Below are 230,686 nucleotides of genomic sequence, written 5' to 3' on the forward strand. Positions count from 1 at the left end.
CGTGCCTGGCACGCTGGCGTCTCCTGTTTTGCGGGCAGGGAAGGTTGTAATGATTTTTCGATAGGAATTGAGCTGGAAGGTACCGATACCGAGCCTTATACGCAGGCGCAATACCATGTGCTTGAGCAACTGACGCGCGATGTGCTTCGGCATTACCCAGCCATAACATCTGACCGTATTTGCGGGCATAGTGATATTGCACCAGACCGCAAGACCGATCCTGGGCCTGCCTTTGATTGGCACCGGTATCGGGCATCTTTGACAGGGGAGGGTAAATGACCTTTCTGAGCTTATTGCTTGTATTGGGCGTTGTATGGACAACCCGCTGGCGGTTGCGGCTGCAGCGTGATGGCTTGTGGCGCGCGCTGTTGGCTGAGGTGGAGCTGCATGTAGGGCGTCATAGCTCAATCGCGCTGATCGTTGTGATAGGTATTCCCCTGCTGATATTGGCTCTGGGGCTGGCAGTATTAAAGCCGGTTGCCTATGGCTGGCTGCTGTTGCCCGTGCATGTGCTCGTGCTGTTATATAGCCTGGGTCGGCATGACCCCAGGCAGGCATTGGCAGGTTTCAGGGATTCCTGGCGGCGGGGTGATCTAGAGGCCGCAGCTTTGCGTGCAGAGCAGGATCTAGGTCTTCAAGCGGAAACGCCGGATGGGCTCTTGGCGCGTGTGCAAGAGCAGCTGCTATGGCGAGGCCACGAGGGCTTCTTTGCCGTGATTTTCTGGTACGTTGTGCTGGGACCGCTCATGGCGTTGGCTTATCGGCTGGTTGCGCTGACGGCTGCCCATGCGCGTAGCCCTGCCTTGCGCGCCCATGCAGAACAGCTGTGCCATGCCTTTGATTGGCTGCCGGCACGCTTACTCACTGCCAGCTTTGCGCTGGTCGGTGATTTTCTTTGCGCCAGCCGCGCAACGTTATCCGAGTGGTTGAACTGGGATATTCCCACTCCCAAGCTGCTGGCTGATGCCGGTCGCGCTGCGGCTGATTTGCCTGTGGCTCTGGATGCCGAGGCGGGTGTTCACGGTCTTGACACGTTGTGGCAGTTGCTCGTCAGGGCTGCTGTGCTCTGGTACGTCTTGTTGGCGCTCTGGACGGTGGTGGGACGCTAGTCTTCTAAAGCGCGTCAGGGTCCCACCCAAAGACGGCACACGCATTGGTTGTACTGGCCTGAGCAAGCGCTTCGGGGGGCACGCCGAACAGCTCGGCCAGTGCCGCGCAGATGTCAGGCAAGTGGGTAGGGCTGTTGCGAATGCCTGGGTACATGGCCGGGGCCATGTCAGGGGCGTCGGTTTCCAGAACGATGCCGTCCAGCGGCAGCCGCGGCACGACCTTTCTCAGTCGATTGGCTTGCGGCCATGTCGGCGCGCCGCCTAAGCCCAGCTTGAATCCTAGTTTCAGGTACTCCCGCGCTTCTTCGTAACTGCCCGCAAAAGCGTGAACAACGCCCGCTCTGGGCGGCTTGTAGCGTTTTAGCGTGGCGATAACATCGGCATGGGCTTTTCTGACGTGCAGCAGGCTTGGCAATTCGTATTCGATGGCCAATTTGAGGTGTGATTCGAAAAGTGTCTGCTGGCGTGCCTTGTCGGGCTGCTCGATATAGTAATCCAGTCCGAATTCACCCAGTGCGCAAAGCTTGGGATGACCAGCCCATTGATCCAGCCATGCCCTGAGCGTGTCGATGTCGCTCTCCTTGTGCACGTCCAGATAGCAGGGATGCAGGGCCAGGGCCGCGTAGAGCGGCTCATGGGCCAGCGTGGTAGACCATAACTGCGACCATAGGGATTCTTCGACACCAATCAGCACCTGACGCCGTACGCCTAGCGATGCGCACTGGTGCAGGAGTGCCTCCCGATCATCGTCGAAGCCGGGAAAGTCCAGGTGGTTATGGGTGTCGATCAACATGGTAGGGGCCGGCTAGTCCTTGTGACGAGTCTTGAGCTGCCGGGGGATGGCATGAACACCGGGCTCGTAATGGTGGGATTCGATGGCATCCAGCATGAGGTTCAGGGCCTGCTCTGCAATGAGTTCGTGCTGCTGATAGAGTCCGTTGACCTTGATGGGAACGAAGTCGAGCAGCTGGGCGTCGCCAAAGGTAGCGAGACGCAGATGGGAAGGCCAGCCTTTAGCCTGCTGTTGGAAAACATCGAAAACGCCTTCCAGCAGCACGTATGCCGTCGTAATGATCGCATCAGGCATATGGCCCAGCTCGCTCATCAGGTCCAGCATCAGGTCGCGTCCGCAGGTGCGGCTGAACTGCTCGCCATAGCGAATCAGCTTTTTGCCGTTGAAGTCCTGCAGGGCCGATTCGAAACCTGCGGCGCGCTCACGGCTGATGACGAGGTCCGGACGGGCCGCGATCAGGGCGATTTCTCGAGGCGGCGTATCCAGCAGGGTCTTCGTCAGAAGGGAGCTGGCGGTCCGGTCGTCACTGACGACAGAGCAGAATTGGCTGGGGTCAAGCTGACGGTCAACGGCTACCACAGGCAATCCTTCTGCCTGCAGGCGGCGATAGGGCGTATCGTCATCGGCCAGACAGCTGGCGGTGATAAGACCATCGCAGCGGCGTGCGCGAAACAGCGAGAGCAATTGCCGTTCGGTATCGGGCTCATCGTCGGTACAGGCAATGAGCAGTTGATAGCCTCGCAGCCGGGCTCTGATTTCCAGCTGCTTGGCCAGCCGTGCATAGCTGGGGTTTTCCAGGTCAGGCAGGATGAACCCAAGCGTCAGGGTCTGGCCGCGACGCAAGCCAGCGGCGCGCTGGTCCGGCTGGTAGCCGTATTGTTCGACCACTTGCTGTACGCGCGTGACGGTGGCTGGACTGATGCGCCGCTGGTCGGCTTTTCCGTTGATGACGTAGCTGGCCGTGGTCACGGAGACGCCTGCCAGTCGAGCTATATCACTGAGCTTCAAAACGATTCCTCTTGTGGCCGTGCGGTCTGGAACGCCTTTCTTGCTTATATGACCGCAATACCTTGCCTTTCATTGACGATAATCCATTTTCGAAAACAGACGGTCCGGTATCTAACGCAATGGGCTGGCCTTTATTGTGTGTAGTGCTTCAAGGATCAACGATTATCGAGTAACGTGCCACTCTGTTTTGGTGAAACGTTTCAGCACAATAGTGTCTTATCGCTGTTATGTCTGTATCGCCCGATGTCGATGATTCAACATGCGATTAGGCTAAAACAATCATTACAAGAAAGGCACGGTGCTCTTCGGTCGCTCGTAGTGCCATGGAGGATTTGAATGTTCGAACTCGATGCGCAGCATATTCGCATGGGACAGCAGGCCGCTGACAAGGATAGCGCGCTTGCCCTACTGGGCGAGGCCCTTGTCGCGGATGGGCTTGTGGCTCCCGGCTATATCGATGGATTGCGTGCTCGCGAAGCCCAGGGCTCTACCTACCTTGGACAGGGTATTGCCATTCCCCATGGTACTCCTCAGACCCGTGACCATGTGTTTACAACGGGCGTACGAATCATGCAATTCCCCGATGGTGTAAGTTGGGGGGAAGGGCAGACCGCTTATCTGGCCATTGCAATTGCCGCCAAATCTGATGAACACCTTCGAATTCTCCAGTTATTGACGCGTGCACTGGGTGAAAAGTCGCTGGACGAGGCGATTCGCCGTGCCGAAAGCGCCGAGGCGATTGTTCAGTTGCTGCATGGCGCCCCGCAAGAGCTTGAGCTGGATGACCAGCTGGTGCGTCTGCACGTGGAGGCCGACGATCTTGAAGACCTGGCGTGGGAAGGGGCTCGTCTTCTTAAGAGGACGCAGTGCGTTGAGCCCGGCTTTGCCGGCGCGCTACAGACGGGCGTCCCTCTGCCACTAGGTGAAGGGCTCTGGTGGCTGCACAGCGACCATGCCGTAAGCCGTCCTGGTCTTGCGTTTGTGACACCCGCAGCGCCGGTGACGCTTGAAGGGCAGCCAGTCAAGGGCTTGTTCTGTCTGGCCAGCCTTGGCGAGGCTCACCGTGATTTGCTGGAGCGCCTGTGTGATTTGCTGATCGCTGGTCGCGCCCAGGAGCTTAGCCAGGCAACCTCCAGCCGGGCGGTGCTCGAAGCGCTGGGTGGTGAGGTAGCACCGGACTGGCCCAGTGCGAGTGTGGTGCTGGCCAATGCCCATGGCTTGCATGCGCGTCCGGCCAAGGAGCTGGCGCGTGTGGCGAAGGCTTCAACCGGTGAGGTTCGGGTCAGGGTGGATGGCGGAACGGCCGTTTCGGCCAAGAGCTTGTCTCGCCTGCTGGCGTTGGGTGCGCGCCGTGGTCAAGTGCTTGAGTTTCTGGCTGAGCCGGGAACCGATGCCGAAGCGCTGCTGGGAGATCTTGTCGCGGCGGTCGAGGCCGGGTTAGGTGAAGAGGTTGAGCCCATTAGCGCCAATACTCAACCGGCGCACGCGGCCGTGCCGGTTGAAACTAATATTCTGGCGCGAGCAGAGGACACTGCGCCGCTAGCCTCAGGCGACACCTTCAAGGCCATTGCTGCGGCACCGGGCCTAGCCGTTGGGCCAGCCTATGTCGTGGCTCAGCAGCATTTTGACTTTCCTGCCGAGGGTGAGGGGGCTGCCGCTGAAACCGAGCGCCTCGAAGCGGCACTGGCGGCAGTCAGAACGGAAATCGATGCCCTGATCAGCCGTAGCGAGGCGGGCGCTATTCGCGACATCTTCCTGACCCATCTGGAGATGCTTGATGATCCGGATCTGCGTGAGGGCGTACAGACGCGCCTCAAGCGCAATGCCAGCGCCGCAGCGGCCTGGAATGCACAGATCGAGGAGGCGGCCGCTCAGCAGGAGTCATTGAAGGATGCGCTCCTGGCCGAACGTGCAGCTGATCTGCGTGATGTAGGCCGCCGTGTTCTGGGGCATCTGTGTGGGGTTGGGTCTGCCAGTGAGCCAAGCGAGCCCTATGTGCTGGTCATGGATGAGGTCGGGCCTGGTGACGTGGCGCGTCTGGACCGTGACAGGGTCGCCGGTATCCTGACGGCACGTGGGGGTGCCAGCTCTCACAGCGCCATTGTTTCCCGCGCCTTGGGTATTCCTGCGATTGTAGGCGCTGGCCCGCGCGTACTGAACCTTGCACCTCAGACCACTCTACTACTGGATGGCGATCATGGCTTTGTCGAGGTCGGGCCGGATGCCGCACGCATCGAGCAGGTTCGTGTAGAGCGCGAGGTGCGGGAGCATCGTCGACAGGAGGCCGAAGCCAAGCGGTTTGAACCTGCAGTTACCCGTGACGGACATCGCATCGAGGTGGCTGCAAACCTGGGCAACACGGCGGATGCCCCGGCGGTAGTCGAACAGGGCGCAGAGGCCGTTGGCCTGCTGCGTACCGAGCTGGTATTCATGAGCCATGATTCGGCACCTGATGAGCAGGCGCAGGAAAAGGATTACCGACGCGTATTGGATGCGCTGGATGGACGGCCGCTGGTGGTGCGTACCCTGGATGTGGGAGGCGACAAGCCGTTGCCTTATATGCCGATTCCAGCCGAAGAGAACCCATTCCTAGGTATTCGCGGTATACGCCTGACCCTACGTTGCCCGGAGGTGCTGGAAACCCAGCTGCGCGCCTTGCTTCGTGCGGCCGAGGGGCGTCCGCTCAGAATCATGTTTCCGATGGTGGGACGGGTTGAGGAATGGCGTCAGGCGCGAGACATCCTCAATCGTCTGCGGCAGGAGATTCCTGCGGTCAACCTGCAGGTAGGCATCATGATCGAGGTGCCTTCTGCCGCGTTGCTGGCACCTGTACTGGCGCAGGAGGTGGACTTCTTCAGCGTAGGGACGAATGACCTGACTCAATACGCCTTGGCGATCGACCGTGGTCATCCCTTGCTGTCCGGCGAGGCTGATGGTTTGCATCCCAGCGTGCTGCGCCTGATCGATATGACGGTCCAGGCCGCCCATGCACATGGCAAGTGGGTAGGCGTATGCGGAGAGTTGGCCGCCGATCCGCTGGCGGTTCCGCTTTTGATGGGGCTGGGTGTGGATGAACTCAGCGTTTCAGCGCGCAGCATTCCGCTGGTCAAGGCGCGGGTGCGTGAACTGGATTTCGTGGCTGCACAAGCCTGTGCCCAGCGAGCACTGGCGCTGGCGACAGCAGATGAAGTGCGCGCCAGTGTGGAGGCCATACAATGAGCCGTGTTTTGACCGTTACCTTGAATCCCGCGCTGGATCTGACGGTGCGACTGTCCGAGCTGCATCCGGGAGAAGTAAACCGTAGTGAAGCGGTTGTCATGCATGCGGCAGGCAAGGGACTGAATGTGGCTCAGGTCCTGGCGGACCTGGGGCATTCGCTGACCGTAACCGGCTTTCTGGGCGCTGATAATGCCAAGCCATTCGAAGCCTTGTTTGCCGAGCGTGGTTTCAAGGATGCCTTTGTGCGGGTAGAAGGCGAGACCCGCAGTAACATCAAGCTGGCCGAAACCTCAGGCCGCATCACGGACATCAACGGGCCGGGACCGCACGTTACCGAGACTGCCCAGGCTCAGTTGCTGCGCACCCTGGACGACGTAGCACCGGGACACGATCTGGCCGTTGTGGCCGGTAGTCTGCCACGCGGCATCGGTGCCGACTGGCTTGCCGAGCTGGTTCAACGGCTGAAAGCCCTAGGCTTGCGGGTGGCACTGGATACCAGTGGCGCCGCGCTGCGTGCCGGGCTCAAGGCTGGGCCGTGGCTGGTCAAGCCTAATACCGAGGAGCTGTCCGACGCCTGTTCGGCACCTGCCGATACTGCCGAGCAGCAGGCTCAGCTGGCCGCTCAGCTGGCCGCTCAGGGTGTTGAGCACATAGTGATCTCTCAGGGTAGCGAAGGTGTTCGGTGGTTTGCGCCAGGTCGCGTACTGCAGGCCGTTCCGCCCAGGGTGCAGGTGGCCAGCACCGTAGGGGCCGGCGACTCGCTTCTGGCCGGTATGGCGCACGGTTTGCTCACCGGACTTGAGCCGCAGGACGCGTTACGCAATGCCACAGCCATTGCTGCCATGGCCGTCACTCAGATCGGCTTTGGCATTGATGATCCTGCCCGTTTGGCAGAGTTGGCGAACGGCGTCAGTGTTCACGTCATGACAGAACAATAAGCAGGGATAACTCATGAATATCGCAATCGTTACGACCTGCCCGACGGGCATGGTTACCAGTGTGCTCAGTGCACGATTGCTGGATGCTGCCGCACAGCGCCGTGGCTGGCAGACCAGCGTTGAAATCCACGACGGCCCTGAAGCTACGCTGCTGACGGATGATCAGATCGCTCGGTCTGAATTGATTGTCGTTGTGCATACCGGTGCGGTAGACCTTCGCCGCTTCGCGGGCAAGCGCGTTTACCGTGCAACACCGGCGGAAGCCCTGCGGGACGTCGATGCTTTTTTGCAGCGTGCCGAGCGTGAGGCCAAGGTGTACGAAGCCAGCGCCGAGCCTGAAGCTGTCAGCGCAGCCGCTACGCCCGCCAAGCAGCCCCGTCTGGTGGCGATCACGGCCTGCCCAACCGGCGTTGCACATACGTTCATGGCGGCTGAGGCATTGATTCAGACCGCCAAGAAGCTGGGCTATAAGCTGGATCTGGAAACCCAGGGGTCAGTGGGCGCACGCAACCCTCTCAGTGCCGAGGCGATCGCGGAGGCCGATGCGGTTCTGCTGGCAACTGACATCGAGGTCAATACGGATCGCTTCGTGGGTAAGAAGGTTTTCCGTTGCGGTACTGGTGTTGCCCTCAAGCAGCCTGAAGCTACGCTCAAGCGTGCATTAGCTGAGGGTGAGATCCTGGGAGGTGCGGTGGCTGCTTCGTCTTCCGGACAAGCCAAGGCCGGTGCGAAAAAGGAAAAGACCGGAGTCTACAAGCACCTGCTGACGGGCGTGTCCTACATGCTGCCTATGGTAGTCGCCGGAGGCCTGTTGATTGCCCTGTCGTTTGTCTTTGGGATCGAGGCGTTCAAGGAGCAGGGCACGCTGGCGGCTGCATTGATGCAGATCGGTGGCGAAGCCGCGTTCAAGCTCATGGTGCCGGTGCTGGCCGGTTACATTGCATACTCCATTGCCGACCGGCCGGGCCTTGCGCCGGGAATGATCGGTGGGTTGCTGGCCAGTAATCTGGGCGCGGGCTTTATCGGCGGTATCGTGGCAGGCTTTCTGGCCGGTTATGTGGCGAAGGCGATCGCTCGTTGGGTGAAGCTGCCGGCCAGCGTGGAGGCCCTCAAGCCTATTCTGATCATTCCGCTGTTGGCGAGCCTGATTACCGGCCTCGTGATGATCTATGTTGTGGGAACGCCGGTTGCCCAGGCATTGACCGCGCTGACGGGCTTTCTGGAAAACATGGGGACGTCTAATGCCGTTCTGCTGGGTGTCATTCTGGGTGCCATGATGTGTGTGGATCTGGGTGGGCCGATCAACAAGGCGGCGTATGCCTTTACCGTAGGGTTATTGGCATCCAAGACCTATGGTCCGATGGCGGCTACGATGGCGGCCGGTATGGTGCCTGCGATCGGTATGGGGCTTGCTACCGTTCTGGCGCGCCGCAAGTTTGCCCAGAGCGAGCGTGAAGCGGGCAAGGCGGCCTTTGTCCTGGGGTTGTGTTTCATTTCCGAAGGGGCAATTCCCTTTGCAGCGAAAGACCCGCTGCGTGTGATCCCCGCGAGCATCGCGGGCGGCGCATTGACCGGTGCGCTCGTCATGCTGTTCAACTGCAAGTTGATGGCACCCCATGGCGGTCTTTTCGTACTCCTGATTCCCAACGCCATCAATCACGCCTGGCTATACCTGGCGGCCATTGCGGCGGGCAGTATCTTGACCGGTGTGGTGTACGCTGTGATCAAGCGGGGGGAGGTACAGGAAGAACTGGTACCTGCGGCATGATAAAAAAGGGCTCTCAGGAGCCCTTTTTAATGGGTTGGCGACTTGTCTGATACTGCCGGATCAGGCCAACTGAATGACATATTTGCGTGTCCGCACGGCAGCTTTCAGATCCTTTAACGCGTTGGGCAGCTGTTTGAAGGGAACAACCTCAAGAGTAGGCATGGCCAATCGATTGTTCTTGATCTGATCCATCAGCTCGGCTCCGGCGGTGGTCAGCTCCATCCAGTCCAGGACGGTGCCATGCTGTTGGATCGAGGCGAGGGCTTCCTCATGGTAAGAGATCGCCGTTGTGAAGGCAGGCAAGGGCGGCTGCTCGATCCGGTCCTGGATGCACACCAGATGGCCATTAAGGCCCAGAAGACCGGCCAGCGAAGCGGCATGCTGGCCGGAGATTGTGTCAAAGGCGGCGTAGAATTTACGGCCTTGCAGCTTTTCGAGTAACAGATCCCGCCAGTTTTCCTGGTGGTAATCCACGACCTCGGTCACGCCACGTGACAGCAGCTTTTCGCGGTGCTGCTCCCCTGCGGTTACCCAGACGCGCCAGCCTTTTTGCAACGCCAGTTGTGCCACCAGCGATCCGACCGAGCCCCCGGCGCCGGTCACGAGTACATCCTTGTTGGTTGCATCCGGTACCTTCATGACCGACTGCCAGGCGGTCAGGGTAGGGCAGGGGAAGGCGGCGGCAGCAGTGTCACTAAGGCCGTCCGGCACCGGCATCACCATGTGGGCGGCGATCTTGATATGCGTGGCATAGCTGCCGGCGTGGTAGAGGTTCTGGTGATAGGCGACCCGCGTTCCGATACGCAGGTGCACGTCGCGACCGGCCGCGATTACGACGCCCATGCCGTCCACGCCTGGAATATGGCCCGGCTTCCAGACCTTTTCGGCCTGCGCAATGAATTTCCAGTCGACTGGGTTGATGCCGATGACCTTGTTGGCGATCAGGATTTCATTAGGCGCTAGCTCCTCGCTAATGGCATGGGTTTCCAGTATCAGATCCGTAGGCTCGTTACCGTGGCGCCAGGTCCAGGCGTGTACATCCAGCATAGAGGTCTCCTGTTGAAGGGCATGTTTCTTCCTTTATGGGGATCCGTGACGACACCTAAAAGCCCGGCAGAAAGAAACATGAGTAGGAGCAGTGGATGCGAAGCAGGAAACGAGTAGTGGTGCAGGGACTGGCTACCTCTAACCAGTCCTGGCTACGGCGGTTTATGGGGCTTTCATGAACGCTCGGAGACGCTCCTGGCGATCCCCTTCACGCCGGCCCTGCCATATCAACTGCCAATGCGCCTCGTCTACCTTGATCGGGTGATGCTGCTGGTCGAGCAGCATCTGGATCTGACATTGAGCCTGCTCCGGCGTGGCGACCATGACCGGCTTGATGCCTGTGTAGTAGTGCAGCATCGAGCGCTCGGACTCACCCATGTTGACTGTGTTCAGACAATCGAATTGTGCCGGAAGCGATTGCTCGAGTGCCTCGAACGGTCGTGCATAGCTGCGCCCCAGGTCCACCCAGGGAAGCCAAAGTGTATTGGCCAGTCCCCAGAACAGCGTAATGCCGGCAAACCAGACGTGTGCAGCCTCCAGGCGCTTGCGCCAGGCGATAGTGATCAACCACAGGCCGGTCAGTAGCAGCGCTGCAACAAACCAGGCAGGGCTGGGTGACAGTTTGATTTCTACTGGAACCAGCCGGCGAAGGCCGGAGACGATCAGGCTCGTATGGCCACTCTGGATGGCCCACCAGCCAAACCACAGGTATCCGCCCATTACGCTGAACAGTATGATCGCAACCAGACGGCCGGCGCGGTTGAAGCGCTCGGGCAGTGGCAAGCCGGCTACCAGGAGGGCAAGTGCCGGAAACAGCGGAAGCACGTAAACACTGCGAAAGACCGCCGAGGTCATGATAACAAACAGAAAAACTGCAACGTAAAGCCAGACCATAAAGCGGCCCGAGTCCTCACGCAGCGCGATCCAGTCAGCCTTGAGGCGCTGTTGGCGCAGGCTGCGCCAGAGTCCGGCTACGAAGGCGCCTAATAGCACCCATCCTATGGGAAAGGACAGACCCAGTAGTTCTTTGAGGTTGCTGCCCGCCCCACCACTGATGCTATTGCGTTGGGAAAGGCCAAAGAAGCGGCCGAAATTATTGACCCAGAACCACTCCAGAAATAGTGTTTCATCGGTCTTCCATAGCAGGGCCGGCCAGATAAGCAGCCAGGGCGACGCCGCGAGGAGTGCCCAGCCCAGCCAGGCAAAGCCGGGGCGCGTAAAGTAGCGGCGCGGCTGAAGCAGGACGGCAGCGCAAACAGTAACGCCCAGCACACCCGGAATCAGCAGACCTTTGCTCATCAGGGCAATGCCAAAACCTGTTCCGAAGAGTAGTCCGTTGCGGCGGTAGCATGTCGGCTCCAGGGAAAAGCCTACAAGCCCTGCCAGTGCGAGCATGGCGCCTGTCAATTGCGGTATATCGGCAATCAATAGATGGGCATGCTGAACCATACCCATCGTTCCCAACAGCAACAGGCAGGCGACCAGTCCTCTGCCGGGACTGAGGCGCTCGGTCAGGCGATACAACGTCCAGAGTGTAAGCAGCATCCATCCCAGAACGGCCATGCGTGAGCCGTCGGGAGGCGAGAGCCAGGGAAGGAAAAGGTAGGCTGTGATCGCCCCTGTCCAATACATCAGGGGCGGCTTTTCCATGAAGGGATCTGCGCCTACCCGGGGTACGATCCAGTCGCTGCTGGTCAGAAAATTCCAGGTCATGCCAAACGAGTAGGGTTCGTCTGCTTTCCAGAGTCCACGACCGATCAGGCCTGTCACCAGGTAAAAGGCCAATAGCAGCGCGCACCAGATGAAAAACTTCATCTTGGGCGAGAGTGGGCGGGAGGCTCCCTGACTCATGAAGCCTCCCGTTGACCGGCCGTATTCGAATAGGTAGCGGTCAAGCTGGCGCGGCGAACAGATTGGCCGCGGCCGATGGCGTAATACTGAATGCCACGACGCTCCAGGCGTGCAGGGTCGTACAGGTTACGGCCATCAAAAATCAGTGGCTCCCTGAGTTTGTCCTGGATAAGGCCGAAATCGGGCGCCTTGAACATTTGCCATTCGGTGCAGATAACCAGGGCGTCCGCACCGTTCAGCGCAGCCTCAGGTGTGCCCATCAGCAACAGACGCTCATCATGCCCGTACAGTCTCTGCGCCTCCTGCATGGCCTCAGGGTCGAACGCGCGCACCTGCGCGCCATGCGCCCACAGGGCTTCCAGCAGAATGCGACTGGGTGCGTCCCGCATATCGTCCGTATTGGGTTTGAATGCCAAACCCCAGATGGCAAAGGTTCTGCCTTCCAGATTTCCCTTGAAATGATCGTGGATCAGGTTGAACAGCTTGTTTTTCTGCTGTTCGTTAACTTCCTCGACAGCACGAAGAAGGCTGGTCTGGCAGTTCTCCTGCTCGGCGGTGTGGATCAGAGCCTTCAGGTCCTTGGGGAAGCACGAGCCACCGTAGCCGCAGCCCGGATAGATAAAGTGATAACCGATGCGTGGATCTGCTCCGATGCCTCTGCGAACCGACTCGATGTCTGCTCCCAAATGCTCGGCCAGTTCGGCGATCTGGTTGATAAAGCTGATTTTAGTCGCCAGCATGCCGTTAGCCGCATATTTGGTCAGTTCGGAACTGCGGCGGTCCATGAACAGGATACGATCATGGTTGCGGTTGAAGGGGGCATAGAGCTCCCGCATGACGTCGCGGCTGTCTTCCCGTTCGGTACCGATGACAATACGGTCCGGGCGACGGCAATCGGTTACAGCAGCGCCCTCCTTGAGAAACTCGGGGTTGGATACCACATCGAAGTCCAGTGTCTTGCCCAGCTCATCCAGTGTGCTCTGGATCAGTGCCGTGAGGCGATCGCCAGTGCCTACGGGTACTGTGGATTTCTCCACGATCACCACGGGCTGCGTACGGTGACGGGCAATGGTCTGGGCGACGGCAAAGACGCCTGCAAGGTCGGCCGAGCCGTCCTCCAGGGGCGGGGTGCCGACGGCGATGAACTGTACACGGCCATGCTGGACCGCGCGGGCGGCATCATGGGTAAAGCGCAGGCGGCCCGCTTCCATGTTTTCCCGAACGAGCCCTTCCAGGCCAGGTTCGTACAAACTGACCACGCCCTGCTCAAGCAGCTCGATTTTGTGTCGGTCAATGTCCATGCACAGAACATCATGACCGACTTCAGCCAGCACGGCGGCCTGAACGAGGCCTACATAGCCAATACCGAACACACTGATTTTCACTTACAACTCCTCTTGCGCCAGCGGACGCGAGTCATCCGGGCGTCTTGAATGAATAGCGAATACGCCCAGCATGACGAGGGCGATACCGACCGATTTGAGCCAGGTGATGGATTCACCGAAAACCACCACGGCGGCGATATAAACGAGGGGGTAGCTGAGGCTGAGCAGCGCGTAGGCCCGTCCCAACGGCAATACCGACAGGGCAGCAACCCAACAGAGCATCGAAAGTCCGTAGCAGGCGATACCGGCAAGCAGTCCGGCCAGCGCCCCGGCGTGCTGTCTGAGCAGCTCAGGAGAGGCCATGGCCTCTGTCAGTGAAGGAAGAGCCGCCATGCTACCGCGCATCGAGAGCTGGGCGAGGCTCACCAGGCATACGCTGGCCAGCGCCAGCAGAAGTCCGCGATGCTGATTCATCGTTGTGTACTCAGCAGCACAATGCCCACCATGATGAGGACGATACCCAGCCAGTGACGGCCATCGATGTGCTCGTGGAAAAGTCGATGTGCCGCCAGAGTGATCCAGACAAAGTTCAGGCTGAGCATGGGGTAGGCCATGCCGACTTCGAGCTGCTGCAGAACCAGCAGCCAGAGCAGCAGGCCGGTACCCAGGCTGGCCAGCCCAAACATCAGCCAGGGTGAGGTCAGCTTGCGCCACAGGCTGACGGACCGCCCGCGCCAGCGTTCCACGGCGACTTTCTGGGCGACCTGCCCAAGACCGCTCAGCAGGCTGACCACCAACACCAGGGCGAAGGTCATGCCTGTACGCCCAGCCAGCCTTCGCGGCCTGCCAGAGCGCCCCGGGTAACCGTACCCAGGGGAAGGCGGGAGGGGTCAGAAGGCAGGCATTCCCCAAGCGGCTTGAACTGAACATTCAGCCGTTTTGCCAGTGCCAGCAGGCGCTGAAACTGGTCGGCCAGGGCTATCCCCTCTACTTCCGCATGGGCGGTATAGATGTTCAGGTCGGCCGGCATGATGTGTTGCATCAGGTAGCTGTTAAAGCCTGCAGCCGACAGGTCTGGGCCAATCGCTTCGTCGTACGTCGGCAGGGTGACCGGAATCTGCGGCGTTCCGGCAACACCATTGGCGAGCTCAGGACGAAACAATGAGTGGCCTCGGCAGTCGCTGTTGTAACGAAAACCAAAGGCCTCTTTGGCTTCGATAACCCGCTCATCCGCCCGCCAGCCGGCAGCGGCGGAGCAGGTTACGGGTTGACCCAGGATGTCACTGAGCGTGTCTACGCCATAACGGATCTGCCGGGTCAGCTGGTCCATGCTCCAGCGCCCAGCGTTAGCCTGCCAGCCATGGTGGTCCCAGGCATGCAGGCCCACCTCATGGCCTGCCGCCTGAGTCTGTCGCATCAGATGACCCAGGTGCTGGCCGATGGGCTTGCCTGGCCATGCCGTGCCCGCCAGGAGAATGTCCCAGCCATACAGACTGGCTGCATTGGAGCGCAGCATCTTCCACAGGAACTGCGGCCGGATGAGGCGCCAGAGATGGCGCCCCATGTTGTCCGGCCCGACCGAAAAGAAGAACGTCGCCTTGACCTGAGCTTCATCCAACAGCTCAAGCAGACGTGGAATACCCTCACGTGTGCCACGAAAGGTATCCACGTCGATCCGCAATCCCACCTCGATCATTACGCCTCGTCCACCTGGCTGTTCAATGCTTCGCGCAGGAAGAAGTCCAGTGTCTTGCCGATGGTTTCGCTCATCTCGATGGTGGGCTGCCAGTCCAGGAGCTTGCGGGCATTGGCAATGCTGGGCTTGCGATGGGAGACGTCCTGATAGCCTTCGCCATAAAACGACCGGCTCTCCACCTCGCGGAAGCCTGCGAACGGTGGGAAGTTGTGGCGCAGAGGGTGCGCTTCGAACTGAGCCAGAAGGGTTTCGGCTAGTTCGCGAATGCTAGCTTCGTTGTCTGGGTTACCAATGTTGATGATCTGCTGGTCGCTGCGACACCCTTGTTTTCGATAATACGGAACAGGGCTTCGATGCCATCATCCACGTCGGTAAAGCAGCGTTTCTGCACACCTCCGTCCACCAGCTTGATCGGCGTGCCTTCCACCAGGTTTAGGATCAGCTGAGTGATGGCACGGGAGCTGCCGATTCGAGCAGAGTCCAGGCGATCCAGACGCGGACCCATCCAGTTGAAGGGACGGAACAGGGTGAATCTGAGGCCATCCTGCTTGCCGTGGGCCCAGATCACGCGGTCCAACAGCTGCTTGGAAACGGAGTAGATCCAGCGCTGCTTGTTGATCGGGCCAACGATCAGGCGAGACTGGTCTTCGTCGAACTCCGGGTCGTCGCACATGCCATAGACTTCGGATGTGGACGGGAAGATGACGCGCTTGTTGTACTTCACGCAGTAGCGGACGATCTTGAGGTTTTCCTCAAAGTCCAGCTCGAATACACGCAGCGGGTTACGGGTGTATTCGATCGGCGTAGCAATGGCCACGAGTGGCAGGATCACGTCGCACTTCTTGATGTGGTACTCGATCCATTCGGTATGGATACTGATGTCGCCTTCCACAAAGTGGAAGTTAGGATCGCCCTTCAAACGGTCGATAGCGTCGGAGCCAATGTCCAGACCGTAGACTTCATAGTTGCCGTCCCGCAGCAGGCGTTCAGACAGGTGATTACCAATGAAGCCATTCACCCCAAGGATCAGCACACGTGTGCGACGCTTGGCCTTGAAGGCATCGCTGCGGCGCAGACGAAGCCCTTCGACCAGTCCCATCTCCCGCGCGAGCTGCGGACCAGACAGGTAGAGGCCTGCATTACCTTGTTGGCCGGCCTGAATTTCCAATACGCCGTCACCGCAGGCGATACGCAGTGGATCAAGACTTACGACGGCGCCAGGTTTCTGGTCGTGACGGGTGTCTACGGCCTGGGCTTGCCAGACAATAAGCTTTCGATCGCCTACAAAGCTGAAAGCGCCCGGGTAGGGCTGGGTAACGGCGCGGACGAGGTTATAGAGTTCACTGGCCGGACGAGTCCAGTCCAGCTCTCCATCGGCAGGCGTGCGACGGCCATAATAGGAGGCCTTGCTGTCATCCTGCGGGATCTCTTCCACGTCTCCACGTGCCAGACGGGGCAGGGTTTCGCCCAAGAGCTGACCTGAAGCTTCGCGGAGCTTGGCATGCAGGGTATGCGCCGTATCGTCCTGGGCAATCGCTACCCTGGACTGACTGACGATCGGGCCGGCATCGGGACGACGCTCCATGCGGTGCAGAGTGACGCCGGTTTCGGTCTCGCCATTGACCAATACCCAGTTCGCAGGCGCACGACCCCTATAACGCGGCAGCAGGGAGCCATGCAGGTTATAGGCACCTTTTCTGGCCATAGCGAGAATGTCCTCGCTCAGCAGGTGACGGTAGTAGAAAGAGAAAATGAATTCCGGCTCAAGCTGACGGATGCGTTCGATCCAGAGCGGGTGGTTAACATCTTCCGGGGCATGCACTGGAATACCGTGGCGAGCACACAGTTGGGCTACGGAAGCAAAGAAGCGGTTTTCGTTCGGATCATCGGCATGGGTAAACACGGCCGCGATTTCATACTGGGCCGCGATCAGCGCTTCGATTCCGGCGCATCCAATATCGTGATAGGCAAATACAACAGTCTTGGTCATGGGTAATCAGCTTGCAGAAGGAATGGAATCGAGCGAGGCTGGCGCAGGGGAGCAGGAGGCTTCACCCCGGACAACCTGCTCAACGAAGTAGCGAGGGCGGGCACGGACGTCGTGATACATGCGGCCCAGGTATTCACCCAGTAGCCCCATGCCGACGAACTGGGCGCCGGTAAAGATGAACAGGATGGCGAAAAGGACAAACACGCCGTCGGCAGCCCAGTCGGCCCCCAGCAGCAGGCGTAGCACCAGAAGCAGCATCCCGAAGCAGATACCGGCCAGTGCCATGGCGCCACCCACGATGCTCAGCAGCCGCAATGGCGTTGTGGTCATGCAGGTCACGAGATCAAACATGAGGTTGATCAGGCGCATGGGGGTGTATTTCGACTCACCGTATTCGCGCTCGGCATGTCCCACATTGATTTCGGTGGTATGGCGGGCGAAGCTGTTAGCCAGGATGGGAATAAACGTGCTGCGCTCATGACAGGCCAGCATGGCCTCGATGATGCTGTGGCGATACGCCCGCAGCATGCAGCCGTAATCGCTCATGGCTACGCCCGTAGAACGTTGCACAGCAAGGTTGATCAGCCTGGATGGCAGGCGGCGGAAGGCGGAGTCCTGACGATTTTCGCGTACAGTACCGACCACATCGAACCCCAGAGCGGCTTGCTCGACGAGACGCGGAATTTCCTCCGGCGGGTTTTGCAGGTCGGCATCAAGGGTAATGACCAGGTCGCCAATACACTGCTCGAAGCCCGCCATGATGGCGGCGTGCTGGCCGTAGTTGCGGTTGAGGATGACCGCTACCACATGACTGTCTTCGGCTTCGGCAGCTGCCTGGATAATGCTGGCCGAGCTGTCACGGCTGCCGTCATCAATCAATACGATTTCATAATCGCGGCCCAGTTTCTGGCAGGCGACATCGGTTCTCAGCAGGAGTTCGGGCAGGCTGGCTTCTTCATTGAAGACCGGAATGACCACGGACACGCGATTGATCGGATAAGGCTTCACAAGGCTGCCTCCAGCGTGGAGCGAATGGCAGTGACGACACGCTCGAGCTCCTCGGCGGTCATGTCAGGAAACAGCGGTATCGAGCACAGTCGAGCCGAATTCCACTCGGTGTTTGGCAGGCTGACCTCTGGAAAGCGGTCCCGGTAATAACGCTGCAGGTGCGTTCCTATGAAATGAATACCGGTGCCGATATGGTTTGCCTGCAAGGCTTGCATGAAGGCATCGCGATCCAGACCACATTGCGCCGGATCGACGCGCACAATGAAAAGATGCCAGGCGTGGTCCTGAGGGTAGCTCGGAAGGCTCAGCGGCTGAATGGGAAGACCGTTCAGGCGCTCCAGGTACATTTCGGCCAGCTGTTTGCGCTTGGCGTTAATCTCATCGATGCGATCCAGCTGGGCGAGTGCAATGGCTGCGTTGATATCGGTCAGGTTGTACTTGAAGCCCGGCTCGATAACCTGAGCCTGGGGTTTGCGGCCATGGGTCATGCGGTCATAGGCATCTACCCCCAGGCCATGAAACTTCAGGGTGCGGACACGGTTGGCCAGCGCCTCGTCATCCGTCACGAACAGACCACCTTCGGCACATGTCAGGTTCTTGATGGCGTGAAACGAAAAAATCGCAGTATTCCGGGCCCCGATCAGGCGGCCTCGATAGCGGGTGCCGATCGCATGGGCTGCGTCCTCGATGACGGGAATGCCATGGCGCTCGGCCAGTGCGTAGAGCGGATCCAGGTCAAAGGCTGCACCGGCGTAATGAACCGGAATGATCGCTTTCGTTCGGGGCGTGATGGCGGCTTCGATACGCGCTGCATCGGTCATCAAGGTATCGCGATCGATGTCCACGAACACAGGAGTTGCGCCCAGCAGGCAGATCAGGTTTGCGGTAGATACCCAGGTCTGGGAGGGCGTGATGACCTCATCGCCTGGACCAATACCCAGGGCTATCAATGCCAAGTGCATACCTGCCGTTGCCGAAGAGAGTGCGACGGCATGGTGGCAGCCCAGATACTCGCAGAAGCGCTGCTCCAACTCCTGATTTTGAGGGCCGGTGGTGATCCAGCCGGAGCGGAGCACGGCATTGACGGCCGCAATTTCCTCATCGCCTATGCTTGGACGTGAGAAAGAAAGAAAGGCAGTTGACATGTCTGTATCCCGTAACGGTCATGACACTACCTGCGCCATGCACATACATCGCGCTCAGGTAGAAACCGCCAAATTTTGGGATGACAAGCTTGCGTGGCTTTGCAGGTTATATGGAGAAATGATGGAGACCACGGATGACAGGGCTTGTGAAATGCTTAAACCCACCGGTCTTCAGGCAGTCGAACCACCCAACGTATCCTTAAATACTTTGTTACAATTGCTGGGCCAACCTATTTTATGTGCTTATGAGCGACTCGAGCGATCCTGCTGCCCCTGACCACAGGGAAACATCTACACACCGCGCTGCGGCATCTCAAGCACCCCAACAGCGCCATCAACGGTTTCGCTCCATTCGGCAACGCCTGGCGTTCTGGGTCGGCGCGCTGCTGGTGGGTTTACTGGCGCTGGCTTTTGCGTGGCTGGCTGATCATGCCTTTCAGCTCTTTCAGCGTCTGTTGAATCACAGCCACTTATGGCCGTGGTTGGTGACACCCGCAGGATTTGCCCTGTTGGTCTGGCTGACACAGGGGTGGCTGCGTAATGCCAGGGGAAGCGGCATTCCACAAGTGATTGCAGCGCTGGAAAAGCCCTCTGGTCAGTTCAGGGCAGCGGTGTTGGCTTGGCCGATCGCGCTCGCGAAGATGATACTGACATTGTTTGCCCTGCTAGTGGGGGCCTCGGTTGGCCGCGAGGGGCCGACCGTACATTTGGGCGCCTCGGTGCTGTATGGCTTTGGTCGGCGGCTGGGCCTGTATGAGCGGAAGACGGTTTCCGGCCTGATCCTCGCCGGTGGTGCTGCGGGTATTGCCGCCGCGTTCAACACGCCGCTGGCGGGCGTAGTATTTGCCATTGAAGAGTTGAGTCATACCTTTGAACAGCGCTTCAGCGGTCTGGTACTGACGGCTGTGGTGATTGGCGGTATGGTCACGCTGGGCCTGGTCGGACCGTATACCTATTTTGGCGTTATCAGTGCCAGTCTGCCCTGGGGCGATGCCTGGGTAGCGGTGGTCATATGCGGGCTGGCAGGCGGCCTGTTGGGCGGCGGTTATGCTCGGTTGGTCATTCCAACATCCCACGGCTGGCTTGGAAGGCTGGGCGCTATCCGCTCACGCTTCCCGGTTCGATTTGCTGCCGTTTGTGGATTACTGGTTGCCTGTCTAGGGGCACTGTCCGGCCAGCATGTCTTTGGTACCGGCTACGAGGAAACACGTGCCATTCTGGAAGGGCACCCTATAACCGATCAGGACTTTCTCATCTGGAAATTTCTGGCCAACGTGGTTTCTTATTTGGCAGGCATTCCCGGCGGGCTCTTTTCGCCTTCGCTCACGGTAGGCGCCAGCTTTGCGCCCTGGCTGGTCGATTGGCTGCCTAATGTCACCCTGCAGACCGGTGCGCTTCTGGGCATGGCGGCCTACCTCACGGGCGTTACCCGGACACCGCTCACCTCGACTGTCATTACCTTGGAGCTGGCCCACAGCCCCGACATGGCGATCCCTGTGCTGGCGGCGTGTCTGCTGGCGAATGGTGTGTCTGGCTGGCTTTCGCCCACCTCGCTTTATCATGCGTTGGCTCAACAGATCCTGCATGCGGTGGAGCCTGAAGCGTCGAAGCCTACCAAGTGTGATTGAGATCACGCCGTAACAGCTGTTCTTCAGACTGTCACAGTGTTGTCAGGCGTTTTCGCTAAACCCATTCGCTCCAATAATCGTGGGAGCGCATGATGAGCACGTTCGATAATGGAAGACGGCGCCTGATCCAGGGGCTGGGCGTTGGACTGCTGCTGCCGGGAGTGGCACCTGCCGTGATCGCCGGCGCCAAGCAGCGTCCGCTGATGCTTGAAGGGGTTCAGTCAGGTGATGTTCAGGGCAACCGGGCCATTGTCTGGAGCCGCTGTGATCGTCCGGCGCGGATGATCGTCGAGTGGGACACCAAGGAGAGCTTTCGCCATCTGCGCCGAATGGTTTCGCCTGTGGTGACAGCCGACACGGATTACACGGCGCGCATGGACTTGCGCGGACTTCCCGCTGATCAATCCATTTTCTATCGGGTTCGTTTCGAAGATATTTACAGCGGTGCGCAGAGCGAGCCTGTCTTTGGACATTTGCGTAGCGCACCGACGCATCGTACCGATATCCGCTTCGTCTGGAGCGGCGACACGGTCGGGCAGGGATTTGGTATCAACCCCGATATCGGTGGCATGCGCATCTATGAGGCCATGCGTCGCCGACAGCCGGACTTCTTCCTGCACAGTGGCGATACCATCTATGCAGACGGCCCGCTAGAAGCCAAGACCACGACGGTGGAAGGCAAGGTCTGGCGCAACATCACCACAGAGGCCAAGAGCAAGGTTGCCGAGACGGTCGATGAATATCGTGGCAATTATCGCTACAACCTGATGGACGAAAATGTCCGTCGGTTCAATGCTGAAGTCCCGCAGATCTGGCAGTGGGATGACCACGAGACCACCAATAACTGGTCTTCTACCAAAGTGCTGGATGACCGTTACACCGTAAAGGACATCAACGTACTGGCCAGGCGGTCACGTCAGGCGTACCTGGAGTATGCCCCCATGCGGCTGCAACAGCGTGATGATGCCGGACGCATCTATCGCAAGATCAGCTACGGTCCTCGGCTGGATATCTTCGTGCTGGACATGCGGACCTATCGGGGTGGGAACAGCGCCAACCTGCAACCCAATGAAGGACCAGACACTGCTTTCATGGGGCGCACGCAACTCGAGTGGCTCAAGCAGGGGCTCACGGAGTCTACGGCTACCTGGAAGGTCATTGCGGCAGACATGCCCATTGGCCTGGAAGTCCCTGATGGGGTAGATGCAGCAGGAATGCCTCGTTGGGAAGCCATTGCCAATGGCGACGGCGGTGCACCCTTGGGTCGCGAATTGGAAATTGCAGAGCTCTTGCGTTACATCCGTCGGTGGAATATCAACAATACGGTCTGGCTGACTGCAGATGTGCACTACTGCGCGGCTCACCACTACCACCCCAACCGGGCAGCCTTCCAGGATTTCGAGCCCTTTTGGGAGTTTGTGGCAGGCCCCCTCAATGCCGGTGCATTCGGGCCCAACAAGCTGGACAACACTTTCGGACCGGAGGCCGTGTTTGTGAAGGCGCCACCGGTAGCCAACAGCTCGCCGCTGTCGGGCTTCCAATTCTTTGGCGAGGTCAATATCGAAGGGCACAGCGGTGATCTGACCGTGACCCTGCGAGACCTGGATGGAAAGGCGGTATTCGAAAAGACGCTTCAGGCTGTTTAATCAGGCAGTAAAAACAAAGGGCTGAATGATCAGCCCTTTGTCTTATGCTTAGTGATGTTCCCGCGTCGCGCGGAATTTTATGTCAGGCCAGCGCTCTTCCATCAGGCTCAGGTTGACACGAGTCGGCGCAAGGTAGGTCAGGTGACCGCCGCCATCCACAGACAGGTTCTCCATGGCCTTGTTCTTGAATTCCTCAAGCTTCTTCTTGTCATTGCACTCGATCCAGCGGGCAGACCAGACGTTGATCGGCTCGTAGACGCATTCCACCTTGTATTCTTCCTTCAGGCGGCTGGCAACGACGTCGAACTGCAGCACACCAACAGCGCCCAGAATGATGTCGTTGTTACGCTCAGGGAAGAACACCTGGGTCGCGCCTTCCTCTGCCAGCTCTTGCAGGCCCTGGCGGAGCTGCTTGGACTTGAGTGGGTCCTTCAGGCGTACGCGACGGAACAGTTCAGGCGCAAAGTGCGGAATACCGGTAAAGCCGAGGCTCTCACCTTCGGTAAAGGTATCGCCGATCTGGATGGTGCCGTGGTTGTGCAAGCCGATGATGTCGCCTGCAAAGGCTTCTTCCAGTTGCTCACGCTCGGAAGAGAAGAACGTCAGAGCGTCAGCAATCTTGATGTCCTTGCCGATCCGCACATGGCGCAGTTTCATGCCTTTTTCATACTTGCCGGAGCAGATCCGCATAAAGGCAATCCGGTCACGGTGCTTGGGATCCATGTTTGCCTGGATCTTGAACACGAAACCACTGAATTTCTCTTCGACCGGCTGTACGTCACGCTCGTTGGTCGCGCGGGAGAGCGGCTGTGGCGCCCAGTCCACGACCGCGTCCAGGACGTGATCGACACCGAAGTTGCCCAGGGCTGTACCAAAGAAGACCGGTGTCATCTGGCCCTTTAAAAATTCATCCGTATTGAATTCATGGCACGCGCCCTGAACCAGTTCGAGCTGCTCGACAAAATCATCGTACAGGTCACCCAGGTGAGTACGGGCTTCGTCCGAGTCCAGCTTTTCAATGACGCGGGTTGCGATACGCTCATGGCCGTGGCCTGGGGTATAGACAAAGATCTTGTCTTCGGAGAGGTGATATACCCCTTTGAAATCACGGTAGGAGCCAATCGGCCAGGTAATCGGGGCCGCCTTGATTTTAAGGACAGCTTCGATCTCGTCGAGCAGCTCGATCGGATCACGAATATCACGGTCCAGCTTGTTCACAAAGCTGACGATAGGCGTATCGCGCAGACGGCAGACATCCATCAGGGCAATCGTGCGGGGCTCAACGCCTTTACCGCCATCAAGCACCATTAGGGCAGAGTCGACCGCCGTCAGGGTGCGGTAGGTGTCTTCCGAGAAGTCTTCGTGACCGGGCGTGTCGAGCAGGTTGATCATGTGCTCGCGATAGGGAAACTGCATGACCGACGTGGTAATGGAGATACCACGCTGCTTTTCCATCTCCATCCAGTCGGAGGTGGCATGACGGTCGGATTTACGTGATTTAACGGTCCCGGCCACGGCAATGGCTTGCCCCATCAGGAGGAGCTTCTCGGTGATGGTGGTCTTACCGGCGTCCGGGTGGGAAATGATGGCGAAAGTGCGCCGCTTGGCGACTTCGGCGGCCTGCTTGGTCATGGAGGCTGATGTCCGGTGGATACTTAAACCGGCGATTATAGCAAGCCAAAAGGCCTGTAGGTTCAGGCCTTTTGGCTTTTCAGACGAGTCTTGTTCAGCAGAGTGGCCCTGATGCACTGGGCCACCCTGCCAGCGGCTTATTTAGGCCCTATTTCCGAGCAGCCCGAGTGTTTCACATACTTCTTGAGAATGGCCCACTGCGGACGCTCCTTGTTATCCCGAGGTTCGATGGAAAGGGAATAGTCGCCCCAGCCCGGACCTGCTGCCCAGTATGTAGCCGGGATACATTCCTTCTGAAGATGCGAGAGCATGTTATCCATGACCTTCATCCAGCGGGGATCATCCCCTGGTGCACCAAACTCACCAATGTGGCCTTTCTTGTTATTGGCCTTGAGCCAGTCAATAAAAGGTTGAACACGTTTAACGCCAATCATGGGATCAAGCTGACTGGTGTCCTTGGATTCGTAACGACCACCGGCATCAGCGTCGAAATACACATGAGCCGAGAAAATCAGATTGTCCGCCGGATCCTTGAGGTTCAGCAGGCCTTTGTTTACATCAGGCCAGCGCGCGCTGCTTGACCAGAAGTTGCCCTCGATCACGATCGGGCGGCTCTTATCGACGGAGCGGATGCCATCGATGCCGTACTGGGCCGCGGTGTCCCAGTGGTCTTCCACATCATGCGGCTCGTTCATGATGTCGTAGCCTAGCAGGGCAGGGTGCTTGCTCCAGGTTTTGGCGATCCGCTCCATGACGTCCTGGTAAGCCTCGTAGGGTACGCTCTCCGAACCAATGATCTGGTCGCGGTAACGCCCGTAGTTGTGCAGGTCCAGAATGACTTGCATCTTGTAGCGCTTGGCCGAGTCCAGCGTCTGGCTGATCAGGTCAGCGTACTGAGTGTCCAGCTCACCGTTGAGCTTGGGTTGCAGGCGCTCCCAGGTGATCGGGAAACGTACGACGCGAATCCCGCGATAGCCCCAGCGCCTGAAGTAGGAGTCGTCAGGAAAGAAGTAGTTGGTACCGTTCACACCCGGAAGCACCTGCGCCGCAAAGCCGGCACCCGAGAAATTCAGGCCGATCATCTCGGCTGGGTAATCGGCCGCCGAGGCGGTATGGCTCATGAGCAGGGGAGCGAATGCTAGAAAGGCATATCGCTTGAGGTTGCGTTTGATTCGCCCGGTTCTATTCATCGAAATAAGTGCCATAAGCGTAATGGGCAGGCCAGAACTGTACCTGCAGGGTTAACATGGATAGCCTGATAGCAAAACCCGTCAAACGTGCTCTTTGAGCAGGTCGATTGACAAGGGGGCCGGCGGGGTTTGACGTAAAAATGTGATTGCCTATGGCTTTATTGAAAGTACGTACAGCGATAGGAGCGGGAAGTAAACTCGATAAGCGTTAAAATCCATTAAGCTGAAAGCCTGAGCCGGACTCAGGACACAGGCTTTCAAGCCTGGCGCTTAGCAGGCATCCAGACGGAAGCAGACTCCTGTCCAGCGCTCAGCCTCCTCACGTGCATCCTGCTCGTTATCGAACTCGGCAATGACTCCGCCATGGGCGTAGATCACCGCCCAGGTTTCCTTCAAGGCAACCTGCAACGAGTTGATGAATGATGGAGGCTCTACCGAGCCGTCGACTTCGATGCCAAACATTTTGATTTCCCTATGAAATGAAGCAAAACATATTGTTGGAGTTTGGCCATATCCTTCCGTGATGTAAGGCACTGCATGGCGACACACGAAGACCTGTGCGTCTTAATAAAGTTTACGCCTTGCCATATTTCTTTCATCTTTTTGGTGAGCGGCAGTATCCAAATCTGGTTAGCACTCCCTCGCAAAAATTAATCTTTGTTGAAAATGCCTATCTGGCTTGAACGGGTTCTCTCAATTGCAGAGGAATCCTGACGGATTTTGGAACATCGGTTCGCCTGGCCGGTCGGTTTTACGAGGAGGGTTCGTACCGGATCGAGGCAAATCAGACAGTCGTATGGGATTTTTGATTGATCTTGCGGGCGCGTAGTCCTAAAGTTCGCGCCCGAACGTCCATGCTGGAAACGATCCATCCGGCTCAAGTACTGACGACGAGACAGCAAGGTCAACGCTCTGGACATGTTGACCTTTTTGCTTTCGGCGACGTGCCTTGGGAAGTAGGCGAACCAAAGTGGGGAAACGGATTAGGCGTTCAGCAATACCCCTACGAATCTATTTGTTCTGCCATTGGGAGTCCGACGCATGTCCATCCAGGTCGAAGATTACTACTCGCGCGAGACCTTCCAGCGAATGAAGTCCTTCGCTGACCAGCATGAAACGCCTTTTGTGGTGATCGATAAGGCTACCATTTCCAGAGCCTACGATGACTTGGTGAACAATTTTCCGTTTGCCAAAATTTATTACGCCGTTAAGGCAAACCCAGCCATCGAGATTACTGAGCTCCTGCGCGACAAGGGCTCGAATTTCGACATCGCGTCCATCTATGAGCTAGACAAGGTGCTGAGCACGGGCGTCAGTCCTGATCGCATCAGCTACGGCAATACGATCAAGAAAGCCAAGGACATTCGCTATTTCTACGAGAAGGGTGTGCGGATGTTCGCCACCGACTCCGAGGCTGACCTGCGTAATATTGCCAAGGCCGCGCCGGGATCGAAGATCTATGTGCGGATTCTGACCGAAGGCTCCAATACTGCTGACTGGCCGCTTTCACGCAAGTTTGGCTGCCAGACTGATCTGGCACTGGACCTCCTGATCCTGGCCCGCCAGCTAGGCCTTGTGCCTTACGGCGTCTCCTTCCACGTTGGCTCGCAGCAGCGTGATATTGACGTCTGGGATGCGGCTATCGCTAAGGTCAAGGTAATATTCGAGCGCCTGCGTGAAGAAGACGGCATCGTCCTGAAGATGATCAACATGGGCGGCGGTTTCCCGGCAAACTATATTGCCAAGACCAACAACCTCGAAACCTATGCTGAAGAGATCATCCGTTTCCTGAAGGAAGACTTTGGCGACGAACTTCCGGAAATCATTCTGGAGCCCGGTCGTTCGTTGATTGCCAACGCCGGTATTCTAGTGAGCGAAGTGGTACTGGTGTCGCGCAAATCGCGCACCGCCGTTGAGCGCTGGGTATACACCGACGTAGGCAAATTTTCCGGTCTGATCGAAACCATGGACGAGTCCATCAAGTTTCCGATCTGGGTCGAGAAGAAGGGTGAGATGGAAGAGGTCGTGATTGCCGGCCCTACCTGTGACAGTGCCGACATCATGTATGAACACTACAAGTATGGTTTGCCACTGAACCTTGCCAGCGGTGACCGTCTGTATTGGTTGTCTACCGGGGCGTACACCACCAGCTACAGTGCTGTGGAGTTCAATGGCTTCCCTCCACTCAAGGCCTATTACCTCTAAATAGCGCCCATAAAAAACCCGCTTCGGCGGGTTTTTTATCATTCAGACGGCAAGGGGCGAATCGTAGCGCTTGCTCTGGGCTCTGATAAGAGCCGCTTGATCCGTCTCGTCGCCCAATTCGGCGGCGCGCTCGAAATAGCTCAGCCCGATCAGGCGCAGCGCTTTATGGTCGGAGTCCAACAGCCCTTGCCGGCTGGCCCTGAAAAAATTGAGGTTGCCAGTCTTCAAGGCTTCCTTCAACCAGTACTGGGCTTCCTCAAGGCGACCCGTTGTTGCCAGCACCGCTGCATAGCTATATTGACCGCGAAAATCGCCTGCCTCTGCCGACCGCTTGTACCAGTCATGTGCAACCTTTGTATCCCGTGTAACGACAAGGCCCTCTTCGTAGAAGCGTCCAACGAGGTTCATGGACTTGGCATGGCCCAGCTCAGCGGCGCGTCGGTAGAATAAAAAGGCGCTGTGCTCGTTACGGGAGACACCGCGTCCTGTCGCCAGCAGATTGGCATAGTTGTACATGCCCCAGTCCAGGCCCTGTTCAGCGGCCTGACGATAGGCCTCGGCTGCTGCGTAGGCATCCTGCTCGCAGCCCCAGCCATGTTCGCGGCAACGTCCTACCATGTTGAGCGCCATCGTGTGGCCTTGATCGGCAGCGATAGTAAACCAGATCAATGCGAGGCTAGCGTCCTGTGCAATGCCGCGGCCCTCCAGCAGGATCTGGCCTAGCATGGCCTGGGCATCTGGCGAGCCGACCTTGGCAGCCGTCAGGATGACACGGGCCGCCTCCCTGGGATTATCCGATGCCAGTGCCTGTTCCAGCGCCTGGTTTTCGAGAACTTCCTGTCGCCTCAAGACGTAGGCCATGGTTATACGTCTACCCAGCGGCGTAGCAGGTTGTGATAAGTCCCGGTCAACTGAACCAGTGAAGGATGATCAGGGACGTCGCGGGTCAGGTTTTGAATGGCTGTGTCCATTTCGAACAGCAGGGCCCGCTGGCTATCTTCGCGAACAAGACTCTGAGTCCAGAAAAACGAGGCATATCGAGTGCCTCGAGTCACCGGCTCCACCTTGTGCAGGCTGGTGGCCGGATAGAGCACGGCGTCGCCTGCCTTTAGCTTTACGCGCTGTGTGCCATAGGTGTCCTGAATCACCAGTTCTCCGCCGTCATAGCTGTCGGGATCACTGAAAAACACTGTGGTCGAGATATCGGTTCTGACGCGCTCGACGCTGTTTTTCACGTTGCGTACGGCGTTGTCTATATGGAAGTCGAATGAGCCGCCGGCGGTGTAGCAGTTGATCAAGGGCGGGAAGATCTTGTGGGGCAGTGCCGCAGACATGAACAGGGGATGCTGCCAGAGCCGATGGACAATCGCTTCGCCGATTTCACGCGTTAACGGATGGTCTTCGGGAAGTTGAAGATTATGCTTGGCCTTGGCGGATTGATGTCCAGCAGTGATTTTTCCATCACTCCACTGGGTCTGTTCAAGCGCCTCTCGGATACGAGCCGTTTCTTCAGCAGTAAAGACCTGGGGTATGGCTAGCAGCATGACGCGCTCCGACGAGCATAAAAAAACTATTAATGATAGTCATTCTCAGGATTTTTGCAAAAAGTACAGCGTAGAACTGCAAGCTGTCTTTGATAATTCAGAATACTTTAAATTACTATTGATACTAATTCGTATTTGCGTATATTTTCCGCGGCTTCGTTCGTGGGGAATAATTAGAAATGACACGTCAAACCGAGTTGGGTGTTACGCCTAGGCTGTTAGTTTCAGCGGTAGGGGTAGCCATAACGGCTTTTTCCGGTACTACGCTTGCTCAACAAGCGCCTACTAAGCAAAGTGCTAACCAAGGCTCGAGCGTACTGGATCTGAACAGCACCACCGTCCTGGGGGATGAAGAGGGCAGTTATAACGTTCAGGAGTCAGCATCGTCCAAGTACACGGCTCCGCTGCGTGACACACCCAAGTCAGTGACGGTAATACCGGCTCAGGTAATCCAAGACACCGGTGCGCTTTCATTAACTGACGCGCTACGGACTGTTCCAGGCATCACGTTTGGAGCAGGAGAGGGAGGAAACCCCCAAGGCGATCGCCCCTTCATCCGCGGTTTCAGTGCTGAAAGTGATACTTTTGTTGACGGTTTGAGAGATATCGCTTCGCAGACACGTGAAGTATTCAATCTCGAAAGCGTTGAAGTCAGCAAGGGGCCAGGCTCGGCTTATACAGGCGCAGGTTCGACTGGGGGTAGCCTCAACCTGGTTTCCAAAACGCCCAAGATGCATGATTTCGTCAATGGCGGCTTTACCTATGGCTCTGATCAGACTCGCCGTACAACCCTGGATGTCAACCATGTATTGACCGACTCGGCTGCCTTCCGCCTGAATCTGATGAAGCACGATGCCAATGTGGCCGGTCGTGATGGTCCAGATGTCAGCCGCTGGGGTGTAGCACCTTCGATTAGTTTCGGTCTGGGTACACCCACACGTGCCACGTTTTCCTACTACCACTTGGAAACAGATGACACGCCGGACTATGGTATTCCGCTGACCAATGTGAACCGCAGCAAGGCCAACCCGAGCGGGCCGGCTCATGTAGATAAGGACAACTGGTACGGGTCTAGCCGTGATTACCGTGAAAGCACGACCGACAGCGGTACGCTTCGAATCGAGCACGATTTGAATGACAGCCTCACGCTGTCTAACAGTTTTCGCATGGTGCGGACCACACTGGACTACGTGGCTACCAACCCGGACGACAGCAAAGGCAACGTTGCAAACGGTTACGTCTATCGCTCACCTAAGAGCCGCAATTCAACATCAGAAGGCTGGGTCAACCAGACCGACTTGAAGGCGCTGTTTAATACGGGGACGATTGAACATACTCTGGTAACGGGCTTGGAATTTAGTTACGAAGATGTGCATAGTCGCCCCTATACCTTTACATCGACGGCGTCCGGTACAACATGCAATGCGTCCTTGCTGGCCAGTGGTGATTGCACCAGCCTGTATAACCCCACCTACAAGGATGGATGGGCAGGCACGATTACCGAGGGTGCGTCTTATACGGATACCGACACCAAGACCAGTGCCGCCTATGTATTCGATACACTGAAGCTTAACGATCAGTGGTCTGTAAACCTTGGTCTGCGCTACGATGATTACCAGGTCAAGAGCAGCGGCTTCGGCAATAATGGTGTTCGTGGTGCAGCCAACACCAATTTCTCCAATGAAAACAATTCGCACTTCTGGAACTATCAGGTTGGTGTCGTTTATAAGCCCGCATCCAACGGCAGTATCTATGTAGCGTGGTCGACATCGAGTAACCCATCGGGCGAGACGGGAGGAGAAGGTTTGTCCGATCTGGCGGCTGCCAATAACGGGCTGGATCCAGAACGTAATCGCAATTATGAAGTGGGGACGAAGTGGGACTTCTTCAACGAAGCGCTTTCGCTTAATGCGGCCTTGTTCCGTACAGACAAGACCAATGCTCGCGTTGCCAGCGCAGACGCTAACATATCGCAAGTACTGGATGGCGAGCAGCGTGTTCAGGGTGTTGAGTTAGGCTTCAGTGGCAAGCTGACGCCTCACTGGAAAGTATTCGGCGGTTACACCTACTTGGATAGCGAGATCCGTAAGTCGACCACCGCTTCTGATGAGGGCAATAAGATGCCTCAGACGCCGGAAAACAACTTTACCCTGTGGACCACCTATGATGTTACTCAAGACTTCACGGTGGGTGGCGGTGCCACATATGTGGATCGTCAGTTCGGCAATACGGCCAACTCGACCTACATTCCCTCCTACACGCGCTATGACGCGATGGCGGCTTACCGCGTGACGAAGAATCTGGATCTGCAGTTGAATGTGCAGAACCTGACGGACAAACGTTATTTCGACCAAGTGTACTCAACCCATATGGCGCACGTAGCGCCCGGACGTACAGCGCTCCTGAGTGCCAACTTCCATTTCTGATGGAAAAGTGCATGGCCCGGCTCCTGTGAGCCGGGCTTTTTGTATGGATATCTCTTACTTGTCAGGCGCATATGGCACACGCGCTCTGGTTTTGAATGGCTCGTGGATCGAGTGATTTAAATGAAAAAGCTTCTCTTCCAGCTGCATTGGTTTATGGGCATCACGGCAGGACTGGTGCTGGTCATCATAGGCGTGACCGGCGCTGCGTATTCGTTCGAGCCGGAGATATCGAACCTGATCAATCGTTCTGCAGCGGTAGAGGAGCGAATGGCTGGAAATGCGCTGGCACCTTATGAGCTTATCAAGCGCGTCGAGGCGTACGAGGGTAAAAAGGTAACTGGGCTATGGGCCGATCTGGTGCTCAACAGTAATGTCCGAGTATTTCTCGAGCCCCCGCCGGGAGAGCGGCGCGGGCCTATGCGCTTTGTCGATGCCTATACCGGTGAGATATTGAGTGAACCGGTTGGCGCCGACTTCTTTGGGCTCATGCTGCGATTGCATCGTTTTCTTGCTGTGGGAGAAACCGGCAAGGCGATTGTGGGTGCCTGTACCCTAATGCTCCTGTTTTTCTGTTTGTCTGGTCTCTATCTTCGCTGGCCCAGGCAGGTTGCCAGCTGGCGCGCCTGGTTGACTTTGGATTGGGCCCGTAAGGGGCGCAGCTTCAACTGGGACTTGCATGCGGTCGCAGGCACCTGGTGCCTTGTGCTTTATCTACTGGCGGCGCTTACTGGACTCTTCTGGTCCTATGAGTGGTATCGCAATGGCCTGATCCGGCTGCTGGACGATGCGCCTGCCGAGCAGCGAGGCGAGCGCAAGGGTGGCAGGCCGGAGCGTCCTCAGCCAAATGGGGCACCGCCCGTCATCAACCATGAAGCCCTCTGGGCAAGCGTGCAGCAAGCTGCCGGCCCGACGCTGGAAGGTTATACCTTACGCCTGCCTTCAGCAGCCGGCCAGCCGGCAACGGTATTTTATCGTCTTCAGAATGCCGATCATCTACGTGCACTCAACAAGCTGGACCTGGACCCGCAAACCGGCGCGGTTCGCAGCCATGAGCGCTACGCTGACAAGAGCATCGGCGGGCAGCTGCTGGGCAGCATCTATGCGCTGCACACGGGCGAGTACTTTGGGTTGCCGGGGCGGCTGCTGATGTTCCTGGCCAGCCTCGCCATGCCTCTGTTCTTTATCACGGGCTGGTTGCTTTATCTGGATCGCCGCCGCAAGAAAAAGGGGATTCGCCAGGCCCGTCGCGAAGTGACACTTGGGGTAACAGGAGGTGAGCCCTGGTTGATCGGCTTTGCCAGTCAGAGCGGTTTGGCGGAGCAACTGGCTTGGCAAACCGCCGGCCAGTTACAGGCTGCAGGCCAGCCGGCAACGGTAAAGCCGTTGGCTCAGCTCAATTCCGATGCCTTGACGGCGGCTCGCAAGGCGTTGTTTATCGTCAGTACCTTTGGCGATGGCGAGGCGCCAGATAACGCCCGCAAATTCGAGCGCGCCGTGTTGCGGCAGGCGATATCCCTGAAGCAGCTCTCCTACGGTGTGCTGGCGCTGGGGGATCGGCAATACCCGGATTTCTGTGCGTTTGGACGACGTCTACAGCGCTGGCTGAGCGGGCAGGGCGCTCATAGCCTGTTCGATACGGTTGAAGTAAACCGGGACGATGAGGTTGCCTTGGGTCTATGGCAGTCTCGCCTGGGCGAGTTGGGTGCCGTGGCGCATATCCAACCAGCTACTGCTCCGTTCCAGGATTATCACCTGTCGGCCCGTCAGTGCTTGAACCCCAGAGGGCAGGGATGGCCCGTCTTCAGGGTCGATCTCCAAATGCCGGCAAATTGCTCGTGGGCAGCCGGCGACCTTATCGAAATACTACCGCGTTATCCTGTGTCATTCGTACAGGAATGGCTAAGTCCATTGGGACTTTCTCCAGATTCCCTTGTATGGCTGGACGGGATCGAGTTGCCGTTGGATCAGGCATTGGCAACACGTTTTCTGCCTGAGGACGTGCACCAGATGGTAGGCATGCACGCACAGGGATTGGTTGAGGCGCTGCTGCCTTTGGCGGTCAGACAGTATTCAATTGCATCCCTGCCCGTTGAGGGGACTATGTCACTGATCATTCGCCAGGAGCGCAAACGAAGTGGGCAGTTGGGTATCGCGTCTGGCTGGCTGACCACCCATGCTCCAGAGGGTGGGCACCTGATGGCACGCCTAAGACCTAATCCCGCGTTCCATATGGCTCATGACGATCGGCCTGCGCTCTTTATTGGCAACGGCACGGGGATAGCCGGCTTACGGGCACTGCTCAGGGCGCGCATCGACGCAGGACACAGCCGGAACTGGCTGCTCTTCGGTGAGCGGAATCGTGAACATGACTTCTTCTACCAGGACGAGTTGGAGCGCTGGCTGGCGCATCGGCAGCTTGCCCGGCTTGATCTGGCTTTTTCCCGTGATCAGGAAGACAAGGCATATGTTCAGGATCGCTTGCTGGAATCCACAGAAGACGTCCGAGCCTGGGTCGATCAAGGCGCGGTTATTTACGTCTGTGGCAGTTTGCAGGGCATGGCACAAGGCGTACATGCTGCCCTGGTTGAGATCCTGGGCGAGTTGGACCTGGAGCGGTTGCAGGAGGAGGGGCGCTACAAGCGGGACGTTTATTGACGGATAGCCGCTGGCCATTTCCATTTACAGGCAGGAAGTGGCCAGTTGCGCTTTGCCTATAAATCGATAAGCTCTCCGGCCTCTCGGGAAAGCACATGCATAGCGGCGGTGATGCTCCTTGAGAAGCAGCTTCCAGTCTGTCTGCCAGGGCGTGGGCCCTGGCATTCGCTTAGAAGGAGTGTGTATGTCGGACGTGCGCCACGGTTCTACCCAGCCTCACAACGCTGACGAGGCGGGCACTTACCGTCTTGTTATCTGGCGACTCATTCCGTTTCTCTGTTTCTGTTACCTGGCCGCCTATCTGGACCGTATCAACATCGGTTTTGCAAAATTGCAGATGCTTGATCAGCTGCATCTTTCCGAGACGGCTTACGGGTTGGGGGCAGGGCTCTTCTTCGTCGGCTATATCCTGTTCGAGGTGCCCAGTAACCTAGTGTTGGAGCGTGTCGGCGCCCGTATCTGGATTGCCCGAATCATGATCACTTGGGGGTTATTGTCGGGCGCCACGATGTTTGTGACCGAGGCATGGCAGTTCTATCTCTTGCGCTTTCTGCTGGGCGCAGCCGAAGCGGGCTTTTTGCCTGGTGTTCTGTTTTACCTGACCCAGTGGTTTCCCACCTACCGCCGAAGCCGCGTCATCGCACTGTTCATGATTGGTCTGCCGCTGTCGAGCCTGATTGGCGGGCCGATTTCGGGCTGGATCATGAGCCATTTCCATCAGGTCAACGGCTTGCAGGGCTGGCAATGGCTTTTTCTGCTGGAAGCCGTGCCTACAGTGGTTCTGGGTATTTTGACTTTCTGGGTGCTGCCCAACACCATCAGCGAAGCCGCTTGGCTGAGCGCAGAACAGAAAAAGGTGTTGTTGCAGAAACTTGAGGAAGATGAATCCGATCGACCCGACACGCCCTATCGTTTTCGCGACGGATTCTGGGACATCAAGGTCTGGATGCTGGGAGGAATCGATTTTTCAATCCTGCTCTGTGCCTATGCCATGGGGTTCTGGCTGCCAACCTTCATCAGGGGCGCTGGGGTAACCGATACCGTGCATATCGGATGGCTCACCGCCATTCCAAGCCTTATGGGGCTTATCGGTATGCTGGCCATTGGCGCAAGCTCGGACCGTTTTCGGGAGCGCCGCTGGCACATCATCGTGCCGTTCATCGTAGGGGCTGCGGCGCTGTCCATGAGCACCTTCTTCTCCCAGGACGTCATGATGCTGGTGCTGCTGTTCGGAATCGCCTCGGCTGCGATCATTGGCGCCGTCCCGGTCTTTTTCAGCCTGCCGGCCACCTTTCTCAAGGGGACGGCGGCTGCGACCGGCTTTGCCCTGGCCTGTTCGCTAGCCAACATTGCCGGTCTGGTCAGCAACTCGCTGATGGGGTTTGTGCTGGATCTGACCCATAGCAGCGCCGTAGCGCTCTGGTGCTTTGCTGGTTCGCTGCTGCTCAGCTGTCTGCTTGTACTGGCCCTGCCGGCCAAGGTGGTAAACCGCTGAGGTCAACCTGCTGCTAGGCTGAAAGAAGTCCTGATTACGGAGGCGCCCATGTTCAGTCACATCCAGCTTGGCATTCACGATCTGTCACGCATGACGGCCTTTTACAACGCTGTTTTGAGCGAGCTTGGCATGATTCGTATGCCCAACGAGCAAGACGGTGGTCCCGAGGGTGCTGGCTGGCAGTATCCCGGGCAGCGATGGCCGCAGTTCTTTATCCAGTTTCCCTTTGATGGAAAACCCGCTTCGGTGGGTAACGGAACGCAGGTAAGTTTTGCGGCTCCCTCACAGACCAAAGTGGATGCCGCATGGCGTCAGGCGCTGTTGCATGGCGGCTCCGATGAAGGCGCTCCGGGGCTAAGGCCACAGTACGCGCCAGATTACTATGGCGCGTACTGCCGCGACCCTGAGGGCAACAAGTTATGCTTTGTTCATGCCGAAGGGCTGCCGTTAGCGCACCACCAGTAAGGCGCCGCCGGCCGTACGCAGCATATTGCCGGTATTGCTACCCATGAAGAAGTGTCGTAATCGGGAATGTCCGTAGGCGCCCATGACCGTCAGGCCAATTTCCTGCTGTTTGCGGTACTTCTCAAGCGCAAGCTCTACATCGCCTTCGACGATGGCGGTCACAGCGCTCAGACCCACAGAGCGCAGGATAGTGGCTGCATCTTCAAGAGGCTGACGATTTTCGGCGTTATCCTTTCCGACGGTCACGATATGGCACTCCAAACCCCGAAATAGCGGGCTTTCGGCCATAAGCTCGAGTGCCTTTCGCGCACTGTTACTGTTATCGAAGCCCAGCATAACTCGCTGAGGGATCTCAAACGCTACCGGTGTCACAAGAATCGGACGGGTCAGGGTGCGGATTGCGCTTTCCAGATGGCTACCGATCAGCCGCGCCGGTGGGGTTTCCTCGCCCAGTCGACCCATGACGAAAAGGGCGCTTTGCGCCTGCATATCCCGCAGCGTATCGAGAAAGTCTCCGTGCCGCTGCAGCGTATCGGTTTCCTGAGCGCCCAGCTTGGTAACATGCTCCTGAGCCGCTTCCAGTAGAAGCTGCCCTTGCTTGAGACCTAGCCCCCTGCGTTTCTCATCCAGTCTGGCCAACTCGTCCAACAGGTGCTCCCGGCTGCCCAGCCCGATAGTGCCACTCAGGTCAGAATCGGCAGGATAATGTTTGCGGTCAAGCACATGCAGCAGATGTATGGGGGTGCCCAGCTTCAGGCTGGCCCAGGCAGCATAATCGCAAACACCTCGTGTTGCAGGGGAGCCATCGATACAGGCGATGATCCTGTTCATTACTGTTCCTCGATCAGTAGCATTCAAAACGCGATATCTAGTGGCCCATCACTTTGTTGGCCGCGTCCGGTTTGTCATGGATGCCAAAGCGGTCGACCAGCGTAGCACTAGCCTGGTTCAGGCCAATGACCTCCACGTGCGCACCTTCCCGACGGAACTTGAGAACGACGTTATCCAGTGCCGAAACCGCTGTAATGTCCCAGAAGTGGGCATGGGTCAGGTCGATCACTACATGGGAAACCGCTTCCTTCAGGTCAAATGCTGCGTTGAAACGAGTAGTCGATGCGAAGAAAACCTGCCCCTTTACGTCGTAGATCCGTTTTTGCCCATTTTCCAGTCGACTCTCTACCGTCAGGTAGAACGCCACCTTGTTGGCAAAAAACAGCGAAGCCAGCAGTACACCGGTAAGCACACCAAAGGCGAGGTTATGCGTGAAAACCACCACAGCCACGGTGACCAGCATCACTATATTGGTGGATAGTGGGTATTTTTTCAGGTTACGGATGGAGTCCCAGCTAAAGGTGCCGATAGAGACCATGATCATGACGGCAACCAGTGCAGCCATGGGAATGCGCGAGACCCAATCCCCAATGAAAACCACCAGAATCAGTAGGAATACTCCAGCTACGAGAGTGGATAAACGGGAGCGGCCGCCAGACTTCACGTTAATAACTGACTGGCCGATCATCGCGCAGCCTGCCATTCCGCCCAGAAGACCCGAAACGATATTGGCCAGCCCTTGGCCCTTGCATTCACGGTTCTTGTCGCTAGACGTATCGGTCAGGTCATCCACGATAGTGGCAGTCATCATGGACTCCAGCAGGCCTACCACGGCAATGGCAGCCGAGTAGGGGAGGATGATCAGCAGGGTATCCAGGTTGAGCGGCACGTCAGGCAGGAGAAATACCGGCAGGCTGTCAGGCAGTTCACCCATGTCCCCTACGGTGCGTACATCAAGACCCAGATACATCGAGAGGGCAGTCAGCAGCAGGATGCAGACCAGTGGCGAGGGAATGAACTTGCCTAGCGTGGGTACGTAGGGAAACAGATAAATGATGCCCAAGCCAGCCGCCGTCAGGGCATAGACATGCCAAGTGACATGGGTCAGTTCAGGCAGTTGCGCCATGAAAATCAGGATAGCCAGTGCATTAACGAAGCCGGTCACTACGGAGCGCGAGACAAAGCGCATCAGCGAGCCCAACCTCAGAAAGCCGATGATGATCTGGATAACGCCAGTCAGCAGCGTAGCGGCAAGCAGGTATTGGAGGCCATGATCGCGCACGAGGGTGGTCATGAGCAGGGCAGTCGCGCCCGTCGCTGCCGAGATCATGCCGGGACGACCCCCTGCGAAGGCGATGGTCACCGCGATACAGAAGGACGCATACAGGCCGACTTTCGGATCGACGCCAGCAATGATGGAAAAGGCGATGGCCTCTGGGATGAGCGCAAGAGCAACGACCAGGCCGGCAAGAATGTCGCCGCGCAGATTGTAGAACCAGTGATTCTTGAGGGTATGCAGCATTGCAGGTACCAAAGCAAAAGCCAAAACCCGCACGCCGAGCAGACGGCATGCGAAGCCCAAGGGTTATGACACGTTGAAAAAAGACAAGTGCTGGGCCTGAAAGGCGCGCAGCAAATACCGCACTGACGGGTGCTTCCAACGTCAGCGGTACAGGCGAGGAGGGGAAAGCGCTATGGCGGCGTAGGCAGCCAGCAAAGAGGGTTAAGCAGTGTCATCAGACCTGTCTTCAGCCTTCAAAATAAACGAGGGAGCGACCTTAACACAAAATGTAAAAAGGTGCAGACAGCATTAAAGACTTGTTGTATTAGGCCGATAACAAAATCAGAAGTTTCGGAGCGCGCCTCTGACAGAAGTGCTCTGCGAAAGTTCCCAAAAGAGCAAAATAATCGGATAACTGGCTAGTTGCCACCGCTTCGATTGGTTATATTTTGCTCAGGGGTGCGGCGAAGAATCGCACTTCACTTCTGATGAGGAGTCAAGACGTGGATATGAACCGTCGGCAATTCTTCAAGGTCGCGGGTATCGGCCTTGCAGGATCTAGCCTGGCGGCACTAGGCATGGCACCGACGCCAGCTTTTGCCGAACAGGTGCGCCATTTCAAACTGGCGCGCACCATCGAAACGCGTAACACCTGCCCTTACTGCTCTGTGGGTTGTGGCTTGGTTATGTACAGCCATGGCGATAAGGCCAAGAACGTTGCGCAAAACATCATTCACATCGAAGGCGATGCGGATCACCCGGTGAACCGCGGTACGCTGTGCCCGAAAGGTGCCGGTCTGCTGGACTTCATCCACAGCCCGAATCGACTGAAGTATCCCGAGGTCCGCGAAGCAGGCTCCAACGAGTGGAAGCGCATCTCCTGGGAAGAGGCGATGGATCGCATCGTCAAACTGGTCAAGGAAGAGCGTGACGCCAATTTCATCACCAAGAATGCTCAGGGCCAGACGGTTAACCGTTGGACGTCCGTTGGCTTCCTGGCTGCGTCCGCTGCTTCCAACGAAGCCGGTTATCTGACTCAGAAAGTCGTTCGTAACCTTGGTCTAGTCGGTTTCGATAACCAAGCTCGCGTTTGACACGGCCCGACGGTGGCAAGTCTTGCCCCGACATATGGCCGTGGCGCCATGACGAATACCTGGACGGATATTCGTAATGCCAACCTGATTCTGGTGATGGGCGGAAATGCCGCTGAAGCGCATCCGTGCGGCTTCAAATGGGTGACCGAAGCGAAGGCCCATAACAAGGCACGCCTGATCGTGGTCGATCCGCGTTATACCCGTACGGCTTCCGTATCGGATTATTACGCGCCGATTCGTACCGGCTCGGACATTGCGTTCCTGGGCGGCCTGATCAATTACCTGATCACAAACGATAAGATTCAGCACGAATACGTTCGTAACTACACTGACGTCTCCTTCATCGTGAACGAAGGTTTCACGTTCGAGGACGGTCTGTTCAGCGGTTACAACGCCGAGAAGCGCACCTATAGCGACAAGTCCACCTGGAGCTATGAGAAGGGCGCGGATGGTTTTGCCAAGGTCGATCCGACCCTGGAACACCCGCGTTGCGTCTTCCAGCTGATGAAGAAGCACTACAGCCGTTACACACCGGAAGTTGCCAGCAATATCTGCGGTATGCCGCAGGATCGCATGATGAAGATCTGGGCGGAAATCGCCGAGACCTCGCAGCCTGGCAAGACCATGACCATTCTGTACGCCCTGGGTTGGACGCAGCATTCTGTGGGCGCCCAGATCATCCGTACAGCGGCAATGGTTCAGCTGCTGCTGGGTAACGTGGGTCTGCCGGGTGGCGGTGTGAACGCACTGCGCGGTCACTCCAACATCCAGGGTCTGACCGACCTGGGTCTGCTGTCGAACCTTCTGCCGGGCTACATGACGCTGGGCAATGATGGTGAGCAGGACTTTAACGCTTACATCACCAAGCGTGCGCTCAAACCGCTTCGTCCTGGCCAGATGTCCTATTGGCAGAATTACGGCAAATTCCATGTCAGCCTGATGAAGGCCTGGTATGGCGATGCGGCGACCGCTGAAAACAACTGGTGCTACGACTATCTGCCCAAGCTGGACGTACCGGGTGCCGGTTATGACGTGATGAAGATGTTCGACATGATGTCTCGTGGCGAAGTCCGTGGCTATTTCTGCCAAGGCTTCAACCCGATCGCATCGTTGCCGGACAAGAATCGCGTAGTAGCTGCGCTTGCCAAGTTGAAGTGGTTGGTCATCATGGACCCGCTGGCAACCGAAACCTCCGAGTTCTGGCGTAACGCCGGCGAGTACAACAACGTTGATACCGCCAGCATCAAGACCGCGGTGTTCCGTTTGCCCACGACCTGCTTCGCTGAAGAAGATGGCTCTCTGGTCAACAGTAGCCGTTGGCTGCAGTGGCACTGGAAGGGCGCTGAAGCACCCGGTGAGGCGCGTACCGATGTGACCATCATGTCGGAAATGTTCCTCAAGCTGCGCGAGATGTATCGCACCGAGGGCGGCGCCTATCCGGATCCGATCCTGAACCTGTACTGGCCGTACAAGATTCCGCACGAGCCGTCTCCCGAGGAGTTGGCCAAGGAGTTCAACGGTTATGCCGTCAAGGACGTTACCGATGCCACTGGCGCGGTAGTGGCCAAGGCTGGCCAACAGCTGTCGGGCTTCGCTCAGCTCAAGGACGACGGTACGACGGCTTCGGGCTGCTGGATCTTCTGTGGCAGCTGGACCGAGCAAGGCAACCAGATGGCGCGCCGTGACAACAGCGATCCCTATGGTGTCGGTCAGAGTCTGGGCTGGGCATGGGCGTGGCCGATGAACCGCCGGATTCTGTACAACCGTGCCTCGGCTGACCCAAGCGGTAAGCCATGGGGACCGGACAAGAAACTGGTCTGGTGGAACGGCAAGAATTGGGGCGGCGCTGACGTTCCGGACTTCAAGCCGGATAGCGCACCGGAAGCCGGTATGAATCCGTTCATCATGAACCCGGAAGGTGTGGCGCGTTTCTTCGCCGTCGACAAGATGGCCGAAGGTCCGTTCCCTGAGCACTACGAGCCCTTCGAGACGCCAATCGGGGTTAACCCGATGCATCCGAAGAACGACAAGGTGATCAGCAACCCGGCCGCTCGTGTTCTGCCCTCTGTATGGGAGTCGTTCGGCAAGGCCGACAAATTCCCGTATGCGGCGACCACGTACCGTCTGACCGAGCACTTCCACTTCTGGACAAAGCATTGCCGTTTGAATGCGATTGTCCAGCCCGAGCAGTTCGTCGAAATCGGCGAAGCGCTGGCGAAGGAGAAGGGCATTGCGGCGGGCGACAAGGTTCGGGTGAGCTCCAAACGCGGTTACATCGTGGCTGTCGCGGTGGTAACCAAGCGGATCAAGCCATTGGAAGTGAACGGCCAGACCGTGCACCAGATTGGTATTCCGTTGCACTGGGGCTTCTCGGGTCTGACGCGTCACGGTTACCTGACCAACACACTGGTTCCATTCGTCGGCGATGGCAACTCGCAAACGCCCGAATCGAAATCGTTCCTCGTCAACGTGGAGAAGGCATAAATGGCACTTCAAGAAATCGTTGCCCAATCCGCGACGACGACCACGCCTTCCTCCATCCGTCAGGTGGAGGAGGTCGCCAAGCTGATCGACGTCTCCAAGTGCATTGGCTGCAAGGCCTGCCAGGTGGCGTGTTCAGAGTGGAACGAGCTGCGTGATGAGGTGGGGCACAACCATGGTACGTACGACAACCCGGCCGACCTGACCTCCGATACCTGGACGCTCATGCGCTTTACCGAGCATGAGAACCAGGCCGGTGATCTGGAATGGCTGATCCGTAAGGACGGCTGTATGCATTGCGCCGAGCCGGGCTGCCTCACGGCATGTCCGAGTCCGGGTGCGATCATCAAGCACGCCAACGGTATCGTTGACTTCAACCAGGACCATTGCATTGGCTGTGGCTATTGCATCACCGGTTGTCCGTTCAACATTCCGCGGATCTCGCAGAAGGATCACAAGGCGTACAAGTGCACCCTGTGTTCCGACCGTGTATCGGTAGGGCTTGAGCCCGCCTGTGTGAAGACCTGTCCGACGGGTGCGATTACATTCGGCACCAAGGAAGACATGAAGCACCATGCTGAGGAGCGCATTGTCGATCTGAAGAGCCGTGGTTACGAGAACGCCGGTCTGTACGACCCGGCGGGTGTAGGCGGTACGCACGTCATGTACGTGTTGCACCACGCCGATCAGCCTGCGTTGTACAACAACCTGCCGAACGATCCGGCCATCAGCCCGATGGTAAGCCTGTGGAAAGGCATCACCAAGCCTTTGTCGCTGCTTGCCATGGGCGCTGCGGTGCTGGCGGGCTTCTTCCACTACGTACGTATCGGACCGAACCGTGCGGACGAAGAGGATGAGGCTCATCACGATGCTGCCGCCGAGCAGGTGGAGAAAAAGTCCCAGGACACGTCGGTGAAGACGTTCGATCCGACCAAACGCTGAGATAACGTCTCCCTCGCAGGCGGGGGAGACGCTCCAGGAGCCTTCAAATGAAAAAAGAGATCGTTCGTTACGGTGCCAGTGAGCGCACCAATCACTGGGCGGTGGCTATACTGTTCTTCATGGCAGGCCTGTCGGGGCTGGCGCTGTTCCATCCAGCGCTGTTCTGGCTGACCAACCTGTTCGGCGGCGGACCGTGGACACGGATTCTTCACCCCTTCATGGGCGTGGCGATGTTCCTGTTTTTCATGGGACTCGTGATCCGCTTCTGGCATCACAATATCCTGGAAAAGCGGGATATGCAGTGGGTCAAGCAGATCGGTGACGTGCTGAACAACCGGGAAGACAAGTTGCCCGAAATCGGCAAGTACAATCCGGGACAGAAAGTGTTGTTCTGGGTACTGCTGGCTTCCATGCTGGTACTGATGCTTAGCGGGATCGTGATCTGGCGTGAGTACTTCAGCCATTTCTTCCCGATTGGTGGTGTCCGTCTGGCGGCACTGGCCCATGCGGCTGCAGCGTTCCTGTTGATCCTGTCGATCATCGTGCATATCTATGCCGGTATCTGGATCAAGGGTTCGATTGGTGCCATGCTGCACGGTAAGGTCAGCCTCCTGTGGGCCAAGAAGCATCACTCGCTCTGGTACAAGGACATCACGCGAGACAAGAAGTAAAAGTCCCTTCATGGCCTGTTTCGGCAGGCCATGAACAGGCGTCAAACGTGTAGCCATGCCTGGCATGGTTGTCGCCGTCACGGACCAGGAGGTCTGTGGCGGCTCCCATCACCGAAGAGGTTTCCTGCGTGTCAGGTCAGATTCTCGAACCGGGGCAGATCGAAGCCTCAGCCGTAACGCCTCCCTTCATCAACCTGCCGCCGAAAAATGCGTTCAGCTACCGTGCCGAGCGTTTGGAAAAGTTGGCGGACGGTAACCCGCTCCGTGATTACTTGCTGCTTGTCAGTGGCATCTGCCGTGCTCAGCAGCAGGTTTTCGACAACCTGGAAAACCTTCCGCTGGAGGCTAAGCGGATTGAGCAGAGCCAGCATCACGGCCTGCCCCCGCTGAGCTGCGATACGCTGGTCCGCGAAGAGGCGTGGCTAGGTGTTCTAGACGCCGTACTGAAGGTGTATCAGGTGCCTGAAGGCAATACTGCCGTGCAGGAAGCGCTTGAGCAGATTCGTACAGCGGACGCCGGACAGCGCAAGGTGTGGGCAATTGCCTTGGTCAGCGGGCAGTGCGATCAGGTTCCAGCGGCACTGGTGCCTTTCCTGGGCGCAGCGCTACAGGTTGCCTGGACAAATTGGCTGTTTCAGATCGAGACGGACAAGTTTCGTGAGTCCAAGAGTCAGACCCATTGCCCAGCCTGTGGCTCACTACCGGTTGCCGGTGTAATTCGTCACCGCGGCAAGCTCAATGGTCTTCGCTACCTGAGTTGCTCACTGTGCTCGTGTGAATGGCATTACGTGCGGGTAAAGTGCACCCAGTGCGAAAACAGCAAGGAGTTGGGTTACTTCTCGCTGGAAAACGATGCGGTCCTGGCCGAAAAGGCACCGCTGCGAGCGGAAGCTTGTCCCAGCTGCGAAACCTACCTCAAGCTGCTGTATCTGGAGCATGATACCGAGGCGGAGGCCGTGTCAGCCGATCTGGCCAGCTTGGCGCTAGACATGCGGCTCGATCAGGAAGGTTATCACCGTCAGGCCCCTAATCTGCTGCTGGCTCCCGGCGGCTGATTCCTGATAAACAGAGTCCGCTTCGCTCATAGCGGCGGGCTCTGCCAGCCTTTCTTTTACAGGGCTGAAGTGTTGGTCTTGCTACGTGCGCATGCGCGATGCTGCATCCGGTTGTAAACTCCAGGCTCATGTTCTTGTTATGAGGCCTGCATGACAGCCGTCCGTTTGCCTTCTGTTGATCGTCTGTTACGTCATCCCGCTGCGACATCGCTCCTGGACCGCTATGGTCGTGAAGCATTGCTCAAGACCTTTCGCGAGCTGCTCGATGAGCTGCGTGAGCCTTTTCGACAGGGACAGATCAGCGAGGCGGATGTCGATGAGGCCGTTCTGACAGGCCGGGCCGGGGAACGATTAGCTGCCCGGAACCAGCGTCAGGTCCGACGCATATTCAACCTGACTGGAACTGTTCTCCATACCAATCTAGGGCGTGCGCTGCTGCCTGAGGAGGCCATCGATGCGATGACCCTGGCTGCTCGCTACCCGCTCAATCTTGAATTTGACCTCAATACCGGCAAGCGCGGTGACCGCGACGACCTGATTGCGGGATTGATCCGTGAGCTGACCGGCGCCGAAGCGGTGACGGTGGTCAACAACAATGCCGCCGCCGTATTGCTTGCCCTTAACAGTCTTGGCGCTCGCAAGGAAGGCATCATTTCGCGTGGCGAGCTGATCGAGATCGGTGGCGCTTTTCGTATTCCGGACATCATGGCGCGCGCCAATGTAAGGCTGATCGAGGTCGGTACGACCAACCGTACCCACGCCAAGGATTACGAGAGCGCCATTACCGAGCGTACCGGGCTGCTCATGCGTGTACATACCAGCAATTATACGGTTCAAGGGTTTACCAGCAGTGTGGCAACTCCCGAACTGTCCTCTATTGCTCGCGCCCATGAAGTCCCCTTGCTGGAGGACTTGGGGAGCGGCTCTCTGGTAGACCTCACCCGTTGGGGATTGCCCAAGGAGCCAACCGTCCAGGAAGCGCTACGCGATGGCGCTGATATCGTGACCTTTAGCGGCGATAAGCTGCTCGGTGGTCCGCAGTGTGGAATTATCGTCGGGCATAAGGACCTGATCGCCCGCATCAAGAAAAACCCCCTCAAACGTGCTTTGCGAGTCGACAAGATCACCTTGGCTGCACTTGAGGCGGTGTTGGCGCTTTATCGAGACCCGGATCGTTTGGGTGAAAAGCTGACCAGCCTCAGATTACTCTCCCGTGGCCAGGGGGATATTGATAGTCAGGTTCAGCGGGTAATGCGTCCTTTATCTCAGGCACTGGGCGAGCGTTGGCAGGTAACGAGTGAGCTCACGCTCGGCATGATCGGCAGTGGTACCCAGCCGGTGGCTCGTCTGCCCAGCGCAGCGTTGTGCATGCGGCCGAATAGCTCCAAGCGCCTGCGAGGCCGTGCGCTGCGTCTGCTGGAAGAGGCCTTGCGACAGCTGCCTATCCCCGTGATCGGACGTATCGATGACGATGCGCTTTGGCTTGATCTGCGTCAGCTCGATGACGAGGCCGGCTTTCTGGGGCAGCTGGGAGCGCTATCGGTTGGGGAGTGGGACGCATGATCGTTGGAACAGCGGGCCATATCGACCACGGCAAGACGTCCCTCATCCGAGCCCTGACGGGTGTGGAGGGCGATCGTCGCCGTGAGGAAAAGGAGCGAGGCATCACCATTGACCTGGGGTACGTTTACTCGGATCTGGGGAATGGAGAGCTGACCGGGTTTATCGATGTTCCTGGCCACGAGCGGTTTGTTCATAACATGCTAGCCGGGGCCAGTGGAATTGATTTGGTGTTACTGGTCGTGGCTGCCGATGACGGTGTGATGCCACAAACACGCGAACATCTGGCCATTGTTGAATTGCTGGGCATACGCCGTGCGATGGTCGCCATGACCAAAACGGATCGGGTTGAGGCTGCGCGTGTTAACGCGGTACGGGAAGAAATTGATGCACTGTTAGCAGACGGCCCGCTTGCCGGGGCTCCGGTATTTCCGGTCTCCAGCCAGACGGGAGTGGGTATCGAGGCACTGCGTGCAGCGCTTCTGGATCAGGCTGAACAGGCACTGGCCCGCAGCGACCAAGGGTATTTCAGGCTTGCAGTCGACCGTGTCTTCAGCGTCTCGGGTGCCGGGGTGGTGGTCACGGGAACGGCTTTCGACGGTCGTGTTGCCGTCGGAGATGAGTTGTTACTGGGCACGCTGGGGCGTCGCGTGCGTGTGCGTGGCCTGCATGCGCAAAATCGAGAGGCCCAGATTGCCCACGCCGGGCAGCGTGTGGCAGTAAACCTGGCGGGTGAGCGGCTCAATGTCGAACAGATCCGGCGAGGCGATTGGCTGCTCGATGCAGCCCTCCACGCGCCGTCTACCCGTGTCGATATTGATTTGCACCTGCTTGGCAGCGAAGGTAAGGCGCTGGCCCACTGGACCCCTGTCCATGTGCATCTGGGTGCCCAGAATCTGACCGGTCGGGTGGCGCTGTTGGAGGATGAGGGTGTATTGACGCCTGGTGGGCGCACACTGGCGCAGCTGGTGCTCAACTCGCCGTTACAGGCTGCTCATGGTGACCATCTGGTGCTGCGGGATCAATCCGCGCAGCGAACCATTGGCGGTGGACGTGTGCTGGATCCTTTCGGGCCTGCCCGCAATCGGCGTACTCCCACACGTCTGGCACAGCTTGAGGCATTGCGTCAGGGCTCCTTTGAGGACGCACTGCCGGAGTTGCTCAAACAGGCGGACAATGGCGTAGCGCCTGCCGTGCTGGAGCGCCAGTTCAATCGACCGAGGGCGCGCTGGCAACTGCCTGAACATGTCATGGAAGTTGCTACCCGACAGGGTATCCGTCTATTCGATGCAACTCGCTGGCAGCACTTGCAGGCTACGCTGTTAGAGCGGCTCGGAACCTTTCATGTCGAACAGCCCGATGAGCTAGGGCCTGATCGTGATCGATTACGTCGTTTTGCCTTGCCGCAACTGGAGCGGCCTGTGTTCATTGCGTTGTTGGAAAGCCTGATGGCGTCCAGCCAGATCGAGGCGAGCGGGCCGTGGCTGCACCTGCCGGGCCATCGGGTTCGTCTGACCGAGGCCGAAGAGGCGCTGAAAGAAAAGCTCTGGCCTCTTCTCGAAGCAGGCCGCTTTGATCCCCCCTGGGTACGTGATCTGGCCCGGGAAATTGGTGAGGACGAAGCAGGGATTCGTCATCTGCTACGCAAGCTGGCACGCCTGGGACAGCTGCAGCAGATCGTCAAGGATCTCTTCTATCCTGAAAATACGATAAACCATTTAGTGCAATTGACGTTGCGTCTTGAGCGCGAAGAGGGGATCATTCGTGCAGCCGCGTTTAGGGATGGTCTAGGGATCGGACGTAAGCGCACAATCCAGATACTCGAATTCTTCGATCGGATCGGTTTGACTCGCCGTATGGGTGATGAACGCAAGATCCGTCCAGACAGCGCACTGGCTGCTCAGGTCGAAGAGGCGAGTTGATTGATGGAAGGCAATCGTGCCCGGTGGCGCGGCCGGGCTTCAAACCCGGTTGGGGACGGCAGCCGTTCCCGGGTGAGTTCGACTCTCACTGCCTTCCGCCATTTCTTTTAGACCGAATGTTCTGGCCTGACTTTGCTTTTCTGAATCTTATCTATACTGGATAGGACAAGGCAGCGCGTGACGCCTCCTGTTCTGCTGGCGCCAGGCTGTCAGCCTATGCAGTGGAGGTGACGTATGAAGACGAGAGCCGGCGCGGCCTTTCTTTTTCTGACCTTGTTAGCGGTGTTGCTGGGTGGGCTTGGCCTTGACCCAGCTTCCACTCCATCGACTGAAGCCTCTACAGCCGCTTCGACAGACTGTATGTATGGATATGAGCCCTACGGTTGCGCAGCGCCTATGCAGGTAGGCGGCGACTTTGCCATGCTGGCCCGCATGTAGCAGGTAACGCATTCAGAGACGTTTTCGCAGGTGTATCAGGGCTGTTCGCTGTCCGGAGGGATCGCGTCGCTCATCAATGGATACCGGCAAATAGCCCAAATGGGTATAGAGCAACAGGCCCGGCGTATTGCTGCTGAAACAGGCAGCATGCAGAAAACGCACGCCATGCTGCTGGCAGGCTTGCTGCTCCATCACTCCGATCAGGTGTTGCGCTATGCCCATGCGTCGTGCCCAGGGTGCCACCATTAAATTGCCCAAGTCGCACCGTTCGCCTGGTTGGCAGCGAAAGAAGTTTGCGAATGCAGCCAGACGATTGTTCAGCAATACAACCGTGCTGCCCTGGCGGTTGGCGTATACCTCTGCCAGTTGGTCTCTTGTTAGTGGCCACTGAGCTGTGGGATAGCTGTAAAACAGCTCTTCACGACTTTGCGGAAAGTGACACACGGCCTGCAAATCATCAAGGGTGGCCGCGCGATGTGTCAGTTTGGTATTCATCAGTGAGGTGGGTACTGCGACAGGATCTTGCCAACGGCTGTCTGGATGGTTGCAGTACGCTGCGCAGGGGTATCAGCTGTCTGGTCAGATGACACCTCGGTGCTGCCACGCCATACCAGTTTTCCGTCCCGGCCATCGAACAGGTCGATCTGCAGCGTAGTTACCTGATAGGTAAAGGTCTGGGTCTGGGTATAGCCGCCACCCCAAGGGCCCCAGTATCCCCAAGGGCCACCCCAATAAGGATCGGTGCGCATGGTTTGCCCTTGGCGCTCATCCGTGAATAGATAGGCCCGAACCCTCAGGTCTGCCTGTCCGTTCGCTGCGGCAGGGCGTAAGCCGCGCTGATCAAGCTGGCTGCTTACGGCATCCTTGATGCGCTGCTCGGTCAAGTCACTTTTCAGCCGCGGGTCTTCAGGCTTGTACGAGACGGCAGGCTGGGCCCAGGTCCAGTTTCGGTAGGCCGCATAGTCACGGGAGGGATCATAGTCCCGGTTGACGGTATTGGTTTCACACGCGGCAAGGGCAAGCGTAAACGCGATAACAAGCAAACGACGGATCATGATCATTCTCCGACCAGGGGCGCTTAAAAGAAACAATAACTACTCATGGGACCAGGCCGTATGCGCTTTATCTTCAATGCGGTGGATACTGCTCCAGCGCGCGACGAGCGGCTTCGCGGATCGCCTGGACCCGGGCGCTCTGATCATTGCCGCCCCGTTCCTCGACACTGCCACTCCATATTCTCTTGCGGCTCTGCGAATCGATCAGCTCGATGCTCAGCACCTGAACCTGATAATACCGAGGGCGAGTCTGGCTGTAGCCTGTTCCGCCATACGTGCCCCAACGATCGTAGCCATACGGATAGCCGCCGCCATAGCCGACACCACCTCCGTAGTAATCGGTATCGTATACGACACGTTGCTCCTGTCTGACCGTTGCGCTCACGTAGAGATCAGGCCGCGTACCGGTTGGCGCAGGTCGGAGCCCGCGCTGATCGAGCTGGGCGCTGATGGCCTCCTGAAGAGTGCTGGTATCCATTGATTGAGAGGAATCACCGCTGGCACGAATGCCCTCGGGTGACCAGGCCCAGCTCCGGTAGCGGCCATAGTCGACTGGGGCTGCTGGATAGCTGCTCGGGTCGATACGTGCCGGAACAGCAGGTGCTGGCGCAGCAAGCTCAGGCAGGGCGCTAGCTATATAGGGATTCTGGCTCTGACAGGCGGTCAGCCCCAGGCTGATAGCCACGCAGGCAAACAGGCGACGCATAGATCACTCCTCTAACGCGCTGGGTTGGCAGATCCAGTGCAGATAACGACCAAGCCCGGCAAATGTAGGGTGCCGCCGATGGGCCAACTCCATTTCGATCAGATCGGCTTCGTTGACCTTACCCTGAAACTCGACTGGCATGTAGTCATGAAAAACACGAACGCCACTTCGGGTCACGATCTGCCAGCGACTGCTCATGGCGCGCTCCAGCTCTCGTGGGTCTAGTGGCTGTTGAGGTGTCAGACCTTTGCCTTCGCCCGCATATTCCTGGCGCTTGAGCTTTTTGAAATGGCCTTTGAGCAGGTTCCGGTAGATCAGCGCGTCCCGGTTGTAGAACGCCAGTGAAAGCAGACCATCCGGAGCCGTGAGGCGCGAGAGGACTGGCAGAATCGTATGTGGCTCGGCCAGCCATTCCAGTACGGCGTGGCAGATGACCAAGTCAAAGCGAGTCGTGAGCTGCTCGCTCAGTTCCTGCCAGGGCGCCTCGATAAACGTTGCCTCAAGGCCAGCCTCGGCGAAGCGTTGGCGAGCACCCTCCAGCATCGGGGCTGAAGGTTCTGCCAGTGTGACGGAGTGACCCTGTTCAGCCAGCCAGAGCGCCATATGGCCCAGTCCTGCTCCAATATCCAGAACCCGCAGCGAGCGTTCAGGCAGGGCTTCCTTCAGGTCGGCCTGGAGTACCGCCAGCCGGATAGCACCTTTGGCATTGCCATAGATCTTCTCGGCAAAACGGATGGCGCGGTCATCGAAAAAGGTATCGGTCATGGCAGGAAGCGCCGCTCATTATCGGCCAGCTTGGCGCGAGTGATTGTCTCCATGTCGAGTCCGAGTTCTGCGCAGAGTTGCAGCAGATAGAGCACGACGTCTGCAATCTCCTGGCCAGCATGCTCAAGGTGATCAGCCGTTAAATGGCGGGATTCCTCTTCGGTCTTCCACTGGAAGATTTCAGCCAGCTCGGCCATCTCAACACCGGCAGCCATAACTAGGTTTTTCGGGCTGTGATAACGCCGCCACTCATTGGCATCGCGAATGGCGTGCAGGCGGGCAGTAAGTTCGGAAAGGTCCATGCAGGGCTCCTGAGGGCCGCATGGCTGGTGGATAGCTATGCGGCGCTTGTTAAGCGCCGCATTTTTTCATGGACTGACGCGAAAGCGTAGCGGCTTAGCGTGTCATCAGCAGCCAGGGCGTGCCGATCCCCAGCCATGCAGCCAGGAACAGGAAGCCAAAGATGGCACCCAGGCGCCACCACATCGGTCCAGGCAGATAACCGCTGCCGTAGTAAACCGGGCTAGGGCCGGTACCGTAGGGCGTAATGATGCCCATGATGCCGATGGTGGGCAGAAGCAGCAATACGAAGGTATGCATGTCGATGCCAGGAATACTGGCGGCGGCGGCTACCATAACCGGTAGCAGAGCCGTGGTATGCGCAGTGGCACTGGCGAAGAAGTAGTGCAGCAGGTAGAAAGCAATCGTGAGCAGGACCATCGCCACAGTAGGATCGAAGTGGCCCAGGTAGTTGGCCATCAGCATACCGAACCATTTCACAAAGCCGACCATGTTCAGGCCGTCTGCGAGAGCTACCAAGGTGGCGAACCAGGCAAAGGTGTTCCAGGCGGCTTTATTACTAAGGATATCGTTCCAGGTCACGATGCCGATAATCAGCATGAGACTGATCACGAGCATACCAACCAGCGCGGGTGAAATAACGGCAGTACCAAAGATCCACATGGCCAGCGCCAGGACGACCAGAATCAGCAGAATGACTTCGTTGCGCGTCAGGCTGCCCATCTTGTCCAGCTCCTCGGCGGCCCATTTGGGCACTACGTCACCGGACTTCAACTCGGGCGGGCACAGCCAGTAGCTCAACAGTGGCAACAGGGCGAGCAGCAGGATGCCGACCGGCGCGGTGGCCATGAACCATTCACCCCAAGTAATGCGAATGCCGGTGGAGCTTTCCACCAGGGCAACGGCGAGCAGGTTGGGGGCGATACCTGTCAGAAACAGTGTGCTCGTTACACAGGCTGAGGCAATCGCCACCCACATGAGGTAGGTGCCGATGCGACGCATGCTGGGATCGTTGGGGTGCGAGTCATACAGCGGTGGCAGGTTACGCAGAATAGGGTAGAGCGTACCGGCGCTGCGTGCGGTATTAGAGGGCGTAAAGGGGGCCAGAACGGTATCCGCCAGCATGATGGCGTAGCCCAGCGTCAGGGTACGCTTGCCCATGGTTTTAACCAGCCATAAGGCAATACGGCGGCCCAGGCCGGTCTTCTCGTAACCCAGGGCAAACATGAACGCGCCAAAGATCAGCCAGACTGTAGAGTTGGTGAAGCCGGAAACGGCCCAGGTAAAGGCCTTGTCGGCCACCTTGAAACCCGGCTGTGCCAGTTGCTCGGGCGAGAAGAGAGCCCAGGGCGCCAGGACCGCAGCAACCACCACGCCAATCAGGCCGATGACGGCACCTGGTAAGGGTTCAAAGATCAGACCGATCACACAGCCCAGAAATATTGCGAAGAAATGCCATGCGTGCGGTGCCAGCCCCTCGGGAACCGGTAAGGCTGCAATGACGATCGCCACGATCAATGGCGCCATCAACTTGGCCAGCGATTTCATTTTAACTCCCATGCTTTAAAGAGTTTGCGATCTTAGCGCCTGAATGAGACGGCTCAATCGTTTAATTAAACTAAGCGCTAATTGACTTGATTGTTTTTATTGATTAGCAGTTCAGTGAAATTGAGGCAAACGCAGGCCAACCGACAAAAATGCCGGTGGCCATTAGCGTAGGAGAGAGTAGACGCCAGACTGAAAAGTCTGGCGCTGTCCTGGATCAAAGAAAGTTTTCGGCGTAATGGCAGGCAACCTGACGGTTGTCTACATCACGAAGGGCAGGAACTTCTGTCTTGCAGCGCTCAGTTGCGTAGGGGCAACGGCGGTGGAACACGCAGCCAGGTGGCGGATCCAGTGGATTCGGCAGCTCGCCCTGGATCTTGATGCGTGGCTTGCTGGCGTCCGGTTGCAGGCTTGGCGTGGCTGAAAGCAGCATCTGAGTATAGGGATGCAAGGGCTTTTCAAAGAGTGCATCGCGAGGCCCCTTTTCTGCCGTACAGCCCAGATACATCACCATCACGTCATCGGCGATATGACGCACCACCGACAGGTTGTGTGAGATGAAGACGTATGCAGTATGAAACTCCTGCTGCAGATCCATGAACAGGTTAAGCACTTGCGCCTGGATGGAAACGTCCAGCGCCGACGTCGGCTCGTCCGCTACCAGCACCTTGGGGTTGAGCATCATGGCGCGGGCCACAGCAATCCGCTGGCGCTGACCGCCAGAGAACATGTGAGGATAGCGCTGGTAATGCTCGGGACGCAGGCCCACCTGCTGCATCATGGCCTGTACCTTGTCACGACGCTCGCTACGGGACAGGTTTGTATTGATAACCAGCGGCTCCGCCAGTTGGTCGCCGATCTTCTGCCGTGGATTGAGCGAGGCGTAAGGGTTCTGGAACACCATCTGCACATCGCGGCGCAACTGCTTGCGGACTTCTGCACTGGCACCACTGACCTCATGACCGCCAATGTTGAGCGAGCCGGAGGACGGCTCCTCGATCAGCGTCAAGGCACGGGCGAGAGTGGATTTGCCACAGCCCGACTCACCGACGACCGCCAGTGTCTTGCCGGGTACGAGGTCAAACGAGACACCATTCAGGGCGCGTACGGTTGCCTGGCCTTTGAACAGACCTCGGGAAACATGGTAGTGACGTGTCAACGCTCGGGCGGTGAGTACGCTATCCGCTGGTTTGGCAGCGTTGGTATTCAAATCAGGCGCGGCCATGGGCTTCTCCAGGTAGATGACTAGGACGCTGGGACTCCGGCAAAACTTCCGGCCACTGCGCAAGGTTCAGGTTGCGCGGGAAGAAGCAGCGGACCGAGCCGCTAACGCCCTCAAGGGTATAGGGCTCGAGGGCAGGGCGCTCCAGGCAACGTGGCTGTGCGTAAGGGCAGCGCGGCGACAGCAGGCAGCCCTTGGGTCGATCGTAACGGCCGGGAACGATACCAGGCAGCGTGGAGAGCCGTTCGCCAAGGCTATGCTCGGGGATGGCGGCCAGCAGCGCTTCCGTGTAGGGATGTTTGGGTGCCTGAAAGATATCCGGCACAACGCCGGTTTCCACGGCCTGGCCGGCGTACATCACGCAGACCCGCTGGGCCGTTTCAGCCACTACGGCAAGGTCATGGGTGATCAGGATCAGGGCCATGCCTTCATCACGCTGAAGGTTGAGCAGCAGGTCCATGATCTGCGCCTGAATGGTAACGTCCAGCGCTGTGGTTGGTTCGTCGGCAATCAGCAGCTTGGGTTCTGCCGCAATCGCCATGGCGATTGCCACGCGCTGGCTCATGCCGCCGGACAGCTGATGTGGGTAAGCGGAAAGGCGGCTCGCTGCGGCTGGAATCTCCACCCGCTCAAGCAGTTGAAGCGCCCGCTGGCGGGCCTCTCGGCCTCGCAGACCCAGGTGCTGGCGAATTACCTCTTCGATCTGATAACCCACCGTATAACTGGGGTTCAGGGCGGTCATCGGGTCCTGGAAGACCATGGACAGGTCCTTGCCGATCAGCTGACGCCGGGCACGACCCTTGAGCTTGAGCAGATCCTGGCCTGCAAAGCTCAGCCGATTGGCCGTGACCTTACCGGGCGCATCGATCAGGCCCATCACAGACATCATGGTCACGGACTTGCCGGAGCCGGATTCTCCTACAATGGCCAACACTTCGCCCTGGTCGATGGTCAGGTCGAGACCTTCGACGACCGGGATGGCATCTTCACCGCCAAAGCGGACATTCAGATTCTGGATTTCCAGGAGGCTCATGGCTGCTCCTTGATCAATAAGCAGGAATCGATCGGCAACGGGCTGCCGCATCGAGACAACGAAAGAATGATTGGCAAGCCGGTCATGACTGCACCTTCAGGCGAGGGTCGAGGGCGTCACGCAGGCCATCACCCATCAGGTTAATAGCCAGTACGCTCAAAAGAATGGTCAGGCCGGGCAGGGTAACCACCCACCAGGCGCGCTCGATATAGTCACGGGCCGATGCCAGCATGGTGCCCCACTCAGGGGTGGGCGGCTGTACGCCGAGGCCAAGGAAGCCCAGGGCCGCCGCATCCAGAATGGCCGAGGAAAAGCTCAAGGTAGCCTGAACGATCAGAGGTGCCATGCAGTTAGGCAGTACGGTAACGAACATCAGGCGCAGGCGTCCGGCACCTGCCAGTCGAGCAGCCGTTACATAGTCGCGATTCACTTCACCCATAACGGCGGCGCGGGTCAGACGTACGTAAGAGGGCAGCGAGACAATAGCAATGGCAATAACGGTGTTGGACAGGCCAGGGCCGAGAATTGCCACGATGGCTACCGCCAGCAGCAGCGATGGCAGGGCCAGCATAATGTCCATCAGGCGCATGATGAAAGGGCCGGCTCGCGTGGGTGAAAAGCCTGCAATCAGCCCGAGCAGAATGCCAGGAATGAGTGAACAGATCACCGAGGCTAAACCGATCATCAGCGACAACCGCGCGCCGTGAATCAGGCGGGACAACAGGTCGCGTCCCAGTTCATCGGTGCCCAGCAGGAACTGCGTCGTGCCGCCTTCCAGCCAGGAGGGAGGCGTCAGCAGGAATTCACGGAACTGCTCGCTGGGATCGTGGGGTGCAACCCAAGGGGCGAACAGGGCGCAGATCACGATGATAGTCATGAACAGCAGGCCGCCCAGGGCGCCCTTGTTGTGGGAAAACGCTTTCCAGAACTCCTTGTACGGAGACGGATATAAGACAACCTGATCTTCGACCTGAGCGCCTTGTGGCAAAGTACGTTCCATAGGGCCTCCTTAGCGCTGATGGCGGATACGGGGGTTGGCAAAGCCGTAGAGAATGTCCACGACAAAGTTCACCAGGATGACAAGGGTGGCGATCAGCAGGATGCCGTTCTGCACGACGGGATAGTCGCGACGGGAGATCGCATCGATCAACCATTTGCCTACACCAGGCCAGGAAAAGATCGTTTCGGTCAGCACGGCGCCAGCGAGCAGGCTGCCCACCTGCAGGCCCAGTACGGTGAGAACCGGGATCAACGCGTTACGCAGTGCGTGGATGAATACGACACGGGCTGGCGACAGGCCTTTGGCACGAGCCGTACGCACGTAATCTTCTCGTAGCACTTCCAGCATGGCGGAGCGCGTCATCCGTGCGATAACTGCCAAGGGAATCGTGCCTAGCACAATAGAGGGCAGAATCAGGTGGTGGAGGGCGTCCATGAACGCGCCTTCTTCATCGGACAACAGGCTGTCGATCAGCATAAAGCCGGTTTTGGGCTCGATGTCGTAAAGCAGATCGATCCGGCCAGACACCGGGGTCCAGCCGAGCTGTACCGAAAAGAACATGATAAGGATAAGGCCCCACCAGAAGATCGGCATGGAAAAGCCCGTCAGGGAAATGCCCATCACACCGTGGTCAAACAATGAACCGCGGCGAAGCGCTGCGATCACTCCGGCCAGAAGGCCCAGCACGGTAGCAAAGATCATGGCGCAGAGAGCCAGTTCCAGGGTGGCCGGAAAGAGGGTGGTGAACTCGTGCCACACATTGTCACGGGTAATCAGTGACTCTCCCAGGTTGCCGTGGGCAAGGTTGCTGAGATAGTCGAAATATTGCTGGTAGAGCGGCTTGTCGAGTCCGAGGCGATGCAGTGCTTCGGCATGCATCTGCGGATCGACGCGACGCTCGCCCATCATGACCTCTACCGGATCGCCAGGAATCAGGCGAATCAGGGAAAAAGTCAGTAGCGTGACACCGAAAAACGTCGGTATCAGCAAGCCCAGGCGGCGGGCAATAAAACTGAACATGGGGTTGAATACTCCTCATCGGAGGCAGGGAAGCGTGCCCTGCCTGTTTCCGTCTTTTTATTTTGCGTACGTTGTAGCGAAGTTGTTGTTGGCCAAGGGACTCAGGTGATAACCCTCGACATTGCTGCGCATGACGTTGAACAGCTTGGGATAGGCCAGGGGAATCCAGGGCGCATCGTTGTGGAAGATCACTTGAGCCTGCTTGTAGAGCTCGGCTCGCTCATTTTCATCCTGGCTGGTACGAGCCTTGTCCAACAGGGCGTTAAACTCCTTGTTGCACCAGCGTGCACTGTTTTCGCCTGACTTTGCGGCATCACATGACAAGTTAGGCGTCAGGAAATTATCCGGATCGCCGTTGTCACCTGCCCAGCCAAAGAAGAGCAGATCGTGCTCGCCTTGCTTGGCCCGGCGAATCAGCTCACCCCACTCCAGATTGCGGATGTCCAGTTGTACGCCGACCTTGGCCAGGTCGGCCTGAAGCATTTGAGCACCCAGCGCAGGGTTGGGGTTGGTCGGGCCGCCGCCTGAACGTGTAAACACGGTCAGCTTGAGGCCTTTCTCCATGCTGGCCTCTTTCAGCAGTGCCCGCGCCTTTTCAGGGTCGTAGGGCCAGTCCTGAATATCACGGTTATACCCTAGAAGGGTAGAGGGATACGGATTGACGGCAGGCACAGCGTTGCCTTCACCAAACAAGGCCTTGATGTAGGCGTTCTTGTCAAAGGCCAGATTCAGGGCCTGACGGATACGCACATCGTTCAGCGGTTTATGCTCGGTGTTCATGGCAACATAGGCAATTAGCAGTGCTTCGCCTTCAGCCAGCTTAAGGTTCGGGTCCTTGCGGATGGCTGGAATATCGTCCGGTTTAGGATAAACGCCTACCTGACATTCACCGGCTCTCACGCGCTGCAGGCGTACATTGCTGTCGAGGGTGATGGCAAGGACCAAGCCATCAGCTGGAGGTTTGCCTTCGAAATACTCGGGGTTGGCCTTGAAACGTACCTGAGCATCCTTGGTATAGCGCGAGAAAATGAACGGACCGGTACCGACCGGCTTGAAGTTGAGCTGATCAAACTGTCCGGCTTTTTCCAGTTGAGCGGCATATTCAGCCGAATAGATCGATGCAAAGCCCATCGCCATGTCCCGCAGGAAAGGTGCTTCCGGACGATTGAGCACGAAGCGGATCGTGTAGTCGTCGACCTTATCGATCGACTTGATCAGATTTTGCAGTCCCATGGCCTCAAAATAGGGGAAGCCATGCTGCGCCTTGTCGTGCCAGGTGTGCTTGGCATCGTATTGGCGCATGAAGCTCCACATCACGTCGTCGGCATTGAATTCACGTGTGGGCTTGAAGTAATCGGTTGTCTGAAACTTCACCCCTTTACGCAGGTGGAAGGTGTAGGTCATGCCGTCTTCGCTGACGTCCCAACGCTCTGCCAAACCAGGCTCGATGTCGGTAGTGCCGGGCTTGAAGTCTACGAGGCGGTCGAATAGCGTCTCAGCTGAGGCGTCAGCCGTCGTGGCTGCGGTGTACTGAGCGATGTCGAAGCCTTCAGGACTGGCTTCCGTACATACCACCAGAGGTTTGGCTTGAGCCAGGGTGGCGGCGCCAAGCAGACTCACGGCAAGCGCGATTCGTGTTAATGCATGCATAGGGATGCTCCTAGGTCTGTAACCGGTCTACGGCATAGAGCGAGCCTCGATCAGCCTGATCGGGCTCGTCTTCTTTTTGGGAAAAGCGCTTAATCCAGGCGCACAGTTGAAAAACCGTTTTTACCCAGAGGGCTCATGACAAAGCCGCTGACGTTGCTGCGTGTCACAACGTTCCTCACAGGCTGTGAGGTGGGAATCCAGGGAATTTCGTTGTGAAAGATCTCCTGGGCCTTGCGGTAGAGCTCAGCGCGCTTGTCCGGATTACTGGTACGGCGAGCCTGCTCTACCAGCGAGTCGAACTCGGCATTGCACCAGCGTGCACGGTTCTCGCCGTTTTTGGCTGCCGAGCAGGTGAGGTTGGGTGACAGGAAATTGTCCGGATCGGCATTGTCGCTGACCCAGCTCATGCTGAGGATATCGTGTTCTCCCTGCTTGCCACGACGAACGAATTCACCCCATTCATATTGACGAATATTGACCTTGATACCGACCTTGGCCATGTCTCCCTGAAACAGCTGGGCGACTCGCAAGGTATTTCCCGAGGGGCCTGACCCGGTAGAGCTCATATAGGTCAGCTCCAGCCCGTTGGGGTAGCCCGCTTCGGCCAAGAGCTGCCTGGCCTTTTCCAGGTCATACGGCCAGGGTTTGATATCGGTGTTATAGCCCAGCATGGCAGGGGGATAGGGACCCCAGACCGGCTTGGCTGCGCCTTCACCGTACAGGGCCTTGATCGTACCCTCCTGATCGGTTGCCATGGCAATGGCCTGACGGACGCGTACATCGCTGAGTGGCTTGTGCGTTACGTTCAGTGCATTGAAGCCTATGGTCAGCTCCTCGACGCTCAGCACTTTCAGATTGGGGTCTTTTCTTAACGCCGGAACGTCTGACGGCTTGGGGGTCAGTGAAATCTGGCATTCGCCTCGCTTCAGACGCTGCAGGCGCACGCTGGAGTCCAGTGTGATGGCTTGTACCAGATCGACAGCTGGCGCACCGTCCCAATAGTTGGAGTTGGCCTTGTAGCGCACCTGCGAGTCGCGGCTGTAGCGCTCGAAAACAAAAGGTCCCGTACCTACCGGTTTGAACCCCAGATCATCAGTTTTTCCGCTCTTGAGCAGCTGATCAGCATATTCAGCTGAGAGAATTGAGGTAAAACCCATGGCCAGATCAGCCAGGAAGGGCGATTCTTCATGTTGAAGAACAAAGCGCACCGTATGGTCGTCGACCTTTTCAATATGGTCGATGATCTTGCTCATCTCCATCGAGTCGGAGAAGGGGAAGCCTTTGCTGGCTAATTCGTGCCAGGGGTGCTTGGGATCGATCTGACGCTCGAAGCTCCAGATTACATCATCGGCCGTCAGCTCACGGGTAGGCTTGAAGTAGCTGGTACTATGAAATTTAACACCCTTGCGCAGGTAAAACGTGTACTGGAGACCATCCGGGCTGATATCCCACCGCTCGGCCAGTGACGGCTGAAGCTCCGTCGTGCCGGGTTTGAACTCCACCAGCCGGTTATAAAGAGGCTCATCTGCCGCATCGGCTGTATAACGCGAGGAGTGAACCGCCGGATCGAATGTCTCCGGACTGGCCTCGGTACATGCCACCAACGTTTTGGCTTGTGCCTGTACAGCCGTTGCCAACGCAACCGCCAACAGACAGGTGTTCAGCCTGAATGCAGCTTTCATCTTTCGTTAGGCTCCATGGTGAGGCGGTAACAGTCGGGTTGCGACTGTAACCGCTTGCAATCCCGTCGATGGGTATCGACGGAAGGTGTCCTTGCCGGGGTCCGCTGGCATCGCTCGGGTAAAGCGTCGCACCAGAGGAAATCCGGCAAACCGGCTGCCTGCGTGCTGATCGAGCACGTCGCCGGCGGCAATACAGGACAGCCTGCCTCTCATCGGGCAAGGCTGACGCCATAGAACGCGCTAAGCCCGAAGGGGCTGATCTTGAAGTCCTGGACTTCTTTGCGCATGGGTTGATAAACGATGGAATGGGCGATCGGTGTAATCGGTACGGCGTCCTTCAGCACGTGCTGCGCCTGCTTGTACAAGCGAATACGCTCCTCTCGATCATTGCTGATCTTGGCCTGTTTGATCAGCTTGTCATAGGCCGGATCGCACCATTTGGAGTAGTTGCTGCCATTGACGGCATCGCAGCTGTATAAAACGCCCAGCCAGTTGTCCGGATCACCATTGTCTCCGGTCCAGCCGTAGATCATTACATCATGTTCGCCCTGACGGGCACGCTTGATGTACTCGCCCCACTCATACGTGACGATGTTGGCCTTGATGCCGATCCTGGCCCAGTCCGCCTGTACCATCTGCGCAGACAGGCGGGCGTTGGGGTTGGATGCGCGAACGACCGGCATGGCCCATAGGTTGAGCTGTGTGCCTTGCTTGATACCGGCCTTCTTGAGGAGCGCCTTGGCCTTTTCCGGATCGTAGGGGGCATCCTTGATCGTGTCGTCATAGGACCACTGCGCCGGTGGCATGGGGTTGGTGGCGAGCTTTCCATTACCCTGGTAGACGGCATCGATGATGGCCTTCTTGTTGATGGCCATGTCCAATGCCTGACGGACTTCGAGCTTGTCCAGCGGCGGATGCTGAACGTTGTAGGCGAAATAGCCCAGGTTGAAACCGGGTTGTTGGAGCACCTTCAGGCTGGAGTCTTTCCTGACCTCGGCAATATCTGCCGGACGTGGATAACCACTGATCTGGCACTCACCCGCCTTGAGCTTTTGCAGGCGAGTAGCGGCGTCCGTCGTAATGGCAAAGATCAGGTTGTCGAGTTTGACGTCCTCGGGCTTCCAGTAATCCTTGTTGCCCTTGTAACGAATGACCGCATCCTTCTGGTAGCGACTGAATACAAAAGGTCCGGTACCGATCGGGTACTGGTTGATATCGGCTGCTTTGCCCTGCTTGAGCAAATGATCGGCATATTCGGCTGACTGCATGGAGGCAAAGCTCATGGCCAGGTCCGAGGCAAAGGCGGCATCGGTCTGATTCAGCGTAAAGACAACGGTGTAATCGTCTCGCTTTTCGATCTTGGCGATGTTCTTGTCCAGGCCCATGTCGCTGAAGTAGGGGAATTCACTCGGGTAGGCCTTACGGAACGGGTGCTCCTTATCGAGCATACGCTGAAACGTGAACACGACATCGTCGGCATTGAATTCACGTGTCGGCTTGAAGTAGTCGGTCGTATGAAACTTCACGCCCTTGCGCAGATGAAAGGTATAAACCTTGCCGTCTGGAGAAACCTCCCACTTTTCGGCCAGCCCCGGTGTCAGAGTGGTGCCGCCACGCTCGAATTGAACCAGGCGATTGAATACGGTCTCGGCAGACGCATCGAACTCGGTTCCGGAAGTGTACTGAGCAGGGTCGAAACCGGCCGGGCTGGCTTCGGAGCAATACACGAGATTGCTCGCCGCCTGGGCGAGCGGAGCGGCTGCAAGCAGGCTTGCAGTAAGAAAGGAGAGGGCGAAGGACGTACGCATGGATGAATTCCCGTCAGTCAAGTAAAGCGGAGCGTTCGGGGTTTTACCCTACGAACGCTCCGCCGCCAATCACTTGCTGACGCTTACGCCATAGAACTCGTTCAATCCAAAGGGACTGATCTTGAAGTCCTGGACTTCCTTGCGCATCGGCTGGAACACCGTCGAGTGCGCGATCGGCGTAATCGGAACCTGTTGTTTCAGGATCTGCTGAGCCTGCATATACAGCTTGGTCCGCTCGTCCATATCGGTGGTGCGCTTGGCGGCCTTGATCAGCTTGTCGTATTCCGGCTGGCACCAGCGAGAGTAGTTGTTACCGCCGATGGCATCGCAACCGTACAGGGTGCCCAGCCAGTTGTCCGGGTCACCATTGTCGCCGGACCAGCCGATCAGCAGGGTGTCATGTTCACCGGCCTTGGCGCGCTTGTTGTACTCGCCCCATTCATAGCTGACGATCTTGGCCTTGATGCCCACCTTGGCCCAATCCTGCTGGATCATCTCGGCCATCTGACGTGCATTCGGGTTGTAGGGACGCTGAACAGGCATGGCCCAGAGGGTGATTTCCGTTCCTTCCTTCACACCAGCCTGCTTGAGGAGCGCCTTGGCTTTTTCCGGGTCGAAGGGTGCATCCTTGAGGCTGTTGTCATAGGACCACTGGGTCGGCGGCATACCGTTGACCGCCATCTGGCCAGCGCCCTGGTAGATCGCGTCGATGATGGCCTTCTTGTTGATAGCCATGTCCAGCGCTTGGCGGACTTCGAGCTTGTCCAGTGGCGGATGCTGAACGTTGTACGCCAGATAACCATCGTTGAAGCCGGGCTGTGAAGGCACCTTCAGGTTGGGATCGTTCTTGAGCCCTTCCAGGTCGGCCGGGCGTGGGTAAACGGTAATCTGGCATTCGCCGGCCTTGAGCTTTTGCATGCGGACCGAGGCGTCGGAACTGATCGAGAAGATCAGGTTGTCCACCTTGGCACCTTCTTCCGGATCCCAATAATCCTTGTTGGCCTTGAAACGAATGACCGCATCTTTCTGGTAGCGGCTGAAGACGAATGGGCCTGTTCCGACAGGCTTCTGGTTGATATCACTGGGCCGACCGGACTTGAGGAGCTGGTTGGCGTACTCCGAAGACTGGATCACAGCGAATGGCATGGCCAGGTTCTGAATGAACGCCGCGTCGACCTCTTTCAGGGTCATGCGTACCGTGTAGTCGTCCACCTTTTCAAGTTTGGTGATGTTTTCATCGAGGCCCATGTCAGTGAAATAGGGGAACTCGGTGGGGTAGGCCTTACGGAACGCACTGTTCTTGTCCAGCATGCGCTCGAAAGTGAATACCACATCGTCTGCGTTGAATTCGCGGGTCGGCTTGAAGTATTCCGTAGTATGGAATTTCACGCCCTTGCGCAAATGAAAGGTGTAGGTCCTGCCGTCTTCGCTGACATCCCAGCTGCTTGCAAGCCCGGGCTGCACTTTGGTGCCGCCGCGTTCGAACTCGCTCAAGCCATTGAACATGGTTTCAGCAGAGGCATCGAAGTCCGTTCCGGTGGTGTACTGCGCAGGGTCGAAGCCTGCCGGGCTGCCCTCAGAGCAGAAAACCAAGTTACTGGCTGCCTGAGCAAATGGGGTTCCGGCCAATAAACCAGCCGCAATGAGAGATGAAAGTAACTTCTTATGCATGCAGACCTCGGTTGGCTGATGTCGACTCAGACGATGGATACGTCTGGGTCATACAGAAACAGTTGAGACTTTTTGGGTCATTGGGCGGACGCTATGCAGGAGATATGCCTGTAATAGGATGACTGACGAGTCATTGGCAGGTTGTGGAGTAACGCTGAATGTTTGTGTCGCAAAAATATAAAAACAGGCGTGCTAGAGCGGAAAAATGAAACTGTTCCTACGGTAACAGCACCAAATTGTGTTACCGCAGGTGTGTTTTGCACCAAATTGGAGCGATGCAAGCGAGGTCTTTGCTTTAATTTAGGGCGTCTGCACTTCAATGACACCATCGGCCGTGATAGACACTGCGCTAGTACCTGCTTCGATATCCTGGCTGGGTGCGCTTTCAGCGTAAGCCATGGTCTTCATTCTCATCATGGGCATAGGGCCGGTAGCGTTGTTGGTTATCAGGTTGAGATTCACAAGCTTGTAACCGGAACCGCCCAGGGCATCGGTTGCTAGTTGAGCACGTGTCTTGAAGGCGTTGACGGCCTCCTTGAGCAGGGCATCTTCACTTTTCTTGCGCGTCTCGTCAGCAACAGTAAAGGTCATGCCGCCCATTTTGAGGGTACCCAACAGGTCGGCTGTCAGGCGGGAAAGGCTGGCAAAGTCACTGCTCTGCAAGTGAAGCTCACCACGCTCGCGCCAGGCGGTAATGGTCTGGCGTTTATCGTCATACAGCGGAAAACTGTTGCGCCCTCCCTGACTGATCTCGACGCCATTGACCTTGCGCGCAGCCTCGACCCCTTCGTTGAGCGCCTTGGTGATGTCCGCCGCCAGTTTGGCAGGGTCATTACCTTGCTGTTCGGTATAAAGCGTTACCTGCATGCGGTCTCGCGGAACATCCTGGCTGACTTCGGCGCGCAGGCTGATCTGGTTGTAACGAGGCTCCTCGGCCTGCGCTGCATGGGAAACACTGATCAGTGCACCCGCTGCCATGATCGACGCCATCCCTCTGGACAAATGTTTAGTCAAGGCAGGTGAGGTGGCGAGACGGGAAAAGACAGGCATCATGGACTCCTTTCGTTCATTAACAGTGACTTCCGTTCTATCCTATGGGTTTGTGCGGCGCTATGTCGCGCCTTGCGGACAGAAATGGGCCAGAGCCACCGTTATACTCGCCGCCCCTGGATAAATACATGTTTGAATCTCCTGTGCAGTGGTTATCCGCTAGTCGTCAAAACCTGGGTCGTCTTGTTCTCATTCGCGTACTGGTGCTGGCTGCCCAAGCCGGTTCGGTAGGGGCTGCCTGGCTCTCCGATATCGTCGAGCTACCATGGCTGGCTATCAGCGCCACATTAGGTCTGTCCGCGCTACTCTGTGGCATCACTGCGCTGCGCCTGAGTCGAGACTGGCCTGTAACCGAGCAGGAGTATGCGGCGCATCTTGCCTTCGACCTGCTTATCCACAGCGTGCTGCTCTACTATGCCGGAGGGGCAACCAATCCCTTCGTGTCCTACTACCTGGTGCCGCTGACCATTGCGGCGGCTACCCTGCCTTGGCTCTACACGTTGCTGCTGGCGGGCCTTGCCTTGGTCAGCTTCACGTTCATGCTGATCTGGTTCCGGCCACTGCAACTTCTGATCAACCCAGGTGGCGAGATTCTGAGTTACGGCATGTGGCTGAGCTTTGCGCTATCGGCCTCATTGATTACCTTTTTCGTCGCCAAGATGGCTGAAGCGCTCCGCCACCAAGAACTGCTGCAGGCCCAGCGCCGTGAGCAGGGGATGCGCGATCAGCAACTACTGGCGGTGGCCACGCAGGCCGCTGGCGCTGCCCATGAGCTGGGTACGCCATTGTCGACCATGAGCGTACTGCTCAAGGAGCTGCGCCAGGAGTACACCGATAAGGCTGAGCTACAGGAAGACCTGTCGCTTCTGCAAGATCAGGTTCAGCTCTGTAAGGAAACCCTGCAGCAGCTGGTGCGCGCCGCTGAAGCGGATCGCCGTCAGACTATTCATGAGCAAACGGCACTGGAGTGGCTGGAAGCCGTACTGAGTCGCTGGCATCTGATGCGGCCCGAGGTCAGTTACCGCTTTGAATGTCCAAGCGTAGGCGCAGCGCCTCGTTTGATTCCACCCACGGATCTGACTCAGGCGCTTCTTAACCTGCTGAACAATGCTGCTGATGCCTGTCCGGATAATCTGCTGGTAACCCTGTCGTGGAATGCCGCGGAAATATGCCTGTCCATCAGAGATCGTGGCCCGGGTGTACCGCTGGCCATTGCCGAGCAGATCGGTAAACCGTTCTTTACGACCAAGGGTAAAGGCTTTGGTCTAGGGTTATTCTTGAGTCAGGCGAGTGTGACCCGTGTCGGTGGTACAGTGAAGCTGTATAACCATGAAGAAGGCGGCACGCTGACCGAGCTGCGTCTGCCACGTCAGTATCCATTGGTCTGAACTGCTGTCGCGAGGATTACAATGAGCGAAAACATTCAACATGACGATGAGCAGCCCCATCTGCTGCTGGTCGACGACGATGCCACCTTTACCCGCGTCCTGGCACGGGCCATGGATCGTCGCGGGCTGCGCGTATCGGTCGCGGGCTCGGCAGAGGAGGGCTACGAGCTGGCCAAGCAGGATCTGCCCGATTACGCCGTGCTGGACCTGAAAATGGAAGGCGATTCCGGCCTTGTCCTGTTGCCCAAGCTGCTTGAGCTGCATCCCGACATGCGCGTCGTGATTCTTACCGGTTATTCCAGTATTGCCACGGCGGTCGAAGCGATCAAGCGTGGTGCTACGAATTATCTGTGCAAGCCTGCCGACGCAGATGATGTGTTGACCGCGCTACTTTCCCAGCATGCCGATGTGGACAGTCTGGTGCCGGAAAACCCGATGTCGGTTGATCGGTTGCAGTGGGAGCATATCCAGCGAGTATTGAATGAGCACGACGGCAATATTTCGGCAACGGCACGTGCACTTGGAATGCACCGTCGTACCTTGCAGCGCAAGTTGCAGAAGCGTCCGGTTCGTCGCTGATCAGCTGATCCCCTTCCGGCTGGAAGGGGATTGATAAAAAATGGACAGAAATCTTTTGTTACGTTTGGGGTGACAGAAACTATTCAGCTTGGCTGCCCTATGATGGCCTTTGGTTACGTTATTACGTGCTTGCCGAGCTGGAGCGATGAGAGAGAAAGATACTCCCGTACCGCCTGTGTATGGTTCGACCAAGGGCCATTTCCTGTCCCGCGTTTGGGCATTGACGATACCCTATTGGCGCAGTGAAGAAAGAAAGAAAGCCTGGCTGTTGCTGGTTGCTGTGATAGCTCTTTCGCTGGCGGGTGTTGGTTTGTCAGTGGTATTCAATACCTGGAACCGGTACTTCTACGATGCCCTGCAAAATCATGATCTAAAGTCCTTTACGCGTCTTATTTTGTATTTTTGCGGCTTGGCGGCCCTGTTCATTCTGCTGGCCGTATACCGGCTTTACCTGACCCAGATGCTTACCATCCGGTGGCGACGCTGGCTGACCGAGCAGCATTTCTCGCTATGGCTTAGGCACCGCAACTATTACCACTTGGAGCAGAAGGGGGGCGCGGACAACCCGGACCAGCGTATTGCCGAAGATCTAAACAGCTTTACGGACATGACGCTCTCCCTGGGGTTGGGATTCATCCGCACCATCGTCAGCCTGATTTCCTTTTCTGTCATCCTGATCACTATGTCGGGCAGTATCGAGCTGTTTGGCATCACCATTCCTCATTACATGTTCTGGGCTGCAGTACTGTATGCCGCCATCGGCACCGTTCTGACGCATTACATTGGTCGACGGTTGATTGGCCTTAGCAATCAGCAGCAGCGCTATGAGGCGGATCTGCGTTTTGGGTTGATCCGTGTCCGGGAGAATGCCGAGAGCATTGCACTCTATAACGGGGAGCAGAACGAGCAGCAACGGCTCCAGGAACGATTCGGGCACGTCTGGGGCAACTTTTGGATGCTGATGCGCTATCAGAAGCGTCTGACCTTCTTTACCTCTGGCTACTCCCAGATTGCCGTCATCATTGGCGCCGTGCTTTCGGCACCGCGCTATTTCAGTGGCAGGATCCAGCTTGGTGACATGATGCAGATCAGCGACTCGTTCAGTAATGTTCAAGGCAGCTTGAGCTGGTTCATTGACGCATACCTGCAACTGGCGAACTGGCGTGCTGTAACTGATCGTATCCTGAGTTTTCGCGACACCATGCACAGGCTTGAGGCTCAGGCTTCCGCCATTACGCTGGAGCGCGGCGAGGATGCATTGGTATTCGACAGGCTCCAGGTTTCGCTGGCCAACCAGACGCACTCACTGATCGACCCTATCAGCGGCCGCATTGAGTCAGGCGAGCATGTGCTTATCAGCGGTCCCTCAGGGGGTGGCAAAAGCACCCTGCTACGGGTTATCGCAGGGCTGTGGCCCTATGGTAGCGGGACAGTAAGTCTCCCGATTGGTCGATGCCTGTTTCTGCCGCAACGACCTTACCTGCCTATTGGAACATTAAGGGCTGCGTTGAATTATCCTGGGGAAGTTCAGCATGCGCCAGAGTGCCTCGAGAGCGTGCTAAGGCAATGCCGTCTGGCGCATCTGGTTTCTGTCATGGACGAGGCTAACCATTGGGAACGGCGCCTCTCTCCTGGAGAGCAACAGCGCCTGGCCATTGCTCGGGCTATCCTGTACCAACCGCACTGGCTGTTTCTGGATGAAGCGACTTCTGCCCTGGATGAGCGTGATCAAACCGCCATGTACACCTTGTTACGAGAGCACTTACCCGATACGACACTGGTGAGTGTAGGGCATCGAAGCAGTCTGCAACGCTTCCATCAGCGGATCTTGCGCCTGGAGGAGGGCATCCTCAAGGACGTTACTGTCTATGAAAGTGCCCAACTTTAGATTAATAGGGTCATCCTACAACGCGGTTACGCTATTATGGTTCATATTTCCAAGACGCCCTGAATGAACCCTTATGCAAAACAGTAACGTGACTCCTCGCCCACGTAAAAAGTCTCGCAGTCTGGCCGAAAACGTTGTCGAGGTCATGAAGGCTCGTATTCGTGACGGCGACCTGAAACCCGGCGACAAGCTGCCGACCGAGTCGGCCATCATGCAGGAGCAGGGCGTCAGCCGAACGGTGGTCCGTGAGGCGATCTCGCGCCTGCAGGCTGCAGGGCATGTCGAAACGCGCCACGGGATCGGTACGTTTGTGCTGGAGCGGCCTGCCGAGGGGCCACTGTTCATCGATCCGGCTACCATCACAACCTTGCGTGATGTGTTGGCAATGCTTGAGTTGCGAATCAGTCTGGAGGTTGAAGCTGCCGGTCTGGCGGCGCAGCGCCGAAATGACGAGCAGCTTCAGGAGATGCGTCGTCTGCTGGATCAAATGAAAGCTCGCACCGAGCAGCCTGCCGAGGCTGTCAGTTTCGATCTGCAGTTTCATTTGCAAATTGCCATGTCCACGGGCAATCGCTATTTCAGCGACATCATGACCTACCTCAGTAGCGTTCTGATCCCCCGCACCCGTCTCAACTCAGCTTACCTGGCTCACGATGATCAGCAGCGCTATCAGCTGCGCCTGGATGGCGAGCATGAAGACATCTACAACGCTATCGCTCGGCAGGACACTGATGCGGCACGTGCAGCGATGCGCCTGCATCTAACCAACAGTCGCGAGCGACTACGTCGAGCCAATGAAGAGGTAGGAACAGGCCAGAATTCACGCTGATTAAAAAATCTGCGTAAGGGGAGTTGTACCCTGGAATCTATAGTTGTACGATGACTGACAACGGGCGATAGCCTGTCTCATCAACTTCTGTATGCCGTCAGGCCAGGGTGCAACAAAAATGACTCCACAAGAACTCAAGCACACCCTTTCATCCGGATTGCTGTCCTTTCCGGTAACCGATTTCGATGCGCAGGGCGACTTCCGCCGCGATACCTACATCAAGCGCCTGGAATGGCTGGCACCCTATGGTGCCAGCGCTCTGTTTGCGGCTGGTGGCACCGGTGAGTTCTTCTCGCTGGACCAGAAGGAATACTCCGACATCATCAAAACGGCCGTGGACACCTGCAAGGGCATGGTTCCGATTCTGGCCGGTGCCGGTGGCCCGACCCGCGTGGCGATCCAGCAGGCTCAGGAAGCCGAGCGCCTGGGCGCCCAGGGCATCCTGCTGCTGCCGCACTACCTGACCGAAGCCAGCCCCGAAGGCGTAGCCGCGCACGTCGAGGCGGTGTGCAAGTCCGTCAAGTTTGGCGTGGTGGTGTACAACCGTAACGTCTGCCGCCTGAAGCCTGACCAGCTGGAAATGCTGGCCGAGCGCTGCCCCAACCTGATCGGCTTCAAGGACGGCATGGGCGATATCGAGTTGATGGTCTCCATCCGCCGTCGCCTGGGTGATCGCTTTACCTACCTGGGCGGTCTGCCGACCGCTGAAGTCTATGCCGCGGCCTACAAGGCGCTGGGTGTACCGGTGTATTCCTCGGCGGTGTTCAACTTTGTTCCCAAGACGGCCATGGACTTCTACAAGGCCATTGCAGCAGATGACCACGAGACCGTGGGCAAGCTGATCGATGACTTCTTCCTGCCGTACCTGGACATCCGTAACCGCTGCGCAGGCTATGCAGTGAGCATCGTCAAGGCCGGTGCGAAGATCGCAGGTTATGATGCCGGTCCGGTGCGTGCACCGCTGACCGACCTCAAGCCTGACGAGTACGAGCGTCTGGCTGCGCTGATGGACAAACTCGGTCCGCAGTAAGTGTGTAAATGGCTGACTGGTTTTAGTAGACCAGTCAGCCATTTTTGTTTTATTGTGTTCTGAAATGATTGCGCTATCATTTGGTTGTGTAAGCAAAGGCGATGTTCTCGCCTCGCTATAAAAGACTACCCGCGACAAGAATAACGAGTGGGGGCAGAGTGAATATCAACCGAGTCAGTGTGACATCGCTTGCCTTATCAGGCACTTCATTGCTCGGTGCTCTTGGCATTCGCAGACCCCGTATTCTGCGCGCGATCAGCTTTTCTGAACGCTTATCTTTAGTCATCCCGCTTGCCATGGTCGGCTCCCTTATCGGAACGCTGAGGGTTGCCAGAACCTGTCATTTGTCCAGTGGCGGATCGATCAGGTGCTCTTTATTGCAACCAGTGGCGAAGCGTGGAGAGGCGTCCGCGTGTGTATCGGTGACTCACCGCGCAGGTATGGAGATGGATGAGTTGACCGTCGGTTTACGTTGAATAACAGAACGCGGGCAGAGCATCGCTCTGTTCGCATGCCTTAGCCTGAGTGAGTATAAGAAGGAGTGAGTCATGCAGTTGATTGAACACCAGGACTCGCCTCGTTACATCCGACTTCATGCTGACGATAACGTCGCAATCGTTATAAACGAGCAAGGTGTTGCAGCCGGTGGCCAGTTTCCAGACGGTCTCGTGACCATCGAGGCCGTTCCGCAAAGTCACAAGGTAACGCTGGTTGATATCCCCGAAGGCGGCGCTGTTCTGCGCTATGGCACAGTGATCGGATATGCCCTGAAACCCATTCTACGGGGCTCCTGGGTGAAAGAGGAGTTGCTTAGCCTGCCTTCGCCGCCCCCGCTGGACAACCTGCCGCTGGCAACTGATGTACCGCCTACCCAGCCTCCGCTGGAAGGTTTTACCTTTGAGGGTTTCAGAAACCCGGACGGTAGCGTCGGGACGCGCAATATCCTGGGTGTGACCACCACGGTTCAATGTGTGACCGGTGTGCTTGATCATTGCATCGAGCGTGCCCGTAAGGAACTGCTGCCTAAATATCCGTATGTGGATGACGTCATCGCATTGACTCACAGCTATGGTTGCGGTGTAGCGATCAACGCCCCCGATGCTGTCGTACCCATTCGTACGCTGCGTAACATCAGTCGTAATCCCAACCTCGGTGGCCAGGCGCTGGTGATCAGCCTGGGATGTGAAAAGCTTCAGGCCAGCCAGATCATGCCGGACGATGAATTGCCCTCTGGTATCGATGAAGAGGAATGGCTGTTCCGCCTCCAGGACTCCAATACCGGTTTCAGCGGTATGGTCGAGCAGATTCTTGGCATGATTGAGGATCGCCTGAAGGTGCTGAACGAGCGCCGTCGTGAGCCATGTCCGGCTTCCGATCTGGTGGTCGGTATGCAGTGCGGCGGCAGTGACGCCTTTTCCGGGGTAACAGCCAATCCGGCATTAGGTGTTGCGGCTGACCTGTTGGTGCGCGCAGGGGCTACCGTGATGTTCTCGGAAAACACCGAGGTGCGCGACGGTATCCATCTGCTGACCTCGCGGGCGGCTACACCTGAAGTCGCCAAGGCCTTGGTTCGTGAAATGGATTGGTACGACCGCTATCTGGATCGCGGCATGGCGGATCGCAGTGCAAATACGACGCCCGGTAACAAGAAGGGTGGCCTGAACAACATTGTGGAAAAGGCCATGGGCTCGATTGCCAAGTCGGGTTCCAGTGCCATTGCAGGCGTCGTATCACCCGGCGAGCGTGTCAAGGGTAAAGGCCTGTATTACTGCGCAACACCTGCCAGTGACTTTATCTGCGGTACGCTTCAACTGGCTGCCGGTATGAACCTGCACATTTTTACTACAGGTCGCGGAACGCCTTATGGTCTGGCCATGGTGCCTGTCATCAAGGTAGCAACACGCACCCAGCTGGCCGAGCGCTGGCCGGATCTGATCGACGTAGACGCCGGTCGGGTGACATCGGGCCGAATGACACTGGAAGAATTGGGTTGGGAGATTTTCCATCTCTACTTGGATGTTGCCAGTGGCCGCAAAAAGACATGGGCTGAACACCACAAGCTGCATAACGATCTGACACTGTTCAATCCGGCTCCAGTGACCTGATGGCTAAGTGAAGTACAAAACAGCGGAGCTTGGTGCTCCGCTGTTTTTTGCCTATCAGGATAAGCGCCTGGTTCGGGACAGCGAATTGAAAGGGCGTCCCTCATGCCAGGACGCTAGCTAGGTATAAGGCAAGCTGACCTCTCTGCTCCAACGCATGACTAGCCCCGTCTAGTCAAATCAGTCCAAGGCCCTGATCTGGACTTTCGCAACGCCATCAGAAATCAAGCCGATTGAACTGGCCGCATTGCGTGACAGATCAATAATCCGTCCACGTACGTGAGGGCCACGGTCATTGATGCGTACGACTGCACGCTTTCCGTTGCTCAGGTTGGTCACCTCGACTCGCGTGCCGAAGGGCAGCGTACGATGAGCGGCTGTCATCTCCGAAGGATTGTAGCGTTCTCCGCTGGCAGTGCGGCGTCCGGCATGGCGTTTGGCGTAGTAAGAAGCGAGGCCGGAGTCCTGGTAACCATGAACAGCAGCAGGTGACATGGGTGAAGAATAAGGCTCTCGGTTGGCACACCCGGCAAACAGTATGGTGAGCGATAGAAGAGCAATGCGTAGGCTCCATGACATATCGAAAGCTTCCTGGCGATTTGATATCAGATTGGCTATATGACTCTCTTGAGTTCAAGCCGTTTCGCTGTAATTACGTGCTGAAACACATTCCAGGACTAGTCCGACATTCAGCCCTGAAGATTGTATAAGCGTGCGTAATCTACAGGCGCAGGCCAAGTCCATCGCTGAGAAAGCTCGACTGCTTCGCATCGGCTGAAAAAGAAAAATGAAGAAAGAAGAAGTAGATTCGTGAGTGGCATAGCCATGACGCAAGGTTGCGTCATGGCTATCGGAGGAGGTTAACCTTCCAGCTTTTTCTTCAGCAATTCGTTGACTTGCTGAGGATTGGCCTTGCCTTTGGAGGCCTTCATCGCCTGGCCTACGAAGAAGCCAAACATCTTTCCGCGCTTGGCCTCATCACTGGCGCGGTACTGCTCTACCTGGGCTGCGTTGGCTGCCAGAACCTCATCCAGCATGGACTCAATAGCGCCGGTGTCGGTTACCTGCTTGAGACCTTTCTTTTCGATGATCTCATCGGCAGAACCTTCGCCGGCAGCCATGGCTTCGAACACCATCTTGGCGATCTTGCCGGAAATGGTGTTGTCCTTGATACGCAGGATCATACCGCCCAAGTGCTCAGCGGAAACCGGCGAGTCGGTGATATCCAGGTCCTGCTTGTTAAGCAGGCTGGAAAGCTCACCCATGACCCAGTTGGCGGCCAATTTGGCATCGCCGCTGACCTGTTGGACCTGCTCGAAATAATCGGCCATTTCACGGCTGGACGAGAGGACCGTCGCGTCATACGTAGACAGGCCAAAATCACGCTCGAAGCGCTCACGCTTCTGCTGCGGCAGCTCCGGCAGCAGGCTGCGGGTCTCTTCAAGGAAGCTCTCTTCGATCACCACGGGCAGCAGGTCGGGATCAGGGAAGTAGCGGTAGTCATTTGCCTCTTCCTTGCTGCGCATGGAGCGAGTCTGGTCTTTATTCGGGTCATACAGGCGGGTTTCCTGAACAACCTTGCCACCATCCTCGATGAGCTCGATCTGGCGCTGGACCTCGTAGTTGATCGCCTTCTCGATGAAGCGGAAGGAGTTAACGTTCTTGATCTCGGCGCGCGTTCCGAACTCGGCCTGGCCTTTCGGGCGAACCGAAACGTTACAGTCGCAACGCAGCGAGCCTTCGTTCATGTTGCCATCACAAATGCCCAGGTAACGCACCAGAGCATGAATAGCCTTTACATAGGCGACGGCCTCCTTGGCGCTGCGGATATCCGGCTCGGAAACAATCTCCAGAAGCGGCGTGCCGGCGCGGTTCAGGTCGATGCCCGTCATGCCCTGGAAGTCCTCGTGCAGGCTCTTGCCGGCGTCTTCTTCCAGGTGCGCACGGGTGATGCCGATTCGCTTGACGGTACCGTCGTCCAACGTAATGTCCAGGTGGCCCTTGCCTACGATAGGCAATTCCATCTGGCTGATCTGATAGCCCTTGGGCAGGTCAGGGTAGAAGTAGTTCTTGCGCGCAAAAACGTTACGCTGGCCAATGTGTGCGTCGATGGCCAGGCCAAACTTGACGGCCATGCGCACTGCTTCCTGGTTGACTACCGGCAGTACGCCGGGCATGCCCAGGTCGATCAGGCTGGCCTGGGTATTGGGTTCGGCACCAAAGGTGGTGGAGCTGCCAGAAAATATCTTCGATTTCGTGGAGAGCTGTGCGTGAATTTCCAGCCCGATCACGGTTTCCCATTGCATGTGAGTCGTCCTCTGCCTTCTATTCCAGGAACCCAGTCGGGGCTTTCGTATGCCAATCAGTCGTTTTTTGGAACTGGTGGGCAATATTGAGCAGGCGGCCTTCCTGGAAGTAGGGGGCCAGCAGCTGTACGCCAACGGGCAGGCCGTCGACAAAGCCGGCCGGCATCGAAAGACCAGGAACGCCAGCAAGGTTGGCGGTGATGGTATAGATATCCATCAGGTATTCAGCCACGGGATCGTTGTTCTTCTCGCCGAGTTTCCACGCCACGCTGGGCGTCGTCGGGCCGAGAATGACGTCCACATCATTGAAGGCGGTCATGAAGTCGTTCTTAATCAGGCGGCGGATACGCTGTGCCTTCAGGTAGTAGGCATCATAGTAACCGGCAGAAAGTGCATAAGTGCCCACCATGATCCGGCGGCGAACCTCATCACCAAAGCCTTCTGCGCGAGAGCGTTTGTACAGGTCGGTCAGGTCTGCCGGGTCTTCACAGCGATAACCGAAACGTACACCGTCATAGCGCGACAGGTTGGAAGACGCTTCCGCCGGTGCGATCACGTAATAGGCAGGAATCGCGTGCTGCATGTTTGGCAGACTGATGTCCTTGACGGTTGCGCCCAGCGCCTTCAACGCTTCTACAGCCTTGAGCGTAAGATCTGCGATACGGCTGTCCAAGCCCTCACCGAAATACTCTTTCGGCAGGCCAATGCGCAGGCCTGCAAGAGGCTTTTCCAGACTGGCCAGATAGTCATCGACCGGTTGGTCTACGCTGGTGGAGTCCTTGGGGTCGAAGCCAGCCATTGCCTGCAAGAGTAGGGCGCAGTCTTCGGCGTTGCGAGCCAGCATGCCGCCTTGATCGAGGCTGGAGGCATACGCAATCATGCCCCAGCGGGAAACGCGTCCATAGGTAGGCTTGAGGCCAGTCAGGTTGGTTAGTGCCGCAGGCTGACGGATCGAGCCGCCGGTATCGGTACCGGTTGCAGCCGGGACGAGGCGAGCCGCTACTGCCGCCGATGAGCCACCTGAAGAACCGCCTGGAATACGAGAGGTATCCCAGGGATTCTTGACTGGGCCGTAGTGGCTGGATTCGTTGGCCGAGCCCATCGCGAACTCGTCCATGTTCAGCTTGCCAAGGCTTACCACGCCGGCATCGGCCAGTTTCTGAACGACGGTAGCGTTATAGGGCGCGATGAAGTTGTCGAGCATCTTCGAACCACAGCTGGTGCGAATGCCCTGGGTGCAGAAGAGATCTTTGTGTGCGATCGGTGCCCCTAGGAGCGCGCCGGTTTCGCCCGCTGATCGGCGCTGATCGGCGATTTTGGCCTGCTCAATGGCCTGTGTTTCTGTCACGGTGATAAAGCTGTTGAGCTGTGGATCAACCCGGGCGATGCGGTCCAGCAGGGTGCGAGTCAATTCCTCGGCAGAAAATTCCTTTGCCGATAGCGCACGGCTGATCTCGGCCAGGGTCAACGTATGCATAGGGGTGTCCTTCATTACTCAATCACCTTGGGTACCAGGAACAGGCCGTTTTCGACCGCCGGGGCGATAGTCTGGTAGGCGTCACGCTGATTGGTTTCGGTGACTTCGTCGGGTCGCAGGCGTTGTACGGCTTCCAGCGGATGCGCCAGGGGTTCGACGTTATCGGTATTGACGGCCTGCATGCGATCAATCAGGCCGAGGATGTCATTCAACGTCCCGGTGGTCCGTTCAATATCGGCATCGTTAAGGCCTAGTCTGGCCAGGTGAGCGATCTTTTCGACGTCGGAGCGTTCGAGCGCCATCGGATTCTCCAGCAATATCGGGGCTTGACCATGGCGAAAGTCATAAATCGAGAGATTTGCACGGTAGGCGGTCAAGCACCGCGTTAAGAAAGGCCTAAAAGGGCCGCAGAAACGAGCAATCTAGCACATCACCGCCTTGCTCAAAATCCCTGCCGTTGTTAGAGTCTGCCGCAATTTTTCCCACGCGTTTCATCTGCGTGCCTGACGCCACCGCCTAGGGTCACTTCATGTTCAAAAAGTTGCGTGGCATGTTTTCCAGCGATCTGTCGATCGACCTGGGTACAGCCAATACCCTCATTTATGTCCGGGATCGCGGTATTGTCCTTGACGAGCCATCCGTTGTTGCCATTCGTACGCATGGCAATCAGAAGAGTGTAGTTGCCGTCGGTACCGACGCCAAACGCATGCTGGGTCGTACGCCTGGCAATATTTCTGCGATCCGACCGATGAAGGATGGTGTGATTGCAGACTTCAGCGTTTGTGAAAAAATGTTGCAGTACTTCATCAACAAAGTTCACGAAAACAGCTTTCTCCAGCCAAGTCCCCGTGTACTGATCTGCGTACCGTGCAAGTCCACCCAGGTCGAGCGCCGTGCCATTCGCGAATCGGCTCTGGGCGCTGGTGCCCGTGAAGTCTTCCTGATCGAAGAGCCGATGGCAGCTGCCATTGGCGCAGGTCTTCCGGTTGAAGAAGCGCGTGGTTCGATGGTAGTGGACATCGGTGGCGGCACAAGCGAGATCGCCTTGATCTCCCTGAACGGTGTTGTCTATGCCGAGTCCGTACGCGTAGGCGGTGACCGCTTCGATGAAGCGATCGTGACCTATGTCCGCCGCAACTACGGCAGCCTGATCGGTGAATCTACTGCCGAGCGCATCAAGCAGGAAATCGGTACAGCCTACCCGGGCGGTGACCTGCGTGAAATCGACGTCCGCGGCCGCAATCTGGCTGAAGGCGTACCGCGCAGCTTTACGTTGAACTCCAACGAAGTGCTGGAAGCCCTGCAGGAATCGCTGGCAACCATCGTCCAGGCGGTCAAGAGCTGTCTGGAGCAGTCCCCGCCGGAGTTGGCTTCGGATATTGCCGAGCGCGGTCTGGTCCTGACCGGTGGTGGTGCTCTGCTACGTGATCTGGACAAGCTCCTGGCGCAGGAAACCGGCCTGCCGGTGATCGTGGCGGAAGATCCTCTAACGTGTGTTGCCCGCGGTGGCGGCAAGGCGTTGGAGATGATGGACCGTCACGCTATGGATCTTCTTTCCACCGAATAAGTCGCATGCATAAATATCAGGGCCTGCGTAGCGGGCCTTGATGTTGTCATGATTGACGCTTCGAGGACGAGACCATCAAGCGTATATTTTCCAAGGGTCCTTCGCTTGGCGTCCGTCTGCTGGCTCTGGCTGTTCTGTCTGTCAGCCTGATGGTGGTAGATGCCCGCTTCGATTATCTGAAGCCGGTGCGCAGCGAAATGGGCCTGGTGCTTACACCATTCTATTGGGCAGCCGATCTTCCGGTTCGTGCCTGGCAAGCCGTGCGCGATCAGTTTTCCAGCCGTACTGAGATCATGGCTGAAAACGAGCGCCTCAAGGCTGAAGCACTGCTTATGCAGCGTCGCCTGCAAAAGCTGGCGGCTTTGACCGAGCAAAACGTACGACTTAGAGAATTGCTCAACTCTGCCGCCCTGGTAGACGACAAAGTGCTGGTCAGCGAGCTGATTGGCGTCGATCCGAATCCATTTACTCACCGTATCCTGATCGACAAAGGCGCGAAGGATGGGGTCTTTATCGGCCAGCCGGTGTTAGACGCCAGTGGGTTGATGGGGCAGGTGGTCGAAGTCATGCCCTATGCCGCCCGTGTCCTGCTGTTGACGGACGTCACCCATAGCATTCCTGTTCAGGTCAACCGCAATGGTTTGCGTGCTATCGCCATGGGAACTGGTAACCCTGAGCGTCTTGAACTGCGCCATGTGGCCGATACCGCCGATATCAAGGAAGGCGATCTACTGGTCAGCTCTGGCTTGGGGCAGCGGTTTCCTGCGGGGTACCCGGTCGCAACCGTGACTGAAGTAGTGCATGACTCAGGGCAACCGTTTGCCATCGTGCGAGCTGTACCCACTGCCAAGCTGAACCGCAGTCGCTATGTGCTATTGGTCTTCAGTGATCCACGTACACCTGAGGAACGGGCCTACGATGCTGCCCGGGCCCAGGAAGAAGCGGATCGCAAAGTGTCCCAGGAGCAGCAGGGAACAACGCCAGCGGCAACCTCGCCCGCCCAGGTTAATAATCCCGCTCAGCCAGCCAGTGGTAATAACAAGACACCGGCGACCAACGCGGCGGCTCCGGCTGCTCAGTCGACCAAGCCCCAGACTCAGCCCGCAAAGCCTGCCGCCAAGCCGCAGGCCAGCCAGGCCCCAGCTGCCTCGACACAACGCGCCCAGGAGGCCCGTTAATGGCCTTTCGGATTGGCCATAACGGCTGGGTTATCTGGCTGACATTGTTGGTGGGGCTGTTGCTTTCCGTTGCGCCAATGCCGGACTTCATGGAAATCGGGCGGCCCTTATGGCTGTCCATGTTTTTGACGTTCTGGACGTTGGCGCTGCCTCACCGGGTAGGCCTGAGTACGGCCTGGGTTTTCGGATTGGCAGAGGACGTACTGTACGGAAATCTGCTTGGCCAGAATGCCTTGATTCTGAGCCTGGTAGTTTTTCTGGTGCAGTCATTACAACAGCGGCTTCGCGTCTTTCCCATTTGGCAGCAGGGCTTTGTACTGCTGGTCGTCTATGGCATCTCGCAGCTGGTTCAGCTCTGGCTGAACACGTTGACGGGTAATCGTCCACCCACCCTGGTATTTCTTGCACCCTCCCTGGTCAGCGCCTTGCTCTGGCCTTGGGTATATCTGGTGCTACGTGATTTGCGAACGCGTTTCAATGTAAGTTGACGTGGCGTCGGCGGCTGATCTGCTGACGTGAGCGTTTCAAGGAGCCTTCTATGCCACGTCTGTATCTTGCTTCCGGATCTCCACGCCGTCGTGAGTTGCTTGAGCAAATCGGTGTGCCGTTCGAACGTCTTTCAGCCGAAATCGATGAGGCCGTGTTGCCTGGCGAGACGGCAGATGCCTATGTCGAACGTCTTGCCAGAAGCAAGGCACAGGCAGGTCTGACACTTTTGTCTGGTGACACTGTTGATTGCGTCCTGGGAGCCGACACTAGCGTCGTGTTGGATGGGTACATTCTGGGCAAACCGGAAAACCGCGAGCATGGCATGGACATGTTGGTTCGCTTGAGCGGCAAGACGCATACCGTTCTAACCGCAGTTGCTGTAGCCAGTAAGGACCTGTGCCTGGCGCGTGTCGTGTCGAGCGAAGTAACGTTCAGGCCTATCAGTGAAGCCGAGCGTCAAGCCTATTGGGCAAGCGGTGAGCCGGCCGACAAGGCAGGCGGCTACGGAATCCAGGGGCTGGGCGCTGTCTTTGTTCAACATATAGCGGGAAGCTATAGCGGCATCGTCGGACTCCCCCTTTGTGAAACAGCGGAGCTGTTATCAACGTTTGGCATACCATGCTGGCAGCCCAATGTACCTCGTTGAAAAGGTTAATACCCTAGATAGCGCCGATACCGATAAGCTGCAAGACACCTCGAATAATGGATAAGTCTATGAGCGAAGAAATCTTGATCAACATCACCCCGATGGAGTCTCGGGTGGCGGTTGTTGAAAACGGCGTTCTGCAAGAGGTTCATATCGAACGCACGATGCGCCGGGGCATTGTAGGCAATCTGTATCAAGGCAAGGTTGTCAGAGTCCTGCCTGGGATGCAGGCGGCCTTTGTGGATATTGGGCTGGCCAGGGCCGCCTTTATTCATGCTGCCGAGATTTCTACCCGCGAGGGCAGTGCTGTCGAAAGCATCAGTGCCCTGGTTCATGAGGGGCAAAGTCTGGTCGTTCAGGTCACGAAGGACCCGATCGGAACCAAGGGAGCGCGCCTGACGACGCACCTTTCAATTCCCTCGCGCTATCTGGTGTACATGCCCAAGACCAATCATGTGGGCATCTCGCTGAAAATCGAAGATGAAGCCGAGCGTGAACGGCTCAAGAACATTGTTGAAAAGTGCATCGCCAACGAGTGTATCGAGGAAGCCGGTGGCTTTATTCTTCGTACGGCGGCGGAGGGCGCGCGTGAAGATGAAATCAAGGCGGATATCCGCTACTTGCGGCGGCTGTGGGCTCAGATTCATTCTCAGATGAACAAGGTACCTGCGCCTACGACCATCTATGAAGACCTTGACCTTCCATTGCGTACCTTGCGGGATCTGGTCAGTCCGCGCAGTGAAAAGATTCGTGTGGACTCGCGGGAAAATTTCCAGCGAATTGGCCAGTTCGTATCCGAGCTGATGCCTGAAGTATCTGATCGCCTGGAGCATTATCCTGGCGAGCGTCCGATTTTCGACTTGTATGGCGTTGAGGATGAAATCCAGAAGGCGCTTGAGCGAAAGGTCATGCTCAAGTCGGGCGGGTATCTGATCATCGATCAGACCGAGGCCATGACTACGATAGACGTGAATACAGGTGCATTCGTAGGGCACCGTAACCTGGAAGAGACGATCTTCAAGACCAATCTTGAGGCAGCTACGGCAATTGCCCGGCAGTTACGGCTGCGAAACCTGGGCGGCATCATCATTATCGATTTCATCGACATGGAAGATGAAGAGCATCAGCGCCAAGTGCTTCGCAATCTGGAGAAGCAGCTGGAGCGCGATCACGCCAAAACCAACATCATTGGCATTACTGAGCTTGGTCTCGTCCAGATGACGCGCAAGCGCACACGTGAGAGCCTGTCGCAGGTCCTGTGTGAGCCTTGTCCGGCGTGCCAGGGACGTAGCATGCTGCGGACGGCTGAAACTATCTGCTACGAAATCTTCCGTGAAATTCTGCGCGAAGCACGCGCTTACCAGGCAAACTCCTATCTCGTGTTGGCCAATCAGAAGGTGGTAGACCGTCTTCTTGATGAGGAGTCAGGCAATGTAGCGGACCTGGAAGCTTTTATCGGTCGAACGATCAAGTTTCAGGTCGAACCTATGTACTCCCAGGAGCAATATGATGTTGTACTGCTGTAAGCCGCTGAGCTTAGGCTGATGGCAGAGTTGGGCCGCTTCATCGGAACACTCCTGCGCCTTGGTTTCGGTCTGTGTGCTCTGATCCTGATCCTGCTGGCGCTTTATGTCAGCGTAGGGCGCCAACTCATACCGGGCGTTGCCGAGTATAGAGCCGACGTTGAGGCGCGCTTGAGCAGTGCCTTGAAGCAGCCTGTACGCCTGGGCGCCTTGAAGGGAAGCTGGCAAGGACTCAATCCTGTCATTGACCTGCAGGACCTGGAACTGGGTGAGGGCAGCCAGCCTCTGCATCTGGAGCGAATCAGGGTTGTGCCGAATATGTTCCAGAGCCTCCTGCACTGGCAGCCCATACTGAGTTATGCCAGCCTCGACGGTGTACGACTCGAGCTGCTGGAAGAAGCGGATGGGCGCTGGCGTATCGCAGGACTGCCCCAGCGTGATGATGAGCAGAAGCCTTTTGATCCCGCACCGCTTCTCAAGTGGCTGCCCTCGCTTGGGCGACTATCAGTACTCAATGGGCAGCTCAGCGTTTTATCCCATGAAGGAAAAGTGTTTACGCTGCGCTATGTCGAGGCAACGCTGTCTACGAGACGTAACGGCGACGTCCGCCTCGATGCGCGTTTGAATCTACCTGACGGGCAGCCCTTGGCCTTGGACGTCCAGGGGCAGGTCGATTCGGCGCATTGGCAGGACAGCCGATTCAAGAGCTATTTGAGTCTGCCCCAGACGGACTGGGCACAGTGGGTGCCACGTACTCTGACGCGGCAGTGGCGGCTGCATGAGTTACATGCAGGAGGAGAGGTCTGGCTTGACTGGGCTCATGGAGTGCCTCAAGACGCAGCCTTGCGACTCAATGCGGCTCGGCTGGTGGCTTCGTATGGTACCCGTGCGCCTGCTGGTCTTGATGACCTCGCCCTGAACCTTGCATTTACCCGCGAGAAAAACGGCTGGCGAGCCATCGGTTCTGATCTTGCGGTAAGCCTTGGGGAGAAGCGCTGGAGTGGTGTGACATTAGCGGTTCAGCGCAATGATGCAGCGGATCGCTGGCAGGTACGTGCCGACCGGCTCGATCTGGCACCATTGAAGGCCGCCGTCCAGGCACTTGCGCCTTTACCTGAAAATGTGGCGTCAGCGGTATCGGCACTTAGTCCGCATGGTGCGCTACGTAACATCTCGCTGGACTACCAACCCCAGAAAAGTCTTGCTGATCGTCTGGCGTTTGCAGCCAACCTGGAGAAGGTAGGGTTCTCGGCTTATCACGGTGCGCCGGCTGTCGAGAATGCCAGTGGTAGTGCAACTGGCGGACTGCAGCATGGCGAATTGCGGTTGGATACCACCAACTTCTCGCTGCATCTGGCCACCCTGTTTCCCGAGCCGTGGCAATATCGTACAGCCAAGGCACGCTTGAATTGGTCTTTAAGCGATGACAGCTTTACCTTGTCGAGTCCGTTGATGCGCGTCTCGGGTGAAGAGGGTGATGCCGCCGGTGACATGTTCATCCGGCTGGCGCGCAAGCCAGGCATTGAAAGCTACATGGACCTGCGTGTTGGGCTGCGCAATGGTGATGCGCGCTATACCGCCAAGTATCTGCCTACCCGGACACCTGCGATGAGTGGCCCTCTGGCTGACTGGCTCAAGACTGCGATCAAGGGTGGCCATATCGATGAAGGTATTTACCAGTATCAGGGTTCCCTGATGCACGATGCACCGCCGGGTGCACGTACCATGAGTCTTTTCTTTCGCGTCCACGACGCATTGCTTGCCTACCAGCCGGGTTGGCCAGAGTTGCGTGAGGCCAGCGGCGATATAGTCATTGAAGATGATGCCGTTCGCATTCAGGTACCGGAGGGGCGAATCCTGGATACCCAGGTCAGCAAGGCAAATGTCACCATCCCGCTGCGACATGATGGCAGTACGGTCCATCTGTATCTGAAAAGTGACTTGGACAGTAGTGTAAAGGACGGGCTCACGATCTTGCAGGAGACGCCGTTACCGACAGCCGAGACATTCAAGGGATGGCGGGGGGAAGGGGCTCTAAAGGGTAAGCTTGACCTGGATTTGCCTTTTGATCATGGGCTACCGCCCAAGGTGATTGTAGATTTCGTGGCTAATGGGGCCCGGTTACAGCTGGCAAATCCCATGCTCGATGTCACTAATATCCGCGGTGCGTTTCGCTATGACACGACACGAGGCTTGAGCGCACCGGATATCAAGGCGCAGGTATTGGGTAGTCAGGCCCACGGCAAGGCGTTCGCCGAAGGGAACCAGACCGATCCCAAGACCCGCCTCGTGGCTGAGGGCAAGGTAGCGCTCAGTCAGCTTACCCAATGGCTGGGTGTTGGAGGCCGGCCCTTGCCAGTGTCAGGCGATATTCCGTATCGCATGAGCCTGACCCTGGCAAACGAGGCCAGCGAAATCGTAGTAGCCTCGAATCTTCAAGGGGTAGCTATTGATCTGCCGGCACCGTTTGGCAAGGATCCGCAGACCGCCCATGACGGTTTTTTCAGTATGACACTCAATGGGCCCGAGCGTCGTTATGAGGCGACATATCAAGGCTTGGCGGATGCCGTTATCGTCGCACCGCCGGATCGCTTGACCGAGGCCCGTGGTGAGGTTGTTCTGGGAAATGGCACAGCCAATCTCCCGAGCGGTCAGGGAATCCGTGTTCGTGGCGTCCTGGATCGTCTCGTGCTGAGTGAATGGCAGGTCGCTATCGAAAAGTACCTTACGCCTGGTAAGGAACCGGCTACGCGCTCCGGTGGTGGGCCTGCCTCGCCCGACTCCATGCTCTCAATACTTGCGGGCGGGCAGCTCAAGGTAGTGCATTTCGAAGGTTTCGGTCAGACCGTCAAAAACTTCGCTGTTCAGCTGGAACCACAAAGTAATGTCTGGGTGCTTACGCTCGATAGCTCGGTCATTGCCGGCCAGGTACGGTTGCCGGAAGACCGCAAGGTACCCATTACGCTTGCGCTCAAACACTTGGACTTTCCCAGTCATGCTGCTCCGGCAGGGGGCGCCAAGCCCGTCGAAAGTCCTGATCCCCTGGCGAATATCGACCCGCATGGCCTGCCAGCAATGGACGTATCGATTGATACCCTTTCGCTGGGCGGTGAGCCTGTTGGCGCACAGCGACTCAGGATCCGGCCAACGACGGCAGGAGTGCGCTTTTCAGACCTGAACCTCTATCTGAAGGGGCTGAAGGTCGAAGGTACGATGGATTGGGAGGGGTTGCCGGGCACTACGCGTACACGGTATAGCGGTCGTCTCTCGGGTGACAACGTTGCCGATGTATTGCTGGCCTGGAAGTTTGCATCCAGTGTGACCAGTCGCGAGTTTCGTCTTGATGCCAACGTCAGCTGGCCTGGATCGCCAGCCTGGGCGGGGCTGAATCGTCTGTCCGGCACACTGGATGCCAGCCTGCGTAACGGACAGTTGCGTCAGGTTGAAGGCTCTGCATCAGCGCTCCGGGTGTTTGGCCTGCTCAATTTCGAGGCCATACGGCGGCGGCTGCGGTTGGACTTTTCCGATATTTTTGGCCGCGGCCTGAGTTACGACACGATCAGCGGGTTACTGGAGGCGCAAAACGGTGTTTTTCTAACCCGGAAACCCATCATTCTGGATGGTCCTTCTACCGATATGCAGATGCAGGGTACGCTGGACCTGGCCCATGATCAGGTTGACGCCCATTTGCAGGTTGGATTGCCCTTGACCAACTCATTGCCTATCGCAGCGTTGATTGCCGGAGCACCTGCCATAGGCGGAGCCCTGTTCATTGTGGATCGCTTGATTGGTGACAGGGTAACCCGCATGGCCAGTGTGAACTATCACATCCACGGGCCCTGGCAAAATCCACAGATGACACTGGGCAAGAAGTGAACCCTGCGCAAAGAAATGCGACTGTTCTGCCATGACAGAAGAAGTCGGTTGAGCGTAAGCGGATCCTCTGCGTAGCATAGACAAGTCAATACGAGGTGGGCTATGACGTTTGCGGTAATCCAGATGGTCAGCCAAGACGACATAGAGGCCAATCTTGCTACGGCATACCGCCTGCTTGAGCAGGCGGCCAAGGCTGGAGCACAGCTGGCGGTCCTGCCCGAGAATTTCGTTGCGATCGGTCACTCCAATCCAGCCATGATCGGCCAGGCGGAGGCGCTAGGAGCAGGGCCAATCCTGCCTTGGTTAAGCTGTTCTGCTCGTGCATTGGGGCTCTGGATTGTCGCCGGGACATTGCCGCTTCCTCCAGATGATCAGCCATATGCCAAGCCAAGGGCGTGCTGCCTGTTGATCAATGATCAAGGGGAGCGAGTAGCTCGTTATGACAAGCTGCATCTCTTCAATGCCCGTGTAGATGACCGGCAGGGTAGCTATAGAGAGGGTGATAACTATGCGGAAGGCCAGGATATCGTCGTGGCGGATACCCCTGTAGGGCGGCTTGGCTTGACGGTTTGCTATGATTTGCGTTTCCCTGAGTTGTACACCTCTCTACGTGAGGCCGGTGCCGAGTTGATTGCTGCGCCTTCGGCATTCACGGCTGTTACGGGAAAGGCTCATTGGGATATCTTGATACGTGCCCGGGCTATCGAAACGCAATGTTATATTCTGGCCGCTGCGCAGGGAGGTCTGCATCCAAGTGGCCGGGAAACCTGGGGCCACTCCGCTATTATTGATCCTTGGGGGCGCGTCGTTGAAGAGTCGCCTACAGGGGAAGCTGTCATGATTGGACGGCGTGATATTGGCCAGCAACAAGCATTACGCGAACGGATGCCGATTGCTCAGCATCGTCGCTTTGGTTTTGCAACATCGCCCTTGCCAAGCCACGAATGACCACAATCGACTTGATTGGGCATTTCCATTAAGCACAACGCGCAAGACGCGCTAAGGTCAATAAAGAAGATCTGTGTTGTTTCAACGTGTTGTGCACGCCTTGCATAAGACCTTTCGGCTATTGGAGTAAGCATGAGCCAATACCTGACTTCTGTCAGTCAACATCTTCTCAATCCAGGTGGGCTTGAAATCGACAGCCTGCCAGTGGTTCTTCATCAACTGGCGGGACCAGGAATCGACGCCGCCGATCTGTATTTCCAAAGCATGATTTCCGAGTCTTGGCTGCTTGAGGACGGCATCGTCAAGGAAGGCGGCTTTCATATGGACCAAGGCGTTGGTGTCCGTGCTCAATCAGGTGAAAAGACCGGGTTTGCCTATAGTAACGCCATCACGCTGGATGCCTTGAGCCAGGCTGCCCAGGCCGCACGTTCCATCTCACGCAGTGGGGATAACGGCAAGGTTCAGGTATTCAGCCACATCGAGCCGGTACGGCTTTACCCCGAAGAAAACCCACTGGATGTCTTGAGCCGTGCAGAGAAAGTCGAGCTGCTCAAAAATATTGACGTAGCCACGCGGGCTCTGGATCCCCGTATCCAACAGGTTACGGTCAGCCTTTCCGGTGTCTGGGAGCAGGTGCTTGTCGCCGCCAACGATGGAACGCTGGCGGCGGATGTACGCCCTCTGGTGCGCTTCAATGTCAACGTGGTCGTCGAGCAGAATGGTCGCCGGGAACGTGGCAATAACGGCGGTGGCGGACGCACGGATTATCGTTACTTCCTGCGTGAAGACCGCGCCATGAGCTACGCGCGTGAAGCGGTGCGGCAGGCCTTGGTAAATCTGGAGGCTGTTGCCGCTCCAGCGGGTACGCTACCGGTTGTGTTGGGCTCGGGATGGTCTGGCGTCCTGTTGCACGAAGCTGTAGGTCATGGCCTGGAAGGTGATTTCAACCGCAAGGGCAGTTCGGCTTATAGCGGACGTATGAACGAGCGTGTAGCTTCATCGCTATGCACCATTGTCGATGATGGCACTCTCCCTGATCGCCGTGGTTCGGTATCGGTCGATGATGAAGGCACGCCAGGTGCCTACAACGTGCTTATCGAGAATGGAATCCTCAAGGGATACATGCAGGACAAGCTCAATGCCCGGCTTATGGGAGTGGCACGTACCGGCAATGGGCGCCGTGAATCCTATGCGCACCTGCCCATGCCTCGCATGACTAACACCTATATGTTGGCGGGTGAAAGCGACCCGGCAGAAATCATCGCCTCGGTCGAGCATGGCCTGTATTGCGCCAGCCTGGGGGGCGGTCAGGTCGATATCACCAGCGGTAAATTCGTCTTTACGACCAATGAGGCTTACCTGATCGAGAACGGCAAGGTGACCCGGCCGGTGAAGGGCGCCACGCTGATAGGAAACGGTCCGGAAGTCATGACTCAGGTATCAATGGTCGGCAATGACCTGTCGCTGGACAACGGTGTTGGCACGTGCGGGAAGGAAGGCCAGTCAGTTCCGGTTGGCGTAGGCCAGCCAACTCTGAAAATTGATGCCATCACGGTAGGAGGAACGGGTGCCTGACAGGCAGGCAAGGGCCGCGTATTAACGCAGGCCCCGCTTGGTATCATCCAGTTCACGGATGTACTTGAACAGTTTACGTGCCGCTGACGGCGGCTTGTTATGCGCCTGCTCGTGTTGGGCGTGACGGATCAACTGGCGCAGGTGCTGGCGGTCAGCGTCCGGGTAGTCTTCGACAAAAGCCTGCAGGACCTCGTCGCTACCACCCAGCAGGCGATCCCGCCAGCGTTCAAGGGCGTGAAAGCGCTCGTTGTACTGGCGGGTCGAGGAATCGACTTGTTCGATCATGGCCATGATCGCATCAAGATCCTGATCGCGCATCAGTTTGCCCAGGTACTGGGTATGTCGCTTCCGGGCGACGTTGGCTTTGTGCTTGGGAGCCTCGGCCAAAGCGCGGCGCAAAGGCTCGGTCAAGGGGAGGCGGTCAAGCAGGTCAGGGCTCATCCCGGCGAGGCGCGCGCCAAGGTCCTGCAGGGCATGCAATTCGCGCTTGATCTGCGATTTGCTCTTCTCTCCGGAGAAGGAGTCGTCGTCAAGAAAATCAGACATGAGGGTGGTCCATAACTAAAGGTCGCCATCATAACGAGTTGAAGGTCGGTTGTCCGGTCCGCCGGGCTGCCAACGCTGTATAGGAGAGAAGCATGAATCAATCCGTGGAAGCTGTCGGCCCGGCTGCCTTACCTGCCTTGCGTGAACAGGTCGAGCGCATTTTGGCGGAGGCGCGTCAGCAGGGTGCCACTGCTTGTGAGGTCTCGGTATCTGTTGAGCAGGGGTTATCTACAACCGTTCGCAAGGGCGAGGTTGAAACGGTTGAGTTCAATCGTGATGAGGGCTTCGGTATTACCTTGTACGTAGGACACCGCAAGGGCTCGGCCAGTACGTCCGCAACGGGCGAAAATGCTATCCGTGAGACCGTAGCCGCGGCTCTTGCCATTGCCCAGCACGCTTCCGAAGACGAATATTCAGGCTTGGCCGATCCGGAAAAAATGGCCAAGAGCCTACCTGACCTGGACCTGTTCCATCCCTGGAGCATTACGCCTGACGAGGCGATCGAGAAAGCGCTTATTTGCGAGTCAGCGGCCTTTGCAGCCAATCCCAAAATCACCAATGCTGATGGGACAAGCCTCAACACTCATCAGGGTTGCCGTATCTATGGCAACAGCCATGGCTTTATCGGTGGGTATGCCAGCAGTCGACACAGCCTGAGCTGCGTCATGATTGCGGAAAGTAATGGCCATATGCAGCGCGATTATTTTTACGACGTCAATCGTGTGGCTGAAGAGCTGATGGACCCTGTCTATATTGGTCAGCGCGCAGCAGAACGGGCGGTGAGTCGCTTGGGGGCTCGTCCGGTTCCGACGGCCCAGGTTCCTGTGCTGTTTGCGCCTGAACTGGCCTCAGGATTGTTCAGTAATTTCCTGGCCGCTATTTCTGGCAGCAACCTCTATCGGAAGACGACCTTCCTGGAAGGCGCAATGGGGCAGCAGCTCTTCCCTGAGTGGTTATCCATTGATGAACGGCCGCTAATCCCTAGGGCGTTGGGCAGTGCATCGTTCGACAATGAAGGACTGGCGACCTATGCCAAGCCCTTTATCGATAAAGGTGAGTTGGTTTCCTATTTGTTGGGCACCTATTCCGCCCGCAAGCTGGGGATGCAAAGTACAGCCAATGCCGGAGGCGTGCATAACCTGTTTGTCAGTCACGGCAGTGATGACCAAGCGGCCCTGATCCGTCGCATGGGCAAAGGACTTCTTGTAACCGAACTCATGGGGCAGGGGGTCAATCTGGTAACGGGCGACTATTCACGGGGCGCTGCCGGTTATTGGGTCGAAAACGGCGAAATACAGTTTCCGGTGCAGGAAGTCACTATTGCGGGGCGTCTTCAGGATATGTTTCGCAACATCGTTGCGATCGGTTCGGATGTAGATCGTCGCGGTGGTATTCGAACCGGATCGGTGCTGATTGAGTCCATGACTCTGGCCGGACGTTGATTCAAACTTTTGCGCCTGCTAATCAAACTACTATAGGCAGGCGTAAAACGTCGCTTTCGTTTGTCGAATCTGTTAGATATGTTATTGATAAAGAATCTCATTTCTTATGAAGTCTGGTTTTATGGGGTGACAGGTCTTTAATTCTGGCCAGTTAACCCATAGCTAATAACTTTCAGCGTCAAGCCTCACTGGCGCGCTTCACTCAGCAGTAAACACGTGAACGTTCGAGCAACACGGGTCTGCCCTTAGGCAGACGATAGTTATCCTCACATCAGGAGACGACATCATGCCTCATACGCTTCCAGCTTTACCCTATGCCTACGATGCACTGGAACCTCACATCGATGCGCAGACAATGGAAATTCACCATACCAAGCATCATCAGACCTACATCAATAATCTGAATGCTGCGCTCGAGGGGACCGGCCTTGAGTCCTTGCCGGTAGAAGAACTGCTGACTCAACTGGACAAGCTGCCTCAAGATAAGCGTGGTGTGGTAGTAAACAACGGCGGCGGACATGCCAACCACTCTCTGTTCTGGACCGTTATGACTCCGCAAGGCGGTGGTAACCCGGAAGGTGAATTGGCTCAGGCGATCGATTCCCAGCTGGGCGGTATGGACGCATTCAAAGAAGCCTTTACCAAGGCTGCGGTGTCTCGCTTTGGCAGTGGCTGGGCATGGTTGAGCGTGACGCCTGAAAAGAAACTGGTTGTTGAAAGTACACTCAACCAGGACAGCCCCATCATGAATGGCAATACGCCTATTCTGGGCCTGGACGTATGGGAGCACGCATACTACCTGCGTTATCAGAACCGTCGTCCGGAATACATTGGTGCCTTTTACAATGTAGTCAATTGGCCTGAAGTTGCTCGTCGCTATCAGGCAGCAATGGCCTAACGGGGTACAAGCGTCGTGATCTTCGCGGTGTAAGGGATTCTTGCACCGCGTCTTCCAGTCCTGTCTTTCTTGCCTTGGCAGGTTTATGCGCTCAATACAGGCCTTTCTCTCAAGCTATCTCGGATTGACGTTGTGTCTTATCCTGCTTTGCATTGGGATCACATTTCATCAATTTGATGCACTCCAAGCGTTATTTCAAACATCGTCCATGCAGAATGCGCTCAAAGGCGGCATGCTTTGCGCATTAGGGACTGCACTCGGGGCGCTTCCTGTCCTTGCGCTTTCCCGTATCTCCGAGCGTCTATCCAATACCATGTTGGGCTTTGGTGCAGGCGTCATGCTTGCGGCTACTGCCTTTTCCCTTCTATTGCCTGCATTGGATGCAGGGGGCTCGCTAGGGTATTCCAAGTGGGGCAGTGGAGCGGTAGTCAGCTGTGGAATCATGCTGGGCGTGCTTGGCATGCTAGGGTTGGAACGTGTCATGCCGGAGCAGGAGTTAGAGCAGCGTGATTCTATTTCCGCCGTAGAGCCGCGAATCCTACTGTTCGTTGCAGCCATTATTCTTCATAACATTCCCGAAGGAATGGCTGTCGGTGTAGCCGCAGGTGGTGCTGTTGATGGGGCAGAGAGTCTGGCGCTTGGGATCGCCCTGCAGGACTTTCCGGAAGGGATGGTGATTGCGCTGGTGTTGGCTGGAGCGGGCGTAAACCGGTATAAAGCGGTGGGCATTGGCGCAGCCTCAGGGCTGGTTGAGCCGCTTTTCGCAGTCATTAGCGCCTGGCTGGTCAATTTCAGTCAGATGATGCTGCCCTGGGGGCTGTCGCTGGCAGCAGGTGCCATGCTGTTTGCCGTAACCCACGAAGTCATTCCTGAGGCGCACCTTAAAAAGGGTCACCGCAGTGCTGCCACCGTCGGGCTCGGCATTGGTTTTTGTCTGATGATGGTAATGGATACCGCATTAGGGTAGGGGAGCGTAGGCGATCATTCGCCTTCGTCGAACCGGTTGTTGATCAATTCAATCAATGCCTGCAAGGCTTCTTCGCTCTGTTCGCCTTCCGTTGCCAAGTGAAGCATCGTGCCTTTGCCAGCAGCCAGCATCATGACAGACATGATGCTTTTCCCATCGATTGTGCTTTCAGGGCTTCTACCGACTCTGACTTCGCACGGAAAGCGCCCAGCCACACCGACGAACTTGGCCGCTGCGCGTGCATGCAGCCCTAGCTTATTGATGATGGTGATTTCTTGGGCGGGCATTACGTTGAGTGTCCTTAATCGCTATTGTCCAGGTAGGTCGCGGTGGCGAATCTGGACTTTTTTCAGTTTTGATTTGAGAGCTGTTCCCAGTCGCTGGGCAATGTAAACCGAGCGGTGGTGACCTCCCGTACAGCCAATCGCAATCGTTACATAAGAGCGATTGTTAGCGGCGAAATTGGGCAGCCATTTAGACAGGTAATTATAGATGTCTTGGTAGAGCTCTTCGACCTCGGTTTGCTCCTCCAGATACTCGATCACGGGTTGATCTAGACCTGAAAGCTCCCTGAGCTCTGCTTTCCAATAGGGATTGGGCAGGAAGCGGATATCAAAAACCATATCTGCATCAACCGGCAGGCCCCGTTTGAAACCGAACGACTCGATTAGAAACGCAGTGCCAGGCTCAGGTGCATTGAGCAAGCGTAGCTTGATCATATCCTTGAGCTGATAAAGATTCAGATGAGTGGTGTCGATCTTCAGGTCAGCCAGATCGGCAATAGGCATCAGCAGCTGACGCTCATCCTCGATGGCTTCAGCCAGCGAACGATACTCGCTCGTAAGCGGATGACGACGGCGGGTTTCCGAGAACCGTTTGAGCAGTGTCTGATCATCTGCATCCAGATACAGCACATCGCAACGGATATGGCGTGATCTGACTTGCTCAAGCAGCTCGGGAAAGCGTTGTAGCTGGCTAGGCAGGTTGCGGGCGTCGATAGACAGGGCTATCTGAGACTGAGCCCCTTCGGATTCAGTCAGGGCGCGCTCGGACAGGTCCGGTAAAAGACCGGCAGGTAGATTATCGATGCAATAAAAGCCGTTGTCTTCCAGCACATCTAGTGCTGTGCTTTTGCCAGATCCGGAGCGTCCACTGACGATAATCAGATGCATGTTAATGACCGCTTTGGGCGTCGATAACTATTTGATAGAGCCCATTGCTAGTAGTTGCATGGCGCAGTCGGTCGCGGATTTCAGCCTTATCCAGCATGGCTGCAATCTGGCGCAACAACTCCAGATGCTGCTCGGTAGCGGCTTCGGGTACGAGCAGGACGAAAATAAGGTCTACTGGCGCTCCGTCGAGTGAGTCGAAGTCTACCGGTGTTTGCAGGTGGCACAGCACACTAATAGGCTCCTTGGAGCCACTCAGGCGGCAGTGAGGAATAGCTATTCCATTGCCGAAACCGGTCGACCCTAACTTTTCTCGGGCCATGAGGCTTTCGAAAATTGAGTGAGCGTCTTGCCCTGGCAAGTCAGTCGCAGCAATTTCAGAAATCTGCTGAAGCACGCTTTCTTTACTGACCCCTGGCACGCTCACGTGTGAGCGGCCAGGGGTCAGAATGGTTTCTAATCGAATCATAGGGTGATGTTAAGTCTCAACGGACGCCCAACCCTTGCTGCCTCTCGAGCTGTTTCTCTTTGTGTTTGATCAACTGGCGGTCGAGTTTATCGGTGAGAAGGTCGATGGCAGCGTACATGTCTTCATGTTCGGCATTTGCAACGACAGACGCACCTGCAACATGCAAGGTGGCTTCAACTTTCTGTTTCAGTTTATCGACCTGCATGATTACCTGAGCACTGGTAATGCGATCGAAGTGGCGTTCAAGTCGGGCGAGCTTTTCTCCAACGTAGCTGCGAAGGGAGTCGGTAACATCCAGTTGATGCCCACTGATGTTGACTTGCATACCGCGTTCTCCTTATTGCCGTGGTGTAACAGGCAGGCATTAGGCCTGCCGAAGAAACACTGTTGAGCGATAAGCGCCTCTTTCCCCCGCGCTCGCAGTCCGCTCGTGGCGAGCCGCCTAAAGTCTAGACCAGCCTTTTCCGTTCACTCGATGGAGCAATGCCCAGCGACTCACGGTATTTGGCTACAGTCCGACGCGCGACCTGTATGCCTTGTGACTCCAGTAAACCAGCGATCTTGCTGTCGCTCAATGGCTTTTTTGCATTTTCGGCGGCAACAAGTTTTTTGATGATGGCGCGAATGGCGGTCGACGAGCATTCACCGCCCTCAGCCGTGCTTACGTGACTGGAGAAGAAGTATTTCAATTCGTATATGCCACGAGGCGTGTGCATATACTTTTGGGTGGTCACACGAGAAATTGTGGACTCGTGCATGCCAACCGCCTCGGCAATATCGTGAAGTACGAGTGGTTTCATGGCTTCTTCGCCATACTCTAGAAAGCCACGCTGATGCTCGACGATTTGCGTCGCAACCTTCATCAGGGTCTCGTTACGGCTCTGCAGACTCTTGATGAACCAGCGAGCTTCCTGCAACTGGTTACGCATGAAAGTGTTATCTGCACTGCTGTCGGCACGTTTCACGAAACCGGCATATTGTGAGTTTACGCGTAGCCGCGGCACCGCCTCCTGGTTCAGCTCAACCAGCCAGCGGTCATTGTGTTTGCGCACGATGACATCAGGAACCACGTACTCGGCTTCACCTGACTCGATCTGGGAGCCTGGTCGGGGGTGCAGGCTTTGAATCAGCTCGATTACGTCACGTAACTCATCTTCCTTGATCTTCATGCGGCGCATGAGCTGGCTGTAATCACGGCTGCCTAGGACGTCCAGATAATCTGTGACCAAGCGCTTAGCTTCCGCCAGCCGTGGTGTTTTGCCTGGAAGCTGATTGAGTTGCAGCAGCAGGCATTCCTTGAGATTACGTGCGCCTACGCCTGCCGGTTCGAACTGTTGAACACGGCGTAAAACTACTTCGACTTCATCAATCTCTACCTCAAGCTCAGGATCTAGCGAGGCGTGTATGTCTTCGAGTGATTCTTCGAGGTAGCCATCATTATTGATGCCGTCGATGATCGACATGGCGACCATGCGATCCACGTCCGACATCGGGGCCAGATTCAGTTGCCAGAGAAGATGGCTCTGCAGACTTTCACCTGTCGATGTTCTGGATGTGAAATCCCATTCATCGTCGTCAGAGCTCGGAAGGCTGCTCGCGCTTGTCTGATAGATATCTTCCCAGGCGGTATCGACGGGAAGCTCATTGGGGATACGGTCACTCCATTCGGACTCGTCCGACTCAGAGGTCTCTATCGAGGGAGCCGTATCCTTGAACGTAACCTCCTGGCTACCAGGATTCGATAGCTCCTCGCCATCGGCAAGCGGGTCGCTGTGATCAAAATCATCGCCTTCTTCTTGCCGCTCGAGCATGGGGTTGGATTCCAGGGCTTCCTGAATTTCCTGCTGGAGATCAAGCGTCGAAAGTTGAAGCAATCGAATGGCCTGTTGCAGCTGAGGAGTCATGGTCAGCTGCTGGCCCATCTTTAAAACTAACGATGGTTTCATGGCTGCGGGCTTAGCACCTTAATCTACAGACGCGAACTGCGCCACGGAGCCCACCAGATAATTTGGTAGGGATGAGCAAATTATATGCCTGGTTTTTACCCTTTTGCCTAGAGGCGGAATTCGTGCCCCAGATAAACTTCCTTAACCAGGTCGTTGGCCAGCACGCTTTCGGCATCGCCTTCAGCAATCAGCTGTCCGTCATTCACAATATAAGCCATCTCACAGATTGTGAGGGTTTCCCGAACATTGTGATCCGTGATCAAAACGCCAATGCCTTTGGCTTTCAAGTGGCGAATGATTTGCTTGATATCACCCACTGAAATAGGGTCGACACCGGCAAAGGGCTCATCCAGCAGAATGAACTTGGGCGCCGTGGCTAGGGCGCGAGCAATCTCGACGCGACGACGTTCACCGCCCGACAGGCTCATGCCTAGGTTGTCACGAATATGGGTAATGTGAAATTCCTGAAGCAGCGACTCGAGCGCCTGGGTGCGTCCGTTTCGGTCCAGATCCTTGCGGGTTTCAAGGATAGCCATGATGTTATTGGCCACGGTCAGCTTACGGAATATCGATGCTTCCTGGGGGAGATAACCGATACCTGCCTGTGCTCTGCCGTGCATGGGCAAGTTGGTGACATCCTGGTTATCGATCAGCACACGACCATGGTCGGCGTTGACCAACCCTACGATCATGTAGAAACATGTCGTCTTGCCCGCCCCGTTAGGACCGAGTAGTCCCACGATCTGGCCGCTTTCAATGGTCAGGCTGACATCCCGAACCACTTGACGACCCTTGTAGCTCTTGGCCAGATGCTGGGCTTTGAGCAGTACTGTCATTGAGCTTGCCCCGGCTGCTGGTCTTTGTTCTTGGGCTGGATGACCATGTCGATACGTGGTCTTGGTGTGGTGATCTTGTTACCGTTTGCACGGCCAGCATTCACGATCTGGCGCTGGGTGTCGTAAACGATCTTTTCGCCTTCGAACGTATTGCCTTGCTGTTCAACGCGTGCCTGGTCGATCAGAACGATTCGGTTTTCATCCGCATAGTACTGGATAGTCAGGCCGTAAGCCTTCACCGTATCTTTGTCCGCAGATGGCTTCTGCTCATAGTGAGCCGGCTTGCCAACGGCAGTTGCAACCTTGATGTTGCCGTTGTTGTCCTGGGTGATGGTCACGGTGTTACCCGTGATCTTCATCGTGCCTTGGGTAATGATGACGTCGCCTCGATAAACCGCTACGTTCTGCTTGTCATCGAGTTCGGCGCTGTCGGCCTGTACCCGGATGGGCTGGTTGCGGTCAGAAGGCAGAGCCCAGGCGTTAACGCTTCCGAACGTAGCGCCCAGGGTTAAAAGAAGGGGTAGAGATTTAACGAACCTCATGCTGGCCTCTTACATTGGACAGCAGGAGCATTCTGCCGTCATTCAGGTACGCTTTCATGCCTTTCGCTGTGGTCACGCTATTAGCGGCCTCAATCTTAACGGCTTGCTCAGTCTGCGCATAATTTTTGTCAGGAAAAACAGTCATTCGCGTCGTCGTCATCACGATAGGGCGGCCCTTTTCGTCTGTACGCTCGACCCTTACATCATCGATCAACTCAGCCTGTGTACCTTTTGGCGCCACCTCGGCCCTTGCGCTGCGAACATGCCAGGGCAGGTCAGTACCGCGGTATGCCAGCATATCGGGTTTCGAAACCAGTGTGACATCGGTGGCCTGAACGTGATCAAGCCGTTCGGCTGTCATCTCGTATTGTACCTTTCCATCGGCACGGTACTGGATCGTTTTGACATTTGTTGCATAGGCATCAATGGCATTATCGGTCTGGGCATTGCCTGCCGGGTCATCGATAAACCGTTGCGGCAAGAGGTTCCAGTAACCGATAGCGACCAGCGCCAGGGCAATCAGGACATAAAGTACAGGTTTACGCAGTGTACGGAACATGACAAAAGGCCTGCAAAAGCATTGTAGTCAAACGGCGGCATAAAGCACGGCAAAGGCTCTGTACCATTTGAGACGTAAAGCATTTATGAGTGCCATCACTGCCATGCAGCAGCAATGATGGGCTGTCTCTCGATATGAGCTGCATTCACATGACGCCTGCGCGAAGCAGGTCGTGCATGTTCAATGCCCCCAGAGGGTAATCTTTCTCGTCGATCACAACCAAGGCGCTAATCTTGTGATCTTCCATGACTTTCAATGCCTCGGCTGCCAGCATCTGTGGGCGTGCCGTACGACCATGCTCCGTCATGACGTGGTCTATGGTCGTTGAGCGTACGTCAATTCCGCGATCAAGCGCACGCCGAAGGTCCCCGTCAGTAAAAATACCTGCCAGTCGGCCATCAGGCTCCGTGACGACGGTCATGCCAAGCCCTTTTTGGGACATTTCAAGTAATGCACCGCTAAGCGAAGTGCCTCGTGGCACTTGAGGTAATTCCTTCCCGCTATGCATGACATGCTCGACCTTGAGAAGCAGGCGTCGGCCCAGAGCGCCGCCGGGGTGAGAAAAGGCAAAATCTTCAGCCGTGAAGCCTCGTGCATCGAGCAAGGCAATGGCAAGCGCATCCCCCAGAACCAGACTGGCAGTGGTGGAGGAGGTCGGTGCAAGATTCAGCGGGCAGGCTTCCTTGGCAACGCCTGCGTCCAGGTTGACAGTAGCTGCCTGGGCCAGAGGTGACTGGGGATTGCCTGTCATACTGATCAACGTGATTCCCAGTCGCTTGATAAGTGGCAAGAGCGTCACTATTTCAGGGGTAGAGCCAGAGTTGGACAGGGCCAGCACAATGTCCGCCTGGGTAATCATCCCCATGTCGCCGTGGCTTGCTTCGGCGGGATGGACGAAAAACGCGGGTGTGCCTGTGCTTGCCAGCGTGGCCGCAATCTTGTTGCCGATATGTCCGGACTTTCCCATGCCCAGTACAACGATGCGGCCCTTGCAGTCCAGCATCAGTTCACAGGCTTTGACAAAGCGATCATCTATACGCCCACGCAATGCGTTCACGGCTTCCACTTCATAGCTGATGGTACGATTTGCGGATTCGATGAAATTTGCAGCGTGGGTCATTTGTCTACCAGTTTGCTGGGCAGCAGATTGATTGAAAACGCAGAATTATAACGACAATTAATCCCCCCTCCTATGAAAACGATTGAATTATGTTCATGTTGGGGAGGTAGCGCTGAAATGTTATGCTATGTCCTTGTCGAATAGGCCCTTAAAAGTGCCTTGGATGCTATTCGATGCGTCTGCCAGGAGGGCTGTAAGCTAGGAGTTTAGATGAACACCGATAGCGAGTATGCGGTCGAGCTTAAAGGCGTTACCTTCAAGCGAGGCGAGCGTACCATCTACGAGAATGTTGATATCCGCATCCCGCGTGGCAAGGTGACCGGTATTATGGGGCCTTCAGGGAGCGGCAAGACAACGCTGTTACGCTTGATTGCAGCCCAGTTGCGCCCTGAAAAGGGTGAGGTATGGGTTAACAATCTCAATCTTCCCACGCTGTCTCGAAGTGACCTGTTCAATGTGCGTAAGCAGATGGGCGTTCTGTTTCAGAGCGGTGCACTGTTTACTGACCTTGATGTTTTCGAAAACGTGGCCTTTCCTCTTCGGGTTCATACCAAGCTGCCTGAGGAGATGATCCGGGATATCGTCCTGATGAAACTTCAGGCGGTCGGTCTGCGGGGCGCTATCGAGTTGATGCCCGATGAGCTGTCCGGAGGCATGAAACGTCGGGTGGCTCTGGCTCGGGCGATTGCATTGGATCCTCAGATCCTGATGTATGACGAGCCTTTCGTGGGACAGGACCCCATTGCCATGGGCGTACTGGTGCGCCTGATTCGTCTGCTCAATGATGCACTGGGATTGACCAGTATCGTTGTGTCACATGATCTGGCCGAGACGGCAAGTATCGCTGACTATCTTTACATTGTCGGGGATACACAGGTGCTGGGCCAAGGAACCCCCGCAGAGCTCAAGGAGTCGTCTGATCCACGAGTGCTTCAGTTCATAAAAGGTACCCCGGATGGCCCGGTACCGTTCCATTTCGCAGCGCCTGACTATAGCGAAGATCTTTTGGGGAGGCGCTAATGCGTCACATTTCACTGCTTGAGCGCATCCGCTTATTGGGGCGCACAGGCCTGGATGTATTGGCTGCAGCCGGTCGTTCTGTTCTTTTGCTATTGCAATCCTTGTTTGGCCGCTCCGGCGCAGGCAAGGGTGGACAGTTGCTGATCAAGCAGCTCTATTCGGTAGGGGTTTTATCGCTACCCATCATCCTAGTTTCCGGTCTTTTCATCGGTATGGTTATAGCACTTCAGGGCTATAACATTCTGGTTACCTATGGTTCGGAACAGGCGGTTGGGCAGATGGTGGCGCTTACCCTGTTGAGAGAGTTGGGCCCTGTAGTTAGTGCGCTTCTGTTCGCAGGTCGCGCAGGTTCCGCGTTAACGGCTGAAATCGGCAACATGAAGTCGACAGAGCAGTTGTCCAGCCTCGAAATGATCGGTGTTGATCCGCTCAAATATATAGTGGCTCCGCGCCTGTGGGCGGGCTTTATTTCCTTGCCTCTGCTCTCGGCCATCTTCAGTGTTGTAGGTATCTGGGGCGGTGCGATGGTTGCGGTTGACTGGCTCGGCGTCTACGACGGCTCGTTCTGGAGCAACATGCAGAACAGCGTCCAGATGGCGGATGTGATCAATGGCATGATTAAAAGCCTTGTCTTTGCCTTTGTGGTGACCTGGATCGCCGTGTTCCAGGGGTACGACTGCGATGCTACTTCCGAAGGGATCAGCCGCGCGACGACCCGAACAGTTGTCTATGCCTCTCTGGCAGTGCTGGGTCTCGACTTTCTTTTGACTGCTTTGATGTTTGGAGATATCTGATGCAAACCCGCACCCAGGAAATTGGTGTCGGCCTGTTTCTGCTCGCTGGCTTGCTGGCTCTCTTGCTGTTGGCTTTGCGAGTGAGTGGCTTGAGCGTTGGCGAGCACAATGACACCTATAAAGCGTACGCCTATTTCGACAATATCGCCGGTCTGACCGTACGTGCAAAAATCACGATGTCAGGCGTCACGATTGGCCGAGTCATCGCAATCGATCTGGATCGTGATAGCTACCGTGGTCGAGTGACCATGCAGATCGACCAACAGGTCGATAACATTCCGGTCGATTCCACCGCCTCCATCCTGACAGCAGGTCTGTTGGGTGAAAAATATATTGGTATTAGCGTGGGAGGGGATGAGGAGGTTGTCAAAGATGGCGGAACTATTCGTGATACCCAGTCGTCGCTGGTATTGGAAGATCTGATCGGCAAATTCCTGCTCAACACCGTCAACAAAGATTCGTCTGGCGATAAGTAAGAAGGACACGACATGCTCAAATTATTGCGAAACAGCGTTCTGGCCTTGCTGGCCGTAGTGCCATTGCTGGCCTCTGCAGCGCCTTCGGCTCACGATGTCATTCAACAGACTACAGATAAGTTGCTGTCTGATCTGCAAACCAACAAGGAAACATACCGGAGCAATCCAGATGCTTTCTATAACTCTTTGAACGAGATCCTTGGTCCGGTCGTTGATGCCGAAGGTATCTCCCGCAGCATCATGACCGTAAGGTACAGCCGTCAGGCATCGCCTGAGCAAATGGCTCGCTTCCAGGAGAACTTTAAGCGAAGCCTGATGCAGTTCTATGGCAACGCACTGTTGGAGTACAACAATCAGGGTATCAAGGTTCTGCCGGCAACTGACAATGATCTCGAGCGTACTAGCGTAGGCATGGAAGTGCGTGATAGCCGCGGAACTGTCTATCCGGTCTCTTATACCATGGTAAATATCAATGGCAGTTGGAGAGTGCGTAACGTAATCATCAACGGCATTAATATCGGTAAGCTGTTCCGTGATCAGTTTGCCCAGTCCATGCAGGCCAACGGCAACAACTTGGACAAGGTTATCGATAGCTGGGCCAATACCGTGGCGCGTGCCAAAAACTCTCCTGAAGCTCAAAAGGCCCAGGCTGGCTCATGAGTACGCAGGCGCATCTAGGAGAGAAGGTGCCGGGCGTCATGACGCTGTCTGGTCTTCTCGATCATCAGACGACGGTAGCGCTGCGTCAGGAAGGGCAGCGCTATATACAGCAGAGTAGTACCGATGTGATCGTGATCGACTGTGCTGGTGTCGAGCGCTCCAACAGTGCAGGGCTTTCCTTGTTGCTGTCCTTTCAGCGTGATGTGTTGCAGGCTGGCAAAAAACTTGAGGTTTGGAATTTGCCTTCAGATATGAAGCAGATCGCAAGTGTGTCCGGTTTGCTGGACATTCTTCCTCTCTCTCATTGAATATCCCATCGCCCTCTATCTGCAACCTTGGGGTTCGCAGTTGGAGGGCTTTTTTGTATTATGTCTGGCTGCGGAATAGGCTGCCAGGAGGTTGAACATGCAGGCTGAAGAAGTTAAACGCTTATTGGAAGCACAACTGCCGGAAACTCAGGTTGAGGTAGAAGGCGAGGGCTGCAATTTCCAATTGAACCTGATTGGCGATGAATTGGCTGCTATGAGCCCAGTAAAGCGCCAGCAGCAAGTCTATTCCCATCTCAATGCATTGATCGCTGATGGCAGCATCCATGCAGTCACTATGAAATTCTATACGCGCGCCGCTTGGGCTGAACGGGCTTGAGTTCGGCGCCGCCGAGATACCTATGGATAAATTGATTATTACCGGTGGCGCCAGCCTAAACGGAGAGATCCGTATTTCAGGCGCAAAAAACTCTGCCTTGCCGATCCTGGCTGCCACCTTGCTTGCGGATACGCCTGTAACTGTTTGCAATCTGCCGCATCTGCATGACATCACTACCATGATCGAATTGTTCGGTCGTATGGGGGTGCAGCCGGTTATCGACGAAAAGCTCAACGTTGAAGTAAATGCTTCGACTATCAAGACGCTTGTAGCGCCCTATGAGCTGGTCAAGACTATGCGCGCCTCTATTCTGGTGCTGGGTCCGATGCTGGCTCGTTTCGGTGAAGCCGAAGTCGCACTGCCCGGCGGATGTGCCATTGGCTCGCGTCCGGTCGATTTGCACCTGCGCGGCCTTGAGGCGATGGGTGCCCAGATTGAAGTCGAGGCAGGCTATATCAAAGCCAAGGCTCCAGCGGGCGGCCTGCGTGGCGCACATTACTTCTTTGATACCGTCAGTGTAACCGGTACTGAAAACGTTCTGATGGCGGCAACGCTGGCCAAAGGACGTAGCGTCATCCAGAACGCTGCACGTGAGCCGGAAGTCGTGGATCTGGCCAATTGCCTGATCGCCATGGGAGCCCATATTGAAGGTGCCGGTACCGATACCATTACGGTAGAAGGTGTCGAGCGTCTGGGTGGCGCCCGTTATTCCGTACTGCCCGACCGTATCGAGACGGGTAGTTATCTGGTTGCGGCGGCGGCTACCCGTGGTCGCGTCAAGCTCAAGGATACTGATCCTTCCATTCTCGAAGCCGTTCTGCTCAAGCTGGAAGAGGCAGGTGCCCACGTTTCTACTGGATCCAACTGGATCGAGCTGGACATGAAAGGGAATCGACCCAAGGCAGTCAATGTGCGTACTGCACCGTACCCTGCATTCCCAACAGATATGCAGGCGCAGTTCATCTCCATGAACGCTGTGGCAGAAGGCACAGGAACGGTCGTTGAAACGATCTTTGAAAACCGCTTCATGCACGTCTATGAAATGACTCGCATGGGTGCTCAGATCGCTGTGGAAGGTAATGCTGCCATCGTAACCGGCATTCCTCACCTGAAGGCTGCCCCCGTAATGGCTACTGACTTGCGTGCATCGGCCAGCCTGGTAATCGCTGCGCTGGTAGCGGAAGGCGATACCCTGATCGACCGCATCTACCATATCGATCGGGGTTATGAGTGCATCGAGGAAAAGCTACAACTTCTGGGTGCTAAAATTCGCCGTGTTCCGGGTTAAGGGCTCATGCTGACTATCGCGCTTTCAAAAGGCCGAATCCTGAACGATACGCTGCCGCTTCTTGCGGCGGCGGGTATCGTCCCAACTGAAGACCCCGATAAAAGCCGCAAGCTGATCATCCCTACAAGTCTGGATGATGTGCGTTTGTTGATCGTACGTGCGACCGACGTGCCGACCTACGTTGAGCAAGGCGCAGCTGACTTGGGTGTTGCGGGAAAGGATGTGCTTATGGAGCACTCTGGCCAAGGACTCTACGAGCCGCTGGATCTGCAGATCGCCAAATGCCGGCTGATGACAGCGGGTGCAGTAAATGCTCCAGAGCCACGTGGCCGCCTCAAGGTAGCGACCAAGTTTGTCAATATCGCCAAACGTTACTATGCCGAGCAGGGACGTCAGGTCGATATCATCAAGCTCTATGGCTCCATGGAGCTTGCACCTCTAGTGGGGCTGGCTGACAAGATCATTGACGTGGTCGATACAGGTAATACTTTGCGCGCCAATGGGCTTGAGCCGCAGGAGCTGATTGCCCATGTCAGCTCTCGATTGATCGTCAACAAGGCTTCGATGAAGATGCAGCACGCGCGTATCCAGGCGCTGATCGATGTGCTGCGTGCTACGGTCGAAGAGCGACACCAGGCCTGACCTTTCGCACGGCTGATGCCGTGCCTGCCTATCCGTGTCATAGCCAATTTTCTCAGGTACCCGCACGGCAGGGCTGATACTCTAGCGGTGCCTGAGACTAGCCATTGATAAGAGGCTTCGCTATGACCGCACCGATTACGCTTCGCCGACTCGACGCTGCCGATCCTGATTTCGCGCGTCATCTGGATCATCTGCTGAGCTGGGAAAGTGTTTCTGACGCTGGCGTCAATCAGCGAGTCCTGGAGATTATCGAGGCTGTTCGCACCCGAGGGGATGAAGCTCTGGTGGAGTTCACACAGCGCTTTGATGGCGTCCAGGCTAGCTCAATGGCTGATCTGATTCTGCCTCGCGAAAGACTTGAGTTGGCTCTTACGCGCATTACCGATGAGCAGCGAAATGCTCTTGAGCATGCAGCAGATCGTGTTCGCAGCTATCACGAAAAGCAAAAGCAGGACTCCTGGCGTTATACGGAAGCGGATGGCACCGTTCTTGGGCAGCAAGTGACGCCGCTTGATCGGGCTGGGTTATATGTACCTGGCGGCAAGGCTTCCTATCCCTCTTCGGTGTTGATGAACGCCATTCCTGCCAAGGTTGCCGGTGTTGCTGAAGTTGTAATGGTCGTGCCAACGCCTCGCGGTGAAATCAACGAGCTGGTGCTCGCTGCTGCGTGCATTGCAGGCGTGGACCGCGTTTTTACTGTGGGTGGTGCGCAAGCAGTAGCGGCACTGGCTTACGGTACGCAAAGCGTCCCTCGTGTGGACAAGATCGTAGGGCCAGGCAATATCTATGTTGCAACGGCCAAGCGTCATGTCTTCGGACAGGTGGGTATCGACATGATTGCCGGGCCCTCCGAGATTCTAGTGGTCTGTGATGGCCAGACTGATCCAGACTGGATCGCCATGGATCTGTTTTCTCAGGCTGAGCATGATGAAGATGCCCAGTCGATTCTTGTCAGTCCTGATGCCGAGTTTCTGGACAGGGTTGCTGAAAGTATCGCTCGTCTTCTGCCTACAATGGAGCGTGCTGAAATCATCCGAACGTCCTTGGAAGGAAGAGGTGCTCTGATTCATGTTGCCGATCAGGCTCGGGCCTGCGAGGTCGTCAATCGCATTGCGCCTGAGCACCTGGAGCTCTCTGTAGCTGATCCTGAAGCCTGGTTGCCGGGCATTCGCCACGCGGGCGCGATCTTCATGGGGCGTTATACCGCTGAGGCACTGGGGGATTATTGTGCAGGGCCCAACCATGTTCTACCCACGTCCGGCACTGCACGTTTCTCTTCTCCTTTGGGCGTGTATGACTTCCAGAAGCGCTCGTCCTTGATCTTTTGTTCCGCGGATGGCGCTTCAGTGCTGGGGCGTACCGCCTCGGTGCTTGCGCGTGGGGAGTCCCTGACAGCTCATGCGCGCAGCGCTGAATACCGGATCAAGGAGTGATGTCATGAGTCGATTCTGGAGTCCCTTCGTCGAGAAGCTGGTGCCGTATGTACCTGGCGAGCAGCCCAAGATTGCCAATCTGGTAAAACTCAACACCAACGAAAACCCCTACGGCCCTTCGCCCAAGGTTATTGATGCGATACGGGCTGAGCTGGGCGAGGGCTTGCGGCTGTATCCTGATCCCAATGGGGATCGGTTGAAGCAGGCGGTAGCAGAGTATTATTCAATCAATGTCGAGCAAGTGTTTGTAGGCAATGGTTCGGATGAAGTGCTTGCCCATATCTTTCACGGCTTGTTTCAGCACAAGGCGCCCTTGCTGTTCCCGGATATTTCGTACAGCTTCTATCCAGTGTACTGTGGATTGTATGAGATTCCATTCGAAGCGTTGCCACTGGATGAACACTATCAAATCAATCTGGAAGACTACATCCGGCCTAACGCCGGTATTATTTTCCCCAATCCTAACGCGCCTACAGGGTGTCTGGTAGGGTTGGGGCACATCGAGTCGCTTCTGCAAAAGAACACGGACTCGGTTGTGGTGGTTGATGAAGCCTATGTGGATTTTGGTGGCGAGACTGCTATTTCACTGGTGGGTCGTTATCCAAATCTGCTAGTGACTCAAACGCTCTCCAAGTCTCGCTCCCTGGCAGGCTTGAGGGTTGGGCTGGCAGTAGGTCATCCCGATCTCATCGAAGCATTGGAGCGGGTCAAGAACAGTTTCAATTCATACCCGCTTGATCGGTTGGCGCTGGCAGGCGCCGTCGCAGCCTTTGAAGACAGGGACTATTTCAGTCAAACGTGCGGAGCAGTGATTGAAAGCCGAACGGTGCTGGTAGCCGAATTGGAAGCACTGGGTTTCCATGTGCTGCCCTCTGCTGCAAATTTCGTGTTCGCTCAGCACCCTTCGTATGAGGGGGCTGAATTGGCGGCTGCACTGCGTGAAAGACGCGTCATTGTGCGTCATTTCAATAAGCCTCGAATCGATAAGTTCTTGCGTATCACTATTGGTACGCCAGAACAAAATGCTGTTTTGATCGAGGCGTTGAAGGACTACGGACTCGCCTGATGGAAGAAAAAACGGCGCCTATGGGGCGCCGTTTTTTTGTGTTGACTCATCAGAAGAGGGCTCGGATGACGTGCTGGTATCAATGGGTGGCCTTAAGCCTATGATTCCGGTCAGTTTAAGCGGCTTTCCATTGCGAAGCACTTCTATCGAGATCTTGTCTCCGGGTCTGCTGCGTGCGACCTGATTCATGGACTGGCGACCATCGATCGCAGGTTCGTTGTCCAGCTTAAGCAGAATGTCGCCTGGCTGCAGGCCGGCACGTTGTGCCGGACCGTTGGGGTAAACCCCAGAAACGACAATGCCGTCCTGATTAGGCAGGTTGAACGAGGCGGCAAGCTCTGGGGAAATACGTTCTACCTCAACCCCTAGCCAGCCGCGGATTACCTGGCCGTGGGCAATGATTGATTGCATGACGTCCATGGCCAGTTTGATGGGAATGGCGAAGCCGATACCCTGCGAGCCACCGGATAAAATCGCTGTGTTGATACCAATCAGATTGCCGTTGGCATCTACCAGTGCCCCACCAGAGTTACCCAGGTTAATGGCTGCATCTGTCTGGATGAAATCCTCATAGGTATTTAGCCCCAGCTGGTTACGGCCTGTGGCACTGATAATACCCATGGTCACCGTCTGACCTACGCCGAACGGGTTGCCAATAGCCAGTGCCACATCCCCGATGCGAATGGCTTCCGAATGGCCGATGGAGATGGCCGGAAGACTATCCAGATCAATCTTGAGAACAGCCAGATCTGTATCGGGATCGCTTCCTATCAGATGCGCCACCGTCTGCCGGCCATCCTGTAACGCTACGACAATGGTATCGGCGTCAGAGGTGACATGGTTGTTGGTTAGCAGATAGCCTTCATGGCTCATGATCACTGCCGAACCCAGGCTCAGCTCTTCGTTACTCTTTGGTGGATTCTTATCAAAGTAGGGTTTGAATAAGGGGTCATCCTGAATTGGCGCGCTGGGCTTCTTGGGATGCTTGGTCGAACGTAGTGAAACTACGGCCGGAGCTGCCTTGCTGGCGGCATCAGCATAAGAGACCGGGCCTTGAGTGCGAGGGGAGGTCTCAGTCGTCTGCTCGAAATGTACCTGCTGCTTGGGCAAGCCTACCCATTCAGGAAATCGAATGACTACCACCGCTGCCAGCAGGATGCCTACCACGATGGGCCAGCCGTAGGAGCGCAAGGCCTTTAACATTATTACCAATCCTTGTTGCGAGGCCTGTGTACGGCCGATAAGGTGCGGCCATTATACGGAGCTGCCTTTGTCTATAAAGACATGCGAACCGATTGGTAGAGCCTGTTTAATGGAGAATATAACCATGACCATAGCCTTGACGACACTGCTGGATGAGGCGAACCGCTATCTTGATGCTGCTGCAATCAAGGATTACTGCCCCAATGGCCTGCAAGTGGAAGGTCGCGCTACGGTGGCTCGTATCGTTAGCGGTGTGACCGCAAGCCAGGCGTTGTTGGATGCCGCGATAGAGGCAGGGGCCGACATGGTGCTTGTGCACCATGGCTACTTCTGGAAAAGCGAGGATCCGCGTGTCATCGGAATGAAGCAGCGTCGACTCAAGACCTTGATCATTAATGACGTGAGCCTGGTGGCTTATCACCTGCCGCTCGATTTGCATCCTGTGGTGGGTAATAACGTTCAGCTGGCCGAGCGCTTGGGTATCACGGTTGAGGGAGGGGTCGAGCCAGGTAATCCACGCTCTATCGTTTTGCAAGGGACACTAAGTGAACCGCGTACCGCTGCCGAGTTTGCAGCTCATATCAAGCATGTTCTAGGGCGCGAACCTCTCGTAATCGAGGGTGATCGCCCCATCAAGCGGATCGCCTGGTGTACAGGGGGAGCCCAAGGTTATATCGATCAGGCTATCGCCGCTGGTGTTGATGCCTATCTTACAGGTGAAGTATCGGAGCAGACCGTTCACAGTGCGCGTGAAAATGGCATTAGTTTTTTTGCGGCTGGCCATCATGCGACCGAGCGTTACGGCGTTCAGGCTTTGGGAGAGTATCTTGCAGGACGTTTTGGCATAGAGCATGTCTTCATCGACAGTTCGAATCCGGCTTGAATATATATATAGAACACTTGGTTCTAAGCAGGCTCCTGAATAGAAGAGTTATGCTGTGGTATCGTGAGTGTTCGTCCACGGCCCGCTGGCCGTCCCTCCGCAATTCCGTGAGTAGCCATGCTCGATAAACTGACTCATTTGAAACAGCTCGAGGCGGAAAGCATCCACATCATTCGTGAGGTGGCCGCCGAATTCGACAACCCTGTGATGCTGTACTCCATCGGTAAAGATTCCGCGGTAATGCTGCATCTGGCGCGTAAAGCCTTTTTTCCCGGCAAGTTGCCGTTTCCTGTTCTGCACGTCGATACAGGCTGGAAATTCAAAGCCATGTACGAGTTTCGTGATCGCATGGTCAAGGAAATGGGGCTGGATCTTCTGATTCACCAAAACCCAGAAGGCGTCGCTCAGGGAATCAATCCCTTTACACATGGTAGCGCCAAGCATACCGATGTGATGAAGACTCAAGGCCTCAAACAGGCACTGGACAAATATGGCTTCGATGCTGCCTTTGGCGGCGCCCGTCGCGATGAAGAAAAGTCTCGTGCCAAGGAGCGCGTCTATTCGTTCCGTGACACTAAACACCGCTGGGATCCAAAGAACCAGCGCCCGGAGTTGTGGAGCATCTACAACGGCAACATCAATAAGGGCGAATCGATTCGGGTCTTCCCACTTTCGAACTGGACCGAGCTGGATATCTGGCAATACATCTATCTGGAAAGTATCCCGATCGTTCCGCTGTACTTTGCGGCAGAGCGGGACGTAATCGAGAAGAATGGCACGCTCATCATGATTGACGACGAGCGTATTCTCGAACACCTTTCCGACGAGGAAAAAGCACGTATTCAGAAGCAGCAGGTCCGCTTCCGTACCCTGGGTTGCTATCCACTTACCGGGGCGGTCGAGTCTTCTGCGGCTACGCTACCCGATATCATTCAGGAAATGCTGCTGACTCGGACCTCCGAGCGTCAGGGTCGAGTCATTGATCATGATGCGGCGGGGTCAATGGAAGAGAAGAAACGTCAGGGGTATTTCTAATATGTCGCATCAATCCGAACTGATTAGTCAGGACATCCTGGCATACCTGGCCCAGCACGAGCGCAAGGAGCTACTTCGCTTCCTGACGTGCGGCAACGTAGATGATGGCAAGAGCACCCTGATCGGTCGCCTGCTGCATGATTCCAAGATGATCTATGAAGATCATCTTGAGGCAATTACTCGCGACTCCAAGAAAGTCGGTACCACAGGCGAGGAAGTAGATCTGGCGCTGCTGGTGGATGGCTTGCAGGCCGAGCGTGAGCAGGGCATTACTATTGATGTGGCGTATCGTTATTTTTCTACGGCCAAGCGCAAGTTCATCATCGCCGATACCCCTGGTCATGAGCAGTACACTCGCAATATGGCGACCGGTGCGTCCACCTGTGACCTTGCGATTATCCTGATCGACGCACGTTACGGTGTGCAAACCCAGACACGTCGCCACAGTTTTATTGCATCGCTGCTCGGCATTAAGCATGTTGTGGTTGCGGTGAACAAGATGGATCTGCTGGGCTTTGACGAAGCGGTTTTCAACCGGATCCGCGAGGACTACCTGAGCTTTGCCGAGCGCATCAATCTGGGCGCCAAGGACATTCACTTTGTCCCGATGTCAGCGCTCAAGGGCGATAACGTGGTCAATCGCAGCGAGCAAACGCCCTGGTATACCGGCAAGCCGCTGATGGAAATTCTGGAAACCGTCGAGATCGCAGCCGATCGCAATGTCACCGACATGCGCTTTCCGGTTCAGTACGTAAACCGTCCAAACCTGAACTTCCGCGGGTTTGCCGGTACTCTGGCCTCTGGTGTGGTGCATAAGGGTGATGAGGTTGTTGTGCTGCCGTCAGGCAAGGGTAGCCGCGTGAAATCCATCGTCACGTTCGAAGGCGAGCTAGAACAGGCTATTCCTGGTCAGGCCGTTACGCTGACGCTTGAAGATGAAATTGATATCTCCCGTGGAGATCTATTGGTTCATCCAGATAATCGCCCCCAAGTGGCGGACAGCTTCGAAGCCATGCTGGTTTGGATGGCTGAAGAGCCCATGCTGCCCGGCAAGAAATACGATATCAAGCGTGCAACCAGCTATGTCCCTGGTTCTCTGCCCAGCATCGTGCATACGGTTGATGTGAACACGCTGGAAAAAGGTCAGGCCAGCCAGCTCAAGCTGAACGAGATTGCGCGGGTCAAGGTCAGCCTGGATGCCCCTATCGCTCTAGACAGTTACGAGCGCAACCGTACCACGGGTGCCTTCATCGTTATCGATCGGCTTACCAATGGTACGGTCGGCGCAGGCATGATCATCGCGGATCCCAAGGTGGGCGGTACTGCCGATCAGCATGGCCATCAGCTACATGTCTCCACTGAGGAGCGCGCGGCTCGGTTCGGTCAGCAGCCTGCTACGGTGCTCTTTACAGGTCTTTCCGGCGCAGGCAAGAGCACGCTGGCGTACGCAGTCGAGCGCAAGCTGTTCGATGCCGGACGTGCGGTGTATGTACTGGATGGGCAGAACCTGCGTCATGACCTTAACAAGGGGCTTCCGCAGGATCGTGCAGGGCGCCGTGAAAATTGGCTTCGGGCGGCCCATGTGGCCCGTCAGTTCAATGAAGCCGGCCTATTGACCCTTGCCGCATTCGTAGCGCCGGACGCCGAAGGGCGTGAGCAGGCCAAGACGCTGATCGGTCCTGAGCGGGTCATTACAGTGTACGTTCAGGCCTCTCCGCAGGCATGTCGTGAACGCGATCCTCAGGGGCTGTATGCGGCTGAGGGTGACAACATCCCGGGTGAGTCCTTCCCCTACGATGTGCCGCTAAACGCCGACCTGATAATCGATACGCAAAGCCTTTCCATTGAGGAAGGAGCCAGGCAGGTAATCGCCTTGCTGCGGGCCAGAGGTCATATCTAGGTGTTAATAAAAAGCCCGGCTATTGCCGGGCTTTTTATTTATCTTTTCAACGATGATTCTTAAGGCCGTAGGCCTCATCCAGCCCGCTGTCAGTATCGCCCTTTGGCGCGTAGTCCTTGGGCGCCTCTGCAGGACCGTCCAGACGGTCGCGTGGTGATGGGTAGTTGTCATGGCTATGCAGGGCCGCTTGTAGGCGCTGGCGTGTCAACTCGTCCAAAGCCAGGCGATCCGCACCTTCGGAAAGGTGACGCTGCACATCCTGGTAATTCTGGGTGAGTTTTTTCACAAGTCCTGCCGTTGTGCTGAAGTGGCTAGTGACCTCATGTTGATAACTGTCAAAGCGCTGCTGAAGCTCGTCAAGCTGGCGTTGTACTCGGTTGGGCGCGGTGCCAGGCATCAGGCGCGCAATCAGAAAGCCGATGCCTATACCAACGAGCAGGGCAATAACAGGCATTAGCCAAATAGTCAGGGACTGGTCCACGAATCTTCCTCTCTGAACGTCTTTTGCATTACGGTAACGGCTTCTTGCTGCGCTTGTACACTGTCCCATGTTAAATAGTGAGCGCAGTCAACGAGCTAGACGAGTCGACCCGATAGAGGGTCACGGAGTTCAGGTGTGTCTACACGAGAAAATCCAGTTTCGATCGAGGGGCCTTCAGGGCCACTCGAAGCCTTGCATCTTGATCAGCCTGGCGCCCATGGCGTAGCGATCATCTGCCATCCGCATCCCCTGTTTGACGGGACTATGCACAATAAGGTCATTTCTACGCTGCAACGTACTGTAAGGGATGCAGGCTTTTCCACGCTACGTTTCAACTTTCGAGGCGTAGGACAAAGCGCTGGAAGCTACGGTGAGGGAGTAGGTGAGATTGATGATGCCTATGCGGCTGCACAGTGGTTGATAAAGCAGCACCCAGAGGTACCTTTAACCGTCATGGGGTTTTCATTCGGTGCCTGTGTGGCGGGATGCCTGGCAGGGCGTCTGGAAGGAGACGGGCAGGCATTGACTCGTCTGTTCATGCTAGCTCCTTCTGTCGAACGCTTCGATATTGAAGGTAAGCTACCGCTGCGCTGCCCTTTGACGGTCATTCAGCCCGAGGCCGATGAAGTCGTCACGCCGGAAAAGGTCTATGCCTGGTCTGAAGCGTTGCAGCAGCGCCATGAGTTGATCAAAGTCCCTGAGTGCAGCCATTTCTTTCATGGCAAACTGACCGACCTCAAAGCGCTGGTCCAGCCTCGACTGGACTGATTAAGCCGTTGCGTCCGAAGACGCCGTAATTGGCGGCCATGCCTGATACTGGCCGCCCTAGATGAGAATGCACCATACGCCATGACCACACGTATTCTGACCGGTATTACCACAACCGGTACTCCTCACCTTGGTAATTATGCAGGCGCTATCCGTCCTGCCATTGTAGCCAGTCGTTCGGCCGATACCGACTCGTTTTATTTCCTGGCGGATTATCACGCCTTGATCAAGTGCGATGATCCGTTGCGTATTCAGCGCTCTCGCCTTGAAATTGCTGCTACATGGCTGGCGTGTGGTCTTGATCCTGAAAGGGTCACGTTCTATCGCCAATCCGATATTCCTGAAATACCGGAGTTGACATGGCTGTTAACCTGCGTCACCGCCAAAGGCTTGCTCAACCGCGCTCATGCTTACAAGGCCTCCGTTGACAAGAACGTCGCTGCTGGCGAAGACCCGGATGCTGGCGTCACGATGGGGCTATACAGCTATCCGGTCCTGATGGCAGCAGACATCCTGATGTTTAACGCTCATCAAGTACCGGTAGGTCGGGACCAAATCCAGCACGTTGAAATGGCACGTGACATCGCTCAACGCTTCAATCATCTGTTTGGTGCCGGCAAGGATTTCTTTGAGCTGCCTGAAGCGCTTATCGAGGAGACGGTTGCCACGCTGCCGGGGCTGGATGGTCGCAAGATGTCCAAAAGCTACGATAACACGATCCCACTTTTTGGGACCGCCAAGCAGCTCAAGGAGGCGATTGCCCGTATCGTCACTGATTCGCGAGAGCCGGGCGAACCCAAAGATCCGGACAGCGCTCATTTGTTTACGCTTTATCAGGCATTTGCTACAGCCGAGCAGACGGCCGAGTTCCGTCATGATCTGCAGGGTGGTCTGGCTTGGGGAGAGGCCAAGCAGCGTCTGTTCCAGCTTTTGGAGGCAGAGCTGGGCGAGGCAAGAGAGCATTACAATGCATTGATTGCCAAGCCAGACGACATTGAAGACGTTCTTCTAGCCGGTGCTACCAAGGCGCGCAAGATAGCTACACCGTTCCTGGGTGAGTTGCGCGAGGCTGTGGGGCTTCGCTCCCTGAATGCCCAGGTCAAGACTGAAAAGACCAAGAAAAAGGCCGCGAAGCGGGCGCGTTTCGTTAGCTTCCGCGAACATGATGGTACTTTCCGCTTCAGACTGCTGGCCGCCGATGGCTCTCAACTGCTGCTTTCTCGCGCCTTTGCGGATCCAAAAACCGCTGGGCAGATGACGCAGCGCCTCCAGAGCGAGGTTGGGCAGCTGGAGGTCAAGGCAGAAGAGCTACGCTTCACGGTATGGCTGGCTGGCGAGCCTGTGGCGGAAAGCCCGGACTTCGCTAATGCCGATGAGCGTCAACACGCTGTTGATGCCTTGCGTGAAGCACTGGTGGAAATGACTGCCGAGTAATGGCGCCTATCGCCGAGGCGGGCAGCTTAAGCCGCTTGCCTCGTTAATTGTCAACTTGGAAGCTCGCCGCTAAAGTGAGCTCCCCTTCGAATCTATGCAGCCTGTCATGACACCCTTAGAGCGCTACAAGGCCGATCTGGAACGTCCCGACTTTTTTCATGATCCTGCTCAGGAGCAGGCGGTAAAGCATCTTCAGCGGCTTTATGATGACCTGGTTAGCCAGGCAGACAGCAAGCCTGGGTTGCTAGGCCGTCTTTTGGGTAAAAAGCCCGCTGGCCCTGTAAAGGGGCTTTATTTCTGGGGCGGGGTAGGGCGCGGCAAGACCTATCTGGTTGACACCTTTTATGACTCACTTCCCTTCGACAAGAAGATGCGTACCCACTTTCATCGGTTCATGAAGAGAGTGCATGAGGAGTTGAAGACGCTAAAAGGTGAGAAGAACCCATTGACCATCATTGGTCGGCGCTTTGCGGATGAAGCTCGTGTCATCTGCTTTGACGAGTTTTTCGTATCGGACATTACCGACGCCATGATTCTGGCAACGCTGCTGGATGAGCTGTTCAAAAACGGCGTATCGCTAGTGGCAACTTCCAATATCGTCCCTGATGGGCTTTACAAGGATGGATTGCAGCGCGCCCGCTTCCTGCCTGCGATTGAATTGCTGAAGCAGCACACCGAAATCGTCAATGTCGACAGCGGTGTGGATTATCGTTTGCGTGCGCTGGAGCAGGCTGAGCTTTATCACTGGCCGTTAACGGAGCAGGCCGAGACGGAAATGGCCAAAAGTTTCAAGGCGCTTACGGTGGAGTGCGGTAGTGCATCAACTGGTGAGCCGTTGGTTATCGAGAACCGGGAGATCAAACCACGCAAGACGTGCGACGATGTAGCCTGGTTCGAGTTTCGAGAGCTCTGTGACGGTCCTCGTAGCCAGAACGACTACATTGAGCTGGGTAAGATCTTCCAGGCGGTACTGGTTTCCAACGTCGAGCAGATGAATGCAACAAAAGACGATATGGCGCGTCGTTTCATCAACCTGGTCGATGAGTTCTACGACCGTAACGTTAAATTGATCCTGTCGGCAGAAGTTGAGCTTAAGGATCTGTATGCAGGTGGACGGCTCGAGTTTGAATTTCAGCGTACGCTGAGCCGTTTGCTGGAAATGCAATCCCACGAATATCTGTCGAGAGCGCATAAGCCATAAGATTCAGGGGCCGCAAGTGTGGCCCTGCTGCTATCTGGAACTGGCTGCATTCAATCCGGTTCGAATACCGTAATGGTAACGACAGGAGTCAATGTGGCTACTTCACCTTTCAATGAGTGGGACGGCACGCCCGCCGCTGCGCGCAAACAGCAGATTGAGCTGGCCAAGCAGGTCAGACTGGAGGATAACTTTCCTTCGCTGCGTCTGATTGCTGGCGTGGATGTAGGCTTTGAGGAGGAGGGTGCCGTGACCCGTGCTGCGGCCATCCTGCTCAATGCTGAAACATTGGATCCCATTGCTCAGGCGGTAGCTCGTATCCCCACCAATATGCCCTACATTCCTGGGTTGCTTTCCTTTCGGGAGCTGCCTGCGGTTCTGCAGGCCTTATCGGAGCTGCCTGAAACCCCGGACCTGATCTTTTGCGATGGTCACGGGATTGCTCACCCAAGGCGCTTGGGTATTGCCGCCCACTTGGGGGTCGTTACAGGACTGCCAACGATAGGGGTTGCGAAAAAAATCCTGACGGGAAGCCATGAACCTTTGGCAGAAACGCGGGGCTCTCAAGTGGACCTGCTTGCCAAGGGAGAGTTGATTGGCACTGTTTTACGCAGCAAGGACAAGGTAAAGCCTCTGATCGTGTCGCCCGGTAATCGGGTCAGTTTGAAAACAGCACCTGAACTGGTTATGGCGTGCGTGCGTAAACACCGCCTGCCCGAGCCGACCCGATTGGCTGATCGACTGGCTTCTCGGCGAGACAAGTCTTCTCAGACATCAGGTCAGCTTGAGGATCAGGGTGATTTATTCTTGTAGCGTAAGCGCTTTCTTGAGGGAAAGCGCTTTTCCGTTAGGGCGCTGGATTGGGTTGGATTTTATGAATGGCCTCAATGCCTGCGACCACTTCCTCCGATAGCGTCAGATTTATGCTGTCGAGATTGCTTTGAAGCTGCTCCAGAGAGGTCGCTCCAATGATATTGCTGGTAACAAATGGACGGCTGGTAACGTAAGCCAGTGCCATTTGTGCAGGATCAAGGCCGTGCTGCTTGGCTAGCTGAACGTATTGTTCGGTAGCTCGCATCGTTTCAGGGTTGTTGTAGCGAGTGAAGCGGCTGAACAGTGTCAGGCGTGCGTGTTCCGGCCTTGCGCCGTTGGCATACTTTCCGGTTAGCATGCCAAACGCCAGTGGCGAATAGGCCAGGAGCCCGCATTGCTCGCGGATAGCGATTTCCGCCAAACCTACTTCAAAGGATCGGTTCAGGAGGTTGTAGGGGTTCTGAATGGTGACTGCACGTGGCCAGCCGCGCTCTTCCGCCAGTTGAAGAAAGCGCATCGTGCCCCATGGTGTCTCATTGGAAAGTCCGATATGGCGAATCTTTCCCGCCTGGACCTGCTCATTCAAGACTTCAAGCGTTTCCTCAAGCGGCGTAAACGTCTTGTCGTTATGGACATAGCCTAGCTTGCCGAAAAAATTGGTTTCTCGGTCCGGCCAATGCAATTGATAAAGGTCGATGTAATCCATTTGCAGACGTTCAAGGCTACCTTCCAGTGCCGCGATAATGTGCTGCCGGTTGTGCTTGAGGTTGCCGTCACGGATGTGGGAAATGTTATTGCCCGGCCCGGCAACCTTGCTGGTCAGGATCCATTGGTCACGGTTGCCTCGTTTCTTGAAATAATTTCCGATAATGCGTTCTGTCTGGCCATAGGTCTCTGGTCGCGGCGGGACAGGGTACATCTCGGCGGCATCCATGAAATTGATGCCATGTTCTGCTGCCCGGTCTATTTGAGCGAAAGCTTCATCCTGGGTGTTCTGCTCTCCCCAGGTCATGGTGCCCAGGCAGAGCTCGCTGACGCTGATGGTGGTTCGTCCAAGGCTACGATACTTCATTTAATTTCCTTTCTTGATGTGATAACAGTTGATATTTTCACAGTAATCGTCATAATTCCGCAGCTTTATTGACAGGGGATGCCTAGCCTGTCGATTTTCGCCGTAGCGGACGCGCTGACCCGAGCCCCCGATTAGCGTCTGTTTCCGGCTGCCCTTGACTTGTCAAGGATCGTACTGTTCTGTAAGATTTGCCGTCTTTTTTCAGGCGGCCCTGAGGCCATAACGAATGAAAACCTTCACAGCAAAACCGGAAACTGTTAAGCGCGACTGGTATGTCGTCGACGCTGCCGGCCAGACCCTGGGTCGTCTGGCTACTGAAATTGCTAGCCGTCTGCGTGGCAAGCATAAGCCGGAATACACTCCTCATGTTGATACTGGCGACTATATCGTTGTTATCAATGCCGAGCAGGTTCGTGTAACTGGCGCCAAAACTACCGACAAGATGTACTACCACCATTCCGGCTTCCCGGGTGGTATCAAGTCGATCAACTTCGAAAAGCTGATCGCTCGTGCTCCTGAGCGCGTTATCGAAACCGCAGTCAAAGGTATGTTGCCGAAGAACCCGCTGGGTCGCGACATGTATCGTAAGCTGAAGGTTTACAAAGGTAGCGTTCATCCGCATACCGCTCAGCAGCCTCAAGAACTGAAGATTTAAACGGGATAGTACATAATGTCGGCGACTCAAAATTACGGTACTGGCCGTCGTAAGACAGCTACCGCTCGCGTTTACCTGCGTCCGGGCACTGGCCAGATTTCCATCAATAATCGTAACATCGACGTATTCTTCGGTCGTGAAACGGCTCGCATGGTTGTTCGTCAGCCGCTTGAGCTGACTGAAACCCTCGAAAAGTTCGACGTGTACGTAACTGTTGCGGGTGGCGGTGTTAGCGGCCAGGCCGGTGCTATTCGTCACGGTATCACTCGTGCTCTGATCGAATACGACGAAACCTACCGCAGCTCTCTGCGCAAGGCGGGTTATGTTACCCGTGACGCGCGTGAAGTTGAGCGTAAGAAAGTCGGTCTGCGTAAAGCGCGTAAGCGTCCGCAGTACTCCAAGCGTTAAGCTCCAGCAGCTTCGCTTGCAAAACCCAGTCTCTTTCGAGACTGGGTTTTTTTTTGCCCTGCGTCTGTTGCCTAGGTATGTTTGGGTGGGTTTGGCTAGAGCAGATGAATAGGTTCTCTCGTTGAATTTAAGTATCCTCTGCCTTCGCGGGACATGGCTTGGGTGGTGGTGGCCGAAGGGGCTTTGAATGAGTGATGGGGGTGTCAATCAGGGGCGTCGCCGACTATTGGTGGCGGCAACCTCGGTAATAGGCGCAGTGGGGGTCGCTGGCGCCGCTATCCCGTTTATTAAATCATGGTCTCCAAGTGCCAAGGCGAAAGCCGCTGGCGCTCCGATAAGGGTCAATATTTCCAAGTTGGAGCCGGGGCGGCAAATTGTTATTGAATGGCGTGGTCAGCCTGTTTTTGTGCTCAGACGTGGCGCAGATGCATTGGAGCGCCTGTCGAGGTTGGAAAATCAGCTGGCTGACCCTGATTCTCATGACTCAATACAGCCCGATTATGTAAACAGTCGCTTGCGTTCAATCAGGCCGGATGTGCTGGTCGTGGTAGGTGTTTGCACTCATCTGGGCTGCTCTCCCATCTTTAGGCCGGAAGTTGCTCCTGCTGACCTCGGAATGGAGTGGTTGGGAGGATATTTCTGCCCGTGTCATGGCTCGCGCTATGATCTGGCTGGAAGGGTGTACAAGGCACAGCCTGCGCCGCTCAACCTGGCGGTTCCGCCTTATGCTTACGAGTCTGAGCATATTATTGTGATAGGTATGAGTCAAAAGGAGGCGGGATGAGCAGGTTGAAGGCTTGGCTAAATGCTCGTTTTCCTGCTTCGCGTCTATGGAGCGAGCACCTAAGCCACTATTACGCACCCAAGAACTTTAATGTCCTTTATTTTTTTGGATCCCTGGCCTTGCTTGTCCTGTTCAACCAATTGGTAACAGGCATTTGGTTGGCGATGAGCTATACCCCCACGGCAGCAGGTGCCTTTGCTTCAATTGAATACATCATGCGCGATGTCGATTACGGCTGGCTCATTCGCTATCTGCATTCAACAGGCGCCTCTGCTGTTTTTATTGTTGTCTACCTGCATATGTTTCGAAGCCTGCTCTATGGGTCTTACCAAAAGCCGCGCGAGTTAGTCTGGGTCTTTGGCATGTTGCTGTATCTTCTACTCATGGCCGAGGCGTTCATGGGATACCTGCTGCCTTGGGGGCAGATGTCTTATTGGGGGGCTCAGGTAATCATCGCTTTGTTTGGCGCCATTCCTGTAGTGGGCGAAGACCTGGCGCAATGGATACGCGGCGATTACCTAATTTCAGGTATTACGCTCAATCGTTTCTTTGCGCTGCATGTTATCGCGCTGCCACTACTGCTGGTCGGGTTGGTGGTGCTGCATATTCTTGCCCTGCACGAAGTGGGTTCCAATAATCCGCTGGGGGTGGATATCAGCAAAAGCCTTGATGAAACGGGTAAGCCGCTTGATGGTATTCCCTTTCATCCGTATTACACCGTCAAAGACCTAATGGGTGTGGCGGTCTTTCTCTTTATCTTCTGTAGCGTGGTTTTCTTCTTTCCTGAAGGTGGTGGTTATTTTCTGGAGAGATCGAATTTTGAAATTGCCGATCCGCTGAAGACGCCTGAGCATATCGCTCCAGTTTGGTATTTCACGCCTTTTTACGCGATGCTTCGAGCTGTGCCTGACAAGCTGGCCGGCATCATGATCATGGGAGCAGCTGTTGCCATCCTATTCGTGGTGCCCTGGCTAGATCGCAGTCCTGTTAAGTCGATGCGCTTCAAAGGATGGATGAGCCGATTGGCGCTGTCGCTCTTTTGTGTGGCCTTTGTAGCGCTTGGCGTACTAGGGGTCCTTCCGCCTACGTCTGAACGGATTTTTCTATCTCGCTTGGCTACTGTGCTGTACTTTGGCTATTTCGTCTTCATGCCGTTTTACACCCGTGTCGAGCGGGTAGGTCTGGTACCTGAGAGGGTAGTAAGGTGATGCTGTTCAGGCTAATGGCATTGCTGGTGCTCACGTGTATGCCATTAGCCCTGAAGGGGGCGGAAAATGTTCCGTTTGAGAGGGTTCGCGTTGACCTTTCTGACAAGGCCGCCCTTCAGGAAGGGGCGCGCACCTTTGTTAATTTTTGTATGGGATGTCATGGCACCCAGTATCAGCGTTATGAGCATGTAGCTAGGGACCTTTCCATTCCTGAGGATGTTCTACAAAAAACACTGATTTTTACTGAGGCCAAACCAGGCGATCACATGACTTCAAGTATGCGTGCTGAGGATGCAATGGGCTGGTTTGGCGCTGTACCTCCTGATTTGACGCTGGTGGCTCGCGTTCGAGGGGAAGACTGGCTGTATCATTATCTCAAAGGATTTTATGAAGATCCCTCCAGGCCCTGGGGCGTGAACAACCTCGTATACCCCAATGTAGCCATGCCAAATGTCCTGGGCGCTTTGCAGGGCCGTCAGGCCTGTCTGCCTGTAGAAGAGAATAGCGCAGGCAGTTGCAGGGAGCTTGTTGTCATTTCAGGGACAGGATCGCAAACCGCTGAGCAGTTTGACCAAACGGTTCGCCATCTTGTGGCTTTTCTAGCGTATTCAGCGGACCCGAATAAAGAAAAGGCTGAGCGGATTGGCGTTTATGTTCTGGCGTATCTGGCAATTCTTTTTGTATTTGCCTACCTGCTCAAGCGAGAATATTGGAAAGACGTCCAATGATGTCTGTTTTTAGTGGGATCTGTGCCGTGAGGTGCGATCGTTTGCCCTGTTTGGGGCTGCACAGCGAAGAAGTGTATGGCTAATGTAACGCGTCTCACCTGTTTTTCTGACTCTAGGGATCCGTACTCGCATCGTGTTCGCCTTGTGCTTGCCGAGAAGCAGGTCGATGTGGAGGTTAAAGATATCGATCCTGCCAGGTATCCGGCAGCACTGGCTGATGCGAATCCCTACAGGACGCTACCTGTTCTGCAGGATCGTGATCTTGTGTTATATGACTCGACCATTGTGCTGGAGTATTTGGAAGAGCGTTATCCCCATCCTCCGCTATTGCCGGCTTACCCTGTTGCTCGAGCACAGATGCGATTGCTCATGCATCGCATCCAGAAGGATTGGTGCGACAACGCTGATCTTATTATGAGTCAGCAAAAAGGAAGTGGTGATGTTCAGCAGGTCCGCCGGCAGCTCGTCAGCAGTCTTACTTCGGTTGCTCCTCTTTTTGCAGACAAGAAATTCTTCTTAAATGAGGAAATGAGCTTGGTTGACTGCTATTTATTGCCTTTGCTCTGGCGTTTACCTGGCCTGGGTGTTGAGTTGCCGCGACAAGCCAAGCCGATTTTTGATTATATGGATCGCCATTTCGTCCGCGATACCTTTCAGGCGAGCTTGTCGCCAGTTGAGCGCGAGATGCGCTGATAGGAGGAACATAATGAATTCAAGCCGTCCCTATTTGATTCGGGCGCTGTATGAGTGGATCGTGGATAACGATTGCACACCGCATATCCTGGTCAATGCGGACTATCCGAATGTGCTGGTTCCGCCGGGCTATGCCAGTGACGGTCAGATTGTTCTCAACGTTGCGCCAGGAGCTATTCGCCAATTGCACATGGATAACGAAGCCGTGAGTTTCGATGGGCGGTTTGGTGGTGTAGCCCATAGTCTCTATGTGCCCACCCAAGCTGTTCTGGCTATCTATGCGCGCGAAAATGGGCAGGGGATGGTGTTTGATCTGGAGCCTTCTTCTCCAGATGATGATCCCAAGGGTAAGCCGGAAGGTTCTGCGCCTAAGTCCGCACCAGGCAAGCCGCAAGGGCGGCCTAGCCTGAAAGTAGTCAAGTAAAACGAAACCGCCCACATCAGTGGGCGGTTTTCATTCAGCGCTTCAGTGAGGCGGGTAGATGAGGTTGCAGCGTAGTCAACAGTGCCTTGAAGCACTTGGTGTTGCCTGCTACTACATGACCTTTTTCAAGGTAGTCATGGCCGCCATTGAAGTCGCTGACCAGACCACCAGCTTCTTGAATCAGTAGCGCACCTGCTGCCATATCCCACTCGGATAGCCCCATTTCCCAGAAGGCGTCGAATCGACCAGCGGCCACATAAGCTAGATCCAATGCAGCAGATCCCGCGCGGCGAATACCTGCGGTTTGGGTGCTCAGGGTGCGGAACATGCCTAGATAATTATCCAGGTAGTCCATATTGCTGGAGCGATACGGGAAGCCAGTGCCGATCAATGCACCCTCAAGGCTTTTACGAGTGCTGACACGCAAGCGTCGGCCATTGAGAGCGGCGCCACGTCCGCGACTGGCGGTAAATTCTTCCTGACGAACCGGGTCCAATACAACGGCATGCTCGATGCGGCCGCGATACTTGCACGCGATGCTGACAGAGAAGTGCGGGACGCCATGAATGAAGTTGGTGGTTCCATCCAGCGGATCGACGACCCACAGATAATCAGCGCCATCACCCTGACCTTCGATGAGTCCGGACTCCTCGCCTAGAAAGCCGTGGTTGGGGTAAGCCTTGCGTAAAACGTTGAAAATAGCTTGTTCGGCGGCCCGGTCGACCTCGGTCACGAAATCGTTGGCGCCTTTTTCGTCGATAGCGATGAGGTCCAGGCGCTCGATTGAGCGAAAGATCAATTCACCGGCACTACGAGCTGCGCGCAGCGCAATGTTCAGCATGGGCTGCATGAGAAACCACCTGGTTGTAAAAGAAAGCCGGTTATTCTAGCAGAAAAGAATGCAGAGAGCGGTTGCCTTGTCGGCATGAATGGTTTTGCGCACAGGGGTCCGGTAAGATTCGCACCTTTAAAGAGGGGGTGCTACTTGCTCGAGAATATACGCGTTGTCCTAGTTAACACAAGCCATCCTGGCAATATTGGCGGTGCGGCTCGCGCCATGAAGAACATGGGATTGAAGCGGCTGTATCTGGTGCAGCCTGAGCAGTTCCCCCATGGCGATGCCGTAGCGCGCGCATCCGGTGCCACGGATGTGCTGGATAATGCTTGTGTTGTCGAAACGCTGGAAGATGCGCTGACAGGGTGCAGCGTTGTTCTGGGAACCAGCGCAAGGGATCGCCGTATCCCCTGGCCGCTGCTCGATCCCCGTGAGTGTGCACAAACGTCGCTGCAGCATGCCGAGGTGGGTGGGGAGGTGGCGCTGGTATTTGGTCGCGAATATGCAGGCCTGACGAATGAAGAGCTTCAGCGCTGCAATTTTCATGTTCATATTCCTTCTGACCCGGAATTTGGCTCTCTGAATCTTGCGGCTGCGGTACAGGTGCTCGTCTACGAGGTACGCATGGCATGGTTGGCCCTTCAAGGGCAGCCCACCAAGATGAACAAGGTCGAAAGTACGGCCATGCTCAATACCCAGCTGGTCACTGTTGAGGAGTTGGAGCTGTTCTATCGCCATCTCGAGAAAACGCTTATCGATATTCGTTTTCTCGATCCCGAGAAGCCTCGCCATCTCATGTCTCGCCTACGCAGGCTTTATGGGCGCAGTGCAATCACCAAGCTGGAGATGAATATCCTTCGTGGTGTTCTGACCGAGACGCAAAAGGTTGTTCGTGGCGAAAAATGCAAAACCGATGATGTCTGAAGGCCAGTTTTAGCCGAGTGCGCCAACGCCTCTGGTCGGCTTTAATGGTTGACTGAATCGATAGGGCTTATAGTTGACTTAAATAGTCAGGAATTGCATACTTGACCTATCTAAAGTACATCCTGGTTTTGCCATGAGACTGACAACCAAAGGACGATACGCCGTCACTGCCATGCTTGATCTGGCGCTGCATGCGCAGCGTGGACCGGTCTCCCTGGCTGACATCTCTGAGCGCCAAGGTATATCGCTTTCCTATCTTGAGCAGCTGTTTGCCAAGTTGCGCCGTGGCACTTTGGTAACCAGTGTGCGTGGACCGGGCGGTGGTTATCAACTGTCGCGCGATATGCAGGACATTCATGTCGCTCAGGTCATCGATGCCGTAAACGAGTCTGTCGATGCTACCCGCTGTCAGGGGCAGGGCGATTGCCACTCCGGTGACATATGCCTGACGCATCACTTGTGGTGCGATCTGAGCGAGCAGATTCATACGTTTCTCAGCGGTATCACGCTAGCGGATCTAGTCGCGCGTAATGAGATACAAGCTGTAGCGAACCGTCAGGACAAGCGAGTGTGCAATAGCCGAACTCGTGCCTCGGACATTGAAAAGATTGAAGCGTCCGCTATTGAGTGAGCCGGCCGCCAGCCTGATATAGGAGTTACCGATGAAATTACCGATTTATCTTGATTACTCTGCAACTACTCCAGTCGATCCACGTGTCGCTCAGAAAATGAGCGAGTGTCTCTTGGTGGATGGTAACTTTGGTAATCCAGCCTCGCGCTCGCACATGTTTGGCTGGAAGGCTGAAGAAGCGGTCGAGAATGCTCGCCGTCAGGTTGCCGAGCTGGTGAATGCCGATCCACGTGAAATCGTTTGGACATCCGGTGCGACCGAATCGGATAACCTGGCGATCAAAGGTGTGGCTCACTTCTATCAGAGTAAGGGCAAGCACATCATTACGTCGAAGATCGAGCACAAGGCCGTATTGGATACGACTCGCCAGCTCGAGCGCGAAGGTTTTGAGGTGACTTACCTAGAGCCAGGCGAAGATGGCCTGATCACGCCGGATATGGTTGAAGCAGTATTGCGTGAGGACACCATTCTGGTTTCCCTGATGCACGTCAACAACGAGATCGGCACCATCAATGACATCGCTGCGCTGGGTGAGCTTACGCGTGCCCGTGGCATCCTGTTCCATGTGGATGCTGCTCAGTCAACCGGTAAGGTTGAGATCGACCTTGAGACGCTGAAAGTTGACCTCATGTCCTTCTCGGCACACAAGACCTATGGTCCGAAAGGTATTGGTGCGCTTTATGTTCGTCGTAAGCCGCGTGTTCGTCTTGAGGCGCAGACCCATGGCGGCGGTCACGAGCGTGGTATGCGTTCCGGTACGCTGGCGACTCACCAGATCGTCGGGATGGGCGAGGCCTTCCGAATTGCTAAGGAAGAGATGGCGCAGGAAAACGTTCGTATCAAGGCGCTGAGCGATCGTTTCTACAGCAAGCTTCAGGATATGGAAGAGCTGTATGTAAACGGCAGTCTGGTTTCACGCGTACCGCATAACCTGAACTTGAGCTTCAACTATGTAGAGGGTGAATCCCTGATCATGGCGCTCAAGGATCTGGCGGTATCGTCGGGCTCCGCCTGTACTTCGGCCTCGCTTGAGCCTTCCTATGTGCTGCGCGCGTTAGGCCGTAACGATGAACTGGCTCATAGCTCCATTCGTTTCACCTTTGGCCGTTTCACGACCGAAGAAGAAGTTGATTACGCCGCCGAGAAAGTGCGTGATGCAGTAACCAAGCTGCGTGAACTTTCTCCGTTGTGGGATATGTACAAAGAGGGCGTTGACCTGACCACAGTTGAATGGCAGGCACACTAAACCGCTCCTGATGAGTGAGGATTGAGAAATGGCTTACAGCGATAAAGTAATCGATCACTACGAAAACCCGCGTAACGTTGGCAAATTCGATGCCGAAGATCCTGACGTCGGAACAGGCATGGTTGGTGCGCCGGCGTGTGGTGATGTCATGCGTCTGCAGATCAAGGTCAACGATCAGGGCATCATCGAAGATGCACGCTTCAAGACCTATGGCTGCGGCTCTGCCATCGCTTCCAGCTCGCTCGCTACCGAGTGGATGAAGGGCAAGACCATCGATGAGGCAGAGGCGATCAAGAACTCCATGATTGCTGAAGAGCTAGCTTTGCCTCCGGTCAAGATTCACTGCTCGGTTCTGGCTGAAGACGCCATCAAGGCGGCGGTGCAGGACTATAAGCAGAAGAAAGGTTTGGCTTGAGGAGGCACTGATGGCCATTAGCATGACTGAATCTGCTGCACGTCACGTGCAGCGTTCTCTGGAAGGACGCGGCAAAGGCGAAGGTATCCGTCTGGGCGTACGTACCACCGGATGTTCGGGCTTGGCCTATGTGCTGGAATTCGTTGATACGCTGGCTGAAGAAGATCAGGTGTTCGAAAGCCATGGCGTCAAGGTCATCATTGATCCGAAGAGCCTTGTCTACCTTGACGGTACCGAACTGGACTTCGTCAAGGAAGGACTCAACGAGGGATTCAAGTTCAATAACCCTAACGTGCGCGGTGAGTGTGGCTGCGGCGAAAGCTTCAACGTTTGAGGTCGCCCGTGGGAACGCCTTGTCACTTTGCCTTGTTCGATCTCAAGCCGTCTTTTGCGCTTGATCTCGAGCAGCTTTCGAGTCGCTATCGTGAGCTTGCGCGTACAGTGCATCCTGATCGCTTTGCCGATGCCCCCGAGCGGGAGCGGCGACAGGCACTGGAGCGTGCGGCGCAGTTGAACGAGGCGTATCACGTTCTCAAGACTCCCTCGCGGCGAGCCCGTTACCTGCTGTCACTTCAAGGGCATGAAATGCCTGTTGAGGCGACTATCCAGGATCCCGACTTTCTCCTTCAGCAGATGCAGTGGCGTGAAGAGTTGGAAGAATTGCAGGATGAGGGGGACGTTGATGGTATCGCGCCCTTCAAGCAGCGTTTGAAGAAATCCCAGGCTGAACTCGAGCATGAGTTCGATTCGTGTTGGGAGAACGCTTCGAAACAGGAAACTGCAGAACGGCTTGTTCGCCGCATGCAGTTTCTCGACAAGCTGAGCAGCGAAGTGCGTCAGTTGGAAGAGCGCCTCGACGATTAATCTGGCGCCTGCTTAAAGGCGCCCCTAGCACAAGCTGAATAGCAATGGCTTTATTGCAAATCGCCGAACCTGGAATGGCTCCCAAGCCGCATCAACGCAAGTTGGCGGTAGGGATTGATCTGGGCACTACGAATTCTCTTGTCGCTGCCGTGCGCAGCGGCGTCTCTGAGCCGCTTCCTGATGAGCAGGGCGGTGTCATTCTTCCCTCAGCCGTTCGCTATCTGGAAAAGGATATTGAAGTAGGGGATGTAGCCAAGCAAAGTGCTGCACAAGATCCTTTCAATACGATTCTTTCCGTAAAACGCTTCATGGGTCGCGGTCTGGCTGACATCAAACAGCTGGGCGAGCAGTTACCCTATCGATTCGCTGAAGGCGAGTCCCACATGCCTTTCATTGAGACGATACAGGGACTCAAGAGTCCTGTTGAGGTCTCAGCCGAAATCCTTCGTGTATTGCGTTCGCGTGCAGAAAAGACCCTGGGTGGTGAATTGGTTGGCGCGGTAATAACCGTTCCGGCTTACTTTGATGACGCGCAGCGCCAAGCGACCAAGGATGCTGCCAAGCTGGCCGGTTTGAATGTGTTGCGGCTGCTTAACGAGCCCACCGCAGCGGCAGTGGCCTATGGGTTGGATCGTGGTGCGGAGGGCCTCATTGCGATCTATGACCTGGGTGGCGGCACATTTGATATTTCCATCTTGCGTTTGAGCAAAGGGGTTTTCGAAGTCCTGGCTACCGGAGGTGATAGTGCCTTGGGTGGTGATGATTTTGACCATGCCATTGCGACCTGGGTAATCGATCAGGCGGGGCTGTCTACTAATCTGTCGCCCTCGGAGCAACGTCAGTTACTGCAATTAGGCTGCATGGCCAAAGAGCAATTGTCGGCGCAACCTACTGTTACGCTCAGTTACGGTACCTGGCAGGGCGAGCTTACTCGCGAGCACTTTGAAGCACTGATCGAGCCGTTGATCGCGCGAAGCCTGAAAGCTTGCCGTCGCGCAGTGCGTGACTCTGGTTGCGAGCTTGAGGAAGTCAAGGCGGTAGTCATGGTGGGTGGCTCCACTCGCGTGCCGCAAGTCCGATCCGCAGTGGCCAGACTGTTCGGTCGCGAGCCACTGACGGACATTGATCCGGATAAGGTTGTTGCCATCGGTGCGGCCATTCAGGCTGATACCCTGGCGGGTAACCGTGGTGGCGAAGAGCTCTTGCTGCTGGATGTCATTCCGCTCTCCCTTGGGCTTGAAACCATGGGCGGTTTGATGGAAAAGATTATCCCGCGTAACACGACCATACCTGTGGCACGTGCCCAGGATTTCACAACGTATAAAGATGGCCAGTCAGCCATGATGATTCATGTGCTGCAGGGTGAGCGAGAGCTGGTGAAAGATGCTCGTTCGCTGGCTCGTTTCGAGCTGCGCGGCATTCCGCCTATGGTGGCTGGCGCTGCCAAGATCCGTGTGACTTTTCAGGTAGATGCGGACGGCTTGCTGAGCGTCTCGGCGCGAGAGCTCTCCAGTGGTGTGGAAGCCAGTATCCAGGTCAAGCCATCCTATGGTCTGACGGATGGTGAAATCGCGCGTATGCTGCAGGATTCTTTCCAGAATGCCGGCGATGACATGAACGCTCGCGTGCTACGTGAGCAGCAAGTCGAGGCGCAACGTCTTCTAGAGGCGGTCCAGGCGGCTGTCGCTGAGGACGGCGATCGTTTGCTGAACGCTGAAGAGCGTGAAGTTATAGAGGCCGAGATCGACAAGCTAAAGAGTCTTGTCGACCATTCAGATGCCTCTGCTATTGAAGTACAAACCAAGCGTCTTTCCCAAGTGACCGATGCATTCGCGGCTCGCCGGATGGATGCATCGATCAAGGCGGCCCTGGCGGGTCGTCGTCTTAACGAAATCCAGGAGTAAGTTCACCATGCCGCAGATCGTTTTTCTGCCCCACCCAGAGCATTGCCCCGAGGGCGCGGTGATCCAGGCCGAAGAAGGTGAAACCATTATCGATGCAGCGTTGCGCAACGGTATTGAAGTCGAGCATGCCTGTGAGATGTCTTGTGCCTGTACGACCTGCCATGTCGTCGTTCGTGAAGGCTTCGGCTCCATGGAGCCGTCTGACGAGCTTGAAGATGACATGCTGGATAAGGCATGGGGGCTGGAGCCGGAGTCCCGGCTGTCCTGTCAGGCAAAGGTTGGCACTGCCGACTTGGTCGTTGAAATTCCCCGCTACACCATCAATCAGGTATCGGAACGTCACTAAGGAAGATCATCATGGCGATGAAATGGGTCGATGTGCTGGATATCGCAATCGCTCTTTCCGAAGCTCACCCGGATGTGGATCCCCGCTATGTAAATTTCGTGAATTTGCGTAACTGGGTCACCGCACTGCCCGGGTTTGACGATGACCCCCAGCGGGGTGGCGAGAAGGTACTCGAAGCCATCCAAGCTGCGTGGATTGAAGAAGCGGACTAACCTATTCTTCGTTAGCCTACGCTTTTGACCGAAGCCCGCGTATAATCCGCGGGTTTCGTTTTTGCTAAATGCCCAACTTTGGAGTTGTCATGTCTGTTCAACGCACCCTTTCTATCATCAAGCCGGACGCTGTAGCCAAGAACGTCGTTGGTGAAATCATCACTCGCTTCGAAAAGGCTGGCCTGCGCGTTGTGGCCGCGAAGATGGTTCAGCTCTCCGAGCGCGAAGCCGGTGGCTTCTATGCTGAGCACAAAGAGCGTCCTTTCTTCAAGGATCTGGTGTCCTTCATGACTTCCGGTCCGGTCGTTGTTCAGGTTCTGGAAGGCGAAAACGCCATTGCCAAGAACCGTGAGCTGATGGGCGCTACCGATCCCAAGAAAGCAGACGCCGGTACCATCCGCGCTGATTTCGCTGTTTCCATCGATGAAAACGCTGTTCACGGTTCTGATTCCGAAGCATCGGCTGCCCGTGAAATCGCTTACTTCTTCGCTGCAACTGAAGTTTGCGAGCGCACTCGCTGATCCACAGGTGAATCCATGAGCAATACAGTCGGCAAGACTAACCTGCTGGGGCTTACCCAGCCACAAATGGAGCAGTTCTTCGAGTCCATCGGAGAGAAGCGCTTTCGTGCCGGCCAAGTGATGAAATGGATTCACCACTTTGGCGTTGATGATTTTGACGCCATGAGTAATCTCGGCAAGGCCTTGCGCGAAAAGCTCAAGGCCTGCGCCGAGGTTCGTGGCCCCGAAGTAGTAAGTGAAGATATTTCGGCGGATGGCACCCGCAAGTGGGTCATTCGTGTGGCTTCCGGTAGCTGCGTTGAGACGGTTTACATTCCTCAGGACAAGCGTGGCACGCTGTGTGTTTCGTCACAGGCAGGCTGTGCACTTGACTGCAGTTTCTGTTCGACCGGAAAGCAAGGTTTCAATAGCAATCTCACGGCTGCCGAAGTCATTGGCCAAGTGTGGGTTGCCAACAAGTCATTTGGTACTGTGCCGGCCAAGATCGACCGTGCCATTACGAACGTCGTGATGATGGGCATGGGTGAGCCGCTGCTCAATTTCGACAATGTCGTAGCTGCCATGCAAATCATGATGGATGACTTGGGTTATGGAATATCCAAGCGCAAGGTAACGCTATCCACGTCAGGGGTAGTGCCCATGATTGAGGAGTTGGCCAAGCACGTCGATGTGTCTCTGGCGCTGTCGCTGCATGCGCCCAACGACGCCTTGCGCAACGAGCTGGTACCGATCAATCGCAAGTATCCTCTGGCCATGCTGCTGGATGCCTGTCAGCGGTACATTAGTCAGCTGGGTGAAAAACGTGTTCTGACCATTGAGTACACTCTACTCAAGGACGTCAACGACCAGCCCGAGCATGCTGTGCAGATGATTGAATTGCTGCGCAACGTGCCCTGCAAGATCAATCTGATTCCTTTTAATCCTTTCCCTCATTCCGGTTACGAGCGCCCCAGCAAGAATGCGGTGCGTCGCTTCCAGGAACTCCTGCAGCAGGCCGGTTTCAATGTCACCGTGCGTACTACGCGTGGCGATGATATCGATGCAGCCTGTGGGCAGCTGGTAGGAAAGGTTATGGACCGTACTCGACGAAGCGAGCGGTACATTGCTGTACGCCAGTTGAATAATGAGAACGATGCGGCTTTGGGTGTTCGCCAGAATTAATTAAAAGGAGAGGGTTAGTGATGTTGCGTGCAGTATTGGCTTTGGCAGTTGCAGGACTTTTAACCGGCTGCGTCACTACTGGCTCTACTGACCCTCTGAGTACGGAAAAAGGTCGTGATCATGCCCGGGACGCCTACATTCAGTTGGGTCTGGGCTATCTGCAGGAAGGAAACACCGAGCAGGCCAAGATCCCGCTGAAACAGGCCCTGCAGCTTGACTCCTCGAGCGCCGATGCCCATGCCGCGCTGGCATTGGTGTTCCAGACCGAGATGGAGCCCAAACTGGCTGACGAAGAATACCGCAAGGCCATGTCAGCACGCCGTAACGATTCCCGTATTCTCAATAATTACGGAAGCTTTCTTTTTGAGCAGAAGCGATACAGCGAAGCCTACGATCGTTTCATAGAGGCCTCGCAGGATCCTTTGTACCCTGAACGCTCGCGAGTCTTTGAAAACCTCGGTTTAACTGCGTTAAGGTTGAATAAGCCCGAATTGGCACGCCAGTATTTGGAGAAGTCGCTGAGACTGAACAGCAACCAACCCAAGGCTTTGCTGGAAATGGCGCAGCTCTCTTATGCGGCTCGTGAGTATGTACCTGCACGTGGGTATTACGAAGCATTTAGCCGTATTTCGCCCCAGGATGCGCGTAGCCTTTTACTGGGCATCCGTCTGGCCGAAGTATTCAACGATCGCGATACGGCTGCCAGTTATACCTTGCAATTGAAGCGGCTTTATCCCGCTTCTGAAGAATATAAACAACTTCAGTCGGAGCAACGATGAGTAATGTGCAACCTGAGGCTGTAATGTCAGCTCGTGGTAATCCAGGCGACATACTGCGCCAGGCTCGCATTTCCAATGGGTGGAGTATCGCTCAAGTGGCTGCTCAGATGAATCTGAGTGGGCATGTCATCGAGTTGCTGGAAGCTGGGGACTATCAAAAGCTGCCAGGGCATACGTTTGCCCGCGGTTATGTCCGCTCCTATGGGAAGCTGCTGGGGCTCGATCAGGCTGAGCTTGTAAAGGTCTTCGATCAGTACACAGGGACCGATGCCAAAGGCAGTACGGTTCACACCATAAACCGTGTTGAAGAACCGGTGCGCTTGTCGCGTAACGTCCTGCGTATCGTCAGCTTTATTCTGGTCGTTGTTATCATTGGGCTTGGCCTGTTCTGGTGGCAGGAGCGCTCCGGGCTTGGTATGGGCGGTAATGGCCTTAGCCTTGAGCATGTCGAAGTAGAAAGCGCAGACGGCACTACTGAAATTCATACGCTTGATGAGCCTGAAGATCAGGCGGTGGCGGAAGCTCAAAAGGCTGAGGTGCCCGCTGCATCAGAGCCAGGTGTGCCCGCTACACCGACTGCTCCTGCTGCCAATGCTGTTGCGCAAACGCCTGTGCCTGCCCCGAATACCGCTTCCGGTACGGCAGCCAATGGCGCTGCGAATGCTGCTCCTGCTACGGCCGTTACACCGACTACTCCGGTTGTATCGACCGATGCTGCGCTTGCGCCTACCACGCCGCCAGCCGGCGAAACTGCGCCAGCGGCAGGGCAGGGAGGCTTGAGCATTCAGCTGGTAGCGGACTGCTGGATGCAGATCACAGATGCGTCGGGGAAAGTTATTTACAGTGGCCTCAAACGAAAGGGTGATACCCTGCAGTTTGAAACGGTAAAAGCTCCCGTGGAGATTCGTTTAGGCTACGCACGGGGTGCGCAAATTACCTATAACGGCCAGCCTGTAGACATCAAGCCCTATGTACGTGGGGAAACTGCTCGCTTCAAAGTAGGACAGGCGTCTCAGTAACCAGAATTGCAGTACGATCAAAGCGGCATCATTCTGCCGCTTTGATTTTATTATCGGATCATATTTTATAGTTCTCTGGTTTTAACCAGTCTCCGTAAGGATCTGGTATTTACCAGGAAGAAGAGTCCTGTCATGCATAGCGAATCGCCGATCAAACGTCGCCCTTCTCGAAAGATCTGGGTAGGCTCCGTGCCGGTAGGAGGCGATGCTCCTATCGCGGTACAGAGCATGACGAACACCGAAACCTGTGATGTTGCCGCAACAGTTGCGCAAATCCGTCGTCTGGAAGATGCAGGCGCTGATATCGTTCGGGTTTCAGTTCCCGACATGGATGCTGCAGAAGCATTCGGTCAAATCAAGCAGCAGGTGAATGTTCCCCTGGTTGCAGACATTCATTTTGACTACAGAATTGCCCTTCGGGTAGCTGAACTCGGTGTGGATTGTCTGCGTATCAACCCTGGCAACATCGGGCGTGAAGACCGGGTCAGGGCGGTAGTCGATGCGGCGCGTGACAAGAACATTCCGATTCGTATCGGCGTGAATGCGGGCTCTCTGGAAAAGGATCTGCAGAAAAAATATGGTGAGCCTACCCCTGAGGCGCTACTGGAATCAGCCATGCGTCATGTCGATTACCTCGACAAACTGGATTTCCAGAACTTCAAGGTTAGTGTGAAGGCGAGTGACGTCTTCATGGCCGTATCGGCTTATCGCTTGCTGGCGAAGCAGATCGAGCAGCCGCTACACCTGGGCATCACCGAGGCAGGTGGTTTGCGTTCCGGCACCGTAAAATCTGCGGTTGGCCTGGGCATGCTGCTGGCCGAAGGTATTGGCGATACCATTCGTATCTCCCTGGCGGCGGATCCGGTCGAAGAGATCAAGGTGGGTTTCGATATCCTGAAGTCGTTGCGCTTACGGTCACGCGGCATCAACTTCATTGCCTGTCCAAGCTGCTCTCGCCAGAACTTTGATGTGGTCAAGACCATGAATGATCTGGAAGGGCGCCTGGAAGATCTTCTGGTTCCCTTAGATGTGGCCGTTATCGGCTGTGTGGTCAATGGGCCGGGAGAGGCCAAAGAGGCTCACGTAGGGTTGACTGGCGGCACGCCTAATAACCTAGTGTATATCGATGGCAAGCCTGCACAAAAGCTGACCAATGAGAATCTGGTGGATGAGCTGGAGCAGCTGATTCGCCGCAAAGCGGCTGAAAAAATGGAAGCGGATGCGGCTGTTATTGCCCGTAGCTGAATGCCGTTAGAGAATTGAATTAAGGACTCCTCGTGAGCAAGTCTTTGCAAGCCATTCGTGGCATGAACGACATACTGCCAGAGCAGACGCCAGCCTGGCGCTATCTGGAAACAACCTTCGCTACCTTGCTGGATGGGTACGGCTACAAGGAAATCCGACTGCCTATCCTCGAATTCACCGAGCTGTTCGCTCGGGGTATCGGCGAGGGCACCGATGTGGTCGACAAGGAAATGTATACTTTTCTCGACCGTAACGGTGAGTCGCTGACGCTTCGTCCGGAAGGCACAGCAGGGTGTGTCCGCGCCGTGCTGGAGCACGGCCTTACAGGCGGTGGCCAGGTTCAGAAACTCTGGTATACGGGACCCATGTTCCGCTACGAGAAGCCGCAAAAAGGACGCTATCGCCAGTTCCATCAGATTGGCGTAGAGGTCTTTAACTTGCCTGGGCCGGATATCGATGCTGAGCTGATCATCATGACGGCGCGCCTGTGGAGGCAGCTGGGTATTAATGATGCCGTTACACTGCAGCTGAACAGCTTGGGTTCAAGCGAAGCGCGTGCAGCCTATCGGGATGCCTTGGTTGATTACCTCAAGCAGCATTTCGATCAGCTGGATGAAGACAGTCAGCGTCGTTTGACGACTAATCCCCTGCGTATTCTGGACAGCAAGAATGCCCAGACACAGGCCTTGCTGACCGATGCTCCCACGTTGTCGGATTATCTAGATGAAGAGTCTCGTGCCCATTTTGAAGGCTTGAAGGCACGCCTTGAGGCAGCAGGCATCGAGTACACGATCAATCCGAAGCTTGTACGGGGTCTGGACTACTACGGTCGTACCGTATTCGAGTGGGTAACCGATAAGCTGGGCGCACAAGGTACGGTGTGCGCTGGCGGACGCTACGATGGTCTGATCACTCAGTTTGGTGGAAAGCCTACGCCAGGCGTTGGTTTTGCTATGGGTGTCGAGCGTCTGGTGCTGATGCTTGAGACGCTGAACAAGATTCCCGCCGAGCTTAGCCGTCCGATGGACATCTACCTATGCACCTTTGGTGAAGCGGCAGAACTGGCCGGTCTGGCCTTGGCCGAGCAGCTGCGTACGGCCTTGCCGTCCTTGCGTCTGGCGGTTAATGCTGGCGGCGGAAGTTTCAAGAGTCAGTTCAAGAAGGCAGACAAGAGCGGTGCATGGTTTGCTCTGATTCTGGGCGAGGATGAGCTGGCGCAGCGCCAGGTTGGCCTCAAGCCCTTGCGTAATGATAGTGCCCAGGAGATGGTCGCCTGGGATCAGTTGTCCGCACGCCTGCACGATAGCTTGCAGCAGCAGACGTCCGCACACAGCGAAAGCGAATAGGAGTGACCGGTGAGTTCGCAGAATGAAGATCCAAATGTCGCCCACCTTCAGGATTGGTGGCAGCGTAACGGCAAGCCGCTGCTCACCGGTGGCGTTGTGGCCCTGGTGGCCGTGCTGGGCTGGCAATGGTGGGAGCGTAATCAGACCAATCAGTCTCAGGCTGCGTCCATCGTATATCAGGAGCTGGTTCAGGCAGCGCTGGATCCCAGCGGCAAACCGGATACCGCTCGGGTAACGGACCTGTCCAACCAGCTCAAGCAGGAGTATTCAGGTACTACCTATTCCCAATACGGTAGTCTTTTCGTGGCCAAGGTTGCTGTTGAGAGTGGCAAGCTGGATGACGCAGCCAACGAACTAAAGGCGGTTGTCGATAAACCGGCGGATGATACTGTGGGCGAACTGGCACGCCAGCGTCTGGCGCGGGTGCTGGCTGCGCAGGGCAAAGCTGAAGATGGCCTGAAACTACTGGAAGGCAAGGTTGCAGAGCCTTATGTCGCCAACCGCGAAGAGTTACGTGGTGATCTGTTGGTCAGTCTGGGCCGTGTCGACGATGCCCGTGCCGCTTATGAAAAAGCCAAGTCCGAATTGCCTGCCGATGCCGCCGAAGGCACGCTGCAGATGAAGCTGGATGACCTGGCAAAAGGAGATGCCTGATGCTGCGTTGGAAACATGTTGCGCTACTGGCCTTGGCCCTGACTGCTGTCGGGTGCAGCAGTAACAGCAAAAAAGAGCTGCCGCCTGCTGAATTGCAGGACTTCAAGGCCGATGTTCAGTTGCAGGAGCAATGGAGCCGCTCGGTAGGGGAAGGGCAGGGTGATACCTACAACCTGTTGACGCCTGCCATTGACGGTCAGTCCCTGTACGTGACTGATAACGAAGGGCTGGTCATGGCGTTGAACCGTGAAAACGGTGACGTCATCTGGAAGAAAAAGCTGGATCTGCCTGTTTCGGGTGGAGTTGGCGCTGCCTACGGGCTGGTTCTGGTTGGTACGTTGAGAGGGGATGTCGTTGCCCTGGACGCAACCTCGGGTGATGAAAAATGGCGCGCCAGGGTTTCCAGTGAAGTACTGGCTCCGCCGGTCAGCAACGGTGACATCGTGGCTGTCCAGACTCAGGACGACAAGCTTTATGCCCTTGATGCCGAGACGGGTGACCGTCGCTGGCTCTATGAGGAGAGCATGCCTGTTCTGACCCTGCGTGGCACAGGTGCTCCGGTCGTAACCAATCGCTATGTTGTCGCTGGCCTGGCCAGCGGCAAGGTGATTGCGCTGGATGAACAGCGTGGCTTGCCGATCTGGGAGCAGCAGGTTGCCATCCCGCAGGGGCGCTCCGAGCTGGATCGTATGGTTGATATCAACGGCGGACTGCTGCTTTCAGGCACTACGCTATATGTGGCCACGTACCACGGTCGGGTTGCCGGACTGGATCTGGAGAGCGGTCGTGTGCTCTGGCAACGTGATGCATCCAGCTATACCGGTGTCGCTGAAGGTTTCGGTAACGTATATGTAAGCCTGGAAAATGGCACCGTTGAAGCAGTAGATCAAAATTCGGCTTCAGCGCTGTGGAGTAATGATTCCCTGGCGCGTCGTATGTTGTCCGCCCCGGCTGTGCTGTCGAACTATGTCGCAGTAGGTGATTATGAAGGCTATATTCACCTGCTAAGCCAGACGGATGGCCATATGGCCGGCCGTCAAAAACTAGGCAACGGTGGCGTTCGGGTTCGCCCGCTGGTGGATGGCGACTGGATGTATGTGTACGGTAACGGCGGTAAGCTGGCTGCCTACACCATTCGCTAAGCTGTTCTGTATGTGTATGGCCGCTATCGCTCTCACGGTAGCGGCCTTTGTGTTTTCTGTATTCCTGTGGAGAGCCGTATGGTTCCCGTTATTGCTCTGGTAGGACGCCCTAATGTAGGCAAGTCCACCTTGTTTAATCGACTTACCAAAACCCGTGATGCCATTGTGGCCGATATCGCGGGCCTGACCCGCGACCGCAAGTATGGCGAGGCGCGTTGGCAGGGTCGGACGTATATCGTTGTCGACACCGGAGGTATCTCCGGCGACGAAGAAGGCATCGATATGAAAATGGCCGAGCAGTCGCTTCAGGCCATTGAAGAAGCCGACGCCGTTCTGTTCATGGTGGATTCCCGTGCCGGGATGACGGCAGGCGATCAGATGATCGCCGAGCATCTGCGTACGCGTAACAAGCGCTGCTTTTTGATTGCTAATAAGGTCGACGCAGTTGATCCAGACATTGCCCGGGCTGAATTCAGCCCAATGGGCCTGGGTGATGCGCTGACCATTGCGGCTGCGCATGGCCGCGGTATCAACGGCATGCTTGAGCAGGTGCTGGGCTCCTTCCCTAAGGATGAGGAAGAAGAGTTCATTGTTGATGCGGAAGACGAAGAGGGCGATCAGGCTTCGGATGAGAGTGTCATCGAGAAGCGTATTCCGGGACCGGATGAAAAGGCCGGGATCAAGATCGCCATCATTGGCCGTCCCAACGTGGGCAAGTCCACGCTGGTCAACCGTATGCTTGGCGAAGAGCGGGTCATCGTATATGACCAGGCTGGCACCACTCGCGACAGTATCTACATTCCCTTCGAGCGCAACGAAGAGAAATACACGCTGATCGACACCGCCGGTGTGCGTCGCCGCGGCAAGATCTTCGAAGCGGTAGAAAAGTTTTCTGTTGTGAAGACGCTTCAGGCCATTCAGGACGCCAACGTCGTTATCTTTGTGATGGACGCCCGTGAAGGGGTAGTCGAGCATGATCTGAACCTGTTGGGCTTTGTCCTGGAAACCGGTCGCGCCCTGGTGATTGCGCTCAACAAGTGGGACGGCATGGAGTCCAGTGAGCGCGATTACGTGAAGACCGAACTCGAACGCCGCCTGATGTTTGCCAATTTCGCAGATATTCATTTCATTTCCGCATTGCATGGCACCGGTGTGGGACATCTGTACAAGTCGGTGCAGCAGGCATTCGCTTCGGCCGTTACCCGCTGGCCTACCAGTCGTTTGACCAAGATCCTTGAGGATGCGGTGCAGGAGCACCAGCCGCCGCTGGTGAATGGCCGTCGAATCAAGCTGCGTTATGCGCACATGGGCGGAGCCAACCCCCCGCTGTTGGTTATCCATGGTAACCAAGTGGATGCGGTCCCGCGCGCCTATGTCCGCTACTTGGAAAACACCTATCGCCGTGTATTGAAGCTGATAGGTACGCCTATTCGCATTGAGTTCAAGTCAGGTGAAAACCCCTTCGCCGACAAGAAGAACACGCTGACCGAGCGGCAGGTGAACAAGAAGCGCCGCTTGATGAGCCATCACAAGAAAGCGGAGAAGAAGCGCAAGGATAAGCGTCGCTAGTCGCTTCTCTGTTGTAACAGGCCAGCGCTGCCTGGCCCGTTCGAATACCAGGCCGCTCGGGCACCTTCCGAGTGGCCAGTCTTAAGTCATGATAGCGGTGCATAGTGCTTCGCTGAGCCGTCGACGGCATCGAAGCCGACCGCCTTGTTGTCGGAGCGTTCGATGATCCAGAGCAAGTTGCCTTCCCTCGGTGTGACTATCTTTACCCGCATGTCCCAGCTGGCTATGGAAACGGGTGCAATCAACCTGTCTCAGGGTTTCCCGGATTTCGACGGCCCGGATGCCTTGCGCGAGGCGGTAAGTCGGCACGTCATGGCCGGTCATAACCAGTATGCGCCCATGACAGGATTGCCCGCCTTGCGTGAGCAAGTGGCCCGCAAAGTGGCTACGCTCTATGGGCGCACGGTTGATGCCGAACAGGAAGTCACCATTACACCCGGTGCGACGCAGGCCATCTTTTGCGCCATTCAGTCTGTAGTCCGCAGCGGTGATGAAGTGATTGTATTCGATCCTTGCTATGACTCTTACGCACCCTCGGTTGAACTGGCCGGTGGGCGCTGCATCCACCTACCCTTGGCACTGCCGGATTTTGGGATCGACTGGGATCGTTTGCAGGCAGCCCTGACGTCGCGCACACGGGCTATCGTACTGAACACGCCCCATAACCCGAGCGGCTCGCTGGTTGGTCGCGACGCGCTGGACCGTCTCGCCGCATTGATTCGCGATCGGGATATCTACCTGATCAGTGATGAGGTATATGAGCACTTGGTTTTCGACGGAGCAGAGCATGCCAGTGTACTCACCCATGATGAACTCTACGCCCGTGCGTTTGTTATCAGCTCCTTTGGCAAAACATATCATGTGACAGGTTGGAAGACCGGGTATGTGATCGCCCCGCGCGAGCTTTCAAGCGAACTGCGCAAGATTCACCAGTATGTAAGCTTTTGCGGGGTGACGCCTCTGCAATGGGCATTGGCAGATTTCATGGAAGCGCATCCCGAGCATGTAACCGAACTCCCAGCGTTTTATCAGGCCAAACGAGATCTGTTCTATGATTTGTTGGGTTCGTCTAAATTGGCGTTTACACGTGCAGCAGGGACCTATTTCCAGCTGGCGGACTATTCCGCTATTCGGGATGACGTAAGCGATGTCGAAATGGCCGAGTGGTTGACGCGTGAGCACGGTGTGGCTGCCATTCCGATCTCCGTGTTTTATCAGGAAGCTCCAAAGGACTTGCGTCTGGTACGTTTCTGCTTCGCTAAACGAGAGGAGACGCTGCGGCTAGCAGCGGAAAAACTGTGCGCGATCTAAGCCTGAGACCTGATTTGAAACTGGCATTCATCCAGACTGAACTGTTCTGGCATGATGCTTCGGCCAACCGCGACCGGTTTACTGCCTTGCTGCAACAGGCGAAAGGCGCGGATCTGGTTGTACTGCCTGAGATGTTCACTACCGGCTTTTCGATGGAATCAGCCCTGCTGGCTGAGGATGAAGGCGGACGTTCCCATGCGTGGATACGCGAGCAAGCGGCATCGCTCAATGCTGTGATAACGGGCAGCCTGATCGTTCGTGATGCCCAAGGGCAGTACCGTAATCGACTCCTGTGGGCGCGGCCTGACGGCACGATGTCCCATTATGACAAACGTCACCTGTTTCGCATGGCCGGAGAGCACGAACATTACACCGCAGGTGAAGCGCAAGCGGTATTCGAGCTCAACGGCTGGCGCATTCGTCCCTTGATCTGTTACGACTTGCGGTTTCCGGTGTGGAGCCGTGATCCAGTCAAGACCGATCTGTTGCTCTATACCGCCAACTGGCCAGCCGCACGGCGTAACCACTGGAATCGGCTGCTTCCCGCTCGGGCCATTGAAAACCTCTGTTATGTCGCGGCCGTGAATCGCATTGGCGAAGACGGAAAAGGAATCGCCTATAGCGGCGACAGCCAGGTATTGGACTACCAGGGCGAGCCGCTCCTGGACGCCAAGGACAGCGCAGGAGTGTTTACGGTGTCGCTGTCTGCCGACACGCTGTCGCGCTACCGCGATGCGTTCCCCGCGTATCGGGATGTGGACGACTTCGAACTGCTTTGATTGCTCACTACTCCTCCCTAACGCCCCGTCTGCCATGCTGGCGATGGGGCGTTGTTGTTTCCGGCGCTTGCCCTTTGCCTTGGGACGATTGCAGACTGGCCCTTCGACAGGCTATTCAGGACAACAACAATGCAAACGCCTCGAATCGCAATTATTGGCGCCGGCCTCATGGGTGTCGGGATTGCCACTCATTTTGCTCGCCACGGACATTCGGTTCTGCTGCGAGACGTTTCCGCCGAGCGTTTGAGCGATGTGCCCGCCATTGCCAGAAGTGTTCTGGAAGAGCTATCAGCGGCTGCGCTGTTTGAACCCAGTCAGACCAAAGCAGTGCTGAGCAGGATCACGACAACCGATGCGCTGGCCGATTTGGCTGATGCCACGCTACTGATCGAGGCTGTACCTGAGCGGCTGGCGCTCAAGCATGCGTTGTATGCGGAGCTTGAGTCAGTCGTTTCGCCAGAGGCCATCATTGCCAGTAACACAAGCGGCTTTCCTCCCGAGCAACTGGCTCAGGGAATGGCATATCCCGAACGGTTGCTCATTGCTCATTTCTGGAACCCGCCTCATCTGATTCCACTGGTCGAACTGGTGCCGGGAGAAAAGACCAACCCAGCCTGTTTGGAGAGGGTGCGGGATGTATTGCAAGTCATGGACCTGGAAGTTGTTCTGCTCATGCGGGCGATTCCGGGCTTTATTGGCAACCGCCTGCAGTTTGCCGTGCTGCGTGAGGCCCTGCATATCGTACAAAGCGGTGCAGCGTCGCCTGAAGATGTGGACCGGGTCATGCGGGCCTCTCTGGGTAGGCGCTACGGCATGGTGGGACCGCTGGAAGCGGCAGACATGGGTGGTCTCGATACCTTTCTGGACATCGCCAGCCACCTGATGCCGACCTTAGCCAAGGATGAAGAGGTGCTAGAGGTTTTGCGTGAACGCGTCGGGCAGGGAAGAACAGGCCTACGCAGCGGCAATGGGTTTTATGAGTGGAGCGAGGAGCGCAAGGCGCGGATAGCCGAGCGGCGTGCCCATCAGCTACAGCATGCCTTGCGGCCATGAATCGCTATACAGGTGTCGATATGGCGACCGCCAATGACCTGAGCGACTATCAGCAGATCAGTCTGCGGGCAATTCGCTCGCTATTTGAAAGCATCGAGCAGAGCAGCGAAGGCACCGTAATTGTGGACCGTGACCTCCGTATCGTCTGGATGAATGAGCGTTATGCCCGGCGCTTTGGCTTGCCCAGCGCAAAGTCGGCGATCGGGCAGGTGTGTGAGCAGGTGATTCCGGGAAGCTTGTTGCGGGAAGTAGTCAATACAGGCCAGCCCATCCTGCTGGATGTGCTTGATACACCCAAGGGGCCAATGGTGGTGATGCGTTTGCCCATCCATGACGATACCGGTCAGGTAATCGGTGCCATTGGCTTTGCCCTGTTCGACGAGTTACGGACGTTGGCCCCCTTGGTGACGCGGTTCTTACGGATTCAGGAGGAATTGGCTTCGACGCGGCGGTCGCTGCAGAACGCCCGGCAGGCCAAATACAGTTTTGCCCACTTCGTAGGCAGCGGCCCGGCCAGTCAGGAGGTCAAGCGACGTGCGAGACGTGCGGCTACGGTAGAGACCTCTGTCTTGCTGTTGGGCGAGACCGGCACAGGAAAGGAGTTGTTGGCCCATGCCATTCATGCGGCATCCCCTCGGGCCAATAAGTCGTTTGTCAGTGTGAATGCGGCTGCCATCCCTGAAAACCTGTTGGAAGCTGAGTTCTTCGGCACGGCGCCTGGTGCCTTTACAGGCGCGGACCGCAAGGCGCGGGCAGGAAAACTGCAGATTGCGCAGGGCGGAACGCTATTTCTGGACGAAATCGGCGATATGCCCCTGAGCTTACAGGCAAAACTTTTGAGGGTACTTCAGGAAAAGGAATTCGAGCCGCTGGGGTCCAACGAGGTGCTGCGCTGCGACGTTCGGCTGATTGCGGCAACCTCACGCAATCTGGATGCGCTGGTAGCTGAAGGCTTATTTCGGGCGGATCTGTACTACCGCTTGAACGTACTGCCCATTGTGGTTCCGCCGCTGCGTGAACGGCGAGAAGACCTGCCGGCGTTATGCGAAGCCATCCTGGACAGTTTGCTGGCGGAAGGACATGCGCCTCGGGAGCTGGATGAGGAAGCACTGGCGTTACTCGCCCGCTACGATTGGCCTGGCAACGTACGTGAGCTGCGCAATGTTCTGGAGCGCGCATCGCTGTTGAGTGATGAGGCCGTTATTGGCGCGCTCAGCATTGGCTCGGCATTAGGAAAACCCTTGCCACCCAAAGCGATTGAGCTGGTGTCCATTAGCACTACCAGTACGCCTAGTAACAACATGACGTATGAAGAGGCGAAGCGCCAATTCGAGCATGAGCTCATTACCCAGGCCTTGTCATCGTGCTCAGGCAGGGTCGAGGAGGCTGCCAAACGCTTGGGCCTCGGACGCTCCACCCTTTATAAGAAAATGGCTGCCCTAGGGCTCTTGTCTTGAAATAGAGACTATTCTCAAGTTGGAGACAAAATTGATTCGAACTTGTCTCAAATTGGAGAAATCAATGAATTGAAGGAGCAATTAGTTAAGTAATTCAAGGTGTTAGCTTCTGGCATGGATCTCGCTAACAAAGCCTTGCTGTCTCCACAGCTACAACAATAACTAGCCGCTGCGTTCGGTGCTGACCGGCCAGCGAGGAGAAAACATGAGCGTATTGATTGCTCTGGCGGCGCTGGGTCTGCTGATGCTGGCGGCGTACCGTGGTTATAGCGTTATCCTGTTTGCACCGATTGCAGCCCTTGCGGCGGTGCTGCTGACCGATCCTTCCGCTGTGGCTCCGGCATTTACCGGTGTGTTCATGGACAAGATGGTCGGCTTCATCAAGCTGTACTTTCCTGTCTTTCTGCTGGGTGCAGTCTTCGGCAAGCTGATCGAGCTTTCCGGTTTTTCCCGTTCCATTGTGGCTGCTGCGATTCGTCTGCTGGGCACACGGCAGGCCATGCTGGTCATCGTGCTGGTTTGCGCCTTGCTGACCTATGGTGGCGTCTCGCTGTTCGTTGTCGTGTTTGCGGTGTACCCATTCGCAGCCGAGATGTTTCGTCAGAGCAACATTCCCAAACGTTTGATTCCAGCCACCATTGCACTGGGTGCGTTTTCATTCACCATGGATGCCCTGCCGGGTACGCCTCAAATACAGAACATCATTCCTACGACATTCTTCAACACGACGGCCTGGGCTGCCCCGTGGCTGGGGTTGATCGGCTCGTTGTTTGTCATCGCGGTCGGGTTGACCTATCTGGGGCGGCAGCGTCGTAAAGCGATGTCGCGTGGAGAAGGGTACGGCACCGAGTTGCGCAACGAGCCGGAAACACCGGACAACATCAACTTGCCGAACCCGCTTCTGGCGCTGTCGCCACTTATCCTGGTCGGCGTCATGAATCTGCTATTTACCCACTGGATTCCTCAGTGGTACGGCAAGACGCACACGCTAGCGCTACCGGGGCTGGCAACGCCTGTGACCAGCGAAGTCAGTAAGCTAACGGCAATCTGGGCCGTCGAGGCTGCCTTGTTAATCGGCATTTTGCTGGTGCTTGTGGCTGCGTTTAAAACCATCCGTACCCGCTTGGCCGAGGGCACTAAAACCGCAGTAGGCGGGGCTTTGCTGGCCGCCATGAATACTGCGTCTGAATATGGGTTTGGTGCAGTAATCGCTTCGCTGCCGGGTTTTCTGGTCTTGGCAGACGCGCTCAAGACCATTCCCAACCCACTCATCAACGAAGCCATTACCGTAACGCTTCTGGCCGGTATCACTGGCTCGGCTTCAGGCGGCATGAGTATTGCGCTGGCGGCCATGTCGGACAGCTTTATCGCCGCAGCCAATGCCGCACAGATCCCCCTTGAGGTGCTGCACCGGGTGGCGGCCATGGCTAGCGGTGGCATGGATACCCTGCCGCACAATGGCGCCGTCATCACCTTGCTGGCAGTAACTGGACTGACGCACCGGGAAGCTTACAAAGACGTATTTGGTATCACGTTGATCAAGACGTTGGCAGTGTTCGTGGTCATCGGCGTGTTCTATGCCACTGGCATCGTGTAGAGGAGAACGTTATGGACTTGAAAGGCAAAACCGCCCTGGTAACCGGTTCGACCAGTGGAATCGGTCTGGGTATCGCCACGCGACTGGCCGAAGCGGGTGCCGATGTGATCCTCAATGGCTTTGGTGACAGCGAGAAGGCTAAAGCCGATCTAAGCCGTTTGGGTGGGCGGGTCGGTTATCACGGGGCGGACTTGTCCCGGCCTGAGCAGATTACTGATCTTTTCGCCTATGCTGAACATGAGTTCGGTGGTGTGGATATTCTGGTCAACAATGCCGGCATCCAGCATGTGGCATCGGTCGAGACGTTTCCGGTCGAGAAGTGGGACGCGATCATTGCAATCAATCTGTCCTCGGTATTTCACGCGACTCGTCTGGCATTGCCGGGTATGAGGCAGCGCGGCTGGGGAAGGATTGTGAACATCGCGTCCGTGCATGGATTGGTAGGGTCGGCACAGAAATCCGCTTATGTGGCTGCCAAGCATGGCGTGGTCGGACTGACCAAGGTGGTTGCACTGGAAACGGCCGATTGTAATGTGACCTGTAATGCGCTCTGCCCGGGCTGGGTGCTGACACCTCTGGTGCAGCAGCAGATCGATGCACGCGCCGCTACAGATGGCGATGCAGAGCGCGCACGGCGGGAGCTTCTGGAAGAGAAGCAGCCGTCACTTGAATTCGTCACGCCTGCCCAGCTGGGCGAGTTGACACTGTTTCTTTGCAGCGATGCGGCCGCCCAGGTACGGGGCGCCGCGTGGAATGTCGATGGGGGCTGGTTGGCCCGTTAACAACAATAACGACACGAGGTAAACCATGAACAAGCTTTATCCCAGTGCCGCCCATGCCCTAGAAGGGGTCGTGGAAGACGGCATGACGCTGGCGGTCGGCGGTTTCGGTCTGTGCGGGATCCCCGAAGCGCTGATCCTGGCATTGCGCGAGACCGGCAAGCGCGAGCTGACCGTGATCAGTAATAACGCCGGAGTAGACGGGTTTGGCCTGGGCGTACTGCTCGAGTCCCGGCAAATCAAGAAAATGATTTCCTCCTACGTAGGCGAGAACAAGGAGTTCGAGCGGCAGTACCTTTCCGGTGAGCTGGAATTGGAATTCACCCCCCAAGGCACGCTTGCGGAAAAACTGCGTGCCGGTGGTTCAGGCATCCCGGCGTTCTTCACGCGTACCGGCTACGGCACGCTGGTGGCCGAAGGCAAGGAAACACGCGAGTTCGATGGTGAGCAGTATGTGATGGAGCGGTCGCTCGTGGCGGATGTAGCGCTGGTCAAAGCGATCAAGGCTGACAAGGCAGGCAATCTGGTCTTCAACAAGACTGCACGTAACTTCAACCCTCTGGCAGCAATGGCGGGCAAGTTGTGTATTGCCGAGGTGGAGCAACTGGTGGAAACGGGTGAGCTAGACCCTGATGAGGTCCATCTGCCGGGCATCTTTGTGCAGCGCATCGTTGTGAATGCCAATCCCGAGAAGCGCATCGAGAAACGCACCCTGTCGGAGGGCAACTAACATGGCCTGGACTCGTGAACAAATGGCGCAGCGCGCCGCCAAGGAATTGCAGGACGGCTTCTATGTCAACCTGGGCATTGGCCTGCCCACTCTGGTCGCCAACTATATCCCTGAAGGAATGGATGTGTGGCTGCAATCTGAAAACGGACTCCTGGGTATCGGCCCGTTTCCGACAGAAGAGACCATTGACCCGGACTTGATCAACGCCGGCAAGCAAACTGTTACTGCCCTGCCGGGCAGCAGTTACTTCGACAGTGCCTTGAGTTTTGCCATGATCCGGGGCGGTCATATCAACATCGCCATTCTGGGCGCTATGCAGGTGTCGGAAAAGGGAGATCTCGCCAACTGGATGATTCCCGGCAAGATGGTAAAGGGCATGGGCGGGGCAATGGACCTTGTTGCCGGTGTAAAACGCGTGGTAGTGCTGATGGAGCACACCGCCAAAGGCGCTCACAAGATCCTGCCGGTCTGTGACTTGCCACTGACCGGAGTAGGGGTGGTCAACCGGATCATTACCGACCTGGGGGTGCTGGATGTGACCCCAGAAGGATTGAAGCTGGTCGAGCTGGCTGAAGGCGTCACCTTCGAAGCGTTGCAGGAAGCCACCGGCTGTTCAGTAATGGCATAGGCATGGTGCGCCTGTTGATCAGCGCAGGACGTACGCGACGGGATCCAGACGAATGCCGCAGGCGAACCGCCTTGTGCTGATGCCGGGCGCATGGCCATCTTATTTCAGGAGAACAGTAATGCGAGACGTTGTTATCGTGGCCGCTACGCGGACGGCCATTGGCAGCTTTCAAGGTGCGCTGGCCAATGTGTCGGCCGTGGAGCTGGGGGCTGCAGTCATCAAGGCCGTGATCGAAAAAACCGGTATCGCACCGGAACAGGTCGATGAAGTCATCATGGGCCACGTATTGACGGCAGGTCTTGGACAGAACACGGCGCGTCAGGCCTCCATCAAGGCGGGATTGCCGCCTACGGTGCCAGCCATGGCGCTTAACAAGGTGTGCGGCTCGGGCCTCAAGGCGCTGCATCTGGCCACCCAGGCCGTTCGCTGTGGTGATGCCGACATCATCGTGGCCGGTGGCATGGAAAGCATGAGCCTTGCGCCTTACGTTCTGCCCAAGGCGCGTACCGGTCTACGAATGGGAAATGCCGAGCTGGTCGATTCGATGATTCAGGACGGTTTGTGGGACGCGTTTAACGATTACCACATGGGGATTACTGCCGAGAATCTGGTCGAGAAATATGGCATCAGCCGCCAGGCGCAGGACGAGTACGCCGCGGCCTCCCAGCAGAAGGCTCTCGCGGCTATCGAGGCGGGCCGCTTCAAGGACCAGATTACCCCTATCGTGATCCCTCAGCGCAAGGGTGATCCGGTGGTGTTCGATACCGATGAGCAGCCGCGTGCAGGCACGACAGCCGAAGCCTTGGCCAAGCTCAAGCCAGCATTCAAGCCCGACGGTACGGTCACGGCCGGTAATGCTTCCAGCATCAATGATGGGGCCGCTGCGCTCATTCTCATGAGTGCGGAAAAGGCCGACGCGCTGGGCCTGCCGGTGCTGGCCCGCATCAAGGCCTATGCCAATGCAGGGGTTGATCCTTCCATCATGGGAATCGGACCCGTGTCAGCGACGCGCCGTTGTCTGGACAAGGCAGGATGGGGTCTGGGCGAGCTGGACCTGATCGAAGCCAACGAAGCCTTTGCTGCCCAGGCATTGTCGGTAGGGCAGGAGCTGGGATGGGACTGGGACAAGGTCAATGTGAATGGAGGGGCTATCGCGCTGGGTCATCCGATTGGCGCGTCGGGCGGACGGGTCGTGATCAATCTCCTGTACGAGATGATCCGGCGTGACGCGCACAAGGGGCTGGCGACCTTGTGTATTGGTGGTGGCCAGGGTGTCGCGCTGGCTATCGAGCGATAAGCCAAGGGCTACACGCTTTGTAATGCTACAGGTGTGTAGCCACTGAATTTTCGATGCGTATGTGGTCGTTATGCAAAGACCCTTTTCTTGATGGGAGTCATAACGATGTCTATTTTACGCATGCTGAAAGCCGGTACCTTGAGCGGGCTCATGGCGATTGCGGGAGGCGTGATGGCCGCTGACGCGGACAATCCTTTGACCCAGGAGCGTTGGAAGACGCGTCCCCTTGTTGTCCTGGCGGCTTCGGCGGATGATCCGGTGCTCAAACAGTTGACCACCTCCCTTGAAGAGCCACGCAACCGTGAGGCTTTTATCGAGCGGGATATGGTGCTTTATACCGTAGTCGGTGATCGTGGCCAGCGTAACGGTGAGCCGCTGAGCGAACATCAGACCCAGGCGCTGGTCAGTGCGCTTGATGAACAGCCGAGCGGCAAGGCAACGGTCATCCTGGTGGGCAAGGACGGCGGGAAGAAAATCGTGCAACAAGGCCAGATCGATCCTGCTGCGATCTTTGCCACCATCGACAAGATGCCCATGCGCCAGCATTAACCCTGGGCGGCATAGTCATAGGGGCCACCTTTTTCCAGGGCGCGTTGATACGCCGGTCGCGCATGGATACGCTCCAGAAAGGCCTTGAGCTTGGGGCGGCCCTGCGTCAAGCCTGCGCGACAGGCAGCCGCTTCCAGCGGGAAACTCATCTGTATATCGGCTGCTGTAAAGGCGTCACCTGCAAACCATTCGTGCTTGCTCAACTCACTTTCCAGATAATCGAAGTGCAGGTTCAGCTGCGGCTGAATGAAGACTCGGGTGACCTGATCACTGATAGCGCGCGCGATAGGGCGGGCGAAAAAAGGCATCGGACCGGTGCGGACACGGTCGAACACCAGCTTGAGAAGTAGGGGTGGCATGGCTGAGCCTTCGGCATAGTGCAGCCAGTAGGTATAGCGTGCGCGCTCGGGGGCGTCGGCGGAGGGAACGAGTGACTGCCCGTAGCGGTGGGCCAGATAATCGATGATGGCGCCTGACTCCGCCAAGGTCATCGAGTCATCGGTAATAACCGGCGACTTGCCCAATGGGTGAACATCACGCAGCTCCTTTGGCGCCAGCAACGTCTGCGGATCACGCTCATAACGTTTGATCTGATACTCGAGCCCCAACTCCTCAAGCAGCCAGAGGACACGTTGTGAGCGGGAGTTGTTGAGGTGATGAACCGTGATCATGGGCGCTCCATAGGCTGAGTAGATACATAGCCTAGCGTACTGTGCGTCTCGCCAAGCAATAAGCGGAACCAAATAAAAAAGGCGCCGTGTAACGGGCGCCTTTTTGGACAGCGAAAACTCAGCGACGCTTCAGCCAGGCCGCATAGGGCGGTGGCAGCAGATCCTGAGGGTTCTCGCGACCCAATTCGATAGCGGCATGGTAAGGCCAGAAGGGATCACCCAGTACAGCCTTGCCCAGCATGATCAGATCGGTCTGGCCGCTTTCGATGAGTTCATTGGCATCCTTGGGCTCGCGAATGGACCAGCTGATGGAGGTCAGCACATCGACCGCATCGGTGATCTGCTTTGCCTTGTCGCCCATGAAGCCTGGCTTGCCCCATGGAACATTGGACACATCAGGTGTGTTGAAGCCCATGCTGACGTCGATCAGGTCCATACCGCCTTCCTTGAAGCGGCGAACCAGCTCGATGGACTCTTCCATACCCTGATCGCCTTCAACGAAGTCGGTCACGCCCAGGCGTACGATCAGCGGCAGGTTCTGGGGCCATACCTCGCGTACGGCATGGAAGGTTTCCAGCAGGAAGCGTGCACGGCCTTCGAAGTCGCCACCGTATTCATCGGTACGCTTGTTGGCCAGCGGCGAGAAGAAGCTCTGCGCCAGGTAACCATGGGCGAAGTGCAGTTCAAGCAGTTCAAAGCCCGCCGCAAGAGCGCGCTTGGCAGCGGCTACGAAATCAGCTGTAACGCGATGGATATCCTCGACCGTCATCTGCTTGGGGGCACGGGGCAGGTGGGCACCAAAGGCATTATCGGAGGGGCCAATGGTTTCCCAGGCCAGCGGATGGTCTTCCGGCAGGTGATCATCGCCTTCCCAGGGACGGTTGGCGCTGGCTTTGCGGCCGGCGTGAGCAATCTGGATACCGGCTACGGCACCGGTGGATTTGATGAAGTTGACGATAGGCTTGTAGGCTTCGGCCTGCTCATCGTTCCAGATCCCCAGGTCAGCAGGGGTAATACGGCCTTCAGGGGAGACGGCGCTCGCCTCTACAACAACAAGACCTGCACCGCCTGCCGCACGCGAGGCATAATTCTGGAAGTGCCATTCGTTGGGCATGCCGTCTTTTGCCATGTACTGGCACATGGGAGAGACGGCAATACGGTTACGCAGGGTGACGTCTTTGATTTTCAGTTCGCTAAACAGATCAGCCATTGGGCATGTTCTCCAAGAGTAGGTAGCATCTGGCAGTTAGAGGCTTACCGATATATTGTGTTCAATATAATTGCGTGAAATGTAAACAAGCAAGAGGCTCGGCGTCGCAGGATGTTCGCTTTGGTCTCGACGAGGTCGTCATGTCTGATTCGATAAAAGAGACGCCAAATCGCTCCGTGTGCGAGCTTTCACTCGACGAACAGTTGTGTTTTCCGCTTTACGCAGCGGCAAATGCCACCGTTCGCGCCTATCGGCCATTGCTTGAGCCGCTGGGCCTTACGTATCCGCAATACTTGGTCATGCTTGTGCTCTGGGAGCGGGACGGGCTCAAGGTCACTGAGATCGGCAGGCGCCTGCATCTGGATACCGGAACCCTTACCCCGCTGGTCAAGCGCCTCGAAGCTGCCGGTCTGGTCCAACGGTCTCGCCTAGTTGAGGACGAGCGTTGTGTGGCGGTAACGCTGACTCAGGATGGGCGAGCCCTGCAGGAGGCCGCACGTGGCATTCCCGGTACGATGAAACAGACGCTTCCTCTGGACGCCGACACGGTGGCGGCTCTGAAGGCAGGTCTTTCACGCCTGATCGAAGTCAGTGAAACATTGAACGGACGCGATTAGGCCTGGATTGAAACTATAAGGCGCCACGCTTTCCTAACCCTCTGAGACAGTACATTCGATAGGGTGCCGCCATGGCAAAGGCGCATGCACTCAAAGCGCCACGATAGAGACAACAGGTTAAGGATTCTTGAATGCGTGTGTTTAGAACGCTGGGACTGCTGGGGCTGATTTCACTGCTGGCAGCCTGTGCGACACCGTTCGGACCGCCGACCACGCTGGACGGCAAACTCAGGCGACTGGGCTATAGCCAAGGCGAGCCAATCCGTACAATCCTTGGGTTCGACTTGTCTGGATGGAATTATCTGGATCGCAGCCACATTGCGCTGGGAACTGGCCTGGGGCGGGCCTATCTGGTTGAGTTTGCGCAGCCTTGCGGCAACCTGCAGGCAGGTAACCGTATCGGCTACAGCTCAAGAGCGGCCGGCTTGCGGCCTGGAGATCTGATCATTTCCAATGCGCCAGCCGGTGATGCGGAGCGGTGTACCATTGGTGAGCTGTACAAGCTGATTCCCCTGGACCGCTGATCGCTGCACCGCAGGAGTGGTACTTTGAACAGCAGCTCTGCCCATTTTCTCCCAAGGAGTTTTCGCGTGAGGCGTCTGATTCCGTTTGCCGCTTTTTTCCTGTTTCCGTTGCTGGCCCAGGCCGAGACCATCAACTGCCGTGTGGTAGGTGTGCACGATGGCGATACGCTAACCTGCCTGACGCCACAGAAAAAACAGCTCAAGGTTCGATTGGCCGAGATCGATACGCCTGAGTCCAAGCAGCCCTATGGGACTCGTGCGCAGCAGTCCCTCTCCAGCATGGTTTTTGGCAAGGATGTGCGGCTTGAGGTACAGGATACCGACCGCTACGGCCGCAAGGTGGCGCGCGTTTACCAGGACAGGACAGATGTGAATGCCGAGCAGGTCAAGTCCGGCTCGGCCTGGGTGTACCGGCAGTATTTGAAAGACAAGTCGCTGCTGGATCTTGAGGCCGAAGCCAAGGCGGCCAAGCGCGGTCTTTGGGCGCTACCGGAGTCGGAACGCATGCCACCGTGGGAGTGGCGCAAGGCCGACCGTGATAAGCGTCAGGATAAGCGGCAGGGATCAGCCACCTACACGCCGCCGGTCAAGTCGGCAAGCGAGGAAGGCGGCGAGTTCAACTGCTCGACGCTCAAACGCTGTAATGCCATGTCCAGCTGCGCCGAGGCGAAATTTCAACTGCAGCAATGTGGCAACACTCAGATCGATGGAAATCACGACGGGGTGCCCTGCGAGGCGCTTTGCAAGCGGTAGGATTGTTATACCCGTAAGCCTTGCGGGCTTACGGGCTTTCATTGACCCCGTCAGGGTGTATAAGCGTTGATGAAGATGGCGGGATCGACCCGTGCATCGTTCAGGCTGACATTCCAGTGCATATGCGGCCCGGTGGCTCTACCCGTCGACCCCACGAAGCCTACCACGCCACCTCTGGGCACTTCCTGCCCCAGCTTTACATTTACTTTGGACATATGGCAGAACATGCTGATAAAGCCCTGTCCGTGGTCGACAAATACCGTACGGCCATTAAAGAAATAATCGCCAATCAGAATGACCTTGCCTGCGGCTGGCGCCTTGATCGGTGTACCGGCTGGAACGGCAAAATCGAGGCCTGAATGTGGATTGCGCTCCTGGCCATTGAAAAAGCGCCGCAAGCCGAACGGGCTGGAAAGGCGTCCATCGACGGGGCGGTCCAGCAGCAGGTTACTGGGCGTACCGGGGGAGAAGATCTGATAGGCCTTGGTCTGCTCAGCCAGCTCACGCTCGATTCGCTTGAGATCCGCCGGATTGGGGTTTACCTGCCGATCATTTTTCAGCGTGATGTGCTGTTCCTTATAGTGGCGACTGCGCACGGCAAAGGTTTCCGTGCGGCTACCATTGACCGTCAATGTCTGCTGACCGGGTTTGATCGTGAGTGGAATACCGACGATAGCGATCCAGCGCTGGCCCTCTTCATGGACCACCATGACCGGCTTCCCTTGATAGGTCGCTTTGGGAGCCGTCGGGCCGTTGCCCAATGGAACAACCGCTACACCCCCTGGAACAGGTTTATCCAGCAGACGGGTGATGAAGCCTTCAGCATGGGCGCAAAAGGTAAAACACAAGGTAATCAGTAGCAGAAAAAAGCGAGGCATAGGAAAACAATCAAGGCGATGTGATCCAGTCATCCTCGTTCATGTCTTGGCTTCTGGCAAATCGCTCATGGCTGAACCCGGGCGAGTTCACACCGGTCACTGCATGAGGACATCAAGGAGAAGCCTCATGAAGCTCTACTACTACGAACACTGTCCCTTCAGTACCAAGGCGCGTATGGCGCTGGGCCTCAAGCAACTCGATGCAACGCTTCAGGTGCTGTTGTATGACGATGCAGCCACCCCTGAGCGTTTGGTAGGCAAGAAGACTGTCCCGATCCTGGTAAAGGACGACGGGACCGCCATGACGGAAAGTCTGGCGATTGTTCACTATCTTGATCATCTCGATGACAGACCAATGATCGAACAGGCCCATTCACAAGCTGTAACCGCCTGGATTGAATCTGCCCTGCCGTCGTTTCAGCAGCTGGGCTATCCGCGCTGGGCACAGATCGGCCTCAAGGAGATGGGCTCGCGTGAGGCTCACGCGCTGTTTGTCGAGAAGAAAAGCCAGATCATCGGAGATTTCAATGCGGCCCTGTCAAACAGCCAGCAGGCCATTGAAGACATCAACCACCGCTTGACGCTATTAGTTGAGATGTACGGCCTTGACCCGGTACGTCCGCAACTCCTGCTGGATGACTTCAACCTGTTTCCAATTCTGCGAGGCCTGAGCGTCACGGCTGGGCTAGAGTGGCCTGACTCGGTGCGCCGCTATGTCGACGAGCTGAGCGCACGTGTTCAGGTAAAAACGTTTTTCAGTCGCGCCTGCTAATGGTCAGTCCAGCAGGGAGAGCGTCGTTGGTTCCCGATGATTGTCTTCCACCCGAACATCCAGCTCGCCTTCAGCCAGGCGGGCTTTGAGGCGCTGGCCATTACGCGTTTGATCGGCGGATCGGATGGCGTGGCCGCGTTCGTCGAGCAGAATGCTGTAACCACGACCCAGAGTGGCAAGCGGGCTGACGATATGGAGCGTTTGAACCTGGGCGGCCAGGTGCTGACGACGCTCCTTGAGCTGACGTTCCATGCAGCGCGGAAGCTGCTGGGCCAGTTGATCCAGCCGCTGACGTAGCAAAGCAAGTTGACGGCCCGGATGCTGGCCGGCCAGTCGCGTCTCGACATGGGCAAGGCGGTCCCGCCGCCGGTTCATGTCGATGACAAAGGCGCGGCGCAGGCGCATGTCGAGATCATCGATACGCTGTGCTTGCTGGCGCAGCCGCTCGCCCGGATGCTTGAGCCGACGCGTCATGTTTTCCAGGCGCAGCTGCTCACGGCTGAGCCGCTCACCCATGCGGACAACCAGGCGCCGATACAGCGCGTCCAGGCGGTTTTTAAGGTCCCCGCTGTGAGGGGCCAATAGTTCGGCTGCAGCTGAGGGGGTAGGGGCGCGTACGTCGGCCACGAAGTCGGCAATCGACACATCCGTCTCATGCCCGACTGCGCTGACGATGGGCGTCTGCAGGGCAGCGATGGCTCGGGCTACCAGTTCTTCATTGAAGCACCAAAGGTCTTCAAGAGAGCCCCCGCCACGGGCCAGGATGATCGCATCGAAGCCTTGTGCATCTGCCGTTTGTAGCGCACGTACGATCTGGGCCGTTGCCTCACGTCCTTGCACGGCCGTTGGAATCAGGGCCAACTTGACCTGAGGTGCACGACGCTTGAAGACACTGACGATATCCCGAATGACCGCCCCGGTCGGTGAGGTCACGATTCCGATACGGCATGGATGGCCCGGCAGCGGTTTCTTTCGCTCTTGCGCGAACAAGCCTTCGTCCAGCAGTTTCTGCTTCAGGGCTTCGAATGCCTGTCGCAAGAGCCCGTCACCTGCTGGCTCCAGGGTTTCCAGAATCAGCTGATAATCACCACGACCTTCAAACAGCGAGACCTTGCCGCGAACCTTTACTGCCATGCCATCCTTGAGCAGGTTTCTGACACGCACGGCGTTCTGCCGGAAGAGGGCGCACCGTACCTGGGCGTCCTTATCCTTCAAGGTAAAGTAGATATGGCCGGAGGCGGGGCGGGCAAGATTGGATATCTCGCCTTCCACCCAGACCTGAGAAAAGACGTCTTCCAGCAGAACACGGGCGCGGCCGTTGAGCTGGCTGACGGTTAGGACCTCACGGTCGAGGCCGAGACGTTGAAAAGGATCGTTAAGCATGGCGGGCATCATAAGCCCGCCGTCGGCTGGATGCTAGCGACCCAGCACGTCTGGGTTCGCGACATTTTCCGGCTCGCCCGCAAAGAAGGCGATCAGATTGGCAAACGCTTCGCCAAAGTAGAGTTCGTAGCTGTGTTTCTCTACGTAACCCAGATGAGGCGTGCACAGAATGTTGGGGTGGGAAAGGAGGGGATGGCCGACCGGTACGGGCTCCTCTTCATATACGTCTACCGCAGCATAACCTGGGCGACCTGCCTCGACAGCTTCAAGCAGTGCGCCCGGCTCGATCAGACCTGCACGGGCAGCATTCACCAAAAGGGCTGACTTCTTCATCAACGCCAAGTCCTCACGACGGACGATATGGCGGGTCTTGTCTGAAAACCTTAGGTTCAGGCTTAGCACATCCGACTCGGCGAAGAAGGCCTCCTGGCTGTCGGCGGCGCGATAACCGTCCGCCACCGCGGCCCGTCGCGAAGCCTCGCTGCCCCATACCAGAACAGGCATGCCAAAGGCCTGACCATATCGGGCGAGCAGCTTGCCAATCTTGCCGTAGCCCCAAATACCCAAAATTTGGCCGTTCAGGCGTTCGCCCAGATTGACTTGCCAGCCACCGGCATAAAAGGTATCGATGGCTGGTTTGAGCTTGCGCCGCGCCATGAGAATCAGCGCCCAGGTCAGTTCGGCAGCGGCGATGGGCGAGCCGGTGCCTTCCACCACCGCAATTCCGCGATGAGTACAGGCTGCGACATCCAGATGACCGGTCGCCTTGCCGGTCTGGCTGATCAGCTTGAGGCGGGGTAGATGGGACAGCAGCGCCTCGTCGACATGTGTTCGCTCGCGGGTCAGCACCAGCGCATCGGCTTCTCGAAAGCGCTCGATCAGAACGGCTGGGTCACGCTCGGCATCATGATAGACCGTGACGGTATGCCCGGCACGTTCGAGCAGGGTAAAGCAGTCCAGGGTTTCGACAACGTGTTGATAGTCGTCCGGGATGACGATGTGCATGGCGGCGCTCCGTTGTGTTCTTGTGCCGACAGTTGAGCATAAGAACAGAGAGCCGCCTAGGTGGGATGGGCCGTCTGGGCAGGGTGCCCAGACGGATAATCTGATGCCCTCAGAAGGTCACGCTGGCACTCAGGCGCGCCGTACGAGGCTCGCCCACATTGACCTGCAATGCGCTACCGGTGCTGGAGGGGTAGTAATGCTTGTCAAACAGGTTGTCGACGTTGAGTTGCAGCTTGGCTTTATAGCCATGCACAGGCAAGTCCCAGCGCAGGAAGGCGTCAGCGACGGTATAGCTGCTCATATAAAAGCTATTCTCGTCGTCACCTGCACGTTCCCCTACATAGCGCGCACCTGCACCGGTATGCCAGTCACCCAGGTTGGACGGCACCTGCAAATGATGGGTGAGGTACAGGCCGGCCGTATGTTTAGGTGCCTGATTGAGGCGGTTGCCTTCCCAGGTGGGATTGCTGTTATTTTCCAGAATGCGCGTGCGGGTATAGGCATAGGTGCCGATGACGTTCCAACGCTCGGACAGCCGCCCGGTGATGTCCAGTTCCAGCCCACGAGCGCTCACTTTGCCCGCGCTGCCTATGGAGTTTCCGTTGACCGTGCGGGTGCTCACTACATTGTCTTTTTCGATATCGAATACGGCTGCGTTCAGATTCAGGCCTGGCGCCAGAGTGTATTTGACACCCAGTTCATAGCTGCGTCCTTTTTCCGGATCAAATGTCTGATTGAGATCGTCCACGGTGGTGTTGGGAGCAAAGGAGCGGCTGTAGTTTCCGTAGAGCGACAGGGCGTCGGTTGCCTGAAAAACTAGACCAACAAACGGGATAACTACCTGATCGTCTCTATCCAGACTAGGCTTTCGGTTTGCTCCCAACCCTTGGGCAGCATATTGCTCGAATTGCTGATAGCGACCTCCCAAGACCAGAATCCAGCGATCATCCAGATGCCAGTTATCTTTGAAATAAAGCGAAGTGGACTCAAGCTCATTGCGTGCATTGCTTTGTGTAGGACTGATCTGACTGGGCTCGGCAAGCTTGCCATAGGTGGGTGAATAGATATTGATGTTACGGCGGGAGCCAGTGCTATTGCGGTAGGTCTTGCCCCTGTACTGATCATTCATTTCATGATCGATACCGATCAATAAATCATGGCGCTGGCCCAGGAAATCCTGTTTCCCAATAAAGTCCCAGCTGGTGTAGGTGGTCTCGTAATCATAATGACCGCCATTGGCTGTTCGAAGAAGTTCGCCACTGGGCGTAACCGAGACCGGCTGAGCGATGGCGAGGCTATAGCGGTCGTTATTCCAACCGTAGGTCAGACGCGTCTTCCACTCGTCGCTAAGCTGATACTCGAATCGAGCCGTTGCAGTCTCGCTGATGCCGGTTGTGTTGGCCCATTTCTCATCCAGGCGCTTGTCGTAGCTGACACTGGCCGGATGGCCATCAACAAACACCGTGCCGCGGTCAAACGGGCTCGTATAGTCGTTGTATTCATAGGCCAGCGTCACGCTGGCGCGTTCGCCGGTCCAACTCAGCGAAGGAGCGATGAGGGTGTGCTGATTGACACCATAGTTGCGCCAGTAGTCCTCGCTTTGCCGCTCGGCGATCAGGCGATATGCAAAACCGGTATCGCCCACAGGCCCGGTAGTGTCGATATTCAGACTACCGCCCCCTTCGCTGAAGGCCGAGCCGCCAAAGGTAGTGCTCTGCACATACTGAGGCTGTTTGCTGACTACGTTGATCAATCCACCCGGCTCAAGTGCTCCGTAAAGCAGAGAAGCCGGGCCCTTGAGAACTTCGACCCGCTCACTGGTAGGACCAAAGTTGCGGGACAGGTTCGAGCGTACGCCATCGCGAAAGATCGAACCGTCGGCATTCGTACCAAATCCCCGCTTGACCAATGAATCCTTGGTGTTCCCCAAGGTATTGCCCTGGCTGACGCCGCTGACAAACTTCATTGCATCATCCAGCGACTGAACGTCGTAGTCCTGAATGATTTCAGGCGTTACGACCTCAATAGACTGTGCTTCCTCCTTGACTGGCACATCACTCTTGCTGGCTGTACCTGCCTGTACGGCTGTATACCCGTCTTCTACCTGAGGCATATCTGCCTGAATTTCCATGGTAGACAGGTCGACGCGGTCTTCCGCCTGGGCGGGTAGGGTGTACGCAGCGATGCAACCGGCAAGCAGGGAAAGAAGAAAAGGTATTTGCCGGACATGGCCGAAGGGGCGTGGCGAGGCTCTCAAGATAGGTGCTCATGATTTGGTAATGATAATTATTCTAATTTGATATTGTTTCCCATGTAAACGGAGCGGCAACTTTCATGCCTACGTTGAGGCTTTCCTCCAGGACAGGTATAATGTCGCGCTTCTTATTTTTCCCGCCCGGGAGCCCCTGCCATGCTGCGCATCAGCCAAGAAGCCCTGACTTTCGACGACGTTCTCCTGATTCCCGGTTATTCCGATGTCTTGCCAAAAGACGTCAGTCTGAAGACCCGCCTCACGCGCGGTATCGAGTTGAACATTCCCCTGGTATCCGCTGCGATGGATACCGTAACCGAGTCCCGCCTCGCCATTGCCATGGCCCAGGAAGGCGGTATCGGAATCATCCACAAGAATATGACGATTGAGCAGCAGGCTGCTGAAGTTCGCAAGGTCAAGCGCTTTGAGGCCGGTGTTGTAAAAGACCCGATCACGATCGATGCCAGCGCAACCGTCCGCGATCTGTTCGACCTGACGCGTCAGCACAACATCTCGGGCGTACCGGTCCTGGCCAACGGTGATCTGGTCGGTATCGTCACCTCCCGTGATGTGCGCTTCGAAAACCGCCTCGATATTCCGGTGCGCGATGTAATGACGCCCAAGGAGCGTCTCGTTACCGTTCGCGAAGGTGCCAACAAGCAGGAAGTGCGCGAGCTTTTGCACAAGCACCGTCTGGAAAAGGTCCTGATCGTCGATGAGGCCTTCAATCTGAAAGGCATGATGACCGTCAAGGACATCGAAAAAGCCAAGGCCTATCCGAACGCCAGCAAGGACGAAGCGGGCAGCCTGCGTGTCGGCGCTGCCGTCGGTACCGGCGCCGAGACGCCTGAGCGTGTGGCTGCGCTGGTTGCTGCCGGTGTTGACGTCATCGTGGTCGATACCGCTCACGGTCACTCTAAGGGTGTGATCGAGCGTGTACGCTGGGTCAAGGAAACCTATCCGCAGGTCCAAGTTATCGGTGGCAACATCGCGACCGGCGAAGCGGCCAAGGCACTGGCTGATGCAGGCGCCGATGCCGTCAAGGTCGGTATCGGCCCGGGCTCCATCTGCACCACGCGTATCGTGGCCGGTGTGGGTGTTCCGCAGATCTCCGCCATCGCCAACGTTGCTGCTGCGCTGGAAGGTACAGGTGTTCCATTGATCGCTGACGGTGGCATCCGTTTCTCCGGTGACCTGTCCAAGGCCATCGTGGCGGGCGGTTACTGTGTGATGATGGGTTCCATGTTTGCCGGTACCGAAGAAGCACCGGGCGAGGTCGAGCTGTTCCAGGGTCGCTCCTATAAATCCTACCGTGGCATGGGCTCGCTGGGTGCGATGTCGCAGAGCCAGGGCTCCAGCGACCGTTATTTCCAGGACTCCGCGTCCGGTGCTGAAAAGCTGGTACCGGAAGGCATTGAAGGTCGCGTACCGTACAAAGGCCCGTTAGCCGCTATCATTCACCAATTGATGGGTGGCCTGCGTGCCTCCATGGGTTACACCGGCTGCGCCACGATCGAGGAGATGCGTACCAAGCCTCAATTCGTTCGCATCACCGGTGCCGGCATGGCGGAGTCCCATGTACACGATGTGCAAATTACGAAAGAAGCGCCCAACTACCGCGTAGGCTGATTGCCGCGACGATAGGTTCGCTGGGTGTTTTATGTTGAGATTCGGGGCTGTCTTAGACGGCCCCGAATCGTCTGTTCTTACCGCTCATGAGAAATGGCCATGTCCCAAGACATCCACGCTCACCGTATTCTGATTCTCGACTTCGGTTCCCAGTACACCCAGTTGATCGCACGCCGTGTGCGTGAGCTCGGTGTTTACTGCGAACTCCATCCCTTCGACATGGATGACGCCGACATCCGTGCCTTTGCCCCTCGCGGTATCATCCTTGCCGGCGGACCGGAATCGGTACATGAAGCCAACAGCCCTCGCGCACCCAAGGCCGTATTCGAGCTGGGCGTTCCGCTGCTAGGCATTTGCTATGGCATGCAAACCATGGCCGAGCAGCTGGGCGGCAGAGTCGAAGGCTCCAACGTTCGCGAGTTTGGTTATGCCAAAGTCGATGTGGTCGGCAAGAGCCGCTTGCTTGACGGTATCGAAGACCATATCGACGACGATGGCGTCCTCGGTCTGGATGTCTGGATGAGCCATGGCGACAAGGTATCCAACCTGCCGGAAGGTTTCCATATCGTTGCCAGCACTCCAAGCTGCGCCATTGCAGCCATGGGTGACGAAAAACGCGGCTGGTATGGCGTGCAGTTCCATCCGGAAGTGACTCATACCAAGCAGGGCGGCCGTATCCTGTCGCGCTTCCTGTTGGATATCTGCCAGTGCAAGGCACTGTGGACACCTTCCAATATCGTTGAAGACGCCATTGCCCAGGTTCGTGCCCAGGTTGGTAGCGCCAACGTGCTGCTCGGGCTGTCCGGTGGTGTGGACTCTTCCGTGGTCGCTGCGTTGTTGCACAAGGCCATCGGTGATCAGCTGACCTGTGTCTTCGTCGATAACGGCCTGCTGCGCCTGCACGAGGGCGATCAGGTCATGGCCATGTTTGCCGAGAACATGGGCGTGAAGGTCATTCGTGCCGATGCCGAGCACCGCTTCCTGACCAATCTGGAGGGCGAAGCCGACCCAGAAAAGAAGCGCAAGATCATTGGCCGCACCTTTATCGACGTGTTCGATGCAGAAGCCAGCAAGCTGCCAAACATCAAGTTTCTGGCACAGGGCACTATCTATCCGGACGTGATCGAGTCTGCTGGGGCCAAGACGGGCAAGGCGCACGTGATCAAGTCCCACCACAACGTGGGTGGCCTGCCGGAAGAGATGAACCTGAAGCTCGTCGAGCCGCTGCGTGAGCTGTTCAAGGATGAGGTCCGCAAGATTGGTCTGGAGCTGGGTCTGCCCTATGACATGGTGTACCGCCATCCTTTCCCGGGTCCGGGTCTGGGCGTGCGTATCCTGGGTGAAGTGAAAAAGGAATACGCCGACCTGCTGCGTCGCGCGGATGACATTTTCATCACCGAACTGCGCAAGGCTGATTGGTATCACAAGGTCAGCCAGGCTTTCGTAGTGTTCCAACCGGTCAAGTCCGTTGGTGTGGTTGGCGATGGCCGCCGTTACGCCTGGGTCGTGGCCCTGCGTGCTGTGGAAACGATCGACTTCATGACCGCGCGTTGGGCACACCTGCCTTATGAGCTTTTGGAAAAGGTTTCCAATCGCATCATCAACGAGATCGACGGCATTTCCCGTGTGACCTACGACGTGTCGAGCAAGCCGCCGGCAACGATCGAGTGGGAATGATCTGACGCATTAAGCACAAAGGCCGCCTTTCTAGGCGGCCTTTGTGCTTTTAGCCGATCCGTTTTAGCCCCAGCCACCGTCGACAGGAAACTCGTGCCCTGTCAGTTGGGCACTGTCATCCGCCGCTAGGAACAGCACAGTAGGGGCAACGTGCTCAGGAAGCAGGCGCAGTTTGAGGCACTGGTGTTCCTGAATACGGGCTTCGTCTTCCGGCGTGATCCATTTCTCCAGCTGACGCTCGGTCATGATGCAGCCTGGCACAACCGTATTGACACGAATGGCATCGACACCCAGATCCCGTGCAAAGGTTCGTGTCAGTCCGTGTACCGCTGCTTTGGCACTGACATAGGCTGCCAGCCCGCCAAGCGCAAGCTGGACGCTGATGGAGCCAAAGTTGATGATCGATCCGCCGCCAGCCTGGATCATCTGTGGCGCAGCGGCCTGAATAGCAAAAAACAGGGGGCGAAGGTTGATGGCCATGCGGTCGTCCCAGTATTGGGTATCCACTTGGCGCCAATCGTGACGATCATCATTGGCAGCGTTGTTAACCAAGACACGGATAGGCCCCAACGCTTGTCCTGCGTCCCTTATGGCTTCCTGAAGACTATCGATGTCTCGGATATCACAGCGGCGAAACCAGGGGGCTTGGCCGGTTTCGGTCTCCAGCTCAGTTATCAGGCGCTGACTGGCCTGCTCATCGATATCGATAAAGGCGACGTGTGCGCCTTGTGTATGAAAGGCGCGAGTCAGGGCACCACCGATGCCGCTGCCACCACCCGTAATGAAAACGGTGCGGTCCTTGAGGCTAGGGTACTGTGCAGTTGCTTGATTCATTTAGATTTCTCTGTATGGACAAGAATTAGGCGCGCTCGGCGACCAGGTCGGATGCTGAAGGCGTCCGAGGTGACCAGGCAGCATTCATTTCTTCCAGGGTTTTGTTTTTTGTCTCTGGGACCCAACGCCAGACAAATACAGCGGCCAGCAGGCCCATAACGCCATATACCCAATAGGCGAAGCCGTGGTTGAAAAGGTCGGTCAACCAGGCATTGCTGTTCATCATGGGGAACGTCCAGGACACCAGGAGATTGGCTAACCATTGAGTAGCGACAGCAATGGAAAGGGCGCCTCGAATGCTGTTAGGAAAGATCTCTGAAAGCAGAACCCACACCACAGGCCCCCAGGAAACTGCAAAGGCGGCTACGTACACCAGCATCATCAACAGGGCAGTAATGCCTAGGCTTTGCAGGTAGAACGCTGTACCCAGCCCCAGCATGCTAACGGCCATTCCAAGCGCGCCGATGATCATCAGGGGTTTACGCCCAACACGATCTACTAAAACGATGGCAACAACCGTGAAGATCAGATTGACTGCGCCAACAATGATGGTCTGGATCAACGAGACGTCTGCTTGGCTACCCATGTTCTTGAAGATTTCCGGCGCGTAGTACAGCACCACATTGATGCCCACAAACTGTTGGAAGATGGACAGCAGCATGGCAATCAGGATGAGGGCGCCGCCATAAGAGAGCCAGGGCGCTTCACGGTGGCTCTGCTGGAAGGACAGACGAATCTCATTAAGAATGGTTTGTGCTGCGGCAGAGCCGTTGATTTGTTCAAGTACCTCCATGGCACGGCCCGGTTGGCCTTTCATGACGAGATAACGGGGTGTTTCAGGCGTCTTGAGAAGAAGCGCCATAAAGGCGAAAGCCGGTACGATCTCTGAGCCCAGCATCCATCGCCAGCCGTATTGGCTCAGCCATTCCGTAGTTTGGCCGCGGGCAATGAAGTAATTGACGAAATACACCAATAACATGCCAAAAATGATGCAGAACTGGTTGCACGACACCAGGCGACCACGCATGTGGCTGGGAGCAATTTCAGCGATGTACATAGGCGAAAGCATAGAGGCAATACCAACCCCCATTCCGCCTATGATCCTATATAGGTTAAAGGCGCTGATGTGCTCAATACCAAATACGTTGACGACTTCAGGCAATGCGGAGCCGATAGCCGAGACGATAAAAAGCAAGGCGGCTAGGATCAGCCCGTTGCGACGGCCTAGACGCTGGCTGATATAGCCCGCAAAAAAGCCCCCGATTACGCAGCCTAGCAGGGCTGATGCAATGGTAAATCCAGTAATAGAGTTGGCGAGATTAGGCGTGATTTCATCAGGAAGAATGAAAACTTGCCTGTAGAACAGCCAGCCCGTAATAGCGGAAACAATCGCAGCAAACACTAACCCACGCATGCGTCCGTAAAGCCGCATGAAGTAATAGATACTTAAGGCAAGCACAAGCAGGGTACTGAGCAGAAGCGTGTTCTTGAACTCAATGACGACCCGACTGGCCTGCATCGGGTCTTGAAACAACGGGTCAATAAAGTGCATCCGTATCGGTTCTACAGCACCGGAAATCACGGCAGTGTCGTAGCCGAACAGCAAGCCGCCGAATGCTGCGGCAATAGTGACGAATACCAAGAATCCAGAGGATTTGGCACGGTTCATGTTGTCTCCTAGGCTGTGGAGGCAGCCGGTTTTTGTATTTGTTAGCGATTCCCTGGAGTACAACGATCCGCCTCCTTGCGGATCAAAAACTGTGCTGAGTAGTGAGGCAGGTTCAGCCTGGAGTAGTCAGGCTGAACAGTTCAGGTAAATACAGGACGGCTGATGGGTCACTGCAGAGGAACAACGCTCAAAGGCAGGCCGCGGCGCTGAAGATTGTCCATCAGTGAGCGAATGCCGAAGGACCACGGGGCGGCTTGGTCGCTGGTGGTGACCCGGTTGCTCAGCGTGCCCAAACGCGATGTGCTGATCGTGACCACATCGCCCAGCTTGTGAGTGAAGCCACCGCCGGGTTGATCGCGATCCTGGCGTGGAGCGAATAGGGTACCGAGAAATAGGACAAACCCATCCGGGTACTGGTGGTTGGCATTAAGCGTCTGCGCGACCAGATCGAGTGGGTCTCGGCTGATCTGGCGCATGGAGCTGTGGCCTTCCAACAGATAGCCGTCTTCGCCGTGAATGCGCAAGTCAACCTCTGCCGAGCGCACATCGTCGATGCCGTAACTTTCATCGAAAAGACGAATGAAGGGGCCGATGGCTGTTGAAGCATTATTGTCCTTGGCTTTGGACAGCAGCAGAGCGCTACGACCTTCAAAATCCCTGAGGTTTACATCATTGCCCAAGGTCGCGCCCTGGACTTTGCCCGTACTGGAGACCACCAGCACAATCTCAGGCTCTGGGTTGTTCCAGGTGGATTTGGGGTGAATACCAATGTCCGAGCCGTAACCTACCGCTGAAAGAGGCTGGGCCTTGGTAAACACTTCGGCGTCCGGCCCTATACCTACTTCCAGATATTGAGACCATAGGCCCTGCTCGATGAGTACCTTTCGTAGCGCTTCTGCCTGATCTGATCCTGGCACGATGTCGGATAGATCAACGCCGATGCGCTCAGTCAATGAGGCGCGGATGTCAGCCGCCTTGCCCGGATCGCCCTTGGCCTGTTCTTCGACGACGCGCTCCAGCAGGCTGGCCGCGAAGGTGACACCGGCTGCCTTGATAGCCTGTAAATCGATCGGTGCGAGAAGCCAGGGCTTGCTCTCATCACGCCCGCGGCTGTCGCTATTGGCGAGCAGACCTGGCAGGTCTATCAGGGGAGCTGGCAACGGCAGCTCACGAAGATAGGCAGCAGGGTTGTCCAGTTCCATCAGCGCGGATACGGTCGAAACAGAGGTGCTGATGTCATACACCGCCTGCTCTTTGACGAGCACCACGGCAGGGCCGGCGGTGGAGCCGGGTAGCCAGACACGGCCGACCCAAGTACCAGCGGCCATGTCGTCAGGCGCTTGATAGGCCGCCGTCAGGGGATGTGAAGGCGTGTAGGAAGACATGCGGTTCTCCTTGCTCAATGGGAGTGGCGAGGGGCACCGTTTTCGGTGATCACTCGCATATACAGGGTGGCTGGCTCCAGGCAGCCGCCAGTCGATAACTGCCCGACCAGTTTGCGGTAGAGCTCCTGCCAGGGGGTCTGAGAGGTCGGAATGCTGGGCAAGGCCTCACCGCGCCGACGCTCCAGTTCATCCTCATCGATCAGCAGTTCGACCCGTCGTGCATTAAGGTCGACCCTCAGACGGTCCCCTGTTCTGAGCAGGGCAAGTCCGCCGCCTATAGCTGCTTCGGGTGACATGTTGAGAATAGACGGGCTGGCTGAGGTGCCGCTCTGGCGTCCGTCACCCATACAGGGTAGTGAATCTATGCCTCGACGGATCAGTTCTGAAGGTGGCGCCATGTTGACCACCTCGGCGCTGCCGGGGTATCCCACTGTGCCGCAACCGCGAATGACCAGGATGCAGTGCTCATCGATTTCTAGGCTGGGATCGTTGATACGGGCGTGATAATCCTCAGGCCCCTCGAAGACAATCGCACGCGTCTCGAAGGTGTTCTCCTTGCCTGGCTCGGCCAGATAGGTCTGACGGAACGCTTCACCAATAACCGAGACCTTCATGATGGCGCTATCGAAAAAATTGCCGCTCAGGACGATAAACCCGGCGCGATGCTTGAGGGGCGATTCACAGGGGCGAATCACATCGTTATCCAGCGTCTGATGCTGCGTGATGATCTCGCCAATGGTTTTGCCGGAGACGGTGTTGCAGTGCCGATGGATCAAACCGGCCTTATCGAGTTCGTGAAGCACGGCCGGTACACCGCCCGCGCGGTGAAAGCTTTCACCCAGGTATTCACCCGCCGGCATGCAATTGACCAGCAGCGGGACGTCCTCGCCCAGGCGCTGCCAATCTTCCAGGCTCAGATCAATACCCATATGGCGGGCAATCGCGATCAGATGTGGAGGGCAGTTGCTGGAAGCCCCTAGGGCCGAAGCCAGCACGATGGCATTTTCGAATGCCTCTCGCGTCATGATCTGCGAGGGATGAATTTCTTCTTTCACCAGGTCGACAATGCGCTTGCCTGTGACGTAGGCCATCTGGCCACGCTCGCGGTAGGCAGCCGGAATACTGGCGCACCCAGGCAGCGACATGCCGAGCGCCTCGGCCAGTGAGTTCATGGAGAGGGCTGTGCCCATGGTGTTGCAGTGGCCGATGGACGGGGAGGCCGCCGTGGTCATTTCCATGAAGCCTTCGTAGTCGATCGTCCCGGCAGACAACAGGTTGCGTGCATGCCAAAGCACGGTTCCGGAGCCGATACGCTTGCCGTTATGCCAGCCGTCCAGCATGGGGCCGCCGGAAAGCACGATGGCAGGAAGATCTGTCGTGGCGGCTGCCATCAGGCAGGCCGGGGTGGTTTTGTCGCAGCCTGTAGTCAACACCACGCCATCGAGCGGATAGCCGTGCAGAATCTCCACAAGCCCGAGATAAGCCAGGTTTCGATCCAGCGCAGCGGTAGGCCGCCGGCTCTGCTCAGCGAGCGGGTGCACCGGAAACTCCATGGGGATTCCGCCTGCGTCGCGAATGCCGGCCTTGACGCGTTGGGCAAGTTCCAAATGGTGGCGGTTGCAGGGGGCCAGGTCACTACCTGTCTGGGCGATCCCGATAATAGGTCGACCCGATTGCAATTCATCACGGGTCAGTCCGTAGTTCATATAGCGCTCTACATAAAGCGCGGTCATGTCGGCATGGGCAGGATCATCAAACCATTGCTGGCTGCGTAGTCGGCGTTGTGTGGATTCACTCATGCTTTGTTGTTCTTCAGATCAGAGGTGAAGGGGCGCAGCGAGCGCTCCGAAGCGATGACAGGTATCAGACGCTGTGCTGGAAAAGAACGTGTGAGGGGCAAGGACATGATGCGTTCACCACTATTGTTTTTATCAAGCGAATGTTGGCGCCTACATTTCGATGTTAGCGCCTACATTTTGTTTGTAAAGACCTCTTTTGACGCTAAAATCAGCTGTGCTTATAACGGTATGGATGATGAGAAACCGGAAACCGGCTCGTAGAAGAGTCACGATGCAGGACATAGCGGAACACGTCGGCGTGAGTTCGATTACGGTTTCCCGAGCGCTCAAGACGCCGGAAAAGGTCGCCGTGCCGGTGCGTGACAAGATCCTCGAAGCATGCAGCCAGCTGAGCTACGTCCCCAACCAAGCCGCTATGGCCCTGGCGTCGGCACGTTCCCAGAATATTGTCGTGTTGATCCCCTCGCTTACCAATAGCGTGTTCGTCGACATCCTGGTCGGCATCAAGGAGCGGCTCGACCGGCATGGTTATAACCTGCTCATCGGCATAACCGGCTATTCGCTCGAACAGGAGGAACACCTGCTGCGTACCTATCTGCAGCATTCCCCGGATGGTGTGATCCTGACGGGTATCGACCATACGCCCGGGCTATGGGCATTGCTGGAACAACAGCAGATTCCAACGGTGCATACCATCGAAACCCTGACGCGGGACGATTGTTGGAGCGTAGGGTTTTCCCAGTTTGCCGCTGGGTATGCCGCGGCCCGTCATCTGATCGAGTGCGGCTATCGACGTATCGGCATCATTGGCGCGCAGGGCGATCCACGCACGCTGCGGCGTCGAGATGGGTGCCGCCAGGCGCTTGAGGAAGCCGGGTTGTATGATCCACAGCGGGAGCTGTTTGTGACCAGCAACTCTTCCCTGGCGCTGGGGGCAGAGCTGTTTGAGCGGATGCACCGTGCACATCCCGATTGTGAGGCGCTGTTCTTTTGCAATGATGACTTGGCGCAGGGCGCTGTTTTCAAATGCGGCCGCCTGGGTATTGCCGTTCCCGACCGCATGGCCATCATGGGCTTCCATGACCTAAACGGGTCGGCCTGGACGTCTCCGCCGCTCACGACTGTGGCAACACCACGCTATCGCATCGGTTGTGAAGCCGCAGAGCTGCTTGTCGCTCATCTGGCGGGGCAGGACAGGCCAGAGCGTCATGTAGACCTGGGATTTGAAATCGTTCACCGCGAAACGACACGGCTTGATCCCAGGGCCTAGGTCGCTCATTCCCATCAGTCTGAAAGCGTACGTCTCCGCTTACTTAATTGAGAGTGCTTCTTATCTTTGAGTGAAATCGGGTGTATTGTGCGCTCCTCCAATTTCCCGAGGGACTGCATTTCATGTCTTTCACGCGGCGCCAGGTGCTCGGCGGTTTGACCGGTCTGGCTGTGGTAGGGGTAGGCGCTGGCGGCGCTCGCTGGTGGCTGGGGCGGCCACAAGTGGCCAAAGCGTATGACTACGAGCTGATCGCGGCGCCGCTGGATGTCGAGTTGGTGCCAGGGCATATTACGCCTGCGCTGGCCTATGGCGGCCAATTTCCAGGCAAGGAAATTCGGGCGCGGCAAGGCGAATGGTTGCGTGTCCGCTTCACTAATCATCTCGATCAGCCCACCACGATTCACTGGCATGGCATTCGTCTGCCCATCGAGATGGATGGCGTACCGTATATCTCGCAGGCACCGGTGCTACCGGGCGAGAGTTTCGTTTACCAGTTCAAGACGCCGGACGCCGGAACCTATTGGTATCACCCGCATGTCGCCAGTAGTGAGCAACTAGGGCGAGGCTTGGAAGGACCGCTCATTGTCGAAGAACGTGAGCCGACCGGCTTTGCGCACGACATGACGTTGTGCCTGAAGAACTGGCATGTGGATGATCAGGGAGTCTTTACAGCGTTCAGCATTCCTCGAGAGGCGGCTCGCGTAGGCACGCTGGGTCGGCTGACCACAGTAAACGGAAAGCACGTTCCCACTATTGATCTGCCCGCGGGTGCAGTGGTGCGTTTGCGCATTCTGAATGTGGATAACACGGCAACCTACCGATTGAACCTGACGGATGTCGAGGCGCGTATTTACGCGCTGGACGGCCATCCTATCGAGCCTCGGGCGTTTGGCGATGAGTACCTGCTAGGCCCTGGTATGCGTATCGATCTGGCATATAGGGTACCGGCAGCCGGGACAGAGGTGTCCCTGCGTAACGGCCCGCTGCGATTGGCCACCCTGGGGTCTACCGATCAGGGCGCCCAGCCTGGAGAATGGCCGCGGCCCTTGCCGCCAAACCCTGTCAGCGAGCCGGACCTTGAACGCGCGGAAACTGTAAGCTTTCGCTTCGAATGGGTAGCGACTCTGGCCAGCGACCCGGCGTACTGCGGCAAGGCGATGTACTGGCAGATCAACGGCCAGGCCGGTGGCGAGCACAAGGAAGGGGACCCGCATCCAGCGTTGGCGAAGCTCAAGCTTGGGCAGAGTTATATCCTTGAGTTTCGTAACATGGCCCAGTATTTCCATCCTGTGCATCTGCATGGGCTGACCTTCAAGGTCTTGAGCTCGGACCGGCATCCCGTGACGCCGTACTATACCGACACCTACCTGCTCGGCAAGAACGAGACAGCTCGGGTAGCGCTGGTGGCCGATAATCCGGGACAATGGATGCTTCACTGCCATGTGATCGACCACATGGAAACCGGCCTCATGGGGACCATTGAGGTCAGCTGACATTTGAGCTTGTCATGAATCGTATGCGCCGTTTCCCTCCCATTATCGACCGTAGTCAGGATGAGCTTTTCATGCGAGAGGCGCTGGCGCTGGCAGCTGAAGGCGCATCCCTGGGTGAGGTGCCTGTCGGTGCGGTACTGGTTCATGACGGACGGATCATCGGACGCGGCTTCAATCAGCCTATTACCGGCCATGACCCCAGCGCCCATGCAGAAATGCAGGCCATTCGTGCAGCGGCCTTGGCGCTGGAAAACTATCGTCTGCCGGACACTACCTTGTATGTAACCCTTGAGCCGTGCAGCATGTGTTCAGGGCTTCTGGTGCACGCCCGTATCCAGCGTCTGGTGTATGGTGCACGTGAGCCGCGTGCCGGTGCGGTAGAAAGCCGTGGGCAGTTCTTCAAGCAGGATTTCCTGAACCATCGCGTTATCGTTGAGGGCGGCCTTCTGGCTGAAGAGTGTGGCGCCTTGCTGACCGACTTCTTCCGGGCGCGTCGGAGTAAATCCTAAGGCGCATTGGCCTTTTTCTTTCGCTTCGGCTTGGCCTCCTCGCCAATCAGGCTTAGATCCCATTTGCCCAGGCTTTCCTTCAGGCCTAGCGCCACTGTGAGCCGGTCGGCATCGAACGGCGCGTGGACATTGGCATCATTATCAAAATAGCAATAGATGTCTCGGCTCTCCTGTGTGGGCAATCGATGTGCCTGGTCAATCAGCTGGGCATCGTCCGGCTCTCCACCTTGCGCCCAAGCCTGAATGCGAGACGTCCAATAGTGCAGCGCTTCATCCGAGTAGCGGCTTGAATAGAGCTGCTCGTGACCGTGCAGGCGTATATAAAGAAAGTCTGCCGTGACATCCTCCCGGTACAGCCACTTGCCCGCTGTGTCGGCAATTACCAGCGCCACGTTATAGCGCCGTAGTAGTTCGACAAAAGCGGGGTCGATAAAGCTCTCATGCCGGATCTCGACGGCATGGCGCAAGGGGCGATTGGCATCGATACTCAGGCTGCAGCGGCCCTCCATGCGCGCCTCACAATGCAGGGCGAGCGCCTGGGCGGTCTGGGTGTCCTGAGGCAGGAGCTTTAGAAATGCCTCAAACCGCTCAGGCTCGAACTTCAAATTAGCTGGAAACTGCCAGAGGATAGGTCCCAGTTTCTCCTTGAGCTCAAAGATGCCGGAGGCCAGAAAATTGGCCATCGCTTTTTCGATATCTTTTAGGCGCAGGATATGCGTGATGTAGCGCGGACCTTTGACGCTGAAAAGAAAGTTTTCACCGGTTTCTGCATACCAGCTGGCGTAGCTCTGAGGGCGCTGAAGCGAATAGAAGGAGCCATTGATCTCGATTGTAGACAGCGCCCGTGAGGCAAAGCGCAGCTCCTTGTTTTGAGTCAGCCCTTCAGGATAGAAAACACCCCGCCAAGGCACGTAGCGCCAGCCGGAAATACCGATACGGATCTGCGCAGCCATAGAGAACTCCTCAACTCGTCTCTTCTTCGGACTGCGCGGAGGGGAGTGGGGTTCGGCTAGGCTTCAGCCAGCGTTCGCATGCGTTCGACTACCGCACGTAGGCCATTGCCACGAGAGGCGGAGAGTTGCCGCTCCAGCCCTAGTTGGCCCAGCCAGTCATGAATATCCAGCACGGCCAGTTCTTCCTGGGTCAGTCCATTGGCTCGGACCAAGAGTACAGCTAGCAGGCCACGGAGAATGCGAGAATCGCTGCCCGCTCGAAAGAAATGCTGCTCTCCATCCTGCTTGTGAGTGACCCAGACCTGACTTTCACAGCCATAGACCCGATCTTCGTCTCGTCGGGTTTCAACATCGGGCAAGCGTGTCGCCCACTGCAGCAAGAGGCGTGAACGAGCTTCCCACCCGTTGGCGGAAGAGAAGGCATCCAGCGCAGCCTGCGCCTCAGTCGTCAAACCTGTCATCGTAGTAGCTCCAAGGCATTATCCAGCGCCATGAAGAAGCGCTCCAGATCCGTTGAGTCACTATACAGACCAAGCGAAATCCGCAGCGAGCCTGCCTCGCCCAGGCGCTTGAACAGCGGCATGGCGCAATGATTGCCCGCCCGTACGGCAATGCCTTGCTCGCCCAACATATGGGAAAGATCAGCCACATGTATGTCATCAACCACTACGCTGGCCAGGGCAATCTGCGGCTCGCCCAATACACGAACGCCCTCGCGAGCCGCCAGTCCGGCCTGTAGCTTCACGCACAACGCCTGCTCATGACCAAAAATGGATGACTCGTCTTGTGCGCTGAGCCAATCCAATGCTGCCCCCAAGCCAATGGCTGCACCAACAGGCGGTGTCCCCGCCTCCAGCCCCATGGGAGCAGAATGAAACTCAGCGTGTTCATAATCGGCGTTACGCACCATTTCGCCACCAAACTGCCAGGGCGCAAGAGCTGCCAGGGCCTCGGCATGTCCCCAGAGTACCCCTATGGCCTCTGGTGCGTAGAGCTTATGGCCGGAAAATACATAGAAATCCGCGCCCAGGTCCTTGGGACTGTGGCGGCCATGAACCACACCTTGAGCGCCATCCACAACGAACCAGGCGCCTTGATTGTGGGCCAGACGGGAGAGCTCGGCCAGCGGCTGCCAGGTTCCCAATACGTTCGACAGCTGGCTGATGGCAACCAGACGCGTGCGTGGGCCGATCAGTTCACTGGCTCGATTGAGGTCGATATGGCCCGAGTCTGTAAGCGGCAATACGATCAACCCTATCCCCTGGCGCCGAGCCAACTGCTGCCAGGGCAGAAGGTTGGCATGATGCTCCAGGGCACTGACCACAATTTCATCGCCGGGCTTGAAGTGATGCTCAAGCCCGTAGGCTATCAGGTTGAGCCCTTCCGTCGTGCCGCGAGTAAACACGACCTCTCTAGAACTGGAAGCGCCTAGCCAGCGGGCCACCTTGTCGCGTACGGACTCATAGGCCTGGGTGGCGCGCTCGCCAGGGCGGTGCTGAGCGCGATGAACATTGGCGGCGCCGCGGGCATAGTACGCTGTGAGCGCATCCAGTACAGCCTTGGGCTTTTGCGCTGTGGCCGCAGTGTCCAGATAGGTGATGCCGTCTTCTTCAAAGGCAGCAAGGGCCGGAAAGTCGGTGCGCCAGGGGGAGGGCAATGTCATGGCTTCAACTTTTGGAAACGGATGAAAAAAAGCCGCCCGGCCGTGAGCCGGCGGGCGGCCTACTTACAGGTCTGGACCCGGTACCAAGGTACCGGGTTCCATGACTCAGTTATGCGCGTGCAGGGCCTCGTTCAGCTCGATTGCACTCTTGTTGGTTTTGCACTCGACCGCGCCGGTCTGGGAGTTGCGGCGGAACAGAAGATCATTCTGGCCTGCCAGATCGCGCGCCTTGACCACCTGTACCTGCTGGTTCTGATCATCCAGCACAATCACCTTGGTGCCCGCTGTTACATACAGGCCGGACTCCACTGTGCAGCGATCACCCAGCGGAATGCCGATGCCCGCGTTGGCACCGATCAGGCAGCCCTCGCCAACGCTGATCACAATATTGCCACCGCCAGACAAAGTGCCCATGGTGGAGCAGCCGCCGCCCAGATCCGAACCCTTGCCGACGAATACACCCGCCGAGACGCGGCCTTCGACCATATTCGGGCCCGCCGTACCGGCATTGAAGTTTACGAAGCCCTCATGCATGACGGTTGTGCCTTCACCGATATAAGCGCCCAGACGAACACGGGCGGTATCGGCGATGCGCACGCCACTGGGAACGACATAGTCGGTCATCTTCGGGAATTTATCGACGGAGAACACTTCCAGCAATTTGCCGCGCAGACGGGCTTCCAGTTGCTCGGAAGGCAGTTCTGCCAGGTCGATGGCACCCTGATTGGTCCAGGCAACATTCGGCAGCAGGGCAAAGATGCCGCTCAGGTTGACGCCGTGCGGCTTGACCAGACGATGCGACAGCAAATGCAGCTTCAGGTACGCCTCAGGCGTTGAGGAGGGCGCAGCGTCTTCCGCCAGAATCGTGGCAACCAGCGGCTTGGCGCTTTCAGCCAGACGGGTTAGCAGCGCCATCTGAGTCTGAGCGTTCTCTACGCCACGCAAGGCATCGGCCAGAGCGCGCGCCTGAGACGGCGTAAAGGCGATGGTTTGGTTCCCGCCTGCATAATTGAGAACCGGCGTGATGGCCGCAATCAGTTCTGCCGAGGGGTTCAGCAGGGGCTGGGCATAGAAGACTTCGAGCCAGGCGCCGTCGCGATTTTGCGTGCCGACACCAAAGGCCAGGCTGAACACATTCTGAGACATGAAACTTTCCTTCTAAACAAATAAGGTCAGGCCGGACGCCGGCTGAGAAGTAATCCCACACCGGCACTACCCAGAAGGGCGGCACAACCACGGTTGAACAGACGCTTGGCACGCTCACCAGCCAACAGGCGGCCGAGACGTGCTCCGGCGAAGGCGTAAATTGCGATGGCGAAGCATTCCATGATCAGAAACGCTGCGCCCAATTGAGTAAACTGCTGCCCAAGCGGCTCACCCACCACTACAAACTGCGGAAGAAACGCGGTAAACAGCAAAATAGCTTTGGGGTTGCCTGCAGCGATCAGAAACTCCTGACGCATCAACTTCCAGAGGTCTGCCTTGATGACTTCGTCAGGAGATGGAGCGTCCGTCGAGGTGTTGGCAGTCCATAAGCGGATGGCAGTCCAGATGAGGTACACCGCACCTACAAGCTTGATCGCAGTAAAGAGCCAGGCCGACGTCAACAATACGAGCGCCAGGCCTGAGCCCGCCAGCGCGATCATGCCGGCAAAGGCAATCAGTCGGCCCAAGGTGCCGATACAGGCCGCTGCAAAGCCGAAGCGGGCAGCATTATTGACGGACAGCAGATTGTTCGGCCCAGGCGCCATGTTCAATGCGAAACAGGAAGGTATGAATAGTGCCCAGGCAATCGACATGTCAGCGGTCCAGTTCAGCCGAGTAGAGTTCCGGCTTGAAGCCTAGTACGCGACGCTCTCCCAGGTCCAGTACAGGACGCTTGATCATGGAGGGCTGCGCCAACATGAGCTCGATGGCACGGGTCTCGTCAAGATCTGCCTTTTGTTCGTCAGGCAGTTTTCTGAACGTAGTGCCGGCGCGGTTCAGCACCTTTTCCCAACCAAGCTCACGGCACCAGGTTGAAAGGGTTTCCCGGTCGATGCCGCTGACCTTGTAGTCGTGAAAATGATAGGTCACGCCATGTTCGTCGAGCCATGTGCGCGCCTTTTTCATGGTGTCGCAGGCCTTTATGCCATACAAACTCAATGTGCCGTTCGTGTCGGGCATTCCTGGCCTCCCACCCTTGTAAAGTAATCGCCAAATAGGAATGTCAGAGTATGCCATGTAGAGGTGGGCTGTGCGCCTATCGACGCAATCTATAACAAGGCGATAAGGCATTGCCTAAGCTCTCTACGCACTCTATACGATAGGAATATGAAGAAATGGCGATCGACCTGAACCACAGACCCAGACTGAGCGATATGCGCCGACTCGCACCGCAGGAGGCAGCGCCTGCGGTTGATCTTGAGGCCAGGCAGCAGGGCCCTCGTATCACTGATGCCGAGTCGCTGTCCGGGCGCCCAGGATATGCCGCCGACTTTCTTGGTGAATTCAGCGTACCCTGGCCTACCATGAGCGATGAGCGTGCCGGGGACGTGCTGCCTGTTTCAGGTTCCGCCGAAAATCGACTCGACTATATGCATTTCTCCATCACCATGTCGGCGTCACGCCGGCTGGCGTTCTACGTTGGCGTCAATATCGATGGTGCTCAGTCCGTTTCGGTCGAGCGGGGCAAAGATCGCTGGTCCTATGACGGACGTATCCCGCTGGAAGCCCAGATTGGCGAAGACCTGTACGCCAATAACCTGCTGGATCGCGGACACCTTGTTCGTCGTGAGGACCCTAACTGGGGGAATGAGGCGGAAGTTGCCAACCGTGACACCTTTCATTTCACCAACTGCTCTCCGCAGATGGCCGGCTTCAATCAGAAGAACTGGCTGGATCTGGAAAACTACCTGCTGGAAAACACCCGGCGCTGGAAGGAGCGGGCAACGGTATTTACCGGGCCGGTTTTCCGGGACGATGACCGGCGCTATCGAGGTGTGCTGATCCCGTCTGCTTTTTGGAAGGTAGTCGCCTTTTTATCCGATGACGGAAAACCATCTGCAACCGCCTACATGATCGATCAATCTAGCGAGCTGGGACAGCTGGATGCCGCGTTCGGACGCTTCCGAACCTATCAGCGCAGTGTTCGTCGTATCGAACAGCTGACAGGTATCAATTTTGGCCCACTCTCCCGTTACGACGGTTTTTCCAACGAGGAGGCCATGACAGGGACACGGATTGAGGCTGAGCTTCACACATTGGCCGACATACGGCTTTGATGGCTTAACGCCTTGCAGCTCAAGACGTTGGCCTCTTGAGCTGCAATCGTTTTCTGCCAAGCGGACACAAGGTAAGGAACTCACCCGCCAGGCAGGGGCCAAATTGTACAACCTGTACAATTATTAACTGCCAGATGTGCTGACGTATGCAGACCACTACACGAGCCACGACGAGCCGGCAGGCTGTGTTAACGCCGTACGCCCTTGAGCCATCCCGTCATCTTTATTTTTCTCTGCTTGAACAGAAGCCCGCGGCTGACGCGCTCGAAAGGGCTCGGCACTATCTTGACGAGCAGCTGAGTGCGACTGGACCTATGCCATCCGATTTGCCGGAGGATCCGCAAGGGCTAGAGCGCTGGATGCTACAAAGTACCGAGCAGGTAGGTCAGGAGTACCGAGCCTATCTCAAGTCCCGGAAGGCAGGCGCCCCTCGTCGTTATTTCACGAGTAAATCTCATGCGCTCTACTTTTTGAGAGGGGTTGCCCCGACCAAACTAGTAGACGGCGCCTGGCTGTACGGTATTTTGCAGCGCTGGAATGACACCCGCTTCACTGCACCTATCCAGATCTATCTGGAAGAGTTGGGCGAGGGTTTGCCAGACAAGAATCATGTCGTCCTGTATAAGAAATTGCTGGCCAGTAACGGTTGTGAAGACTGGGATGGCCTGAGCGATGATCATTATGTTCAGGGTGCGATCCAGCTGGCGCTGGCCTATAACGCCGAGCATTTCCTGCCCGAGATCATTGGATTCAACCTCGGCTATGAACAGTTGCCGCTTCATCTGCTCATTACCTCTTACGAGTTGAATGAGCTTGGGATCGATCCCTATTACTTTACGTTGCACGTGACGGTCGATAACGCCGGTACCGGTCATGCAAAGAAGGCCCTGCAGGCCGTTCATGACGCCATGCCGGTAGAAGGTCGCGAAGCATTCTATCGACGTGTAGCTCAGGGCTATCTGCTCAATAACCTGGGCGCAGGCACAACGTCTGTCATTGGCTCGTTCGATCTTGAACAGGAAGTTATTTCGCTACTGGCAGAGAAAAGCACCGTCGGCAAATACGTGCATTCTGATTACTGCCGAATCGGTGGGCGCAATGTAAGTGAGTGGCTGGCCGATCCAGCTCAGATACCGGCCTTTCTTGAAGCCATGGAGGCTCAAGGCTGGATCAAGCGCCATGAAGACCCACAAAACAGCCGTTTCTGGAAGCTCATACAAGGTGAGCGTGCCGAAATGTTTGGTGTGTTTACTGCCTATGAGCAGCAGCTTATCCATGACTGGATTGCGGGTGATCTGGTGCACACCGGTGCCAAGGTAATAGCCAAGGACCAGGCAGGGCAGGACCGAGTTGCTATCTTGCCTAAGCGGGAGCTGAGCTTTCGCGCCAAGCAGCGCCAGCAGGAAGCGCTTTGTCAAAGCGCAGGCGATAATGCGGCCTCAAATGCCTCTATTGCAGAGGTAAATGACTTTGACAGCGAAGCCGCGGCCCTGGAGCAACGCCTGGCGTGCCAGCCGACTCGCGAAGCGGGTATGGCGCTTCTGATCGAGATGATGTCGCCAGCCAATCACCATACCGCCTCTGGATTGTTGGCCACACGCCTCTTCAACAAGCTTTTCAACTGACCATCCAAGGACAGGGCCCAATAAGGGCCCTGTCCTGCTTCTAAAGGATCAAACTGCGTGACGGATACACAGATGCGCGAACAGCCTGCAATCTCCAAACACTCGGTCCAACCTTTTCGCCTCCTGATCGAAGCATTACGCGACGCTCATTACCAATTCATTACAATAACGCCGGCCTCACATGCCCGCGTCAATGGTCGCCCCGGCAACGAGTGGGCAAAGGACTTGCAAGGTATTTTTGGCTGGAGTCGGCCCTTCAGGCAGGGGCTCATTTCACCCGAGCTTTTCGAAGCCATGCAGGCCGCCGACATCCTGGAATCCTACCAGGATGGTTGGCGCAGCAAGGTTCGCGTGTCGACTTTGGGCGATCAGCTGTTCATCCACTCCGCTTATCCTACGGACGAGGCGGATGCAGTGTTCTTTGGCCCAGATACCTATCGCTACGCCAACGCTATCGAAGCCCAGCTGCGCTTCGAAACTGGGCAGATCCAGCGGGCAGTCGATATCGGCAGTGGTGCAGGCCCGGGTGCGATACTTGTCGCGCTGGCGAGGCCAGGCGCCGAGGTCTTGGCTGTTGATATCAACGATCGCGCGCTCCGCTTTACTGAAATCAATGCGGACATGGCTGAGGCGACCAATGTGGTAGCTCGGCATAGCAACCTGCTGAATGATGTTGAAGGCGAATTCGATCTTATTATTTCCAATCCGCCTTACCTGGTCGATCCTACCGAACGCGCCTATCGCCACGGGGGCGGACCGCTGGGAGCCGGACTCTCTCTTTCCATTCTGGACGCCGCGCTGGAGCGCTTGGCACCAGCAGGAACCTTGCTGCTGTATACCGGCGTGGCCATGGTGGACGGCCAGGATCCGTTCCTAGAGGCTGTCCAGGAGCGGTTAGCCAAAACAGATTTGGTCTGGCGTTATCGTGAGATGGACCCGGATGTCTTCGGTGAAGAACTGGAATCCGGTGTTTATGCACAGGCCGACCGCATCGCGGCTGTAACCCTGACCGTTACCCGCCCAGCCTGAAACTGTTTTTCAACGTGACGCCCTCTTAGTTGAGGGCGTCCAGTTGGCGCCAGCACGGCGTACTGGCGAGCCTTGGGTGAGGTGTATGACCTCATGACACCTCATGCCTACCGTTTGGGCGCGGCATTGCCGAACGTGTCTTTGCAGGGCTTGTCGATAGGGATCGTGTCGTACAGATCGAGCGGATCGGCTCGGTAGCCAGCGGAGAGAAGCGGTGACACTCGTTTATACCATCTTGATCATGCTGCTTGTGGTGGGCGCGACCCGCTTGAGCGCTCAGTTTCTTCCCGTGCCGCTTCCACTGATCCAGGTCGTTGTCGGGGCGTTACTGGCGTTGCCATCCCTGGGCTTGCATGTCGCGCTTGATCCTGAGCTATTTATGCTCTTATTCATTCCGCCACTTCTGTTCTCTGATGGGTGGCGCATGCCGAAGCGCGAACTCTGGCGGCTTCGGGCGCCTATCCTGACGCTGGCGTTTGGTCTGGTATTCATCACCGTTTTGGCCGCTGGCGCCTTTATTCACTGGTTGGTGCCTGGCTTGTCCTGGCCGGTAGCCTTTGCACTGGCCGCGGTTCTGTCGCCGACCGATGCCGTTGCGGTGTCCGGAATTGCACGTGGGAAACTGCCTAAGCGGCTGATGCATATCCTGCAGGGTGAAGCACTTTTCAATGATGCGTCCGGTCTTGTCACCTTTCGCTTTGCCGTAGCGGCTGCCATGACGGGCGTGTTTTCACTGGCAGATGCGAGTCTGACGTTTCTCATGGTTGCCATTGGCGGTCTCTTTACAGGGGCGGCGCTCAGCTGGCTGACAGGGCAGGCCCGTAACTGGCTGGTCGAGCATGGGTGGACGGATCCTGCACCCTATGTCGTCTTCTTGCTTCTATTGCCATTTGCCGCTTATGTCATTGCCGAACACCTGGGCTTCTCAGGCATTCTTTCTGCGGTTGCCGCCGGGCTTGTGCAAAGCCGTATCGACATGCTGCCCAGGCAGTCGCGTACTCGATTGCTCAACCACAGTATCTGGTCGATGCTGGAGTTCACCTTCAATGGACTGGTGTTCCTGCTCTTGGGCCTGCAGCTGCCCGACATCATTGCTGCCGTGCTCAAGCCTTCCGAGCATGTCTACAAGACGCTAGGGTGGCTGATGGGGGAGGTGACTCTAATCTTCCTGGCGCTGATCCTGCTGCGTTACCTGGTCATGAACCTGTATTGGCGCATCTCCCGACATCATGAGGCTATGCCGGGCAATGATTTCCAACGTACCGCAATTATTGCGTCAATTGCAGGTGTACGCGGGGCCGTGACGCTGGCAGGTGTACTGTCTCTACCCATTGTTCTCGCGAATGGACAGCCATTCCCCCAGCGCGATGTCCTGATCTTTATTGCTGCGGGCGTAATCCTGCTGTCCCTGCTGGCGGCCAGCATTGGATTGCCCCTGCTGCTGCGTGGACTAAGTGTGGGTACCAATGAGGCTGCCGACCGTGAGCGCCGAGAGATTCGGCGTAATACGGCAGAAGCAGCTCTTCGCGCCCTTGAGGCGGAAAGTATTGATGACGAAGATCCTGCGCGTGCGGGATTGAAGGCGGAAATCAAGACGCAGCTCATGGCCGAGTTTCGCGAACAGCTTGATATCTACCAGGACACGGAGGAGGTTCAGGCGCGTGCCCGAACCAGTCTGTTTATTGAAACGCAGCTGCGGTTGCTGGCTATCCGGGCTCAGCGTCGGGAGCTCTATCGTATGCGCTTGTCTGGCGTAATCGACGATGAAATCGTCGCTGAAGTCCTGAGTGATCTGGACTTCAGCGAGGCGACACTGATGCGCAGCCTGCCAGCTTCAGCGGCAGGCTGAGCAGGCGTCAGCGGCTGCAGAATGCGCGGATACGCTCGGCTGCTTCGATACACTCGTTCAGAGGTGCGACCAAGGCCATGCGAACCCGATTGGCACCAGGATTCACGCCGTCCACCGTCCGGGAAAGGTAGGAGCCTGGCACAACGGTAACATGTTCCTTTGCGTATAGCTCACGGGCGAAGGACTCGTCATCTAACGGTGTCTTAGCCCAGAGGTAAAAACCGCCGTCCGGACGCTCGACGTCCAATACATCTTTTAGTATTGCCAGCACAGCGTCGAATTTTTCCCGGTAAAGCACGCGGTTCTCGCGTACGTGGATCTCATCGCTCCATGCGGCAATGCTGGCGCGCTGTACCTGGATCGGCATGGCGCAGCCGTGGTAGGTCCGATACAGCAGGAAGCGTTTGAGAATCTCGGCGTCCCCTGCAACGAAGCCTGAGCGCAAACCAGGTAGATTCGAGCGCTTGGACAGGCTGTGAAAGACCACGCAACGGCTGAAGTCCTTGCGACCCAGCTCCGCACAAGCCGTCAAAAGACCTGCAGGTGGGTTGTCTTCATCGAAATACAGCTCGCTATAGCACTCATCTGCTGCAATCACGAAGTCATGCTGGTCGGCCAGCTCGATCAAACGCTTCAAGGTCTCGACAGGCAACAATGCTCCGGTTGGATTGCCAGGAGAGCACAGGAACAGCAACTGGCAGCGATCCCATATTTCGGCTGGAACGGCATCGAAGTCAGGATTAAAACCTTTCTCGGGCAGGCAGGGCAGGTAGTGCGGCTGCGCACCAGCAAGCAGCGTGGCGCCTTCATAGATCTGATAGAAAGGGTTGGGGCTTACTACCAGCGCGCCTTCCTGGCGATTCACCACCGCCTGTGTAAAAGAGAAAAGCGCTTCGCGCGTGCCGGTTACCGGTAAGGCATGCTGAGCCGCATCCATCCAGCCAGTCGGTACACGAAAACGCTGCTCGCACCACGTCACAATCGCTTCGCGCAAAGCAGGCAGTCCGGCTGTTGTTGGATAGACCGCCAGTTGATCAAGGTGCTCGGTCAGCGCTTTTGCGACAAACGCTGGGGAGGGGTGTTTAGGTTCGCCGATTGATAACGCGATGGCCTTTTTATCTGCCGGTGGCTGGACACCTGCCAGCAGCGTGCGCAGTTTTTCGAAAGGGTAGGGCTGGAGCAGGTTCAAGGCATCGTTCATATACAGGTCTCGCAAGTGCAGCCTGGCCTTAGGCTGAGTTGTCCATTAGATACTGATGCGTAGCAACGGCGTTTCTGAGCCATTGGCCCCGCTTAGGTTTTTGATCAGCGCTTGTTGAAGTTGCTCGCACAGCTTCGGATCCGACAGGGGCTGCCCTTGAGCATCCGTAACATAAAAGACGTCTTCAACACGCTCGCCCAACGTGGCGATTTTGGCATTCTGAACCGACAGGTCGAAATCCAGGAATATACCGCCCACGCGAGCCAACAGGCCCGGGCGATCAGGGGCGGTCAGCTCAATCAGGCTCACGGCGCGCTGAGCATCCGTATAGATATTCACGTGTGGCGCGAACGCAAAATGTTTGAGCTGACGAGGAACACGTCGGTTGATGATGTTGGGGTACTCTTCAGGTGTTTTTAGGGCCTGGATCAAGCCGCTTCTGATCTGCTGGATACGGGCCGGGTTATTGCCGATAGAGCCTCCGTCCGCGTCGAGTACAACATAGGTATCCAGGGTAAACTGGCTGGTGGACGTAATAATGCGCGCGTCCTGGATGCTCAGGTTCAGCTGGTCCATTGCCGCCACAGTCACGGCAAAGAAGTCGTGCTGGTCCTGCGCATAAATGAAGATCTGGGTGCCGCCTTCAAACTCGCGTTGGGTAGTCTCCTTGATCAGGATCAGCGGATTACCGTCATTGGGATGACTCAAAATAGCTTCGGTGTGCCACGCTACATCGCTGGCAGTGTGACGCAGAAAATAGTCGTCACCGAGCTGCCCCCATAGGTGTTCGGCATCATCCTGATCGATGCCATTACGCACCAGAATATCGATGGCTGAACTCTGTGTCTGGCGAATTTGCTCTTCACGTTCTACCGGATTCTCAAGTCCGCGGCGCAAGGCACGCTTGGTCTCGGTATACAGCTGTCGCAGCAGACTGGCGCGCCAGGAGTTCCAGAGGTTGGGGTTGGTCGCGTTGATATCTGCCACAGTGAGCGCATAGAGATAATCCAGATGGACCTGGTCGCCTACCGTCTGTGCAAAGTCATGAATCACCAGGGGGTCAGACAAATCCTTGCGCTGCGCTGTGGTCGACATCGCCAAGTGATTGCGTACCAGCCAACAGATTAGGTTGCTGTCCCATTCGGGTAGCTGATGGCGGCGGCAGAACGCTTCGGCATCTACGGCGCCCAGCTCCGAATGATCACCGCCTCGGCCCTTGCCAATGTCATGGTAAAGACCGGCAATATAGATCAACTCCGGTTTAGGCAGCTTGTTCATCACCCGCGTGGCCAGAGGATACTTTTCCGTCATCTCCGGTCGGTTCAGTTTGCGCAGATGCTTGATCAGATTAAGTGTATGCGCATCGACCGTATAGATATGGAACAGGTCATGCTGCATCTGACCGATGATTTGGCCGAACTCCGGCAAGTACAGGCCAAGAATACCGTAGCGGTTCATACGGCGAAGGTTGCGATGAATGCCTTCGCGGCTCTTGAACAGCTCGATAAATAAGCTGGTGTTGCGGATGTCATGTCGGAATTCGTCATTGATTAGATGACGGTGGTCGCGAAGCAACCGGATCGTACCCGCAGAAACACCCTTGATTTCCGGGTGCTGAGCCATCAGCACGAAAATTTCCAGCAGTGCAAAGGGGGTGCGCTTGAATACCTCCGGATGCGTAACCTCAATATAGCCGTCCCGTAACTGGAAGCGGCTGTTAAGAGGCTGCGTTGGCTCGCTTTCGTCATCCCGCAGGATGGCTTCCTCAAAGTGCTGCATGACAACATCGTTGAGCTGGGCAATGTCCATGACCACGCGATAATACTTCTGCATGAAGCGCTCAACGGCCAGCTTCGCATCGCTGTCTTCATAACCCAGGAGGCCGGCGATGCGGCGCTGATGATCAAACAGGAGGCGATCCTCAGGTCGGCCTGCCAGCATATGCAGGGCATAACGCACCTTCCACAGGAACTCCTGACTGGAAGCCAGCAGCGAACATTCGCTTTCAGTCAGAAAACCCTGGCCAACCAGCGCATGCAGGTTCAGCGTCCCGAAATGGCGGCGTGCAACCCACAAGAGTGCCTGGATATCACGTAATCCACCCGGTGAGCCTTTGACGTTGGGCTCAAGGTTGTATTCCGTGTCGTTGTACTTGGCATGCCGGGCTTTCTGCTCATCCCGCTTTGCCAGAAAGAAATCACGGCTGGGCCACATTCGCTTGGGGCTGGTTACATCCAGCATCCTCAGACGAAGGGCTTCCGGGCCGGCAATGGTACGGCACTCCATCAGATTGGTGATGACGGTCAGGTCGGCCCTGGCCTCATCCGCGCACTCCTGAACCGAGCGCACACTCTGTCCGACAGCAAGGCCAATATCCCACAGCAACGTCAGGAAGCCTTCAATGGCTTCCCGATGCGCTTCCTGATCTTCTGAGCCCAATAAAATGAGCAAATCGATGTCCGATTGCGGATGCAGCTCGCCGCGGCCATACCCCCCTACGGCGAGCAAGGCAATCTGTGCATTACCCCAGTTCAGTCGTTGCCAGGCTTCGCACAGTATCTGGTCAACGAACCAGGCTCGATCCTCAACCAAGCGACGCGTACTGCGCCCGGCTGAAAATCGCTCGTCCAATACCTCATTTGCCTTGCGGATCGCCTTTTTGAACGCGGCGATGGGGCTGGTCTTTAATGCGAGTTCAGCCTGGAACTGTCCGCGGTCGAACAGTTCGGGATCTACCTGGGGCATACCCGTATTACCTCATGCGGGGGTGCGGGAAATGGTTTCGTCTTTGCGCAGTGTCAGAATTTCATAGCCATCGGCGGTAACCAGTACGGTGTGTTCCCACTGAGCAGACAGCTTGCGGTCCTTGGTGATGGCCGTCCAACCGTCACCAAGCAGCTTGGTTTCAGCGCGGCCCTGGTTGATCATCGGCTCAATGGTGAAGATCATGCCTTCCTTGAGTTCAAGGCCTGTTCCAGCACGCCCATAATGAACAACCTGCGGCTCCTCATGAAAGCCCTTGCCGATACCATGACCACAATACTCGCGCACCACGGAAAAACCCTGTTTTTCAGCGTGCTTCTGAATGATTTCGCCAATATCACCCAGCCGGGCGCCGGGGCGAACAACCGAAATACCTTTATATAGGCACTCCTGAGTTACCTCGCAGAGTCGCTTTGCCCACTCGGCCACTTCGCCGACGCAATACATCTTGCTGGTATCGCCGTGGTAGCCGTCTTTGATAACCGTGATATCCACGTTAAGGATGTCGCCTTTCTTGAGTGGCTTGTCGTTGGGGATGCCATGACAGACGACATGATTAAGCGAAGTACAAATGGACTTGGGGTAGCCCTTGTAATTGAGTGGCGCCGGAATAGCCTGTTGCACATTGACGATATAGTCGTGGCAAAGCTTATTCAGCTCCTCGGTCGTAACGCCCGGCTTAACATGCTCATCCAGCATTTCCAGTACATCAGCCGCCAGTTGGCCGGCGATACGCATTTTCTCGATGTCTTCAGGGGTCTTGATAATAACGGTCATTAGAATCTCTAAGCGCTGCGCAGGCAGCCTGCATATGGACTAAAATAAGAGGGTTGGACAGGATTCTAACAAACCTGTCCTTCGTCACCATCCCAATCGCAGTAGTCTGCCATGGTTTAATTCGGCTGACTTCTGTGGTATAAAGCGCGGCGCTTTTCGGGCAATAGCCCTAAAACGCCCTAAACCCCACACACGTATCGGCACGATGGCCTGGGTGCTCTGCAAGGAGTTGGCCATTGGGATGCGTGGAGGCCCAACCCGACTTATTGAGGAAATATCAATGTCCCAAGTCAACATGCGCGACATGCTGAAGGCCGGTGTGCACTTCGGCCACCAGACCCGTTACTGGAACCCGAAAATGGGTAAGTACATTTTCGGCGCGCGTAACAAGATTCACATCATCAACCTCGAAAAGACTCTGCCAATGTTCAACGAAGCGCTGAGCTTTGTTGAGCGCCTGGCTTCTGGCAAGAACAAAATCCTGTTCGTTGGTACCAAGCGTTCCGCTGGCAAGATCGTTCGCGAAGAAGCTGCTCGTTGTGGCATGCCTTTCGTGGATCACCGCTGGTTGGGCGGTATGCTGACGAACTATAAGACTATTCGTCAGTCCATCAAGCGTCTGCGTGAGCTTGAAGTTCAGGCTGAAGACGGCACCTTCGGCAAGCTGACCAAGAAAGAAGCGCTGATGCGCACTCGCGATCTCGAGAAGCTCGAGCGCAGCTTGGGTGGTATCAAGGAGATGGGCGGTCTGCCGGACGCTCTGTTCGTTATCGACGTTGATCACGAGCGCATCGCGATTACCGAAGCGAACAAGCTTGGTATCCCGGTTATCGGTGTTGTTGATACCAACAGTAGCCCTGAAGGCGTTGATTACATCATCCCGGGTAACGATGACGCCTTCCGCGCTGTCCAGCTGTACCTGAGCGCCACGGCTGATGCCGTACTGCGTGGTAAGCAGAACGCAGGTGCAACACCTGAAGAGTTCGTTCAAGAAGCAGCGAGCGAAGCTGCTGAAGGCTGATTGACCCTGTCGTAAAGACTGGACATTCAGTGAGCAGGAAGGGGGCTAGGCCCCCTTTTTGCCACTCAGAGAATTACTGCCCTAGGGCATTGGTTTAGACACTGATTCAAGAGGATTCGAGCATGGCAGAGATTACTGCGGCCCTGGTCAAAGAACTGCGTGAGCGTACCGGCCTTGGCATGATGGATTGCAAGAAGGCGTTGACTGCTGCCGGCGGCGACATCGAGAAAGCCATCGATGATATGCGTGCAGCTGGCGCCATCAAGGCGGCCAAGAAGGCTGGTAACATCGCTGCTGAAGGTGCGATTGCTGTCAAGGTTTCCGACGACAACAAGGCTGCTCTGATCATCGAAGTCAACTCCCAGACTGACTTCCTGGCTCTGCAGGATGACTTCAAGGCTTTCGTTGCAGATAGCTTGAATAAGGCTTTCGATCAGAAGCTGACTGATGCTGCTCCGCTGGTAGAGTCCCAGGAAGAGGCGCGTCTGGCGCTGGTTTCCAAGACAGGCGAAAACGTCACTATTCGTCGCTTGACTCGTGTGGAAGGTGATGTGATAGGTGCCTACCTGCACGGCCACCGCATCGGTGTTGTTGTTGCTCTGAACGGTGGTACGCCTGAGCTGGCTCGTGATATCGCGATGCACATTGCTGCAAGCAACCCCCAGTTCCTGAATCCTTCCCAGGTTTCTGAAGAAGCGATTGCCAAGGAAAAAGAAATCTTCCTGGCACTGAACGCAGACAAGATTGCTGGCAAGCCGGAAAATATTGTTGAAAACATGGTCAAAGGCCGTATCAACAAGTTCTTGGCTGAGGCAAGCCTGGTTGAGCAGCCTTTTGTAAAGGATCCAGAAGTCAAGGTTGGCGATCTGGCCAAGAAGGCTGGCGCTGAAATCGTTTCCTTCGTCCGTTACGAAGTAGGTGAAGGTATCGAGAAAGCCGAAGTGGACTTCGCAGCTGAGGTGGCCGCTCAGGTCGCAGCCAGCAAGCAGTAAGACGCTATCGATGCTGAAAAAGAGGCTGCCCGCCACCGCGTGCGGCCTCTTTTTTCAAGTAGCGAAGGTATGGGTTTTCTTTTTTATTTGGTAACGATCCCACTATCGATGCGTCAACGCTGACGTTCCGGTTCGGTAATGGGAAAATGATTTGTTTTTTATTATTTCAAATCGTCGCAGGAGAGACTGAATGGCTCAGCAGATGAGTGGTCGCCAACCCCGTTACAAACGTATTCTGCTTAAACTCAGCGGCGAAGCCCTAATGGGATCCGAAGATTTCGGCATTGACCCAAAAGTGCTTGATCGTATGTCCTTGGAGATCGGTCAGCTTGTTGGTATCGGTGTTCAGGTCGGGCTGGTGATTGGTGGTGGTAACCTGTTCCGTGGGGCTGCGTTGTCAGCCGCAGGTATGGACCGTGTTACGGGTGACCATATGGGTATGCTGGCTACCGTTATGAATGCGCTGGCCATGCGTGATTCCCTGGAGCGCTCCAATATCCCGGCAACTGTTATGTCAGCCATCTCCATGGTGGGTGTGACTGATCAGTATGATCGCCGTAAGGCTATGCGTCAGTTGCAGAACGGCGAGGTGGTTATTTTCTCGGCTGGCACGGGTAATCCATTCTTTACCACTGATTCGGCTGCCTGCTTGCGTGCTATCGAAGTTGAGGCTGATCTGGTGCTTAAAGCAACCAAGGTCGATGGCGTGTACACTGCAGATCCTTTCAAGGACCCGAATGCGGAAAGGTTCGATCGCTTGACGTATGACGAAGTGCTCGACCGTAAGCTGGGCGTGATGGACCTGACAGCAATCTGTCTGTGTCGTGATCATAAGATGCCGCTTCGGGTGTTCAATATGAATAAATCCGGCGCCCTCCTGAATATTGTTGTAGGCGGCGGAGAAGGTACTTTGATCGAAGAGGGCACAGTATGATCAATGAAATAAAGCAAGACGCTCAAAGCCGAATGACCAAGACCATTGAAGCGCTTGGTCACGCTTTCGCCAAGATCCGTACTGGACGCGCTCATCCAAGTATTCTCGATAGCGTTATGGTGTCCTATTACGGTAGCGACACGCCGCTGCGCCAGGTTGCCAACGTGACCGTGGAAGATTCCCGTACGTTGGCGCTGACTGTTTTTGATAAAAGCATGATTCAGGCTGTTGAAAAAGCCATCATGACTTCGGATCTAGGACTGAACCCAGCGACAGCCGGGACTACCATTCGCGTCCCGATGCCGGCTCTCACTGAGGAAACTCGAAAGGGTTTCACTAAGCAGGCGCGCCAGGAGGCTGAACAGGCTCGTGTTTCCGTGCGGAATATTCGCCGTGATGCGCTGGCTCAGTTGAAGGATCTCCTCAAGGAAAAGGAAATCAGCGAAGACGAAGAGCGTCGTGCGCAGGATGAGATCCAGAAATTGACTGATAAATATGTCGCTGAGGTCGATAAGGCCTTGGAGGCTAAGGAAACTGATTTGATGGCCGTTTGACGGCAGGGATGCAAGATGGGCAATAGCGACCCTAGTTCTGTAGTACCGCGTCATGTCGCCATTATCATGGATGGTAATAACCGCTGGGCTCGCCGGCGGTTACTGCCTGGAGTGGCAGGACATAGAGCTGGTGTCGACGCTGTTCGTGCGGCTATAGAAGTCTGTGCGGACGCCGGTGTCGAAGTGCTCACGTTGTTTGCGTTTTCCAGTGAAAACTGGCGGCGCCCGACTGATGAAGTCAGTGCATTGATGGAGCTGTTTCTATCAGCGCTTCGACGGGAAGCCAAAAAGCTCGATCAGAACGGCATACGTCTTCGCATCATTGGAGATCGTTCCAGGTTTCATCCTGAACTGCAGCGTGAGATGGAGCAGGCAGAAGCCTTGACTGCTGGTCATACAAGACTGGTACTCCAGGTGGCTGCCAATTATGGTGGTCAGTGGGACATCGCCCAGGCGGCCCAGCGGCTGGCGCAGGCAGTCAAGGAGGGTACGCTTGAGCCTGAGCGGATAACGCCTGAGTTGCTTCAGAACTGCTTGACCACCGCAGGCATGCCTTTACCTGATCTATGTATCCGTACGGGTGGAGAGCATCGCATCAGCAATTTCCTGCTCTGGCAATTGGCTTATGCGGAGCTATATTTTTCCGACTTGTTCTGGCCTGACTTCAAACATGAGGCTATGCGTAAGGCGTTGGCGGATTATGCGACGCGGCAAAGACGCTTTGGAAAGACCAGTGAACAGATTGAAGCAGAAGTGAGAGCATCATGCTAAAGCAAAGGGTCCTTACCGCTCTGGTGTTGCTGCCCATAGCGATTGGGGGCTTCTTTTTGCTAGAAGGTGGGATATTCGCTGCCTTTATCGGAGCAGTGGTTTCCCTGGGTGCTTGGGAGTGGGCTCGGCTTTCCGGGCTCGTCTCTCAGGCGGCTCGTGTAGGTTATGCAGCTGTAATTGCTTTCCTTCTTCTGCTCTGCTGGCAGATGCCTCAGCTGGCGTTGGCTATCCTGCCGATGGCAGTGGCTTGGTGGATTTTTGCTGCCGTGCTCGTTATGACCTATCCAGAAAGCGCTCATTACTGGAAGTCAACTTGGCGACGCCTTTTGATTGGTGTGGCTATCCTGGTTCCTGCCTGGCAGGGGTTGATCCTGCTGAAACAGTGGCCTCTCAATAATTGGCTTATTCTTGGTGTCATGCTGCTGGTATGGGTGGCTGACATTGGTGCTTATTTTTCCGGCAAGGCATTTGGCAAGCGTAAGCTTGCTCCCAAGGTAAGTCCAGGTAAAAGCTGGGAGGGCATGATTGGCGGCTTGATAGCCAGTCTTGTGCTGACATTGGGTGTAGGTCTCTATCGCGGATGGGATGCCAATACTCTGATTAAGGCTCTGATCGGTGCTTCGCTGGTTGTCGTTGTTTCGGTTGTAGGTGATCTTACGGAAAGCATGTTCAAGCGACAGATGGGGCTTAAGGACAGTAGCCAGCTTCTACCTGGGCATGGCGGCATCATGGATCGTATTGATAGTCTGACTGCTGCAGTACCTCTTTACGCAGCACTTCTCTGGTGGTCGGGCTGGGGTGTTATGTGACTAGTCCTCAAAACATCACCGTACTGGGTGCTACCGGATCGATAGGTCTCAGTACTTTAGATGTCATTGCACGTCATCCTGATCGTTACAGGGCATTTGCGTTAACTGGCTATACCAGGCTCGATGAGCTCGGAGCACTCTGTATTACTCATGAGCCGAGGTTCGCTGTAGTACCGGGCGGCGTTCAGGCTGAAGAGCTGGAGCGCAGAATCAAGGCGGCCGGACTCTCGACGCAAGTGCTGGTCGGTGAGGCAGGGCTAAGTGAAGTATCAGCTCATCCTGATGTTGATGCTGTTATGGCTGCTATCGTTGGCGCGGCAGGTCTTAAGCCTACCCTTGCAGCTGTCAAGGCAGGAAAAAAGGTTCTTCTTGCCAATAAGGAGGCGCTTGTCATGAGCGGCTCCTTATTTATGCAGGCTGTGAAAACGTACAATGCAAAGCTGTTACCAATTGATAGTGAGCACAATGCTATTTTTCAATGCCTGCCAATAGGCTATGAAGAGGGAATGGCGGCAAAAGGGGTGCGGCGAATTTTGCTGACGGCGTCAGGCGGGCCTTTCCGTGAAACCTCACTAGACGTATTGCGTGACGTTACGCCTGATCAGGCGTGCGCGCATCCCAACTGGTCGATGGGACGTAAAATTTCAGTAGACTCTGCCACCATGATGAACAAGGGGTTGGAGTTCATTGAAGCCTGTTGGTTGTTCAATGCAAGGCCTGATCAGGTTGAAGTTGTTGTTCATCCTCAAAGTGTTATCCATTCGTTAGTGGACTACATTGACGGTTCGGTTCTTGCGCAGTTGGGCAATCCTGATATGCGTACCCCAATTGCTCATGCTTTGGCGTGGCCTGAGCGAATAGAGTCCGGAGTTAGCCCTCTGGACTTATTTGCAGTAGCACGCCTTGATTTTCAAAAGCCTGATGAGCAGCGCTTTCCTTGCCTTAGATTGGCGAGAGAAGCTATTAGCGCAGGTGGTACCGCGCCTGCCACATTGAACGCTGCGAACGAAGTGGCAGTAGATGCCTTTCTAAACGGCAGGGCACGCTTTGATGAGATACCGCAGATCATCGAGGCTGTGCTCCAGCAGGAAACAATCTCTGCCGTAACCGATCTTGAATGTGTCATGCAAGCGGATCGCCATGCCAGGGACTCAGCCAATGTCTGGCTTGAGCGCCACAGGCGCTAAGCGCGGAGGAACGCCATGAGTGCACTGTATATGATTCTTGGAACCCTGATTGCATTAGGGGTGTTGGTTACTTTCCATGAGTTTGGGCACTTTTGGGTTGCTCGTCGATGTGGTGTCAAGGTCCTGCGTTTCTCTGTTGGATTTGGTAAGGCGCTATTTCGTTGGCATGACAGGCAGGGAACTGAGTTCGTAGTAGCAGCAATACCGCTTGGCGGTTATGTAAAAATGCTGGACGAGCGAGAAGGGGAGGTTTCTGCTGACCAGATCGACCAGACGTTCAATCGTAAGTCTGTATATCAGCGTATCGCTATCGTAGCGGCGGGTCCGGTGGCCAATTTCTTATTGGCTATCGTGTTCTTTTGGGCTCTGGCCATGCTTGGAACTCAGCAGGTCAAGCCTGTCGTCGGAAAAGTCGATGAAGGTAGTCTTGCTGCGCAAGCAGGCTTGCAGGCAAACGATGAAATCGTCTCGGTTGATGGGAAGGCCGTTTCCGGATGGGGTGAGGTCAACCTCAAGCTGGTTCGCCGTCTCGGTGAAACGGGTACGTTGGTCGTGGAAACTCGCGAGTCTGGTAACAGTCAGCAAGAAGTACATTCCATTCGGCTTGATGGTTGGCTCAAGGACTCTGATAGCCCGGACCCTATTGGATCTCTCGGCATACATCCATGGCGTCCGGCACTGCCACCTGTTGTGGCTGAACTAGATCCTGAGGGGCCTGCCTCCAGAGCAGGTATTCAGTCTGGTGATCGTATTGTTTCGGTTGAGGGTTCATCGGTTAACGACTGGCAAGAGGTGGTCGATTATGTTCGTGCCCACCCGAATCAAACAGTAAACCTAGTGCTTAATCGTTCTGGAATTGAGCGCTCTGTCCCAGTTATGCTTTCTAGCAAAGGTGATGCAAAAAGTGCCTCTGGCTACTTGGGCGCTGGTGTCAAGGGCGTGGAATGGCCCTCTGAAATGCTTCGGGAAGTCAGCTATGGCCCGCTGGAGGCCGTAGGTCAGGGACTTTTGCGCACTTGGACCATGAGTTTGCTGACGCTCGACTCGCTTAAGAAAATGTTGCTTGGGGAACTCTCGGTAAAAAACTTGAGTGGGCCGATAACCATTGCTAAAGTGGCGGGCGCTTCTGCCCAGTCAGGTGTCAGTGACTTCTTAAACTTCCTGGCCTACCTGAGCATAAGCCTTGGGGTTTTAAACCTGCTTCCTGTGCCGGTATTGGACGGTGGACATTTGTTGTTCTACTTCGTCGAGTGGGCAAGAGGGAAACCTGTATCCGAGCGCATTCAGGCGTGGGGTATGCAGATTGGTATAAGCCTAATTGTTGGTGTCATGTTACTGGCTCTGGTCAATGACCTTGGGCGTCTGTAACTCGCCGCTGAACGCTTAGTCTGCCGTATAAGCGGTAGGCTATTTATTTGTCAGTTGGAATAAAAAAGGGACTCATGAAACGCTTGCTGCTACCTGCGGTAATAGCCGCGCTGATGATCGGCGAGGTTCACGCCGAGTCCTTCACCATCTCCGATATTCGTGTAAACGGTTTGCAGAGGGTTTCTGCCGGAAGCGTTTTCGGTGCATTACCTCTTAACGTAGGCGATGCTGTAGATGATCGTCGCCTTTCCGATGCGACTCGCTCCCTGTTCCGTACGGGTTTTTTCCAAGATATTCAATTAGGGCGTGACGGTAACGTCCTGGTTGTGAGCGTAGTTGAGCGCCCCTCGATTTCAAGCATCACTATTGAGGGCAACAAGGCGATCTCAGAAGACGACCTTAAAAAAGGTCTTCAACAATCGGGTTTGGCTGAAGGTGAAATTTTCCAGCAGGCAACGCTGGAAGGTGTGCGCAATGAGCTGCTTCGTCAGTATGTTGCTCAAGGTCGCTATTCTGCCAATATCGAAACCGAGGTCATTCCGCAGCCACGTAACCGCGTTCAGTTGAAAATCAAAATCAACGAAGGTGAAGTGGCAACGATCTCTCAGGTCAATATTGTCGGAAATCATGTGTTTCCAGAGCAGGATCTAATTGATCTGTTCGAATTGAAGAAAAGCCATCTGCTTTCTTTCTTCAAAAACGACGACAAATATTCCCGTGAAAAACTTTCTGGCGATCTTGAGCGCTTGCGCTCCTATTACCTTGATCGTGGTTATATCAATATGGATATCACCTCGACTCAGGTATCGATTACGCCTGATAAGAAACACGTCTATATTACGGTCAACGTCAACGAAGGTGAAAAATACACCGTTCGGGATGTAAAACTTTCAGGTGACCTGAAAGTGCCGGAAGAAGAAATTCGCAGGCTGATGTTGGTACAGCCCGGACAGGTGTTCTCTCGAAAGGTGATGACTGGCACCTCAGATCTGATCACCCGCCGCCTCGGGAATGAAGGCTATACGTTCGCTAATGTGAACGGTGTACCGGAACCACATGATGATGACCATACGGTTTCGTTGACCTTTGTAGTCGATCCCGGCAAGCGTGCCTATGTAAATCGTATCAATTTCCGTGGCAATACCAAGACGGAAGATGAAGTCCTCCGCCGCGAAATGCGCCAGATGGAAGGTGGCTGGGCCTCTACTTACCTGATTGATCAGTCCAAAACCCGTTTGGAACGTCTGGGCTATTTCAAGGAAGTCAATGTCGAGACGCCGCAGGTTCCTGGCACTGACGATCAGGTCGACGTGAATTACTCTGTGGAAGAACAACCGTCTGGTTCTATTACCGCAAGTGTTGGCTTTGCTCAAAGTGCGGGTTTGATCCTGGGTGGATCTATCAGCCAGAGCAACTTCTTGGGTACTGGTAATAGAGTAAGCGTAGGCTTGACGAGAAGTCAGTATCAGACTCGCTACAATTTCAGCTTTACTGATCCATACTGGACCGATGACGGTGTGAGCCTTGGCTATAACGCCTTCTATCGCTCAACCAACTATGATGATCTGGATGTTGATATTTCCAGTTACTCCATCAATAGCCTCGGCTTTGGGGTAAATTTTGGCTATCCGATCAGTGAAACGTCTCGACTGAACTTTGGGCTTGGCGTTCAGCGTGATGAGCTTGACCCCAATAACTATACTGTCGACGAAGTTTATAAATTCATTGAACAGGAAGGGGATAGTTTCACTAACTTTAAAGCTTCGATCGGCTGGTCAGAGTCAACCCTAAATAAAGGTGTGCTGGCTACTCGAGGACACTCGCAAAGTCTTTCTCTGGAAACAACAATTCCGGGAAGCGATCTGAGCTATTACAAAGTTGACTATCGTGGTCAGATTTTTGCTGGGTTAACGCAGAATACTGCACTTCGCTTCCATACCGAGCTGGGATATGGCGATGGTTATGGTTCAACCAGCGGCTTGCCATTTTATGAAAATTACTATGCTGGTGGTTTTAATTCAGTTCGTGGTTTTGAAGATAGCAGCCTTGGTCCGAGGAGTACTCCTGCTTCTGGAAGATATAAGGCTCAAGGTCAAGAAACAGATACCGATCAAGATCCTGAACCATTTGGCGGTAATGTGTTGATCACAGGCGGGGCCGAATATCTGTTCCCCTTGCCTTTCGTGAAAGATCAGCGTCAGCTGCGAACAGTGCTGTTCTGGGATGTGGGTAGTGTCTTCGACACCAAGTGCCGCTTGGTCGACAAGGATAGCGCCAGCTGTAACAAGGTCAGCTTTTCCAATATGGCAAGCTCCGTGGGTGTTGGCTTGACTTGGGTAACTGCGTTGGGTCCGTTAAGCTTCAGTCTGGGTATGCCCGTCAAGAAGCCTGATAATGCCGATACGCAGGTATTCCAGTTCTCGCTGGGCCAGACGTTCTAATTGATCCAACTCTATATCGCGTTTAAACGCAGGAGTGCATTGTGCGTAAGTTCTTCCGTTTCGCCTTGATCGCCGCCGCTGTTGTTGCCACCCCGGCTTTTGCCGAGATGAAGATTGCGGTGCTCAATTATCAAATGGCACTCCTGGAGTCGGATGCGGCAAAAAAATACGCTGTAGACGCTGAGAAAAAGTTCGGTCCGCAGCTCAATAAGCTGAAGGCATTGGAAAGTGATGCAAAGAATATTCAAAGTCGCCTTGCTGCCGGGGGCGATAAAATGAAGGACTCTGATCGTGACCGTCTTGAGTCGGACTTCAAACAAAAAGCACGCGACTTCCAGTTTCAGTCGAAAGAGTTGAACGAGGCTAAGGCTGCCGCTGATCGCGATATGCTGAAGCAGCTCAAGCCGAAGCTGGATAAAGCGGTGGAAGAAGTATTGAAGAAGGGCAACTACGACATCGTCATCGAGCGTGGCGCTGTGGTTGATGCCAAGCCTCAATATGATATTACACGTGATGTTATCGAGCGGATGAACCAGAACCGCTAATGATGACCTCTACCACTTACACTCTAAGGCAGCTGGCAGAGCGCCTTGGAGCTGAGCTCCGGGGAAACCCGGAGCTTCTCATTTCTGGTCTTGCGACATTGCAGGATGCCCAGCCCGAGCAGTTGAGTTTCCTCGCCAATGCCCAGTACAAGAAATATTTGGCTGACACCAAAGCGGGTGCTGTGATCCTGCATCCGACTGAGGTGGAGGGATTTTCAGGCAATTGCCTGGTAATCGCCAATCCTTACCTTGCCTATGCGCAGCTTTCCCATCTGTTTGATCGAAAACCTCTGCCGAAAGCTGGTATTCATCCTTCCGCCCTGGTCGCTGAGGATGCTTTTGTAGACCCTACGGCAAGTGTCGGTGCGTATGCAGTTATCGAGTCAGGTGTATCGATAGGTGCAGGTGTTGTCATTGGAGCGCATTGCTTCGTCGGTGCTCGTAGTCAGATCGGCGAAAACGGATGGCTTGCACCGCGAGTTACGCTGTATCACGACGTTCGAGTTGGGAAGCGAGTGGTTATCCAGTCTGGCGCCGTTATCGGCGGCGAGGGATTTGGTTTTGCGAACCATCAGGGGCAATGGAAAAAAATTGCTCAGCTGGGTGGTGTCAGTATTGGCGATGATGTCGAGATTGGCGCCAATACTACTATCGATCGAGGCGCGCTGGCCGACACGATCATCAGTAATGGCGTTAAGCTCGACAACCAGATAATGATTGCTCACAACGTACAAATTGGTGAGCACACAGCGATGGCGGCTTGCGTAGGGATCTCAGGCAGTACCAAGATCGGACGCCATTGCACGATTGCCGGCGGTGTCGGCATGGTTGGACATATTGAGGTCTGCGATAACGTTTTCGTTACTGGCATGACCATGGTTACCCGCTCGATTACCGAGCCAGGCGCTTATTCTTCCGGTACGGCAATGCAGCCTGCTGCCGAATGGAGAAAAAGTGCGGCTCGTATCCGTCACCTGGATGATATGGCTCGGCGTCTGCAGCTTCTCGAAAAAACAGTAGCTGCCGTGACCTTACAGGATGACGCTGCTTCTGATGCAGAGTAACGCATCGGGCGTTTCCTTTTTTTTGAACAGGCCTCTCCAGATATGATGGACATTAACGAGATTCGCGAATACTTGCCTCACCGCTACCCGTTCCTGTTAGTGGACCGGGTAGTGGAGCTGGACATTGAAGGCAAGCGTATTCGTGCCTACAAAAATGTCAGCATCAACGAACCCTTTTTTAATGGTCATTTCCCTCAGCATCCCATTATGCCGGGTGTTTTGATTATCGAAGCAATGGCGCAAGCGGCAGGGATTCTTGGTTTCAAGATGATGAATTCTTCTCCGGCAGAGGGAACCCTGTATTACTTTGTCGGCTCGGATAACATGCGCTTTCGTCAGCCTGTTTTGCCGGGCGATCAGTTGCAGCTGGAAGCTCGTTTCATTAGTTGCAAGCGTGGCATTTGGAAGTTCGAATGCCAGGCAACAGTTGACGAGAAAGCGGTATGCTCTGCTGAAATTATCTGTGCGGAACGCAAACTATGAGTTTGATCGACCCTAGGGCGATCATTGAGCCAGGCGCCAAACTGGCTGACGACGTCAAGGTTGGGCCTTGGTCCATCGTAGGCGCCGATGTTGAAGTGGGTGAGGGCACGGTCATAGGCCCGCACGTTATACTGCATGGACCAACGGTCATCGGTAAGCACAACCGCATCTACCAGTTTTCTACGATTGGAGAGGACACCCCAGACCTCAAGTACAAGGGTGAACCTACGCGCCTTGTTATTGGTGACCATAATGTCATTCGCGAGGGTGTCACGATCCATCGGGGGACCGTTCAGGACCGTAGCGAAACCACTATTGGTGACCATAACCTGCTGATGGCATATGTCCACATCGGGCATGACAGTGTGATAGGCAATAACTGCATTCTGGTCAATAACACGGCGTTGGCAGGGCATGTCCATGTGGATGACTGGGCAATTTTGTCCGGTTACACACTGGTACATCAATTTTGCCGTATCGGTGCACACAGCTTTTCAGGTATGGGCACTGCCATCGGTAAGGATGTGCCTGCCTACGTAACGGTCTTTGGCAACCCGGCCGAAGCGCGCAGCATGAATTTTGAAGGCTTGCGCCGCCGTGGTTTTTCCAGTGAAGCGATTCATGCCCTCCGTCGTGCTTACAAGGTTGTCTACCGCCAAGGTTTGACGGTTGACGAAGCATTGAAGGAATTGGAGCAGGTTGCTCTTGAGTTTCCCGAAGTTGCAGTCTTCAGGGACTCTATAGTCAGCTCCACACGCGGCATAACACGTTAATCCTTTCAAGGCCGCAGATGCGGCCTTCAGTTTATATTGGCACTATTAAAGAGCTGGGTATGTCTGCCTTGAATCGACCCTTGCGAATCGCTCTCGTTGCCGGTGAGGCTTCTGGCGATATTTTAGGCTCAGGCCTTATGAGAGCGCTTAAAGCACGGCATTCGGCTGTCGAGTTCATTGGTGTTGGCGGTCCGCGCATGGAGGCAGAGGGCATGAGCTCGGCCTTTCCCATGGAGCGACTCTCCGTCATGGGGCTGGTAGAGGTGCTAGGCCGGCTTCGAGAGCTTTTGCGGCGTCGAAAAGAGCTTATCCAGACAATCATACAGGCCCGCCCCGATGTCTTTATTGGCATTGATGCGCCAGATTTCGTACTTGAAATGGAGCAGCAGCTTCGTGCCGCAGGGATACCGACTGTTCATTATGTCAGTCCCTCTGTCTGGGCATGGCGGCAAAAGCGTGTTCTTAAGATTCGTGAGGCCTGCGATCTCATGTTGACGTTGTTGCCTTTCGAAGCCCGCTTCTATGAGGAAAAGCAGGTTCCCGTACGTTTCGTTGGCCACCCGCTGGCCGATACCATTCCGCTTGATCCTGATCGCACGCTTGCCCGCAAAGTTTTGGGCTTACCGCCAGATGGGCCTGTCGTTGCTTTGCTCCCAGGAAGTCGTGGTGGTGAAGTTTCACGGCTGGGTGCTCTTTTTTTCGATGCCGCAGAACGGTTGAGTGCGTTAAGGCCTGATATTCAATTTGTATTGCCTTGTGCCAATGAGCATCGGCGTAAGCAGATAGAGTCTTTACTAGAAGGCCGCTCTGTTCGTGTGATGTTGACTCAGGGGCAGTCACATGAAGTGCTGGCCAGCTGTAATGCTGTGCTTATTGCTTCAGGAACGGCCACGTTGGAAGCAATGCTATTTAAACGTCCAATGGTGGTTGCCTATAAGGTCGCCCCATTGACGTACTGCATCTTGAAACGGATGGTAAGGAGTCCTTATATCTCTTTACCGAACTTGCTGGCAGGCAAGCCTCTTGTTCCTGAGTTGATTCAGGACGATGCCACGGCAGAAAGATTGGTAAACGCGATATTGCCTCTTTTGGATGATCCCTCTATGCAAACAGAAGGATTTGAAGCTATTCATCACGCATTACGTCAGGACGCGTCACGACAAGCCGCAGATGCAGTACTGACGCTTATTGGGGCTGATTGATGCAATTGGGTTTGGATTTCACATTGGTGCAGGAATTGGTCGCAGGTGTCGATGAAGTAGGACGAGGTCCCTTATGTGGGCCTGTCGTTACCGCTGCTGTGATCCTGGACCCAGCACGTCCTATCCATGGGCTCAACGACTCAAAAAAGCTTACCAAGGCGCGCCGCGAGGCGTTGTTTGAAGAAATTCATGAAAAGGCATTGGCATGCTGTATCGCTCGCGCCGATGTTCATGAAATTGATGAGATCAATATCCTTCATGCAACCATGCTGGCAATGAAGCGGGCGGTTGAAGGACTGGCTGTTTTACCCAAGCTTGCCTTGATCGATGGTAATCGCTGCCCGGTATTGTCGGTTCCAAGTGCTGCGGTGATCAAGGGTGACAGTCAGGTGCCTGCTATCGCAGCAGCGTCTATATTGGCTAAGGTCTCTCGAGATCGGGAAATGGCAGAAATGGATCTGCTTTATCCAGGATATGGCTTGGCAGGTCACAAGGGGTATCCCACAGCTGAGCATCTTGATGCACTTAAACGGCTTGGCCCTACGCCTATACATCGACGCTCATTCGCGCCCGTGCGGGATGCTTTTGCTGCGTTGGAAGTCAGCGTGAGGCAAGTTTCAGGGGCTATAGCGCTCTAATCGAAGATTAAGAAAAAACGAACCGACGGACGGCGACGCCTGTATTTTCTAGGCTGAACAGTGTTGGCGCATTCATTTGCCTGAGCATGCATATCTGCTCATTCCTATCAAGCTTCTAGCTTGTCCTCCCGGTTAGTACAATTCCGGTTCGTTTTTGCATGATTGTCGGGGTTTCCATGACCGTATCCTTTGTTCACTTGCGTTTGCATACTGAATATTCGCTGGTTGATGGTCTGGTCAGGGTAAAGCCCTTGGTCAAGTCGGTAGCGGGGGCAGGCATGCCTGCTGTAGCTGTGACAGACCAGAATAATTTGTGCTCGCTGGTAAAGTTTTACAAGGCTGCTATGGGTGCCGGTATCAAGCCCATCTGTGGCGCCGACCTGTGGCTGGCCAATCCTGATGAGGAGGGGCCGCTTACCCGCCTGACCTTGCTGGTCATGAATAAACAAGGCTATAGAAACCTGACTGAGCTGGTTTCGCGCGGTTATCAGGAAGGACAGCACGAAGGCCAGATCATTGTCCAACGTGAGTGGGTCAAGGCGGCTGCCGACGGCTTGATTGCGCTTTCCGGCTCTAAAGAGGGTGAGGTGGGGCTGGCCTTGCTGGCCGGTGATAACGTACGCGCCGAGCGGTTGTTAGGTGAATGGCTGGACGTCTTTGGTGATCGTTTTTACCTGGAGGTGCAGCGCACCCAGCGCGTCAATGATGAAGAGCATCTTCACGCCGCGGTTGCCTTAGCGGATCGTTGCAACGTACCGCTTGTAGCAACCAACGATGTTCGTTTTATCAAGCAGGACGACTTCGAGGCTCATGAAACGCGGGTCTGCATTGGTGAGGGGCGGGTACTCGATGATCCGTTGCGTCCTCGTACCTATAGCGATCAACAGTACCTCAAGTCTCCTGAGGAGATGTGGGAGCTGTTTAGTGATCTGCCAGAGGCCTTGGAAAATACGGTCGAAATCGCCAAGCGCTGCAACATTGAAGTGCAGCTTGGCAAATATTTCTTGCCTAATTTCCCCATTCCCGAAGGCATGACCATTGACGATTATCTGCGAAAGGTATCGTTTGACGGATTGGAAGAGCGCCTAGCGGTACTCCTGCCTAAGGAAACGCCGGATTACGAGGCCAAGCGGCAAGTCTATGTGGATCGCTTGAACTTCGAGCTGAATATCATTATTCAGATGGGGTTTCCTGGCTACTTCCTCATCGTAATGGACTTCATTCAATGGGCGAAGAACAATGGCGTCCCGGTGGGGCCGGGTCGTGGGTCGGGTGCTGGCTCGCTGGTAGCGTACGTGCTGAAAATTACGGATCTGGATCCGCTGGCCTATGACCTGCTGTTCGAGCGCTTCCTTAACCCTGAACGTATTTCCATGCCTGACTTCGATGTCGATTTCTGCATGGATGGTCGTGACCGCGTAATTGATTATGTTGCGGGCGCCTATGGGCGCAACGCGGTCAGTCAGATCATTACTTTTGGCACCATGGCCGCAAAGGCGGTGGTTCGTGACGTTGCCCGTGTGCAGGGTAAGTCTTACGGTCTGGCCGACAGATTGTCCAAGATGATCCCCTTCGAAGTAGGCATGACGCTTCAGAAAGCCTATGAGCAGGAGGAGATGCTTCGTGACTTCCTCAAGGTCGACGAAGAGGCCCAGGAAATCTGGGACATGGCGCTCAAACTGGAGGGTATCACTCGGGGAACCGGTAAGCATGCGGGTGGTGTGGTAATCGCACCTACCAAACTGACAGACTTCTCTCCCGTTTCTTGCGATGAGGACGGTAACGGACTGGTTACCCAGTTCGATAAGGACGATGTAGAGCAGGCGGGCCTGGTGAAGTTCGACTTCCTGGGTTTGCGAACATTGACCATCATCAAATGGGCAATGGAAACGATCAATCGAGAGCATGCTGCAAAAGGGCTCGATCCGGTTAACATCGACTTTATCCCGCTGGATGACAAGAAGACCTACGATCTCTTGCAGAAGGCGGAGACGACGGCCGTGTTCCAGCTGGAATCCCGCGGCATGAAAGAGCTGATCAAAAAGCTCAAGCCCGACTGCCTGGAAGACCTGATTGCATTGGTGGCCTTGTTCCGTCCGGGGCCGCTGCAGTCAGGCATGGTAGATGACTTCATCAACCGAAAGCACGGCCGTGCCGAGCTGGCCTATCCCCACCCCGATTATCAGTATGAAGGGCTCAAGCCTGTCCTGGCTCCCACCTATGGCATCATCCTGTATCAAGAGCAGGTTATGCAGATTGCCCAGGTCATGGGGGGCTATACCCTGGGTCAGGCCGACATGCTGCGTCGCGCCATGGGTAAGAAAAAGCCGGAGGAAATGGCCAAGCAGCGGGGCGGCTTTATTGAAGGTTGTGCCAATAATGGCATCGATGCTGAGCTTGCCGGTAACATCTTTGATCTGGTAGAAAAATTTGCGGGTTATGGCTTCAACAAGTCCCACTCGGCTGCCTATGGTCTGGTGTCCTATCAAACTGCCTGGCTGAAGGCGCATTTCCCTGCGCCGTTCATGGCTGCGGTGTTGTCAGCGGATATGCACAACACCGACAAGGTGGTAATCCTCATTGAGGAATGCCGCCATATGAAACTGCGGATCGATGCGCCGGATGTGAACATCTCTGACTTCAAGTTCACTGTAAATGAAGGTGGACGCATCGTTTACGGTCTTGGTGCTATCAAGGGGGTTGGTGAGGGTCCGGTAGAGGCGATTGTAGAAGCGCGCCAGGAGGGGCCTTTCAAGGATCTGTTTGATTTCTGCGACCGTGTCGATCTCAAGCGCATCAACAAACGTACCCTTGAAGCGCTTATTCGCTCGGGAGCGCTGGATCGCCTGGGGCCGCATTATCATGACGAGCTCAAGGCCTACCAGGCGACTATCGATCAGAATCGCTCAGTGCTGTTGGCCGCAATGGAAGAGGCGATTGCGGCAGCCGAGCAAACGGCACGGAGCAATAACAGCGGGCATATGGATTTATTCGGGGGTGTATTTGCCGAGCCGGAAGCCGATGTCTACGTTAATCATTACAAGGCACGAGCGCTGACGCTCAAGGAGCGTCTGCGGGGAGAAAAAGAAACCCTCGGCCTGTACCTGACGGGGCATCCGATCGATGAGTATGAGGGTGAAGTACGGCGACTGGCTCGCCAGCGCATTGTGGACCTCAAGCCCTCTCGTGAAACCCAGACGGTTGCCGGCCTTATCGTTAATCTGCGTGTGATGAAAAACAAGCGCGGCGATAAGATGGGGTTTGTTACACTGGATGATCGCTCGGGCCGGATTGAGGCTTCGCTGTTTGCCGAAGCATTTCATGCTGCTCAGTCCTTGTTGCAGACTGACGCCTTGGTCATTGTTGAGGGCGAAGTCAGCCAGGATGATTTCTCGGGCGGCTTGAGACTGCGCGCCAAGCGCGTGCTGGGCCTGGAAGAGGCTCGCACCGCATTGGCTGAAAGTCTGCGCATCTCGGTTGCAAGCGATGCATTGAAAGGCGACCGTCTTCGGTGGTTGGCCGACCTCTGTACCAAGCATCGGGGCGCTTGCCCGGTTACGCTGGATTATCGAAGCCAGGATGCCAGGGCCCTGCTGCAATTTGGCGAGCAGTGGAGAATCGATCCTGGTGATGGCCTGATACAGGCACTACGTGACCAGTTTGGAAGAGAAAACGTCTTCCTGAACTACCGTTGATCCGAGCGGCGCAAGTGCCGCTCATTCGACCAAACCATGCCAATGGCCTCAAGGGTTGAGGCGGCGATCTCGATAATTGATCTGCCGGCCTCGACCTGATCCGCCTGATCTTTTAAGGTAGGCGACCCGGCCGCTGGCTCAAGATTGCAAGACGGATACTCATGAACCCGAACTATCTCGATTTCGAACAGCCGATCGCTGACCTCCAGGCCAAGATTGAAGAGCTTCGCTTGGTTGGTAATGACAATTCGCTGAACATCAGTGACGAGATTGCCCGGCTGCAGGAAAAGAGCCAGGCACTGACCAAAAGTATTTTCGGTAGTCTGAGCAGCTGGCAAGTGGCTCGTCTGGCGCGTCACCCCTTGCGGCCCTACACGCTGGACTATATCAGCCATCTTTTCGTTGATTTCGAAGAGCTTCATGGCGACCGTCATTTCGCTGATGATCCAGCCATTGTTGGCGGTATCGCTCGTCTGGATGATCAACCCGTCATGGTCATTGGTCATCAGAAGGGGCGTGAGGTGCGTGAAAAGGTACGTCGTAATTTTGGTATGCCTCGCCCGGAAGGTTACCGTAAAGCCTGCCGTCTGATGGAAATGGCCGAGCGTTTCAAGATGCCGATTCTGACGTTTATCGATACTCCCGGTGCTTATCCGGGGATCGATGCCGAAGAGCGTGGACAAAGTGAGGCGATTGCCTGGAATCTGCGTGTCATGTCGCGTTTGAAAACGCCTATCATCGCAACCGTGATCGGCGAGGGTGGTTCTGGTGGCGCCCTGGCAATTGGCGTGTGCGACCAGCTGAACATGCTTCAACATTCGACTTACTCTGTGATTTCGCCTGAAGGCTGCGCCTCGATTCTCTGGAAAACTGCCGAGAAGGCGCCTGATGCGGCTGAAGCCATGGGCATTACTGCGGAGCGTTTAAAGGGGCTGGGTATTGTAGATACCGTTATCGATGAGCCACTGGGCGGTGCCCATCGTGATCCCGCTGTAATGTCTGCTTCCATTCGTGAAGCTCTGGTAGATCAGCTTGACATGCTCAAGAAATTCTCCAGCGAAGAGTTGTTGACGCGTCGTTACGAGCGCCTGATGAGCTACGGTATTTCCTGATCTGTCTCCACGTATGTCCGGCCCATGCCGGACATACGCCTAAGCTGTTTACATGAATAATGTGTATTCATTGATGGGCAGCCATGTCCCTTTCTGATGTCCCGCTTCCCCCTCTGGCTGACAACGTCCTGAAGGTCTTAACGCCCTATCTGCATGCCAAGCGATGGCATATCGCATTTTCAGGTGGCATGGATTCTTCGGTTCTTCTGCATGTTTTATCGCGGCTGTCCTTCTGCAGGCAGGTGCCGTCGCTACATGCGATTCATGTGCACCATGGTCTTCTTAAAGAGGCTGACGAGTGGGTGGAGCATTGTCGGCAGATGTGTGACCTGCTCCAGGTTCCCTTGAGCGTCGAGCATGTACAAGTGGATCAGAATTCAAGCCTGGAGCGAGCGGCCCGGGATGCACGCTATGCCGCCTTTGCGCGGCACGTTAGAGAGCATGAAGTTCTGCTAGTGGCTCAGCATCAGGACGATCAGGCGGAGACTCTGCTGCTAAGACTGCTGCGTGGAGCTGGGGTAAAAGGTTTGTCTGCCATGGCGACCTCGCGTGCAATGGCTGAGGGACGCCTGGTAAGACCCTTCCTGTCTGTTCCTCGAGCTGAACTGTCACGTTATGCCCTAGCGGAAAAGCTGGAGTGGGTGGAAGATCCTAGTAACATACAGGTTGTTCAGGATCGTAACTTCCTGCGCCATGAGATTCTCACTCGACTGCGCTTACGATGGCCGCAGGCTTCAGCCAGCGTTGCCCGCAGTGCAGGGCATATGACCGAGGCGCTGGCTATTCTTGAAGAGTGCGCTGCCATGGACTTGTCTGCCGCACAGACAGCTACTGCATTTCCTTGGTTGCCGCTTCCAAGTCTCGAACTTGAGATTATCAGGCAGCTGAGCGAGCACCGTCAGCGCAACGCACTTCGCCACTGGTTAGATCGATATAGCCGTATGCCAGATACTGATCATTGGGTGGGCTGGGTTGCACTGCGGGATGCCAGTCCCTCGGCCAGTCCCGTCTGGGTACTGGAAGGCGGTGAGATACATCGGGGGGCGGGACGGCTCTGGTGGTTACCGCATCAGTGGTTGGGCGCCGCCTGTGTGCCTTGTCAGTGGCCTGAAAAGGAGTCGGAGGTAGCGTTGGGTGGCAATGGACAAGTGTATATCGTTGGTCAGCGGCCCTCGGGATCACTTGAAGTCCGCTATCGTCAGGGAGGAGAAATCATGGCTGTCCCTGGGCGCGGGCACAGAGATCTCAAACGGCTCCTGAATGAGCATCATGTGCCGACGTTCTTGCGCGGCAGATTGCCGCTGCTGTTTTGTAACGGGCAGTTGATAGCCATTGCGAATCTGTCTGGACTCAGTGGTCCAGCCGATCAGCACTGGCGGTTCGAGTGGGTTCCTGCGACGAGCGGCCAGCGTTTGAGCTGAAAGGCACTTTGTTGTAGACTACGCTCCCGTCTTGTACCGCACTTGTTGTTTACGTAACAACCGGTGTGCGTTGGGCATGAAGTATTACCGTGCTCAACCGAGGCCTCTAGGCCTCCCTCGCTTCCCGGCGGCTTTCCGCCTAACTACAGATTTCTAGGAAAATTCATGACGCGCTACATCTTCGTCACGGGCGGTGTTGTTTCTTCATTGGGGAAAGGCATTGCCTCGGCTTCCTTGGGCGCCATTCTGGAAGCGAGGGGCTTGAAGGTCACCATGCTCAAGCTGGATCCCTATATCAACGTCGATCCAGGTACTATGAGCCCATTCCAGCACGGCGAAGTGTTTGTCACCCATGACGGTGCCGAGACCGATCTCGATCTGGGTCACTACGAGCGTTTTATTCGCACTACAGTGACTCAGGACAACAACTTCACGACCGGCCGCATCTACATGGATGTGCTGCGCAAGGAGCGTCGCGGCGATTACCTGGGCGCAACCGTTCAGGTAATCCCTCACATTACCGATGAAATCAAGCGCCGTATTATCAAGGGCGCAGGTGATGCGGATGTGGCGCTGGTCGAAATCGGCGGTACCGTAGGTGACATCGAGTCCCAACCCTTCCTGGAAGCCATACGCCAGTTGCGCGTGGAAATCGGCGCTCGCCGTGCCATGTTGATGCATCTGACGTTGGTGCCCTATATTGCAACCGCGGGTGAAACCAAGACCAAGCCGACTCAGCACTCGGTAAAGGAATTGCGCTCCATCGGCCTGCAGCCTGATGTTTTGATCTGCCGCTCCGATCATCCGGTAGACAGTTCTTCCCGCCGCAAGATTGCGCTGTTCACTAACGTGGAAGAGCGTGCCGTCATCTCTCTGGAAGACGTGGATACGATTTATCGTATTCCTTCCGTTCTGCATGCGCAGGGTCTGGACGATTTCGTGGTAGAGCGCTTTGGCCTCGAATGCGGTCAGGCTGACCTGAGCGAGTGGGATCGTGTGGTCGATGCCAAACTCAACCCAGAGCGTGAAGTAACCATTGCCATGGTTGGCAAGTACATGGAACTTCTGGATGCATACAAGTCGCTTATCGAGGCGATGACGCATGCCGGTATCCAGAGCCGTACAAAGGTCAATCTGCGCTATATCGATTCTGAAGATATCGAGCAGCAGGGTACCCATCTGCTCAAGGGCGTTGATGCGATCCTTGTGCCGGGTGGTTTTGGTCTGCGCGGTGTAGAGGGCAAGATTCGCACGGTTCAGTATGCACGTGAGAACAAGATTCCGTACCTGGGTATCTGCCTGGGCATGCAGGTAGCGGTAATCGAGTTCGCCCGTAACGTATTGGGCTGGACCGATGCCAACTCCACCGAATTTGACAAGTCTGGTCAGCACCCGGTGGTTGGTTTGATTACCGAGTGGCAGGATGCGTCCGGCGCTACCGAGATCCGTACAGAAGCTTCGGATCTGGGCGGCACCATGCGCTTGGGAGCTCAGGAGTGCCAATTGTCTTCAGGTACACTGGTACATGATTGCTACCAGCAAGACGTAATCGTTGAGCGTCACCGTCACCGTTACGAAGTGAACAACAACCTGCTGCCCGAAATCATGGCGGCGGGCCTGAAGGTCACTGGCCGTTCCGGCGACGGTGCATTGGTGGAAGTCGTCGAGGCGCCGGATCATCCCTGGTTTGTGGCGTGCCAGTTCCATCCGGAATTCACCTCTACCCCGCGTGATGGTCATCCGCTCTTCAGCGGTTTCGTGAATGCGGCTCTGAAATACGCTAATAAGGCTTGATGACTATGGCTCAGAAAACGATTCGTGTCGGTACTATCGAAGTGGCTAACGACAAGCCGTTCGTGCTGTTTGGCGGAATGAACGTGCTTGAGTCTCGCGATCTGGCGATGCAGATCTGCGAAGAATACGTGAAGGTAACGCAAAAGCTGGGTATCCCTTATATCTTCAAGGCCAGCTTCGACAAGGCCAACCGTTCTTCGGTCAACTCTTTCCGTGGCCCAGGCCTGGAAGAGGGCATGAAGATCTTTGAAGAGATCAAGAAGACCTTCAATGTACCGGTTATCACGGACGTCCATGAGCCCTATCAGGCGGCACCGGTTGCAGAAGTATGCGACATCATCCAGCTGCCGGCTTTCCTGTCCCGGCAGACGGATCTGGTAGTCGCCATGGCTAAGACCAATGCCGTTATAAATATCAAGAAGGCCCAGTTCCTCGCGCCTCAGGAAATGAAGCATATCCTGAAGAAATGTGAGGAAGTGGGTAATGATCAGTTGATCCTGTGCGAGCGTGGCACGTCCTTTGGTTATAACAATCTGGTAGTCGACATGCTGGGCTTCGGCATCATGAAGCAGTTCGACTACCCGATCATTTTTGACGTGACCCATGCCCTGCAGATGCCTGGCGGTCGCAGCGATTCTGCTGGTGGCCGTCGTGCACAGGTTACCGATCTGGCCAAGGCCGGTTTGAGTCAGGGACTGGCAGGTCTGTTCCTGGAGGCACACCCTGATCCTGACAGTGCCAAGTGCGATGGCCCTTGCGCACTTCGATTGAACAAGCTGGAGCCCTTCCTGGCTCAGCTAAAGGCACTGGATGAACTGGTGAAGTCGTTCACTCCAATCGAAACCGCCTGATGCTCCGCTGAACTTAGTTCCAAATAAGAAGCCGAAGGTGCAGTTTGCACCTGACCAGAACCATGGAGAGCGTATAACAATGGCAAAGATCGTCGACATAAAAGGCCGGGAAATTCTGGATTCCCGCGGTAACCCTACCGTGGAAGCCGAGGTGATTCTTGATAACGGTATCGTCGGCAGGGCTTGTGCGCCCTCTGGTGCATCCACAGGATCCCGTGAGGCATTGGAACTGCGTGATGGCGACAAGAGCCGTTACCTGGGCAAGGGTGTTCTGACAGCCGTTGGTAATGTAAACGGCCCGATCCGCGATCTTCTTCTTGGCAAGGACCCATCGGATCAGAAAGCGCTCGACAAAGCGATGATCGAGCTCGATGGTACCGAGAACAAGTCCAAGCTTGGCGCCAATGCCATTCTGGCGGTATCCCTGGCAGCTGCCAAGGCGGCCGCCGAGGATAAGGATCTGCCCTTGTATGCCCATATCGCAGAGCTGAACGGCACGCCCGGTCAGTACTCCATGCCGGTTCCGATGATGAATATCATCAACGGCGGCGAGCATGCCGATAACAATGTCGACATCCAGGAGTTCATGGTTCAGCCGGTTGGCGCAAAAAGCTTCGCTGATGCCCTGCGCATGGGTGCTGAGATATTCCATCACCTGAAGGCGGTTCTCAAGGCGCGTGGCCTGAATACTGCCGTGGGCGATGAAGGTGGCTTTGCCCCGAACCTGTCCTCCAACGAAGATGCCCTAGGCGCTATTGCCGAAGCGGTTGAAAAGGCCGGATACAAGCTGGGCACGGATGTAACTCTGGCCTTGGACTGCGCCTCCAGCGAGTTCTATGAAAACGGTCAGTACAGCTTGTCTGGCGAAGGCAAGATATTCGATGCTCCTGGTTTTGCAGATTATCTTGCGGGTCTGAGCGAGCGTTTCCCGATCATCTCTATCGAAGATGGTATGGATGAGTCTGACTGGGCTGGCTGGAAGGCGTTGACTGATAAGATCGGCAACAAGGTGCAGCTGGTAGGTGACGATCTGTTCGTGACCAATACCAAGATTCTCAAGGAAGGGATCGAGAAAGGTATCGGTAACTCCATCCTCATCAAGTTCAACCAGATCGGTTCTCTGACCGAGACGCTGGAAGCCATCCAGATGGCCAAGGCTGCTGGTTATACGGCAGTTATTTCTCACCGCTCGGGTGAGACCGAAGACGCAACGATTGCTGATCTTGCCGTGGGTACTGCGGCAGGGCAGATCAAGACCGGCTCACTGTGCCGTTCAGACCGGGTCTCCAAGTACAATCAGCTGCTTCGTATCGAAGAGCAGCTTGGTGCAAAAGCACCGTACCGTGGACGTGCCGAATTTCGTAGCTGAGTTCACAGTGAGCGGCGCAAGCCGCTCCGCTGTTGCGAAATGATGTGTTAAAAGAGCAGGATTGAAGTGTCGCTTATCGATATAGGCATCATTTCCTTCCTGCTCTTGTTTTAAGTATGTTCTCATTAGCTTACTTAACTTGTTGCTTTGAACCGTAAAGCCAATGCGTAGCCCTTACTGGTTGTTTCCTGTCCTGATCATTGCATTAGCCGGCCTGCAGTATCGCCTGTGGGTAGGTGATGGCAGTTTGGCGCAGGTAAAAGAGCTGCGTGAGCAGATTTCCAGTCAGGATGAGGAAAATAAGCAGCTGCTTGAACGCAACCGGATCCTCGAGGCGGAAGTTGCTGAGTTGAAAAAGGGCATGGAGACGGTTGAAGAGCGGGCTCGCCATGAGCTCGGTATGGTTAGAGAGGGTGAGACCCTTTACCTGCAGTCCAAATGATAAACACCTCATTACCTCTTTTCTGGGCCGTTATTCCGGCAGCGGGTATCGGTTCGCGCATGCGAGCGGATCGCCCCAAGCAATATCTGGATCTGGCGGGCCGAACGGTCATTGAGCACACGCTTTCTGCGTTATTGGATCATGCTTCCCTGCAGGGCATAGTCGTTAGCCTGGCGGCTGATGACAGATGGTGGCCTGGTCTTGCCTGCGCTACGGATAATCGGATTACCCGGGCTACTGGTGGGAAGGAACGTGCCGACTCTGTACTGAGCGGCCTTATGCGTCTGGAAGCCTGCGGCGCATCTGATCTTGACTGGGTATTGGTGCATGATGCAGCAAGACCTAATCTGGCTCAGAGCGACATTGATCGGCTATTGCAGGAGCTGGCTGATGATGAGGTTGGGGGATTACTGGCTATTCCAGTCAAGGATACGTTAAAGCGTGTCGACCCTTATGGCCGGGTTGAGGTGACAGTAGATCGCAGTGTCATCTGGCAGGCCTATACACCTCAGATGTTTCGATTGGGCCATCTGAGACAAGCGCTTAGTGATGCATTAGCTGCTGGCGTCATGATCACGGACGAAGCCTCCGCTATGGAGTGGGCGGGCTATAGACCCCGCGTGATAGAAGGGCGAAGTGATAACATCAAGATTACGCGGCCTGAGGATCTGGTTTGGCTGACGCAACTTTGGCATGAGCGCCGGCACGAACCGACGCCCACGACCTGACCCTTTAGAAGCGATACACTGCCGCTGCCCCCGTCTTGGACGGCATACGCTCACGGGGTACGACGACCACATCGCCGCCATGTTCCATGACGTAGGTGATCAGCTCATCCAGCACATCAGCTGTTTCAGCTCCAGCGGGTTTGGAGGGATGCAACTCGCCACTTTCCCGATCAAGCAGCCCGGGTATTTGGCGATCAGCCTCTACCAGCAGCATGGCTACACGGCTTTCAGCAGTAGCTTTTCCAATTTCTTCCAGTTGATCGGAGGCCAAGCCTTGGCCACGGGATTCGCCGTATTGGTCAAGAATGCCATTCAGGCGTTTCAAGTACATAGGCTCCATGAGCTTCCAGCTTTGCTGGCGCAGCATTTCTGTATCCAAGGCACCCTGGCCGATAGAAATACCTTTTTCCAAAAGCTGCTGGTTGTGACTGACATGACGGAAAACGGTCTGATTTTCCGGGAGCGCAGCCAAAATAAGGGGCAGTCCGGAAGGTTTGGAGTGGTGTTCAGTAATGGCTCGGTCGACAGCTCTAAAAAAGCGCTCACAGTCGATATCGATCTGCTCTTGCTTACCACTTCCACCAGAGCCGTGAATCATGGGGTCGCCACGCTCGCTCGCTCCACCAAAGCCGTTGGTGTTACCAATCTGATCCTTGGGCGTTAGTTCTGAACCTAATGCCTCATCTTGATTGCGGGGCACTTCAGGCGCCAGCTCAACTTCATCCAATACGTCCCGGTTGCCTTCAAAGAGGCGTACCTGATTACGAGACAAGCACAGAATCTGGTAACGATCTGCTGACTGAGCAATACGAAGAATGGGCTTTAGATAATGCTGAGAGTTAACAAGGGCTACCTCAGGCACCTTGCGCTGCAACGGATAAACCATGAAATAGTCTTTGCCACCAAAGACGGCGACACCATCACGGGTGTGATTCCAGAAGTCGCGGTTATCAACCAATTCATCGAATGGCTTGAGTAGCGTATCGCTGGGAGCGTCGGGGAATTGCTGTTCCAGAGAGGCTCTCAGGTCGCGGACCAGATTCTTGAAGCGGATCGGGTCCTGCGTGCGCTCTGGGAAGCTCCGATGGGTAGGCATATAAATCGATAGGCATGGCGGCTCATGCTTTTCCATTAGTTCAGCCAATGTTGCTTTGGTGATGGGTCCGTACATGGCGGCTTCCTCGCTATGGTTATGGAGGGTTCGTCAACTACGAATGAGCGTGGCACCTGGTATAGGCCAGGCAGAGCCGGCTCCTCGCTGAATCTGGCAAGGCAGAACGTATCCGCTTTCGGCTTCACATCGCTTTGAAAGTATCGATGCAGAATGCTCAAGAATGCGGTGCCGTTCTGACCTCTGGGATTCGACTGTTTGGAGCATGACCCTTTCATGTTCCATATAGGTACGACGAGCCCGGCAACGGCGGGTTCCAACCGTTGGACGTATGGCGTCTCCGCTGGCAACTCTCGCGTCAGCTCTGAAGATAGGTGACCAGATTGCTTTTGAGGTAGTCCACCAGTTGCCTGACCTTCGGGGATAAGTGGCGCCGCTGTGGATACAGCGCCCATACGCCTGTGTTGGGCGGTTGCCGGTTTTCCAGCAGGGAGACCAGCTCCCCTCGTGTCAGGTGAGGAGCCACGTAGTAATCCGGCAGCTGGCACAGACCAAAGCCTCTGAGTGCCGCATCCAGAACGGCCTGGCCGCTGTTGCAACGCCAGTTTCCTGCAACCTTGATGGGGATTTCCCGTCCATCTTCCTGAAAGGTCCAAACATCGCTATTACCGATCAGACAGTTATGCCGTGCCAGTTCTGACAGGGCATGGGGAGCGCCGAAGCGCTCGAGATAGCGTGGCGCAGCGCAAAGGTACATGATGCGAGGCGCAAGCTTGGTTGCTATGAGTTGAGAATCGTTTAGCCGGCCCAGGCGAATTGCCAGATCGAAGCCTTCCTGGACCAGATCCAGCGTCCGGTTGGAAAGCTCTATTTCCAGACGCAATTGCGGGTGCAGTGCCATGAAGCTGTTCACTAAGGGGATGATAAAACGCTCCCCGTAGGTCACTGCACATGTCATGCGCAGCAATCCCTTGGGCTCGCTGGACAGATCACTGACGGCCCGAAGTGCTTCCTCGCGAGCATCCTGCAGGCGTTGGCAATGCTGAAGAAAGGTCTGTCCGGCCTCGGTCAGTACGACACTGCGCGTGCTCCGATAGAACAGGCGTGTCTGCAGACGTTCTTCCAGTCGGGCGATTTGTCGGCTGACATGGGATGAGGAAACACCAAGCCGTTCGGCGGCCAAGCTGAAATGACCTGCTTCAGCAACCGCAACGAACTCATCCAAGCCTTCCCAGGCGCTCATGATTATCCCTGTATGGCAATAATATTTTGCAGTACGTTGGATTATTAACTAAATCAAAGCTCATACACTAGACGTACCGTATCACCAGATGGATGACGACCTCCATGATTAAATCACGAGCTGCTGTTGCTTTTGAGGCTAACAAGCCCCTTGAAATCGTTGAAGTAGATGTTGCCCCGCCTAAAGAGGGCGAGGTGCTGGTTCGTATCGTGGCGACAGGTGTCTGCCATACCGATGCCTACACACTGTCCGGCGCTGATCCGGAAGGTATTTTTCCTGCGATCCTTGGGCATGAGGGCGGCGGTATCGTCGAGGCGGTTGGTCCGGGAGTGACGTCCGTTGCCGTAGGTGATCATGTCATTCCGCTGTATACCCCGGAATGTGGCAAGTGCAAGTTTTGCCTGTCCGGCAAGACCAACCTGTGCCAAGCCATTCGCGCTACCCAGGGCAAGGGGCTCATGCCGGATGGCACGTCCCGTTTCTCTTATAAAGGCCAGCCGGTCTATCACTATATGGGGACTTCCACGTTCTCTGAGTACACGGTATTGCCGGAAATCTCGCTGGCCAGGATTCCCAAGGAAGCGCCTCTGGAGAAAGTCTGCCTGCTCGGCTGTGGTGTTACTACCGGGATCGGTGCAGTACTGAACACTGCCAAGGTGGAAGAGGGCGCTACGGTAGCCATCTTCGGTTTGGGTGGTATTGGCCTGTCAGCGGTAATCGGTGCGACCATGGCCAAGGCGGGACGTATCATCGCCATCGACATCAACCCTACCAAGGCTGAAATTGCCAAGCAGCTCGGGGCTACGGATTTCGTCAACCCCAACGACTACGACAAGCCTATCCAGGAAGTGATAGTCGAGCTGACGGATGGCGGCGTGGATTACTCGTTCGAGTGTGTGGGTAACGTGAAGCTTATGCGTGCTGCACTGGAATGCTGCCACAAGGGATGGGGTGAGTCGGTCATTATTGGTGTCGCTGGCGCTGGTCAGGAAATTAGTACACGTCCGTTCCAGCTGGTTACGGGGCGTGTATGGCGGGGCAGTGCGTTCGGAGGCGTCAAAGGTCGCACCGAGCTACCGGGCTACGTCGATAAGGCCCAGAAGGGCGAAATTCCGCTGGATACCTTTATTACCCACACCATGGGGCTGGACAAGATCAACGATGCCTTTGATCTGATGCATGAAGGTAAGAGCATTCGTACGGTTATCCACTATTGATCATGCATGGGTCCGGCGTCTTGCAACGTCGGGCCTGTCTCTGCCCATAAGGAGCTATCCATGAGCAATACGCTGGAATTGGTCTCATGCCAGAAGTCTTTTGGCGGCTGGCACAAGCGCTACAAGCATCGGTCGACGGTTCTGGGCTGTGAGATGACTTTTGCTGTCTATCTGCCTCCTCAAGCTGAGCAGAAAACACAGCTGCCAGCCCTGTACTGGTTGTCAGGGCTGACCTGTACCGATGAGAACTTCATGCAGAAGGCTGGCGCGCATCGAGTAGCTGCTGAGTTAGGACTGTTACTCGTAGCACCGGATACCAGCCCTCGTGGTCCGGACGTGCCCGATGATGCTGAAGGTGCCTGGGACTTTGGACTGGGAGCGGGCTTTTATCTAAATGCCACTCGCGAGCCCTGGGCCAAACACTATCGGATGCATGATTACGTTGTGAGGGAGCTGCCTGCTGTCATCGAGGCAAACTTCCCGGTGTCAGAGAAGCGTGGCGTAAGCGGCCATTCGATGGGAGGCCATGGTGCTTTGGTCTGCGCCTTGCGTAATCCTGGTTTCTATCGTTCGGTTTCGGCTTTTTCACCTATCGTAAATCCGATGAATTGTCCTTGGGGGCAAAAGGCGTTTTCCAATTATCTGGGGGAAGACCGTTCCACCTGGGCTGAGTGGGATGCCTGTGCACTGATGGAAAAAGCGCAGGAACGACTACCTGTTCTTGTGGATCAAGGGGAGCAGGATAGCTTTCTTTCCGAGCAGCTCAAACCAGAGGCATTGGAGCAGGTAGCTACCCGTGTCGGTCATCCCTTGACCCTGCGTCTGCAGCCAGGTTATGACCATAGTTACTATTTCGTTGCCACCTTTATCGAGGATCATTTGCGTCATCATGCCCGTGCGCTGATCGATTGATCGAACTTGCGTGTTCGGTAACGGCGACGTTTACGGATTACCCCGGTAGAATTGACGCCCTGATCCTTCAGGGCGTTTTTATTTATGCGAATTGGCCACGGCTATGATGTCCATCGTTTCGGTGAAGGTAACTTCATCACGCTGGGCGGTGTACAGATTCCCCACACTTCTGGACTGGTTGCTCACTCGGATGGTGACGTCGTTCTGCATGCTTTGGCAGATGCCCTGCTGGGAGCGGTTGCACTGGGCGATATCGGTAAGCACTTCCCAGATACCGATCCGCAGTTCAAGGGTGCCGATAGCCGAGCATTGCTACGTCATGTGTTGGGTCTGGTCCAGCAAAAGGGCTTCAAGGTTGGTAACGTCGACGCCACGATTATCGCTCAGGCTCCCAAGATGGCCCCTCACATCGATGCCATGCGTCGTGTGATTGCAGAAGATCTGCAGGTTGAGCTTGATCAGGTCAATGTAAAGGCAACCACTACAGAACGCTTGGGATTTGTCGGGCGTGAGGAAGGCATTGCCGTGCATGCAGTAGCGCTGTTGCTTCCGGTATGACTGAAATCGAACTGCTAGGCCCGACGGCTCATGGACCGGCCTGTGGTACCGCTGTATTGAAGGCGACTGCCGAAGACTTTCAGGTGAACGAGGTGCTCGATATTCCCTTGGAAGGCGAGGGTGAACATCTCTGGCTTTGGGTCGAGAAGCGAGGCCTCAACACAGAGGAGGCTGCACGTCGTTTGGCGCGCGCGGCTGGTGTTCCGCTACGGGCCATCAGTTATGCAGGGCTCAAGGATCGACAGGCGCTCACGCGTCAATGGTTCAGCCTGCATCTTCCAGGAAAGACCGACCCTGAGCTCAGCGCTGCTGAAGGCGATGCCCTGTGCATCCTGAAGCGGGCCAGGCACCGCCGTAAGCTTCAGCGCGGCGCTCACGCAGCCAATGGATTCACGCTCAGGCTGACCGAGCTGGCGGCTGACAGAGATAAGCTGGAGGAGCGGCTGAGCAAGATAGCCGCTGAAGGCGTACCGAACTACTTCGGACTGCAACGTTTCGGGTACGAGGGTGGCAACCTGGACGAGGCGCGGCATTTCGCACAGCAGGGCACGCTGCCCGAACAGCGTAATCGCCGTTCCCGCATACTGTCCGCAGCGCGTAGCTACCTGTTCAATCAGGTATTGGCGCAACGTGTTGCCGCCGGAAGCTGGAATGTGGCCAGGGTTGGCGATCTGTTGGCCTTCACTGACAGCCGCAGCTTTTTCCCTGCGGGGGAGGCAGAGTGCTCCGACCCCCGGCTGGCGGCCCTTGACCTTCACCCTACCGGCCCGCTTTGGGGAGAAGGTGACTCACCTGCCGGTGGCGCAGTCCAACAGGAAGAACAGGGTGTAGCCGCCGATGCGGCCGGATTGCCCGCCTGGCTTGCTGATGCGGGGCTTCGGCATGAACGGCGCATTCTTCGCCTCCCTATTAACGGTTTGTCATGGCATTATCCCGAGCCTGACATTCTGCAACTTGATTTCGTCTTGCCGGCTGGCTGCTTTGCTACCGTTGTAGTGCGTGAGCTCGTCTCGCTGGCCACGGCAGGACAGACGGATACTCCATGCGACTTTTGATTGCCAACGATGACGGCGTTCTTTCACCCGGCATTGCTGCCTTGCATGCGGCGCTGGACGACTATGCCGAGTGCACCGTGGTAGCGCCATTGACGGATATGAGTGGAATCAGCAGCGCCTTGACGCTGGATCGTCCCTTGCATCCACAACGGTTGCCTAATGGTTATATTGGTATAAACGGTACGCCTACCGATTGTGTGCATCTGGGCATCAACGGTCTGCTGGAGCATACGCCCGACATGGTCGTATCAGGTATCAACCTGGGCGCCAACCTGGGCGATGACGTTCTATACTCGGGAACGGTGGCAGCGGCACTGGAAGGTCGCTTTCTTGATCGTCCGGCTTTTGCCTTCTCGCTCTTGTCACGGCTTCCGGATAATCTTCCGGCGGCCGCGCAAATCGCCCGGCAGCTGGTCGAGGCCCATACGCAGTTCGATCTACCGCCGCGTACGGTGCTGAATGTCAACATACCCAACCTGCCGCTTGAACATATTAAAGGGGTGCGGCTGACCCGGTTGGGCCATCGTGCACGTGCCAAGCCTCCGGTCAGGGACGTTAATCCCAGGGGTAAGGAAGGGTACTGGATCGCAGTCGCGGGTGATGCTGAAGACAGCGGCCCGGACACGGATTTTCATGCGGTGATGCAAGGTTACGTATCGATTACGCCGCTACAGTTGGATCGGACCTTCCATGAAGGGTTTGCCGGACTGGCTGTTCTAGAGGAGATGTTTCGATGAATCAGGGGCAAGAGCATATGCAGCGTCATGGGATCGGCATGACTTCGCAGCGGACTCGCGAACGGCTCATTCAAAGGCTTTATGAGGAAGGCCTGTCCAATGCGCAGGTGCTGGAAGTAATTCGACGCACGCCCCGTCATCTGTTTGTCGACGAAGCCCTGGCGCACCGTGCCTATGAAGATACGGCACTGCCCATTGGTCATAACCAGACCATTTCTCAACCGTACATGGTGGCTCGCATGACCGAGCTGCTGCTGGCGGCCGGTCCGCTGGACAAGGTCATGGAGATCGGTACGGGATCCGGCTACCAGACTGCGGTGCTGGCCCAACTGGTTGAGCGTGTGTTCTCTGTTGAGCGTATTCAGTCGCTGCAGGACCGAGCCAAAGAGCGCCTGGTCGAACTCAATGTGCGCAACGTCGTATTTCGCTGGGGAGATGGGTGGGAGGGCTGGCCAGCCCTGGCTCCCTATAACGGCATCATCGTAACAGCGGCGGCTCGTGAAGTGCCTCAAGCCTTGCTGGATCAGCTGGCACCGGGTGGACGTCTCGTGATTCCGGTAGGCGAGGGCGAAGAGCAGCAATTACTGTTGATCGAACGCCAGGAAGAAGGTTTTTCACGTCAAGTGCTCGATTCTGTGCGCTTTGTTCCACTTCTGAATGGACCGTTGGCCTGACCCCTTCGTCAGGGAACGATAGCATTGGCAATGGTCAATACAGCGGCCAATTCGGCTTGCGTTGACGTACAAGCTTTCTAAGGGGGAAGGAGTGAGGCTTCTTAAGGCCCGGCTGCGAGGGATTCGCAACGGTAGTGGGATCAGCTTGGTAGTGGCTCTGATGCTAAGTCTCGTCTTGTCAGGATGCTCCAGCTCCTCATCCCGAGGTGTACAGGTCGTTGATCGCTCCGGTGGTTCGGCAAATACATACCGTGTTACAAAAGGACAATATACCGTTCGGCGGGGGGATACCCTCTACGCTATAGCCTCCCGTAATGGATGGGATTGGCGAAGCCTTGCTGCTCATAACGGTATTTCTTCACCGTATGTCATCCATGTTGGCCAGAAAATCAACTTTGGCGGCAGCAGCTCCAGTACGGTCGCAACTACCCCTCGAAGACCCGTACAAACCGTGTCGTCTGCGCCTGTTTCCACCGCTCCGGCTAGTACGAACACGCCTGTGGCTACACCTGCACCCACCTCTCCACCCGTAACGCAGAGCGTTCCGGCTACGCCTCCGCCGGTAACCGCGCCTCCGGCGACTACACCAACTGTCGAGGTTGCCAAGACTTCTGCAGGCTGGGCCTGGCCCACTAAGGGCACACTGATTTCCCGGTACTCCTCGAACGGCAGTTTGAATAAAGGCATTGATATAGCCGGAGATTTGGGACAGCCTGTTCTGGCGGCTTCTGGTGGAACCGTCGTGTATGCAGGCAATGGGTTAAGGGGTTACGGTGAGCTGATCATCATCAAGCACAACGAAACCTACGTCAGTGCGTACGGTCATAATCGCAGGCTTCTGGTTCGGGAGGGGCAACAGGTCAAGGTCGGGCAAACAATCGCCGAGATGGGTTCTACAGGAACCGACCGGGTGAAGCTGCATTTTGAGATTCGCCGGCAGGGTAAACCCGTAGATCCTCTGCAATATTTGCCAAATCGTTGACTCGTTGTCTGACCCGTTCCAGCGCTAGGGGGACGGGTTCAGGCGTAATCAGGGGGATTGATCACGCCCGGGCTTGTTGTCGAACTCAAGCAAGGGACATTGATCATGGCGCTTAATAAAAAAGAACCCGAGTTTGACATGAGTGACGAAGTGCTCCTGCTGGAAACTTCCGTCTCATTCGAAGAAGGGTCATTTGATGCATCACAGCTACTGGGTGATGCGCCTAAAGCACTTCAATCACGTACGTCCAAGCAAACCAAGCATATCGATTACAACCGGGCGCTCGATGCGACTCAGTTGTATCTCAATGAAATCGGTTTCTCTCCACTGCTTTCTCCTGAGGAAGAGGTTCATTTTGCGCGATTGGCGCAAAAGGGAGATCCCGCTGGCCGCTGCCGTATGATCGAGAGCAACCTTCGTCTTGTGGTGAAGATTGCTCGCCGTTATGTGAATCGGGGGCTGTCCCTGCTCGATCTGATCGAGGAAGGCAACCTGGGGCTGATTCGCGCGGTAGAAAAATTCGATCCTGAGCGTGGCTTCCGCTTCTCAACCTATGCGACCTGGTGGATCCGACAGACCATTGAGCGTGCCATCATGAACCAGACGAGGACGATTCGTCTGCCCATTCATGTGGTCAAGGAGCTTAATCTGTATTTGCGGGCTGCCCGTGAACTGGCGCAAAAGCTTGATCATGAGCCGTCGCCGGAAGAGATCGCCTGTCTGCTGGAAAAGCCAGTGGAGGAGGTGAAGCGGATGATGGGACTTAATGAACGGATCAGCTCTGTTGATGTGTCTTTGGGGCCTGATTCAGACAAGACGCTTCTCGATACGCTTACCGACGATAGGCCAAGCGATCCGTGCGAACTATTGCAGGATGACGACCTCAGCCAGAGCATTGACCAATGGCTGTCGGAGTTGACGGACAAGCAGCGTGAGGTGGTTGTCCGGCGTTTTGGCTTGCGCGGGCATGAAAGCTGTACGCTTGAAGAAGTAGGGCAGGAGATCAACCTGACCCGCGAGCGGGTACGGCAGATACAGGTCGAGGCCCTAAAGCGGTTGCGCGAGATTTTTGAGCGTAACGGCTTGTCGAGCGACTCGTTGTTTCAATAAGCCTTCTAATTGGCACTAAAGCCCGACGTTGAGTTGGGCTTTTTTATAGGCGCGCGAAAGCCATCGGCAACGTGATAACGAGGTGGCAGAGGTGGGTCACGGGAGGTTCGCTAACGCTCTAGGCAGCGGAGAAAGAGAGCGAGTTACAACGTGGTGCGGCAGATGAATAAACAAAGACAAAGGGCGAGTTAGCTCGCCCTTTTAGATGCGTGCAACAAATGCAGCGCCTGAACAGCTGGGTTCAAGCCCTGATCAGCGCTCCAGGTACTGCAACTTGTTAGGCTTGCCGTCCCACTCTTCCGCATCGGCCAGCGCTTCTTTCTTCTCGGTGATATTCGGCCAGACTTCACAGAGATCACGGTTCAACTCTATGAATTCCTGCTGGTTTTCCGGTACCTCATCTTCAGAGAAGATAGCCTGTGCAGGGCACTCCGGCTCGCATAGGGCGCAGTCGATACACTCATCTGGATGAATGACCAGAAAGTTGGGGCCTTCGTAAAAGCAGTCCACCGGGCATACTTCTACACAGTCGGTATATTTGCATTTGATGCAGTTGTCGGTGACAACAAAAGTCATTATTAGAACTCCTCAGGCGGCTAGGCGCGGGATTTTAGCAGTATTAGGCCAATCCCCGTCATCGGGTTGTCAGATACGCTTTTTCCATTCATAGATAAGCTGCAGCGCTTTAAGTGGCGTCAGCTCGTCGGGATTCAGTTTTTCCATCTCATCCAACAGCGGATGCGTAGCCGCTGCAAACAGATCGGCCTGCATGGGTTGAGGTGCCTGGCTGATCGTTTTCGGGGCTTCGTGGGACAGACTGGTCTTTTCCAAATGCGCCAGATGCTCACGGGCCCGCTGGATGACCTGGCTAGGTACACCTGCCAGTTGAGCGACCGCAAGGCCGTAGCTCTGGCTGGCCGGGCCGGGCAGAACATGGTGCAGGAAGACAATCCGATCGTTGTGCTCAGTGGCGTTGAGGTGCACGTTGGCTACTACCGGCTCGTTGTCTGGCAGAACCGTAAGCTCGAAGTAGTGTGTTGCAAACAGGGTGTAGGCCCGCAGCTTGGCCAGCTGTTCGGCCGCGGCCCAGGCCAATGACAGGCCGTCGAAGGTACTGGTACCTCGCCCGACTTCATCCATAAGGACTAGGCTATGCTCGCTGGCATTGTGCAGGATGTTGGCGGTTTCACTCATTTCGACCATAAAGGTCGAGCGCCCGCCTGCCAGGTCATCACTTGAGCCAATTCGGGTAAAGATGCGGTCTACCAGGGACAGGCGGCACGCCGCTGCCGGTACGAAGCTACCGATATGTGCCAGGAGAACGATCAGAGCGGTCTGACGCATATAGGTGGATTTACCGCCCATGTTCGGGCCGGTAATGATCAGCATCCGCGTATCGTTATTCAGGTTCAGGTCGTTGGCTACAAACGGGGTATCCAGCACCTGCTCCACAACGGGGTGACGGCCCTGTGATATTTCCAGGCAGGGTTCATCGACAAAACTCGGTCGATTGAGGTCGAGGTTCAGTGCACGTTCGGCCAGGTTGCTCAGTACATCAAGCTCGGCCAAGGCCGCCGCGGTGTCCTGAAGGGGGGCAAGCTGTTCGATGAGGCTATCGATCAAGGCTTCATACAGGACCTTTTCACGGGCCAGTGCACGGCTCTGGGCTGACAAGGCCTTGTCTTCAAACGCTTTCAATTCAGGCGTAATGAAGCGTTCGGCCCCTTTGAGCGTCTGTCGGCGAATATAGTCAGCTGGTGCCTGCTCAGCCTGCATCCGGGGTAGCTCGATAAAGTAGCCATGGACGCGGTTGTAGCCAACTTTCAAGCCGGAAAGACCGGTGCGAGCCTTTTCCCGTGCTTCGAGATCCATCAGAAACTGCCCGGCGTTCTCGCTCAAAGTCTGTAGCTCGTCCAGCTCGGCATCGTAGCCGCGCTTGATGACGCCGCCATCGCGGATGACTGCTGGCGGAGTGTCGACAACAGCGCGAGAAAGCGTATCCGCCAGTTCGGGATAGGTCTGGATGCTTTTGGCCAGGTCGTTGAGATGAGGCGCTACCAGATCCTGCATGCCGTGCTGTAATTCGGGGAGCGCCGAGAGCGCGTCACGCAGACGGGCCAAATCCCGCGGGCGAGCCGTACGCAGTCCGATTCGGGCCAGGATACGTTCTATGTCGCCGATCTCTTTCAGTTGAGGTTGCAGCTGTTCGAAGCGGTATTGCTCCAACAGGCAGGTAATGGCGTCTTGGCGCGCCTGGATGACGCTGCGGTTGCGCAGGGGGCGGTTGAGCCAGCGAGTCAGAAGGCGGCTACCCATGGCCGTTTGGCAACGATCTACCACCGATTGCAGTGTATTCTCACGGCCGCCGGAGAGATTGGTATCCAGTTCCAGGTTGCGGCGGCTGGCGCCATCCAGAATGACCGTGTCGTCCAGGCGCTCGTGATGCAGGCTGCGCAGGTGATGAAGCGCAGTACGCTGCGTCTCTTTGGCATAGGCCAGCAGGCTACCAGCCGCACCGATGCCCAGTTTGAGCTTGTCACAGCCAAACCCTTTGAGGTCCTGCGTACCGAACTGCTGGCATAAACTCTTAACAGCCGTGTCGCAGTCGAAGTCCCAGGGTGCCCTACGGCGAAGTCCGCGGCGCTTTTCGATAGGTAGACCCTGCGGCCAGTCATCAGGAATAAGCAGCTCGGCCGGGTTGAGTCGCTCGATCTCGGCCATGAGCGGCTCCCAGCCGGATAGCTCCTGAACAACAAAGCGTCCACTGGTGATGTCCAGGACCGCAAGACCGAACAGTTTGTGATCGCCTAGAATGGCGGCGAGCAGGTTATCGCGTCGCTCATCCAGCAGGGCTTCATCACTGACTGTGCCAGGCGTAAGAATCCTGACGACCTGACGCTCCACGGGGCCTTTGCTGGTAGCCGGATCGCCGATCTGCTCGCAGATGACTACGGACTCACCCAGTTTGACCAGTTTGGCCAGATACCCTTCGGCTGAGTGAAAGGGGATGCCCGCCATGGGGATAGGCTTGCCTGCCGACGCGCCACGGGAAGTCAGTGTGATGTCGAGCAGCTTGGACGCCTTTTTGGCATCATCATAAAAAAGCTCGTAAAAATCACCCATGCGATAGAAGAGCAGCTGCTCAGGGTGCTGATGCTTGATCTTCAGGTATTGCTGCATCATCGGCGTATGGTTGGAAAGGCTTTCCATACAGGTCATTCACTCGCGGGGTCGTTTTACAGGGTCGGCAATTCTACCGGATTTGTCGGTATCGTCGGATAAAAAGCACCGGGTAGGAGGCTGTTGAGGCGTTAAACCCAAGCGGTAGCCGGAAGCGGGTGACTGATGGGTAAAGACGCTATCAGCCTATCGTCCAAGAGGCACTAAATTTTCTCTCACCCCCCTTCACAACGGCTTTGCCGCGAATAAAATGACGCTTCTCTCGCCGGCATTCGTCCGGTTTTTTCTGGTGTTCTGCCAAACATGTCGACCGATAATCCTTGCCTTAACTGCGGTGCCTGCTGCGCGTTTTTTCGTGTGTCGTTCTACTGGGGTGAATGCCGGTCCGCCGGTGGTCTGGTGCCGGATGAGTTGACGGTGGGGGTTACTCCTCACCACGTTGCGATGGTAGGTACTGATACCAAACCTGCACGCTGCGTCAGCCTATTGGGCGATGTAGGATGCGGTACGCGTTGCACCATGTATGAGAGCCGACCGAGCCCTTGCCGTGAGTTCGAAGCCTCATGGATCAATGGTGAGCATAACGAGCGGTGCGATGCTGCGCGTGCAGCCTATGGCCTGCCTCCATTAACGCCGCCATTGCAGCCTCATCAGTCGCCTGAGCGGGTGGCCTGATAGCCGGACGTTTCAACAGAGGCGGAAAAAAGCTTCAAGGGGGCTGCAAATGGAAAGGGCGCGGGTAATGATGGCGATGATCAGGCCCAGCATGCCCAATGTGCCTGCCCATAGCAGGGCCAAGCCGACAGGATGCTGATTTCTGGCGAAGCCTGTGATAAGCATGGCTGAAAACAGAATGATGAAAACAAGGGTGGTGTTGTGATTCATGATGATCGTCCGTCGGTGGCGGTCCGAAGTGTATGCCATTCGCCGCTCTAGAGGCGGCCTATCATCATGTTTGGGAAGAAATATCGAGGGGCCGGTATGAGCGGCAATCGCTCATACCGGTAATGACCCGGTCAGGCTGCCTGCCAGGAGCGCTCGGCTTCGTCACGCGTCTTGACCAGTTGAATCTTGCCGCCTTCAACAGACTTCACCCAAGACAGCGGAATATAGTGGTGCTGGCCATTGGCATCCTGATCCTGCTTGGTCAGCTTGATACGATCAGTGCCTTCCAGGTGATCGACTGTGCCAACGTGCTGGCCATCGGATCCTACGATTTCGGCGTGTTCTTTAATGCTGTTTACATCAACCATTTCATTCTCCTGTTGGGACGTGAAAGGGTGAGTTGCCCTCAAGCAACTCGCTTAGGCCCATTCAAGGTGCCTACCCAAGGTCCGACAGGGAAAGGCTTCGCTATGTTTCATGGGTGCGACGAGAGGTCGCAGAGGTTGCCACGCTGTGAAAGTAGGATGACGGTTGTGTGATGAAAGGTGCGTTTCGAATGTAGAAACGCCCGGATGATCCGGGCGTTTGGATGGTCTGGCAGGGTATTCAGATGCCTTCATCTCCTTGAAACTCTTCAACGGCGCGAACCACTTTGTCATGGTGGGACTCGCCTGCAGCCTCTGCCAGCTTTTCAATCGCCTGGGCAAGTGCCTCGAAGGCATCCCGGTAATAAGCAGGCTGATCTTGATCGGCCGCTTTGCCAGCCTGCATACGGGCTTGCTGGAGCAGTTCGGCAATTTCTTCTTTATTTGCAGCCATGGTGGTTTCCCTCATGTAATCGACAGACATTGGACAGCCGCTCGCGAGGTGGATTCACCTTCACTGGCTACGTCGTTCCCACGCCTCCCGATTGACCAGATCAGGCGGGCGCTTACCTGACAGGGCAGCCAGCAGATTGTCGACCGCGCAGCGTGCCATGCCTTCGCGCGTGCCATGGGTTGCCGAACCGATATGGGGTGTAGCGACCACATTGGGCAGGTTCAGCAGGGGGGAATCTGCCGGAAGCGGCTCCTTTTCGAAGACATCCAGACCGGCACCTTTGAACTGCTGCTTTTGAAGCGCGTCGATCAGGGCCTTCTCATCCACCACCTTGCCTCGGGAGATGTTGATGAAAAAGCTTTCCGGTTTTAATAACGCGAACTCCCGCGCCCCGATAAGCCGCGTTGTTTCAGGGCTTAGCGGTACGGTGACACAAATAAAGTCCGCCTCGCTCAGTAGTTGGTCCAGGGAGCGGTATTGTGCGGCGAACTCCCGTTCGATATCCGGCTTGGGGGAGTGGCTGTTGTAGAGGATAGGCATGCCAAAGCCAAAGTGACCGCGACGGGCAATCGCCGATCCGATCCGGCCCATTCCTACTATTCCCAGCGTCTTGCCATGAACATCACTGCCGAAGAGGGGTTCCCCCAGGCTGGCCTGCCAGTCTCCCGCCTTGACATAGTTCGCAAGCTCAATCACACGTCTGGCGGTCGACAGGATCAAGGCGAAAGCTGTGTCAGCGACAGTTTCCGTCAGTACATCCGGGGTGTTGCACAAGAGAATGCCGCGGCGGGTAAGGTAATCGAGGTCATAGTTGTCGTAGCCTACCGATACGCTAGCAATGGCTTCTAGGTGAGGTGCCTTGTCCAGCAGTTCAGCGTTGAGTTTGACGCTGGAACCAATCAGGCCGTGCGCGTCTGGCAGGGCGTCTTCCAGCGGTGCCAGACCGTGCTTACCGGTTACATCGACATAGGTCAGCTCAGCTGCTTCCTGCAGGCGAGCAGTCAGCGCGGGTGAGAGTTTCTTGTAGGCAATGACACGCTTTTTCATGAGCAGTCCTGTTCAGTGAGAGGTGGCCGTACGCATTGGCTGTGCGTTCTTGGCTGTTTCCTGGCTGGCAGTAGGAGCGGAACGCAGGAGCATGGTCAGCACGGCAGAGACGAGAAGTGCACTGCCCATGAAGACATAGGAGGCAGCAGGGGTACCGGTAACACCGTTCAGATAACCCACGATGTAGGACCCAACAAAGGAACCCAGTGCTCCCATGCTGTTGATAAGCGCCATGGCCCCACCCGCCACATTGCTAGGCAGGATCTCGGGCACGATGGCGAAGAACGGACCGTAAGGCGCGTACATGCAGGCACCTGCGATAACCAGCAAGGTGTAGGACCACCAGAAATGCTGAGTGCCCAGCATGAACGACCCTGCGAAAGCGAGGGCGGCGATCAGTAGCGGCGGCCAGACAAACCGTTTGCGATTGAGGGTTTTGTCGGACATCCAGGAGACCGCCAGCATGGCAAGGACCGCCATCAGATAGGGCAGGGCGGATAGCCAGCCAGCCTCGACGATATCCAGCTGAGCGGCCTGCTTCAGAATAGACGGCAACCAGATCACGAACCCATATACGCCAATGCTCCAGCAGAAGTACTGGGCAGACAGCAGAATGACTTTGGGCGAGCGAAAGGCCTCCCGGTAATTCTTGACGGGTTTCATACCCACCTGTTCAGCCTGAAGCGCGCTCTCGAGGTCCTGCTTTTCCTGAGTGCTCAACCATTTGGCCTGTGCGGGACGGTCATCGGCCAGGCGCCACCAGATAAAGGCCCAGATAATGGCGGGAAAGCCCTCGATGATGAACATCCAACGCCAGTTGAGGGTATGCACCAGGTAGCCCGAGACGACCGACATCCAGAGAATGGTTGCGGGATTACCCAGGATCAAAAAGGTATTGGCCCGGGAGCGCTCCGCACGGGTAAACCAGTGACAGAGATAAACCAGCATGGCCGGCATGACCGCTGCCTCAACCACGCCCAGGAGGAAGCGAATCGCAATCAGGGCTTGTACGTTTGGAATTACGCCGGTCAATGTGGCACAGCCGCCCCACAGGATCAGGCTCCAAAAGATCAGCTTTTTTACGCTGCGCTTTTCAGCGTATATCGCGCCAGGCACCTGAAAGAAGAAATAGCCAAGAAAGAACAGGGCACCCAGTAGCGACGACATGGCTGGAGTAATGGCCAGGTCATCAGCCATGCCGGAAGCGGCCGCGAATCCATAGTTGGCCCGGTCCAGATAGGCCAGGCTGTAGGTGATGAACACGATGGGCATGATGTACCACCAGCGGCGGGTGGCAATGGAGGAGGTTGCATTCATGACGATATACCTGTGGGCTTATTGTTGTTGTCCATGGGGTGTCCAGGTGTTATGGCAGCTCGTGGCGGTAGGGCAGACCTTCCATATCTCCGATAACCTGTACGGCCTTTGCACCGATCCAGTTACCCCGGGCCACGGCAGCGGAAACATCCAGGCCCTCGAGGTAGGCACTGACAAAACCGGTTGCGAAGCCATCGCCAGCGCCGACGGTATCGACGACGTTTTCCACCGGATAGCCAGAAACGTGACCCTCGCTTTCATGGGTGCGGTAGTAGGAACCCTCCGGTCCCAACTTGATAGCAACCACCTGGGCGCCCTGGTTCAGATAGAAGGCAGCAATGTCTTCGGGAGTGTCATAGCCGGTAAGTAACCTGCCTTCGGCCAAGCCCGGCAGTACCCAGTGGGCCAGACTGGCGAGGCGGTTGATCTCCTCGCGCATGCGGGCTTCGCTAGGCCAAAGGGAGGGACGCAGGTTGGGATCAAAGGACACACTACAGCCCTGCTGGCGTGCACTGTTCATCAAGTGGTAGGTCAGTTCGCGAAGCGAATCTGAAAGGGCGGGTGGAATACCCGTCGCATGCACGTGACGAACATCCAGCAGGGCGTCATCGAAGTCATGCTCTATCGATAGATGGCTGGCGGCTGACCCCTTGCGAAAGTACTCCACGATGGGATCACGGCCATCGATTTCCCTCGATTTGAACTGAAAGCCCGTAGTGTGCTTGGGGTCGATGGCAACCCGGCTGCAGTCGACCCCCTCGCGCTCGAGCGTTGCACGAATAAAGCGGCCCAGAGAGTCATCGCCTACC

The 230,686-nt window shown here is 56.1% G+C and carries 212 protein-coding genes, 1 tRNA gene and 1 pseudogene (2 of these 214 cut by a window edge); 134 read left to right on the forward strand and 80 right to left on the reverse strand.

The features are described 5' to 3' along the window. Together ampD and ampE are read left to right on the forward strand one after the other, a co-directional pair. Nucleotides 1-279, forward strand: partial view of a 1,6-anhydro-N-acetylmuramyl-L-alanine amidase AmpD gene (gene ampD / locus AC4LF3_RS04325; RefSeq protein WP_125887159.1) — the end only. The gene continues 282 nt to the left of window position 1, outside the view; 279 of the gene's 561 nt are visible here — the last part of the coding sequence; the start codon falls outside the window, past its left edge; the stop codon is at nt 277-279. Continuing rightward, nucleotides 276-1,109, forward strand: coding sequence for a regulatory signaling modulator protein AmpE (ampE, locus tag AC4LF3_RS04330; RefSeq protein ID WP_491834839.1), 834 nt, complete (start codon nt 276-278; stop codon nt 1,107-1,109). Before ampD ends, ampE begins: the two co-directional genes overlap by 4 nt. Before the next feature lie 4 nt (nt 1,110-1,113). On the opposite strand, the gene AC4LF3_RS04335 is transcribed toward ampE, so the two are convergent. Both AC4LF3_RS04335 and cra read right to left on the reverse strand, forming a co-directional pair. Next, nucleotides 1,114-1,902 carry a TatD family hydrolase gene (locus AC4LF3_RS04335; RefSeq protein WP_491834840.1) on the reverse strand — a complete coding sequence of 263 codons (789 nt, stop codon included), beginning with the start codon at nt 1,900-1,902 and terminating at the stop codon, nt 1,114-1,116. A 12-nt stretch (nt 1,903-1,914) separates the two neighbouring features. Further along, a complete protein-coding gene (gene cra, locus AC4LF3_RS04340) occupies nt 1,915-2,910 on the reverse strand; it encodes a catabolite repressor/activator (RefSeq protein WP_491834841.1) in 996 nt (331 codons plus the stop codon). Between the two features lie 336 nt (nt 2,911-3,246). On the opposite strand from cra, the gene ptsP reads away from it, so the two are divergent. From ptsP to AC4LF3_RS04355, 3 genes are read left to right on the forward strand one after another with little or no spacing between them, the layout of a single operon-like run. Beyond that, nucleotides 3,247-6,129 carry a phosphoenolpyruvate--protein phosphotransferase gene (ptsP, locus tag AC4LF3_RS04345; RefSeq protein WP_491834842.1) on the forward strand — a complete coding sequence of 961 codons (2,883 nt, stop codon included), beginning with the start codon at nt 3,247-3,249 and terminating at the stop codon, nt 6,127-6,129. Continuing rightward, a complete protein-coding gene (gene pfkB, locus AC4LF3_RS04350; protein WP_491834843.1) occupies nt 6,126-7,067 on the forward strand; it encodes a 1-phosphofructokinase in 942 nt (313 codons plus the stop codon). Before ptsP ends, pfkB begins: the two co-directional genes overlap by 4 nt. 13 nt (nt 7,068-7,080) lie before the next feature. Beyond that, nucleotides 7,081-8,835, forward strand: a complete 1,755-nt coding sequence (locus AC4LF3_RS04355) for a PTS fructose-like transporter subunit IIB (protein ID WP_491834844.1) — start codon at nt 7,081-7,083, stop codon at nt 8,833-8,835. Between the two features lie 60 nt (nt 8,836-8,895). Here the strand turns inward: AC4LF3_RS04355 and AC4LF3_RS04360 are convergent, their stop codons facing one another. The 9 genes and pseudogenes from AC4LF3_RS04360 to arnB all read right to left on the reverse strand — a co-directional run bounded on the left by AC4LF3_RS04360 (nt 8,896) and on the right by arnB (nt 18,897). After that, entirely contained in the window at nt 8,896-9,882 is a 987-nt protein-coding gene (locus tag AC4LF3_RS04360; protein ID WP_491834845.1) for a zinc-binding dehydrogenase, read from the reverse strand. Between the two features lie 162 nt (nt 9,883-10,044). Then, nucleotides 10,045-11,733, reverse strand: coding sequence for an ArnT family glycosyltransferase (locus tag AC4LF3_RS04365; protein ID WP_491834846.1), 1,689 nt, complete (start codon nt 11,731-11,733; stop codon nt 10,045-10,047). Next, nucleotides 11,730-13,118, reverse strand: coding sequence for a UDP-glucose dehydrogenase family protein (locus tag AC4LF3_RS04370; RefSeq protein WP_491834847.1), 1,389 nt, complete (start codon nt 13,116-13,118; stop codon nt 11,730-11,732). Before AC4LF3_RS04370 ends, AC4LF3_RS04365 begins: the two co-directional genes overlap by 4 nt. Beyond that, nucleotides 13,119-13,532 (reverse strand): 4-amino-4-deoxy-L-arabinose-phosphoundecaprenol flippase subunit ArnF, encoded by a 414-nt coding sequence (arnF, locus tag AC4LF3_RS04375; protein ID WP_491834848.1) that lies wholly within the window; start codon nt 13,530-13,532, stop codon nt 13,119-13,121. Beyond that, entirely contained in the window at nt 13,529-13,873 is a 345-nt protein-coding gene (gene arnE / locus AC4LF3_RS04380) for a 4-amino-4-deoxy-L-arabinose-phosphoundecaprenol flippase subunit ArnE (protein WP_074822769.1), read from the reverse strand. Before arnE ends, arnF begins: the two co-directional genes overlap by 4 nt. Continuing rightward, nucleotides 13,870-14,751 (reverse strand): 4-deoxy-4-formamido-L-arabinose-phosphoundecaprenol deformylase, encoded by an 882-nt coding sequence (gene arnD, locus AC4LF3_RS04385; protein WP_491836243.1) that lies wholly within the window; start codon nt 14,749-14,751, stop codon nt 13,870-13,872. Before arnD ends, arnE begins: the two co-directional genes overlap by 4 nt. 2 nt (nt 14,752-14,753) lie before the next feature. Beyond that, a pseudogene (gene arnA / locus AC4LF3_RS04390) lies at nt 14,754-16,744 on the reverse strand (bifunctional UDP-4-amino-4-deoxy-L-arabinose formyltransferase/UDP-glucuronic acid oxidase ArnA). Nucleotides 16,745-16,750: 6 nt separating this feature from the next. Next, nucleotides 16,751-17,752 carry an undecaprenyl-phosphate 4-deoxy-4-formamido-L-arabinose transferase gene (gene arnC, locus AC4LF3_RS04395; RefSeq protein WP_491834849.1) on the reverse strand — a complete coding sequence of 334 codons (1,002 nt, stop codon included), beginning with the start codon at nt 17,750-17,752 and terminating at the stop codon, nt 16,751-16,753. Continuing rightward, entirely contained in the window at nt 17,749-18,897 is a 1,149-nt protein-coding gene (gene arnB, locus AC4LF3_RS04400; RefSeq protein WP_491834850.1) for a UDP-4-amino-4-deoxy-L-arabinose aminotransferase, read from the reverse strand. The genes arnC and arnB overlap by 4 nt, the downstream gene beginning before the upstream one ends. Before the next feature lie 245 nt (nt 18,898-19,142). Between arnB and AC4LF3_RS04405 the strand changes: the two genes are divergently transcribed. Further along, nucleotides 19,143-20,525 carry a chloride channel protein gene (locus AC4LF3_RS04405; RefSeq protein WP_491834851.1) on the forward strand — a complete coding sequence of 461 codons (1,383 nt, stop codon included), beginning with the start codon at nt 19,143-19,145 and terminating at the stop codon, nt 20,523-20,525. 92 nt (nt 20,526-20,617) lie between these two features. Next, nucleotides 20,618-22,171 (forward strand): alkaline phosphatase D family protein, encoded by a 1,554-nt coding sequence (locus AC4LF3_RS04410; protein ID WP_239381752.1) that lies wholly within the window; start codon nt 20,618-20,620, stop codon nt 22,169-22,171. 48 nt (nt 22,172-22,219) lie between these two features. Here AC4LF3_RS04410 and AC4LF3_RS04415 read toward each other — a convergent pair whose 3' ends face one another. From AC4LF3_RS04415 to AC4LF3_RS04425, 3 genes are all read right to left on the reverse strand, one after another. Beyond that, nucleotides 22,220-23,803, reverse strand: coding sequence for a peptide chain release factor 3 (locus AC4LF3_RS04415; RefSeq protein WP_312270274.1), 1,584 nt, complete (start codon nt 23,801-23,803; stop codon nt 22,220-22,222). 137 nt (nt 23,804-23,940) lie between these two features. Continuing rightward, the gene (locus AC4LF3_RS04420) at nt 23,941-24,993 is read right to left on the reverse strand and encodes a glycoside hydrolase family 5 protein (RefSeq protein WP_010797222.1); all 1,053 of its coding nucleotides are present in this window, start codon (nt 24,991-24,993) and stop codon (nt 23,941-23,943) included. Between the two features lie 270 nt (nt 24,994-25,263). Beyond that, nucleotides 25,264-25,455 (reverse strand): hypothetical protein, encoded by a 192-nt coding sequence (locus AC4LF3_RS04425; RefSeq protein WP_010797223.1) that lies wholly within the window; start codon nt 25,453-25,455, stop codon nt 25,264-25,266. Nucleotides 25,456-26,034: 579 nt separating this feature from the next. On the opposite strand from AC4LF3_RS04425, the gene AC4LF3_RS04430 reads away from it, so the two are divergent. Next, nucleotides 26,035-27,198, forward strand: a complete 1,164-nt coding sequence (locus tag AC4LF3_RS04430) for a type III PLP-dependent enzyme (RefSeq protein WP_010797224.1) — start codon at nt 26,035-26,037, stop codon at nt 27,196-27,198. Between the two features lie 42 nt (nt 27,199-27,240). Here the strand turns inward: AC4LF3_RS04430 and AC4LF3_RS04435 are convergent, their stop codons facing one another. Continuing rightward, complete coding sequence (locus tag AC4LF3_RS04435) at nt 27,241-28,059, reverse strand: tetratricopeptide repeat protein (RefSeq protein ID WP_491834852.1); 819 nt, start codon at nt 28,057-28,059, stop codon at nt 27,241-27,243. 2 nt (nt 28,060-28,061) lie between these two features. Further along, a complete protein-coding gene (locus AC4LF3_RS04440; RefSeq protein WP_074822745.1) occupies nt 28,062-28,742 on the reverse strand; it encodes a Fe2+-dependent dioxygenase in 681 nt (226 codons plus the stop codon). Between the two features lie 179 nt (nt 28,743-28,921). On the opposite strand from AC4LF3_RS04440, the gene AC4LF3_RS04445 reads away from it, so the two are divergent. The 4 genes from AC4LF3_RS04445 to AC4LF3_RS04460 all read left to right on the forward strand — a co-directional run bounded on the left by AC4LF3_RS04445 (nt 28,922) and on the right by AC4LF3_RS04460 (nt 35,783). Continuing rightward, nucleotides 28,922-31,168, forward strand: a complete 2,247-nt coding sequence (locus AC4LF3_RS04445; protein ID WP_491834853.1) for a TonB-dependent receptor — start codon at nt 28,922-28,924, stop codon at nt 31,166-31,168. A 120-nt stretch (nt 31,169-31,288) separates the two neighbouring features. After that, on the forward strand, nt 31,289-33,823 hold the full coding sequence (locus tag AC4LF3_RS04450) for a PepSY domain-containing protein (RefSeq protein WP_491834854.1): 2,535 nt from the start codon (nt 31,289-31,291) through the stop codon (nt 33,821-33,823). 184 nt (nt 33,824-34,007) lie between these two features. Continuing rightward, nucleotides 34,008-35,318: an MFS transporter gene (locus tag AC4LF3_RS04455; RefSeq protein ID WP_491834855.1), complete on the forward strand. Its 1,311-nt coding sequence runs from the start codon at nt 34,008-34,010 to the stop codon at nt 35,316-35,318. Nucleotides 35,319-35,366: 48 nt separating this feature from the next. Next, nucleotides 35,367-35,783, forward strand: a complete 417-nt coding sequence (locus AC4LF3_RS04460; RefSeq protein WP_312508472.1) for a VOC family protein — start codon at nt 35,367-35,369, stop codon at nt 35,781-35,783. On the opposite strand, the gene AC4LF3_RS04465 is transcribed toward AC4LF3_RS04460, so the two are convergent. Both AC4LF3_RS04465 and AC4LF3_RS04470 read right to left on the reverse strand, forming a co-directional pair. After that, on the reverse strand, nt 35,766-36,614 hold the full coding sequence (locus AC4LF3_RS04465) for a universal stress protein (protein ID WP_074822734.1): 849 nt from the start codon (nt 36,612-36,614) through the stop codon (nt 35,766-35,768). The genes AC4LF3_RS04460 and AC4LF3_RS04465 overlap by 18 nt on opposite strands. Before the next feature lie 37 nt (nt 36,615-36,651). Further along, nucleotides 36,652-38,136, reverse strand: coding sequence for a SulP family inorganic anion transporter (locus AC4LF3_RS04470; protein ID WP_026004090.1), 1,485 nt, complete (start codon nt 38,134-38,136; stop codon nt 36,652-36,654). A gap of 482 nt (nt 38,137-38,618) precedes the next feature. Here AC4LF3_RS04470 and fdnG point away from each other — a divergent pair, with 482 nt between their 5' ends. The 8 genes from fdnG to AC4LF3_RS04510 all read left to right on the forward strand — a co-directional run bounded on the left by fdnG (nt 38,619) and on the right by AC4LF3_RS04510 (nt 48,278). Further along, nucleotides 38,619-41,693 (forward strand): formate dehydrogenase-N subunit alpha, encoded by a 3,075-nt coding sequence (gene fdnG / locus AC4LF3_RS04475; protein WP_148100025.1) that lies wholly within the window; start codon nt 38,619-38,621, stop codon nt 41,691-41,693. Beyond that, nucleotides 41,694-42,632 carry a formate dehydrogenase subunit beta gene (gene fdxH, locus AC4LF3_RS04480; RefSeq protein ID WP_019366878.1) on the forward strand — a complete coding sequence of 313 codons (939 nt, stop codon included), beginning with the start codon at nt 41,694-41,696 and terminating at the stop codon, nt 42,630-42,632. 47 nt (nt 42,633-42,679) lie between these two features. Continuing rightward, the gene (locus AC4LF3_RS04485; protein WP_491834856.1) at nt 42,680-43,303 is read left to right on the forward strand and encodes a formate dehydrogenase subunit gamma; all 624 of its coding nucleotides are present in this window, start codon (nt 42,680-42,682) and stop codon (nt 43,301-43,303) included. A gap of 128 nt (nt 43,304-43,431) precedes the next feature. Beyond that, a complete protein-coding gene (gene fdhE, locus AC4LF3_RS04490; RefSeq protein ID WP_491836244.1) occupies nt 43,432-44,358 on the forward strand; it encodes a formate dehydrogenase accessory protein FdhE in 927 nt (308 codons plus the stop codon). Nucleotides 44,359-44,508: 150 nt separating this feature from the next. Beyond that, a complete protein-coding gene (gene selA / locus AC4LF3_RS04495; RefSeq protein WP_404625543.1) occupies nt 44,509-45,921 on the forward strand; it encodes an L-seryl-tRNA(Sec) selenium transferase in 1,413 nt (470 codons plus the stop codon). Further along, the gene (gene selB, locus AC4LF3_RS04500; protein WP_404625544.1) at nt 45,918-47,840 is read left to right on the forward strand and encodes a selenocysteine-specific translation elongation factor; all 1,923 of its coding nucleotides are present in this window, start codon (nt 45,918-45,920) and stop codon (nt 47,838-47,840) included. The genes selA and selB overlap by 4 nt, the downstream gene beginning before the upstream one ends. Before the next feature lie 5 nt (nt 47,841-47,845). Next, nucleotides 47,846-47,941, forward strand: a tRNA-Sec gene (locus AC4LF3_RS04505). Nucleotides 47,942-48,074: 133 nt separating this feature from the next. Beyond that, on the forward strand, nt 48,075-48,278 hold the full coding sequence (locus AC4LF3_RS04510) for a hypothetical protein (RefSeq protein ID WP_010797241.1): 204 nt from the start codon (nt 48,075-48,077) through the stop codon (nt 48,276-48,278). Nucleotides 48,279-48,290: 12 nt separating this feature from the next. On the opposite strand, the gene AC4LF3_RS04515 is transcribed toward AC4LF3_RS04510, so the two are convergent. The 15 genes from AC4LF3_RS04515 to AC4LF3_RS04585 form a co-directional block, all read right to left on the reverse strand. Continuing rightward, nucleotides 48,291-48,773 carry a GNAT family N-acetyltransferase gene (locus AC4LF3_RS04515; RefSeq protein ID WP_404625546.1) on the reverse strand — a complete coding sequence of 161 codons (483 nt, stop codon included), beginning with the start codon at nt 48,771-48,773 and terminating at the stop codon, nt 48,291-48,293. After that, entirely contained in the window at nt 48,773-49,333 is a 561-nt protein-coding gene (locus AC4LF3_RS04520) for a DUF4136 domain-containing protein (protein WP_491834857.1), read from the reverse strand. Before AC4LF3_RS04520 ends, AC4LF3_RS04515 begins: the two co-directional genes overlap by 1 nt. Nucleotides 49,334-49,406: 73 nt before the next feature. Next, nucleotides 49,407-50,039: a DUF4136 domain-containing protein gene (locus AC4LF3_RS04525; protein ID WP_407362940.1), complete on the reverse strand. Its 633-nt coding sequence runs from the start codon at nt 50,037-50,039 to the stop codon at nt 49,407-49,409. 3 nt (nt 50,040-50,042) lie between these two features. Further along, on the reverse strand, nt 50,043-50,804 hold the full coding sequence (locus AC4LF3_RS04530) for a methyltransferase domain-containing protein (RefSeq protein WP_239381728.1): 762 nt from the start codon (nt 50,802-50,804) through the stop codon (nt 50,043-50,045). After that, nucleotides 50,801-51,106, reverse strand: a complete 306-nt coding sequence (locus AC4LF3_RS04535) for a nucleotide pyrophosphohydrolase (RefSeq protein ID WP_010797246.1) — start codon at nt 51,104-51,106, stop codon at nt 50,801-50,803. Before AC4LF3_RS04535 ends, AC4LF3_RS04530 begins: the two co-directional genes overlap by 4 nt. A 94-nt stretch (nt 51,107-51,200) precedes the next feature. Further along, entirely contained in the window at nt 51,201-52,652 is a 1,452-nt protein-coding gene (locus tag AC4LF3_RS04540) for an anion permease (protein WP_491834858.1), read from the reverse strand. Nucleotides 52,653-52,866: 214 nt separating this feature from the next. Continuing rightward, nucleotides 52,867-53,874, reverse strand: coding sequence for a peptide ABC transporter ATP-binding protein (locus AC4LF3_RS04545; protein WP_010797248.1), 1,008 nt, complete (start codon nt 53,872-53,874; stop codon nt 52,867-52,869). Beyond that, the gene (locus AC4LF3_RS04550; RefSeq protein ID WP_074822701.1) at nt 53,861-54,904 is read right to left on the reverse strand and encodes an ABC transporter ATP-binding protein; all 1,044 of its coding nucleotides are present in this window, start codon (nt 54,902-54,904) and stop codon (nt 53,861-53,863) included. Before AC4LF3_RS04550 ends, AC4LF3_RS04545 begins: the two co-directional genes overlap by 14 nt. A gap of 82 nt (nt 54,905-54,986) precedes the next feature. Continuing rightward, the gene (locus tag AC4LF3_RS04555) at nt 54,987-55,904 is read right to left on the reverse strand and encodes an ABC transporter permease subunit (protein WP_010797250.1); all 918 of its coding nucleotides are present in this window, start codon (nt 55,902-55,904) and stop codon (nt 54,987-54,989) included. A 9-nt stretch (nt 55,905-55,913) separates the two neighbouring features. Next, the gene (locus AC4LF3_RS04560; RefSeq protein WP_010797251.1) at nt 55,914-56,924 is read right to left on the reverse strand and encodes an ABC transporter permease subunit; all 1,011 of its coding nucleotides are present in this window, start codon (nt 56,922-56,924) and stop codon (nt 55,914-55,916) included. 57 nt (nt 56,925-56,981) lie between these two features. Further along, nucleotides 56,982-58,574: an ABC transporter substrate-binding protein gene (locus tag AC4LF3_RS04565; RefSeq protein WP_407362941.1), complete on the reverse strand. Its 1,593-nt coding sequence runs from the start codon at nt 58,572-58,574 to the stop codon at nt 56,982-56,984. Between the two features lie 89 nt (nt 58,575-58,663). Then, nucleotides 58,664-60,256, reverse strand: coding sequence for an ABC transporter substrate-binding protein (locus AC4LF3_RS04570; RefSeq protein WP_491834859.1), 1,593 nt, complete (start codon nt 60,254-60,256; stop codon nt 58,664-58,666). A gap of 209 nt (nt 60,257-60,465) precedes the next feature. Then, nucleotides 60,466-62,064: an ABC transporter substrate-binding protein gene (locus AC4LF3_RS04575; protein WP_491834860.1), complete on the reverse strand. Its 1,599-nt coding sequence runs from the start codon at nt 62,062-62,064 to the stop codon at nt 60,466-60,468. 69 nt (nt 62,065-62,133) lie between these two features. Further along, on the reverse strand, nt 62,134-63,735 hold the full coding sequence (locus AC4LF3_RS04580; RefSeq protein WP_010797255.1) for an ABC transporter substrate-binding protein: 1,602 nt from the start codon (nt 63,733-63,735) through the stop codon (nt 62,134-62,136). Nucleotides 63,736-64,035: 300 nt separating this feature from the next. Next, nucleotides 64,036-64,785 carry an SIMPL domain-containing protein gene (locus tag AC4LF3_RS04585; RefSeq protein WP_491834861.1) on the reverse strand — a complete coding sequence of 250 codons (750 nt, stop codon included), beginning with the start codon at nt 64,783-64,785 and terminating at the stop codon, nt 64,036-64,038. A 128-nt stretch (nt 64,786-64,913) separates the two neighbouring features. On the opposite strand from AC4LF3_RS04585, the gene AC4LF3_RS04590 reads away from it, so the two are divergent. The 6 genes from AC4LF3_RS04590 to garD all read left to right on the forward strand — a co-directional run bounded on the left by AC4LF3_RS04590 (nt 64,914) and on the right by garD (nt 72,604). Continuing rightward, a complete protein-coding gene (locus AC4LF3_RS04590) occupies nt 64,914-66,173 on the forward strand; it encodes an ATP-binding protein (RefSeq protein ID WP_019366861.1) in 1,260 nt (419 codons plus the stop codon). Nucleotides 66,174-66,194: 21 nt separating this feature from the next. Beyond that, complete coding sequence (locus AC4LF3_RS04595; RefSeq protein ID WP_010797258.1) at nt 66,195-66,752, forward strand: response regulator transcription factor; 558 nt, start codon at nt 66,195-66,197, stop codon at nt 66,750-66,752. A 145-nt stretch (nt 66,753-66,897) separates the two neighbouring features. Then, a complete protein-coding gene (locus tag AC4LF3_RS04600; RefSeq protein ID WP_491834862.1) occupies nt 66,898-68,640 on the forward strand; it encodes an ABC transporter ATP-binding protein/permease in 1,743 nt (580 codons plus the stop codon). A gap of 73 nt (nt 68,641-68,713) precedes the next feature. Continuing rightward, nucleotides 68,714-69,469 carry a FadR/GntR family transcriptional regulator gene (locus tag AC4LF3_RS04605; protein ID WP_010797260.1) on the forward strand — a complete coding sequence of 252 codons (756 nt, stop codon included), beginning with the start codon at nt 68,714-68,716 and terminating at the stop codon, nt 69,467-69,469. A 118-nt stretch (nt 69,470-69,587) separates the two neighbouring features. Next, nucleotides 69,588-70,499 carry a 5-dehydro-4-deoxyglucarate dehydratase gene (gene kdgD, locus AC4LF3_RS04610; RefSeq protein WP_010797261.1) on the forward strand — a complete coding sequence of 304 codons (912 nt, stop codon included), beginning with the start codon at nt 69,588-69,590 and terminating at the stop codon, nt 70,497-70,499. A gap of 548 nt (nt 70,500-71,047) precedes the next feature. After that, complete coding sequence (garD, locus tag AC4LF3_RS04615; protein ID WP_491834863.1) at nt 71,048-72,604, forward strand: galactarate dehydratase; 1,557 nt, start codon at nt 71,048-71,050, stop codon at nt 72,602-72,604. Nucleotides 72,605-72,781: 177 nt separating this feature from the next. Here garD and AC4LF3_RS04620 read toward each other — a convergent pair whose 3' ends face one another. The 4 genes from AC4LF3_RS04620 to gatC all read right to left on the reverse strand — a co-directional run bounded on the left by AC4LF3_RS04620 (nt 72,782) and on the right by gatC (nt 76,686). Continuing rightward, complete coding sequence (locus AC4LF3_RS04620; protein ID WP_010797264.1) at nt 72,782-73,180, reverse strand: septal ring lytic transglycosylase RlpA family protein; 399 nt, start codon at nt 73,178-73,180, stop codon at nt 72,782-72,784. 281 nt (nt 73,181-73,461) lie between these two features. Next, a complete protein-coding gene (gatB, locus tag AC4LF3_RS04625) occupies nt 73,462-74,907 on the reverse strand; it encodes an Asp-tRNA(Asn)/Glu-tRNA(Gln) amidotransferase subunit GatB (RefSeq protein ID WP_019365687.1) in 1,446 nt (481 codons plus the stop codon). Between the two features lie 19 nt (nt 74,908-74,926). After that, nucleotides 74,927-76,384, reverse strand: a complete 1,458-nt coding sequence (gene gatA, locus AC4LF3_RS04630) for an Asp-tRNA(Asn)/Glu-tRNA(Gln) amidotransferase subunit GatA (RefSeq protein WP_074828182.1) — start codon at nt 76,382-76,384, stop codon at nt 74,927-74,929. Between the two features lie 14 nt (nt 76,385-76,398). Beyond that, nucleotides 76,399-76,686, reverse strand: a complete 288-nt coding sequence (gene gatC, locus AC4LF3_RS04635; RefSeq protein ID WP_010797267.1) for an Asp-tRNA(Asn)/Glu-tRNA(Gln) amidotransferase subunit GatC — start codon at nt 76,684-76,686, stop codon at nt 76,399-76,401. Between the two features lie 227 nt (nt 76,687-76,913). Between gatC and mreB the strand changes: the two genes are divergently transcribed. From mreB to tldD, 8 genes are all read left to right on the forward strand, one after another. Beyond that, nucleotides 76,914-77,951, forward strand: a complete 1,038-nt coding sequence (gene mreB, locus AC4LF3_RS04640) for a rod shape-determining protein MreB (protein ID WP_010797268.1) — start codon at nt 76,914-76,916, stop codon at nt 77,949-77,951. A gap of 119 nt (nt 77,952-78,070) precedes the next feature. Continuing rightward, on the forward strand, nt 78,071-79,129 hold the full coding sequence (mreC, locus tag AC4LF3_RS04645; RefSeq protein ID WP_491836245.1) for a rod shape-determining protein MreC: 1,059 nt from the start codon (nt 78,071-78,073) through the stop codon (nt 79,127-79,129). Next, a complete protein-coding gene (mreD, locus tag AC4LF3_RS04650) occupies nt 79,129-79,617 on the forward strand; it encodes a rod shape-determining protein MreD (RefSeq protein WP_010797270.1) in 489 nt (162 codons plus the stop codon). The genes mreC and mreD overlap by 1 nt, the downstream gene beginning before the upstream one ends. Before the next feature lie 50 nt (nt 79,618-79,667). Further along, nucleotides 79,668-80,264 (forward strand): Maf family protein, encoded by a 597-nt coding sequence (locus tag AC4LF3_RS04655; RefSeq protein ID WP_491834864.1) that lies wholly within the window; start codon nt 79,668-79,670, stop codon nt 80,262-80,264. A gap of 68 nt (nt 80,265-80,332) precedes the next feature. Further along, complete coding sequence (gene rng / locus AC4LF3_RS04660) at nt 80,333-81,790, forward strand: ribonuclease G (RefSeq protein ID WP_010797272.1); 1,458 nt, start codon at nt 80,333-80,335, stop codon at nt 81,788-81,790. An 18-nt stretch (nt 81,791-81,808) separates the two neighbouring features. After that, nucleotides 81,809-85,663, forward strand: a complete 3,855-nt coding sequence (locus AC4LF3_RS04665; protein WP_491834865.1) for a YhdP family protein — start codon at nt 81,809-81,811, stop codon at nt 85,661-85,663. Between the two features lie 102 nt (nt 85,664-85,765). After that, on the forward strand, nt 85,766-86,611 hold the full coding sequence (locus tag AC4LF3_RS04670; protein WP_491834866.1) for a carbon-nitrogen hydrolase family protein: 846 nt from the start codon (nt 85,766-85,768) through the stop codon (nt 86,609-86,611). Nucleotides 86,612-86,743: 132 nt separating this feature from the next. Further along, on the forward strand, nt 86,744-88,186 hold the full coding sequence (tldD, locus tag AC4LF3_RS04675) for a metalloprotease TldD (RefSeq protein WP_010797275.1): 1,443 nt from the start codon (nt 86,744-86,746) through the stop codon (nt 88,184-88,186). A gap of 21 nt (nt 88,187-88,207) precedes the next feature. Here the strand turns inward: tldD and yjgA are convergent, their stop codons facing one another. Then, nucleotides 88,208-88,732 carry a ribosome biogenesis factor YjgA gene (gene yjgA, locus AC4LF3_RS04680; RefSeq protein ID WP_010797276.1) on the reverse strand — a complete coding sequence of 175 codons (525 nt, stop codon included), beginning with the start codon at nt 88,730-88,732 and terminating at the stop codon, nt 88,208-88,210. A gap of 92 nt (nt 88,733-88,824) precedes the next feature. On the opposite strand from yjgA, the gene pmbA reads away from it, so the two are divergent. The 3 genes from pmbA to AC4LF3_RS04695 all read left to right on the forward strand — a co-directional run bounded on the left by pmbA (nt 88,825) and on the right by AC4LF3_RS04695 (nt 92,039). After that, nucleotides 88,825-90,174: a metalloprotease PmbA gene (gene pmbA / locus AC4LF3_RS04685; protein ID WP_239381702.1), complete on the forward strand. Its 1,350-nt coding sequence runs from the start codon at nt 88,825-88,827 to the stop codon at nt 90,172-90,174. A gap of 286 nt (nt 90,175-90,460) precedes the next feature. Beyond that, on the forward strand, nt 90,461-91,072 hold the full coding sequence (locus AC4LF3_RS04690; protein ID WP_019365678.1) for a superoxide dismutase: 612 nt from the start codon (nt 90,461-90,463) through the stop codon (nt 91,070-91,072). Nucleotides 91,073-91,157: 85 nt separating this feature from the next. Further along, on the forward strand, nt 91,158-92,039 hold the full coding sequence (locus AC4LF3_RS04695) for a ZIP family metal transporter (RefSeq protein ID WP_407362952.1): 882 nt from the start codon (nt 91,158-91,160) through the stop codon (nt 92,037-92,039). Nucleotides 92,040-92,053: 14 nt separating this feature from the next. Here the strand turns inward: AC4LF3_RS04695 and AC4LF3_RS04700 are convergent, their stop codons facing one another. The 9 genes from AC4LF3_RS04700 to AC4LF3_RS04740 all read right to left on the reverse strand — a co-directional run bounded on the left by AC4LF3_RS04700 (nt 92,054) and on the right by AC4LF3_RS04740 (nt 98,680). Next, nucleotides 92,054-92,326, reverse strand: a complete 273-nt coding sequence (locus AC4LF3_RS04700) for an HPr family phosphocarrier protein (protein WP_010797280.1) — start codon at nt 92,324-92,326, stop codon at nt 92,054-92,056. Nucleotides 92,327-92,347: 21 nt separating this feature from the next. Further along, nucleotides 92,348-93,211, reverse strand: coding sequence for an RNase adapter RapZ (gene rapZ / locus AC4LF3_RS04705; RefSeq protein WP_010797281.1), 864 nt, complete (start codon nt 93,209-93,211; stop codon nt 92,348-92,350). A 1-nt stretch (nt 93,212) separates the two neighbouring features. Next, nucleotides 93,213-93,677, reverse strand: a complete 465-nt coding sequence (ptsN, locus tag AC4LF3_RS04710) for a PTS IIA-like nitrogen regulatory protein PtsN (RefSeq protein WP_010797282.1) — start codon at nt 93,675-93,677, stop codon at nt 93,213-93,215. A gap of 16 nt (nt 93,678-93,693) precedes the next feature. After that, nucleotides 93,694-94,002 (reverse strand): ribosome hibernation-promoting factor, HPF/YfiA family, encoded by a 309-nt coding sequence (hpf, locus tag AC4LF3_RS04715; protein WP_010797283.1) that lies wholly within the window; start codon nt 94,000-94,002, stop codon nt 93,694-93,696. Between the two features lie 124 nt (nt 94,003-94,126). Then, nucleotides 94,127-95,623, reverse strand: coding sequence for an RNA polymerase factor sigma-54 (locus tag AC4LF3_RS04720; RefSeq protein WP_074827893.1), 1,497 nt, complete (start codon nt 95,621-95,623; stop codon nt 94,127-94,129). Between the two features lie 107 nt (nt 95,624-95,730). Then, nucleotides 95,731-96,459: an LPS export ABC transporter ATP-binding protein gene (lptB, locus tag AC4LF3_RS04725; RefSeq protein WP_010797285.1), complete on the reverse strand. Its 729-nt coding sequence runs from the start codon at nt 96,457-96,459 to the stop codon at nt 95,731-95,733. Continuing rightward, complete coding sequence (lptA, locus tag AC4LF3_RS04730) at nt 96,456-97,001, reverse strand: lipopolysaccharide transport periplasmic protein LptA (RefSeq protein WP_010797286.1); 546 nt, start codon at nt 96,999-97,001, stop codon at nt 96,456-96,458. The genes lptB and lptA overlap by 4 nt, the downstream gene beginning before the upstream one ends. After that, a complete protein-coding gene (gene lptC / locus AC4LF3_RS04735; protein WP_010797287.1) occupies nt 96,988-97,560 on the reverse strand; it encodes an LPS export ABC transporter periplasmic protein LptC in 573 nt (190 codons plus the stop codon). Before lptC ends, lptA begins: the two co-directional genes overlap by 14 nt. Before the next feature lie 145 nt (nt 97,561-97,705). Further along, nucleotides 97,706-98,680, reverse strand: a complete 975-nt coding sequence (locus tag AC4LF3_RS04740; RefSeq protein ID WP_407362954.1) for a KpsF/GutQ family sugar-phosphate isomerase — start codon at nt 98,678-98,680, stop codon at nt 97,706-97,708. A gap of 210 nt (nt 98,681-98,890) precedes the next feature. Between AC4LF3_RS04740 and AC4LF3_RS04745 the strand changes: the two genes are divergently transcribed. From AC4LF3_RS04745 to hisC, 10 genes are all read left to right on the forward strand, one after another. After that, the gene (locus tag AC4LF3_RS04745; protein ID WP_074827898.1) at nt 98,891-99,700 is read left to right on the forward strand and encodes an ATP-binding cassette domain-containing protein; all 810 of its coding nucleotides are present in this window, start codon (nt 98,891-98,893) and stop codon (nt 99,698-99,700) included. Continuing rightward, nucleotides 99,700-100,494 (forward strand): lipid asymmetry maintenance ABC transporter permease subunit MlaE, encoded by a 795-nt coding sequence (gene mlaE / locus AC4LF3_RS04750; protein ID WP_010797290.1) that lies wholly within the window; start codon nt 99,700-99,702, stop codon nt 100,492-100,494. Before AC4LF3_RS04745 ends, mlaE begins: the two co-directional genes overlap by 1 nt. Beyond that, nucleotides 100,494-100,970, forward strand: a complete 477-nt coding sequence (gene mlaD, locus AC4LF3_RS04755; protein WP_491834867.1) for an outer membrane lipid asymmetry maintenance protein MlaD — start codon at nt 100,494-100,496, stop codon at nt 100,968-100,970. The genes mlaE and mlaD overlap by 1 nt, the downstream gene beginning before the upstream one ends. 12 nt (nt 100,971-100,982) lie before the next feature. Next, complete coding sequence (locus AC4LF3_RS04760) at nt 100,983-101,630, forward strand: MlaC/ttg2D family ABC transporter substrate-binding protein (RefSeq protein WP_491834868.1); 648 nt, start codon at nt 100,983-100,985, stop codon at nt 101,628-101,630. Further along, nucleotides 101,627-101,938 carry an STAS domain-containing protein gene (locus tag AC4LF3_RS04765; RefSeq protein ID WP_407362956.1) on the forward strand — a complete coding sequence of 104 codons (312 nt, stop codon included), beginning with the start codon at nt 101,627-101,629 and terminating at the stop codon, nt 101,936-101,938. The genes AC4LF3_RS04760 and AC4LF3_RS04765 overlap by 4 nt, the downstream gene beginning before the upstream one ends. Nucleotides 101,939-102,035: 97 nt before the next feature. Continuing rightward, nucleotides 102,036-102,275: a BolA family protein gene (locus AC4LF3_RS04770; protein WP_010797294.1), complete on the forward strand. Its 240-nt coding sequence runs from the start codon at nt 102,036-102,038 to the stop codon at nt 102,273-102,275. Between the two features lie 22 nt (nt 102,276-102,297). Next, entirely contained in the window at nt 102,298-103,563 is a 1,266-nt protein-coding gene (murA, locus tag AC4LF3_RS04775; RefSeq protein ID WP_010797295.1) for a UDP-N-acetylglucosamine 1-carboxyvinyltransferase, read from the forward strand. A 6-nt stretch (nt 103,564-103,569) separates the two neighbouring features. Continuing rightward, nucleotides 103,570-104,205: an ATP phosphoribosyltransferase gene (gene hisG, locus AC4LF3_RS04780; RefSeq protein WP_019365667.1), complete on the forward strand. Its 636-nt coding sequence runs from the start codon at nt 103,570-103,572 to the stop codon at nt 104,203-104,205. A 122-nt stretch (nt 104,206-104,327) separates the two neighbouring features. After that, nucleotides 104,328-105,638, forward strand: a complete 1,311-nt coding sequence (gene hisD / locus AC4LF3_RS04785) for a histidinol dehydrogenase (RefSeq protein ID WP_010797297.1) — start codon at nt 104,328-104,330, stop codon at nt 105,636-105,638. 4 nt (nt 105,639-105,642) lie between these two features. Then, nucleotides 105,643-106,704, forward strand: a complete 1,062-nt coding sequence (gene hisC, locus AC4LF3_RS04790) for a histidinol-phosphate transaminase (protein WP_074827909.1) — start codon at nt 105,643-105,645, stop codon at nt 106,702-106,704. 18 nt (nt 106,705-106,722) lie between these two features. Here the strand turns inward: hisC and AC4LF3_RS04795 are convergent, their stop codons facing one another. Next, a complete protein-coding gene (locus AC4LF3_RS04795; RefSeq protein ID WP_019365664.1) occupies nt 106,723-107,907 on the reverse strand; it encodes a S1C family serine protease in 1,185 nt (394 codons plus the stop codon). 124 nt (nt 107,908-108,031) lie between these two features. On the opposite strand from AC4LF3_RS04795, the gene AC4LF3_RS04800 reads away from it, so the two are divergent. The 3 genes from AC4LF3_RS04800 to cysN all read left to right on the forward strand — a co-directional run bounded on the left by AC4LF3_RS04800 (nt 108,032) and on the right by cysN (nt 111,725). After that, nucleotides 108,032-108,790 (forward strand): Nif3-like dinuclear metal center hexameric protein, encoded by a 759-nt coding sequence (locus AC4LF3_RS04800; protein ID WP_491834869.1) that lies wholly within the window; start codon nt 108,032-108,034, stop codon nt 108,788-108,790. 117 nt (nt 108,791-108,907) lie between these two features. Beyond that, the gene (cysD, locus tag AC4LF3_RS04805; protein ID WP_074827918.1) at nt 108,908-109,825 is read left to right on the forward strand and encodes a sulfate adenylyltransferase subunit CysD; all 918 of its coding nucleotides are present in this window, start codon (nt 108,908-108,910) and stop codon (nt 109,823-109,825) included. A 1-nt stretch (nt 109,826) separates the two neighbouring features. Next, entirely contained in the window at nt 109,827-111,725 is a 1,899-nt protein-coding gene (gene cysN / locus AC4LF3_RS04810; RefSeq protein WP_122043307.1) for a sulfate adenylyltransferase subunit CysN, read from the forward strand. Nucleotides 111,726-111,771: 46 nt separating this feature from the next. On the opposite strand, the gene AC4LF3_RS04815 is transcribed toward cysN, so the two are convergent. Continuing rightward, nucleotides 111,772-112,206: a Z-ring associated ZapG family protein gene (locus tag AC4LF3_RS04815; RefSeq protein ID WP_122043306.1), complete on the reverse strand. Its 435-nt coding sequence runs from the start codon at nt 112,204-112,206 to the stop codon at nt 111,772-111,774. Nucleotides 112,207-112,341: 135 nt separating this feature from the next. Here AC4LF3_RS04815 and AC4LF3_RS04820 point away from each other — a divergent pair, with 135 nt between their 5' ends. The 4 genes from AC4LF3_RS04820 (at nt 112,342) to nfi (ending at nt 116,419) form a co-directional block, all read left to right on the forward strand. Continuing rightward, on the forward strand, nt 112,342-112,974 hold the full coding sequence (locus AC4LF3_RS04820; RefSeq protein ID WP_491834870.1) for an alpha/beta hydrolase: 633 nt from the start codon (nt 112,342-112,344) through the stop codon (nt 112,972-112,974). Nucleotides 112,975-113,055: 81 nt separating this feature from the next. Beyond that, the gene (locus AC4LF3_RS04825; protein WP_312270242.1) at nt 113,056-114,408 is read left to right on the forward strand and encodes a tryptophan--tRNA ligase; all 1,353 of its coding nucleotides are present in this window, start codon (nt 113,056-113,058) and stop codon (nt 114,406-114,408) included. Between the two features lie 106 nt (nt 114,409-114,514). Further along, nucleotides 114,515-115,609 carry a cell division protein ZapE gene (gene zapE / locus AC4LF3_RS04830; protein ID WP_037030784.1) on the forward strand — a complete coding sequence of 365 codons (1,095 nt, stop codon included), beginning with the start codon at nt 114,515-114,517 and terminating at the stop codon, nt 115,607-115,609. Between the two features lie 72 nt (nt 115,610-115,681). After that, the gene (gene nfi / locus AC4LF3_RS04835) at nt 115,682-116,419 is read left to right on the forward strand and encodes a deoxyribonuclease V (RefSeq protein ID WP_491834871.1); all 738 of its coding nucleotides are present in this window, start codon (nt 115,682-115,684) and stop codon (nt 116,417-116,419) included. Nucleotides 116,420-116,453: 34 nt separating this feature from the next. Here the strand turns inward: nfi and AC4LF3_RS04840 are convergent, their stop codons facing one another. Beyond that, entirely contained in the window at nt 116,454-117,491 is a 1,038-nt protein-coding gene (locus tag AC4LF3_RS04840) for an NADP(H)-dependent aldo-keto reductase (RefSeq protein ID WP_491834872.1), read from the reverse strand. A 226-nt stretch (nt 117,492-117,717) separates the two neighbouring features. Here AC4LF3_RS04840 and rplM point away from each other — a divergent pair, with 226 nt between their 5' ends. The 7 genes from rplM to AC4LF3_RS04875 all read left to right on the forward strand — a co-directional run bounded on the left by rplM (nt 117,718) and on the right by AC4LF3_RS04875 (nt 122,391). Further along, a complete protein-coding gene (gene rplM, locus AC4LF3_RS04845; RefSeq protein WP_010797309.1) occupies nt 117,718-118,146 on the forward strand; it encodes a 50S ribosomal protein L13 in 429 nt (142 codons plus the stop codon). A gap of 15 nt (nt 118,147-118,161) precedes the next feature. After that, nucleotides 118,162-118,554, forward strand: coding sequence for a 30S ribosomal protein S9 (gene rpsI / locus AC4LF3_RS04850; protein WP_491834873.1), 393 nt, complete (start codon nt 118,162-118,164; stop codon nt 118,552-118,554). A gap of 187 nt (nt 118,555-118,741) precedes the next feature. After that, on the forward strand, nt 118,742-119,338 hold the full coding sequence (gene petA / locus AC4LF3_RS04855) for a ubiquinol-cytochrome c reductase iron-sulfur subunit (RefSeq protein ID WP_074827943.1): 597 nt from the start codon (nt 118,742-118,744) through the stop codon (nt 119,336-119,338). Beyond that, complete coding sequence (locus tag AC4LF3_RS04860; RefSeq protein ID WP_491834874.1) at nt 119,335-120,546, forward strand: cytochrome b; 1,212 nt, start codon at nt 119,335-119,337, stop codon at nt 120,544-120,546. The genes petA and AC4LF3_RS04860 overlap by 4 nt, the downstream gene beginning before the upstream one ends. Then, nucleotides 120,546-121,274, forward strand: a complete 729-nt coding sequence (locus tag AC4LF3_RS04865) for a cytochrome c1 (protein ID WP_491834875.1) — start codon at nt 120,546-120,548, stop codon at nt 121,272-121,274. The genes AC4LF3_RS04860 and AC4LF3_RS04865 overlap by 1 nt, the downstream gene beginning before the upstream one ends. Nucleotides 121,275-121,349: 75 nt before the next feature. Further along, nucleotides 121,350-121,967 carry a glutathione S-transferase N-terminal domain-containing protein gene (locus AC4LF3_RS04870; RefSeq protein ID WP_074827950.1) on the forward strand — a complete coding sequence of 206 codons (618 nt, stop codon included), beginning with the start codon at nt 121,350-121,352 and terminating at the stop codon, nt 121,965-121,967. A 13-nt stretch (nt 121,968-121,980) separates the two neighbouring features. After that, complete coding sequence (locus tag AC4LF3_RS04875) at nt 121,981-122,391, forward strand: ClpXP protease specificity-enhancing factor (protein WP_074827954.1); 411 nt, start codon at nt 121,981-121,983, stop codon at nt 122,389-122,391. 34 nt (nt 122,392-122,425) lie between these two features. Here AC4LF3_RS04875 and suhB read toward each other — a convergent pair whose 3' ends face one another. Continuing rightward, nucleotides 122,426-123,241, reverse strand: coding sequence for a type III secretion system regulator SuhB (gene suhB / locus AC4LF3_RS04880; protein WP_010797316.1), 816 nt, complete (start codon nt 123,239-123,241; stop codon nt 122,426-122,428). A gap of 135 nt (nt 123,242-123,376) precedes the next feature. Between suhB and trmJ the strand changes: the two genes are divergently transcribed. The 28 genes from trmJ (at nt 123,377) to AC4LF3_RS05020 (ending at nt 149,384) form a co-directional block, all read left to right on the forward strand. After that, complete coding sequence (gene trmJ, locus AC4LF3_RS04885) at nt 123,377-124,150, forward strand: tRNA (cytosine(32)/uridine(32)-2'-O)-methyltransferase TrmJ (RefSeq protein ID WP_491834876.1); 774 nt, start codon at nt 123,377-123,379, stop codon at nt 124,148-124,150. A 133-nt stretch (nt 124,151-124,283) separates the two neighbouring features. Further along, nucleotides 124,284-124,781, forward strand: coding sequence for a Fe-S cluster assembly transcriptional regulator IscR (gene iscR, locus AC4LF3_RS04890; protein WP_010797318.1), 498 nt, complete (start codon nt 124,284-124,286; stop codon nt 124,779-124,781). A gap of 31 nt (nt 124,782-124,812) precedes the next feature. Continuing rightward, nucleotides 124,813-126,027 carry an IscS subfamily cysteine desulfurase gene (locus AC4LF3_RS04895; RefSeq protein ID WP_010797319.1) on the forward strand — a complete coding sequence of 405 codons (1,215 nt, stop codon included), beginning with the start codon at nt 124,813-124,815 and terminating at the stop codon, nt 126,025-126,027. 28 nt (nt 126,028-126,055) lie between these two features. Next, nucleotides 126,056-126,442, forward strand: coding sequence for a Fe-S cluster assembly scaffold IscU (iscU, locus tag AC4LF3_RS04900; RefSeq protein ID WP_019365648.1), 387 nt, complete (start codon nt 126,056-126,058; stop codon nt 126,440-126,442). 10 nt (nt 126,443-126,452) lie between these two features. Beyond that, entirely contained in the window at nt 126,453-126,776 is a 324-nt protein-coding gene (gene iscA, locus AC4LF3_RS04905) for an iron-sulfur cluster assembly protein IscA (protein ID WP_074827960.1), read from the forward strand. An 8-nt stretch (nt 126,777-126,784) separates the two neighbouring features. Next, nucleotides 126,785-127,306 (forward strand): co-chaperone HscB, encoded by a 522-nt coding sequence (gene hscB / locus AC4LF3_RS04910; RefSeq protein ID WP_122043296.1) that lies wholly within the window; start codon nt 126,785-126,787, stop codon nt 127,304-127,306. Nucleotides 127,307-127,350: 44 nt separating this feature from the next. Beyond that, nucleotides 127,351-129,210, forward strand: a complete 1,860-nt coding sequence (hscA, locus tag AC4LF3_RS04915) for a Fe-S protein assembly chaperone HscA (protein ID WP_010797323.1) — start codon at nt 127,351-127,353, stop codon at nt 129,208-129,210. 7 nt (nt 129,211-129,217) lie between these two features. Beyond that, the gene (gene fdx, locus AC4LF3_RS04920; protein ID WP_010797324.1) at nt 129,218-129,556 is read left to right on the forward strand and encodes an ISC system 2Fe-2S type ferredoxin; all 339 of its coding nucleotides are present in this window, start codon (nt 129,218-129,220) and stop codon (nt 129,554-129,556) included. 11 nt (nt 129,557-129,567) lie between these two features. Beyond that, a complete protein-coding gene (gene iscX / locus AC4LF3_RS04925) occupies nt 129,568-129,768 on the forward strand; it encodes a Fe-S cluster assembly protein IscX (protein ID WP_010797325.1) in 201 nt (66 codons plus the stop codon). An 89-nt stretch (nt 129,769-129,857) separates the two neighbouring features. Then, the gene (ndk, locus tag AC4LF3_RS04930) at nt 129,858-130,289 is read left to right on the forward strand and encodes a nucleoside-diphosphate kinase (RefSeq protein WP_010797326.1); all 432 of its coding nucleotides are present in this window, start codon (nt 129,858-129,860) and stop codon (nt 130,287-130,289) included. A gap of 15 nt (nt 130,290-130,304) precedes the next feature. After that, complete coding sequence (gene rlmN, locus AC4LF3_RS04935) at nt 130,305-131,450, forward strand: dual-specificity RNA methyltransferase RlmN (protein ID WP_010797327.1); 1,146 nt, start codon at nt 130,305-130,307, stop codon at nt 131,448-131,450. Nucleotides 131,451-131,467: 17 nt separating this feature from the next. Beyond that, nucleotides 131,468-132,229, forward strand: coding sequence for a type IV pilus biogenesis/stability protein PilW (gene pilW / locus AC4LF3_RS04940; RefSeq protein WP_037030037.1), 762 nt, complete (start codon nt 131,468-131,470; stop codon nt 132,227-132,229). Continuing rightward, entirely contained in the window at nt 132,226-133,248 is a 1,023-nt protein-coding gene (locus AC4LF3_RS04945) for a RodZ domain-containing protein (RefSeq protein ID WP_491834877.1), read from the forward strand. Before pilW ends, AC4LF3_RS04945 begins: the two co-directional genes overlap by 4 nt. A 132-nt stretch (nt 133,249-133,380) precedes the next feature. After that, complete coding sequence (gene ispG / locus AC4LF3_RS04950; protein ID WP_010797330.1) at nt 133,381-134,493, forward strand: flavodoxin-dependent (E)-4-hydroxy-3-methylbut-2-enyl-diphosphate synthase; 1,113 nt, start codon at nt 133,381-133,383, stop codon at nt 134,491-134,493. 32 nt (nt 134,494-134,525) lie between these two features. Beyond that, nucleotides 134,526-135,839 carry a histidine--tRNA ligase gene (hisS, locus tag AC4LF3_RS04955; protein WP_219650604.1) on the forward strand — a complete coding sequence of 438 codons (1,314 nt, stop codon included), beginning with the start codon at nt 134,526-134,528 and terminating at the stop codon, nt 135,837-135,839. Between the two features lie 9 nt (nt 135,840-135,848). Further along, nucleotides 135,849-136,493, forward strand: coding sequence for a tetratricopeptide repeat protein (locus AC4LF3_RS04960; RefSeq protein ID WP_019365639.1), 645 nt, complete (start codon nt 135,849-135,851; stop codon nt 136,491-136,493). Beyond that, nucleotides 136,493-137,635 (forward strand): outer membrane protein assembly factor BamB, encoded by a 1,143-nt coding sequence (gene bamB, locus AC4LF3_RS04965; RefSeq protein ID WP_491834878.1) that lies wholly within the window; start codon nt 136,493-136,495, stop codon nt 137,633-137,635. The genes AC4LF3_RS04960 and bamB overlap by 1 nt, the downstream gene beginning before the upstream one ends. A 78-nt stretch (nt 137,636-137,713) precedes the next feature. After that, on the forward strand, nt 137,714-139,204 hold the full coding sequence (der, locus tag AC4LF3_RS04970; RefSeq protein WP_010797334.1) for a ribosome biogenesis GTPase Der: 1,491 nt from the start codon (nt 137,714-137,716) through the stop codon (nt 139,202-139,204). 162 nt (nt 139,205-139,366) lie between these two features. Then, nucleotides 139,367-140,515 (forward strand): pyridoxal phosphate-dependent aminotransferase, encoded by a 1,149-nt coding sequence (locus AC4LF3_RS04975; RefSeq protein ID WP_491834879.1) that lies wholly within the window; start codon nt 139,367-139,369, stop codon nt 140,513-140,515. Next, nucleotides 140,503-141,294 (forward strand): amidohydrolase, encoded by a 792-nt coding sequence (locus AC4LF3_RS04980; RefSeq protein WP_491834880.1) that lies wholly within the window; start codon nt 140,503-140,505, stop codon nt 141,292-141,294. The genes AC4LF3_RS04975 and AC4LF3_RS04980 overlap by 13 nt, the downstream gene beginning before the upstream one ends. 129 nt (nt 141,295-141,423) lie before the next feature. Beyond that, nucleotides 141,424-142,347: a 3-hydroxyacyl-CoA dehydrogenase family protein gene (locus tag AC4LF3_RS04985; protein WP_491834881.1), complete on the forward strand. Its 924-nt coding sequence runs from the start codon at nt 141,424-141,426 to the stop codon at nt 142,345-142,347. A gap of 20 nt (nt 142,348-142,367) precedes the next feature. Then, complete coding sequence (locus tag AC4LF3_RS04990; RefSeq protein WP_491836246.1) at nt 142,368-143,804, forward strand: sigma-54 interaction domain-containing protein; 1,437 nt, start codon at nt 142,368-142,370, stop codon at nt 143,802-143,804. A 205-nt stretch (nt 143,805-144,009) separates the two neighbouring features. Continuing rightward, complete coding sequence (locus AC4LF3_RS04995; protein ID WP_491834882.1) at nt 144,010-145,401, forward strand: GntP family permease; 1,392 nt, start codon at nt 144,010-144,012, stop codon at nt 145,399-145,401. 11 nt (nt 145,402-145,412) lie between these two features. Beyond that, nucleotides 145,413-146,183, forward strand: coding sequence for a 3-hydroxybutyrate dehydrogenase (locus AC4LF3_RS05000; protein WP_491834883.1), 771 nt, complete (start codon nt 145,413-145,415; stop codon nt 146,181-146,183). A gap of 25 nt (nt 146,184-146,208) precedes the next feature. Further along, nucleotides 146,209-146,910 carry a CoA transferase subunit A gene (locus tag AC4LF3_RS05005; RefSeq protein ID WP_010797341.1) on the forward strand — a complete coding sequence of 234 codons (702 nt, stop codon included), beginning with the start codon at nt 146,209-146,211 and terminating at the stop codon, nt 146,908-146,910. A 1-nt stretch (nt 146,911) separates the two neighbouring features. Then, nucleotides 146,912-147,538: a CoA transferase subunit B gene (locus AC4LF3_RS05010; protein WP_010797342.1), complete on the forward strand. Its 627-nt coding sequence runs from the start codon at nt 146,912-146,914 to the stop codon at nt 147,536-147,538. Between the two features lie 118 nt (nt 147,539-147,656). Beyond that, entirely contained in the window at nt 147,657-148,835 is a 1,179-nt protein-coding gene (locus AC4LF3_RS05015; protein WP_010797343.1) for an acetyl-CoA C-acetyltransferase, read from the forward strand. 105 nt (nt 148,836-148,940) lie between these two features. Beyond that, entirely contained in the window at nt 148,941-149,384 is a 444-nt protein-coding gene (locus AC4LF3_RS05020; RefSeq protein WP_010797344.1) for a DUF4174 domain-containing protein, read from the forward strand. Here AC4LF3_RS05020 and AC4LF3_RS05025 read toward each other — a convergent pair. Next, the gene (locus AC4LF3_RS05025) at nt 149,381-150,055 is read right to left on the reverse strand and encodes a glutathione S-transferase (protein WP_010797345.1); all 675 of its coding nucleotides are present in this window, start codon (nt 150,053-150,055) and stop codon (nt 149,381-149,383) included. The two genes, AC4LF3_RS05020 and AC4LF3_RS05025, sit on opposite strands and share 4 nt — an antisense overlap. Nucleotides 150,056-150,173: 118 nt before the next feature. Next, nucleotides 150,174-151,265 carry an NADH:flavin oxidoreductase/NADH oxidase gene (locus tag AC4LF3_RS05030; protein ID WP_074828015.1) on the reverse strand — a complete coding sequence of 364 codons (1,092 nt, stop codon included), beginning with the start codon at nt 151,263-151,265 and terminating at the stop codon, nt 150,174-150,176. A gap of 140 nt (nt 151,266-151,405) precedes the next feature. Between AC4LF3_RS05030 and AC4LF3_RS05035 the strand changes: the two genes are divergently transcribed. The 3 genes from AC4LF3_RS05035 (at nt 151,406) to AC4LF3_RS05045 (ending at nt 153,159) form a co-directional block, all read left to right on the forward strand. Further along, a complete protein-coding gene (locus AC4LF3_RS05035) occupies nt 151,406-151,882 on the forward strand; it encodes a MarR family winged helix-turn-helix transcriptional regulator (protein WP_074828019.1) in 477 nt (158 codons plus the stop codon). A gap of 131 nt (nt 151,883-152,013) precedes the next feature. Next, nucleotides 152,014-152,406 (forward strand): DUF6491 family protein, encoded by a 393-nt coding sequence (locus tag AC4LF3_RS05040; RefSeq protein ID WP_019364410.1) that lies wholly within the window; start codon nt 152,014-152,016, stop codon nt 152,404-152,406. Nucleotides 152,407-152,472: 66 nt separating this feature from the next. After that, complete coding sequence (locus tag AC4LF3_RS05045) at nt 152,473-153,159, forward strand: thermonuclease family protein (protein ID WP_150347899.1); 687 nt, start codon at nt 152,473-152,475, stop codon at nt 153,157-153,159. Nucleotides 153,160-153,209: 50 nt separating this feature from the next. On the opposite strand, the gene AC4LF3_RS05050 is transcribed toward AC4LF3_RS05045, so the two are convergent. Next, nucleotides 153,210-154,037: a peptidoglycan DD-metalloendopeptidase family protein gene (locus AC4LF3_RS05050; RefSeq protein WP_010797350.1), complete on the reverse strand. Its 828-nt coding sequence runs from the start codon at nt 154,035-154,037 to the stop codon at nt 153,210-153,212. Between the two features lie 127 nt (nt 154,038-154,164). Here AC4LF3_RS05050 and grxB point away from each other — a divergent pair, with 127 nt between their 5' ends. Further along, nucleotides 154,165-154,809, forward strand: coding sequence for a glutaredoxin 2 (gene grxB, locus AC4LF3_RS05055; protein ID WP_491834884.1), 645 nt, complete (start codon nt 154,165-154,167; stop codon nt 154,807-154,809). Between the two features lie 3 nt (nt 154,810-154,812). On the opposite strand, the gene xseA is transcribed toward grxB, so the two are convergent. The 3 genes from xseA to AC4LF3_RS05070 form a co-directional block, all read right to left on the reverse strand. Next, nucleotides 154,813-156,192 (reverse strand): exodeoxyribonuclease VII large subunit, encoded by a 1,380-nt coding sequence (xseA, locus tag AC4LF3_RS05060; RefSeq protein ID WP_491834885.1) that lies wholly within the window; start codon nt 156,190-156,192, stop codon nt 154,813-154,815. Nucleotides 156,193-156,225: 33 nt separating this feature from the next. After that, entirely contained in the window at nt 156,226-157,197 is a 972-nt protein-coding gene (locus AC4LF3_RS05065) for a D-2-hydroxyacid dehydrogenase family protein (protein WP_491834886.1), read from the reverse strand. 109 nt (nt 157,198-157,306) lie between these two features. Beyond that, nucleotides 157,307-159,328, reverse strand: a complete 2,022-nt coding sequence (locus tag AC4LF3_RS05070) for a TonB-dependent siderophore receptor (RefSeq protein WP_491836247.1) — start codon at nt 159,326-159,328, stop codon at nt 157,307-157,309. Between the two features lie 279 nt (nt 159,329-159,607). Here AC4LF3_RS05070 and guaB point away from each other — a divergent pair, with 279 nt between their 5' ends. Continuing rightward, complete coding sequence (gene guaB, locus AC4LF3_RS05075) at nt 159,608-161,077, forward strand: IMP dehydrogenase (RefSeq protein WP_125889351.1); 1,470 nt, start codon at nt 159,608-159,610, stop codon at nt 161,075-161,077. Between the two features lie 99 nt (nt 161,078-161,176). Further along, nucleotides 161,177-162,754, forward strand: a complete 1,578-nt coding sequence (gene guaA / locus AC4LF3_RS05080) for a glutamine-hydrolyzing GMP synthase (RefSeq protein WP_010797356.1) — start codon at nt 161,177-161,179, stop codon at nt 162,752-162,754. A 63-nt stretch (nt 162,755-162,817) separates the two neighbouring features. Here guaA and AC4LF3_RS05085 read toward each other — a convergent pair whose 3' ends face one another. The 4 genes from AC4LF3_RS05085 to AC4LF3_RS05100 all read right to left on the reverse strand — a co-directional run bounded on the left by AC4LF3_RS05085 (nt 162,818) and on the right by AC4LF3_RS05100 (nt 168,441). Then, the gene (locus AC4LF3_RS05085; RefSeq protein WP_074828031.1) at nt 162,818-163,588 is read right to left on the reverse strand and encodes an SDR family NAD(P)-dependent oxidoreductase; all 771 of its coding nucleotides are present in this window, start codon (nt 163,586-163,588) and stop codon (nt 162,818-162,820) included. 25 nt (nt 163,589-163,613) lie between these two features. Beyond that, nucleotides 163,614-165,257 carry a D-xylose transporter XylE gene (gene xylE, locus AC4LF3_RS05090; RefSeq protein WP_491834887.1) on the reverse strand — a complete coding sequence of 548 codons (1,644 nt, stop codon included), beginning with the start codon at nt 165,255-165,257 and terminating at the stop codon, nt 163,614-163,616. 167 nt (nt 165,258-165,424) lie between these two features. Continuing rightward, a complete protein-coding gene (locus AC4LF3_RS05095; RefSeq protein WP_237719446.1) occupies nt 165,425-166,585 on the reverse strand; it encodes a fumarylacetoacetate hydrolase family protein in 1,161 nt (386 codons plus the stop codon). 71 nt (nt 166,586-166,656) lie between these two features. Further along, nucleotides 166,657-168,441 carry an IlvD/Edd family dehydratase gene (locus tag AC4LF3_RS05100; protein ID WP_491834888.1) on the reverse strand — a complete coding sequence of 595 codons (1,785 nt, stop codon included), beginning with the start codon at nt 168,439-168,441 and terminating at the stop codon, nt 166,657-166,659. A 235-nt stretch (nt 168,442-168,676) separates the two neighbouring features. Here AC4LF3_RS05100 and gntR point away from each other — a divergent pair, with 235 nt between their 5' ends. The 3 genes from gntR to tadA all read left to right on the forward strand — a co-directional run bounded on the left by gntR (nt 168,677) and on the right by tadA (nt 171,713). Then, a complete protein-coding gene (gene gntR / locus AC4LF3_RS05105; protein WP_491834889.1) occupies nt 168,677-169,711 on the forward strand; it encodes an HTH-type transcriptional regulator GntR in 1,035 nt (344 codons plus the stop codon). A gap of 122 nt (nt 169,712-169,833) precedes the next feature. Further along, complete coding sequence (locus tag AC4LF3_RS05110; protein ID WP_491834890.1) at nt 169,834-171,204, forward strand: multicopper oxidase family protein; 1,371 nt, start codon at nt 169,834-169,836, stop codon at nt 171,202-171,204. A 14-nt stretch (nt 171,205-171,218) separates the two neighbouring features. Beyond that, nucleotides 171,219-171,713, forward strand: a complete 495-nt coding sequence (tadA, locus tag AC4LF3_RS05115; RefSeq protein WP_010797363.1) for a tRNA adenosine(34) deaminase TadA — start codon at nt 171,219-171,221, stop codon at nt 171,711-171,713. On the opposite strand, the gene AC4LF3_RS05120 is transcribed toward tadA, so the two are convergent. The 6 genes from AC4LF3_RS05120 to AC4LF3_RS05145 all read right to left on the reverse strand — a co-directional run bounded on the left by AC4LF3_RS05120 (nt 171,710) and on the right by AC4LF3_RS05145 (nt 176,495). Continuing rightward, complete coding sequence (locus tag AC4LF3_RS05120; RefSeq protein ID WP_010797364.1) at nt 171,710-172,666, reverse strand: DUF72 domain-containing protein; 957 nt, start codon at nt 172,664-172,666, stop codon at nt 171,710-171,712. The genes tadA and AC4LF3_RS05120 overlap by 4 nt on opposite strands. A 56-nt stretch (nt 172,667-172,722) precedes the next feature. Further along, entirely contained in the window at nt 172,723-173,127 is a 405-nt protein-coding gene (locus AC4LF3_RS05125; RefSeq protein WP_074828047.1) for a SufE family protein, read from the reverse strand. Beyond that, complete coding sequence (locus tag AC4LF3_RS05130; protein ID WP_491834891.1) at nt 173,124-174,329, reverse strand: aminotransferase class V-fold PLP-dependent enzyme; 1,206 nt, start codon at nt 174,327-174,329, stop codon at nt 173,124-173,126. The genes AC4LF3_RS05125 and AC4LF3_RS05130 overlap by 4 nt, the downstream gene beginning before the upstream one ends. A gap of 105 nt (nt 174,330-174,434) precedes the next feature. Then, complete coding sequence (dapD, locus tag AC4LF3_RS05135) at nt 174,435-175,475, reverse strand: 2,3,4,5-tetrahydropyridine-2,6-dicarboxylate N-succinyltransferase (protein WP_434135793.1); 1,041 nt, start codon at nt 175,473-175,475, stop codon at nt 174,435-174,437. A gap of 26 nt (nt 175,476-175,501) precedes the next feature. Continuing rightward, entirely contained in the window at nt 175,502-176,128 is a 627-nt protein-coding gene (locus AC4LF3_RS05140) for a LysE family translocator (protein ID WP_122043262.1), read from the reverse strand. Nucleotide 176,129: 1 nt separating this feature from the next. Further along, nucleotides 176,130-176,495, reverse strand: a complete 366-nt coding sequence (locus AC4LF3_RS05145) for an ArsC family reductase (protein ID WP_150347889.1) — start codon at nt 176,493-176,495, stop codon at nt 176,130-176,132. A 155-nt stretch (nt 176,496-176,650) separates the two neighbouring features. On the opposite strand from AC4LF3_RS05145, the gene AC4LF3_RS05150 reads away from it, so the two are divergent. From AC4LF3_RS05150 to AC4LF3_RS05165, 4 genes are all read left to right on the forward strand, one after another. Next, nucleotides 176,651-177,592 (forward strand): DNA/RNA non-specific endonuclease, encoded by a 942-nt coding sequence (locus tag AC4LF3_RS05150; RefSeq protein ID WP_122043260.1) that lies wholly within the window; start codon nt 176,651-176,653, stop codon nt 177,590-177,592. Nucleotides 177,593-177,738: 146 nt separating this feature from the next. Beyond that, a complete protein-coding gene (locus AC4LF3_RS05155) occupies nt 177,739-179,217 on the forward strand; it encodes an iron-containing redox enzyme family protein (RefSeq protein ID WP_491834892.1) in 1,479 nt (492 codons plus the stop codon). A gap of 72 nt (nt 179,218-179,289) precedes the next feature. Continuing rightward, on the forward strand, nt 179,290-180,246 hold the full coding sequence (locus AC4LF3_RS05160; protein ID WP_491836248.1) for a methyltransferase: 957 nt from the start codon (nt 179,290-179,292) through the stop codon (nt 180,244-180,246). A gap of 214 nt (nt 180,247-180,460) precedes the next feature. Beyond that, complete coding sequence (locus tag AC4LF3_RS05165) at nt 180,461-182,095, forward strand: Na+/H+ antiporter (protein ID WP_150347886.1); 1,635 nt, start codon at nt 180,461-180,463, stop codon at nt 182,093-182,095. A gap of 7 nt (nt 182,096-182,102) precedes the next feature. On the opposite strand, the gene dapC is transcribed toward AC4LF3_RS05165, so the two are convergent. From dapC to map, 3 genes are read right to left on the reverse strand one after another with little or no spacing between them, the layout of a single operon-like run. After that, nucleotides 182,103-183,296, reverse strand: coding sequence for a succinyldiaminopimelate transaminase (gene dapC, locus AC4LF3_RS05170; RefSeq protein ID WP_010797374.1), 1,194 nt, complete (start codon nt 183,294-183,296; stop codon nt 182,103-182,105). Between the two features lie 45 nt (nt 183,297-183,341). After that, entirely contained in the window at nt 183,342-186,041 is a 2,700-nt protein-coding gene (locus tag AC4LF3_RS05175) for a [protein-PII] uridylyltransferase (RefSeq protein WP_019364434.1), read from the reverse strand. 12 nt (nt 186,042-186,053) lie between these two features. Further along, nucleotides 186,054-186,836 (reverse strand): type I methionyl aminopeptidase, encoded by a 783-nt coding sequence (map, locus tag AC4LF3_RS05180; protein WP_010797376.1) that lies wholly within the window; start codon nt 186,834-186,836, stop codon nt 186,054-186,056. Between the two features lie 280 nt (nt 186,837-187,116). On the opposite strand from map, the gene rpsB reads away from it, so the two are divergent. From rpsB to ispD, 23 genes are all read left to right on the forward strand, one after another. Further along, nucleotides 187,117-187,857 carry a 30S ribosomal protein S2 gene (rpsB, locus tag AC4LF3_RS05185; protein WP_010797377.1) on the forward strand — a complete coding sequence of 247 codons (741 nt, stop codon included), beginning with the start codon at nt 187,117-187,119 and terminating at the stop codon, nt 187,855-187,857. A gap of 122 nt (nt 187,858-187,979) precedes the next feature. Further along, nucleotides 187,980-188,849: a translation elongation factor Ts gene (gene tsf, locus AC4LF3_RS05190; RefSeq protein WP_010797378.1), complete on the forward strand. Its 870-nt coding sequence runs from the start codon at nt 187,980-187,982 to the stop codon at nt 188,847-188,849. Nucleotides 188,850-189,039: 190 nt separating this feature from the next. Continuing rightward, the gene (gene pyrH / locus AC4LF3_RS05195) at nt 189,040-189,783 is read left to right on the forward strand and encodes a UMP kinase (RefSeq protein WP_010797379.1); all 744 of its coding nucleotides are present in this window, start codon (nt 189,040-189,042) and stop codon (nt 189,781-189,783) included. After that, complete coding sequence (frr, locus tag AC4LF3_RS05200) at nt 189,780-190,337, forward strand: ribosome recycling factor (RefSeq protein WP_010797380.1); 558 nt, start codon at nt 189,780-189,782, stop codon at nt 190,335-190,337. The genes pyrH and frr overlap by 4 nt, the downstream gene beginning before the upstream one ends. Before the next feature lie 15 nt (nt 190,338-190,352). Then, entirely contained in the window at nt 190,353-191,108 is a 756-nt protein-coding gene (gene uppS, locus AC4LF3_RS05205; RefSeq protein WP_010797381.1) for a polyprenyl diphosphate synthase, read from the forward strand. Next, nucleotides 191,102-191,917 (forward strand): phosphatidate cytidylyltransferase, encoded by an 816-nt coding sequence (locus AC4LF3_RS05210; RefSeq protein ID WP_491834893.1) that lies wholly within the window; start codon nt 191,102-191,104, stop codon nt 191,915-191,917. The genes uppS and AC4LF3_RS05210 overlap by 7 nt, the downstream gene beginning before the upstream one ends. Beyond that, nucleotides 191,914-193,104: a 1-deoxy-D-xylulose-5-phosphate reductoisomerase gene (ispC, locus tag AC4LF3_RS05215; protein WP_491834894.1), complete on the forward strand. Its 1,191-nt coding sequence runs from the start codon at nt 191,914-191,916 to the stop codon at nt 193,102-193,104. The genes AC4LF3_RS05210 and ispC overlap by 4 nt, the downstream gene beginning before the upstream one ends. Before the next feature lie 15 nt (nt 193,105-193,119). After that, entirely contained in the window at nt 193,120-194,472 is a 1,353-nt protein-coding gene (gene rseP / locus AC4LF3_RS05220; RefSeq protein ID WP_010797384.1) for a sigma E protease regulator RseP, read from the forward strand. Between the two features lie 74 nt (nt 194,473-194,546). Next, nucleotides 194,547-196,913 carry an outer membrane protein assembly factor BamA gene (bamA, locus tag AC4LF3_RS05225; protein WP_404625650.1) on the forward strand — a complete coding sequence of 789 codons (2,367 nt, stop codon included), beginning with the start codon at nt 194,547-194,549 and terminating at the stop codon, nt 196,911-196,913. A 41-nt stretch (nt 196,914-196,954) separates the two neighbouring features. Further along, on the forward strand, nt 196,955-197,458 hold the full coding sequence (locus AC4LF3_RS05230; protein WP_491834895.1) for an OmpH/Skp family outer membrane protein: 504 nt from the start codon (nt 196,955-196,957) through the stop codon (nt 197,456-197,458). Continuing rightward, nucleotides 197,458-198,522 carry a UDP-3-O-(3-hydroxymyristoyl)glucosamine N-acyltransferase gene (lpxD, locus tag AC4LF3_RS05235; protein WP_010797387.1) on the forward strand — a complete coding sequence of 355 codons (1,065 nt, stop codon included), beginning with the start codon at nt 197,458-197,460 and terminating at the stop codon, nt 198,520-198,522. The genes AC4LF3_RS05230 and lpxD overlap by 1 nt, the downstream gene beginning before the upstream one ends. A gap of 42 nt (nt 198,523-198,564) precedes the next feature. Further along, a complete protein-coding gene (gene fabZ, locus AC4LF3_RS05240; protein WP_010797388.1) occupies nt 198,565-199,005 on the forward strand; it encodes a 3-hydroxyacyl-ACP dehydratase FabZ in 441 nt (146 codons plus the stop codon). Beyond that, a complete protein-coding gene (gene lpxA, locus AC4LF3_RS05245; protein WP_010797389.1) occupies nt 199,002-199,778 on the forward strand; it encodes an acyl-ACP--UDP-N-acetylglucosamine O-acyltransferase in 777 nt (258 codons plus the stop codon). The genes fabZ and lpxA overlap by 4 nt, the downstream gene beginning before the upstream one ends. 68 nt (nt 199,779-199,846) lie before the next feature. Next, a complete protein-coding gene (gene lpxB / locus AC4LF3_RS05250) occupies nt 199,847-200,980 on the forward strand; it encodes a lipid-A-disaccharide synthase (RefSeq protein ID WP_491836249.1) in 1,134 nt (377 codons plus the stop codon). Further along, nucleotides 200,980-201,618: a ribonuclease HII gene (gene rnhB / locus AC4LF3_RS05255; protein WP_491834896.1), complete on the forward strand. Its 639-nt coding sequence runs from the start codon at nt 200,980-200,982 to the stop codon at nt 201,616-201,618. The genes lpxB and rnhB overlap by 1 nt, the downstream gene beginning before the upstream one ends. A 176-nt stretch (nt 201,619-201,794) precedes the next feature. After that, nucleotides 201,795-205,313, forward strand: a complete 3,519-nt coding sequence (gene dnaE / locus AC4LF3_RS05260) for a DNA polymerase III subunit alpha (RefSeq protein WP_197871935.1) — start codon at nt 201,795-201,797, stop codon at nt 205,311-205,313. Between the two features lie 161 nt (nt 205,314-205,474). Then, the gene (locus AC4LF3_RS05265; RefSeq protein ID WP_019364447.1) at nt 205,475-206,425 is read left to right on the forward strand and encodes an acetyl-CoA carboxylase carboxyltransferase subunit alpha; all 951 of its coding nucleotides are present in this window, start codon (nt 205,475-205,477) and stop codon (nt 206,423-206,425) included. An 83-nt stretch (nt 206,426-206,508) separates the two neighbouring features. Beyond that, a complete protein-coding gene (gene tilS / locus AC4LF3_RS05270; RefSeq protein ID WP_491834897.1) occupies nt 206,509-207,846 on the forward strand; it encodes a tRNA lysidine(34) synthetase TilS in 1,338 nt (445 codons plus the stop codon). Between the two features lie 165 nt (nt 207,847-208,011). Continuing rightward, entirely contained in the window at nt 208,012-209,640 is a 1,629-nt protein-coding gene (pyrG, locus tag AC4LF3_RS05275; RefSeq protein WP_019364449.1) for a CTP synthase, read from the forward strand. A gap of 5 nt (nt 209,641-209,645) precedes the next feature. Then, on the forward strand, nt 209,646-210,491 hold the full coding sequence (kdsA, locus tag AC4LF3_RS05280; protein ID WP_019364450.1) for a 3-deoxy-8-phosphooctulonate synthase: 846 nt from the start codon (nt 209,646-209,648) through the stop codon (nt 210,489-210,491). Nucleotides 210,492-210,570: 79 nt separating this feature from the next. Continuing rightward, nucleotides 210,571-211,860 carry a phosphopyruvate hydratase gene (eno, locus tag AC4LF3_RS05285; RefSeq protein WP_434135816.1) on the forward strand — a complete coding sequence of 430 codons (1,290 nt, stop codon included), beginning with the start codon at nt 210,571-210,573 and terminating at the stop codon, nt 211,858-211,860. Nucleotides 211,861-212,023: 163 nt separating this feature from the next. Continuing rightward, a complete protein-coding gene (locus tag AC4LF3_RS05290; protein WP_010797398.1) occupies nt 212,024-212,302 on the forward strand; it encodes a septum formation initiator family protein in 279 nt (92 codons plus the stop codon). Further along, a complete protein-coding gene (ispD, locus tag AC4LF3_RS05295; RefSeq protein WP_122043241.1) occupies nt 212,299-213,030 on the forward strand; it encodes a 2-C-methyl-D-erythritol 4-phosphate cytidylyltransferase in 732 nt (243 codons plus the stop codon). The genes AC4LF3_RS05290 and ispD overlap by 4 nt, the downstream gene beginning before the upstream one ends. Before the next feature lie 4 nt (nt 213,031-213,034). On the opposite strand, the gene AC4LF3_RS05300 is transcribed toward ispD, so the two are convergent. Both AC4LF3_RS05300 and AC4LF3_RS05305 read right to left on the reverse strand, forming a co-directional pair. Continuing rightward, nucleotides 213,035-214,201: a baeRF3 domain-containing protein gene (locus AC4LF3_RS05300; RefSeq protein ID WP_434135817.1), complete on the reverse strand. Its 1,167-nt coding sequence runs from the start codon at nt 214,199-214,201 to the stop codon at nt 213,035-213,037. A 298-nt stretch (nt 214,202-214,499) separates the two neighbouring features. Beyond that, complete coding sequence (locus AC4LF3_RS05305; RefSeq protein ID WP_083397954.1) at nt 214,500-215,384, reverse strand: LysR family transcriptional regulator; 885 nt, start codon at nt 215,382-215,384, stop codon at nt 214,500-214,502. 104 nt (nt 215,385-215,488) lie between these two features. On the opposite strand from AC4LF3_RS05305, the gene AC4LF3_RS05310 reads away from it, so the two are divergent. From AC4LF3_RS05310 to rpoS, 8 genes are all read left to right on the forward strand, one after another. Further along, nucleotides 215,489-216,601 (forward strand): S-(hydroxymethyl)glutathione dehydrogenase/class III alcohol dehydrogenase, encoded by a 1,113-nt coding sequence (locus AC4LF3_RS05310; RefSeq protein WP_434135819.1) that lies wholly within the window; start codon nt 215,489-215,491, stop codon nt 216,599-216,601. Nucleotides 216,602-216,661: 60 nt separating this feature from the next. After that, nucleotides 216,662-217,513, forward strand: a complete 852-nt coding sequence (gene fghA / locus AC4LF3_RS05315) for an S-formylglutathione hydrolase (RefSeq protein ID WP_150347877.1) — start codon at nt 216,662-216,664, stop codon at nt 217,511-217,513. 84 nt (nt 217,514-217,597) lie between these two features. Next, nucleotides 217,598-218,071, forward strand: coding sequence for a 2-C-methyl-D-erythritol 2,4-cyclodiphosphate synthase (ispF, locus tag AC4LF3_RS05320; RefSeq protein WP_010797404.1), 474 nt, complete (start codon nt 217,598-217,600; stop codon nt 218,069-218,071). Beyond that, nucleotides 218,068-219,126, forward strand: a complete 1,059-nt coding sequence (gene truD, locus AC4LF3_RS05325; RefSeq protein WP_074828125.1) for a tRNA pseudouridine(13) synthase TruD — start codon at nt 218,068-218,070, stop codon at nt 219,124-219,126. Before ispF ends, truD begins: the two co-directional genes overlap by 4 nt. Then, on the forward strand, nt 219,114-219,863 hold the full coding sequence (gene surE, locus AC4LF3_RS05330) for a 5'/3'-nucleotidase SurE (RefSeq protein ID WP_010797406.1): 750 nt from the start codon (nt 219,114-219,116) through the stop codon (nt 219,861-219,863). The genes truD and surE overlap by 13 nt, the downstream gene beginning before the upstream one ends. A 38-nt stretch (nt 219,864-219,901) precedes the next feature. Next, nucleotides 219,902-220,537 carry a protein-L-isoaspartate(D-aspartate) O-methyltransferase gene (locus AC4LF3_RS05335; protein ID WP_167517287.1) on the forward strand — a complete coding sequence of 212 codons (636 nt, stop codon included), beginning with the start codon at nt 219,902-219,904 and terminating at the stop codon, nt 220,535-220,537. A 160-nt stretch (nt 220,538-220,697) separates the two neighbouring features. Continuing rightward, complete coding sequence (locus AC4LF3_RS05340) at nt 220,698-221,519, forward strand: peptidoglycan DD-metalloendopeptidase family protein (protein WP_491836250.1); 822 nt, start codon at nt 220,698-220,700, stop codon at nt 221,517-221,519. 105 nt (nt 221,520-221,624) lie between these two features. After that, nucleotides 221,625-222,629: an RNA polymerase sigma factor RpoS gene (gene rpoS, locus AC4LF3_RS05345; RefSeq protein ID WP_010797411.1), complete on the forward strand. Its 1,005-nt coding sequence runs from the start codon at nt 221,625-221,627 to the stop codon at nt 222,627-222,629. 252 nt (nt 222,630-222,881) lie between these two features. Here rpoS and fdxA read toward each other — a convergent pair whose 3' ends face one another. Further along, nucleotides 222,882-223,205 carry a ferredoxin FdxA gene (gene fdxA, locus AC4LF3_RS05350; protein WP_010797412.1) on the reverse strand — a complete coding sequence of 108 codons (324 nt, stop codon included), beginning with the start codon at nt 223,203-223,205 and terminating at the stop codon, nt 222,882-222,884. 69 nt (nt 223,206-223,274) lie between these two features. Further along, nucleotides 223,275-225,839: a DNA mismatch repair protein MutS gene (gene mutS / locus AC4LF3_RS05355; protein ID WP_491834898.1), complete on the reverse strand. Its 2,565-nt coding sequence runs from the start codon at nt 225,837-225,839 to the stop codon at nt 223,275-223,277. 273 nt (nt 225,840-226,112) lie between these two features. Here mutS and AC4LF3_RS05360 point away from each other — a divergent pair, with 273 nt between their 5' ends. Further along, nucleotides 226,113-226,484 (forward strand): YkgJ family cysteine cluster protein, encoded by a 372-nt coding sequence (locus tag AC4LF3_RS05360; RefSeq protein ID WP_010797414.1) that lies wholly within the window; start codon nt 226,113-226,115, stop codon nt 226,482-226,484. A 12-nt stretch (nt 226,485-226,496) separates the two neighbouring features. Here AC4LF3_RS05360 and AC4LF3_RS05365 read toward each other — a convergent pair whose 3' ends face one another. The 6 genes from AC4LF3_RS05365 to AC4LF3_RS05390 all read right to left on the reverse strand — a co-directional run. Next, complete coding sequence (locus tag AC4LF3_RS05365) at nt 226,497-226,694, reverse strand: hypothetical protein (protein WP_010797415.1); 198 nt, start codon at nt 226,692-226,694, stop codon at nt 226,497-226,499. 131 nt (nt 226,695-226,825) lie between these two features. After that, the gene (locus AC4LF3_RS05370; protein ID WP_010797416.1) at nt 226,826-227,062 is read right to left on the reverse strand and encodes a DUF2171 domain-containing protein; all 237 of its coding nucleotides are present in this window, start codon (nt 227,060-227,062) and stop codon (nt 226,826-226,828) included. A 238-nt stretch (nt 227,063-227,300) separates the two neighbouring features. After that, nucleotides 227,301-227,513, reverse strand: coding sequence for a hypothetical protein (locus AC4LF3_RS05375; RefSeq protein ID WP_010797417.1), 213 nt, complete (start codon nt 227,511-227,513; stop codon nt 227,301-227,303). Nucleotides 227,514-227,573: 60 nt separating this feature from the next. Beyond that, nucleotides 227,574-228,560: a 2-hydroxyacid dehydrogenase gene (locus AC4LF3_RS05380; protein WP_491834899.1), complete on the reverse strand. Its 987-nt coding sequence runs from the start codon at nt 228,558-228,560 to the stop codon at nt 227,574-227,576. 12 nt (nt 228,561-228,572) lie between these two features. Continuing rightward, nucleotides 228,573-229,877, reverse strand: a complete 1,305-nt coding sequence (locus tag AC4LF3_RS05385; RefSeq protein WP_010797419.1) for an MFS transporter — start codon at nt 229,875-229,877, stop codon at nt 228,573-228,575. Nucleotides 229,878-229,926: 49 nt separating this feature from the next. After that, a protein-coding gene (locus tag AC4LF3_RS05390; protein ID WP_491834900.1) for a sugar kinase crosses the window boundary here: on the reverse strand, nt 229,927-230,686 show its 3' portion. 170 nt of this gene lie beyond the right edge of the window; 760 of the gene's 930 nt are visible here — the last part of the coding sequence; its start codon lies beyond the right edge, outside the window; its stop codon occupies nt 229,927-229,929.

This window comes from Pseudomonas sp. C2.3V, assembly GCF_058536325.1.

Bases quoted from the DNA above. Each gene is read 5' to 3' on its own strand.
- ampE (WP_491834839.1), top strand. From the start codon at position 276: ATGACCTTTCTGAGCTTATTGCTTGTATTGGGCGTTGTATGGACAACC.
- AC4LF3_RS04335 (WP_491834840.1), bottom strand. From the start codon at position 1,902: ATGTTGATCGACACCCATAACCACCTGGACTTTCCCGGCTTCGACGAT.
- ptsP (WP_491834842.1), top strand. From the start codon at position 3,247: ATGTTCGAACTCGATGCGCAGCATATTCGCATGGGACAGCAGGCCGCT.
- pfkB (WP_491834843.1), top strand. From the start codon at position 6,126: ATGAGCCGTGTTTTGACCGTTACCTTGAATCCCGCGCTGGATCTGACG.
- AC4LF3_RS04355 (WP_491834844.1), top strand. From the start codon at position 7,081: ATGAATATCGCAATCGTTACGACCTGCCCGACGGGCATGGTTACCAGT.
- AC4LF3_RS04360 (WP_491834845.1), bottom strand. From the start codon at position 9,882: ATGCTGGATGTACACGCCTGGACCTGGCGCCACGGTAACGAGCCTACG.
- AC4LF3_RS04365 (WP_491834846.1), bottom strand. From the start codon at position 11,733: ATGAGTCAGGGAGCCTCCCGCCCACTCTCGCCCAAGATGAAGTTTTTC.
- arnF (WP_491834848.1), bottom strand. From the start codon at position 13,532: ATGAATCAGCATCGCGGACTTCTGCTGGCGCTGGCCAGCGTATGCCTG.
- arnE (WP_074822769.1), bottom strand. From the start codon at position 13,873: ATGACCTTCGCCCTGGTGTTGGTGGTCAGCCTGCTGAGCGGTCTTGGG.
- arnB (WP_491834850.1), bottom strand. From the start codon at position 18,897: ATGTCAACTGCCTTTCTTTCTTTCTCACGTCCAAGCATAGGCGATGAG.
- AC4LF3_RS04405 (WP_491834851.1), top strand. From the start codon at position 19,143: ATGAGCGACTCGAGCGATCCTGCTGCCCCTGACCACAGGGAAACATCT.
- AC4LF3_RS04410 (WP_239381752.1), top strand. From the start codon at position 20,618: ATGAGCACGTTCGATAATGGAAGACGGCGCCTGATCCAGGGGCTGGGC.
- AC4LF3_RS04415 (WP_312270274.1), bottom strand. From the start codon at position 23,803: ATGACCAAGCAGGCCGCCGAAGTCGCCAAGCGGCGCACTTTCGCCATC.
- AC4LF3_RS04420 (WP_010797222.1), bottom strand. From the start codon at position 24,993: ATGAATAGAACCGGGCGAATCAAACGCAACCTCAAGCGATATGCCTTT.
- AC4LF3_RS04425 (WP_010797223.1), bottom strand. From the start codon at position 25,455: ATGTTTGGCATCGAAGTCGACGGCTCGGTAGAGCCTCCATCATTCATC.
- AC4LF3_RS04430 (WP_010797224.1), top strand. From the start codon at position 26,035: ATGTCCATCCAGGTCGAAGATTACTACTCGCGCGAGACCTTCCAGCGA.
- AC4LF3_RS04435 (WP_491834852.1), bottom strand. From the start codon at position 28,059: ATGGCCTACGTCTTGAGGCGACAGGAAGTTCTCGAAAACCAGGCGCTG.
- AC4LF3_RS04440 (WP_074822745.1), bottom strand. From the start codon at position 28,742: ATGCTGCTAGCCATACCCCAGGTCTTTACTGCTGAAGAAACGGCTCGT.
- AC4LF3_RS04445 (WP_491834853.1), top strand. From the start codon at position 28,922: ATGACACGTCAAACCGAGTTGGGTGTTACGCCTAGGCTGTTAGTTTCA.
- AC4LF3_RS04450 (WP_491834854.1), top strand. From the start codon at position 31,289: ATGAAAAAGCTTCTCTTCCAGCTGCATTGGTTTATGGGCATCACGGCA.
- AC4LF3_RS04455 (WP_491834855.1), top strand. From the start codon at position 34,008: ATGTCGGACGTGCGCCACGGTTCTACCCAGCCTCACAACGCTGACGAG.
- AC4LF3_RS04460 (WP_312508472.1), top strand. From the start codon at position 35,367: ATGTTCAGTCACATCCAGCTTGGCATTCACGATCTGTCACGCATGACG.
- AC4LF3_RS04465 (WP_074822734.1), bottom strand. From the start codon at position 36,614: ATGAACAGGATCATCGCCTGTATCGATGGCTCCCCTGCAACACGAGGT.
- AC4LF3_RS04470 (WP_026004090.1), bottom strand. From the start codon at position 38,136: ATGCTGCATACCCTCAAGAATCACTGGTTCTACAATCTGCGCGGCGAC.
- fdxH (WP_019366878.1), top strand. From the start codon at position 41,694: ATGGCACTTCAAGAAATCGTTGCCCAATCCGCGACGACGACCACGCCT.
- AC4LF3_RS04485 (WP_491834856.1), top strand. From the start codon at position 42,680: ATGAAAAAAGAGATCGTTCGTTACGGTGCCAGTGAGCGCACCAATCAC.
- selA (WP_404625543.1), top strand. From the start codon at position 44,509: ATGACAGCCGTCCGTTTGCCTTCTGTTGATCGTCTGTTACGTCATCCC.
- selB (WP_404625544.1), top strand. From the start codon at position 45,918: ATGATCGTTGGAACAGCGGGCCATATCGACCACGGCAAGACGTCCCTC.
- AC4LF3_RS04510 (WP_010797241.1), top strand. From the start codon at position 48,075: ATGAAGACGAGAGCCGGCGCGGCCTTTCTTTTTCTGACCTTGTTAGCG.
- AC4LF3_RS04515 (WP_404625546.1), bottom strand. From the start codon at position 48,773: ATGAATACCAAACTGACACATCGCGCGGCCACCCTTGATGATTTGCAG.
- AC4LF3_RS04520 (WP_491834857.1), bottom strand. From the start codon at position 49,333: ATGATCCGTCGTTTGCTTGTTATCGCGTTTACGCTTGCCCTTGCCGCG.
- AC4LF3_RS04525 (WP_407362940.1), bottom strand. From the start codon at position 50,039: ATGCGTCGCCTGTTTGCCTGCGTGGCTATCAGCCTGGGGCTGACCGCC.
- AC4LF3_RS04530 (WP_239381728.1), bottom strand. From the start codon at position 50,804: ATGACCGATACCTTTTTCGATGACCGCGCCATCCGTTTTGCCGAGAAG.
- AC4LF3_RS04535 (WP_010797246.1), bottom strand. From the start codon at position 51,106: ATGGACCTTTCCGAACTTACTGCCCGCCTGCACGCCATTCGCGATGCC.
- AC4LF3_RS04540 (WP_491834858.1), bottom strand. From the start codon at position 52,652: ATGAAATCGCTGGCCAAGTTGATGGCGCCATTGATCGTGGCGATCGTC.
- AC4LF3_RS04545 (WP_010797248.1), bottom strand. From the start codon at position 53,874: ATGGCCGCGCCTGATTTGAATACCAACGCTGCCAAACCAGCGGATAGC.
- AC4LF3_RS04550 (WP_074822701.1), bottom strand. From the start codon at position 54,904: ATGAGCCTCCTGGAAATCCAGAATCTGAATGTCCGCTTTGGCGGTGAA.
- AC4LF3_RS04555 (WP_010797250.1), bottom strand. From the start codon at position 55,904: ATGGAACGTACTTTGCCACAAGGCGCTCAGGTCGAAGATCAGGTTGTC.
- AC4LF3_RS04560 (WP_010797251.1), bottom strand. From the start codon at position 56,924: ATGTTCAGTTTTATTGCCCGCCGCCTGGGCTTGCTGATACCGACGTTT.
- AC4LF3_RS04565 (WP_407362941.1), bottom strand. From the start codon at position 58,574: ATGCATGCATTAACACGAATCGCGCTTGCCGTGAGTCTGCTTGGCGCC.
- AC4LF3_RS04570 (WP_491834859.1), bottom strand. From the start codon at position 60,256: ATGAAAGCTGCATTCAGGCTGAACACCTGTCTGTTGGCGGTTGCGTTG.
- AC4LF3_RS04575 (WP_491834860.1), bottom strand. From the start codon at position 62,064: ATGCGTACGTCCTTCGCCCTCTCCTTTCTTACTGCAAGCCTGCTTGCA.
- AC4LF3_RS04580 (WP_010797255.1), bottom strand. From the start codon at position 63,735: ATGCATAAGAAGTTACTTTCATCTCTCATTGCGGCTGGTTTATTGGCC.
- AC4LF3_RS04585 (WP_491834861.1), bottom strand. From the start codon at position 64,785: ATGCCTGTCTTTTCCCGTCTCGCCACCTCACCTGCCTTGACTAAACAT.
- AC4LF3_RS04590 (WP_019366861.1), top strand. From the start codon at position 64,914: ATGTTTGAATCTCCTGTGCAGTGGTTATCCGCTAGTCGTCAAAACCTG.
- AC4LF3_RS04595 (WP_010797258.1), top strand. From the start codon at position 66,195: ATGAGCGAAAACATTCAACATGACGATGAGCAGCCCCATCTGCTGCTG.
- AC4LF3_RS04600 (WP_491834862.1), top strand. From the start codon at position 66,898: ATGAGAGAGAAAGATACTCCCGTACCGCCTGTGTATGGTTCGACCAAG.
- AC4LF3_RS04605 (WP_010797260.1), top strand. From the start codon at position 68,714: ATGCAAAACAGTAACGTGACTCCTCGCCCACGTAAAAAGTCTCGCAGT.
- kdgD (WP_010797261.1), top strand. From the start codon at position 69,588: ATGACTCCACAAGAACTCAAGCACACCCTTTCATCCGGATTGCTGTCC.
- garD (WP_491834863.1), top strand. From the start codon at position 71,048: ATGCAGTTGATTGAACACCAGGACTCGCCTCGTTACATCCGACTTCAT.
- AC4LF3_RS04620 (WP_010797264.1), bottom strand. From the start codon at position 73,180: ATGTCATGGAGCCTACGCATTGCTCTTCTATCGCTCACCATACTGTTT.
- gatB (WP_019365687.1), bottom strand. From the start codon at position 74,907: ATGCAATGGGAAACCGTGATCGGGCTGGAAATTCACGCACAGCTCTCC.
- gatA (WP_074828182.1), bottom strand. From the start codon at position 76,384: ATGCATACGTTGACCCTGGCCGAGATCAGCCGTGCGCTATCGGCAAAG.
- gatC (WP_010797267.1), bottom strand. From the start codon at position 76,686: ATGGCGCTCGAACGCTCCGACGTCGAAAAGATCGCTCACCTGGCCAGA.
- mreB (WP_010797268.1), top strand. From the start codon at position 76,914: ATGTTCAAAAAGTTGCGTGGCATGTTTTCCAGCGATCTGTCGATCGAC.
- mreD (WP_010797270.1), top strand. From the start codon at position 79,129: ATGGCCTTTCGGATTGGCCATAACGGCTGGGTTATCTGGCTGACATTG.
- AC4LF3_RS04655 (WP_491834864.1), top strand. From the start codon at position 79,668: ATGCCACGTCTGTATCTTGCTTCCGGATCTCCACGCCGTCGTGAGTTG.
- rng (WP_010797272.1), top strand. From the start codon at position 80,333: ATGAGCGAAGAAATCTTGATCAACATCACCCCGATGGAGTCTCGGGTG.
- AC4LF3_RS04665 (WP_491834865.1), top strand. From the start codon at position 81,809: ATGGCAGAGTTGGGCCGCTTCATCGGAACACTCCTGCGCCTTGGTTTC.
- AC4LF3_RS04670 (WP_491834866.1), top strand. From the start codon at position 85,766: ATGACGTTTGCGGTAATCCAGATGGTCAGCCAAGACGACATAGAGGCC.
- tldD (WP_010797275.1), top strand. From the start codon at position 86,744: ATGAGCCAATACCTGACTTCTGTCAGTCAACATCTTCTCAATCCAGGT.
- yjgA (WP_010797276.1), bottom strand. From the start codon at position 88,732: ATGTCTGATTTTCTTGACGACGACTCCTTCTCCGGAGAGAAGAGCAAA.
- pmbA (WP_239381702.1), top strand. From the start codon at position 88,825: ATGAATCAATCCGTGGAAGCTGTCGGCCCGGCTGCCTTACCTGCCTTG.
- AC4LF3_RS04690 (WP_019365678.1), top strand. From the start codon at position 90,461: ATGCCTCATACGCTTCCAGCTTTACCCTATGCCTACGATGCACTGGAA.
- AC4LF3_RS04695 (WP_407362952.1), top strand. From the start codon at position 91,158: ATGCGCTCAATACAGGCCTTTCTCTCAAGCTATCTCGGATTGACGTTG.
- AC4LF3_RS04700 (WP_010797280.1), bottom strand. From the start codon at position 92,326: ATGCCCGCCCAAGAAATCACCATCATCAATAAGCTAGGGCTGCATGCA.
- rapZ (WP_010797281.1), bottom strand. From the start codon at position 93,211: ATGCATCTGATTATCGTCAGTGGACGCTCCGGATCTGGCAAAAGCACA.
- ptsN (WP_010797282.1), bottom strand. From the start codon at position 93,677: ATGATTCGATTAGAAACCATTCTGACCCCTGGCCGCTCACACGTGAGC.
- hpf (WP_010797283.1), bottom strand. From the start codon at position 94,002: ATGCAAGTCAACATCAGTGGGCATCAACTGGATGTTACCGACTCCCTT.
- AC4LF3_RS04720 (WP_074827893.1), bottom strand. From the start codon at position 95,623: ATGAAACCATCGTTAGTTTTAAAGATGGGCCAGCAGCTGACCATGACT.
- lptB (WP_010797285.1), bottom strand. From the start codon at position 96,459: ATGACAGTACTGCTCAAAGCCCAGCATCTGGCCAAGAGCTACAAGGGT.
- lptA (WP_010797286.1), bottom strand. From the start codon at position 97,001: ATGAGGTTCGTTAAATCTCTACCCCTTCTTTTAACCCTGGGCGCTACG.
- lptC (WP_010797287.1), bottom strand. From the start codon at position 97,560: ATGTTCCGTACACTGCGTAAACCTGTACTTTATGTCCTGATTGCCCTG.
- AC4LF3_RS04740 (WP_407362954.1), bottom strand. From the start codon at position 98,680: ATGACCCACGCTGCAAATTTCATCGAATCCGCAAATCGTACCATCAGC.
- AC4LF3_RS04745 (WP_074827898.1), top strand. From the start codon at position 98,891: ATGAACACCGATAGCGAGTATGCGGTCGAGCTTAAAGGCGTTACCTTC.
- mlaE (WP_010797290.1), top strand. From the start codon at position 99,700: ATGCGTCACATTTCACTGCTTGAGCGCATCCGCTTATTGGGGCGCACA.
- mlaD (WP_491834867.1), top strand. From the start codon at position 100,494: ATGCAAACCCGCACCCAGGAAATTGGTGTCGGCCTGTTTCTGCTCGCT.
- AC4LF3_RS04760 (WP_491834868.1), top strand. From the start codon at position 100,983: ATGCTCAAATTATTGCGAAACAGCGTTCTGGCCTTGCTGGCCGTAGTG.
- AC4LF3_RS04765 (WP_407362956.1), top strand. From the start codon at position 101,627: ATGAGTACGCAGGCGCATCTAGGAGAGAAGGTGCCGGGCGTCATGACG.
- AC4LF3_RS04770 (WP_010797294.1), top strand. From the start codon at position 102,036: ATGCAGGCTGAAGAAGTTAAACGCTTATTGGAAGCACAACTGCCGGAA.
- murA (WP_010797295.1), top strand. From the start codon at position 102,298: ATGGATAAATTGATTATTACCGGTGGCGCCAGCCTAAACGGAGAGATC.
- hisG (WP_019365667.1), top strand. From the start codon at position 103,570: ATGCTGACTATCGCGCTTTCAAAAGGCCGAATCCTGAACGATACGCTG.
- hisD (WP_010797297.1), top strand. From the start codon at position 104,328: ATGACCGCACCGATTACGCTTCGCCGACTCGACGCTGCCGATCCTGAT.
- hisC (WP_074827909.1), top strand. From the start codon at position 105,643: ATGAGTCGATTCTGGAGTCCCTTCGTCGAGAAGCTGGTGCCGTATGTA.
- AC4LF3_RS04795 (WP_019365664.1), bottom strand. From the start codon at position 107,907: ATGTTAAAGGCCTTGCGCTCCTACGGCTGGCCCATCGTGGTAGGCATC.
- AC4LF3_RS04800 (WP_491834869.1), top strand. From the start codon at position 108,032: ATGACCATAGCCTTGACGACACTGCTGGATGAGGCGAACCGCTATCTT.
- cysD (WP_074827918.1), top strand. From the start codon at position 108,908: ATGCTCGATAAACTGACTCATTTGAAACAGCTCGAGGCGGAAAGCATC.
- cysN (WP_122043307.1), top strand. From the start codon at position 109,827: ATGTCGCATCAATCCGAACTGATTAGTCAGGACATCCTGGCATACCTG.
- AC4LF3_RS04825 (WP_312270242.1), top strand. From the start codon at position 113,056: ATGACCACACGTATTCTGACCGGTATTACCACAACCGGTACTCCTCAC.
- zapE (WP_037030784.1), top strand. From the start codon at position 114,515: ATGACACCCTTAGAGCGCTACAAGGCCGATCTGGAACGTCCCGACTTT.
- nfi (WP_491834871.1), top strand. From the start codon at position 115,682: ATGGTAACGACAGGAGTCAATGTGGCTACTTCACCTTTCAATGAGTGG.
- AC4LF3_RS04840 (WP_491834872.1), bottom strand. From the start codon at position 117,491: ATGAAGTATCGTAGCCTTGGACGAACCACCATCAGCGTCAGCGAGCTC.
- rplM (WP_010797309.1), top strand. From the start codon at position 117,718: ATGAAAACCTTCACAGCAAAACCGGAAACTGTTAAGCGCGACTGGTAT.
- rpsI (WP_491834873.1), top strand. From the start codon at position 118,162: ATGTCGGCGACTCAAAATTACGGTACTGGCCGTCGTAAGACAGCTACC.
- petA (WP_074827943.1), top strand. From the start codon at position 118,742: ATGAGTGATGGGGGTGTCAATCAGGGGCGTCGCCGACTATTGGTGGCG.
- AC4LF3_RS04860 (WP_491834874.1), top strand. From the start codon at position 119,335: ATGAGCAGGTTGAAGGCTTGGCTAAATGCTCGTTTTCCTGCTTCGCGT.
- AC4LF3_RS04865 (WP_491834875.1), top strand. From the start codon at position 120,546: ATGCTGTTCAGGCTAATGGCATTGCTGGTGCTCACGTGTATGCCATTA.
- AC4LF3_RS04870 (WP_074827950.1), top strand. From the start codon at position 121,350: ATGGCTAATGTAACGCGTCTCACCTGTTTTTCTGACTCTAGGGATCCG.
- AC4LF3_RS04875 (WP_074827954.1), top strand. From the start codon at position 121,981: ATGAATTCAAGCCGTCCCTATTTGATTCGGGCGCTGTATGAGTGGATC.
- suhB (WP_010797316.1), bottom strand. From the start codon at position 123,241: ATGCAGCCCATGCTGAACATTGCGCTGCGCGCAGCTCGTAGTGCCGGT.
- iscR (WP_010797318.1), top strand. From the start codon at position 124,284: ATGAGACTGACAACCAAAGGACGATACGCCGTCACTGCCATGCTTGAT.
- AC4LF3_RS04895 (WP_010797319.1), top strand. From the start codon at position 124,813: ATGAAATTACCGATTTATCTTGATTACTCTGCAACTACTCCAGTCGAT.
- iscU (WP_019365648.1), top strand. From the start codon at position 126,056: ATGGCTTACAGCGATAAAGTAATCGATCACTACGAAAACCCGCGTAAC.
- iscA (WP_074827960.1), top strand. From the start codon at position 126,453: ATGGCCATTAGCATGACTGAATCTGCTGCACGTCACGTGCAGCGTTCT.
- hscA (WP_010797323.1), top strand. From the start codon at position 127,351: ATGGCTTTATTGCAAATCGCCGAACCTGGAATGGCTCCCAAGCCGCAT.
- fdx (WP_010797324.1), top strand. From the start codon at position 129,218: ATGCCGCAGATCGTTTTTCTGCCCCACCCAGAGCATTGCCCCGAGGGC.
- iscX (WP_010797325.1), top strand. From the start codon at position 129,568: ATGGCGATGAAATGGGTCGATGTGCTGGATATCGCAATCGCTCTTTCC.
- ndk (WP_010797326.1), top strand. From the start codon at position 129,858: ATGTCTGTTCAACGCACCCTTTCTATCATCAAGCCGGACGCTGTAGCC.
- rlmN (WP_010797327.1), top strand. From the start codon at position 130,305: ATGAGCAATACAGTCGGCAAGACTAACCTGCTGGGGCTTACCCAGCCA.
- AC4LF3_RS04945 (WP_491834877.1), top strand. From the start codon at position 132,226: ATGAGTAATGTGCAACCTGAGGCTGTAATGTCAGCTCGTGGTAATCCA.
- ispG (WP_010797330.1), top strand. From the start codon at position 133,381: ATGCATAGCGAATCGCCGATCAAACGTCGCCCTTCTCGAAAGATCTGG.
- bamB (WP_491834878.1), top strand. From the start codon at position 136,493: ATGCTGCGTTGGAAACATGTTGCGCTACTGGCCTTGGCCCTGACTGCT.
- der (WP_010797334.1), top strand. From the start codon at position 137,714: ATGGTTCCCGTTATTGCTCTGGTAGGACGCCCTAATGTAGGCAAGTCC.
- AC4LF3_RS04975 (WP_491834879.1), top strand. From the start codon at position 139,367: ATGATCCAGAGCAAGTTGCCTTCCCTCGGTGTGACTATCTTTACCCGC.
- AC4LF3_RS04985 (WP_491834881.1), top strand. From the start codon at position 141,424: ATGCAAACGCCTCGAATCGCAATTATTGGCGCCGGCCTCATGGGTGTC.
- AC4LF3_RS04990 (WP_491836246.1), top strand. From the start codon at position 142,368: ATGGCGACCGCCAATGACCTGAGCGACTATCAGCAGATCAGTCTGCGG.
- AC4LF3_RS04995 (WP_491834882.1), top strand. From the start codon at position 144,010: ATGAGCGTATTGATTGCTCTGGCGGCGCTGGGTCTGCTGATGCTGGCG.
- AC4LF3_RS05000 (WP_491834883.1), top strand. From the start codon at position 145,413: ATGGACTTGAAAGGCAAAACCGCCCTGGTAACCGGTTCGACCAGTGGA.
- AC4LF3_RS05005 (WP_010797341.1), top strand. From the start codon at position 146,209: ATGAACAAGCTTTATCCCAGTGCCGCCCATGCCCTAGAAGGGGTCGTG.
- AC4LF3_RS05010 (WP_010797342.1), top strand. From the start codon at position 146,912: ATGGCCTGGACTCGTGAACAAATGGCGCAGCGCGCCGCCAAGGAATTG.
- AC4LF3_RS05015 (WP_010797343.1), top strand. From the start codon at position 147,657: ATGCGAGACGTTGTTATCGTGGCCGCTACGCGGACGGCCATTGGCAGC.
- AC4LF3_RS05020 (WP_010797344.1), top strand. From the start codon at position 148,941: ATGTCTATTTTACGCATGCTGAAAGCCGGTACCTTGAGCGGGCTCATG.
- AC4LF3_RS05025 (WP_010797345.1), bottom strand. From the start codon at position 150,055: ATGATCACGGTTCATCACCTCAACAACTCCCGCTCACAACGTGTCCTC.
- AC4LF3_RS05030 (WP_074828015.1), bottom strand. From the start codon at position 151,265: ATGGCTGATCTGTTTAGCGAACTGAAAATCAAAGACGTCACCCTGCGT.
- AC4LF3_RS05035 (WP_074828019.1), top strand. From the start codon at position 151,406: ATGTCTGATTCGATAAAAGAGACGCCAAATCGCTCCGTGTGCGAGCTT.
- AC4LF3_RS05040 (WP_019364410.1), top strand. From the start codon at position 152,014: ATGCGTGTGTTTAGAACGCTGGGACTGCTGGGGCTGATTTCACTGCTG.
- AC4LF3_RS05050 (WP_010797350.1), bottom strand. From the start codon at position 154,037: ATGCCTCGCTTTTTTCTGCTACTGATTACCTTGTGTTTTACCTTTTGC.
- grxB (WP_491834884.1), top strand. From the start codon at position 154,165: ATGAAGCTCTACTACTACGAACACTGTCCCTTCAGTACCAAGGCGCGT.
- xseA (WP_491834885.1), bottom strand. From the start codon at position 156,192: ATGCTTAACGATCCTTTTCAACGTCTCGGCCTCGACCGTGAGGTCCTA.
- AC4LF3_RS05065 (WP_491834886.1), bottom strand. From the start codon at position 157,197: ATGCACATCGTCATCCCGGACGACTATCAACACGTTGTCGAAACCCTG.
- AC4LF3_RS05070 (WP_491836247.1), bottom strand. From the start codon at position 159,328: ATGGAAATTCAGGCAGATATGCCTCAGGTAGAAGACGGGTATACAGCC.
- guaB (WP_125889351.1), top strand. From the start codon at position 159,608: ATGCTGCGCATCAGCCAAGAAGCCCTGACTTTCGACGACGTTCTCCTG.
- guaA (WP_010797356.1), top strand. From the start codon at position 161,177: ATGTCCCAAGACATCCACGCTCACCGTATTCTGATTCTCGACTTCGGT.
- AC4LF3_RS05085 (WP_074828031.1), bottom strand. From the start codon at position 163,588: ATGAATCAAGCAACTGCACAGTACCCTAGCCTCAAGGACCGCACCGTT.
- xylE (WP_491834887.1), bottom strand. From the start codon at position 165,257: ATGAACCGTGCCAAATCCTCTGGATTCTTGGTATTCGTCACTATTGCC.
- AC4LF3_RS05095 (WP_237719446.1), bottom strand. From the start codon at position 166,585: ATGGCCGCTGGTACTTGGGTCGGCCGTGTCTGGCTACCCGGCTCCACC.
- AC4LF3_RS05100 (WP_491834888.1), bottom strand. From the start codon at position 168,441: ATGAGTGAATCCACACAACGCCGACTACGCAGCCAGCAATGGTTTGAT.
- gntR (WP_491834889.1), top strand. From the start codon at position 168,677: ATGAGAAACCGGAAACCGGCTCGTAGAAGAGTCACGATGCAGGACATA.
- AC4LF3_RS05110 (WP_491834890.1), top strand. From the start codon at position 169,834: ATGTCTTTCACGCGGCGCCAGGTGCTCGGCGGTTTGACCGGTCTGGCT.
- tadA (WP_010797363.1), top strand. From the start codon at position 171,219: ATGAATCGTATGCGCCGTTTCCCTCCCATTATCGACCGTAGTCAGGAT.
- AC4LF3_RS05120 (WP_010797364.1), bottom strand. From the start codon at position 172,666: ATGGCTGCGCAGATCCGTATCGGTATTTCCGGCTGGCGCTACGTGCCT.
- AC4LF3_RS05125 (WP_074828047.1), bottom strand. From the start codon at position 173,127: ATGACAGGTTTGACGACTGAGGCGCAGGCTGCGCTGGATGCCTTCTCT.
- AC4LF3_RS05130 (WP_491834891.1), bottom strand. From the start codon at position 174,329: ATGACATTGCCCTCCCCCTGGCGCACCGACTTTCCGGCCCTTGCTGCC.
- dapD (WP_434135793.1), bottom strand. From the start codon at position 175,475: ATGTCTCAGAATGTGTTCAGCCTGGCCTTTGGTGTCGGCACGCAAAAT.
- AC4LF3_RS05140 (WP_122043262.1), bottom strand. From the start codon at position 176,128: ATGTCGATTGCCTGGGCACTATTCATACCTTCCTGTTTCGCATTGAAC.
- AC4LF3_RS05145 (WP_150347889.1), bottom strand. From the start codon at position 176,495: ATGCCCGACACGAACGGCACATTGAGTTTGTATGGCATAAAGGCCTGC.
- AC4LF3_RS05150 (WP_122043260.1), top strand. From the start codon at position 176,651: ATGGCGATCGACCTGAACCACAGACCCAGACTGAGCGATATGCGCCGA.
- AC4LF3_RS05155 (WP_491834892.1), top strand. From the start codon at position 177,739: ATGCAGACCACTACACGAGCCACGACGAGCCGGCAGGCTGTGTTAACG.
- AC4LF3_RS05160 (WP_491836248.1), top strand. From the start codon at position 179,290: ATGCGCGAACAGCCTGCAATCTCCAAACACTCGGTCCAACCTTTTCGC.
- dapC (WP_010797374.1), bottom strand. From the start codon at position 183,296: ATGAACGATGCCTTGAACCTGCTCCAGCCCTACCCTTTCGAAAAACTG.
- AC4LF3_RS05175 (WP_019364434.1), bottom strand. From the start codon at position 186,041: ATGCCCCAGGTAGATCCCGAACTGTTCGACCGCGGACAGTTCCAGGCT.
- map (WP_010797376.1), bottom strand. From the start codon at position 186,836: ATGACCGTTATTATCAAGACCCCTGAAGACATCGAGAAAATGCGTATC.
- rpsB (WP_010797377.1), top strand. From the start codon at position 187,117: ATGTCCCAAGTCAACATGCGCGACATGCTGAAGGCCGGTGTGCACTTC.
- tsf (WP_010797378.1), top strand. From the start codon at position 187,980: ATGGCAGAGATTACTGCGGCCCTGGTCAAAGAACTGCGTGAGCGTACC.
- pyrH (WP_010797379.1), top strand. From the start codon at position 189,040: ATGGCTCAGCAGATGAGTGGTCGCCAACCCCGTTACAAACGTATTCTG.
- frr (WP_010797380.1), top strand. From the start codon at position 189,780: ATGATCAATGAAATAAAGCAAGACGCTCAAAGCCGAATGACCAAGACC.
- uppS (WP_010797381.1), top strand. From the start codon at position 190,353: ATGGGCAATAGCGACCCTAGTTCTGTAGTACCGCGTCATGTCGCCATT.
- AC4LF3_RS05210 (WP_491834893.1), top strand. From the start codon at position 191,102: ATGCTAAAGCAAAGGGTCCTTACCGCTCTGGTGTTGCTGCCCATAGCG.
- rseP (WP_010797384.1), top strand. From the start codon at position 193,120: ATGAGTGCACTGTATATGATTCTTGGAACCCTGATTGCATTAGGGGTG.
- bamA (WP_404625650.1), top strand. From the start codon at position 194,547: ATGAAACGCTTGCTGCTACCTGCGGTAATAGCCGCGCTGATGATCGGC.
- lpxD (WP_010797387.1), top strand. From the start codon at position 197,458: ATGATGACCTCTACCACTTACACTCTAAGGCAGCTGGCAGAGCGCCTT.
- fabZ (WP_010797388.1), top strand. From the start codon at position 198,565: ATGATGGACATTAACGAGATTCGCGAATACTTGCCTCACCGCTACCCG.
- lpxA (WP_010797389.1), top strand. From the start codon at position 199,002: ATGAGTTTGATCGACCCTAGGGCGATCATTGAGCCAGGCGCCAAACTG.
- rnhB (WP_491834896.1), top strand. From the start codon at position 200,980: ATGCAATTGGGTTTGGATTTCACATTGGTGCAGGAATTGGTCGCAGGT.
- dnaE (WP_197871935.1), top strand. From the start codon at position 201,795: ATGACCGTATCCTTTGTTCACTTGCGTTTGCATACTGAATATTCGCTG.
- AC4LF3_RS05265 (WP_019364447.1), top strand. From the start codon at position 205,475: ATGAACCCGAACTATCTCGATTTCGAACAGCCGATCGCTGACCTCCAG.
- tilS (WP_491834897.1), top strand. From the start codon at position 206,509: ATGTCCCTTTCTGATGTCCCGCTTCCCCCTCTGGCTGACAACGTCCTG.
- pyrG (WP_019364449.1), top strand. From the start codon at position 208,012: ATGACGCGCTACATCTTCGTCACGGGCGGTGTTGTTTCTTCATTGGGG.
- kdsA (WP_019364450.1), top strand. From the start codon at position 209,646: ATGGCTCAGAAAACGATTCGTGTCGGTACTATCGAAGTGGCTAACGAC.
- eno (WP_434135816.1), top strand. From the start codon at position 210,571: ATGGCAAAGATCGTCGACATAAAAGGCCGGGAAATTCTGGATTCCCGC.
- AC4LF3_RS05290 (WP_010797398.1), top strand. From the start codon at position 212,024: ATGCGTAGCCCTTACTGGTTGTTTCCTGTCCTGATCATTGCATTAGCC.
- ispD (WP_122043241.1), top strand. From the start codon at position 212,299: ATGATAAACACCTCATTACCTCTTTTCTGGGCCGTTATTCCGGCAGCG.
- AC4LF3_RS05300 (WP_434135817.1), bottom strand. From the start codon at position 214,201: ATGTACGGACCCATCACCAAAGCAACATTGGCTGAACTAATGGAAAAG.
- AC4LF3_RS05305 (WP_083397954.1), bottom strand. From the start codon at position 215,384: ATGAGCGCCTGGGAAGGCTTGGATGAGTTCGTTGCGGTTGCTGAAGCA.
- AC4LF3_RS05310 (WP_434135819.1), top strand. From the start codon at position 215,489: ATGATTAAATCACGAGCTGCTGTTGCTTTTGAGGCTAACAAGCCCCTT.
- fghA (WP_150347877.1), top strand. From the start codon at position 216,662: ATGAGCAATACGCTGGAATTGGTCTCATGCCAGAAGTCTTTTGGCGGC.
- ispF (WP_010797404.1), top strand. From the start codon at position 217,598: ATGCGAATTGGCCACGGCTATGATGTCCATCGTTTCGGTGAAGGTAAC.
- truD (WP_074828125.1), top strand. From the start codon at position 218,068: ATGACTGAAATCGAACTGCTAGGCCCGACGGCTCATGGACCGGCCTGT.
- surE (WP_010797406.1), top strand. From the start codon at position 219,114: ATGCGACTTTTGATTGCCAACGATGACGGCGTTCTTTCACCCGGCATT.
- AC4LF3_RS05335 (WP_167517287.1), top strand. From the start codon at position 219,902: ATGACTTCGCAGCGGACTCGCGAACGGCTCATTCAAAGGCTTTATGAG.
- AC4LF3_RS05340 (WP_491836250.1), top strand. From the start codon at position 220,698: ATGCTAAGTCTCGTCTTGTCAGGATGCTCCAGCTCCTCATCCCGAGGT.
- rpoS (WP_010797411.1), top strand. From the start codon at position 221,625: ATGGCGCTTAATAAAAAAGAACCCGAGTTTGACATGAGTGACGAAGTG.
- fdxA (WP_010797412.1), bottom strand. From the start codon at position 223,205: ATGACTTTTGTTGTCACCGACAACTGCATCAAATGCAAATATACCGAC.
- mutS (WP_491834898.1), bottom strand. From the start codon at position 225,839: ATGGAAAGCCTTTCCAACCATACGCCGATGATGCAGCAATACCTGAAG.
- AC4LF3_RS05360 (WP_010797414.1), top strand. From the start codon at position 226,113: ATGTCGACCGATAATCCTTGCCTTAACTGCGGTGCCTGCTGCGCGTTT.
- AC4LF3_RS05365 (WP_010797415.1), bottom strand. From the start codon at position 226,694: ATGAATCACAACACCACCCTTGTTTTCATCATTCTGTTTTCAGCCATG.
- AC4LF3_RS05370 (WP_010797416.1), bottom strand. From the start codon at position 227,062: ATGGTTGATGTAAACAGCATTAAAGAACACGCCGAAATCGTAGGATCC.
- AC4LF3_RS05375 (WP_010797417.1), bottom strand. From the start codon at position 227,513: ATGGCTGCAAATAAAGAAGAAATTGCCGAACTGCTCCAGCAAGCCCGT.
- AC4LF3_RS05380 (WP_491834899.1), bottom strand. From the start codon at position 228,560: ATGAAAAAGCGTGTCATTGCCTACAAGAAACTCTCACCCGCGCTGACT.
- AC4LF3_RS05385 (WP_010797419.1), bottom strand. From the start codon at position 229,877: ATGAATGCAACCTCCTCCATTGCCACCCGCCGCTGGTGGTACATCATG.